General features: G+C 61.1%; 150 protein-coding genes and 1 tRNA gene. 62 read left to right on the plus strand and 89 right to left on the minus strand.

What is annotated here, in order from left to right:
- Nucleotides 1-138: 138 nt before the first annotated feature.
- Genes Q8K08_RS12900 through Q8K08_RS12910 form a run of 3 tightly spaced genes read right to left on the minus strand, consistent with a single transcriptional unit; the run spans nt 139 to nt 6,771 of the window.
- The gene (locus tag Q8K08_RS12900; protein ID WP_304796469.1) at nt 139-1,023 is read right to left on the minus strand and encodes a transglutaminase family protein; all 885 of its coding nucleotides are present in this window, start codon (nt 1,021-1,023) and stop codon (nt 139-141) included.
- On the minus strand, nt 1,020-3,431 hold the full coding sequence (locus Q8K08_RS12905) for a circularly permuted type 2 ATP-grasp protein (protein WP_305250305.1): 2,412 nt from the start codon (nt 3,429-3,431) through the stop codon (nt 1,020-1,022). The genes Q8K08_RS12900 and Q8K08_RS12905 overlap by 4 nt, the downstream gene beginning before the upstream one ends.
- Before the next feature lie 7 nt (nt 3,432-3,438).
- Nucleotides 3,439-6,771 (minus strand): DUF2126 domain-containing protein, encoded by a 3,333-nt coding sequence (locus Q8K08_RS12910; protein WP_305250306.1) that lies wholly within the window; start codon nt 6,769-6,771, stop codon nt 3,439-3,441.
- 292 nt (nt 6,772-7,063) lie between these two features.
- Between Q8K08_RS12910 and Q8K08_RS12915 the strand changes: the two genes are divergently transcribed.
- Nucleotides 7,064-7,969, plus strand: coding sequence for a LysR family transcriptional regulator (locus Q8K08_RS12915; RefSeq protein WP_304796479.1), 906 nt, complete (start codon nt 7,064-7,066; stop codon nt 7,967-7,969).
- 19 nt (nt 7,970-7,988) lie between these two features.
- Here the strand turns inward: Q8K08_RS12915 and Q8K08_RS12920 are convergent, their stop codons facing one another.
- The 3 genes from Q8K08_RS12920 to Q8K08_RS12930 are packed head-to-tail and all read right to left on the minus strand — an operon-like array spanning nt 7,989 to nt 10,426.
- Nucleotides 7,989-8,978: an OmpA family protein gene (locus Q8K08_RS12920; RefSeq protein WP_304796483.1), complete on the minus strand. Its 990-nt coding sequence runs from the start codon at nt 8,976-8,978 to the stop codon at nt 7,989-7,991.
- Between the two features lie 21 nt (nt 8,979-8,999).
- Complete coding sequence (locus tag Q8K08_RS12925) at nt 9,000-9,710, minus strand: N-acetyltransferase (RefSeq protein WP_305250307.1); 711 nt, start codon at nt 9,708-9,710, stop codon at nt 9,000-9,002.
- Nucleotides 9,707-10,426: a molybdopterin-binding protein gene (locus Q8K08_RS12930; RefSeq protein WP_305250308.1), complete on the minus strand. Its 720-nt coding sequence runs from the start codon at nt 10,424-10,426 to the stop codon at nt 9,707-9,709. The genes Q8K08_RS12925 and Q8K08_RS12930 overlap by 4 nt, the downstream gene beginning before the upstream one ends.
- A 137-nt stretch (nt 10,427-10,563) precedes the next feature.
- Here Q8K08_RS12930 and map point away from each other — a divergent pair, with 137 nt between their 5' ends.
- A complete protein-coding gene (map, locus tag Q8K08_RS12935; protein WP_304799502.1) occupies nt 10,564-11,373 on the plus strand; it encodes a type I methionyl aminopeptidase in 810 nt (269 codons plus the stop codon).
- A gap of 51 nt (nt 11,374-11,424) precedes the next feature.
- Here the strand turns inward: map and Q8K08_RS12940 are convergent, their stop codons facing one another.
- From Q8K08_RS12940 to mgrA, 6 genes are all read right to left on the minus strand, one after another.
- Entirely contained in the window at nt 11,425-12,510 is a 1,086-nt protein-coding gene (locus tag Q8K08_RS12940) for a flagellar basal body P-ring protein FlgI (protein ID WP_370870548.1), read from the minus strand.
- Nucleotides 12,511-12,521: 11 nt separating this feature from the next.
- Nucleotides 12,522-13,526 (minus strand): hypothetical protein, encoded by a 1,005-nt coding sequence (locus Q8K08_RS12945; RefSeq protein WP_304799506.1) that lies wholly within the window; start codon nt 13,524-13,526, stop codon nt 12,522-12,524.
- Nucleotide 13,527: 1 nt separating this feature from the next.
- Nucleotides 13,528-14,985, minus strand: a complete 1,458-nt coding sequence (flgK, locus tag Q8K08_RS12950) for a flagellar hook-associated protein FlgK (protein WP_305250310.1) — start codon at nt 14,983-14,985, stop codon at nt 13,528-13,530.
- 11 nt (nt 14,986-14,996) lie between these two features.
- Nucleotides 14,997-16,316, minus strand: coding sequence for a flagellar hook protein FlgE (locus Q8K08_RS12955; protein WP_304801545.1), 1,320 nt, complete (start codon nt 16,314-16,316; stop codon nt 14,997-14,999).
- A 97-nt stretch (nt 16,317-16,413) separates the two neighbouring features.
- On the minus strand, nt 16,414-17,247 hold the full coding sequence (locus tag Q8K08_RS12960) for a flagellar motor protein MotB (protein ID WP_304801565.1): 834 nt from the start codon (nt 17,245-17,247) through the stop codon (nt 16,414-16,416).
- An 88-nt stretch (nt 17,248-17,335) separates the two neighbouring features.
- Nucleotides 17,336-18,364 carry an L-glyceraldehyde 3-phosphate reductase gene (gene mgrA, locus Q8K08_RS12965; RefSeq protein WP_304801547.1) on the minus strand — a complete coding sequence of 343 codons (1,029 nt, stop codon included), beginning with the start codon at nt 18,362-18,364 and terminating at the stop codon, nt 17,336-17,338.
- 87 nt (nt 18,365-18,451) lie between these two features.
- Here mgrA and Q8K08_RS12970 point away from each other — a divergent pair, with 87 nt between their 5' ends.
- On the plus strand, nt 18,452-19,291 hold the full coding sequence (locus tag Q8K08_RS12970; protein WP_304801549.1) for a YihY/virulence factor BrkB family protein: 840 nt from the start codon (nt 18,452-18,454) through the stop codon (nt 19,289-19,291).
- Here Q8K08_RS12970 and Q8K08_RS12975 read toward each other — a convergent pair.
- The 7 genes from Q8K08_RS12975 to Q8K08_RS13005 all read right to left on the minus strand — a co-directional run bounded on the left by Q8K08_RS12975 (nt 19,281) and on the right by Q8K08_RS13005 (nt 28,138).
- The gene (locus Q8K08_RS12975; RefSeq protein ID WP_305250311.1) at nt 19,281-20,810 is read right to left on the minus strand and encodes a CRTAC1 family protein; all 1,530 of its coding nucleotides are present in this window, start codon (nt 20,808-20,810) and stop codon (nt 19,281-19,283) included. The genes Q8K08_RS12970 and Q8K08_RS12975 overlap by 11 nt on opposite strands.
- Nucleotides 20,807-22,114: a vanadium-dependent haloperoxidase gene (locus Q8K08_RS12980; RefSeq protein ID WP_304801554.1), complete on the minus strand. Its 1,308-nt coding sequence runs from the start codon at nt 22,112-22,114 to the stop codon at nt 20,807-20,809. Before Q8K08_RS12980 ends, Q8K08_RS12975 begins: the two co-directional genes overlap by 4 nt.
- A gap of 11 nt (nt 22,115-22,125) precedes the next feature.
- On the minus strand, nt 22,126-23,427 hold the full coding sequence (gene xylA, locus Q8K08_RS12985) for a xylose isomerase (RefSeq protein ID WP_304801556.1): 1,302 nt from the start codon (nt 23,425-23,427) through the stop codon (nt 22,126-22,128).
- Nucleotides 23,424-24,860, minus strand: a complete 1,437-nt coding sequence (xylB, locus tag Q8K08_RS12990) for a xylulokinase (protein ID WP_304801559.1) — start codon at nt 24,858-24,860, stop codon at nt 23,424-23,426. The genes xylA and xylB overlap by 4 nt, the downstream gene beginning before the upstream one ends.
- Nucleotides 24,860-25,621: an ATP-binding cassette domain-containing protein gene (locus Q8K08_RS12995; protein ID WP_304801561.1), complete on the minus strand. Its 762-nt coding sequence runs from the start codon at nt 25,619-25,621 to the stop codon at nt 24,860-24,862. The genes xylB and Q8K08_RS12995 overlap by 1 nt, the downstream gene beginning before the upstream one ends.
- A 10-nt stretch (nt 25,622-25,631) precedes the next feature.
- Nucleotides 25,632-26,945, minus strand: coding sequence for a sugar ABC transporter permease (locus Q8K08_RS13000; protein WP_305250312.1), 1,314 nt, complete (start codon nt 26,943-26,945; stop codon nt 25,632-25,634).
- 167 nt (nt 26,946-27,112) lie between these two features.
- Entirely contained in the window at nt 27,113-28,138 is a 1,026-nt protein-coding gene (locus Q8K08_RS13005) for a substrate-binding domain-containing protein (RefSeq protein WP_304799291.1), read from the minus strand.
- Between the two features lie 213 nt (nt 28,139-28,351).
- On the opposite strand from Q8K08_RS13005, the gene Q8K08_RS13010 reads away from it, so the two are divergent.
- The 3 genes from Q8K08_RS13010 (at nt 28,352) to Q8K08_RS13020 (ending at nt 35,479) form a co-directional block, all read left to right on the plus strand.
- Nucleotides 28,352-29,632 (plus strand): ROK family protein, encoded by a 1,281-nt coding sequence (locus Q8K08_RS13010; protein ID WP_304799293.1) that lies wholly within the window; start codon nt 28,352-28,354, stop codon nt 29,630-29,632.
- Between the two features lie 166 nt (nt 29,633-29,798).
- The gene (locus Q8K08_RS13015; protein ID WP_305250313.1) at nt 29,799-31,634 is read left to right on the plus strand and encodes an autotransporter assembly complex family protein; all 1,836 of its coding nucleotides are present in this window, start codon (nt 29,799-29,801) and stop codon (nt 31,632-31,634) included.
- The gene (locus tag Q8K08_RS13020) at nt 31,634-35,479 is read left to right on the plus strand and encodes a translocation/assembly module TamB domain-containing protein (protein WP_305250315.1); all 3,846 of its coding nucleotides are present in this window, start codon (nt 31,634-31,636) and stop codon (nt 35,477-35,479) included. The genes Q8K08_RS13015 and Q8K08_RS13020 overlap by 1 nt, the downstream gene beginning before the upstream one ends.
- Here Q8K08_RS13020 and Q8K08_RS13025 read toward each other — a convergent pair.
- From Q8K08_RS13025 to Q8K08_RS13070, 10 genes are all read right to left on the minus strand, one after another.
- Nucleotides 35,473-36,123: a TetR family transcriptional regulator C-terminal domain-containing protein gene (locus Q8K08_RS13025; protein WP_304799299.1), complete on the minus strand. Its 651-nt coding sequence runs from the start codon at nt 36,121-36,123 to the stop codon at nt 35,473-35,475. The genes Q8K08_RS13020 and Q8K08_RS13025 overlap by 7 nt on opposite strands.
- Nucleotides 36,102-36,557 carry a RidA family protein gene (locus Q8K08_RS13030; protein WP_304799301.1) on the minus strand — a complete coding sequence of 152 codons (456 nt, stop codon included), beginning with the start codon at nt 36,555-36,557 and terminating at the stop codon, nt 36,102-36,104. Before Q8K08_RS13030 ends, Q8K08_RS13025 begins: the two co-directional genes overlap by 22 nt.
- 2 nt (nt 36,558-36,559) lie before the next feature.
- The gene (locus Q8K08_RS13035) at nt 36,560-37,159 is read right to left on the minus strand and encodes an NAD(P)H-dependent oxidoreductase (RefSeq protein ID WP_305250316.1); all 600 of its coding nucleotides are present in this window, start codon (nt 37,157-37,159) and stop codon (nt 36,560-36,562) included.
- A gap of 12 nt (nt 37,160-37,171) precedes the next feature.
- Nucleotides 37,172-38,176, minus strand: a complete 1,005-nt coding sequence (locus Q8K08_RS13040) for an ABC transporter substrate-binding protein (protein ID WP_305250317.1) — start codon at nt 38,174-38,176, stop codon at nt 37,172-37,174.
- Between the two features lie 29 nt (nt 38,177-38,205).
- The gene (locus Q8K08_RS13045) at nt 38,206-39,573 is read right to left on the minus strand and encodes an FAD-binding oxidoreductase (protein WP_305250318.1); all 1,368 of its coding nucleotides are present in this window, start codon (nt 39,571-39,573) and stop codon (nt 38,206-38,208) included.
- Nucleotides 39,570-40,721 (minus strand): amidohydrolase family protein, encoded by a 1,152-nt coding sequence (locus tag Q8K08_RS13050; protein WP_305250319.1) that lies wholly within the window; start codon nt 40,719-40,721, stop codon nt 39,570-39,572. The genes Q8K08_RS13045 and Q8K08_RS13050 overlap by 4 nt, the downstream gene beginning before the upstream one ends.
- Nucleotides 40,711-41,565, minus strand: coding sequence for an ABC transporter permease (locus tag Q8K08_RS13055; protein ID WP_304798262.1), 855 nt, complete (start codon nt 41,563-41,565; stop codon nt 40,711-40,713). The genes Q8K08_RS13050 and Q8K08_RS13055 overlap by 11 nt, the downstream gene beginning before the upstream one ends.
- On the minus strand, nt 41,543-42,319 hold the full coding sequence (locus Q8K08_RS13060) for an ABC transporter ATP-binding protein (protein ID WP_304798265.1): 777 nt from the start codon (nt 42,317-42,319) through the stop codon (nt 41,543-41,545). The genes Q8K08_RS13055 and Q8K08_RS13060 overlap by 23 nt, the downstream gene beginning before the upstream one ends.
- A complete protein-coding gene (locus tag Q8K08_RS13065) occupies nt 42,316-43,131 on the minus strand; it encodes a creatininase family protein (RefSeq protein WP_305250320.1) in 816 nt (271 codons plus the stop codon). The genes Q8K08_RS13060 and Q8K08_RS13065 overlap by 4 nt, the downstream gene beginning before the upstream one ends.
- Nucleotides 43,132-43,361: 230 nt before the next feature.
- Nucleotides 43,362-44,168 carry a TIGR00730 family Rossman fold protein gene (locus Q8K08_RS13070; protein WP_305250321.1) on the minus strand — a complete coding sequence of 269 codons (807 nt, stop codon included), beginning with the start codon at nt 44,166-44,168 and terminating at the stop codon, nt 43,362-43,364.
- An 80-nt stretch (nt 44,169-44,248) separates the two neighbouring features.
- On the opposite strand from Q8K08_RS13070, the gene dapD reads away from it, so the two are divergent.
- Together dapD and Q8K08_RS13080 are read left to right on the plus strand one after the other, a co-directional pair.
- Nucleotides 44,249-45,073, plus strand: coding sequence for a 2,3,4,5-tetrahydropyridine-2,6-dicarboxylate N-succinyltransferase (dapD, locus tag Q8K08_RS13075; protein ID WP_304800142.1), 825 nt, complete (start codon nt 44,249-44,251; stop codon nt 45,071-45,073).
- Nucleotides 45,074-45,095: 22 nt separating this feature from the next.
- Nucleotides 45,096-45,431, plus strand: a complete 336-nt coding sequence (locus tag Q8K08_RS13080; protein WP_305250322.1) for a hypothetical protein — start codon at nt 45,096-45,098, stop codon at nt 45,429-45,431.
- Between the two features lie 3 nt (nt 45,432-45,434).
- Here Q8K08_RS13080 and Q8K08_RS13085 read toward each other — a convergent pair whose 3' ends face one another.
- Nucleotides 45,435-46,421: a Hint domain-containing protein gene (locus tag Q8K08_RS13085; protein WP_304800139.1), complete on the minus strand. Its 987-nt coding sequence runs from the start codon at nt 46,419-46,421 to the stop codon at nt 45,435-45,437.
- Nucleotides 46,422-46,423: 2 nt separating this feature from the next.
- Nucleotides 46,424-48,034, minus strand: coding sequence for a Hint domain-containing protein (locus tag Q8K08_RS13090; protein ID WP_305250323.1), 1,611 nt, complete (start codon nt 48,032-48,034; stop codon nt 46,424-46,426).
- A 279-nt stretch (nt 48,035-48,313) separates the two neighbouring features.
- On the opposite strand from Q8K08_RS13090, the gene dapE reads away from it, so the two are divergent.
- Both dapE and Q8K08_RS13100 read left to right on the plus strand, forming a co-directional pair.
- Entirely contained in the window at nt 48,314-49,462 is a 1,149-nt protein-coding gene (gene dapE, locus Q8K08_RS13095) for a succinyl-diaminopimelate desuccinylase (RefSeq protein WP_305250324.1), read from the plus strand.
- Nucleotides 49,459-49,878, plus strand: coding sequence for a GNAT family N-acetyltransferase (locus Q8K08_RS13100; RefSeq protein WP_305250325.1), 420 nt, complete (start codon nt 49,459-49,461; stop codon nt 49,876-49,878). Before dapE ends, Q8K08_RS13100 begins: the two co-directional genes overlap by 4 nt.
- An 82-nt stretch (nt 49,879-49,960) precedes the next feature.
- On the opposite strand, the gene Q8K08_RS13105 is transcribed toward Q8K08_RS13100, so the two are convergent.
- The 3 genes from Q8K08_RS13105 to Q8K08_RS13115 all read right to left on the minus strand — a co-directional run bounded on the left by Q8K08_RS13105 (nt 49,961) and on the right by Q8K08_RS13115 (nt 53,163).
- Entirely contained in the window at nt 49,961-51,007 is a 1,047-nt protein-coding gene (locus Q8K08_RS13105; protein ID WP_304803144.1) for an LLM class flavin-dependent oxidoreductase, read from the minus strand.
- Nucleotides 51,008-51,089: 82 nt separating this feature from the next.
- Nucleotides 51,090-51,839, minus strand: a complete 750-nt coding sequence (locus Q8K08_RS13110) for an NYN domain-containing protein (protein WP_304803146.1) — start codon at nt 51,837-51,839, stop codon at nt 51,090-51,092.
- 193 nt (nt 51,840-52,032) lie between these two features.
- Nucleotides 52,033-53,163 (minus strand): S-(hydroxymethyl)glutathione dehydrogenase/class III alcohol dehydrogenase, encoded by a 1,131-nt coding sequence (locus Q8K08_RS13115; protein ID WP_304801195.1) that lies wholly within the window; start codon nt 53,161-53,163, stop codon nt 52,033-52,035.
- A gap of 265 nt (nt 53,164-53,428) precedes the next feature.
- Here Q8K08_RS13115 and Q8K08_RS13120 point away from each other — a divergent pair, with 265 nt between their 5' ends.
- Together Q8K08_RS13120 and Q8K08_RS13125 are read left to right on the plus strand one after the other, a co-directional pair.
- Nucleotides 53,429-53,650: an I78 family peptidase inhibitor gene (locus Q8K08_RS13120; protein ID WP_304801192.1), complete on the plus strand. Its 222-nt coding sequence runs from the start codon at nt 53,429-53,431 to the stop codon at nt 53,648-53,650.
- A gap of 17 nt (nt 53,651-53,667) precedes the next feature.
- Nucleotides 53,668-53,937 (plus strand): I78 family peptidase inhibitor, encoded by a 270-nt coding sequence (locus Q8K08_RS13125; RefSeq protein WP_304801191.1) that lies wholly within the window; start codon nt 53,668-53,670, stop codon nt 53,935-53,937.
- Between the two features lie 70 nt (nt 53,938-54,007).
- Here the strand turns inward: Q8K08_RS13125 and Q8K08_RS13130 are convergent, their stop codons facing one another.
- The 4 genes from Q8K08_RS13130 to trxA all read right to left on the minus strand — a co-directional run bounded on the left by Q8K08_RS13130 (nt 54,008) and on the right by trxA (nt 56,335).
- A complete protein-coding gene (locus Q8K08_RS13130) occupies nt 54,008-54,442 on the minus strand; it encodes a cytochrome c (protein WP_305250326.1) in 435 nt (144 codons plus the stop codon).
- Nucleotides 54,443-54,545: 103 nt separating this feature from the next.
- Complete coding sequence (locus Q8K08_RS13135) at nt 54,546-54,758, minus strand: Trm112 family protein (protein ID WP_304799386.1); 213 nt, start codon at nt 54,756-54,758, stop codon at nt 54,546-54,548.
- Nucleotides 54,755-55,399 (minus strand): LON peptidase substrate-binding domain-containing protein, encoded by a 645-nt coding sequence (locus Q8K08_RS13140; RefSeq protein WP_304799384.1) that lies wholly within the window; start codon nt 55,397-55,399, stop codon nt 54,755-54,757. The genes Q8K08_RS13135 and Q8K08_RS13140 overlap by 4 nt, the downstream gene beginning before the upstream one ends.
- Nucleotides 55,400-55,426: 27 nt before the next feature.
- Entirely contained in the window at nt 55,427-56,335 is a 909-nt protein-coding gene (gene trxA, locus Q8K08_RS13145) for a thioredoxin (RefSeq protein WP_304799382.1), read from the minus strand.
- A 129-nt stretch (nt 56,336-56,464) separates the two neighbouring features.
- Here trxA and Q8K08_RS13150 point away from each other — a divergent pair, with 129 nt between their 5' ends.
- Nucleotides 56,465-57,100, plus strand: coding sequence for an SGNH/GDSL hydrolase family protein (locus Q8K08_RS13150; RefSeq protein WP_304799380.1), 636 nt, complete (start codon nt 56,465-56,467; stop codon nt 57,098-57,100).
- Here Q8K08_RS13150 and Q8K08_RS13155 read toward each other — a convergent pair.
- Together Q8K08_RS13155 and Q8K08_RS13160 are read right to left on the minus strand one after the other, a co-directional pair.
- Entirely contained in the window at nt 57,097-57,888 is a 792-nt protein-coding gene (locus tag Q8K08_RS13155) for a hypothetical protein (protein WP_304799378.1), read from the minus strand. The two genes, Q8K08_RS13150 and Q8K08_RS13155, sit on opposite strands and share 4 nt — an antisense overlap.
- Entirely contained in the window at nt 57,888-59,111 is a 1,224-nt protein-coding gene (locus Q8K08_RS13160; protein WP_305250389.1) for a glycosyltransferase family 4 protein, read from the minus strand. Before Q8K08_RS13160 ends, Q8K08_RS13155 begins: the two co-directional genes overlap by 1 nt.
- Before the next feature lie 850 nt (nt 59,112-59,961).
- Here Q8K08_RS13160 and Q8K08_RS13165 point away from each other — a divergent pair.
- A complete protein-coding gene (locus Q8K08_RS13165; protein WP_305250327.1) occupies nt 59,962-60,669 on the plus strand; it encodes a sugar transferase in 708 nt (235 codons plus the stop codon).
- A gap of 85 nt (nt 60,670-60,754) precedes the next feature.
- On the opposite strand, the gene Q8K08_RS13170 is transcribed toward Q8K08_RS13165, so the two are convergent.
- Both Q8K08_RS13170 and Q8K08_RS13175 read right to left on the minus strand, forming a co-directional pair.
- Entirely contained in the window at nt 60,755-62,092 is a 1,338-nt protein-coding gene (locus Q8K08_RS13170; RefSeq protein ID WP_305250328.1) for a Wzz/FepE/Etk N-terminal domain-containing protein, read from the minus strand.
- A 3-nt stretch (nt 62,093-62,095) separates the two neighbouring features.
- Nucleotides 62,096-62,968, minus strand: a complete 873-nt coding sequence (locus Q8K08_RS13175; RefSeq protein WP_305250330.1) for a CpsD/CapB family tyrosine-protein kinase — start codon at nt 62,966-62,968, stop codon at nt 62,096-62,098.
- 343 nt (nt 62,969-63,311) lie between these two features.
- Between Q8K08_RS13175 and Q8K08_RS13180 the strand changes: the two genes are divergently transcribed.
- Nucleotides 63,312-64,262: a glycosyltransferase family 2 protein gene (locus Q8K08_RS13180; protein WP_304801833.1), complete on the plus strand. Its 951-nt coding sequence runs from the start codon at nt 63,312-63,314 to the stop codon at nt 64,260-64,262.
- Between the two features lie 2 nt (nt 64,263-64,264).
- Here the strand turns inward: Q8K08_RS13180 and Q8K08_RS13185 are convergent, their stop codons facing one another.
- Nucleotides 64,265-65,017, minus strand: a complete 753-nt coding sequence (locus Q8K08_RS13185; protein WP_305250332.1) for a WecB/TagA/CpsF family glycosyltransferase — start codon at nt 65,015-65,017, stop codon at nt 64,265-64,267.
- Nucleotides 65,018-65,125: 108 nt separating this feature from the next.
- On the minus strand, nt 65,126-65,728 hold the full coding sequence (locus tag Q8K08_RS13190) for a hypothetical protein (RefSeq protein ID WP_305250333.1): 603 nt from the start codon (nt 65,726-65,728) through the stop codon (nt 65,126-65,128).
- 193 nt (nt 65,729-65,921) lie between these two features.
- Here Q8K08_RS13190 and Q8K08_RS13195 point away from each other — a divergent pair, with 193 nt between their 5' ends.
- The 12 genes from Q8K08_RS13195 to uvrC all read left to right on the plus strand — a co-directional run bounded on the left by Q8K08_RS13195 (nt 65,922) and on the right by uvrC (nt 85,580).
- A complete protein-coding gene (locus Q8K08_RS13195; protein WP_304801823.1) occupies nt 65,922-67,328 on the plus strand; it encodes a hypothetical protein in 1,407 nt (468 codons plus the stop codon).
- On the plus strand, nt 67,325-68,617 hold the full coding sequence (locus tag Q8K08_RS13200) for a glycosyltransferase family 4 protein (protein ID WP_305250335.1): 1,293 nt from the start codon (nt 67,325-67,327) through the stop codon (nt 68,615-68,617). Before Q8K08_RS13195 ends, Q8K08_RS13200 begins: the two co-directional genes overlap by 4 nt.
- Nucleotides 68,618-68,694: 77 nt before the next feature.
- Nucleotides 68,695-75,132, plus strand: a complete 6,438-nt coding sequence (locus Q8K08_RS13205) for a type I polyketide synthase (protein ID WP_305250337.1) — start codon at nt 68,695-68,697, stop codon at nt 75,130-75,132.
- A gap of 2 nt (nt 75,133-75,134) precedes the next feature.
- Nucleotides 75,135-76,100: a glycosyltransferase gene (locus tag Q8K08_RS13210; protein ID WP_305250338.1), complete on the plus strand. Its 966-nt coding sequence runs from the start codon at nt 75,135-75,137 to the stop codon at nt 76,098-76,100.
- Between the two features lie 27 nt (nt 76,101-76,127).
- Complete coding sequence (locus Q8K08_RS13215; protein ID WP_305250339.1) at nt 76,128-80,636, plus strand: MupA/Atu3671 family FMN-dependent luciferase-like monooxygenase; 4,509 nt, start codon at nt 76,128-76,130, stop codon at nt 80,634-80,636.
- Nucleotides 80,629-81,258, plus strand: coding sequence for a 4'-phosphopantetheinyl transferase (locus Q8K08_RS13220; RefSeq protein ID WP_305250340.1), 630 nt, complete (start codon nt 80,629-80,631; stop codon nt 81,256-81,258). Before Q8K08_RS13215 ends, Q8K08_RS13220 begins: the two co-directional genes overlap by 8 nt.
- A 102-nt stretch (nt 81,259-81,360) precedes the next feature.
- Nucleotides 81,361-81,570, plus strand: a complete 210-nt coding sequence (locus tag Q8K08_RS13225) for a hypothetical protein (RefSeq protein ID WP_304801805.1) — start codon at nt 81,361-81,363, stop codon at nt 81,568-81,570.
- A gap of 60 nt (nt 81,571-81,630) precedes the next feature.
- Nucleotides 81,631-82,425: a S49 family peptidase gene (locus Q8K08_RS13230; RefSeq protein ID WP_304801802.1), complete on the plus strand. Its 795-nt coding sequence runs from the start codon at nt 81,631-81,633 to the stop codon at nt 82,423-82,425.
- Entirely contained in the window at nt 82,426-82,608 is a 183-nt protein-coding gene (locus tag Q8K08_RS13235; RefSeq protein ID WP_304801800.1) for a hypothetical protein, read from the plus strand. It begins immediately after the preceding gene.
- Between the two features lie 3 nt (nt 82,609-82,611).
- A complete protein-coding gene (locus tag Q8K08_RS13240) occupies nt 82,612-83,385 on the plus strand; it encodes an SDR family oxidoreductase (protein ID WP_304801798.1) in 774 nt (257 codons plus the stop codon).
- A 92-nt stretch (nt 83,386-83,477) separates the two neighbouring features.
- Nucleotides 83,478-83,660 (plus strand): hypothetical protein, encoded by a 183-nt coding sequence (locus tag Q8K08_RS13245; RefSeq protein ID WP_305250342.1) that lies wholly within the window; start codon nt 83,478-83,480, stop codon nt 83,658-83,660.
- A 45-nt stretch (nt 83,661-83,705) separates the two neighbouring features.
- On the plus strand, nt 83,706-85,580 hold the full coding sequence (uvrC, locus tag Q8K08_RS13250) for an excinuclease ABC subunit UvrC (RefSeq protein ID WP_305250343.1): 1,875 nt from the start codon (nt 83,706-83,708) through the stop codon (nt 85,578-85,580).
- Here uvrC and Q8K08_RS13255 read toward each other — a convergent pair.
- From Q8K08_RS13255 to Q8K08_RS13270, 4 genes are all read right to left on the minus strand, one after another.
- Nucleotides 85,564-86,775, minus strand: a complete 1,212-nt coding sequence (locus Q8K08_RS13255; RefSeq protein WP_305250344.1) for a winged helix-turn-helix domain-containing protein — start codon at nt 86,773-86,775, stop codon at nt 85,564-85,566. The genes uvrC and Q8K08_RS13255 overlap by 17 nt on opposite strands.
- Before the next feature lie 48 nt (nt 86,776-86,823).
- Nucleotides 86,824-87,861 (minus strand): fatty acid desaturase, encoded by a 1,038-nt coding sequence (locus Q8K08_RS13260; RefSeq protein WP_370654132.1) that lies wholly within the window; start codon nt 87,859-87,861, stop codon nt 86,824-86,826.
- Between the two features lie 153 nt (nt 87,862-88,014).
- The gene (gene rlmN, locus Q8K08_RS13265) at nt 88,015-89,202 is read right to left on the minus strand and encodes a 23S rRNA (adenine(2503)-C(2))-methyltransferase RlmN (RefSeq protein WP_304800382.1); all 1,188 of its coding nucleotides are present in this window, start codon (nt 89,200-89,202) and stop codon (nt 88,015-88,017) included.
- A gap of 163 nt (nt 89,203-89,365) precedes the next feature.
- Complete coding sequence (locus tag Q8K08_RS13270) at nt 89,366-89,890, minus strand: invasion associated locus B family protein (protein WP_370654131.1); 525 nt, start codon at nt 89,888-89,890, stop codon at nt 89,366-89,368.
- 174 nt (nt 89,891-90,064) lie between these two features.
- Between Q8K08_RS13270 and Q8K08_RS13275 the strand changes: the two genes are divergently transcribed.
- Nucleotides 90,065-91,057, plus strand: a complete 993-nt coding sequence (locus tag Q8K08_RS13275; RefSeq protein WP_305250345.1) for an asparaginase — start codon at nt 90,065-90,067, stop codon at nt 91,055-91,057.
- Nucleotides 91,058-91,302: 245 nt separating this feature from the next.
- Entirely contained in the window at nt 91,303-91,650 is a 348-nt protein-coding gene (locus Q8K08_RS13280; protein ID WP_304800378.1) for a DUF2794 domain-containing protein, read from the plus strand.
- 60 nt (nt 91,651-91,710) lie between these two features.
- Here Q8K08_RS13280 and Q8K08_RS13285 read toward each other — a convergent pair whose 3' ends face one another.
- The 3 genes from Q8K08_RS13285 to Q8K08_RS13295 are packed head-to-tail and all read right to left on the minus strand — an operon-like array spanning nt 91,711 to nt 94,390.
- Nucleotides 91,711-92,535 carry a C40 family peptidase gene (locus Q8K08_RS13285; RefSeq protein ID WP_304800376.1) on the minus strand — a complete coding sequence of 275 codons (825 nt, stop codon included), beginning with the start codon at nt 92,533-92,535 and terminating at the stop codon, nt 91,711-91,713.
- Nucleotides 92,536-92,548: 13 nt separating this feature from the next.
- A complete protein-coding gene (locus Q8K08_RS13290; RefSeq protein ID WP_304800374.1) occupies nt 92,549-93,940 on the minus strand; it encodes a M17 family metallopeptidase in 1,392 nt (463 codons plus the stop codon).
- Nucleotides 93,941-94,000: 60 nt separating this feature from the next.
- Nucleotides 94,001-94,390 carry a hypothetical protein gene (locus tag Q8K08_RS13295; protein ID WP_304800372.1) on the minus strand — a complete coding sequence of 130 codons (390 nt, stop codon included), beginning with the start codon at nt 94,388-94,390 and terminating at the stop codon, nt 94,001-94,003.
- Between the two features lie 143 nt (nt 94,391-94,533).
- On the opposite strand from Q8K08_RS13295, the gene Q8K08_RS13300 reads away from it, so the two are divergent.
- From Q8K08_RS13300 to Q8K08_RS13310, 3 genes are read left to right on the plus strand one after another with little or no spacing between them, the layout of a single operon-like run.
- The gene (locus Q8K08_RS13300; RefSeq protein WP_304800370.1) at nt 94,534-95,178 is read left to right on the plus strand and encodes a carbonic anhydrase; all 645 of its coding nucleotides are present in this window, start codon (nt 94,534-94,536) and stop codon (nt 95,176-95,178) included.
- A gap of 50 nt (nt 95,179-95,228) precedes the next feature.
- Entirely contained in the window at nt 95,229-96,209 is a 981-nt protein-coding gene (locus tag Q8K08_RS13305) for a sodium-dependent bicarbonate transport family permease (protein ID WP_305250346.1), read from the plus strand.
- A gap of 3 nt (nt 96,210-96,212) precedes the next feature.
- Complete coding sequence (locus Q8K08_RS13310) at nt 96,213-96,521, plus strand: transcriptional regulator (protein WP_304800365.1); 309 nt, start codon at nt 96,213-96,215, stop codon at nt 96,519-96,521.
- Nucleotides 96,522-96,582: 61 nt separating this feature from the next.
- Here Q8K08_RS13310 and Q8K08_RS13315 read toward each other — a convergent pair whose 3' ends face one another.
- Together Q8K08_RS13315 and Q8K08_RS13320 are read right to left on the minus strand one after the other, a co-directional pair.
- Complete coding sequence (locus tag Q8K08_RS13315) at nt 96,583-97,605, minus strand: aspartate-semialdehyde dehydrogenase (protein WP_305250347.1); 1,023 nt, start codon at nt 97,603-97,605, stop codon at nt 96,583-96,585.
- Between the two features lie 122 nt (nt 97,606-97,727).
- A complete protein-coding gene (locus Q8K08_RS13320) occupies nt 97,728-98,894 on the minus strand; it encodes an MFS transporter (RefSeq protein ID WP_304800361.1) in 1,167 nt (388 codons plus the stop codon).
- 138 nt (nt 98,895-99,032) lie between these two features.
- On the opposite strand from Q8K08_RS13320, the gene Q8K08_RS13325 reads away from it, so the two are divergent.
- Nucleotides 99,033-100,085, plus strand: a complete 1,053-nt coding sequence (locus Q8K08_RS13325; RefSeq protein WP_305250348.1) for a DUF4424 family protein — start codon at nt 99,033-99,035, stop codon at nt 100,083-100,085.
- Between the two features lie 10 nt (nt 100,086-100,095).
- On the opposite strand, the gene Q8K08_RS13330 is transcribed toward Q8K08_RS13325, so the two are convergent.
- The 4 genes from Q8K08_RS13330 to Q8K08_RS13345 all read right to left on the minus strand — a co-directional run bounded on the left by Q8K08_RS13330 (nt 100,096) and on the right by Q8K08_RS13345 (nt 104,303).
- Nucleotides 100,096-101,337 (minus strand): MFS transporter, encoded by a 1,242-nt coding sequence (locus Q8K08_RS13330; protein WP_304800357.1) that lies wholly within the window; start codon nt 101,335-101,337, stop codon nt 100,096-100,098.
- Nucleotides 101,338-101,445: 108 nt separating this feature from the next.
- The gene (locus tag Q8K08_RS13335) at nt 101,446-102,258 is read right to left on the minus strand and encodes an aldo/keto reductase (protein WP_304800354.1); all 813 of its coding nucleotides are present in this window, start codon (nt 102,256-102,258) and stop codon (nt 101,446-101,448) included.
- 208 nt (nt 102,259-102,466) lie between these two features.
- The gene (locus Q8K08_RS13340; protein ID WP_304800352.1) at nt 102,467-103,594 is read right to left on the minus strand and encodes a Gfo/Idh/MocA family protein; all 1,128 of its coding nucleotides are present in this window, start codon (nt 103,592-103,594) and stop codon (nt 102,467-102,469) included.
- Nucleotides 103,595-103,601: 7 nt separating this feature from the next.
- A complete protein-coding gene (locus Q8K08_RS13345; protein WP_304800350.1) occupies nt 103,602-104,303 on the minus strand; it encodes a GntR family transcriptional regulator in 702 nt (233 codons plus the stop codon).
- A 100-nt stretch (nt 104,304-104,403) separates the two neighbouring features.
- Between Q8K08_RS13345 and Q8K08_RS13350 the strand changes: the two genes are divergently transcribed.
- The 3 genes from Q8K08_RS13350 to Q8K08_RS13360 are packed head-to-tail and all read left to right on the plus strand — an operon-like array spanning nt 104,404 to nt 106,969.
- On the plus strand, nt 104,404-105,561 hold the full coding sequence (locus Q8K08_RS13350) for an LLM class flavin-dependent oxidoreductase (protein WP_305250350.1): 1,158 nt from the start codon (nt 104,404-104,406) through the stop codon (nt 105,559-105,561).
- The gene (locus Q8K08_RS13355; protein WP_305250351.1) at nt 105,561-106,454 is read left to right on the plus strand and encodes an aldo/keto reductase family oxidoreductase; all 894 of its coding nucleotides are present in this window, start codon (nt 105,561-105,563) and stop codon (nt 106,452-106,454) included. The genes Q8K08_RS13350 and Q8K08_RS13355 overlap by 1 nt, the downstream gene beginning before the upstream one ends.
- A gap of 17 nt (nt 106,455-106,471) precedes the next feature.
- Nucleotides 106,472-106,969 (plus strand): flavin reductase family protein, encoded by a 498-nt coding sequence (locus Q8K08_RS13360; protein ID WP_304800391.1) that lies wholly within the window; start codon nt 106,472-106,474, stop codon nt 106,967-106,969.
- Between the two features lie 112 nt (nt 106,970-107,081).
- On the opposite strand, the gene panC is transcribed toward Q8K08_RS13360, so the two are convergent.
- A complete protein-coding gene (panC, locus tag Q8K08_RS13365) occupies nt 107,082-107,927 on the minus strand; it encodes a pantoate--beta-alanine ligase (protein ID WP_304800344.1) in 846 nt (281 codons plus the stop codon).
- The gene (gene panB / locus Q8K08_RS13370; RefSeq protein ID WP_305250352.1) at nt 107,924-108,760 is read right to left on the minus strand and encodes a 3-methyl-2-oxobutanoate hydroxymethyltransferase; all 837 of its coding nucleotides are present in this window, start codon (nt 108,758-108,760) and stop codon (nt 107,924-107,926) included. Before panB ends, panC begins: the two co-directional genes overlap by 4 nt.
- Nucleotides 108,761-108,931: 171 nt before the next feature.
- Here panB and Q8K08_RS13375 point away from each other — a divergent pair, with 171 nt between their 5' ends.
- A complete protein-coding gene (locus tag Q8K08_RS13375; protein ID WP_304800340.1) occupies nt 108,932-109,273 on the plus strand; it encodes a cupin domain-containing protein in 342 nt (113 codons plus the stop codon).
- Here the strand turns inward: Q8K08_RS13375 and Q8K08_RS13380 are convergent.
- From Q8K08_RS13380 to Q8K08_RS13390, 3 genes are all read right to left on the minus strand, one after another.
- A complete protein-coding gene (locus tag Q8K08_RS13380; protein WP_304800338.1) occupies nt 109,260-110,156 on the minus strand; it encodes a DMT family transporter in 897 nt (298 codons plus the stop codon). The genes Q8K08_RS13375 and Q8K08_RS13380 overlap by 14 nt on opposite strands.
- A 54-nt stretch (nt 110,157-110,210) precedes the next feature.
- On the minus strand, nt 110,211-111,041 hold the full coding sequence (locus tag Q8K08_RS13385) for a L,D-transpeptidase (protein WP_305250353.1): 831 nt from the start codon (nt 111,039-111,041) through the stop codon (nt 110,211-110,213).
- Nucleotides 111,042-111,181: 140 nt separating this feature from the next.
- The gene (locus Q8K08_RS13390; RefSeq protein WP_305250354.1) at nt 111,182-113,350 is read right to left on the minus strand and encodes an esterase-like activity of phytase family protein; all 2,169 of its coding nucleotides are present in this window, start codon (nt 113,348-113,350) and stop codon (nt 111,182-111,184) included.
- Between the two features lie 184 nt (nt 113,351-113,534).
- On the opposite strand from Q8K08_RS13390, the gene Q8K08_RS13395 reads away from it, so the two are divergent.
- Nucleotides 113,535-113,789: a GlsB/YeaQ/YmgE family stress response membrane protein gene (locus Q8K08_RS13395; RefSeq protein WP_304802579.1), complete on the plus strand. Its 255-nt coding sequence runs from the start codon at nt 113,535-113,537 to the stop codon at nt 113,787-113,789.
- Between the two features lie 66 nt (nt 113,790-113,855).
- On the opposite strand, the gene Q8K08_RS13400 is transcribed toward Q8K08_RS13395, so the two are convergent.
- From Q8K08_RS13400 to Q8K08_RS13415, 4 genes are all read right to left on the minus strand, one after another.
- Nucleotides 113,856-115,064, minus strand: a complete 1,209-nt coding sequence (locus Q8K08_RS13400) for an aminopeptidase P family protein (protein WP_305250390.1) — start codon at nt 115,062-115,064, stop codon at nt 113,856-113,858.
- Nucleotides 115,065-115,304: 240 nt separating this feature from the next.
- A complete protein-coding gene (yghU, locus tag Q8K08_RS13405; protein WP_305250355.1) occupies nt 115,305-116,147 on the minus strand; it encodes a glutathione-dependent disulfide-bond oxidoreductase in 843 nt (280 codons plus the stop codon).
- 102 nt (nt 116,148-116,249) lie between these two features.
- On the minus strand, nt 116,250-116,615 hold the full coding sequence (locus Q8K08_RS13410) for a DoxX family protein (RefSeq protein ID WP_305250356.1): 366 nt from the start codon (nt 116,613-116,615) through the stop codon (nt 116,250-116,252).
- The gene (locus Q8K08_RS13415) at nt 116,615-117,313 is read right to left on the minus strand and encodes an SDR family oxidoreductase (RefSeq protein WP_305250357.1); all 699 of its coding nucleotides are present in this window, start codon (nt 117,311-117,313) and stop codon (nt 116,615-116,617) included. Before Q8K08_RS13415 ends, Q8K08_RS13410 begins: the two co-directional genes overlap by 1 nt.
- Nucleotides 117,314-117,408: 95 nt before the next feature.
- Here Q8K08_RS13415 and Q8K08_RS13420 point away from each other — a divergent pair, with 95 nt between their 5' ends.
- The 3 genes from Q8K08_RS13420 to Q8K08_RS13430 all read left to right on the plus strand — a co-directional run bounded on the left by Q8K08_RS13420 (nt 117,409) and on the right by Q8K08_RS13430 (nt 119,824).
- The gene (locus tag Q8K08_RS13420) at nt 117,409-118,404 is read left to right on the plus strand and encodes a P1 family peptidase (protein WP_305250358.1); all 996 of its coding nucleotides are present in this window, start codon (nt 117,409-117,411) and stop codon (nt 118,402-118,404) included.
- Between the two features lie 51 nt (nt 118,405-118,455).
- Nucleotides 118,456-118,797: a caspase family protein gene (locus Q8K08_RS13425; protein ID WP_304803857.1), complete on the plus strand. Its 342-nt coding sequence runs from the start codon at nt 118,456-118,458 to the stop codon at nt 118,795-118,797.
- A 316-nt stretch (nt 118,798-119,113) separates the two neighbouring features.
- Nucleotides 119,114-119,824 (plus strand): hypothetical protein, encoded by a 711-nt coding sequence (locus tag Q8K08_RS13430; RefSeq protein WP_305250360.1) that lies wholly within the window; start codon nt 119,114-119,116, stop codon nt 119,822-119,824.
- A 109-nt stretch (nt 119,825-119,933) separates the two neighbouring features.
- Here Q8K08_RS13430 and Q8K08_RS13435 read toward each other — a convergent pair whose 3' ends face one another.
- On the minus strand, nt 119,934-121,070 hold the full coding sequence (locus tag Q8K08_RS13435; RefSeq protein ID WP_304803851.1) for a lytic murein transglycosylase: 1,137 nt from the start codon (nt 121,068-121,070) through the stop codon (nt 119,934-119,936).
- Nucleotides 121,071-121,386: 316 nt separating this feature from the next.
- On the opposite strand from Q8K08_RS13435, the gene Q8K08_RS13440 reads away from it, so the two are divergent.
- The 9 genes from Q8K08_RS13440 to Q8K08_RS13480 all read left to right on the plus strand — a co-directional run bounded on the left by Q8K08_RS13440 (nt 121,387) and on the right by Q8K08_RS13480 (nt 128,646).
- Nucleotides 121,387-123,405, plus strand: coding sequence for a hydantoinase/oxoprolinase family protein (locus Q8K08_RS13440; protein WP_305250361.1), 2,019 nt, complete (start codon nt 121,387-121,389; stop codon nt 123,403-123,405).
- A 49-nt stretch (nt 123,406-123,454) separates the two neighbouring features.
- Nucleotides 123,455-123,531, plus strand: a tRNA-Met gene (locus Q8K08_RS13445).
- A gap of 143 nt (nt 123,532-123,674) precedes the next feature.
- Nucleotides 123,675-124,847 carry a site-specific integrase gene (locus Q8K08_RS13450; RefSeq protein WP_305250362.1) on the plus strand — a complete coding sequence of 391 codons (1,173 nt, stop codon included), beginning with the start codon at nt 123,675-123,677 and terminating at the stop codon, nt 124,845-124,847.
- A gap of 95 nt (nt 124,848-124,942) precedes the next feature.
- Nucleotides 124,943-125,533, plus strand: a complete 591-nt coding sequence (locus tag Q8K08_RS13455) for a hypothetical protein (protein ID WP_305250363.1) — start codon at nt 124,943-124,945, stop codon at nt 125,531-125,533.
- A 57-nt stretch (nt 125,534-125,590) separates the two neighbouring features.
- Nucleotides 125,591-125,863 (plus strand): AlpA family transcriptional regulator, encoded by a 273-nt coding sequence (locus Q8K08_RS13460; protein WP_305250364.1) that lies wholly within the window; start codon nt 125,591-125,593, stop codon nt 125,861-125,863.
- A 97-nt stretch (nt 125,864-125,960) separates the two neighbouring features.
- A complete protein-coding gene (locus Q8K08_RS13465) occupies nt 125,961-126,281 on the plus strand; it encodes a hypothetical protein (RefSeq protein ID WP_305250365.1) in 321 nt (106 codons plus the stop codon).
- 70 nt (nt 126,282-126,351) lie between these two features.
- A complete protein-coding gene (locus tag Q8K08_RS13470; RefSeq protein ID WP_305250366.1) occupies nt 126,352-126,732 on the plus strand; it encodes a hypothetical protein in 381 nt (126 codons plus the stop codon).
- A 233-nt stretch (nt 126,733-126,965) separates the two neighbouring features.
- Nucleotides 126,966-127,145: a hypothetical protein gene (locus tag Q8K08_RS13475; RefSeq protein WP_305250367.1), complete on the plus strand. Its 180-nt coding sequence runs from the start codon at nt 126,966-126,968 to the stop codon at nt 127,143-127,145.
- A gap of 169 nt (nt 127,146-127,314) precedes the next feature.
- Nucleotides 127,315-128,646, plus strand: coding sequence for a hypothetical protein (locus tag Q8K08_RS13480; protein WP_305250368.1), 1,332 nt, complete (start codon nt 127,315-127,317; stop codon nt 128,644-128,646).
- Nucleotides 128,647-128,817: 171 nt separating this feature from the next.
- Here Q8K08_RS13480 and Q8K08_RS13485 read toward each other — a convergent pair whose 3' ends face one another.
- Entirely contained in the window at nt 128,818-129,051 is a 234-nt protein-coding gene (locus Q8K08_RS13485) for a hypothetical protein (RefSeq protein WP_305250369.1), read from the minus strand.
- Nucleotides 129,052-129,257: 206 nt separating this feature from the next.
- Complete coding sequence (locus Q8K08_RS13490; protein WP_305250370.1) at nt 129,258-129,650, minus strand: hypothetical protein; 393 nt, start codon at nt 129,648-129,650, stop codon at nt 129,258-129,260.
- A gap of 610 nt (nt 129,651-130,260) precedes the next feature.
- Here Q8K08_RS13490 and Q8K08_RS13495 point away from each other — a divergent pair.
- Nucleotides 130,261-131,019, plus strand: a complete 759-nt coding sequence (locus tag Q8K08_RS13495) for a trypsin-like peptidase domain-containing protein (protein WP_305250371.1) — start codon at nt 130,261-130,263, stop codon at nt 131,017-131,019.
- A 543-nt stretch (nt 131,020-131,562) separates the two neighbouring features.
- On the opposite strand, the gene Q8K08_RS13500 is transcribed toward Q8K08_RS13495, so the two are convergent.
- The 6 genes from Q8K08_RS13500 to Q8K08_RS13525 all read right to left on the minus strand — a co-directional run bounded on the left by Q8K08_RS13500 (nt 131,563) and on the right by Q8K08_RS13525 (nt 137,499).
- Complete coding sequence (locus tag Q8K08_RS13500) at nt 131,563-133,197, minus strand: acyl-CoA synthetase (RefSeq protein WP_305250372.1); 1,635 nt, start codon at nt 133,195-133,197, stop codon at nt 131,563-131,565.
- Nucleotides 133,198-133,201: 4 nt separating this feature from the next.
- Nucleotides 133,202-134,002, minus strand: a complete 801-nt coding sequence (locus tag Q8K08_RS13505) for an enoyl-CoA hydratase (RefSeq protein ID WP_305250373.1) — start codon at nt 134,000-134,002, stop codon at nt 133,202-133,204.
- 22 nt (nt 134,003-134,024) lie between these two features.
- Entirely contained in the window at nt 134,025-134,474 is a 450-nt protein-coding gene (locus Q8K08_RS13510; protein ID WP_305250374.1) for an OsmC family protein, read from the minus strand.
- Nucleotides 134,475-134,503: 29 nt separating this feature from the next.
- Entirely contained in the window at nt 134,504-135,664 is a 1,161-nt protein-coding gene (locus Q8K08_RS13515) for a glycine cleavage T C-terminal barrel domain-containing protein (RefSeq protein ID WP_305250375.1), read from the minus strand.
- A gap of 148 nt (nt 135,665-135,812) precedes the next feature.
- Nucleotides 135,813-136,328 carry an Lrp/AsnC family transcriptional regulator gene (locus tag Q8K08_RS13520; RefSeq protein ID WP_305250376.1) on the minus strand — a complete coding sequence of 172 codons (516 nt, stop codon included), beginning with the start codon at nt 136,326-136,328 and terminating at the stop codon, nt 135,813-135,815.
- Nucleotides 136,329-136,503: 175 nt separating this feature from the next.
- Nucleotides 136,504-137,499: a LacI family DNA-binding transcriptional regulator gene (locus tag Q8K08_RS13525; RefSeq protein ID WP_304796896.1), complete on the minus strand. Its 996-nt coding sequence runs from the start codon at nt 137,497-137,499 to the stop codon at nt 136,504-136,506.
- Nucleotides 137,500-137,656: 157 nt separating this feature from the next.
- Here Q8K08_RS13525 and Q8K08_RS13530 point away from each other — a divergent pair, with 157 nt between their 5' ends.
- The 3 genes from Q8K08_RS13530 to Q8K08_RS13540 are packed head-to-tail and all read left to right on the plus strand — an operon-like array spanning nt 137,657 to nt 141,254.
- Nucleotides 137,657-139,150 carry a sugar ABC transporter ATP-binding protein gene (locus Q8K08_RS13530; RefSeq protein WP_305250377.1) on the plus strand — a complete coding sequence of 498 codons (1,494 nt, stop codon included), beginning with the start codon at nt 137,657-137,659 and terminating at the stop codon, nt 139,148-139,150.
- A 9-nt stretch (nt 139,151-139,159) separates the two neighbouring features.
- Entirely contained in the window at nt 139,160-140,182 is a 1,023-nt protein-coding gene (locus tag Q8K08_RS13535) for an ABC transporter permease (protein WP_304804679.1), read from the plus strand.
- 25 nt (nt 140,183-140,207) lie between these two features.
- Entirely contained in the window at nt 140,208-141,254 is a 1,047-nt protein-coding gene (locus tag Q8K08_RS13540) for a substrate-binding domain-containing protein (RefSeq protein ID WP_305250378.1), read from the plus strand.
- Nucleotides 141,255-141,479: 225 nt separating this feature from the next.
- On the opposite strand, the gene Q8K08_RS13545 is transcribed toward Q8K08_RS13540, so the two are convergent.
- The 9 genes from Q8K08_RS13545 to glpD all read right to left on the minus strand — a co-directional run bounded on the left by Q8K08_RS13545 (nt 141,480) and on the right by glpD (nt 151,969).
- Complete coding sequence (locus Q8K08_RS13545) at nt 141,480-142,607, minus strand: iron-containing alcohol dehydrogenase (protein ID WP_305250379.1); 1,128 nt, start codon at nt 142,605-142,607, stop codon at nt 141,480-141,482.
- Nucleotides 142,604-144,088, minus strand: coding sequence for a glycerol kinase GlpK (gene glpK / locus Q8K08_RS13550; RefSeq protein WP_304804689.1), 1,485 nt, complete (start codon nt 144,086-144,088; stop codon nt 142,604-142,606). The genes Q8K08_RS13545 and glpK overlap by 4 nt, the downstream gene beginning before the upstream one ends.
- Nucleotides 144,089-144,237: 149 nt before the next feature.
- Complete coding sequence (locus tag Q8K08_RS13555) at nt 144,238-145,959, minus strand: ABC transporter substrate-binding protein (RefSeq protein ID WP_305250380.1); 1,722 nt, start codon at nt 145,957-145,959, stop codon at nt 144,238-144,240.
- Nucleotides 145,960-146,042: 83 nt separating this feature from the next.
- Nucleotides 146,043-146,468, minus strand: coding sequence for a DUF2160 domain-containing protein (locus tag Q8K08_RS13560; protein WP_304803905.1), 426 nt, complete (start codon nt 146,466-146,468; stop codon nt 146,043-146,045).
- Nucleotides 146,468-147,271: a carbohydrate ABC transporter permease gene (locus Q8K08_RS13565; RefSeq protein ID WP_304803903.1), complete on the minus strand. Its 804-nt coding sequence runs from the start codon at nt 147,269-147,271 to the stop codon at nt 146,468-146,470. The genes Q8K08_RS13560 and Q8K08_RS13565 overlap by 1 nt, the downstream gene beginning before the upstream one ends.
- Nucleotides 147,271-148,143, minus strand: coding sequence for a carbohydrate ABC transporter permease (locus Q8K08_RS13570; protein WP_304803900.1), 873 nt, complete (start codon nt 148,141-148,143; stop codon nt 147,271-147,273). Before Q8K08_RS13570 ends, Q8K08_RS13565 begins: the two co-directional genes overlap by 1 nt.
- Nucleotides 148,143-149,219 (minus strand): ABC transporter ATP-binding protein, encoded by a 1,077-nt coding sequence (locus tag Q8K08_RS13575; RefSeq protein ID WP_305250381.1) that lies wholly within the window; start codon nt 149,217-149,219, stop codon nt 148,143-148,145. Before Q8K08_RS13575 ends, Q8K08_RS13570 begins: the two co-directional genes overlap by 1 nt.
- Before the next feature lies 1 nt (nt 149,220).
- Nucleotides 149,221-150,321 (minus strand): ABC transporter ATP-binding protein, encoded by a 1,101-nt coding sequence (locus Q8K08_RS13580; RefSeq protein WP_305250382.1) that lies wholly within the window; start codon nt 150,319-150,321, stop codon nt 149,221-149,223.
- 10 nt (nt 150,322-150,331) lie between these two features.
- A complete protein-coding gene (glpD, locus tag Q8K08_RS13585) occupies nt 150,332-151,969 on the minus strand; it encodes a glycerol-3-phosphate dehydrogenase (protein ID WP_370870549.1) in 1,638 nt (545 codons plus the stop codon).
- Nucleotides 151,970-152,181: 212 nt separating this feature from the next.
- Here glpD and Q8K08_RS13590 point away from each other — a divergent pair, with 212 nt between their 5' ends.
- A complete protein-coding gene (locus Q8K08_RS13590) occupies nt 152,182-152,943 on the plus strand; it encodes a DeoR/GlpR family DNA-binding transcription regulator (protein ID WP_304802439.1) in 762 nt (253 codons plus the stop codon).
- An 86-nt stretch (nt 152,944-153,029) separates the two neighbouring features.
- Nucleotides 153,030-153,902 carry a cyclopropane-fatty-acyl-phospholipid synthase family protein gene (locus Q8K08_RS13595; protein WP_305250383.1) on the plus strand — a complete coding sequence of 291 codons (873 nt, stop codon included), beginning with the start codon at nt 153,030-153,032 and terminating at the stop codon, nt 153,900-153,902.
- Here the strand turns inward: Q8K08_RS13595 and Q8K08_RS13600 are convergent.
- Together Q8K08_RS13600 and Q8K08_RS13605 are read right to left on the minus strand one after the other, a co-directional pair.
- On the minus strand, nt 153,854-156,076 hold the full coding sequence (locus Q8K08_RS13600; protein ID WP_305250384.1) for a xanthine dehydrogenase family protein molybdopterin-binding subunit: 2,223 nt from the start codon (nt 156,074-156,076) through the stop codon (nt 153,854-153,856). The two genes, Q8K08_RS13595 and Q8K08_RS13600, sit on opposite strands and share 49 nt — an antisense overlap.
- 2 nt (nt 156,077-156,078) lie before the next feature.
- Nucleotides 156,079-156,546 carry a (2Fe-2S)-binding protein gene (locus tag Q8K08_RS13605; protein ID WP_304802445.1) on the minus strand — a complete coding sequence of 156 codons (468 nt, stop codon included), beginning with the start codon at nt 156,544-156,546 and terminating at the stop codon, nt 156,079-156,081.
- Between the two features lie 102 nt (nt 156,547-156,648).
- Between Q8K08_RS13605 and Q8K08_RS13610 the strand changes: the two genes are divergently transcribed.
- Nucleotides 156,649-157,251 carry a TetR/AcrR family transcriptional regulator gene (locus Q8K08_RS13610; RefSeq protein WP_305250385.1) on the plus strand — a complete coding sequence of 201 codons (603 nt, stop codon included), beginning with the start codon at nt 156,649-156,651 and terminating at the stop codon, nt 157,249-157,251.
- A gap of 3 nt (nt 157,252-157,254) precedes the next feature.
- On the opposite strand, the gene Q8K08_RS13615 is transcribed toward Q8K08_RS13610, so the two are convergent.
- Both Q8K08_RS13615 and Q8K08_RS13620 read right to left on the minus strand, forming a co-directional pair.
- The gene (locus Q8K08_RS13615) at nt 157,255-160,365 is read right to left on the minus strand and encodes an efflux RND transporter permease subunit (RefSeq protein WP_305250386.1); all 3,111 of its coding nucleotides are present in this window, start codon (nt 160,363-160,365) and stop codon (nt 157,255-157,257) included.
- Between the two features lie 3 nt (nt 160,366-160,368).
- Complete coding sequence (locus Q8K08_RS13620; protein ID WP_305250387.1) at nt 160,369-161,511, minus strand: efflux RND transporter periplasmic adaptor subunit; 1,143 nt, start codon at nt 161,509-161,511, stop codon at nt 160,369-160,371.
- A gap of 252 nt (nt 161,512-161,763) precedes the next feature.
- Between Q8K08_RS13620 and Q8K08_RS13625 the strand changes: the two genes are divergently transcribed.
- The 3 genes from Q8K08_RS13625 (at nt 161,764) to Q8K08_RS13635 (ending at nt 166,593) form a co-directional block, all read left to right on the plus strand.
- Nucleotides 161,764-162,132: a diacylglycerol kinase gene (locus Q8K08_RS13625; protein ID WP_304797109.1), complete on the plus strand. Its 369-nt coding sequence runs from the start codon at nt 161,764-161,766 to the stop codon at nt 162,130-162,132.
- 80 nt (nt 162,133-162,212) lie between these two features.
- On the plus strand, nt 162,213-165,803 hold the full coding sequence (locus tag Q8K08_RS13630) for a hydantoinase B/oxoprolinase family protein (RefSeq protein WP_305250388.1): 3,591 nt from the start codon (nt 162,213-162,215) through the stop codon (nt 165,801-165,803).
- Between the two features lie 79 nt (nt 165,804-165,882).
- Nucleotides 165,883-166,593 (plus strand): tellurite resistance TerB family protein, encoded by a 711-nt coding sequence (locus tag Q8K08_RS13635; RefSeq protein WP_304797106.1) that lies wholly within the window; start codon nt 165,883-165,885, stop codon nt 166,591-166,593.
- A 63-nt stretch (nt 166,594-166,656) separates the two neighbouring features.
- Here Q8K08_RS13635 and Q8K08_RS13640 read toward each other — a convergent pair whose 3' ends face one another.
- A complete protein-coding gene (locus Q8K08_RS13640) occupies nt 166,657-168,027 on the minus strand; it encodes a cytochrome P450 (protein WP_304797105.1) in 1,371 nt (456 codons plus the stop codon).
- A gap of 119 nt (nt 168,028-168,146) precedes the next feature.
- Here Q8K08_RS13640 and Q8K08_RS13645 point away from each other — a divergent pair, with 119 nt between their 5' ends.
- Together Q8K08_RS13645 and Q8K08_RS13650 are read left to right on the plus strand one after the other, a co-directional pair.
- Nucleotides 168,147-168,752: a hypothetical protein gene (locus Q8K08_RS13645; RefSeq protein ID WP_304797103.1), complete on the plus strand. Its 606-nt coding sequence runs from the start codon at nt 168,147-168,149 to the stop codon at nt 168,750-168,752.
- Nucleotides 168,753-168,873: 121 nt separating this feature from the next.
- Nucleotides 168,874-169,014 (plus strand): GTP-binding protein (locus tag Q8K08_RS13650; protein WP_305249296.1); only part of this gene is annotated, 141 nt, incomplete at its 3' end.

Genomic DNA, 169,014 nt, shown 5'->3' on the forward strand with positions numbered 1-169,014 from the left:
CAGCATGGTCCACGGCGGCCCATACCCCGCCAGCACCAACTTTGGCGCCACCTCCGTCGGCACACTGTCCATCCGCCGCTGGCTCCGCCCCGTCTGCTACCAGAACATCCCAGAAGCACTCTTGCCCGAAACCTTCGGCTAAGCGGGAATTTCTTCAATATCAACGCTGTGGCTGCCGGATTGATCTCCGTCCAGCCGCAGCCTTCCGGTGACCGGGGCCACATCGTCGTAATCACGGCCAAAGCCTACGTCGATGTGGTCATTGCGGGCATAGCAGGCGTTGGTCGGGTCGTAATCGACCCAGCCCATTTCCTCGCCCGCCCACGCCCGCACCCAGGCATGCATCGCGTCAGCCCCGACCAAGCGGGGCTTGCCGGGGGGCGGCAAGGTGCGCAGATATCCGGCCACATAGGCGGAGGGCACACCAACTGCACGCAGCGCCCCCACCATGATCTGCGCAAAATCCTGACAGACGCCGCGACCTTGGGCAAAAGCCTGCTCTGGCGGCGTGTCAACGCGGGTTGCTTTCGCGTCAAAGGTCATGTGGTCATGCAGCGCCCGCCCCATCTTTTCGACCAGTGCCCGGATCGTCAGTCCCAAAGAGAGCTGATCGCGCGCAAACTCTGAAATCTGTGTGGCTACGGGTATTCGGCGAGAGGGCAGGGTGAAATGATGCGGCGCGCGAGGTCCGACACTGCGGTGCGCCGCCAACTCGGCCACAAGGCCGGGTAGGTGCGGCGAAAGATCCAGCAAGGCGTCTTCGGCCCTGCGCTCGACCAGGCAATGCATGGTCAGATCGAGGCTGATCAGACCCGGAGGCATCGCAGCCTCGATCACGCGGGTGCCAAAGAAATCCTGAAATTCGCCCCGCTCGCCTGCGTCTGGCGAGAAGGCATATCCGGCCTCACGCACGGTTTGCAGACCGACAATATTCGCGGGCAAAATGCGGAACAACTGCCGCCCTGCGCCGGTAGGGCGGGCGAAATCATAGCGGATGGACTGGCGGACCGCGTAAAGGGTCACCGCAAATAAGCCTCGGTCAGCAGATCAGAGATTCCGGCGATCTGTCCATGCAGGGCTTGCAAGGCTTCGGTGGTCAGGGTGTCTGGGGTGGCCGTTGCGATGTCTACCTGACAGCGCAGCATGGCGCGGCCCAGTTCTGAAAGCTGACCATGGGTCGCGGCACCGGGCAGGGCCTGAACCTGTTCGCTCAGCCCGTCGATCAGATGGCGCACCGATCGTGGGTTCATCGGGTCCAGCGCCAGAAGATCGATCACCGTCTCGCGCGTGGATCCCAGGCTGAAGCGGCGGCGATAGGTCAACACGCTGTCGCCCAACTCGATGCACAGATCCAGCGCTCCGGGCGTGGCCTTGGGATCGGCAAAGGCGATCAGCACACCTGTCATGGCTGACGCCCGTTCCAACTGGCGACCAATGGACAGGAAGCGCCAGCCGAAGAAGCGATACATGTTTTCATGCACCAGACCAGAAAACCCTGCCAGTTTGCGCAGCAGCGCCGAAAGTGCGCGGGCGGCATCATCGCCGGGGGCGACGCGCCCAGCCATCCGGCGCGCGGTTTTGTCCAGATCATTCAGGGCGGACCAGCCATCGGGGGAAAATCGGTCACGCACCTGTCCTGCTGTCGCCACCGCCGCGCCCAGTGTATTCAGCAAACCCGACGAAAGGCCAACCGCGCCATCGACGCCATAGGATTTCAGCACCGCGTCCATTTGCTTTTGCAAGGGCAGGGCGGCGCGCCCGCCTTCGGCCAGACGGATGTGGCGCGCACGAAGCAGGCGGATCATGCCCTCGGTGCGTTCAACATAGCGGCCCAGCCAGAACAGGTTGTCGGCGGCACGGGCAGGCAGCGCACCGGGGGATGACCGGCGATAAGGCGCGTCGGCGGGAGTAACCATGCTGACGGCGGGCACTTCTTCGGGGCTGACGACCCAGACATCAGCGGCACTGCCACCCCGCTGCATTGCCAGTGCCGTCGGGTCTGCCGAGGCCCCGATCCGGGCAAAGCCCCCTTGCATCACCTGCCAGCCGTTTGGGGTGCGGGCCAGAAAGACCCGCAGGCTCATTGGGCGTGGCTCAAGCTTTCCGTCAATCAAGGCGGGCGTGGTTGACAGGGTGACTGCCTCTTGTGCGACCAGATCTGGGCCATCGAGCACCAGCCTTGCGGCCAACTCGTCTGGGGTCAGACTTGCGGCCACGGTGCTTTCGCCCTGACGATCAAACGGCAAGCCCGTGCCAAGTGCGGGCGACAACACCAGCCGTGACCGTTCGGCCATGACTTGCGCACGCTCTGGCAGGCCGCCGCACCACCACGTTGCAATGTTGGGGATCGCCAGCTTTTGCCCGGTCAGATGGACCGAAAGCTTGGGCAGAAACGCCATCAGCGCGCGGGTTTCCAGCACACCAGACCCAAGTGAATTCACCATGGTCAGCCCGCCCTGACGCAACACGGCAACCATGCCCGGCGTGCCGATACGCGATGCAGGGTCCAGTTCCAGCGGGTCGGCATAGCTGCCGTCCAGCCGCCGCCACAGCACGTCCAGCGGGCGCAGACCCGACACGGTGCGCACCATCAGGCGACCGTCCGAGACCATCAGATCTTCGCCCTGCACAAGGCTTACGCCCATGTAACGCGCGATCCATGCCTGTTCGAAATAGGTTTCGTTCAGCGGGCCGGGTGTCATGATGGCAACGCGCCCATCCCGCGCACCCCTGAGACCCAGCAAAGCATCGCGGAAATCACGGAAAAATCCGGCCAGACGATGCACGTTCAGCCCGGCAAACACATCGGTATAGGCGCGCGAGGTTGCCACACGGTTTTCCAGCGCATAGCCCGCGCCCGAAGGTGCCTGCGTGCGATCTGCCAGCACCCACCAGCGACCATCAGGCCCGCGCCCGATCTCAAAGGCCACGAAATGCAGAAAATGGCCTGACGCCGGGCGCACCCCGACCAGCGGGCGTAGCCATTCCGGATTGCCCGCCACCAGTGCTGCGGGCAAATGCCCGTCGGCCACCAGACGGTTTTCGCCATACAGATCGGCCAGAACTGTCTCCAGCAGATCGGCGCGCTGGATCAGGGCCGGGGTCAACGCGGCCCAATCGGCCTCATCTATCAGCACCGGAATATGGCTGAGCGGCCAAGGCCGTTCAACGGATTGGCCAGAGCCATACTGTCGGTAAAATACCCCGGAATCGCGCAGATATTGATCGGCGCGTCCCGTGGCACGGGTCAGACCCTCATCCGTCAGGCCCTGCAGATGGTTGACCAGCGGCTGCCACAGCGGGCGCAAGGTGCCATCGGGCGTGACCAATTCATCTGGCACGCCCGGCAGCGGGCGATAGGCCGACAGCCCGCGATCCCGCGCCTTGCCCTTGCTTGCCGTTTTCACCTTAGCCGTCACTGCACTGTCCATGGCCGGACTAGAGACCCATGGGCCGCCTCAGGTCAAGCGTCAGCGGGAATTCCCGGTGCGGATGTTCCGAGACTGGGCGCGGGTGGTGGCCGGGGCGATGGCCGCCGGGTTCAAACCGCGCCAGCCTGCGCGCCTCGGCCTCGTTGCCATTGACGGGGAAGGTGTCGTAGTTGCGCCCCCCCGGATGGGCAACGTGATAAACGCAACCGCCAAGCGGACGCCCCGACCATGTGTCAAAGATGTCGAAGGTCAGCGGCGCATCGACCGGCAACACCGGATGAATGGCCGAAGACGGTTGCCACGCCTTATAGCGCACCCCCGCCACTGCCTCGCCCGCGCCAACATCGGTCAGCGGCATCATGCGGCCATTGCACAAGACCTTGTAGCGCGAAGGGTCCGGCGCTGTCAGCTTTACCTGCAAACGTTCGGTCGAACTGTCGGTATAGCGCACCGTGCCGCCAATAGCCCCGGTCTCGCCCAGCACATGCCACGGCTCCAGTGCCTGACGCAGTTCCAGATCCACGCCGTCATAGTCCACCTCACCGCAGAATGGAAAGCGGAACTCGGCCTGTGCTTTGAACCAGTCTTCGTTTAGCGCAAAGCCGTGCTGCGCCAGATCGGCGAGCACATCGCGGAAATCCTGCCAGACATGGTGCGGCAGCATGAAACGGTCGTGCAGCGCGGTGCCCCAACGGGTCATCTCACCTTGCGCGGGATTGGCCCAGAACCGCGCGATCAGCGCGCGGATCAGCAGTTGTTGTGACAGGCTCATGCGCGGGTCTGGTGGCATCTCGAACCCGCGGAATTCGACCAGACCCAAGCGGCCCGTGGGGCCATCAGGGGAAAACAGTTTGTCGATGCAGATTTCCGCCCGGTGGGTGTTGCCGGTCACATCGGTGAGCATGTTGCGCAGCAGGCGGTCCACCAGCCATGGCATCGGGGCTGCGCCCTGCCCGGGTGCGGGGATCTGCGCCAGCGCGATTTCCATTTCATAAAGCGCATCATGGCGGGCCTCATCCATGCGCGGGGCCTGTGACGTTGGCCCGATGAACAGCCCGGAAAACAGGTAAGACAGCGACGGGTGCCGGTTCCAATGCAGGATCAGGCTGCGCAACAGGTCAGGGCGGCGCAAAAATGGGCTGTCGTTGGGCGTGGCACCGCCAACAACCACATGGTTGCCACCGCCGGTGCCAGCGTGTTTGCCGTCAATCATGAACTTGTCCGCGCCAAGGCGGCACTGGCGGGCCTCTTCATACACCGCCGAGGTGATATCCACGCAATCCTGCCAAGTGTGGGCCGGATGCACGTTCACTTCGATCACGCCCGGATCGGGGGCCACGCGGATCACGTTCAGGCGCGGGTCATGCGGCGGGGCGTAGCCTTCGATATGAACCTGAAGGCCCAGCTTTTTCGCCGCTTCTTCTGCCGCGCGCACCAGATCAAGGTAATCTTCAACCGAGACCACCGGCGGCATGAACACACACAGCCGACCGTCGCGCGGCTCCACTGACAAAGCGGTGCGGATGTGGCCATCCAGTTCGGGATCACCGGTGCCTTGTTCAATCTGTGCGCCCTGGGCCGACGCTGCGGTAAAGCTGGCCGGGCTCTGCGGGCGCTGTTCGGTTACGTCGGGACTGTTGGGCGCGGGCAGTGGGGCGCGGTCGACCGTTGGGTCGGTCGGGTTGATATAGGGATATTGCGATGGCGGCAGCCAAGGCAGGCTTTCCAGCGGCAAACGATACCCCACCGGACTGTCGCCGGGCACAAGGAACATATGCCCGCGCCGCAGCTTCCACTTTTCCGTGCGCCAACGACGGCCCGACGCTTGCGATTGCCAGCTTTGCACCGGCAGCACAAAGCCCGATGGATTGGTCAGCCCGCGATTGAACACAGTTGCCAAACGGTGCCGTTCCTCTGGGTCTTTCAACTTGGAATTGGCGGGGGTTACGTTGTCGGGCAGGTTTGCCTCTTTGACCAGCCATTGTGCCGGGTCTTCAAAGGCGGGGACGATGCAATCGGCCTCCAGCGCCAGATCGGTAGCGATCTGCTGTAACAAACGTTCGGCATCATCGGTTGTTACCCCGGTTTGTGCACCTTCCTCGGCGATCAGCGCGGGGTCAGACCAGATCGGGTGGCCATCGGTGCGCCAGTACAGCGAGAACGTCCAGCGCGGCAAGGTTTCTCCCGGATACCACTTGCCCTGCCCGTAATGCAGGAACCCTCCCGGCGCGAAACGGTCCCGCAGGCGGCGGATCAGCTGATCCGCCAGCACGCGTTTGGTGGGGCCGACGGCATCTGTGTTCCACTCCTCCGCCTCAAAGTCATCAATGGAAACAAAGGTTGGCTCGCCGCCCATAGTCAGGCGCACATCACCCGCAGCCAGTGCAGCGTCCACCTTATGCCCCAGCGCGTTCAACTCATCCCACGCGTCATCGCTGAACGGCTTGGTAATGCGCGGATGCTCGGCCACACGGGCCACCGTCATGTCAAAGGCGAAATCGACCTCGGCAAAGCTGGCCATGCCGGAAATCGGCGCCGCGTTGCGGTAATGCGGGGTCGCGGCCAATGGGATATGGCTTTCGCCGGCCAACAAGCCGCTGGTCGGGTCAAGACCGACCCAGCCCGCGCCGGGCAGATACACCTCACACCAGGCATGCAGATCAGTGAAATCGACCTCGGTTCCTGATGGGCCATCCAGCGCCTTGAGATCCGGCTTCAGCTGTATCAGATAGCCAGACACAAACCGCGCGGCAAACCCCAGGTGCCGCAGCGCCTGCACCAACAGCCAGCTAGAATCGCGGCATGACCCGCTTTGCACGCCCAGCGTTTCCTCTGGCGTCTGCACGCCGGGTTCCATGCGGATGGTATAGCGCAGGGTGTTCGACACCATCGCATTCAGGTTAACCACGAAATCAACGCTGCGCACGCGGTCTTTGGGCACCGAATCCAGAAACTGTTGCAACAGCGGCCCGGCTGGGTCTTTGCGGCGATAGATTTCCAGATCGTCAGTCAGATCCACCGGATACTCAAACGGCCAGGTCTCTGCCGATTCCTCGACAAAGAAATCGAACGGGTTATAGACCGTCATATCCGCGACCAGATCGACCTCTATCTTGAACTCGCGCACAGGCTCGGGAAACACGAACCGCGCCAGCCAGTTGCCGAACGGGTCTTGCTGGTGGTTCACAAAATGCCCGCCCGGACTGACCTTCAGCGCATGTGAAATCACCCGCGTCCGGCTGTGCGGGGCAGGGCGCAGGCGGATCACCTGTGGCCCCAGCGTGACCGGGCGGTCGTATTTGTAATGCGTCAGGTGGTGAATCGCGGCCTTAATCGACATGGGAATTTTTCTCGTGAGGTCATGACCTGAATAGCAGCAGGCGCGGTGTGCGTGTGGTTATAGCCTTGTATTGCACGACTGCCGCTTTGGTGTCGCACAAAACCTGCTCAGCGGACAAAAGTCTGCGTGACAATTGGGCAAATCGAAAACTGGATGCGCCTTGCGCTTGTTTCCTTAACCTCAACGATCCTACGAAATTCCCCGGATAGAACGCATAACCGCCGCTATCCTGCCCGATTTCAGGATCAAAACAGCCTCAGAAACCCGTATTGCTGCCTGTTGGGGAATAAAGATGGACCGACTGACTGAAATGGAAGCCTTTGCCACGGTTGTAGACCAGGGCGGCTTTACAGATGCGGCAAAGAAGATGGGGATCTCCAAATCTGCCGTATCCAAACACGTTTCGGCGCTGGAGGCCCGACTTGGGGCTCGTCTCCTGAACCGAACCACACGCCGGGTCAGCCCGACCGAGATCGGCCTTGCGTATTATGACCGCGCCCGCCGTGTTCTGAATGATGCAGGTGAGGCGGATGCGCTGGTCACATCCATGCAATCGGCACCTTCGGGACTGCTGCGTATCAGTGTCGCCACCGATTTTGGCGTAAACCTGCTGTCGCCGATCCTTGGCGATTTCCTGCTGGAATATCCCGATATCACCGTGAACATGGTGCTGAACAACCGCTATGTAGAGCTGATCAGCGAAGGGTTCGATATGGCCATTCGTGTGGGCGATCTGGAAGACAGCAGCCTTCGCGCCCGCAAACTGACCGACACAACCAAGCGGATGATCGCCTCGCCCAGCTATTTCCAGCGCTATGGGCGGCCCATGAAGATCGACGATCTGAATGATCACAAGCTGCTGCACTATTCCAATCAGGCCAATGGCAACGTGTGGAAAATCACGGCACCATCCGGCGAAAAGCGGCAGGTTCGCACGGCGGGCTGGCTGACAGTAAACGATGGTCAGTCCCTGCTGAACGCCGCGATTTCGGGGCTTGGCATCGCATTCCTGCCCAGCTTTCTCTATGCCGAAGCCATGAAAGACGGACTGGTCGAAGAGGCCCTGCCGGGACTGCCGACCGAAACGCTTGGCATCTACGCAGTTTACCCGCCGGGCCGATTCACCCAGCCCAAGGTGCGCGCGTTCATCGACTTTCTGGCCCGCCGCTATACGGACAAAGGCCCTGACAAGTGGTAATCACTCCCTGACGCTTTCCTCAAGGCGCAACTTGGGTCGAGGTCACCATGACCTCGACCCTTCTGTTTCTCTCGCGACCCTCATCTGTCAGATTGGACGCGCGCGGCGACAAATAGCCCACCCCTTGCGCTTCGATCTGTGTTGCCGCAACGCCTTCTGCCCGGATCAGGTGCTGGCGCACGGCCTCGGCGCGTTTGCGTGACAGGGCGATATTTCCCTCCAGCCCACCCGAAGCATCGGTATGGCCGACAAGGGCAACGGTCAGGCCCGGATTGTCCCGCAACCAGCCTGCCAGCCCTGCCAAAGATGCAAAAGGCCCCTCGGTCAGCGCTGACGAGCCGGAGGCAAAGACCAGATCCTCCAGCGCGACCGCCCCACCCGTCAACAGGCGGTCACCCAAAGTGTCGGATGTCGCGGCGTCAGTCTGCGGGCGGGCTGGGGCGGTCAACGCAACCATCTGTCCGCCGGATGCGGCCTTTGATGATGCAGTCAGCAGGGGGGCAGCATTCACCTGCCCGCCAACATGGATCATTTGCACAAATCCGGAAGCCGCTGTCCGGCTGACGATAAGGCTGACGACCTCTGTGCCCCGTTCGGCCGAGAAAAAGCGGTAGTCGCCCAGATCTACATGCATGTCAGGTTCAGGCAGAATCATTGTGCCATAGCGAAAATCAAACCCGCCGCAGGCCACGGCCTCACATTCAAAGACGGTCTGAAATCCGGCCTGACGCAGTTGCGCGCGCAAGGGCATCAGAAGTTCAAGCGTGCTGACTCCCGGTGCGTCGATCCGCCATGCTGTCTGTTGCAAAGCCCCCTCGACGATGCGTGTGGGCAGCACTCCATTGGAATAGGCCGCGATGGGTAGGGCGTAAGATGTCAGATCCTGGGTCTTTGCCACGCTTGGCACAGCAGCAAAGGGCATCTCCAGCGTGATGGCCTGTGCCAGCCCTGCGGGTGCCACTAGTGTCAGCGCAAGCGCTGCAAAAAGGGTGGTTCTGGTTCGTGTCACCTGCCGTGCGCCTCTTCGGGCTTATCGCTGCCGATAGTGATAGTGTCCCACAACTTCCATCCCCATGGAAGTATACAGGTTGCGCGCTGTCGTGTTTGCGACGGTGACGACCAGCGACAGCGTATCCGCCCCGTTCTGTTGCGCCCAAGCCCCCGCGGCCCGCAGGATATTGTGCGCGGAACCCTGCCGACGCGCTTCGGGCCGCACCTCAAGCGCGTGCACCATGGCCACGCCCTGATGGATGGCCACAAAAGCCACCCCGGTCGGCTGATCATTTGCCCGGCCCAGAATGGCAGATTTTGGCCCCTCCACGCGCTGCATCACCGCCAGCCGCGCTGCGCCGATACCGCCTTCAGCCCAGATCTCGGCACAGATCGCCAAAGGTGGCCAATGCGCAAAGGCCGCCATGGGCGGGGCGGGCGGGTTCGCCAGCGCGGAAGCTGGCGCGACATAAGCGACGACCGGATCAACCACCCGGTAGCCGCGCGATTGCAGCGCCTGATCCAGCAGATCATCGCCCTGCCGGATGAGAAACAGTGGGGGCTGGTGCAGCGCAAGCATTGCGGCCTCAGCCTCCGGGATCGCCTCATCGCGCCACTCTGGTTCGGCGGTTGCCGCCGACACCCGCTTGCCGCCGCCCTGACCGTCGCGGATGCGCCAGGGCCCAACCGCAAAGGCCCGCGCCGGGGGCCACGTTTGTTCCATCACCTCGGCCAGCATCTCGGGGGTCATGGGAATAACGCTGCCAGTTGCGTCATCGCCGCATCAATCTGCGCCGCATCAGTTCCGCGGATCACCAGATTGGTGCCATGCGCGCCGTTGTGGATGAACGGATAAGACCCCATGCTCAGATCGGGAAACGCAGCAGCCAGCACACCGAATGGCCCGGCCACTTCGCCCTCACCACAATTGACGCGCAAGGACTGGCTCAGCAACGGTTCGCCCCCGGTCAGGGTCGGCATTACACTGGCGACCATGGCCTGAAAGATATTCGGCACTCCGGCCATCACATGCACATTGCCAAGCGTGAACCCCGGCGCGGTGCTGACCGGGTTGTCGATCAGGCTTGCCCCATCGGGAATCCGCGCCATCTGCTTGCGGGCGTCGTTGAACTCCAGCCCCGCGCGGTCGTAATGTGCGGCCAAAAGCGCCAGCGCATCGGCACGCTGGCTGATTGCCACACCAAAGGCCGCTGCAATTGCCTCGGCGGTGATGTCATCATGCGTCGGGCCGATGCCGCCGCTGGTGAAAAGATGGTCATACCCGACCCGCAGCGCATTGACGGCCGCAACAATGGTGACGTGATCATCGGCCACAACCCGCACTTCTTGCAGGCGGATGCCGTGGCGGGTCAGTTCACCCGCCAGATAATGCATGTTGGAATCGCGGGTCCTGCCCGACAGGATTTCATCGCCGATCACCAGCATCGCCGCGGTTGGATTCGCCATGGCTGTCTTCCTTTTGCTTGCCCTATCCGGGTATAGGCCTCGTCCGCCCGGTTTCAAACCACGCTCTGCGGTCTTGTGCCCCTCTGGTCAAGCCACCGCGATTTGCTTATTCAGGCAAAAGACAAAGGACATCTGACATGAACGACACGCACGGGCGCATCACAAAAGACGGTATCCGAATCTATCAAGAGGCGGATTTTGCCGGAATGCGTGCGGCCGGTCGGGTGGCCGCCGAAATTCTGGACGACGTGGCCGCACTGGTTCAACCGGGGACGACGACGGCGCAGATTGATGATTTCATCCGCGAAGACATTGTACGGCGCGGGGTCACTTCGGCAACGATCGGGTATAAAGGCTATCAGCACGCGTCCTGCATCTCGGTTAACCATGTGGTCTGCCACGGCATTCCGGGCACGAAGGTGCTGGCCGACGGCGATATCCTGAATGTTGACGTGACAGTAATTGTTGACGGTTGGTTCGGTGATACCAGCCGGATGTATGTGGCCGGAAATCTGCCGCGCAAGGCCGAGCGGTTGATCGATGTCACGCATGAGGGGCTGATGCGGGGTATTGCTGCTGTGAAGCCGGGTAACACCTTTGGCGACATTGGCCATGCGATTCAGACCTATGTAGAGGCGAACCGCATGTCGGTGGTGCGCGACTTTTGCGGCCATGGACTTGGCAGGGTGTTCCATTCCCCGCCCAATGTGCTGCACTATGGCCGCCCCGGCTCTGGCGCGGTGCTGGAGGAGGGCATGTTTTTCACCATCGAGCCGATGGTCAACTTGGGCCGCCCCGAGACCAAGGTTCTGGCCGATGACTGGACAGCTGTCACGCGCGACAAATCCTTGTCTGCGCAGTTTGAACATTCTGTCGGCGTAACGGCAACAGGGTGTGAGATTTTCACTCTGTCGCCCGCGGGCCGCTTTCACCCGACCTGGGGATAAAGCAGTGCGCGGATTGACGTCCCGATCACAGCGCAATGCCGCGGCCTTGGCTTAATTTACCACAAAATCTGCATGCAGGGCCCCGGCAGCCTTTATGCTTTTCAGAATATCAATCATGTCATGCGGCGCCACACCCAATGCATTCAGCCCGGCCACCAGTTCCGAAAGGGATGTGCCCCCCGACACCTCGGCCAGCCCGGTGCCGGGATCTCGATTGATATTGGCATTGGTGCGCGGCACCACCATCGTTTCCCCCTCGGCAAATGGGTTGGGCTGCACCACCATAGGCGCTTCTTCGATCCGCAGAGTGAGGCTCCCTTGCGCCACAGCCACCCGGCTGATGCGCACATCCTGACCAATCACAATCGTGCCAGAGCGTTGGTCAACCACCACCCGCGCGCGCGTTTCCGGTGCGATGGTCAGGTTTTCAATCCGCCCGATCACATGCGCCGGGGATCGCATGCCAGCGGCATCTATGTTCAATTCGACCGTGCCGGAGTCCAGCATCAGCGCGACCCGTTTGCCGAACTCCCGGTTCAGCACAGTTTCAATCCGGGCCGCGGTGGTGAAGTCAGGGCTGCGCAAAGCAAGCCGGATTGATTGCAGACTTGTGAAGTCAAACTCGATCTCACGCTCTACCCGTGCGCCCGAGGGGATAACCCCAGCCGTCGGCACCCCTTGCACGACGCGCGCGGCCTGACCTTCGGCCGCAATACCACCAGCAATGATGGTGCCTTGAGCCACTGCATAGATCTGGCCATCAGCGCCGTTCAGCGGCGTCATGATCAGCGTGCCGCCGAGCAGACTTTTGGAATCGCCAATCGCAGAAACCGTCACATCAATACGACCGCCTGCGCGCGCGAAAGGTGGCAGGCTTGATGTGACAAAGACTGCAGCGACGTTTTTCGGACGATAGGCTTCTCCTGCAACATTTACACCCATCCGTTCCAGCAGGTTGGACATGATTTCTTCGGTAAAGGGTGCGTTGCGGATGCCATCGCCCGTGCCGTTCAGCCCGACGACAAGGCCGTAACCCACCAGATCATTGCCGCGCACGCCGTCAAACTCGACCAGATCCTTGATCCGCACGGCATCGGCAAAAACCGGTCCACAGCAGAGCAGCACCAGAAAAACCATCAGGCGCCGGATCATCGCAGGAAATCCGTCAGTGACATGCGCGACAGGCGCGCAGTGATGGCATAGACCGCTTCCAGATTGGTCTGCACCGCCTCGAGTTCGATGGCGATGCGCTCGGGGTCACTGCGGACCAGATCCGCCTGCGCCATCTCATGGATCAACAGATCTATTGCGTTGCGGCTCTGCGCCGCGTCAATCCGGCCTTCACTGATGCCCAGCCGACCAGAAAGGTTTATGAGCGCATCATGCCCTGCAAACAGCGCCTCAGCCGATAGCCGCGCGAGGGTCCGTGTTTCGGTCGCAGGGATCAACGTGCTGCTATCTTCAATAAGCGCTGCTGCCGTCAAACCCTTAAAGGCCGCGCGAAAGGCAGGATCTTCGGCCGTGACAGCCATCCAGACCTGATCTGTCGGTGAAACAGCGATATGCTCCAGCGATGCTCCGCCCAGATATGCAATGTCCCGGTATCCCGCCGGATCATCAAACCATGCAGAAATGCGATCCATCATCTCCTGCGCGGTCTGGGCGCCCACCAACGTACTGCGCAGCGCAGTTAAAATGGTGTCTGAATCGGCGACTGCGGGCGCATGCACTGCTTGGCCGGCGAACAAAGATCGCCCCCCGGCAGCAACATTCATTGTGGCCAGAATAGTATCAAGCCTTCCGCGGGCATCCATGCTGGCCAAGGCAAGGTGGTCCGGGTTGGTGGTCTGGGAAGCTGTCAGCAGGGGGGCCGTCAGCGCCTGGATCGAGCCGGCAATTGACGCTATTGCCGTCTGCATGGTCGCGGCTTGGGTTGCGGCCTCCCGTGCGGCAGATTGATACCCCTCTGTAACGGAACGGGCGCGCGAAACCGAAGAAAGCCGGGCAAAATCGCCGGTCAGCGCGGCACCGACATCGCTTACGCGACCGGCGCTGAACTCATTTGTCAGCCGGCCAAGTTCGCCCTTAAGGCGGGCAGTCTGAGATTTCAGCAAGAATGACTGAGCCAGGTCGCCAAGGGATACCAATGTCATGTCACAGCCCCAATAGAATTTTGATCATGTCATCCACGGTCTGAACAACCTTGGCGTTTGCGGCGTAAGCCTGTTCGATCAGAAGAAGGTTTTGCATTTCCTGATCGGTATCGACGCCATCACGCAGCAATGCAGATCGCAAAGTATCGCTTCGCGCCGTGGCAAAAGCAGTGCCTGATTCTGCGCCAAGGCGCGCCACTGATTGCAGCGATGCAATGTCTGACGCAAAGCCGGATAAGCTTCGCGCGCCGATAGACAACCCGCCAGAGACCTGAGTTCGTGGTGCACTGAGTGAGCTTGCAAGGGAGGTAAGATGCGCGGCAAAGCCACCGGGCCCGGGCGTTGCGGCGCCAAGACCGTCTCGCAATCGCCAAAGGGCGCCGCCCTGTTCTGGCACAACCAGGGCGTTGATCCGGATGCGTCCGGCAAGACCAACCTCGTCCAGTGGATCAAAGCCGCCGCCAATGTCGGTAAACAAGCCCGCAGCACCGGGAGCAAGGGTCGTATCGACACCGGAGCCAGATACCCTTTCGATAAGATCACGCGCCAAAGCATCAAGATTGGCCTGTGCCTCGGGCGCAAGCGTGTCGCGCAGATCAAATAGCGCAGACAGTCGCCCCTCGCCCAAGCGACCGCCTGCGGGCGAAGTGGAAAGGGGCTGGCCGTTCACCGTCAGGCCGGACAAGCTGCCAGACGCGAGGGTCATGTCTGGCGTGATCAGGCCTGCGGGCGTGAATTCGATTTTGGCAGCCCGCCCTTCCAGCAAGATTGTGCCGCCAGTGGTGAAAAGAGCAACTTGGTTGTTTTCGCGCAAAACCTCTCGCACAGGGACAATTGCCGAAATCGAGTCTATCAATTGCTGTCGTTGGTCCAAAAGGGCGCTGACATCTCGGCCTGACGATGCAAATGACCGGATACGGACGTTTAGTTCGGCGACCCCGGACAAAGAGTCGTTCAGCAAGGTCACGTCGCTTGCGATCCGAGAGTCTGCAATCTGGCGTTCCGATTGAACGGACTTTGAGATTTCGATCAGGCTTTGGGTCAGGCTTTGGGCGGCGTCCACGACTGATGCGAGACGGGCATCAGCCTCTGGCCGGGCTGCCGCTTCAATCAGCTTGCGCTCAAATGTCGCAATTCTGGCGGAAAGAGAGCCGTCCTGATCTGCGGTGCCCATGGCGCGTTCCATGCGAGCAAGAAAGTCAGACGTGGTTTTGCGCGCACCTTGGGCGGATGAAGACAAGCGTAGATCCTGAAGCAAGAGCGTGTCGATGCGGCGTGCAATACCCGTGACCGACACACCCCCACTGCCCTTGTCAAGGCTACGCGCCGCAAGCTGGACGTCGCGCCGCGCATAGCCTTCGGTGAGGGCATTCGAGACGTTGGAGGCCGTCACTTCCGCCATGCGTGACGTGGCTGACAACCCGGAAATAGCCGATGAAAGCGCGGAAGAAATGCTCATCTGTCAGATCCTCAGCGTTTGATGTTGGTGGTTTCCTGCAGCATTTCATCGACCGTCTGAATGACTTTGGCATTCGATGAATACGCGCGCTGCGTGGTAATCAGGGCGGTGAGTTCGGCCGCAACATCTGTGGCTGAAGCCTCACGCGCGTACCCTGCGATACTGCCAGTCGGCCCTTCGCCCGCATTCCACAAATAGAAAGCACCCGACTGTGGCGAGACCTGAAACGTTTGATTGCTCAGCGGCGTTAACCCGTTGATATTGGGCACGTCAACCAGCGGAATCTGGTAGATCCGACGGATGAAACCCGTGTCATATGTCGCAAGAAGGTAGCCGTTTTCGTCGATCTCTACAGATGCAAGCGTGCCAGTGGGTGAGCCGTTTTTTGTGATCCCGGTCGGGATAAAGCTGTCCGCCAGTTGGGTCATGCCGCCCGGTTCACCGGGGCGACCAATGGTCATGGTGATCGGCCCAGAGGCAACGGTCAGATCAAAAGTGCCGACGGCTGCGTTGTAGGCTCCGCCCGAAACAGTGGTAACTGATGCCAGAGTGCCGCCCGCGCCACGGGTATCGTCGAAGACCAGAGTATACTCCCCAACCACTGCCCCATTTGACGCGCTGTCGCGAATTTCCATTGTCCAGGTATTTGTGCCTGCTGTCGACGGAGGCACCGGCACTGTTGGGGTGAAGGAGATATTCAGGCTCTCCGCCGAGCCAAGATTATTGTAATATTCAACCATGATCGGAAACGGGTCGCCGGATGCGCCGACACTTGTCTGGATTGAGGGCAAGTTTACTGCCAGACCGATTGCGGTGGTCGGATCTGCAACGGTCTGATTGGCGCTGATCACAACGGGCTGCAGCCCTGAAAGGGTATCGCGCGAAAAGGCTGGGATCGTCCCGTCCTGATTGGCGGGCCAACCCAACAGGACCAGCCCCGATTCTGTCCGAAGAACACCTTCTGCATCCATTCGGAATGATCCGGTTGTGGTCATCATCATGGGTTGTGTGCCCATCCCGCCGTCTGACATGCGCACAGATGGCATAACCGGCAGCATGCCACGACCTGTCACGGCCATATCAAGGGCGTTGGAGGTGCTCACGATGCCGCCCCGTTCGTCGATCAGCCGATAGCTTGAGGTGCGGACCCCGCCTGCCGAGTATTTGCCCGAGCCCCGCCCCCCGCTCAGCACCATGCTTTCAAATTCAGCCGCCGCCCGCTTGTAGCCATAGGTCGAGGAGTTGGCGATGTTATCGGATATGGTCGCAAGCCGTGCCGCGTTCGCGTTCAAGCCTGCCACGCCCGCATTTAGCGAGGAAGAAATAGTCATCAATGCCGCCTTTCTACAGGTCGATGCCTCTATATGCCTCGCACCCTGCAGCATGGCGATTAACAGCCCGCTAATTCCGAAAACTTGATGAAATCTGCTATCGGTTCTTGCGCAACAAAATCACCTCGAGCCTGTTGTTTCTGATCACCGATGGGTCCGGGGTCAGCGGCTTGCGGTCGGCGAACCCGGTGATGCGGGCAAAACGGGTATCGGCCACGCCTTGCGCTCGTAACAATTGACGCCCTGCCTGTGCACGGTCCGCTGACAAGGACCACACCGGATTATCCCGCATCATCAAGGGGTAGCTGCGCACATAACCCCCAACAGCCAGGTCGTTTCGAGTGGCCAGCAGCACGTCGGCCAGCACCACTGCAAGATCACGCAAGGTCTGGGTCGCAGTGGCGGAATCGGGCTGAAACAGGGGGGCTTGTTCCAGATCGAACAGTTCGATCACCAGCCCTTCGTCGGTCACGCGGGTCACGACGTGGCGCAACAAACGCTCCATCGTCATACTCTCACCACTGCGGGCCAGCAAAGATTTTTGCACTTCGGCGAGGCGTTCTTCTTCTGCCTGCCGCGCCTCGGCCTGGGATTCGCTGCGCGATTGCCGTTCATCCGTTGGCTTGTTCGACGACGCGCCAGTGCCATTCTGGGCAAGCGTGTCTTCGGCCAGAACAGAGTCGCCCCCGAATGAACCGTCGCCCCCGCCAGAGATGCGGCTGAGCGGGATTGTCGGACTGAAATAATCCGAAATGCCCTTACGTTGTTGTTCTGTCGTCGCGTTCAGCAGCCACATCAGCATAAAGAAGGCCATCATGGCCGTTACGAAATCGGCATAGGCAACCTTCCACGCACCCCCGTGGTGGCCACCGCCGATAACTTTCTTCTTACGCTTGATGATGACTGGCGCGGCATTGTTCTGCCCGGCCATCACACACCCATGTTTCACACCCATCCCCGGTTTACACGGGCGCGGTAAACCGGGGCTTAAAGATTGGTGTTTTAAACATTTCCCATGGCTATTCGGCGGATGAGCGTGCCCATAGGTTGATGTCTTCTTCTGCTGCAACCCGGTCGATCTGGGCAAGTTCATCGGCAGAAAACTCCAGATTGCCGATTGCTCCCACACAATCCACAACCTGTTCAGGCTTTGACGCCCCGATCAGGGCCGTGGTGATCTTGCCCTCACGCAGCACCCAGGCAATCGCCATCTGCGCCAGCGTTTGCCCGCGCGCCTGTGCGATTGCATCCAGCGCCCGCACGCTTTCAAGCGCGCGGGGGGTGATCGTGCCGGGGTTCAGGCTTTTACCCTGCGCGGCGCGGCTGCCGTCGGGAATGCCGCCCAGATACTTCTTGGTCAGTATCCCCTGTGCCAAAGGCGTAAAGGCAATAGACCCGATGCCCAATTCGTCCAAAGTCTCGCGCAATCCATCTTTTTCCACCCAGCGATTCAGGATGTTGTAGCTTGGCTGGTGGATCACGCAGGGCGTGCCAAGGCTACGCAAGATCGCTGCCGCCTCGCGCGTTTTCGCGCTGGAATAGCTTGAAATGCCAACATAAAGCGCGCGGCCTGACCGCACAATATGATCCAGCGCGCCCATGGTTTCTTCCAGTGGGGTATCGGGATCAAAGCGGTGGGAATAGAAGATATCAACGTAATCCAGACCCATACGCTTCAGGCTTTGATCACAAGACGCGATCAGGTTCTTGCGACTTCCCCATTCGCCATAAGGCCCTTGCCACATCAGATACCCTGCCTTGGAGCTGACGATCAGCTCATCTCGATGGCCCGCAAAGTCGGTGCGCAAAATCTCGCCAAATGCCTCTTCGGCGCTGCCGGGGGGCGGGCCGTAGTTGTTGGCCAGATCGAAATGGGTGATCCCGTGATCAAACGCTGTGCGGCAGATCTCGCGTTTCACTTGATGCGGGGTGTCATGGCCGAAGTTGTGCCATAATCCCAGACTGATCGCGGGCAGTTTCAGGCCCGAGACCCCGCAGCGGCGGTAGGTCATCCGGGAATAGCGCTCGGGATGGGCGGTGTAAGACATTGGCAAGCCTCCTGTTGGCGCTATTCTTTCATTCGCCAAGGTCTTGTGCAAGTTGCACAAAGGCGAACAACGAGCTTAGAAGGGCTGATGACGTTTCACGTGGGTTCAGTGTTCAGGTTTGTCGGGGCCGTTTGGGGCCGGATGAACGATGGCCATTTCGGCCTGATCGCGGCAGGTGTGGCGTTCTACGCCATGTTCGCCGTTTTCCCCGGCCTCGCCGCCAGTGTCGCGATATGGAGCCTGATGGCCGACCCCAAGGTCATCGAAGACTATCTGGAGGTGGGCGAGCAATTTTTGCCCACCGACGCTGCCCTGCTGATCCATGATCAGGTAATGGGCCTGCTGGCCACGCCACGCACCACCCTTGGTTGGGCGACCTTTGTATCGTTGATGATCGCGCTTTATTCCGCCCGAGCCGGGGTGTCGGCATTGATCACCGGGCTGGATGTGGTGAACCGCACCGCACCGCGCGGCTGGATATGGGGCTGGGTGGTCGATATCACGCTGACACTGGCACTGATCTTTGCCATCATTGTCGGGTTGGCCACGATTGTTCTGGTGCCGCTGGTGCTGCAATACATTGACCTCGGCCCGGCAGAGGAATGGTTACTGGGCGTTCTGCCGTGGGTTGCCATGTTTGTTCTGGTGCTCAGCTGTCTGTCGATCCTGTATCACTTTGGCCCGAACCTGCCGTCGGGCAACGGGCGGCCATGGGTGTCTGTGGGGGTTGTCGTTGCGGCGCTGACATGGTCGGCGGTCAGCTTTGCATTTTCGGCCTATCTGGCGAATTTCGACAGCTATAACCGGATTTATGGCTCAATCGGTGCCGTGGTGGCGCTGCTGATGTGGCTTTACCTTGGTGTGCTGGCGGTGCTTTTGGGTGGCGCAGTCAATGCGGAACTGACCACGCCAAAGATCAGGGACTGATCGTCGCCACGGTGTTCGCCGCGACCTCGGCCCAATCGCTCACCTGGCCATCGGGCCAGATCACCCGCACCTCGGCCCGGTCCGCGTCGCCCAGACCAAAATGCTGCGGCCCCCAGATGCCGCTGACATGACCGCCGCCCGATGTAGTCTCATGCCGTTGCAGATGATCCTTGGTCCGCACTTCGACCCACGCGCCAATGCCCGTCGGGTTCGGCCCCGGCTGTTCCAGCGCCACCTTCAGCCAATTTCCCGCCACCCCGGCATTGCGCCAGATTTGCGCAGGCCCGTTGCGGTTGACCACCACCAGATCCAGCGCGCCATCCGCGTTCATATCCACCACAGCCGCCCCCCGCGCCGCAAGCGTAGAGGCCACGCCCGCCGTGCCTGCCGATTCCACAAACACCCCATCCGCGCCCTGCAACAGCAGGTTGTTGGGGTCCGCCATGGCAAAGTCGGGCATTTCCCAGACATTGCCCTTGGCCACGAACAGATCGGCCCGCGCGTCGTTGTTCACATCGGCAAACTGCGCATGCCATCCGGTGGACGGGCGCAGATCGTCACCCATGAACGGGCGATGCGCGGTCACGCCGCGCGCCCATGCGATATCGCCATAGTCGGGCGTTGCATCGGGGCCGGTGGCCACAAGCCGCTGCAACTTGTTATCCGCCATGCTGGTCAGGTAAAATTCGGGGTAGCCATCGGCATCCAGATCGGTGCTGGCAATACCCATCCCCCAGATCCGCAGGCGTTTCCAGCCCTCGGCTTCGGTATACAGGCGCGGCGGCTGGCCCGGCTCCAGATGCCACATCTGTTCCTGCCCGCCCTCATAATATTCGCGATCATTCGACACCCGCAGCGATTTGCGCCCCGATCCGTTCCAGTCGGTAAACAGCATCGACAGCGCGCAATGGCTGGGCGTCAGCGCCACGGGCGCGCCGTAACCCCCGCCATCGGGCCGATGCAGCCAGTTCTCGGTGCATGACCCCCAAGGGTAGGCTTCCTCGCGCTGGTTGATGTAATTGCCGATGGCCAGCGTGGGCAGGCTTGCTCCCGCTTCCCACATCGCGGCAAAGGCAGTCGACCACGCGTCGCCGCCGTCAAATCCCCAGTCTTCATTCGCGCGCTCAAACCGGCAATTGCCAAGCCCGCGCATCACCACGTTTTCGCCCACCCGCAGCAGCACCAGATCGGTGATCCCGTCACTGTCAATGTCGATCGGATAGGTGCCGGTCACGCCCTCCATTTCGATCCCGCTGACCACAGCCGTAAATGCCAAGGCCCCCCCCCGAGCGCTTTGGTTCAGGAACAATGCGGCAGGCGCAGTGCCGCCCGCCAGCGCCAGATCGGGCAGGGTATCGCCGTTGCAATCGAACGCGGCCACACCACCGCCCACCATATACTCCCACTCGCCTGCAAAGCTGTGCTCCAGCCCCGCAGGAGTGGTTTCCTCGACAAACTGCGGAACGGTCTGCGCGGCAGCGGGGGCCGCCAGCAGGATCAGAACCAGCGCGCGGATCATGCAAGCGTCCTCAGACTTACGGCGTGCGCGCCAATGCAGCGCCCCTGCTCCATGCCCTGTTCAATGGCTGACCGAAAGTGAATCCCGCCATACAGCCGCGAGATGCCAGCCTCGTCCGCCGCTTGCCAGAAACTTGCGTAGGATCGGGCGTCCAGCCCCTCGCGCTCGTGGGTGAAATCCTCATAGGCAAAAGCTTCGCCAAGCACGCCCGTAAGGACCGTTGCCGCCGCCGCCGACACGGTGGAGTGGCCCGACGGATATTCGGCAAAAGGCGGCGTGATCAGCAAAGGTTTCCAGTCTTTGTCAATCACCCGGTTGATATAGGTCACGGGCCGCAAAAGGTTGTATTCGGTCTTGTCATGCCAGCAACCGATAAACGCGTCAGCCATGCCGATGCCTAGTCGCGCCATCATGTCCACACTGACGGTTAGCGGCAGATTGTGACGTGATATCAGATCATTGGCTACAAAAATCCAATGGCCCGGCGGGGTCGATGACAGCATCGGGTCGTCTGACCAGAAGCGCGCAATCAGCGCCTGTTCGTCGGTCAGCGCCTTGGTGGCGGTGTAAACCTCCATCGCCTCGGCATAGAAATCTGATGTCGGGTCTTCGCTATAGACGGGCGGCGGGGGCAGGGCGCAGGTGTTTCCCGCAGGCATGGCAAAGGGGCGCACGCGGCCCCAATCGGGTAAAAGCGGCGCCTGTTGCTGGCGGATCAGGCTGGTCGGCACCCATGCTGACGGGTCGGCGGGCGGGCGGTAGCTTTGCGCAAAGCCCATGTTTTCCACCACCGCGCCGCCATCAACATCCGCCCAATCAATGATATGCGCGGCAATCGCCTGACCCAAGCCAACGCTTTGGCGCAACACCTCGGGGGCCAGCCCTTGGGCCACTTGGGCATCAAGCTTGCGCGTCATCGTGGCCAAGGCGCGTTGGCCAGATGGCCCGGTATTGGAAAAGAAATGCGCAACCGTGGCCGACAGTGCAGCCTGAAGCACCGCCGCCGCATCATGCACCCCGTCGCCTGCCCGTGGAAGCGTGGTCAACCCGTTCAACTGCCCGGCAAGTGAGGTCATACCCTCATCGCAAGCCGCAACCGCCTCATACCCTGTCACCCCAAGATAGCCAAAGGCGCGGCTGGCGACGGGGGGGGAATAGGTGGCGGTATGGCGTACCAGTTGAAGGCTCAGCTTGTACCAGTTGGTCAGCACCGATCTTGGGTCGGATGCCACCTGCGCCCGCGCCGGCAGCAGGACAGCGGTCAATGCCGCTGCCCCCAGTCCAAGAACCCTGCGCCGGTGCATATTGACCCCTTTCAGATGTATTTGTTCCAGAGGTTTTCCAGCCGCTCCTGACGGCCAGACTTTGGCTGCGGCTCCAGCCCCTCGGTCGTCACGCGCGCCGCTGCCGCCTCCAGACTTCCGTCCAGCATCGCCTTGGCGGCAGGCGTCTGCCAGCCAGCATAGCGGGTGCGCAGTTGGGCTTCCATCTCATCTGATTCCATCATCGCGGCGGCGCATTTCAACGCCCGCGCACAGGTATCCATCCCGCCGACATGGCCAAGGATCAGATCTTCTGGGTCCAGCGACTGACGGCGCACCTTGGCGTCAAAGTTGGTGCCACCAGTGGTATACCCACCCGCCCGCAATATCTCATAGAACGCCACGGCCTTTTCGGCGTGGTTGTTCGGGAACTGGTCTGTATCCCAGCCCGACTGGTAGTCATTGCGGTTCATGTCGATCGATCCAAAAATTCCCAGCGCCGAGGCAAGGGCAATCTCGTGTTCAAACGAATGGCCGGCCAGAATGGCGTGGCCCTGTTCCACATTGGTCTGAACCTCTTTTTCCAGCCCAAAATCCTTGAGGAAGCCGTAAACCGTCGCCACATCGTAATCATACTGATGCTTTGAAGGTTCCTGCGGCTTTGGCTCGATCAGGATCGCACCTTTGAAGCCGATCTTGTATTTGTATTCCACCACCTGTTGCAGGAACCGCCCGGCGTGGGCGCGTTCCGCTTTCAGATCGGTGTTGAGAAGTGTCTCATAGCCCTCACGTCCGCCCCAAAGCACATAGTTCGCGCCGCCAAGCTTCATCGTGGCGTCCATGTTCGCCTTCACGGTCGCTGCCGCATAGGCGTAGACATCGGGGTCGGGGTTGGTGGCCGCGCCCGACATCCAGCGCCGGTTGGTGAACATGTTCGCCGTGCCCCACAGCAGTCTGGCCTTATGGCTTTCCTGCTTTTGGGCAATATAGTCGACCATTTCATCCAGATTGCGCTTTGACTCTGCAAACGTAGCGCCTTCGGGGCGCATGTCGGCATCGTGGAAGCAATAGAACGGCGCGCCCAGAATATCGAACATCTCAAACGCCACATCCGCCTTCAGACGGGCCAGATCCATGCTGTCACCGAACCAAGGCCGGTCAAACGTCTGTCCGCCAAACGGGTCACCGCCGGGCCATGCAAAGCTGTGCCAATAGGCCACGGCAAAGCGCAGATGGTCTTCCATCCGCTTGCCCATGATGACTTCATCAGGGTTGTAATGGCGGAAGGCGAATTCGCTGGTGGCATCCGGGCCTTCGTATTTAATGGTGGGGATGTTTTTGAAAAAATCAGTCATGTCAGGCCCTTGATGGCAGATTGTGCGTTGATATGGCGGGCGTGGCCCGCGTCGAATGCGTCTTTCAACGCCGGATCCGGGTCAAAAACCCGTGCGATGGCGGGCAGCGTGGCGACTTCGGCCCCGGCCCCGGTTGCAGCCATAAGGGCCAGACGGGCGGCGCCGTAAGCCCCGCCAAAATCGCCCGCCACCGGCACTTGCACCGGACAGTTCAGCGCGGTCGCGATGGTGCGCAGCCAGTAGTCCGACTTTGACCCGCCGCCCACCGCCAGCAGGCTTTCCAGCTTGGTCCCCGTGGCCGCCAAAGCGTCGCGGCAATCGCGGAAGGCAAAGGTCACACCCTCCAGAATGGCGCGGGTGGCAGCTTGCCGATCGGTCGCATGTTCCAGCCCAACAAAAGCCCCGCGCACGGACGCGCTGTTCAGGGGGGTGCGCTCGCCGCCCAGATAGGGCAGGAACAGCGTCTTGCCAGGGGCCTGCAATGTCCCCAGATCACTGGTCAGGCTGGCGGCATCACTGCCCGACAGCCGCGCAAACCAGTTCAGCGCATCGGTGCAGGCAAGGATCACGCCCATCTGATGCCACGTGTTGGGCAGCGCATGGCAAAACGTATGCACCGCCGTTGCCGGGTCGGGCTGATAGCCGTCATTTGCGGCAAATAACACGCCCGACGTGCCGAGGCTGACAAACGCCTCACCCGCACGCACCACGCCAACGCCAACCCCCGCCGCCGCATTGTCACCGCCGCCGCCCGCGACGACAACACCCTTGGGAAAGCCCCAGCGGGCGGCCAGATCGGGGCGCAGCTTGCCCGACACTGCCGAGCCTTCGACAAGCGCGGGCATATGGCTGCGGCTCAGCCCGGTTGCGCCAAGCAGGTCATCCGACCAGTCCCGCGCGCCCGTATCCAGCCAGGCCGTGCCAGCGGCATCAGACATCTCAGACACATGATTGCCTGTCAGCCACAGCCGCAGGTAATCCTTGGGCAGCAAGACCTTTGCCACCTTGTCCCACAGCGCGGGCTCGTTTGCCTGCATCCACATCAGCTTTGGCGCGGTAAAACCGGGGAACACGATATTCCCGGTCACGCGCCGGAACATCGGGTCGTCATCCAGTTCAGCCGCCTCAAGATGGCTGCGGGTGTCGTTCCACAGAATGCAGGGACGCAACACTTGATCCGACGCATCCAGCACCGTGGCCCCGTGCATGTGCCCGGACAGACCAATGCCACGCACCGCGCCAAGACCATGGGCCGACAGCGCATCAATCACCGCTTCGGCCGCAGCGATCCAGTCGTTCGGCGATTGCTCGCTCCAGCCCTCATGTGGGCGTTGAACGGTCAGGGGCATGGTGGATTCCGCCACCACCTCCTGCGCCTCGGTCATCAGAATGCCTTTCAGCCCCGAGGTGCCCAGATCAAGACCAATATACATCAATAGGCCTTTGCTGGCTTTTTACCCATGATGATCATGCCCAGAATATCGTCATCAGACACATCGCCCACGTTCACCGTGCCGACCCGCTGACCGTTCTTCATCACCACAGCGCGGTCGCACAGATCCATCACGGCATGAATGTCATGCTCGATCAGGAAAATGCCCAAGCCCTGCCGCTTCAGTTCCTGAATCAGCTCGGCCACCATCTGGGTTTCCTGCGGGCCAAGTGCGGCTGTGGGTTCGTCCATGATCAGGATCTTGGCGTTGAAATAGACCGCCCGCGCGATGGCTACCGATTGACGCTGCCCGCCGGACAGCGCCGATACCGGCACGTTGAACTTGCGGAAGTTCGGGTTCAGCCGTGCCATGATCTTGCGTGTCTCGGCCTCCATCTGGGCGTCATCGACAAAGCCCGCCGCCGTCACCAGCTCGCGCCCCAGAAACAGGTTCGACGCTGCGTCCAGATTGTCGGCCAAGGCCAGCGTCTGATAGATCGTTTCGATGTTGTAGTGCCGGGCATCGCGCGGGTTGTGGATATCAACCCGCTCACCGTTGATGTAGATTTCTCCGGCATCCTTTTGATAGGCGCCCGACAGGCACTTGATCAGCGTGGATTTGCCCGCGCCGTTGTGGCCCAAAAGGCCCACAACTTCCCCCGGATGCAGGTCAATGCTGACATGATCGACAGCCTTGATGCCGCCGAAAGAGATAGAGATGTCACGCATCTCGACCAGCGGTGTTCCTTTGGTAACGGTCATGGCTGCCTCCTTACTTCGTGCGGGCGCGGTAGAGGTTGTCAAGATAGACGGCGAGAACAAGAACCACGCCTACGACGATCCGCTGTATGGCGGCGTCAAAGCCGATTAGAACCATGCCCGATTGCAAGGATTGCATGACCAGCGCACCAAGGATGGCACCGTAAATCGTGCCGACCCCACCTGCGAGGGACGTGCCCCCGATCACGGCGGCCGCGATCACATACAGCTCGTCCAGCGTGCCAAGCGCGTTGGTGGCAGAGTTCAGGCGGGCCGAGGCGATAACGGCTGCGATGCCGGTCAGTGCCCCCATCAGGGCAAAGATCTTCATCGTCATCCAGCGGGTGTTGATCCCGGCCAGTGCCGCCGCTTCGGGGTTGCCGCCGATGGCAAAGACATAGCGGCCAAAGCGGGTGCGGGTCATCAGTATGGTCATCAAAATCCCGACGGTCAGCATGATCAGCACCGGAATGGCAAAGCCGTGCGACACAAACGTATCATCAGGCAGGTTCATCTGGCGCAGAATGCCGCGTGGCAGCGGGTAGGCGTTCATAAGCATGACCGCCCCAAGGATCGCGCCACAGCCAATGGCCCCCAGTGTCATCTCTGCCCACATCGGGCGCAGCGGAAATTCGTGTTTGACGCGTTGTTTGCGCCCGTTGATCAGCAGCCAGACCACACCAACACAGGCCAGAATGCCGACAATCCAGCTTCCCGTTGCGCCGATATTTCCACCCGGACCGCCGCCCAAAAGCGCAAATGTGCTGTCCACCGGGGAAATGGTCTTGCCGCCATTGGCGATAAACGCCATCCCGCGCCAGACCATCAAGCCGCCAAGCGTGACGATAAACGACGGAATGCCGCGATAGGCGATCAGCCAGCCGTGGAATGCGCCGATCAATGACCCCAGAACAATGCCGACCGCACAGGTGATGATCCAGATCGACCAGTGACCAAGGCCCAGAATTTGTGGCAGCACATCAACCTGCAAAATCCCCATGGCCATGCCGGTCACGCCAATCAGCGATCCTACCGACAGATCGATGTTGCGGGTTATGATGACCAGCACCATCCCTGTGGCCATGATCCCGATGCTAGAGGTCTGCACCGACAGGTTCCACAGGTTGCGCGGGGTCAGAAAGGCGCCATTGCCGTTCACGACCGCGCCGTAGATGTGAAAACCACCCCAGATCAGCATGAGGGCGGCCAACATGCCAAGCAGACGGGTGTCAATCTCGGTCGCGGCCAGAAAGCGCTTTATCGGGTTTCCGCCGGCCACCGTATGGGTGGGCGTTGCAGGAGGGGCAGTCAAGGGTGTCTTGGTCATGGCATCGTCCAACGCTATGGGGGACAGGGACATCGCGAAAAAGACCAGACCGAGGCAAGCATCGGCCACATGTGGTCACGCAACCGTTCACGGTTGCAAGATGTCGCAAACAGGTGGTGAAAAGTGCGGCGCGGCATCCCTAAGGGAACGCCGCGCCGCGACAGATCTTATTCGCAGCCAACAACGCCAGCGACAGCACCTTCACAGGCCGCAGCCTTGGTGATGTGGCCTGCGTCGATAGCGACGTTCAGGTTGGCGCGGGTCAACGGTGTTGGCGCCAGCAGGATGGCGTTCATCTCGACACCCTTTTCGCCACCCGAGAACTTGGTCGCGCCTTCGATCGAGTCGAGCGAAGCACCCTCTGCCAATGCCGAGGCGATTTCGCCCGCAGCCTTGCCCAGCTGGCGCGCGTCTTTCCAGACCGAAACGGTCTGGGTGCCGCGTGCCACACGGTTGATTGCTGCATGGTCGCCATCCTGGCCGCCGACCGGAACGGTCAGGCCCTGTGCGCCAAGGGCTGCAACAACGCCGCCCGCCATGCCATCATTCTGGCTCAGAGCCGCGTCAACGTCGTTGTTGTTGGCGGTCAGGATCTGCTCCATGTTCTTCTGGGCATTTTCTGGCTTCCAGCCGTCCGAGAACGCTTCGCCGACGATCTTGATGTCGCCCGAATCGACTGCGCCCTGAATAACCGACATCATGCCTTGCAGCAGGAAGCCGGCGTTCGGATCGCCCGGATCGCCCTTGATGATCGCATAGTTGCCCTTTGGCACTTCTGCAAAGACGGTTTCCGCAATGATCCGGCCCACGCCAACGTTGTCAAACGTCAGATAGAATGTGCGGTCATCTTCGATCAGACGGTCATAGCCGACAACCGGAATGCCTTCGTTTGCGGCAGCTTCAATCGCTGGCCCGATGGCGTCCTTGTCCCATGCGTTGATGATCAGCGCGTCAACGCCCTGAGCGATCAGCGCCTCAACATCTGTCAACTGCTTGGCCGAGGACGATTCAGCATCAGCCGAAACGTATTCGTTGCCAGCGGCTTCCAGCGCTGCTTTTACCGCTGCTTCGTCGATCTTCCAGCGCTCTTCCTGAAAGCTTCCCCAAGAAACGCCGATTTTTTTACCCTCTGCCAGTGCGGCAGACGAAAACCCCGTCGCCGCGATCACGGCGAGCACGATTGCGTTACGCATATGTATCCTCCCTATGGATGCAGCCAGCGTATGGCTGGTTCGACGGATTCGCCGAGACGGGCAAAATTTGCCCTTATTAATTTCAGTTGTCAAAATAAAAATAGTGATGAAATCTAGGGTGGAGTAAGTATAAGCCTGTTTCTCGCTGCTTTGCAGCAATTTTCAGGCATATGACGAAGAATGTCGGCGATAATTTGTTAGGGTGCCAAAGAAATGCTGACACAATATACGGCGGGTGAGGCAGGCGAAGCGCGCAAGGGCGTGGGGCCTTTGATCCCGCCCCTGTCCGATACGCTGCGCCCACTGCGCCAGCAGGTGTTTGAGTGCGTGCGCGCTGCCGGGCTGATTCCCCGCGTGCAGGTGGCAAAAGATCTGGGGGTCAGCCCGGCCTCTGTCACCACCATCACCTCGGAACTAATCGAATCGGGGCTCATCGAAGAAGTCGCGGCCCCCCCCCGCGACGGAGAAACTGTTCGTGGGCGCCCCGCTGTGGCACTGGGCGTGCGAGCGTCCGCGCATCGTGTGGTGGGGATGAAGCTATCAGACCGCGAGCACACCGCCGTGGTTGTCGATTTTGCTGGCAATCTGATTGCTGATGACGCGATCCCCCGTCGTCCCGGTCCGATGGCCGTGGCCGAGCTTCTGACAGCCGTTGAAACGTTGCTGGACCGGGTTTGCGCCAAGGCGTCGATCAGCAGGTCAGACCTGAGCGCCGTTGGCTTGGGCGTTCCCGGTTTTGTCGACAGTGCCGAGGGGGTCGTGCTTTGGTCCTCGGTTCTGAATGACCGCAAGGTCGCACTGGCCGCACTGGCAAGTGCGCGTCTGGGGCTTCCGGTCTGGGTCGATAACGATGCAAACCTTGTGGCTCTGGCCGAGCTTTGGTTCGGTGTAGGGCGCGGTCTGTCCGATTTTGCGGTTGTCACCATCGAACATGGCGTCGGTATGGGCTTTGTGATGAACCACCGGATCTATCGCGGATCGCAGCGGCTTGGGCTGGAATTGGGCCATACCAAAGTGCAGCTTGATGGTGCTTTGTGCAGATGCGGTCAGCGCGGCTGTCTGGAGGCGTATATCGCCGACTATGCCCTTGCGCGTGAAGCGACAACCGCCCTGAACTGGGGCCATAAGGAAGGGCAAAGCATCGCCGTTCTGCTGGAAAGCCTGTATGATCATGCCAAGGCGGGCAATGCCACTGCGCGCAGCATTTTCCGCCGTGCAGGGCGCTATCTGGCGGTTGGGCTGTCGAATGTGGTCAACCTGTTTGATCCGGCGCTGATCATCTTGTCGGGTGAGCGCATGCGCTACGATTACCTCTATGCCGCCGAGACTTTGGCCGAGATGGACAATCTGACAATCAACACCGGCCGCCCCCGCCCACCGATCGAAATTCATGCCTGGGGCGATCTTCTTTGGGCGCATGGCGCCGCAGCCCTTGCCCTGTCGTGCGTAAGTGAAAGCCTGCTGTCGGCCAACCGCGACATCGCCGCGCAATAGCATCTTCCGTCGGGGAATGTCGCAGGACACTGCATCTTGCGGGTATTGCGCTATAGTGGCGGAAAGGCGCAAAATGTGATGGCAGTTGGCCTCGGAATGACCCGCAGTTGATTGCACATCCGGGCGGCTGTTGCGATAGTCGGAACAATCGCCGGTGAGGTTCCCATTGACACAGAGCAGACACCCCTTGTTGCGCCTGCCCTTTGTGGCCTGCCTCGCCGTTGCGCTTAGCGCCGGGCAGGCCGGGCATGCGCTCGACCGAGTGCTTTTCACAGTGGCTGGTGCAAATGCTGATCTTGGCGGGGCGCTCCGCTCTGCGTCTGCGCTGCTGGCCCTGTCCAATGAAGAAGATTTGCCAGATCAGGTGCTTGCCGCTGCCCGTGCCGAATATGGCCGCCTTGTCGGCGCGCTTTATGCGCAGGGGCATTATTCCCCCGTCGTGTCGGTCTTGCTTGACGGGCGAGAGGCGGCGGGCATCGCACCCCTTGATGCTCCGCAGCGCGTCTCGCGGATCGAGGTGCGTGTTGATCCCGGCCCGCAGTTTCGCTTCGGTCAGGCCTCGGTCTCTCCGCTTGCCACAGGGACAGAGCTGCCCGATGGCTTCGCGCGCGGGCAGGTGGCTGAAAGCGGCCTTGTGCGTCAGGCTGTGACCGCAGGCGTTGATGGCTGGCGCGCGCAAGGCCACGCCAAGGCCCGTGTTGCCGGTCAGGACGTGGTGGCCGACCACCCCAACCGCACCCTGTCCGCGCGCGTTGCGCTGGAACCCGGCCCGCGTCTGCGCTTTGGCCCGGTCGATGTTGTCGGCAACCAGCGCACCCGCGAAAACCGCGTGCGCAAGATCGCTGGCATCCCGCAGGGTGAAACCTATGATCCGGCCGACGTCGCCCGCGCTGAAAACCGCCTGCGCCGCACCGGTGCGTTTTCATCTGTCACCATCACCGAGGATGAGGGCATCACCCGCCCCGACCTTCTGGGCACCACCATCACTGTGGTCGAGGAAAAGCCCCGCCGCCTGAGCTTCGGGGCCGAGATTTCAAGTCTCGAAGGGCTCGACCTTTCCGCAGCATGGATGCATCGCAACCTGCTTGGCGGGGCCGAACGTCTGCGCATCGAAGGTCAGGTTTCAAACATCGGTGCCAAAGACAATGGCGTGGATTACAGTCTGAAGCTGACCATCGACCGGCCCGCCACCCTGACGCCCGATACCACGGCGCGTTTCGCCACTGAAATCGGTCATCTGGATGAACCCGACTTCCGCGCCGATCTGGCACGGCTTGGCGTTGGCTTTACCCATGTGTTTTCGGACAGCCTGACTGGGCGGGTTGATCTGGCCTACAGCATCATCGATGGAACCGAGTTTTCAGAAGACCGAGTCTTTTCAACCGATTTCCGGTTCCGCAGCCTGTCACTTCCCGTGGGTCTGGCATGGGATCGTCGCGACAACAAGAACGACGCCAAGCGCGGCTTTTATATCGAAGCCGAGGTGAAGCCCTTTCTTGGCTTTGGCACCACAGGCTCTGGTCTGCGCGCCACCGCCGATCTGCGCGGCTATCGCGGCTTTGGCCCGGATGACCGTTTCGTCATCGCCGCCCGCGCACAGGCGGGTATCGTGACCGGAGCAAACCTGCTCGCAACCCCGCGCGATGATCTGTTCTATTCGGGCGGCGGCGGCACCGTGCGCGGCCAGCCGTTCCAGTCGCTTGGCATCAACGTCTCACGCGGGCTGATCGACTATAAAATCGGCGGCAACCATTTTCTTGCAGGCTCGCTGGAATTGCGCACCAAGGTCACGCAAAATATCGGCGTTGTCGGGTTTGTGGATGCCGGGCGGGTCGATGTCGGTGGGTTCTTTGATCCCGCTGGCGACTGGCACGCCGGGGCTGGTCTTGGCCTGCGGTATGACACGGGCTTTGGCCCGATCCGGCTGGACATCGCCGGGCCTGTTGGAGGCACCACGGGGCGCGGTGTGCAAATCTACGTTGGTCTGGGGCAGGCGTTCTGATGCGCTGGTTGCTTCCCCTTGCGCTGATCGCTGCGCCTTGCGTCACCTTTGCGCAGGAAACCGAGGCTGAACGCACCGATCGCGGCACCATTGTCGCTTTTCTCGAAGACAACCTGTCCGGTGCGGGTCGCCAGATCACCCTGCGTGGCTTTCAGGGCGCGCTGTCGTCGCGCGCCAGTGCCACGCAACTGACCATCGCTGATGAAGATGGCATCTGGCTGACCCTGAACGATATTGTGCTGGATTGGTCGCGGTCTTCCCTGCTGTCGGGGCAGGTGTCGATCAACGAGCTGACTGCTGCAGAAATCATCATCGCCCGCGCGCCCCTGACAAACGATGCCACGCCGTCGCCAGAGGCAAAGGGCTTTGCCCTGCCCGAACTGCCCGTTTCGGTCGAGATATCGAAAATTTCGGCGGCGCGGGTGGTGTTGGGCGAAGCCCTGCTGGGTCAAACGGTTGAGGGCAGCATAGAGGCGTCTGTGTCGCTTGCTGGCGGCGACGGGTCGGCTGATCTGACCATCAACCGCACTGACGATGGCCCGGATGGGCGGATTGATCTGTCCGCATTTTATGCCAACGCAACCACGCAGCTATCTCTGTCGCTGAACGTGGTCGAAGACGCGGGTGGCATTGCAGCCACGCTACTTGACCTGCCCGGCACCCCTGCTGTGACGCTGCAAATCAGTGGCGAGGGGCCGCTTGATAACTTCGCCTCGACCATCGCGCTGACCAGCGACGGGGCCGAGCGTCTGACAGGCACCGTCACCCTGACGGGCACCGATGCTGGTGGCACCCTGTTCAACGCCGAACTGGGGGGCGATCTGGCCCCGCTGTTCGTACCGGAATATGCCGATTTTCTGGGCGATACCGTCAGCCTAAATGTCACCGGCCAACGCAGCACCGAAGGGCGGCTTGACCTCTCGGCGCTCGATCTGCGCGCCCGCTCGGTTGAATTGCGCGGTCAGGCTTTGATCGCCGCCGATGGTCTGCCCGAACTGATCGCGCTGAACGGCTTTCTGCGCGATCCTGATAACAATCCGGTTCTGATCCCCGGTTTCGATGCCGGGGTGTCGGTCCGCACCGCCCGGCTGGAGGTGGCCTATAACGCGGGCACAGACGAATCGTGGCGCGCGGTGGTCGAGGCCGAGAATCTCATCACGCCCGAGGCCAGCCTTGGGCGGCTTGATCTGCGCGGCTCTGGCCGGATATCGCGCACGCCCGTGGGCCGGGTCATCGGTGGCACCCTGACCCTGACGGGCAGCGGCATTGCGCTGCAAGACCCAAATCTGGCGATGGCGATTGGCGATGCCGTCACCGCCTCTACCCGGTTGTTCTGGCAAGAAGGCACCGGTGTCACCCGGATCGGTGCGCTTGATCTGATCGCTGGCCCGGTCACCATCGCGGCAGGCGGCGAAATCGCGGGCCTTTCTGACGGGTTCCGGACCCGTGGCCGGATCAGCATTGATGCCACTGACCTCGCCCCGTTGTCTGGCCTTGCCGGTCGCCCGCTGTCCGGTCGTGGCACCATATCGGCGGCAGGGCAGGGCAGCCCGTTGGCCGGTGATTTCGACGTTCAAGGCCGGATCGACGGCCAGAACCTGACCGTTGACATCGCACAAGCCGATAACTTTTTGCGCGGCCCGTCCAGCATCGCGTTCGACGTCCGCCGCGATACCACCGGCACCGTGCTGCGCAGCTTTGCCCTGCGCGCGCCGTCGCTTGCCGCCGATGGGTCAGGCACGCTGACCTCTGACACGGCCGACCTGTCTCTGACCCTGCGCATGGATGACCTCTCCCGCCTTGGGCCCGAATACGGTGGCAGCATCGCGGGCGATATGCGCCTGTCCGGCCCGCTGGCCAGCGGTCAGGCGCTGATCAAAGCCGATCTTTCCGCCAACGCCCTGCGCATCGGCCAGCCCGAGGTGGACCGCTTGCTGGCAGGGGCGTCACAGGTTTCGCTTGTCGCAAACCTGATCGACAACACCCTGATCGTCGAGCAGTTGACCGTCACCGCCCCCGGTGCCAGCGCATCGGCTGCCGGCACCTTGGCCAGCACCGGCAGCGACGTCACAGCTCAGCTGACCCTGCAAGACCTGTCGCGCCTGCGCCCCGGTCTGGGTGGCCAGATCGCCGCCAACGCGACCTTCAAGGGCACGGCCGACACCGCCGCCCTGACCCTGAGCGCCGAGGCCAACGGCCTGCGCACCGGCCAGACCGAGGCAGACCGCCTGCTGACAGGCACCTCACAACTCAGCGCCGCCCTGCGGCTGGAGGGTGGGACGTTGCGCGTCGATGACCTGCGCCTCACCAGCCCGCAGATCACCGCGCAGGCCACAGGCCGCCTGACCGATGACCTCCGTGAAGTCGACCTTACTGCCCGTCTGGTCAACCTTGGCATTCTGCTCCCCGAATTTCCCGGCCCTGTCACCCTGTCAGGCACCGCCATCGATACCGGCAACGGCAGCGGCTATACCTTGTCTCTGGCAGGCACCGGGCCGGGCAGCATAAATGCCCGTGTGGCGGGCCAATTGGCCGCCAGTTTTGCCAGTGCCAACCTGACCATTCAGGGCACGGCACAGGCGGGTCTTGCCAACCCCTTTCTTGGCAGTCGTGTCGTGTCTGGCCCTCTAAGCGTTGATCTTTCGTTGAATGGCCCGCTTGCGCTGTCGTCTTTGTCCGGGCGTGTGGGCCTGTCGGGCGGCAATCTGGCTGACCCGTCCTTGCCGTTTTCGCTGCAAGCCATCGACGCTAGCGCCACGCTGTCGGGCGGTTCGGCCCAGATCGCAACCACCGCTAATGTTTCGACCGGGGGGCGCCTGTCCCTGAACGGCCCCATAAACCTTACCGCGCCATATCGGGGCGATCTTGCGCTGATCCTGTCCGGCGTCGTCCTGCGCGACCCGCAGCTTTATGAAACGCTTGCCAACGGCCAGTTGCGCATCAACGGCCCGCTTGCCGGGGGCGCGTTGATTTCGGGGCGTATTGCCTTGCCGCAGACAGAAATCCGCATTGCGGCCACCGGTCTTGGTGGCCAAGAGATGCTGGACGGGTTGCAGCACATCAATGAACCCGCCGCCGTGCGCGAAACCCGCCGCCGTGCCGGACTTATCGCTGACCCGAATGGCACAGGCCGCAGCACCTCCGCCCGCCCCTTTGATCTGGATATTGAAATCTCGGCCCCCAATCAGCTTTTCATTCGGGGCAGGGGGCTTGATGCCGAGCTTGGTGGCACGCTGCGGCTGGCTGGCACCACGGCAAACATCATCCCTTCGGGCGCGTTCAACCTGATCCGGGGGCGGCTTGATATTCTAGGCCGCCGCCTGACCCTGACCGAGGCGTCGCTGCAACTCGAAGGCAACTTTGACCCGCTGTTGCGGGTGGTTGCCAGCAGCCAAAATGACAATGTGACCAGTTCTGTCGTGATTGACGGCTCAGCCACTGACCCTCAGGTCAGCTTCACCTCCAGCCCGCAACTCCCGCAGGAAGAGGTGCTGTCGCAGCTTTTGTTCGGCAGGCGTCTGGAATCGCTCTCTGCCTTGCAAGCCCTGCAACTGGCCAATGCTGTGGCCACTCTGGCGGGGCGCGGTGGTGAAGGTATCATCAGCCGCTTGCGCCAAGGCTTTGGTCTGGATGATCTGGATGTGCAGACCTCTGCCGATGGCACCACGCAATTGACGGCTGGCAAGTATCTGACCGAGAATGTGTATTCCGAAGTTGTCGTCGATCAGAATGGCCAAAGCCAGATCAACCTGAACCTTGATCTGACCGACAACCTGACACTGAAGGGCCGCGTGGGCGCCGATGGTAACACCGGGATCGGCCTGTTCTTTGAACGCGATTACTGAACCCGCAGCCCGTTCAGCACCAAAGCGGTGATTTCGGCACTGATATGATCCGCGTTCAGCGGGTCATCCGGTCCAAGCCCAGACATGAACCGTGCCTCGCTTCCCATCACAGCATAGGCCTCGGTCATCGCCCAGATGTGGAACTGCAACAACAACGGGTCCACCCGCCTGATCAGCCCCTGATCAGCCCAGCCCGTGATCAACGCAGACGCCCGCAGCGTCGCTTCACGCGATCCGGCCCAGACCTCTTGCAGCATCGGTGCGCCGCGCATCACCTCGCCGGTGAACATCCGCACCTCTGCCGGATGGCTCAGCGAAAACCGTACCTTGCGCGCGATGTAATCCGACAAAAACGCCTCTGGCCCCTTGTCCAGCGCGATACCTTCAAACAACTCAGCCCAGATCGCGGTAATCTGGGACAGGGCTTCGGCATACAGCTCTTCCTTGCTGTCGATGTAATAATGCAGCTTGGTTTTAGAGATGCCCGCCCGATCAGCAATGCCTTGGGTTGATGCGCCCCGCAAGCCATGCTCGGCAAATTCCACAATCGCTGCGGCGCGGATCACATCGCGCAACTCGCCGCGCTTGCGGGCCAGATCGCCCCGGCCCACATGGCGAAGGCTTACGGCTTCAATGGCAGCCATGCCGTCGCCTCCACCTCAATCAAAATATCATCCGATGGCATCATGGCGCTGACTTCTACCACAGTCGAGGCGGGCGGCGTGTCGGGAAAGAACATCCGCCGCACCGTGTTATAGCGCGGAAAGTCGTTCAGATTCTTGAAATATTGCACCAGCTTGAACACATCATTCATGGACCCGCCCGCCTGTTCCATCGTGGCGCGGATGCGGTCGAACACATACCAGCTTTGCGCCAGAACAGGCCCATCCTTGGCATCAACCGAAAACTCCCCGGTTTGGCCAATCGTCGGGCCAATCCCGTCAGGCAGATCGCCAAAGCCGCGAATGATCCGCCCGGCGCCGGGGTCCACCGCGATAACCCCGGATAGGAAAATGAAATCCCCCCGGCGCACCCAAGCAGAATAGCGGGCCAAAGGGGCGGCAGTGGGATCAGACATGGTTACACCGGAATGGTTGAAAGACTGCGTTCGACCTTACCCAAAAAGACCTTACGATCGTCTTCGGTGACGTGGTTCATGTTGTAAAGCTGTTTCCAGATCACCCGGCAGCGCGGGCTGAACAAGGGCCGCAGCCCGCGTGTCCACAAAGACCTCCCCGGATCGCGGATCAGCCTGATCCACCACCACGGACTGCCTGATGTGGTGATACCGACCAACAGCCTGATATTTTGCAACTTCGGCTTGGTGCGCTTTTGCTTGCCATCGGCCACCTCAAAGGTGATCCCCGGCAGCCAGACCCGCTCCAGCCAGCCCTTGAGCATGGCAGGCGGACCATAATACCACGTCGGGTAAATCACGACCAAGCCCTCGGCCCATTGCAGGTTGTCTACATGCTCGGGGTGCTTGGCGATGATCGCGGCGGTGTCGGTCAGATATTGCCGCCGTTCTTCGGTGGACAGAACCGGGTTGAAGTTCTCGGCATACAGATCATGGCAACGCAATTCATGGCCCGCCGCACGCAGGGTGCGACAGGCGGTTTCATACAGCGCCGCGCCAAAACTTTCCGGGCACGGATGAGAAAAGACGACCAGAAGGCGCATGGCGCAGACCCCTTACTTCGGCATCAGGTCCATACCGACCTTTTTGTTCACGAACCGCGCGGTGGCGACCTTTTCAATATCGACCGACCCGGCCGCAAGAATCCCAGACTCGACCGCCAGATCGTAGAACGCCTGAACCCGGCCCATATCAATTGCGCCAATCCCCATTTCGGTCTGATACCCGGTGCCGATGATGCCAAGCGCTTTCATCTGCTCAACCTCGGCGTTCAGCTTTTCCACCGTCTGTTCGGGGTTGTCGGCGATGATTGCGGCACTGCCTGCCGAATTGTCGTTGTACAGGAAGTTATACCAGCCAATCGTGGACGCATCGACGAAGCGCTGCACCAGATCGGGGTTTTCCTCGACCATCTGTACCCGCGCCTCAATGGTGGTGGAATAGGTGTTCCAGCCATTGTCGGCCAGCAAGAACCACTCCGGCTCTGCCCCGGCAGCGGCGGCATAGATCGGCTCTGCGGTGCCGTAGCCTTGCTGCACCATCTTCTTGTCGGTCAGGTATTCCGCAAGGTTAAAGCCATATGGCTTTAGCTGTTCATCCTTGAAGCCTTTGGATTTCACCATCCACTGCCAATAACTGAACTGCCCGTCTTTAGAGACAAGGATCGTCGGCGCGTTCACCAGATCATCAAACGATGCATACTCGCCTTTGTGTGTCAGCATCACCTGCGGATCTTTTTCGAAATAGGCCGCGACCACGATGGTCGGAATCTCGTTGCGAACATTGTCCATCGACAGCAAAAGATTTCCCGCCATCAGGAAATCCACTTTGCCTGCGGGCAGCATGGGCCGGTTGTTGACCTGCGGCCCGCCTTGCTGAATCTCTACCTCCAGCCCGTATTTGGCGTAAGTCCCGTCTGCCATCGCCTGATAGAACCCGCCATGCCCACCTTGGGCCAGCCAGTTGGTGGCGAACACCACCTTATCCTGCGCCATAGCGCCGCTTGCCACCACGGTTGCCGCCACGAATGTTGCCACTGTGGCCAGTATACGCGTCTTCATCGCAATCCCTTTCCCTGTTGTAATATGTGTCACGCCTTGGCCATATCCGGCGTCCAGCCCCGGGTTTTTCCCGGATTCATCAATCCATGCGGGTCAGCCTCGCGTTTGAAGTCGATCTGCGTGGTGTCGATTTCCTTCATCCCGCCGTCTTCAATCGTGATGACATGCGGGTCATAGATCGTGCAGCCATCCAGCCGTTCCATCTCGGCGATGATCTGATACATCCGGTCGCGGCTGGTCCAGCGCACCAAGGGCAGGGCAAAAATCTGCACCTCGCTATGCAGCCGCGCCATTTCGTGATGCATCAAGACCTCATCGCCATAGCGGGCGATCTGCGCCATCACCAAGCCCGGATCAAACGGGCTGGGGTAGGCAACCTGAAGGTAGCTCCACACTCCCGGCTCGTGTTTCAGCGCCTGCAAGGTCGTGTGGTTCCACCCGCATTCCCACGCGGGCGGCAACCGCTGCGCTTCAAGATCATGCAGCGTGCCGCTCAGGCTTACCGTGCCGCCCATCGCGGCCACCCGTGCGTTGAAATCATCCATCGCATCCGGCGCGATCATCGAAAACACCGCGTCTTTGTCCACTGGAAAATACTCGGCCAACCGCTTGTAAAACGGCGCAATCCGCCCCTCTACCACCGTCATCAGATAGGCATCCAGCCCCGCCGCCTGAGCGTCGGCCGCAAAGCGCAACGCGGAGTCATAGCCATCAAACAGCGCAATCGTATGCACCCAGTCGGTCGCTGGGACCAAGGCATAATCCAGCGCGGTGATGATCCCGTTGGTGCCATAGGCGTGCTGCACCTTCATGATGTCAGCCCCGCGCAACTCAATCACGCGCGGTACTTCCTCAACCGTCACCATCCGTAGCCAGGTGATGTTCTCGCCATCGCGCAGCATCCCGTTGCGCAGCGACCCGATGCCGCCAGACCCGCCCGAGACAAAGCCGCCCATGGTGGCAAAGCGCTTGGTCGATGGGAACATCGACAGCATTTGCCCGCTTGCCCCCACGGCCGTTTCCACCCGTTCCATTCGCGCACCCGCCTCACAGATCACCCGGCCGGGGCCGATGTCGATCACTCGGTCCAGCTTGGTCATCTCAAGGATGATCCCGCCCTCCATCGGCACGCATTGCCCATAATTCCCGGTGCCGCCGCCGCGCACCGTGATAGGCAGGCGCAACCGCGCCGCCGCCGCCGCCACGGTCATCACCTCGGCCTCGGTCCGGGGCGTCACCACCAGATCGGCGGCGCGATGATCCAGCAGGTCTTTCAGAATGGGCGAATACCAATAGTAATCCTTTGATTTCGCTTCCAGCAGCCGCGCCTCATCCGAACAGGGCACCTCACCGATGGCGGCCTTGAAAGCAGCCAGTTTTTCAGCACTCACGCTCATGCAGCAGTTCCTTGCGTCATCGCCGCGCCCGCCCGGTAAATCCGGCGTGGCGCGCGGGGGTTGCTCAGGGCCTCGGTCCAGTCGGCCCCTTCGATCAGTATGAAATCCGCAGGTGCACCGACTGTCAGCCGTGCAGGGGGCAGCCCCAAGGCGTGGGCCGCATCCCCCGCAATCGCGCCCAGCCAGTCACCTGGCGACAGGTGCAGCGTCAGGCAGGCCAGCCGCAGCATCTCCACCGGGTCATGCGCGCCGTAGGGGTAGAACGGGTCGCGCACATTGTCCGATCCGAACAGCACCGTGACCCCCGCCGCGCGCAATTCCTGCGCCGGGGCCAGCCCTCGCAACCGCGGGCTGCGACCGGGGGCCATATCCTGCAAATGCAGGTTGGTGGTGGGCAATATGGTCAGCGCCAGCCCCGCCTCGGCAATCTGCGCGATGGCCCGGTCGGCATCCGCCCGGATTGCCAGCGAACAGGCGTGGCCGCACAACACCCACCCTGCCATGCCATGTGCACGCGTCAGCCGGGCCACCTCATCAATCGCCACGGCATCGGCATCGAGGCCCTCATCGACATGGAAGTCGAGGCGCAGCCCATGATCCGCCGCCAGCCGGAACACCCGGCCCAGATGGTCGGCGTAATTGTCGTGGCGATAAATGAACGTGCCCAGAACCGCGCCATCTGCCGCCACCCGCGCCGCAATCCCGGGCCCATGATCCGGGTCGCCCAGAATATCCAGCGACACCAGCGCCGCGCGTTGCAGCGTCACCTCGGTATCCGCCTCGCCCATCACCGACCAGGCCAGCGGCACGCCCGGCTCGGTCCAGTCGACATGGCTGCGGATCACGCCGACCCCATTGGCCACCGCATCCGCCAGCCCGCGTGTGATACGCGCGCGCAGGTCGTCGGCGCTCCACGCAGCCTTGTCCGCCGCCATCGCCTCAATCGCGCCAAACAGCCCCGGCTTGGCCGCGCGGGCGCGATGCGCGGTAAAGCATTTGTCCAGATGCACATGCGCATCCACCGACAGCGGCATTGCCACCGCCGCCGCAGGCGCCTGCGTTGGCGTCAGAGCCACAATCCGGCCCCCCGCCACACTCAGCGCGACCGTCTGTCCGTCAATCAACACTGGGCCCAGCTCAATGCTCACGCCGGATCTCGCTTTCATGCCAATGCCCCAGAACCCGGCGCGACAGCCACGCAGTCGCCAAAAAGATCACCACCCCCAGAAGCGACACCAGAACCAGCGCCGCAAACATCCGCGGAATCTCATTCCGAAACGACGATTCAATGATCCGGCTGGCCAACCCGGTATTCTTGCCCGCAGCGCCTGCCACAAACTCGGCCACCACAGCCCCGATCAGGCTAAGCCCGCCCGCCACCTTCAGCGCCGCCATGAACGACGGCAGCGCACTTGGGGCCAACAGAAATCGCAACCGCTGCCACGGCGTCGCGCGGTACAGCGTGAACAGATCGCGCAGGTTGTGATCCGCACTGCGCAGCCCGATCACCGTGCCCGACAGAATGGGAAAAAACGCCACAATCCACGCACAGATCAACAGGGCGGCAAAGGTGCTGTCCACATAGATCAGGATCAGCGGCGCAATCGCCACCACGGGCGTTACCTGCAAGATCACGGCAAAGGGAAACAGGCTCATCTCAACTGCGCGAGACAGGGCAAACAACGCGCCAAGCAGCACCCCCCCGATAATCGCCAGCCCCAGCGAATACACCGTCAGCTTCACCGTAAACCACGCCGACCCCATCAGGGATGGCCCATCGGTCCACAGGGTTTGCGCGATCCGACTGGGTGCCGGGATCAGGTAATGCGGGATCTGATAGGCCCGCACCACCCATTCCCAGCCACCAATTGCCACCACCAGCGCAAGGACAGGCAACACCCATGTCAGCACCCGCTCGCGCCGCTCACGCGCCAGCGCAGCGGCATTGACCGGAGCATCCGGGGCAGGCTCAATGATCGATATGCTCTGCATCCAGCGTCCCTTTCAAACTGTCCGAAATCCGCCGCGCCTGTGCGCTGAACTCTGTCGAGATGCGCCAATCCTCGGTGCGGGGCCACGGCACATCGACCACCAGATCATCCGCCACCCGACCGGGCCGCGCGGCCATCACCACGACGCGGGTGGACAGATAGACGCTTTCAAACACCGAATGGGTCACGAATATCACCGTCAGCCCCTGCTCTGCCGCAAGTCGCACCACATCATTGTTCAGCTTTGACCGCGTCATCTCGTCCAGCGCGGCAAAGGGTTCGTCCATCAGCAAGATCCGGGGCCGCGTCACCATCGCCCGAGCGATTGACACCCGCATCTTCATGCCGCCCGACAATTCGCGCGGATAGGCTTGCGCGAATTTCGTCAGCCCCACCTCACGCAACGCTTGCTCAACCCTTGGCCGCGCATCCGCCTTTGTCACCCCCGCCAGCCGCAAAGGCAAAAACACGTTGTCATAGACTGTGGCCCACGGCATCAGCGTGGGTTCCTGAAACACAAAGCCCAGATCCTGCTCGGTCTTGCCCGCCGCAGGCGCAATGCTGATCGTGCCCGAAGTCACCGGCAACAGCCCGGCAATCATCTTCAGCGCCGTTGATTTCCCACAGCCCGACGGTCCCAGAAAACTGATGAAATCGCCCTCATTGATCGTCAGCGTCATGTCTGACACCGCCAGCGTGTCATTGCCGAACCGCTTCGACACCCGATCCATGCGAATGATCGGATCACCCTTCATGCAAAGGCGTCCGGGTTTGCGCGCGTGTCCAGAAACGACAGCGGCATGCGGTGCACCTCTTGTAGCAGCGTCACGATCCGGGCGGCGGCATGGTCAATCGCGCGTTGACCCTTTTCCGCCGTGGCCTGCGTCGCATCGCCCGCCGCGCCTGCCGCGTTCATGTCCTGCATCTGCCACGCCAGACGGCCCGCCGGTGTCAGGCCCAACAGCTGGTTCTCCTCCGCCAGACGCGCATTCTGCGGCACGAAATTTCGCGCCCGGTCCATCCGCACCAGATCCGGATGCAGCGCCAGCATCACGCTGGTCTCCAGATCGCCCGCATGTATCCCGTGCCGTTCCTCATCCGGGGAAATCAGCCCCTCGGGCAGACCCATGGCGAACCAGTTTGCCGCCACCACCAGCATCTTGTGCTTGATCCGCAAATCGCGCGCCACGATGTCCATCGGCGCAATCTGCCCGCCATGACTGTTCAGAAAAACCAGTTTGCGCACCCCCGCCGACGCCACCGAGTCGCCGATTTCCGACCACATCGCCATCAGCGTTGCCGCCGAAAACGTCAGCGTGCCGGGCCAGGCGGAATGCTCATTTGACTTGCCCACCGACAGCGTGGGCAAAAACACCACCGGCAGATCAGGCGCCAACAGCGGCACCACGGCCGCCACCATGCCATCAACAATCGCTTGGTCCACCGACAACGGCAAATGCGGCCCATGCTGTTCGACCGCCCCGACGGGCAGCAACGCGATCAATTCACTGCGCGGCAGCTCGGCAAAATCCTTGGCGGTATATTGCGCCCAAAACCGATGCTTCATTCGGCACCTCCGGCCCGGTTTAAACCGACGCTTAGGTCGTCTGAGCATAGCAGGGTGGGCAGTGTCATCATCGTCTCACCTCGGATCAAGGCTCAGCTGACCTGAACTTGACCCGAGGATGAACCATTGTGTCAAACCATTTGGTTCGACATCTGCAGATTGTTTTTTATGCCCATTCAGCAGGCGCATTCAGGCCCGTGAAGCGCAGGCTTCGGGCTGACTGAGAAGGATCAGCGCCAGCCGTCAATCGCCGCCACGGCCTCCTCGGCGGTTTCGACGTATTGGAACAGGTCAAGATCCTCCGCGCTGATGGTGCCGGCTTCGGCCAGTGCCTCCCAATTGATGATCTTGTCCCAGAACTCCCGGCCAAACAGCAGGAAGGGAATCGGCTTCATCCGTTGAGTCTGGATCAGCGTCAGCGTCTCGAACATCTCATCCAGCGTGCCAAAGCCGCCGGGGAACACGCAGATTGCCTTGGCCCGCATCAGGAAGTGCATCTTGCGAATGGCAAAGTAGTGGAAGTTGAAACACAGGTCCGGCGTCACATAGGGGTTGGGCGCCTGTTCATGCGGCAGCACGATATTCAACCCGATCGACTGGCCGCCCGCTTCATGCGCGCCCAGATTGCCCGCCTCCATCACGCCCGGCCCGCCGCCGGTAACGATCACATTCTCGCGGCCATAGCTTTCCATGCTGCGCTCGGTCATCAGCTTGGCAAAGCGCCGCGCTTCTTCGTAATAGCGCGACAGTTCCGCCAGTGCGGGCGTCCGGCCCGCACCTGCCGTCGGCGGAATCCGCGCGCCGCCGAACAAAACGATGGTCGATTCAATCCCGCGCTCGTCCATCACAATCTGCGGTTTCAGCAACTCCAGCTGTAACCGCACCGGGCGCAATTCCTCTCGCGTCATAAAATCCGGGTCGGCAAACGCCAGCCTGTAGGCGGGCGCGCGGGTCTGGATGGTATCGGGCGTGCGGTCGGCGGCCTGCACGTCTTCGACGCTGTCGCGAAACGGGTGGGCGCGGGGTTCGTCTTTCATAGGCTGCCTTTGCATTGCGTGATCTCTCCCCAAGCCTTATAGGCAGGGCGCAACAGGACCAATCAAAAATGGGTGACAGCATGTCAAACGCCGCCTTGGAAACCGCCATCGAGGCCGCGTGGGAAGTCCGCGACAGCCTTACCCCCGCCACCAAAGGCGAAGCCCGCGACGCGGTTGAAGCCACGCTGGCCGCCCTTGGCGCAGGCACATTGCGCGTGGCCGAAAAGCGCGGTGCCGATTGGCATGTGAACCAATGGGCGAAAAAGGCCGTGCTTCTGGGCTTCCGGCTGCAAGACATGGGCCTGCAATCGGGTGGCCCGCAGGGGTCGTCATGGTGGGACAAGGTTGACAGCAAATTTCACGGCTGGGGCGAAGATGACTTCCGCTCCGCTGGCTTTCGCGCTGTGCCAAACTGCATCGTGCGCAAATCGGCTCACATCGCCAAGGGCGTGGTCCTGATGCCGTCTTTCGTCAACCTCGGCGCCTTTGTTGATGAAGGCACCATGGTTGACACATGGGCCACCGTAGGATCGTGCGCGCAGATCGGCAAGAACGTCCATCTGTCTGGCGGCGTCGGCATCGGTGGCGTGCTCGAACCAATGCAGGCAGGCCCCACCATCATCGAAGACAACTGCTTTATCGGTGCGCGGTCCGAAGTGGTTGAAGGCTGCATCGTGCGCGAAGGCTCTGTCCTTGGCATGGGCGTGTTCATCGGTAAATCGACCAAGATCGTTGACCGCGAAACCGGCTCTGTAACCTATGGCGAGGTGCCCTCCGGGTCGGTCGTTGTGGCAGGCTCGATGCCATCGAAAAACGGTATCAACCTGTATTGCGCCGTGATCGTGAAAAAGGTCGATGCGCAAACCCGCTCGAAAACCTCTATCAACGAGCTGTTGCGCGACTGAACCGCCCCTGAAAGGCCAGCCCATGACCGATGAAAAGCCCGCAAAAACCAGCCGCCAGCAGGTGTATACCCTGCTGGTGCAGGTTGGCCGCAAACCCGGTGACGATCTTCCCGCCAAAGCCACGGGCGGGGCTTTGATGTGCTATGCCAGTGGTGTGGACGAGGCCGAGGCGGTGCGTGAAACGGTGGCGATCCTCAAGCAGGCCGAACTGGCGGTGCTAGAGGTTGAAGGCCATGGCTCGCTTGACGAACAAAAAGCCGCCGGGGCAGAAATTCCTCCCGAAGAAGAGGCGCTGATGCTGCGCGCGCTGGAGGAAAACTCGGTCATCGTGGCCCAGATGACTGCGCTTTACGACTAAGGTTCAGGCCGCGCCAAACAGGCTGCGCCGCGCCATCAGGCTGACCAGTTGCTGCGCCTCAAACGGCAACAGGACAGGCCGGGGCGGTTCCGCCCTGAACCCATGGCTAAGCAGTTTCAGACCATCTGCCAGCAGCAATTCCGGCAAACCAAGGTCAACCGTCACGCAGTCAATTGCGGCCTGCCGCCCGTCTATCCGGGCAATCGTTCCATTGGCCAGCGCGTCGGCGCGGACCAAGACTTCCTCAACACCGAACATGTATTCCACTTCGGCCCCGTTCAGCGCAACCAGCTGATCGGCGGCCAGCAACACATCACTGCCCTGACCCAGATAGGGCGCGCGCATGATGACCGGCGCAAAGCTGCCCCTGCTGGGCAGATTCAGGCGACTGACCCGCAAGACCGGCTGAAGGCCATTGTCTGCCGTATGAACCAGATCCCCCGCCCGCAAAGCCCCGGCAGCGACCGGCCCGCGCGCTGTGTCAACTGGGGTTCGCAAACCCAGCCACGGGGCGCGCTCTGGCGGGCGGGCGCCGGTTGTCACGCCAAACCACAACAGCGACGCATGACGCAGCGCTGCCCCATCTCTGCGGCACAATGCAGCCAATTCATCCGGCGACAACGCGATCGGGCCTATACCGGTGTTTTGGCATTCCTCACCCATCCCGATACGGCCAAAGCTAAGGGTCCAACGCCCCGTGCGCCGGTTCCAGCCATAGGTGATCCGCGCCGCGCCAAGGCCAAAGGGCAAGGGTCCGGGCAGAACGTGCCGCCGCATCATCTCGCCGTTGCGGTGCAGCACCACAATCCCGGCTTGCGGGTCGGCAAAGATCGAAAAGCTGCGCCTGTCGCCATCATCCTGATGCCACTCCAGCAAGACAGTGCCAGCGCCCAGTGGCAACGTGGTCTCACAGATGAACAAGCCTTGCTCCAACGGAAGCCGGTCGCCGTTTGGCAGGGTAAGGTCAGACAGCGCCAGCCAATCCTCCATGATCACGCAGCCTTTTCTGCCGCAGTGAACAAAAGCTGTGCCTCAAATGGCCGCAAGGTCCGCCGTGCCGCCGGGCTGTAACCATCACCGGTCTTTGGGTCAAGATCCGGGAAAATGGTGCAGATTTCGTCGATAATCGCGGCATCGAACAGGCGGGTCGATTGCGGCCCCGGAAGAAAGCTTTCGGTGGCCAGACCCTCGGACGATACAATCTGATGCCGGTCAAACAGCAGGTGAACATAATCCACCTCGCCCCCTTCGATCACCCTCACCGACCGCCCGTTGACCAGATCCTTGGCCGACACCAGCACTTCGGTATCGCCAAACAAAAGCTCTGCCAGACTGTCATGCACAAGCACCCGATGCTGCGGAGATACAAGCAAACGCCGGTGATTGCCAAAGGTGCCCGCCCTGATCTCGATGGGTGCCAAAGACCCGGTTGCAGGCACCTGCCGCCGCCCGATCCAGCGCAGTGGTTGCGGCCCGTCATCCTTTGTTATCACCAGATCACCGGGCAAAAGCGACTCTACCGGGCATTCTCCGCGATCGGTCAAAATCATGGTGCCGGCGACAAAGCAGGGAATGGTGGTCAGGCGCACAAGCCCGGTGTCAACATGGCCGCCGGTGGTGGATGCGACGGTGTAGGTAAAATTAACCTGCTCGATATCACCATTCCCGAACACCGTGATCGTGCCATCGGCATTCAGCCGGACCTGTTGGCCAGAGGGCAGGGTGATGACCTGCCCGGCCACAACGTTGGTCCCGTTGATCTGTGTGATCTGAAGCGTTCCGGCGCCGCTGTAGATATCGTTGGCAAGAATATCGAGCGTCTTCTGCCCTGTCGCTACCATGGTGGCGGTATCGTCAATGGCAACCAGCGTGGTCTGAATGCTGTCCCCCACGATGATCAGGTTGGAATCGTATTGTGCATCGCCTGTATCCGCGATGCCAATCCGGATAGAGTTCACCTCTCCTGCCCGCACCGGAAAGGTCAGGGTCAGGGTCACGGTAAAGCCGTCCATTTCCGTATTATAGGCGTCGTTCATGTTGCTGGTGAACAGGTTCGGCTGTGTCAGCGGGTTGATGTTGTTGATCGACGAGGTGCCGTCGCCGATCGTCACCGGCACATAGACTCCGTTAACCCAGACCCCCATCACATCATTGAAGCTAGAGTTCACATATTCCGGGTATTCTTCAGAACTGAACACAAAGCGCATCGTCATGACATCGCCGGTCGGGATGAAATCGACATCAATCCAAACCGCGTCAAATGTTGATGCACCGGCAATGGCGTTGAACTGGCTGTTGTTATCGACGCCGGTCGTGTTGGTCGATGTATTCGTAAGCCGGTTTGGATCGCCACTCGATTGGGTGAAATCGCGCACGTTCCCGGTGGACAGAATAACGCCTGTCGAAGTTGGCAGGACACCCGGCGAAAGTTCACCATTGGTGAATATGGCTGAACTGTCGCGTGGCCCGGTATAGCTTGCACCCACCACGGTCACGCCGCTGCCAAACATCGCATTCGCCATCTGCATGGCGGTTGCATTGACGTTGTAGTTCAGTTCTGCGCCTGTCGCCAAGACTGCCTCCACCCGTTGAAGACAGAGCATCATGTGCGGTCAGGCGGATGCCTGCCGGAGCATTTTGTCGGATTGGGTGCGTTGACCCTGCTCTGCCCTGCCTCTGGGACTTATAGTTTTATGAATGATTATCAGAGTTTTGCCATAAGTCATCCATCTTTTGGCCACAGTGCTTCGGTCGCTGCGCCGTAGTGAAAGAGCGTGTCGCAACAGCAACAATGGGATGCATCGCCGCTAGCGTTTGCGCAAAGGTTGCAGCAGGTCCGCCCTGTCGGTATTCCTGCGCCAAACCCATGCCGGAGACCCGCAATGCCCAAGCCAGTTGATCCTGTCGCCCTGACCGCAGATCTGGTGCGCTGCCCCTCAGTCACCCCGGTAGAGGGCGGGGCACTGGTCTTGTTGCAGGCCCTTTTGTCCGATGCGGGCTTTGACTGCACACGGGTTGACCGGGGCGGGGTGGCCAACCTGTTCGCCCGCTGGGGTACGCGGGGGGCAAACCGCTCGTTTGGCTTCAACGGGCATACTGATGTCGTGCCCGTCGGTGATGCGGCCGCCTGGACCCATGATCCGTTCGGAGCCGAGATCGTCGATGGCTGGATGTATGGCCGTGGCACGACCGACATGAAATCCGGCGTTGCGGCCTTTGTCGCAGCCGCCATCGATTTCGTCCGCGACACCCCGCCCGATGGCGCCGTTATCCTGACAATCACCGGCGATGAGGAAGGCGCATCGGTCGACGGCACAGTGGCTTTGCTCGACTGGATGGCCACCCAGGGCGAGCGCATGACACATTGTCTGGTCGGCGAACCGACCTGCCCGAATGACATGGGCGAGATGATGAAGATTGGTCGCCGTGGTAGCATGACCGCCTTTGTCACCGCAACCGGGGTGCAAGGCCATTCCGCCTATCCGCACCGGGCCAAAAACCCGATGAGTGCGTTGGTCAAGCTGCTGGCAAAGCTGGAGGAAAGGCCACTGGATGCGGGAAGCGCACATTTTGATGCCTCGACACTGGCGATAACCACGATTGATTGCGGCAACCCCGCCAATAACGTGATCCCCGCGCGCGGTACGGCCACAGTAAACATCCGGTTCAATGATCTGCATTCGGGCGACAGCCTAAGCCGTTGGGTGCAGGACTGCGCCCAGACAGTGCAGCACGAATCCGGCGTTCAGTTCGATGTGCGCCTTAGTATTTCGGGCGAAAGTTTCCTGACTCCGCCCGGCGATTTCTCGGCCATGGTGGCCCGCGCGGTGCAAGCTGAAACCGGCCGCGTGCCGGTTACCTCAACCTCGGGCGGCACCTCGGACGCGCGCTTTGTGAAAAATCACTGCCCGGTGGTCGAATTCGGTCTGGTGGGCAAGACCATGCATCAAGTCGATGAACGGGTGCAGGTCGACCAGATCGGCCAACTCAAGACCATCTATAGCCGCATTTTGCAGGACTACTTTGCATGATCCACATTGCCCCCACCCGTGACATCGCAACCTGCCGCCAGTTGCGTCGTATCGTGTTCATCGAAGAACAGGGCGTGTCCGAGGCGGATGAGATTGACGACAAGGATGATCAGGCCATCCATATCCTGGCCTTGGTTGATGGCATCCCGATGGGCTCCGCCCGGCTTTTGCTGTCGGGCGACACTGGCAAGATTGGCCGGGTCTGCGTTTTGCGTCAGGCGCGCGGCACTGGCCTTGGTACTGCATTGATGCGCGAGGCTGTTGCCGAACTGCGGCGCCAGCCCGGCGTCACCCGTGCCAAGCTGGGGTCACAAACCCATGCCATGGGGTTTTACGAGCGCTTGGGCTTCGTTGCCCAGGGCCCGGTCTATGACGATGCCGGAATTGCGCACCGCGATATGGTCATGCCGCTCTAGCGCCGCCGCCGCGCACCTCTCGGCATTGCTGCTTTCAAAATACTCCCGCCGGAGGCGTCCACCACCCCAGCCCGCGCTGCGCTCAGGCCGCAGAACGGTCACGGGCCAGCATATCGTGAACCATCGGAATGACAATTTCGCCATAAAGCCGGATACACGCCATCAGGTCGCCATGGGGCTGCGGGCCGGTTGCGTATTTCATGTCGAACCGCTGGATTTTCAGCGTCCGGATCGTTTTTGCGATCTTCTTCGCCACGGTGTCCGGGCTGCCGACATACAAAGAGCCTTGCTCGATCTCGGCCAGATACTTGTCTTTGGTCACCGGTGGCCAGCCCCTTTCGCGGCCGATGCGGCCGAACATGTCGCGGTAATGCGGCCACAGAGCTTCGCGCGCGGCCTCATCTGTCGTGGCAATGAAACCGGGGGAATGCACGCCGATCGGGCGCACCTTTGCATCCATCGACCCCACCGCGCGGTGATACAAATCGACATAGGGCACAAAGCGCGCCGGATCGCCGCCAATGATGGCCAGCATCAGTTGCAGGTCTTGCCGGACCACGCGCACGACCGATTCCGGGCTGCCGCCAACGCCGACCCATGTGGTCAGCCCCTTTGGCCCCAGTGGCGGATAGACCACCTGATTTTTCAGCGGCGCCCGCGTCTCGCCCTTCCAGCTGACCTTTTTCTCACGCACGAGGCGGGCGAACAGGTCCAGCTTTTCCTCGAACAACTGGTCGTAATTGGCCATGTCATACCCGAACAGCGCATAGCTTTCGCTGAAAGACCCGCGGCCCAGAATGGCCTCGGCCCGGCCATTGGACAGGGCGTTCAATGTGGAAAACCGCTGGAAGGCGCGCACCGGATCATCGGACGACAACACCGTAACGGCAGTGCCGAGCCGAATGGTCCTGGTGCGCCCGGCGATGGTGGCCAGCACGATTTCGGGTGCGGAAATGGCAAAATCATCGCGGTGGTGTTCGCCCAGTCCGATAAAGTCGATGCCGACCTGATCGGCCAGAACCGCCTGTTCCACCACATCGCGCAGCACCTGATCCATCGGCAAAAGCTGCCCGTTCGCGCCACGGTTCACATCGCCGAACGTGTCCAGTCCAAGGGAAATCTTGCTCATAACGGTCTCCTGTAATTGGGCTGAACATAGGCGATGCGGGCCTGTGCGCAAAGGCGCAGACCCGCACGGCAGATGTGCGTCGTTACGACAGGTCGCGCAGTTCCAGCTGTCCGCCGGGGCCTTGGCGGACCTCGAACCGGGGCAGACGGCGCACCAGATCCGACAGCTTTGCCGCGCCATAGGTCCGCGTATCGAAATCGGGGTTGGCCTGCGTGATGAATTGGCCCAATGGCCCAAGCGTGTACCATTCGCCGTCCGGGTCAATCGCGCGCATGGCGGCGACGATCAGCGGAATGGCCTTGGTCGGGGCCTCTTTGGTGCCGGATTTCACCGCAACCACACCTTCGACCGTCTCGCTCCGGGCGGCAACGCGCGGGGGCTCCTCGGCGATGGCACTCAGGTTTTCGACATAGATGAACCGCTTGCAGGCCATGCGGAAAGCTTCGGGCGTTTTCTTTTCGCCGATACCGTAGACATCAAGCCCCTGTTCACGGATCCGGGCGGCAAGGCGGGTGAAATCGCTGTCGGATGACACCAGCACAAAGCCGTCAAACAGGCCCGAGTGCAGGAAATCCATCGCAGCGATCACAAGGCCGATGTCGCTCGCGTTCTTGCCCTTGGTGTTGGAAAACTGCTGATCCGCAACCAGCCCCAGAGCGGCGACCTTCTTGGCCCAACCCGCCAGACGCTGCGCCGACCAATCACCATAGATGCGGCGCACAGAGGCTTCGCCCAAAGCTGCGATTTCTTCGAAAATCGCCTCGGCATAGCTGGCGGGCACATTGTCGGCGTCGATCAGGACGCAAAGGCGGGGGGTGCGGGTTTCCGGCATCACATTTTCTCCATTCCGCCGCTTGTCGCATCTTGGCTCAGCCAAGGAAAGCCTCAAGCTGACGGCTAGGGCGCGGCAAGCATGTCCTTCTCAATCGGGTCAAGGCCCTGTGGCTGGATTTTATCTTGGCAAAAATACTCTCGGGGGTTGCTAATTGGCTGGGGGGCAGCCAGCCCCCCAATCAACATCAGCCTCAATACACCACGACTGACCGGATGCTTTCACCCGAATGCATCAGATCAAAGCCCTTGTTGATGTCTTCCAGTGTCAGCGTGTGGGTGATCATCGGGTCAATCTGGATCTTGCCATCCATATACCAGTCAACAATCGTTGGCACATCTGTCCTCCCACGCGCGCCACCAAAGGCCGTGCCTTTCCAGATGCGGCCGGTGACCAGCTGGAACGGGCGCGTCTCGATCACAGCGCCCGCAGGGGCCACGCCGATGATGATGCTTTGACCCCAACCACGATGGGTGCATTCCAGCGCATCGCGCATCACCTTGACGTTTCCGGTGCAGTCAAAAGAGTAATCTGCGCCGCCGATCTGGTCGAAGGGGGTTTTGGTCAGGTCAACAATATGCTGCACGACCGAGCCTTCAATCTCTTTGGGATTGACGAAATGGGTCATGCCGAACCGCTCGCCCCATTCCTTGCGGTCGTTGTTGATGTCCACGCCGATGATCATGTCCGCACCGGCCAGCTTCAGACCCTGCAACACGTTCAACCCGATGCCGCCCAGACCGAAGACCACGGCTTTGGCCCCGATCTCTACCTTGGCGGTGTTGATCACAGCGCCGATGCCAGTGGTGACGCCGCAGCCGATATAGCAGATCTTGTCAAACGGGGCGTCCTTGCGGACCTTGGCAAGGGCGATTTCTGGCACAACCGTGTGATTGGCAAAGGTGGAACAGCCCATATAGTGATGGATCGGCGTGCCATCCAGCATCGAAAACCGTGTGGTGCCGTCCGGCAGCAGGCCCTGCCCTTGGGTTGACCGGATTGCGGTGCAAAGGTTGGTCTTCTGGCTAAGACAGCTTGGGCATTGCCGACATTCTGGTGTGTACAACGGAATAACGTGATCACCGGGCTTCAGGCTTGTGACCCCCGGCCCGCAGGCGATGACAACGCCCGCGCCCTCATGCCCCAGAATGGCCGGAAACAGCCCTTCGGGATCGGCACCCGACAGGGTGAACTCATCGGTATGACAAATGCCGGTGGCCTTGATCTCGACCAGAACCTCGCCTTCCCTTGGGTCGGCCAGATTGACCTCCATCACGGTCAGGGGTTTGCCGGGGGCAAGGGCGACGGCGGCACGGGTACGCATGGACTTCTCCTGTTTCGAATTGCACCTAGGCTGGGGGAAAGCGTCCCCCAAGGCAAGACCCTGCGCCGGGAAATTCAAAGGCAACCTTGCAAGAACACAGGCTGAGGGGTTAGGTGATCATCAGCTTTAGCATGGTTCACCAGTGGTCAGGTTCTTGTCGCTCATCGGCTTTCCAGTCTTCCGGCGGGGTGTTTTCGGGCTAACCCTGTGCGGGATGCTTTCCGGGTGCGTCCTGCCGACCTTGGGTGGGCAGGGGCCGGCCATTGTGCCACCGGCAAGGCTTGCCAGCAGTCAGGTGGCGGGCTGTGGTCAGGACCAGCTGACCCATCTTGCGGGACGGTCCTTTGTGGAACTGGCGGATTATCGCTTGCCGGGCCATCTACGGGTGCTGCGACCCGGCCAAGGCGTGACGCGGGACTTGATGCCGGACAGGCTGAATGCCCAAGTAGATGGCAGCGGTGTGATCTTGCACCTGTTTTGCGGCTAAAGACCGGGAGAAAAACGATGAAACAGATAGCCCTTGCCGGATGTGTGGTTGCCATGCTGGCGGCATGTCAGCCCGTTGTGTCGGATGGCCCTGATCTTGCAACCTGTGGCGCAGATGCGCTGCAAGGGTTGGTGGGTCAGCCTGCTTCGGTGCTACAGACAATGCGCTTTGGGCAGGAAACACGGATTATCCGACCAGATATGGCGGTCACTATGGACTACCGCCCCGACCGGCTGAACATCGAAATTGACCGGGCAGAGCGCATTTCACGCGTCCACTGCAGCTGAACCCGTTGTAGTAGAAATGATGAAGGCCCCCGAAGGATCGGGGGCCTTTGATCTGATCCGGCACGCGTAATTACATGCGGTAGGTGCTGTGGCAGTCGCGGCAGGTGCCACCAACTGCCCCCATACCAGCCTTGACGCTATCCAGAGACGCTGGGTCAAGGGAGGTTGCGGCTGCATTCAGCGCACCTGCCTTGGCAACAAAATCATCCCAGTTGGTCCAGATTTCGGGCTTTGCCTCGGCAACCGGGTCTGTTGCCTGCGGTTCGAATTTGGCGGCGATGTCTGCGGATGCAGCCACCAATGCCTCTTGCGCGGCCAGGGCAGCGGCGGCGTCAAACGCCACCTTGTCGGTTGCCATGTCGCCCAGAACTTTGACATTCATCCCGATGGTGCCCATCAGGTCCATGCGGGCCTTGACGGTCGGATCTTGCACGCCTTCTTTTGCCACGGCAACACCGGCCACAAGAACAAGTCCGGCGATCAGGCTTTTCGAAATCAACTTCATATTCTCTGGCTCCCAGCTGGAAAATCTGAGCCAGTATAAGAGAGCCAAAGCATCGGCATAGTGACGTTGTTGTCGATCACGCGAACGTCATTGCTGCCCGCGGTCAGTCCAGCGCCCGTGCTTCGGTTTGCAGCATGACCGGAATGCCGTTGCGTATCGGAAACGCCAGCCGGGCGGCTTTCGATATCAGCTCTTGCCGCGCGGCATCATATGTCAGCACTGCCTGAGTAAGCGGGCAGACCAGACTTTCCAACATGCGCGGATCAAAAGGCTGCGCCTGATTGGCGGCTGCTTCGGCTGCGTCGGGATCGCTCATTGCATCACCTCGTCATCCGCCCCGCCGCGCAGGGCAAATTCGATCAACGTAACCAGCGTTTCGCGCCGGGTCGACAGCGATGGCGCTTCCAGCAAGGCTTGTTTGTCTTCGGGCGTAAAGGGGCAAAGCATCGACAGCGAGTTGATCAGCAACTCGGTGTCGGCTTCTTTCAGACTGTCCCAGTCGGTCGCAAGGTTAAGCGTGGTCAGATAACGCCCCAACACCGCCAGAAAGGCAGGGCGGTCAAAGCCGGGGTCAGTTTCATCCTCGCGGTTCAGGTCGCGGCCAAACGGGGACCAGTCAACCTGACAACGGCGATAGGGGGTAAATCCCTGCACCTCATCGCGCACGCGAAACCGCGACATGCCCGACAGGGTGATCATGTATCGCCCGTCTTCCGTTTCGGAAAAACCCGTCAGCCGACCTGCGCAACCTATTGATTGCAGTCGCTTTTCTCCAGCCGGCGTTTCGCGGGTCTGGATCATGCCGATCAGCCGGGTTTTGGTTTTCATGCAGTCTTCGATCATCGCCAGATAGCGCGGCTCAAAGATGTGCAGCGGCAAACGCGCGCGCGGCAGCATCAGCGCGCCGGGCAGCGGGAAAACCGGGATGGTGTCGGGCAAGTCTGATGCGTTAATCATGAGGGTCTACCTAGGCCGCGTGGCGCGTCAGGCAAATATCATTGACGACAGCTTGCGACGCCCTTTCATCACAATCGGATCTTTGGCAGCCAAGGCATCGAAAATGGTGAAAAGCTGGGTGCGCGCGGCACCATCGTTCCATTCCCGGTCGCGGCGGAACAGCTCCAGCAACTGATCGACCGCTTCTTCGGTCTTTCCTGCCGCTAGAAGGGCTGCGGCATAGTCAAACCGGGCCTGATGATTGGCCGGGTCCGCCTCGACCGCGTTGTGCAGATCCTGCTCCGGGCCTGCATTGGCCGCCTGTTTGGCCAGCTCGATCTGGGCGCGTGCCGCCTCGACCTCTTTTGCAGAGGCGATGGCCTTGGGCGCATTGGCGGCCAGAACTTCCGCTTGCTCCAGATTGCCAAGCGCCAAATGGGTGCGGATCAAGCCACCATAAGCCGCAGCGTTTTCCGGTTCTTCTTCCAGAATGGCGGCAAATGTTTCAGCGGCATCAACCGCGGCGCCTTCTGTCAGCATCTGTTCTGCGGCCTCGATCGCTTCGGCCAGCCCGCCATCGCCGCCAAGAGCCTTGATCCGGTCGATGAACTTCTTGATCTCTGACCCCGGCAACGCGCCTTGAAACCCATCAACCGGCTGGCCCTGCCAAAAGGCAAAGACGGTCGGGATAGACTGCACGCGCAACTGCCCTGCGATCATCTGATTTTCGTCAACGTTCACCTTGACCATGCGAACCTTGCCGCCTTCGGCTGTCACCGCCGCTTCAAGCGCGGGGATAAGTGTTTTGCAGGGGCCACACCACGGCGCCCAGAAGTCAACGATCACCGGCACTTCGCGGCTGGCCTCGATCACGTCGGCCATGAAGGTGGCTTCGGTCGTGTCTTTGATCAGGTCGCTTTTCGGTGCGGCGGCAGGTTTGTCACCAAGGCTGAACATCCGATCCCTCATCCGTCTGAAACTTCGTCCCCTATATGCGCACAGCGGGCGCAAAGGCCAAGGGGCAAGAGGCATTTACGCGCAAGGATTCTGGTCGTAGCGTTTGCCCAGCAAGACCGGGAGAGTGACATGCCGTATCTTTTAACCTTTGGCGACAGCAATACCCATGGAACGCCCCCTATCGTGACACGTGGCGAATATCACCGCTTTGGCCCGGCTTTACGCTGGCCGCAGGTGTGCTGGCGGGATCTGGGTGTTGGCTGGGAGCTGGCAGAAGAGGGCCTGCCGGGCCGCACCGCGCAATTTCCCGATCCGGTGATGGGCGCGCATATGAACGGTCAGGACGGGTTGAAGATCGCGCTGCAAAGCCATGGCCCGGTCGATGTGCTGACCATCATGCTGGGCACAAATGACGTAAAAGCGCGGTTCTCGGCCACGCCCGAGGCCGTCACCGCAGGCATTGCCGGTCTGGTCGATGTGGCGCAAAGCCTGGAAATGCAGGCACGGCATGGCGGGTTCAAGGTTCTGCTGATCTGCCCGCCACCGGTGCTTGAAGTCGGGCCAATCTCGGGTGAGTTTCTGGGTGGGGCCGCGCGCAGCCAGGGTCTCGCGGCGCGCTACCGCGAACTGGCCATTGCGCGCGGGATCGGATTTCTGGACGCGGGCGAGATTATCGCAGTCAGCCCGCAAGACGGCATCCATTTTGAACCCCAAGCGCATACCACGCTTGGTCTTGCGGTGGCCGGGGTGATCCGCGGGCTTTAGTCTGCTGAGGGCGTCAGATCTGCCCAACCGCAACGCGACGCAAGCACGGCAGGCGCAGCACCGGTATCAACCGCCTCTGTCGCGCGCAGGGTCAGCGATTTGCGCATGTTCCAGCGCTCTCGCATCAGATGCAGGCCTGAACGGCTGATTTTCGTGACCGGGGTCTGAACCGGCAGATATTGCGGCCATTTCGCCTGCATCCAGCGATAGCTTTCGGTGAAATCCGGTCCCAGGGCACCGTGAAAGCGGTCGTTGTGAATGCAGGGCAGCCCGATGGCATAGGCACCAAAGCCCGCCGCGCGCGCCCGGCATACGATATCGGTGCCATACATATGCCAGCCGGGCTGTTCGTCATCAAAGCGCAGGCCCGAAGCCCGACGCAGCACGATCAGCATTTCATCCAGACTGTTCACTGATTCAGGCTGCAAAGGCACACGACCGATGATCTGCCCCAAAGAAGATGTCCAGACCGGCCCGAACTGATTGTAATCGCCAGCAACCCCGTATGCCCCTGCCACAGCCCAGTTGGGGTCAATGCGTGTCAGCTCTGCCAGACGTGCGGTAAGCAGCCTGTCCCAGCCTTTGGGTAAATAAACATCGTGATGGGCGAAGACAATCACATCAGCATCGGTCGCATCAATGGCCCGGTTATAGGCTGTAGACGCCGACGCTGCGCCGCGCTCCACATGCAAGGACAGACCTTCGGCCAGAATGGGCGAGGCGGCAAGGTTTGCTGACAGCACCGCATCGGAATTGCTGGCACAGACAAAGGAAAAGGGAACAGGCATCAGGGATTGCCCTTGCTGGCAAAAAGAACCGTCAGTTTCTCGGCCTCGCGATCAATGTCGTGACGCTTCAACACGCGTTGTCTTGCGGCATGTCCCATCTCGGCCAACCGGTCAAGCGGCGTTGCGGCCATGGCGCAAATTCCATGCGCCAATGCTTCAACGTCACCAGCTGGCACCAGCCATCCGGTATCCGGCGTGACCAATTCCGGAACCCCGGCGATGGCGGTGGCAATCACCGGGCGGCCTGCGGCCATGGCCTCCATAATCACCACTGGCAGGCCTTCGGCAAACGAGGGCAGGACCAGCGCCTGTGCCGCAGACAGCGCGTCACGCACCCGCGCCTCATCCAGCCATCCGGTCAGGGTGACGTGTCGGGAAAGATCGTGTCGGGCAATCGCCGCTTCGACTTGGGGGCGCAACTCGCCATCGCCGACAAGCGTCAAATGCAGGTCGGGCAATGTCTGTACCGCCCGAGCAACGGCCTCGATCAGAAGGGCAAATCCCTTTTGCTCTGACAGCCGGCCGATGGCCACAAGATGGGGGCCGCCGGCTGGCATCGGCGCGGGGTCGGGATACCGCCATGGCTCGATCCCGCAATGAACGACATGCAGTCGCGGCCAGGTCTGTGTGCTGGCCCACCGGCACAGTTGACTGCGGCCAAAGCTGGAAATGGCCACTGTAAAAAGTGCGTTGTCAGCCTTTTCCCCCAGGCACAGCGCGCGGGGGGCGTCGAATTCTTCGGGGCCATGAACGGTAAAGGAATACCCCGCCCCCCCCATCATCGCCGAAAGCATCGCCACAGTGGCAGAGTTGGTTCCGAAATGGGCGTGCAGATGGGGCAGGCGCAGGTCGTGACAGCGGCGCGCCAGATGCGCGGCTTCTGCCAGATAGATCATATGGCGCAAACGGCCCCCTGTGCCCGGTGTGCCGCCTGCTCCCTTTGCGCCGCAGCGCAGAGCCATGACGAATGCACGCAACGCACCTTTGGGGTTGCGTGCGATCCATCCCAATGCAGACAGCGCCAGCTTGCCTGCACCAAAGCCCAGAATATGCTCGGTGCGCGCATCCTCGGCCAGATCCGCAGGCTCGACCAATGCAGCACGGTCTGACCGCAGCGCAAAACGGTGAACGTCCCACCCCGAACGCTCAAGCGCAAGAATCTCGCGCCGGATAAAGGTCTGAGATCCGCGGGGATAGGTGTTGATCAGATAGGCGATCTTCAAAGGCGGCTCCGGTTTGTCCGGTGCCACCTCAGGCACCTTTGACCAAGATCGCCATTGACGTCAGGGGATGCAAGGGCTTTGAAGTGGGTCAAATCAGGCACAAAACCGCCGTATCCCACCAAAAAATGTCAAAAAACATGTCAGAAATGCCTTGCGATATGTTTGAATGCTTTCACGCGACGCGAAATCACATAAGACTAGGCGCGTAATCGGCAGGTCGGGGGACACATGCCAACTTTTTATATGGTAACTGCTGTGCTCGGCGGGTGGTTCGGCGCAGCCTCTACTCTGATCTTGGGGCACCCAGTTTCTCTGGCAGTTTTCGCTTATTCGGGGGCTGGATCGCTTTTCATGCTTCTTGCCGCACTGGCGATCGCATTGCGTCCAACCTATGAGGCGGGTGACTGACCGCCCTATTGTTTCCATTTTTTCGATAATTTTTGGGGATTTGCGCGTCAAAGCTTTGGTTTCTTTAGCGATTCAACATGGATGCGACGTGTCCAGATCGCGCCACCGGATCGAATCATTCGTCTTGGTGTTGCGATGCTTATCGGTGCCAAACGCCCCTGAATACACGCATGGGTAGAATTGGGCGCCGGGCTGACAAAGACATGGCAACATTGCTGCAGAATTGTGGTCTGAAAGTGGCGCGCTGCCTCGAAAGACAGTCGTCAAACACAACCAACACCCATTAAAATACAAAGTGGGGGCGCTTTATCCGAGTGCTGAAGATGTTGTTTGAATTTCTGTCGATTGGGCTGCTCCGGGCAACCGGCATCATGGTTGGGCAGGGGGGCGTCAAGGTTCTATTGTTGCGATTTGGGATACAGGGTTCTGGGAGGGCTTGTTGATGTCCTTCACTTTTCCTGAGTTTCCGGCACGCACGTCAGAGCCTGTCAAATCTCCGCCAGACTTTACTGGTCTGCCTTTGCTTTCCCAAGCGCGACCGTTTGGGCTTTACAGAAGTGTTTTCAAGCGGGTCTTGGATGTCGCGGCAATCGTTCTTGCTGCGCCTGTGGTGGTTCCCGTTGTGGCAAGCCTTGCGCTTGGCGTCGCTCTGGATGGTGGCAAGCCGTTTTACAGCCAGTTGCGCATAGGCAAGGGCGGCGAAGTTTTCCGCATGTGGAAGCTGCGTTCTATGGTGCGTGATGCAGATGCTCAGATGGAGGAGCTGCTCAAGCGTGATCCGGCGGCGCGGCATGAATGGGACACGACCCAAAAGCTGCGCAACGATCCGCGGATCACCCGCTTCGGTCTGTTTTTGCGCCGGTCATCGCTGGACGAGTTGCCACAACTGTGGAACGTTCTGACAGGCAGCATGAGCCTTGTCGGCCCACGACCGATGATGGTTGACCAGCGGTCGCTATACCCCGGGACGGCCTATTATGCGTTGCGCCCCGGTATTACCGGGTATTGGCAAACCGCAGGCCGCAACCGCACGACATTTCGGGCGCGTGCCGAGTATGACACGGTTTATGAAGAAGGCTTGGCATTTGCGACCGATCTTCGGATTCTGTGGCGCACGGTCAACGTCGTCATGAACGGCACCGGCTGCTGATTTTCACCGGCTGCTGTCCTTCACCTTGGGTGAATCAAAAAGGCCCACCCCACAAGGGACGGGCCTTTTGACACATCACGCGGCCTCAGAGCATTGACACCAGCGCGATCAAAAGGATCAAAGCCGCTCCGCCTAAAATCACCAAGCTGCGCAAACCCACCATGGCAGGCAAACGCCCTGCCTCGCTTTCGATCAAAGATTTGATCGTCTTGCTACCAAAGGACTTACGATTGCTGTGCGGCACTTCGGGGATCGACACGATCGGCCGAATATTAAGTTCGCGTTCCATCTGGGCTGCTGTGCGGATCACCGGATTGATAAGGTCCAGAAGGAAAGCCAGAAAAAACCCCATTCCCGTGCTGGCAATCAGCCCCGCGATTGCAATTTTCTTACCGCCAGATCCCACCGGATAATCGGGTGTGATCGCCCGCTCCAGCATGGCAAAGCGTTCTGTTTGCTGGCGCGACGCCAGACTTTGCGCCGTTTCCGCCTCGGCCATGCGCTGAGAAACAACGGTGTATTGATCCTGCAACTGTCGCAACTGCCGCTCATAGGCTGAAAGCGCGCGCTCTACCTCGGCCGTATCGCCAAGTGTTGCCTCAAGTGCGGCCTTGCGCGCAGCAAGCGGCGTCCGTTGCGCCGCCAGCACTGACAGGCGTTGGCCGATGTCTTCCAGCCGCCGCCGATCTGTTGCCCGCATGGTTGGCAATGCCCGCACCTGCGCATCTTCGCTTTGCAACCCGGTGGTTTCTTGATCCAGCGCCCTAAGCGATGTTTCAAGCTGCGTTATTTCATCTTGCCGGGCTTCGCGCACACCCGGAAGGGCGCTGCGGTTTGCATCGCGATAGGTCGCAACTTCAGCTTCCAGCTCGGTCATCTGCTGCCACAGACGGTTTTCCTGTTCTTTGAAAAAGGCAAAGCTTGCTTCGGCAGTCGCGCGTTTGCCCTCAGACCCCAGATCAAGCACACTCTGGGCCAGATCATTTGCAATGCGTGCCGCATCTTCGGCATCACCTGCCTGTGCCGATACGATCAATGCTGAAAGCGCACCGGATGGCCCGGTCACCGTCTGAAAACTCACGGAACGACGCATTGCGTCCACCTTATCCTCAACCGACATGCCGGGCGCGTCGGCAAAAAGAGAATGACGCTCGATCAGGGTGATCATATTCTCGCGTGTGGTCAGGCGCTGTTCGATACTGGTCAGCAGCTGCAAGGTGCTGACCGGCAAAGCGGGGGCCTGTCCGCCATCGGTGACCATTGGAAGTTCCACCTGCAATACGGCTGCCGATTCAAATACATTGGGGCGGGTTTTGGCATAGACGGCAGCAAAAATAGTCCCGATCAAAGCCACTGCAAGGATTATCCAGTATCGTCGCCGGACCAGACCAATCAGGTCTTCGATTGTTTGGATCGGACCCATTGATCAGTCCCTGCCATAGCGCAGGCGGCCAAGGCCCCGGTCTTGCGCACGGTTCAGAACAATCCCCAAAAGCGGAATGCGATGTTCGAACAGCGCCTCGCAGGCGCGGATGTCCTTGGCTGTTGTGATCTTGCCATCGGCTACCACCAGCACAGCGTCCACCTTGTCCCGCATTGCCAGCACATCGTCACTCAGAAGGGCAGGCGGCAGATCCATCACTGTAATATCGGGGTCAAGTTGTGTTTCCATTGCTTCCAGCGCTTGTGTCGCGTCTGCGCTGTGCAGAACGTCACCTGCATCCGGCACGGCCTCTCCATTGAAACCGATGGCCAAGGTTTTGCCAACGCGTGAGAAAAGCGACTCGAGCGGCTGAGAGCCATCCAGAAAATCGCGCAAGGCCCCCAAGGGCGCAGCGCCAAACAATGTGTGCAGACTTGGCCGCCGCAAATCGAGGTCTAGCAGCACCGTCCGGCTGCCGGGGCGGCGCGCAAGAGCCATTGCAAGATTGGCGGCCGTGAAGGACTTGCCGCACCCATGGGTGGGCGAGGTGATGCCAATGCGCTGCCAGCCGCGCTCGACCATGGCTTGCGAAATTCGGGTGCGCAAAATGTCAAAGGCAGTGCCGGCAAGGCTTTGGTCCGGATTGATAAACAAACCGTTTCCAGCAAGGTGGTCGGTATCAAGGCTGATCGCGTTGAGCGATTCCCATACGCGTGCCGGGCTGAACAGGGCCAGTGGGTAGGGCTCGGAAAAAATATTCCGACTCAAGTTAATATCAAACTGTTGCGGGCCGCGCTCGGCGTTCTTGCCGGGGCGAAACACCGATACAGACATCGGCCGCTCACGCTGCGATGCGGCATTGTCCTCATCGGACATCGGAAAATTCCCTATATCCAGTGCGTTTTCTGGTGGTATCGCCAAGTTGTTGCTTCGGGCCATCACCTGGCACGCTCCTGAAAAAGCGCAGCGCGGGGGCTGCTTGCCGATACGCCGGTCTGCACAATCGCAAACCAAACCCTTTGACCAATCTGATTGCGGCCTGCTGCACTTTGACCGTGTCGCCGTCGCCTCAGACTTGCCAGACCCCCGTCCAGTAAGAGACATGATTAGCAGATTATCTTCCGAATTGAAAGGCTTTGCCCCTTTTATCCGATGACGGCCATAGCGTTTGCCGCCTCTCGGTTTTAGGGTTGAAATGGGAGAGGCAGAAGCAGCGGAAATGACCTTGATCGTCGATGCAGTTGTGATTGGCAGAAACGAAGGCGACCGTCTGGTTGCCTGCCTTTCTGCGTTGCGCGGACGCGTCCGGCGAGTGGTCTATGTAGACAGCGGATCCACGGATGCCTCGGTCGCGGTTGCGCAGGGGTTGGGGGCCAAAGTCATTATCCTCGACATGGACCGCCCCTTCACCGCGGCGCGCGCGCGCAATGCCGGACTGCTGGCGCTGGCCGAGACTCCGCCGACATTTGTGCAATTTGTCGATGGTGATTGCGTGCTTGACCCTGGATGGCTTCCTGCAGCGATTGAAGCGTTTTCGCTTCATCCGACGGCAGTGGTGGTCTGTGGTCGGCGGCGTGAACGCTTCCCGGAAGCGTCGGCCTATAACGCGATGGCCGACCGTGAATGGAACACCCCTGTCGGTGAGGCCAAAGCCTGCGGCGGGGATGCGCTGATGCGCTTTGCCCCTGTGCTGGCTGCTGGTGGTTACCGGGATGATCTGATCGCCGGGGAAGAACCCGAGCTGTGCTTGCGCTTGCGCCGCGCCGGTGGGACGGTCTGGCGGATCGATGCGGAAATGACCCTTCACGACGCCGCATTGGTGCGCTTTGGCCAATGGTGGAAGCGAATGGTCCGGTCTGGCCACGCCTTTGCCGAAGGGGCCGAACTTCATGGCGCCGGACCAGAGCGTCACTGGGTCGTCGAAAACCGCCGGGCGTTGAAATGGGGCGTAGCCGGACCATTGATCGTGATCATCGCCGGGCTGTTTCATCCGGCGGGATGGGCGCTTGCCTTGGCCTATCCGGCGCAAGTGCTGCGGCTTTCCCGGCGCGGTGGCTGGACATGGGCGCTGCTGACGGTCGCGGGTCGGTTTGCCGAAGCGACGGGTGCTCTGGGCTTTTACCTCGGCCAGGCGTTTGGTCGCAGACGCAAACTGATCGAGTATAAGTAGCCTCAGCCGACCCGTTGTTTCAGCGCCGCCGCGACCTGCCCCGGAAGGATGGCCGCGCAGGCTGCGTAACGCGGAACCAACCGGCGCGGGGCTGAAAGCGCGCGCCACAGCCATTCCAACGCCAGCTTGCGCATCCAGACCGGCGCACGGATCTGCTGGCCCGCCACAAAGTCCAGCCCCGCGCCAAAGCCGCAAAAGCCGATCTGGGGCGTAAGTATTTGACCAAAGGCGGCAAACGCCTCTTGTCGGGGGGCGGAAAGCGAAACGATACACACCCGCGCGCCCGCCGCCTGCATCGCTTGCAACGCGGTTTGCGCCTCTGTGCCCGTGGGATCAAACCCCATTTCTGGCGCGCCGGTCCAGACCACACGCAGGGTCGGGATCTCGGCCTGCAATTGCTGCGCTGCTTTTGCCAGCACATCTGGCTCAGAGCCGTAGAAGGCGACCGGCATCGCCTCATCGGCGGCAAGCTGCAACAGCGGGCGCAGCAGATCTGATCCGGGAACCAGCGCAACCGGACGACGGGCGATCCGGGACAGCCAGACAATCGGGTTGCCGTCTGCCACGATCAGATCCTGCGCCGCATAGGTTGCCCGGTAGCTGGCCGAGGCGCGAAGTTTGACAAGGTGATCAAGGTTGATCGTGGCCAGAGCAAAGCCCTGCCCCTTACGGAACCGCGCCCGGATTTCGACCAGCAGGCTGGGCTGGTCGGGCATGTTCACTGTAATCGTCTGATCTGGATAACGAAACTGCACGGCGGGCCTGCGAACTATGGACCGCGGCCTTTTAGCACGGCCAACTGGCAAAGGGCAGGGGGATCGACGCCGCGCCCGGTGTGCTGGCTCAGTGCGGCAATGGTTTGGTCAGTCTTCTTCACCTTGCCGCAGGCCGGTCTCGTCGGTCCACCAGCAGTAAAGCCGGCCCTCGTCGCGGTAGCGTTCGCTGTTTACCTGATCACCAAGGCTCTGGCTGCGGTGGCATGTCAGCCCGGCGATACTGATACTGCCGGTGGCCGCGTGGCCAAGGTGCGCCGAAATCACCTTATCGATCAGATAGGGGCTAAGTTCGTCGGGCCGGGCACAGGCGGGGTTGGCGATGATGTCTGCCAGACGCAGGCGCTTTGCGTCGTCTGCCGCCAGAATACGCGCCACATCGGCCCGGAAAGCCGCCTCGGTTGCGATATAGGCCTCCAGCACGGGCATTGATTTTGCAGGCGGCTTTTTCAGCTTCAGCTGGCCAGCATCATGCAACATCTTCAGCACCCGCGCGCCGATGGGGGATGTCAGCTGCACATGGGCATCGTGAAACGCAAGCTCACGGTCTTCGTCGGAAAGCCGCATCGTCGCCGGTCGCCCTTCCAGCACCGCGCGGCGCAAGGTGGCCAAAGCCGGAGTGCGGTGGATGTTCGGGATCATGTCGATGACCGCAAGCGCGGGCTTCATCCGCGTTCTGATATCCCAAAGCATGGTTTTCTGGCCTTTCCGCAGCGCAGCGTGCCGCAAGACTTAGCCCTATAGCCCATGATGCAATCCAATGCCACGGGGGGGCCGTGCCGTCTGTCTGCCGCATTCAAGGCGCGGTTGTGCCGTTTTAACGCGTCAAGACAAGCCGGACGATCCATGCTATCGCCAACCCCCGGAGAGCAGACACCCAGACGCCATGCCCATTGCCAATTCGCTTGCCTATACAATGCTGGTCTTGTGGCCCTTTGTTTCGTGGATCCTGTTCACGAAGCTGGATCCGGCACGCGCGTTGATCTGGACGGTGTTGGGCGCCTACATGCTGCTGCCCCCGGTCATTGCCATCGACATACCGATGGTGCCGGGGTTCAACAAATATGTGGTGGCAAATCTCTCGGCGACGGCGGCGGTTGTCTTCTTGCTCAAACAGCGGGTAGAGTTTTTGCCGCAATCGACGCTTGGGCGGACGCTGATCGTCGTGTTCATCCTCAGCCCGTTTGCGACCGTTCTGACCAATGGCGACCAAATCTGGTTTCAGGCATCAATGCTGCCCGCGATGCGGATTTACGATTCCGTCGCTGTGGTCACCAATCAGGTCATCGCCTTGTTGCCGTTTCTTCTGGCCCGCAAGCTTCTGGCAACCGAAGACGCAATGCGGGCGATCATCGTGGCGCTGATGGCCGCAGGTCTGGTCTATTCATTGCCAATGCTGTGGGAGTCGCGCATGTCTCCTCAGTTGAATCTGATGTTTTACGGATACTTCCAGCATGATTTCAGCCAGGCGATGCGCTACGGATCTTTCCGGCCGTTTGTGTTCATGCCCCACGGGCTGTGGGTTGCGTTCTTTGGCATGATGACCTTTGTGGCATCGGTGGTGATCATGCGGGTCGGCCCTGCGATGTCGCGGCCAAGGCAGTTTGTGGTGGCGGGCTACCTGTTTATCGTTTTGCTGCTTTGCCGCAGCACCGGGCCTTTGATTTACGCGGCCTTGCTGGTGGCTCTGATCCTGTTGGTATCGCGGCGTTGGCAGGTGTTGTTTGCGGCGGCGATGGTAGCCGTGGTGATTGCCTATCCGCTGCTGCGCGGGCTGCATCTGGTGCCGGTTGATGACATCCTGAACTTTGCGATGAGCCTGAACGAAGACCGTGGTCGGTCCTTGGCCTTCCGTATCCGAAGCGAAGAACTGTTGCTGGTGCGCGCCGAAGAACGGCCTTGGTTTGGCTGGGGGAACTATGGGCGGGGCATGCTGCACGATCCGGTGACGGGCCAGATCAACGTGATTGCCGATGGTGGCTGGATCATTGTTTTGGGCATGTTCGGCTGGTTTGGCTATATCGGGATGTTCGGGCTGTTGTCGTTGCCCGTTGCTCTGATGGCGCGTGAAGCGTGGCGGCAGTCTTCAGATGCGATTTCCCCCTACGCGGCGGGGGTAGTTCTGATTTTGGCAGCCAACCTGTTTGATCTGTTGCCCAATGATACCATCGTCGCCTTTACCTGGCTGATGGCAGGCGCCGTTCTGGGCCATGCCGAGATGCTGCGCGCCAAACGCAAAGCGCCAGACGCCGCGCCGCCTGTGCCTCTCAGGTCGCAAAGGACCATTTTGTGACCCCGAACTTCCGCCCGCGTGTCCTGTTGATTGCCGAAGCGGCAAACCCGGAATGGGTCTCTGTGCCGTTGGTCGGCTGGTCTTTGGTGCGCGCCTTGGCCAAGGTTGCGGATGTGCATGTCGTGACACAGGTGCGCAACCGTGATGCATTCCTGCGCGCGGGCATGGTCGAGGGCGCAGACTTTACCGCAATCGATTCCGAGGCACTCGCGCGTCCCTTGTGGAAGCTGGGCAACTTTTTGTCAGGCGGGCGCGGCGGCTGGACAATTCAGCAGGCAGTAGCGACGATCAGTTACCCGTATTTTGAACGGCTGGTCTGGCAACGCTTTGGCGCGAATATCCGTGCAGGGCACTATGATCTGGTGCACCGGGTCACGCCGTTGTCGCCCGTGCAACAAAGCCCGATTGCGACCAAGTGCAGGCGTGCAGGCGTGCCCTTTGTGCTGGGGCCGATCAATGGTGGCGTGCCTTGGCCAAAGGGCTTCGAGGCCGAGATGAGGCGTGAACGCGAATGGTTGTCCAAGGTGCGGGGCCTTTACCGCGCACTTCCGGGGCGGCAAGGCACGCTGCGGGCCGATGCCATTCTGTGCGGGTCACGTCAGACCATGCGCGACATTCCGGCAGCGCATCAGGACCGGGTGATCTACCTGCCGGAAAACGCGATTGATCCGGCGCGGTTCAATGCAACCGCCGTGCACGGCGGGCACGGGCCGATGCGCGCTTGTTTCATCGGGCGACTGGTGCCGCTCAAGGGCGTTGACATGTTGATCGCAGCGGCAGCGCCTTTGCTGCGCAACGGGCGTCTGGTGCTCGACATCATCGGTGACGGTGACATGATGGAACCGCTGCGCGCGCAGGCTGCCCCGTTTGGCGATGCGGTTGTGTTCCATGGCTGGAAAGACCACGCACAGGTGCAGGATATCGCCGCGCGCTGTCAGGTGCTGGCTTTCCCGTCAATCCGTGAATTTGGCGGTGGTGTCGTGCTGGAGGCGATGGCCCTTGGCCTTGCGCCGATCGTGGTCGATTACGCAGGTCCGGCAGAGTTGGTGACTGAAGATACCGGCTGGAAGGTGCCCATCACCGGGCGAAACGCTGTCATTGCGGGGCTGGCCGCGCGGTTGGCGCATTGCGTGGATCATCCGCAAGATGTGGCCGCCAAGGGCGCGCTGGCCCGCGCGCGCGTCGATGAACTTTTCACATGGAACCGCAAAGCCGCGCAGATTTTGCGCGTCTATCACTGGGTTCTGGACCCGGATTCACCCAAGCCAAACCTATTTGGGCAAGAATAAGTCAGGGCAGGTTCCTTAATTTGGTCAGGTTTGCTAGATAGTTGAGGGGTCGAATGCGCTTGCCGAGTGTTACCCCCATGTCCGATTCCCTGTCGCCTAATAACCTGTCCGAAACCGACATCGCGATTGTCGGCATGGCGGCGCATGTTCCGGGGGCGGCCGATATCGGAGCCTACTGGCAAAATCTGCGTGACGGGATCGAGTCTATCCGGGTGCTGGACGAGTCTGCCTTGCTTGCGGCAGGTGAATCGCCTGCGCGGATCGCAAAATCAAACTATGTGCCCGCCGCCGCTGTGCTGGACGGCTTCGAAGGGTTCGACGCCGATTTCTTCGGTTTTTCCCCGAAAGAGGCCGCGATCCTCGACCCGCAGCACCGCCATTTCCTTGAAGTCGCTTGGGAGGCGCTTGAAAACGCTGGCCATCCGCCCGAGAAATTCCCCGGCCAGATCGGCGTCTGGGCTGGTTGCGGGATGGGGTCGTATTTCTATTTCAACCTGTGTTCCCACCGCGATCTGGTCGATCAGACCGGCATGTTCCTGTTGCGCCACACCGGGAACGACAAGGATTTTCTGGCCACCCGCGTCAGCCATATCCTTGATCTGAAGGGGCCAAGCATCAATGTGCAGACCGCCTGTTCCACCAGTCTCGTGGCGGTGCATTACGCCACGCAGGCGCTGTTGAACGGCGAATGTGACATGGCCTTGGCGGGCGGCGTCACCATCGAATTGCCTCACGCGCGCGGCTATCTCTATACCGAGGGCGAAATCCTGTCGCCCGATGGCCATTGCCACGCCTTTGATCACCGCGCCCAAGGCACGGTCTTTGGCTCGGGCGCGGGCTGCGTGGTGCTGCGTCGCGCGGTCGATGCGGTGCGCGATGGCGATCATATCTGGGCAATCATCAAAGGGTCTGCTGTCAACAATGACGGCGCTGCCAAGGCTGGCTATCTTGCACCATCGGTCGATGGTCAGGCCCGCTGCATTGCCGAAGCGCAGGCCATGGCCGGGGTATCGGCCGACAGCGTCAGCTATATCGAATGCCACGGCACCGGCACCTATCTGGGCGACCCGATAGAGGTCGCCGCGCTCACCGCCGCCTTTCGCGAAACTACCGATGCGGTCGGGTCATGCCGTATCGGCTCGGTCAAAACCAACATCGGCCATCTGGACACCGCCGCCGGGGTCGCCAGCCTGATCAAGGTGGCACTGGCACTGCATCACCGCGAACTGCCGCCCAGCCTTGGCTACGAGTCTCCGAACCCCGCCATCGACTTTGAAACCTCGCCCTTCCGCGTCAATGACCGGCTGACCGCCTGGAATGCGCCAGTGCTGCGCGCCGGTGTGAACTCGCTGGGCGTCGGCGGCACCAATGCCCATGCCGTGCTTCAGCAAGCCCCCGACCGCGCACCTTCTGCCCTCAGCGACTGGCCGTTTCAGCCTCTGGTCCTGTCGGCCCGCTCAAAGACGGCGCTCGATGCGGCCAGCACGCGCCTTGCCTCCCATCTGCGTGCCAACCCCGATCAACCTCTGGCCGATGTGGCCTATACCCTGAAAGACGGCCGCCGCGCCTTCGACAAACGCCGCGTGCTGGTGGCTGCCACCCATGCCGAGGCCGCAGCCATCCTTGACAGCGCCGATCCCCGCCGTGTCTTTACGCATGACTGGCTGGGTGATGACCCCGAGGTCGTCTTCATGTTCCCCGGCGGTGGCGCGCAATATGCGGGGATGGCGCGCGACCTGTACGAAACTGAACCCGTCTTTGCCGACTGGATGGATCGCGGCCTTGCCGTGCTGGAACCCAAACTCGATTACGACATACGTGCCCTCTGGTTGCCCGAAAAAGGCACCGGGGCGGCAGCGTCCGAGGCGCTGAAAAAGCCTTCGGTGCAACTGCCGCTTATCATGATCACTGAATATGCACTGGCCAAACTCTTTGAGTCATGGGGCGTCACCCCGACTGCCCTCGTTGGTCATTCAATGGGCGAAAACACCGCCGCCGCCCTCGCCGGCGTGATGAGCTTTGAAGACTGCATCGGTCTTGTCCACCTGCGCGGCACCCTGTTCGACACCATCGCACCGGGCGGTATGCTTTCGGTCCCCTTCTCCGAGCCCGACCTGCGCAAAGCCCTTGTCGATCTTGGCTTTTACCTTGGCGAAAACACTCCGGGGGGCGACAGTGCCGCGCCATTGGTCCAGAAACCACTGACGACGGGGTTGGCCCCCGGTTCGACACATCAGCTCGACATCGCTTCGGTCAATGCGCCCGATCTCTGCGTCGTCTCCGGCCCCGATCACACCCTCACAGCCCTTGCCGGAAGGCTCGCCGCAACAGGCGTCGAGACTCAGCGCATCGCCATCGACATTGCCGCCCATTCCGCAATGCTCCAGCCGATCCTTGCGCGCTTTGGCGATTATCTGCGCTCAATTCCCCTGCACCCGCCGCGCCTGCCGATCATCTCGAACCAAACCGGGGTGGCTCTGACGACAGCACAGGCCACCGACCCCGACTATTGGGTGCGGCACCTGCGCGGCACGGTGAATTTCCGCGCTTGCATGGCCACGCTGATGGCAGAGCCGGGCCGCGTCTATATTGAGATGGGGCCGGGCCGGGCGCTCTCGTCGCTGGCGCAGGCCAATGGCGTGGCCTCGGGTCAGGTCATCCCGGCCTTGCGCCACCCCGACCAGCTTATGGCGGATGACGCATGGCACATGGTCACGCTGGCGCGGCTCTGGGCCTGCGGTGTTGCGGTGGACTGGGATCAGATCTGGGGCGAAGGGCCGCGCCAGCGTGTGCCGCTGCCAACCTATGCCTTTCAAAAAAAGCCCTATTTCATTGCCCCCGCCGTCGGCCAGACGGTAGAGGCAGCGGCCTTGCCCGCCCGCATCAATGATGTGTCCGGCTGGGGCTGGGCCGCGCATTGGCGGCCAGTTGCGGCGGGCTTCGATCTGGATGATCTGGCCGACGCCCCGCCCGAGACGTGGCTGTTTTTTCTTGATGATACCGGGCTTTGTGCCACGGTCGCAGACCGTCTGGCTGCAGCAGGGCACCGGGTGGTGCGGGTGCGGTCTGGTGATGCCTTTTCCCGTGACAGCCGGGGCGATTACCGCCTGTCGCCAGAGCGCGGCCGCGAGGGTTACGACAGCCTGATCCGCGATCTGGTGTCGCGTGGGCTGGCCCCTTCACGCATCGTGCATGGCTGGCTGGTGACGGACAAAGAAAGCTTCCGCCCCGGTTCCAGCTTTCTGCACCGCAATATTGAACAGGGCTTCTATTCCCTGCTGTTTCTGGCTCAGGCCCTTGCCGAAGAAAATCTGCCGCGCCCGATTCGTGTGACAGCGCTCACCTCTGGCGCAGCGCAGGTCCGGGGTGAGCCGTTGGCTTATCCTGAAAAGGCGATGGTTCTTGGCCCGGCACGGGTGATCCCCCGCGAAGTTCCGGGCGTGCAGGTGGGGTTGCTCGATATTGGTCCCGGCGATGCCATTGGCGCGGTGCTGGAAGAGGTGTTGTCCGACGTGCCCACGATTTCCGCATGGCGGGGTGGGCGGCGCTATGAATCCGGGGTCCGGGCTGTGCCCCTGCCGGATGGTGGCTTTGATTTGCCCAAAGGGGCCCATGTCCTGATCACCGGGGGCTTTGGAGGAATCGGGCTTACGGTGGCCGAAAGCCTGATCCGTCGCTTTGGTGCGAAGATAACCCTGATTGCGCGGCGCGCCCTGCCAGAGCGTGGGCTTTGGCCTGCCGCCCTTGCCAAAGCAGGCCCCGATGATCCGGTGGCACGGCGCATTCTGGCACTGCAACGGCTAGAGGGCTTGGGTGGTGAGGTTCTGGTGGCCCGTGCAGATGTGGCCAATCTGGATGACATGCAGACGGCAAAGGCGGCGGGCGAAGCGCGCTTTGGCCCGGTTCATGCGGTCATTCATGCGGCTGGCGTGGTTGATGACGGGCCACTGATGACCAAATCCCCTGCCGAGGTCGAAGAGGTCTTTGCGCCCAAACTGCACGGCACGCAGGTGCTGGAACGGCTGTTTGCGGATGGGTCTCTGGCGCTGATGGTGCTGTTTTCCTCGACGTCGACCATCACCGGGCCTGCGGGACAGATCGACTATGTTGCGGCCAATGAATACCTTAATGCCTATGCAAAGGCGCGCGCTGGTGGAAAAACCAGAGTTGTCGCGCTGAACTGGGGCATCTGGCAGGGTGTGGGCATGGCCGCCGAGGCGCTGGCCGACCGCACAGGGCGCCCCGAGGCTCCGCGCATTCCGATCACAGCGCCGATGCTGGACGAGCAAGGCTTTGACCGTCACGGCAACCGGGTGTTCTGGGCCAGCTATGGCCCTGACCGTTGGGTGCTGGATGGCCACCGCACCAAGGACGGCACGGCGCTTATCCCCGGCACCGGCTATCTGGAAATCATGGCCGAGGCATGGGCCGCCCAAGGCGAAGGCGATGCGTTCGAGATCCGCGATCTGACATTCTTCCGCGCTTTGGACGTGCCCGGCGACGCGCGTGAGGTGCGGGCGCGGCTGGTCCGTTCAGACGAAGGATATGGCTTTGATCTGCACTCGGGCCAACAGGTCAAAGGGCGCATGGGCTGGCTTCAACATGCGTCTGCCCGGTTGATGCCTTTGGCGGGCGTGGCCCCCCGGATTGATGTCACTGCAATTGCAGCGCGCTTGCCCGCGCCAGAGCTCGGCGCAGGGCTGGTCAGCCCACAAGAGGCACATCTGAACTTTGGCCCACGCTGGCGCGTGCTGTCGTCCCGGACCATTGGCGCGGGCGAAGGTCTGGCGCATCTGGCGCTTCCGGGCGCGTTCCAGCCAGAAACGGATCAGGGCTGGAAGCTTCACCCCGCGCTGCTCGATCTTGCGACAGGCTGGGCGATGGGGCTGATTGATGGCTATCGGCCCGATCACCTGTGGGTACCGGTGTCTTATGCCGGGGTGCGTGTCTATCGCCCTCTGCCCGCACAGATTGTCAGCCACGTGCGCAATTCGGGGGCCAATTCGGCAGCGCGTGGTACGGCGGCATTTGATGTGACACTTGCCACACCAGATGGAGAAGTCTGTATTGAAATCAACGGCTTCACCATTCATCGCCTGGAGGGTGGGTTAAAGCTGGCCCCACCCGATCCGCGCGGGTTGGAATATGACGCGCCGCAGTCAAAGGCGATATCGCCCGCCGAAGAACGCCTGCTGCACGCATTTTCGCAAGGCATTCGCCCCGAAGAAGGCGCAGACGCCTTTGGTCGGGCCGTCGCTCTGGGTCGCAGTCAGATCATCGTCTCGTCACTGGACCTGCCCGCACTGATCCGCGGGGCGGTAGCAGTCGAGGAGACACGGGCCGAAGGCACCAGTTTTGAGCGTCCCGATCTGGACAGCGATTATACCGAACCACGCAATGATATAGAGCGGACGCTGGTCGGTTTTTGGCAAGACCTGCTGGGCGTGGCCAAGGTCGGGGTGGACGACAGCTTCTTTGACCTTGGCGGTCACAGTCTGATAGCGGTGCGGCTGTTTGCGATGGTCAAAAAGGCCTACCGCATTGATTTCCCGATCTCGGTGCTGTTTGAGGCGCCCACAATTGCCGCCTGCGCCGCACTGATAGACGATCAGATCGGCCCGCAGGACAGTGCCGAACCCAAACCCGAAGCGGCGAAGGCCCCGACGCGGCGGTTTACCCATATTGTGCCGATGCACCGGGGCGAAGGCGGCGCGCGCACGCCGTTCTTCCTTGTGGCGGGCATGTTCGGCAATGTGCTGAACCTGCGGCATCTGGCGCAGCTTTTGGGCGGAGACCGGCCGTTTTACGGGCTTCAGGCGCGGGGGCTTTATGGCGATGCGGTGCCGCACACCGATTTTGTGACGGCTGCGCGCGACTACATTGCGGAAATGCGGCAGGTGCAGCCGGTCGGCCCGTATCTGCTGGGCGGCTTTTCGGGTGGCGGGCTGATCGCATGGGAAATCGCGCGTCAGCTAGAGGCTGTGGGCGAAGCCGTGCCGCTGGTGGTGCTGCTGGACACTCCGGTGCCGTTGCGGCCCGCGCTGTCAAAGGCGGATAAACTGATGATCCGGCTGGCCGAACTGCGGGCCGAGGGGCCAGCGTTCTTTGCGCGCTGGTGGCGCGAAAAACAGGCGTGGAAGCGCGCGCAGGCGGATGTATCCGATCAGGGCGAGGCCGAGTTCCACAATGCTGCCATTGAGTCAGCCTTCCGGGCGGCGCTGCCCCTGTATGACATGACGCCGCGCAACGGCGCGACGGTGCTGTTCCGCCCGCCGCTGGACAAGCACTGGCAGGTGACGGGTGGGCGCTGGGTAAGTGCGGCGCGCGAATTTGTGCTGCATGACAATGACCTGACACGCTTTGCGCCGGGGCTAGAGGTGATCGAGGTGCCGGGCGATCATGACAGCATGGTGCTGGAACCCAACGTGCGCGTGCTGTCGGCACGGATGCGCGTGGTGATCGAGTCGGTCGAGGGGCCGGAACCCGTGACCCGGCTGGCAACGGCGGCAGAATAGCCATGGCAAGTGTTCTGACTGTCATCCTGAACTGGCGCACCGCCGAAATGACCCTGCGCGCAACCGAAGCAGCCCTTGTGGCGATGGACGGCATCGACGGTGGATTGACCATCGTGGACAACGACTCGGGCGATGGCAGTTTTGAAAGGCTGAGCGCCGAAGTTGCTGCGCGGGGATGGCGTCGGGTGCGCGTGCTGCAATCAGGGCGCAACGGCGGCTTTGGGGCTGGCAATAACTTTGGCATCCGCGCGGGTTTGCCCGCAGGTGAAACCCCCGACTACATCTACCTGCTCAATTCCGACGCGTTCCCCGCACCAGACGCAATCAAGGCACTGCTGATGCATCTGGAGTCGCATCCGCAAACGGGCTTTGCGGGCAGCCGTATTCACGGCGAAGACGGCCTGCCTCATCACACCGCCTTTCGCTTTCCCTCCATTGGCGGCGAATTCGAACAGGCGGCGCGGCTTGGCCCGATCTCGCGGATGCTGCGCGGGTCGATAGTGGCCCCGCCTTTGCCGGTGGTGACAGGCCGGGTGGACTGGCTGGCCGGGGCCAGTCTGATGATGCGGCAATCCGTGCTGGACCGCATCGGCCTGTTCGACGAGATGTTCTTTTTGTATTTCGAGGAGACAGAGCTTTGCCTGCGCGCGGCGCGGGCCGGGTTTCCCACCGATTATGTGGTCGAAAGCCGGGTCGCGCATATCGGCTCCGTGTCCACGGGCATGAAGACATGGGCGCGGATTCCGCAGTTCTGGCTTGAATCGCGTTTGTATTATTACACCAAGTCGCATGGCAGGGCCTATGCGGTGGTGGCCACGTTGGCGCATGTGGCAGGCGGCTTGATCTGGCGAGCCAGGGCCTTGATTCAGCGCAAGGATTTTATCGATCCGGCATATTATCTTTACGACATGTCTGCCCATGCCGTGCGCTGGGTGGCTTCCGGGTTTCGGCCTGTTGCGGAAAAGTAAGGTCGCATCTGCGGCAAGGAGAGAGTCATGACCGTGTTAAGCGCACTTCTGATCGGCAATGAAAGCCTGACACAGGCTTGCGGTGCGGCGTGGTTGGCGCGGGGGCATCGGCTGGCGGCGGTGGTGACACGCCACGCCGATGTGCGGGCCTGGGCCGTGGCGCAGGGGTTGCGCGTAGAGACACCGGGCACGGGGCTGGAACTGCGGCTGGCAGGTGTGGCCTGTGACTGGCTTTTGTCGGTCGCCAACCTGTCGCTGGTGCCAGCGGGCGTGCGCGCGATGGCGACACGCGGGGCGGTGAACTTTCACGATGGGCCGTTGCCGCGTTATGCAGGTCTGAACGCTCCGGTCTGGGCGTTGCTGGCAGCCGAAGCGCAGCACGGGATCACATGGCATCTGATGACGGATGGCGTTGATGAGGGCGACATTCTGGAGCAGCGGCTGTTCGACATTGCCCCAGGGGAAACCGCGCTGTCGCTGAACACCCGCTGCTTTGAGGCAGGGGTAGACAGTTTTCCGGCGCTGATGGCGCAGCTTGAAGTCGGACTGCGCCCGGTGCCGCAAGAATTCAGCCAGCGCAGCGTCTATGCGCGGGCCGATCGCCCTGCTGCGTTCGGGCGGCTGGATTTTGCTGTACCAGCAGGCGCGGTGGCGCAGATGGTGCGCGCGTTGGACCATGGCCGCTATTGGAACCCTCTGACCACGGCAAAGATCGCCGGGTCGTTTGGGGTGCTGAATGTGGGAGCGGCGGATGTGGTTGCGGGCGCGGGCGTGCCGGGCACCGTGCTGTCGTCTTCGGCTGATGGTGTGGTTGTGGCGTGCGGGTCGGATGCTGTGCGGTTGCACCGGCTGACCTGTCAGGCGCGCGGTCTGGCCGTATGCCCGTCCACGGTGCGTGATGTGTCGGCGCTGGCGGATGCAGAGGCATTGACGGCAGCCCTTGCGGCTTTGGTGCCGTTCGAAGCCAGGGTGCGCAAGCGGCTGGCCGCGATGGCTCCGGCTACGGTAACCGGGACAGGCTCCGGTCAGGGCTGGCTGCGGATTGACTTCGCGGGTGATGCGGCGTCGCTGGCCGTGGCTTGTGCGCGGGTATCGGGGCAAGACAACCCTGATCTGGCGTTGTCGCTCGCGCCGGGGCTGCCGGGGTATAGCAGCGGCTGGGTGCCGGTGCAGGTTGCAACAGATGGCACGGTGGCTGCGGCCAAGGCCGTGCTGCGGGCGGAACGCGGCCCTGGCTTTGCGTTGGACCTGATGACGCGCGACGTGGGGCTGGCCGATCTGGCCATGCCACAGGTCGGCGTGTCCCTGCACGGCGCGCCGGTGCCGGGCTCGGTGATCACGCTGACGGATGGCGCCCTGCTGGCCGACCTGTCGCGCATCTCTGAACCCGAGGCGCGGGCGCTGGCCGAGCGTCTGGCGTTTGTGGCTGCGGCAGCGGAAGATGACATGCCGGTGTCCGCGCTGCCGATGCTGTCGCCGCGCGAACGTCATGCTGTCTTGCATGACGTAAACCAGACGCTGGCCGCACGCGCATCATACTGTGTGCATCAGGCGTTCGAGGCACAGGTATCGCGCTCGCCGGATGCGCCCGCGATCAGTTTTGAGTCGGTAGCACTGACCTATACTGCGCTGAACGCGCGGGCGAACCGGGTTGCGCATGTGCTGCGCGGCATGGGCGTCGGACCGGGGGTTCTGGTCGGTCTGCACATCCGCCGCTCTGTGGATATGCTGGTCGGAGCCTTGGCCATTCAAAAGGCCGGAGGTGCCTATGTGCCAATGGACCCGGCCTATCCGGCAGACCGGACGGCGCTGTATATTGAGGATTCCGGCTGTCCGGTGATCGTGACAACCAGCGATCTGGTGGGCGGCTTGCCGGGGCGCGCGGTCGCATTGTGCCTTGATACCGACGGACGGGTTCCGTCAGCGTCTGACGCTAACCCCGACTCTGGTGTCGGGCCGGGCGATCTGGCCTATATGATCTATACCTCTGGCTCGACCGGGCGCCCCAAAGGCGTGATGGTGGAACACCGCAACGTGGTGAACTTCTTTACTGGGATGGACGACCGGATCGGCCCAGAGGCTGGCGTTTGGCTGGCTGTGACATCGCTGTCGTTTGATATCTCGGTGCTGGAACTGTTCTGGACGCTGGCGCGCGGATTCAAGGTGGTGATCTCATCCGATGAGAACCGGGCCTTGGTGTCGTCTGGGCGGATCACATCGGCACAAAAGATGGATTTTTCCATATATTACTGGGGCAACGATGACGGCGCAGGGCCAAAGAAGTATGAGCTTTTGCTGGAAGGTGCCAAGTTTGCCGACACCCACGGCTTTGTTGCGGTCTGGACGCCCGAGCGGCATTTCCATGCTTTTGGCGGGCCATATCCAAACCCGTCGGTGACGGGCGCTGCGGTGGCTGCGATCACGAAGAATATCGGTGTGCGGGCCGGGTCTTGTGTGGTGCCGCTGCACCATCCGGCGCGGATTGCCGAAGAATGGGCGGTGATCGACAACCTGACCAACGGGCGGGCGGGGATTGCGATTGCCAGCGGCTGGCAGCCAGATGACTTCGTGCTGCGGCCTGAAAACACCCCGCCAAAGAACAAGGCAGCGATGTATGAGGCAGCCGATCAGGTCCGCCGCCTGTGGCGCGGTGAGGGCGTTGATTTTGCCAAGGCGGACGGGTCGATGTTCACGGTCGTGACGCAACCGCGCCCAGTATCTGCAGAGCTGCCCATGTGGGTTACAACGGCGGGTAACCCCGAGACGTGGCGCGAAGCGGGCGAGATGGGGGCCAATGTGCTGACCCACCTGCTGGGCCAGTCGGTCGATGAGGTAGCCGGAAAGATCAAAATCTACCGTGAAGCGCGCGCCAAGGCAGGGCATGACCCCGAAGCCGGGACAGTGACCTTGATGCTGCACACCTTTGTCGGCCGGGACCGTGATCAGGTTCGGCGGGTGGCTGAGGGGCCGATGAAAGCCTATCTGGCGGCGGCTGTGGGGCTGGTCAAGCAATACGCCTGGGCCTTTCCGGCGTTCAAGAAACCGCAGGGCGTGACCAACCCGATGGACATCGACCTGCGCACGCTGAGTGCAGAGGAAAACGATGCCATTCTTGATTTCGCCTTCCAGCGGTATTTTGAGGATTCGGGCTTGTTTGGCACCGTCGATGACGCGCTGGCACGGGTAGAGCAGCTCAAGCGTATTGGCGTGGGCGAAGTGGCCTGCCTGATCGACTATGGCATCGCGCCCGAACAGGTAATGGAGGCGCTTTATCCTCTGGCCGAGGTGGTGCGGCGGGCCAATGCCGGGGGGGGCGTCGAGGCGGATGATTATTCGATCGCCGCGCAGTTGATCCGGCACAAGGTCACGCATCTTCAATGCACACCGTCGATGGCGCGGATGATTGCGATGAACGACGACTCGCGCGTGGCACTGGCGGGCGTTAAGACCGTTATGGTGGGTGGTGAAGCATTGCCGGGGGCCTTGGTGCAGGATTTGCGCAAGGCTTCCGGGGCGCGCATCCTGAACATGTATGGCCCGACCGAGACAACGATCTGGTCGTCGGTTGAGGAAGTGGGCGCAGTGGAAGGCGTGTCGAACATCGGCACGCCGCTGGCGAACCAGCAGATGTATGTGCTGGACGATGCGCTGACCCCGGTTCCGGTGGGCACGGCGGGCGAGCTGTGGATTGGCGGCGATGGCGTCACGCGCGGCTATTGGCAGCGCGATGACTTGACGGCGGAACGGTTTGTGGCCGATCGTTTCGTGACGGCGGAGCGCGCTTGCCCTTGGGGCGCCCGGATGTATCGTACCGGCGATCTGGTGCGCAGGCGGGGGGATGGCAAGATCGACTTCCTTGGCCGCACTGATCATCAGGTGAAACTGCGCGGTTACCGGATCGAGCTTGGCGAGATTGAATCGGTGCTGGAGGCGCAGCTGGGGGTGTCTCAGGCCGTGGTGGTGGCGCGCGAGGATACGCCCGGCGACCTGCGGCTGGTGGCCTATGTCACCGGCACGGCCCATGAGGCGGGGTTGCGGGCTGAACTGGCGACAGCCTTGCCTGAGCACATGATGCCCGCGCATTTCGTGACGCTGCAAAGCTTTCCCCTGACCCCGAACCGGAAGGTGGACCGCAAGGCGCTGCCCGCGCCGAGCGCGCGTCTGGCCGAAGCGGCGGCCTTTGTGGCACCCGACTCGGATGTGGAATCGCAGATTGCCGCGATCTGGGCGCGGGTGCTGGGCGTGCCCAAAGTGGGGGCAAAGGACAATTTCTTTGCGCTGGGCGGGCATTCCTTGTTGGCCGTGCAGGCGCATCGTGAAATCCGCGATGCGCTGGGGGCGGCAAAGCTGTCGATCACAGATATCTTCCGCTTTCCCACATTGCAGGCGTTGGCGGCGCATTTGGATGACGGACCAAAGCCTGTGATGGCGGCTGCGGCAAAGCCTGCCGGGCTGGCTGTGCAGGCCGATGCGCGCACTGACGCCATGGCGCGCAGGCGCGCGATGCGGGCCGGGCGGACCGGTGTAGATGCCTGAGGCAGCACTTCTGGCGGCCTTGCGCCAGATGGTGCCCGAGGGTGCCGGGCTGGGCTGGGCAGATGCGGCGCTGGATCATCCCTTGATGCCGGGCGAAAGCCTGCCGGGGGCGGTGCCTGCCCGGCTGCGAGAGTTTGCTGCAGGCCGAACTGCGGCGCGCATGGCATTGGCGGCAATCGGAGCCGGTTCGGTGGCGCTACCGAAAGCGGCTGACCGGACCCCGGTCTGGCCTGCTGGCATAATCGGGTCGATCACGCATTCCGGGCGGCACTGTCTCGCCGTCGCGATGCTTGCTGGCCAGTTCCGAGGCATTGGCATTGATCTGGAAGAAGACGGCCCGTTGGACTCCGCGCTGTGGGACACGATCCTGCGCCCGGAGGAACGGGGCCAGATGACGGGCGCGCTTGCCAAACGGGTGTTTAGTGCCAAGGAGGCTGCCTTTAAGGCGCAATATCCGGTCAGCCGCAGCCTGTTCGATTTTGATGTGATGCGGGTGGACCTGCAAGACACTCTGTTCACGGCGATCTTTATGCAGGCGGTGCCGCCATTTGCGTCGGGTGACCGGATTGCGGGGCGGACGGCGCGTGTCGGGGGACATGTGCTGACGCTGGCCCATGTGTAATGCCGCAATGCAGAGACGAATTGTCGCGACAGGTATCCGCAATACGCTATGACTTCAGACAGCTTTGTCTTGAGGCGGACAAGCGGTGTTTGGGGGTATGCTATGAACAAGCTTGTCGCATTGGTCTGCGTGATCAGCTGGTCCGGGTTCTGGGCCTTTGGCTATCTGGCCCTGTCCGCCGATATTCAGGACCAGAACCAAATTCTGGTGGCCAGCCTGCTGGCGGCGCTTGGGTTTCTGACCGGGGTTTTCGCCTACATCCAGTTGGCACGTGACAAACCGGTGGACTACACCCGCGCCCGGCAGGGGTAATTCGCGGCCATAAGCCGCTTTACCCTTGTTCGAGGGCATGGACCGACTTACCTCTGGGCCATGAAGCACCTCATCCCCTTTTTGCCCAAAGTGCCCGTGGTTCCCGTTATCCGTCTGCAAGGCGCGATTGGCACCGGAGGTCGTAGTCTTTCTGATCAAGCTCTGGCGCCACTGTTCGAGCGGGCCTTTTCGCGCGGCAAGCCGGCAGCGGTGGCATTGGTCATCAATTCGCCCGGTGGATCGCCTGTGCAGTCGTCGCTGATCGCTGCGCGCATCAGGCGACTGGCGGATGAGAAAAAGGTGCCTGTGCACTGCTTTATCGAAGATATCGCAGCCTCTGGTGGGTATTGGCTGGCAGTGGCGGCGGATCAGATCTGGGTTGATCCATCGTCTCTGGTCGGGTCCATCGGGGTGATCTACGCCAGCTTTGGCTTTCATGACTTGCTGCAGAAAAACGGGGTTGAACGTCGTGTGCATACGGCCGGCAAATCGAAATCCTTTGCTGACCCGTTCAAACCCGAGCGCCCCGAGGATGTCGCGCGGATCCATGCCATGCTGGCGCCCCTGCATGATACCTTTATCGCTCATGTGAAAGCGCGACGCGCGGAGCGGCTGAAGCCCGATGCTGACTTGTTCAACGCTGATATCTGGGTAGGGCAGGCCAGCGTAGATCTGGGTCTGTCCGATGGCGTGGCGCATCTGGTGCCAAAGATGAAAGAGCTTTACGGTGATAAAGTGCGGCTTGTGCCTTACGGTCAGCGCCGGGGCCTGTTGCAGCGCTTTGGGCTGGAGATGGCCGGCACGGTCATGGGATCGGTAGAGGAACGCGCCCTGTGGGCACGTTACGGGCTGTAGATGTTGTTCAAGATCATCATAATCTTTCTGCTGGCCATGGTGCTGGTTGGCATGATCGGCAAGCTGGTCTTTCCGTCGGCGATTGACCGGATGAAAAACAAGGCGCTGGGCCGCGGGCCTGTTTGTCGCACCTGCGGGCGCTACGTGATCGGCAAAAGCTGCGACTGCGGAAAAAAGGGCTAAGGCATGGCGGCATTGGTGACGGGTGCGGGCAAGCGGCTTGGCCGCGCTATGGCACTTTATCTTGCGCGGCGCGGGCATGATGTGGTGGTGCATTACGCCTCCTCGCGCGTTGAGGCCGAAGCTGTGGTGGCTGAGATCGCCGCGCTGGGAGCGCGCGCCGTGGCGGTGCAGGCCGACCTGCTGGACGAGGTACAGGTCGAAACGCTGGTGTCACGAGCTGCGGCGGCCTTGGGTCCGTTGACGGTGCTGGTCAACAACGCGTCGATCTTTGAACATGATACAGTGCAGACCGGCACGCGGGCCAGTTGGGACCGGGCGATGGAAAGCAACCTGCGCGCGCCGTTTGTGTTGATGCAGGGGTTCGCGGCGCAATGCCCAAGGGCCTTGGTCGATGAAAACGGTGAACCTGTGGCACAAGGTCTGGTGGTCAACATGATCGACCAAAGGGTGCGTAAACTGACGCCAGAGTTTGCCAGTTATACCATTGCCAAGATGGGCCTATGGGCCCTTACGCGGACGGCGGCACAGGGGCTTGCCCCTGATATCCGGGTGAACGGGATCGGGCCGGGGCCAACTTTGCAGGGGGAGCGACAGTCGCCAGAGCAGTTTGCGACACAGCGCGCCGCGACGGTGCTTGGGCGCGGCGCAAACACGTCTGATATCACTGCTGCGCTGGGGTTTTTTCTCGATTCGCCGTCGGTCACAGGGCAATTGATTGCAGTGGATGGCGGGCAGCATCTGGCGTGGAAAACCACGGATGTGCTGGGGGTTGAGTGATTCTGCGAAGGGCGGGCTGCAAAGTTGTCCACTTTTCGCACGACCTTCACATACACGTTACACAAGCCTCTGATTTTGCAAGTTTTTACTTGGTGGATAAAATTATTTTCTTTAGTATCAGCATGTTATTATTTTGCCTAAAAAATGAGCATGTTAACGAACTGGGCCAAAAACAAGGGAAATCTGCCAATCGTGAAACTTTTTCCGCAGGTTTATCCACAGAAACGGTGGACTTCTTCCCCCTTGCCCCGCGCGCGATATCATTGCAGCGATAAGGCAGAATCGATGACTCTGGATGGGGTCTTTTCAGGGGGCTTCGTGTGACCGAGGAAAACCAGCAAACCGATGTAGCACAGACCGGGCAAGCGGTGATTCAGGGCTATCTGAAGACACTGGATGCGTCGCCCGGTGTGTATCGCATGCTGAATCCGAAGGGTGAGGTGCTGTATGTAGGCAAGGCGCGCAATCTAAAGGCGCGCGTGTCGAACTATGCGCGCGGCACGGGTCATTCTGCGCGGATTGCGCGGATGATCTTTGAGACCGCCAGCATGATGTTCCTGACCACCCGGACAGAGGTGGAGGCGCTGCTCTTGGAGCAGAACCTGATCAAGCAGTTAAAGCCGCGCTACAACGTGTTGATGCGGGATGACAAGAGTTTTCCCAACATTCTGATTTCCAAGACCCATGCCTATCCGCAGTTGAAAAAGCACCGGGGGAAAAAGACCGAAAAGGGCGCGTATTTTGGTCCTTTTGCCAGTGCGGGCGCGGTGAACCGCACGCTGAATCAGCTGCAAAAGGTGTTCTTGCTGCGCAACTGCACTGATGCGATGTTCGAGTCGCGCACCCGGCCCTGTCTGCAATTCCAGATCAAGCGATGTGCTGCGCCTTGTGTCGGCAAGGTGTCAGCCGAGGGCTATGGGCAGCTTGTGGCCGACGCTGAGCGATTCTTGCAGGGCAAGACTACCACGGTACAGGCCAATCTGGCGGCAGAGATGGCACGCGCATCAGATGAGATGGAGTTTGAGCGGGCGGCGGCGTTGCGCGACCGCATCCGCGCGCTGACCCAAGTGCAGCAAAGCCAAGGCATCAACCCGCGCGGCGTGGCCGAAGCAGACATCGTGGCGCTGCATCTGGAGGGCGGGCAAGCCTGTGTGCAGGTGTTTTTCATTCGCGCCAACCAGTCTTGGGGGAACCGTGATTTCTACCCGCGTACCGGGGCAGGGGCCGAGGAGGCCGAGATTCTGACTGCGTTTCTGACGCAGTTCTATGACGACAAGGAGCCGCCGCGCCTGATCTTGTTGTCGCATCCGGTGGAGGATGAGGATCTGGTTGTGCAGGCGCTGACAGACCGTGCCGGTCGCAAGGTGGAACTGGCGGTTCCCTTGCGCGGCGAAAAGGCGGAACTGGTGGAAAACGCCACCCGCAACGCGCGCGAAAGCCTTGCCCGCAAGATGGCCGAGACGAGCACGCAGAATAAGCTACTGGCAGGTTTGGCCGAGGCGTTTGATCTGGACGCACCGCCTGCACGGATCGAGATTTACGACAACGCGCATATTCAGGGGTCTGACGCGGTAGGCGGCATGGTGGTGGCGGGCGCCGATGGGTTCGTCAAATCGCAATACCGCAAGTTCAACATCAAATCGGCGGCAGGGGCCAACTCGGACGACTTTGGTATGATGAAAGAAGTGCTGACCCGGCGCTTTGAGCGGCTGCTGAAGGAAGACCCCGACCGCAAATCGGATATGTGGCCGGACTTGCTGCTGATCGACGGCGGGGCGGGGCAGGTCTCGGCGGTGGGCGGGATTCTGGCCGAGCTGGGGGTGGATGATGTGCCATTTATCGGGGTTGCCAAAGGCATTGACCGCGATGCGGGCAAAGAAGAATTCCACCGCCCCGGCGTGCGGCCCTTTGCCCTGCAACGCAATGATCCGGTGCTGTATTTTGTGCAGCGCCTGCGCGACGAGGCCCACCGTTGGGCCAATGGCGCGCATGTGGCAAAGCGGGCCAAGCAGGTCGGGGTCACGCCGCTGGACGATATTCCGGGCGTGGGGGCCACGCGCAAGCGGGCGCTGTTGGCGCATTTCGGCAGTGCAAAGGCGGTGTCGCGGGCGGGGCTGTCGGACCTGACGGCAGTGGACGGCATTTCCGAGGCGATGGCGCAGGTGATCTATGACACGTTCAACGCACGAGGGTAAGCGGGTTGCGCTGCCAGTCGGGCGCATAAGCGCAGGTGGTGCAATTGGCGAAATCAGCCAGCCTGTCAAGCTCGCGGGCCAGTTTTGCGTGGCGGGCTTTGGTCGGGCGCAGGCCCGGTTCAGGCCAGAAGGCGCGAATGCGCAGCGTGGCGCTGCTGCGGTCCGCCTTGGCATCTATGCGGCCGATCAGCGTTGTGCCCTCTAGTACCGGAAAGACGTAGTAGCCGTATTGGCGCTTCGCCTCGGGCACGAACACCTCAATCCGGTAGTGAAAGCCGAACAGACGTTCGATCCGTGCGCGGTCGCGCAGGGCGGGGTCAAAGGGTGACAGGATGCGCAACCCGCTGGGCGTGTCAGGCAGGGCTTGCACTTGCGCGGGCAGGTCGGGGCGGGCGAGGGCGGGGCGGGTGCTGCCGTCTGCCTGTTCCACCGCGATGCGGATCAGGCGGCCAGCGGCGATTTCGCGCTGCGCCCAGTCTTGCACCGCCGGTTTGTCAACGGCGTGCCAGTAGCGGGCAATTTCAGTTTCATCGCCAAAGCAGAGATTGGCGAGCGCCGAGGCGCAGGCCCAGTCGCGGTGGTCTTGGGCTGAGGTGTCGCGGCGGTAGTGCTCGGGCGGGATGACGTTTTCGGTCAGGTCATAGACTTTGCGAAACGCGTCGCGGCGGGTAACGCTGATCTGCCCGGTGCGCCAAAGCCATTCAAGCGCCGTTTTTGACGGGTGCCAGTCCCACCAGCCGCCCTTGCCTCGCGCCTCGCCGATCCCCACGTCACTGCTGCTGACCGGGCCATGCGCCGCGATGTGGTTCAGGAGGGTGTCGAACTGCGCCTCATAACCATCGCGGAACCAGCGCTGCCAGTTGCCTTGCAGGCGGGTGGCGTCGCGGGCAAAGCGGTGCTTCCACTGCGGGAACAGCGCGATGGGAACGACGGACGCGTCATGCGTCCAATGTTCAAACAGCGCGCGGTTTTGTTCCAGAAGGGATTTGAGCGCCGGAGGGCGGTAGTTGTGGCGGCGCGCCCAAAGGATCATGTGATGCGCGCGTTCCACGGTGGTGATGCTGTCGACCTGAACAAAGCCGATGCGGTCAATCAATGCCGCAAGGTCGGCCCCTTTGGCCGGACCATGGCGTGGCTCGGTCAGGGCGTGGTGATGCAGGAATAGGTGGCGGGCGGCAGAGTTGGGCAGATGCATGGCGCATTGCAACTGCGCCACGCGGGAAAGGTCAAGCCCTTTGCCGGATCAGGTTGCTTGTGCCGCCCAGACCTTGTGCGCTTCACGGAAAGTGACCAGACGGCGCCCGGCTTCGTCCCATAGGTGCAGACGCGCGCAGGACAGGCTTTCGCGCAGAGTCAGCACTTGTGCCTCGGCCAGCGATGGGTAGTCGCGCAGGATCTCGGACAGGCGGTAGAACGGAATGCGGCTATACAGGTGATGGACATGGTGGATGCCGATATTTGCAGTCATCCAACGCAAAGGTTGCGGCAGTTTGTAATGCGAGCTGCCCAGCAGGGCGGCATCATGCATCTGCCAATCCGCCTCTTGGTCCCAGTAGGTGTCTTCAAACTGGTGCTGCACAAAGAAAAGCCAGACGCCAATAGTGGCGGCGGAAACGACTGTTGGCAGGAAGATCAGCACTGGCACTTGCCAGCCACCCAGCAGGAACAGGACGGTAAGCATCGCGGCCAGGATCACATTGGTTCCCATGGCCGACAGCCAATAGCGCCAGCCTGCGGTCATCAGACCCAAGGGCAGGCGGTATTCCAGAATGAACAGATAGGCCGGGCCGATGCCGAACATCACGATCGGATGGCGATAAGCGCGGTACATCAGGCGGCCCAGCCAGCTGCGCTGGTGATATTCCTCGACCGTCAGGGTCATCACATCGCCAATTCCGCGCCGGTCCAGATTGCCAGCATGGGCGTGGTGGATCGAATGGGTGCGTTTCCACACCGTATAGGGGGTCATGGTCAACACGCCGATGGCGCGGCCCACCCAATCATTCACATCCCGATTGGCAAAAAACGACTGATGCCCACAATCATGCTGGATCAGGAACAACCGCACCAGCCAAAATCCGTTCAGAACCGCAATGGCCAGAGCCAGCCAAGGGCTGACCGACAAGGCCGACCAAGCCGCAGCCCAGAAGACCAGAAAGCCCGCCATTGTTACCGCCAGCTCAAACAAAGAGCGGCTGGTGGACGGATCACGGTATTTGGCCAGCAAGGGCACCCATTTTCTGGCGCTTGCCTCTTGGGCTTGCGCCAGATCGTTCTGCATCATCGTCATTCAGGGGCCTTTGCGGCTTTTCGTTTGGGTGTCGTAGCAGTTTTGGGCCGCAGAAAAGCGGTTTCTGACTGGTATGTCGTGTAATATAAATAAGCTACAAAAATTTGAACAGAACCCGGAGCGCGGCAAATTGCCCATCCGGCATTATCCATGTGCGAGTCCCGCATCGGCTGCGATGGCGCGTGCGGATTTGCGCTCGCGCTCTGTGGCGGATTTCAACTGGCCGCAGGCCGCCATGATGTCTTCGCCACGCGGGGTGCGGATCGGGCTGGCGTAGCCGGCATTGTAGATGATGTCAGCAAAGGCATGGATGCGGTTACCGCTGGACCGTTTGTAGGGCGCGCCGGGCCATTCGTTGAACGGAATCAGATTCACCTTAGCCGGGATACCACGCAGCAGTTCCACCAGACGGTAGGCGTCTTCCTTGGTGTCGTTCACGCCATCCAGCATCACATATTCAAAGGTGATCCGTTCAGAATTCGACAGGCCGGGATAATCGCGCAGCGCATCCAGCAGCGTGGCGATGTTCCAGCGCTTGTTGATCGGCACCAACTGGTCACGCACCTCATCCGTGGTGGCGTGGAATGACACCGCAAGCAAACACCCGATTTCGGTCGCAGTGCGGGCAATTTCCGGCACCACACCGCTGGTGGACAGGGTGATGCGGCGGCGGCCAAGGGCGATGCCCTCGTTGTCCATCACGACCTTCATCGCGTCACGGACGTTGTCGAAATTATACAAAGGTTCGCCCATGCCCATCAGCACGATGTTGCTGATCAGCCGGCCTTCATCCCTTGGCGCGCCCTGTACCGGCCATTCGCCCAGATCGTCACGGGCCAGCATGACCTGACCCACGATTTCACCCGCCGTCAGGTTGCGCACCAGTTTTTGAGTGCCGGTATGACAGAATGAACAGGTCAGGGTGCAGCCGACCTGAGAGGAAATGCACAGCGTTCCGCGGTCAGTCTCTGGAATGTAGACCACCTCTACCTCATGCCCGCCTGCGATGCGGACCAGATATTTGCGGGTGCCATCGGTGGAAACCTGCTTGCTGACCACTTCCGGCAGTTCGATCGTGAAATGCTCGGCCAGCAGGGCGCGGTAATCCTTGGCCAGATTGGTCATGGCGGCAAAGTCGCGCACGCCCCAGTGATAGACCCATTGCCAGACCTGGCCCAGACGCATCTTGGCCTGCTTTTCCGGCGTGCCGGCCGCGATCAATGCCGCGCGCAATTGGTCGCGCGTCAGGCCGACGATGTTGGTCAGCCCGCCCTCGGGCAGCTTGCGCGGCAAGGTCAGCACATCTTGGGTAATCGGGGCGGTCGGGGTCATCGGCGTATCCATTGGCGAAGCACGAGGATCATATAGGTGAAACCGGGCCAAAACGGAACCGGGCAAAACGAAACTGTGTCCCTCCGGCCAAGATACTGGCCTGAGGCGAACGCAAAACGCCCCGGATTCTCCGGGGCGCGAGAACGTGACGTTTTGGGCCCGATTACTTGCAGCGGGTTTCGGCCTCTTGCATGGCGGCAGTAAAGCCGCGCAGACTGAAGGTATCCTTGGTCTGGGTGCCGCGACCTGACGCGCCGGTCAGCACGGCAGTTGAACCGCGCTTCATTGCGTTCAGCAAGGCAGTGTCCGCCTCGGCGCTTGCGGGCCAAGCCCATTCGCCATCGGCAAACAAATCATAGCTCTGGCCGTCAATCTCGACCTTGACGGTCGATCCGGTTGCAAAAGGATAGCCGCCGGTAAACGACACTTCGCCCCGCGCGCCTGCGCCAGGACGGAATGTCACGAACAACAGGATATCCCCGCGGCGCACAGAAGCCGGCTGGCCACCACGGCTGTTCACGGTTTCCTTTGGGCTGGACACGCCCCAGCATTCCTTGGGATTGTTCTCAGTGAAAACGCTCCAATCCGTTTTGGTGGCGACGCGGTTCGTGGATTCTTGCGCGTATGTGGACGATGCGGCCAAGGCCATGGCAACGCCAAGTGCGGTGCGCACGAAGATGGATGTCATAATGTTACAGCCTCCAAGCTGTCCTTTGCCTCTGCCCGTCTGCCGCCGTCTTTATCATACGGCTTTTCCTGTGGCATGGGGGCACTCAACCCGATATCCCATTCATAACGCAAAAAGACCAATCCGCGAAAGCCCCATGGGCAACAAATCGCGCATCTGTGACGGGGAGTGTAGATGAAAAACGCGCAGCCGATGTTGGAGCTGTGGCGCGGAGGGCGGCTGGAAAGCCATCATGCGGGCCATGCAGTGATTTGGGGCGAGGGCGGTGTGGTGGAAAGCTGGGGAGATGCGGGTGCCATAATCTTTCCCCGGTCGTCGTGTAAAATGATCCAGGCATTGCCTTTGGTGGAAAGCGGTGCGTTTGATGCTGCTAGGTTGACACCGCGCCATCTGGCACTTTCCTGCGCCAGCCATCAGGGCGCGGCCCTGCATGTTGAGGCAACCAGACGCTGGCTGGAGGGACTTGGCCTGAGCGAGTCTGACCTGCGCTGCGGATCGCACGAGCCGTATGATCGCGACGAGCGGAACCGACTGATACGTGCGGGTGAGGAGCCGTGCCAACTGCACAACAATTGCTCTGGCAAGCATTGCGGCTTTTTGACGATGACCCGGCACATGAAGACGGGGCCGGACTATGAGCAAATTGACCACCCGCTGCAAAAGGCGATTCGTCAGGCCACCGAGGAAGTAACGGGTGAGGCCGTGGCAGGCTACGGCATTGACGGTTGCTCGGCCCCCAATTTTGCAATGTCTCTGGCGGGACTGGCGCGGGCAATGCAAGCCTTTGCGGCCGCGCGCGACACGGGTGACGGGCGGCAGCGCGCGATGGCGCGCCTGCGCGACGCAATGGCGGCGCATCCCGAGATGGTGGCAGGCGAAGGCCGGGCCTGCACCGAACTGATGCGCGCCATGCGCGGACGAGTGGCGATCAAGACCGGGGCCGAGGCGGTGTTTGTGGCGATGATCCCCGAGAAGAAGCTGGGCATCGCGTTGAAGATTGCTGACGGCGGAACCCGCGCCGCCGAGGCTGCAATCGTGGCACTGTTGGTGCGGCTTGGCATGTTGGATGCCGCACATCCGCTGGCACAAAAGCGGCTGCCCGCAGTGCAGAAGAACTGGCGCGGGCTGGAAACCGGTGAATTGCGTCTGTCTGACGGCTTTGCATGACAGTAAAGCCCCCGTCGTTCTGACGGGGGCCCTCTGTCGCGGTGTGGCGGTCCGGAGACCGGGCATCTGGGCGGGGGCAGTCAACACCCGATCCCCGGACCTTACTCACACTACGTAGGGCATGTATCGTGGGTTCATGTGTCATCAATCGGGTGCACTAGCGGCAGTGACAGGGTCTTTCTGTGGTGGAACTGCGGCACCGGATGCGGGCTTGATTTCATCGGCATCGTCGGTAATCTGAAAGCATGACGGTTCAACCCCCGAGCCACTTCCCCTTTACCACATCCCTGCCAGAGCAGGTCTGTTTCGACAGGCATGAACTGTCGATGATTCTGGGGCTGTATGGCCGGATGGTGGCCTTGGGTGAATGGCGCGATTACGGCATTTCGACCTTGCGTGAATTCGCGGTGTTCGAGATCTATCGGCGGACTGCGGAGAATCCGCTGTATCGGATTGAAAAGCGCCCCAAGTTGCGCGGCAAGCAAGGTCTGTATGCTGTGGTCGCGATGGATGGCCAGATTTTGCGACGTGGGGGCGATCTGGCGCAGGTGCTGCGCGTGCTGGAACGCAAGCTGATCCGGCCCATCGACTAAGACACTTGTCCGCCCTTCCGGGCATCTTCGCTATGACGGTCCCTTGTGGAAGAACAACATTCAGGGCGTGAAGACGCGCCGGCGGGCGATGACCGGGCCGCCGTCCTGGGCCAGAATGCGGCCGATGGCGCTGGCGATCGGCTCAAAGGCGACACTCATCGTATGGCCATTCGCATGAAGAATGCGCCTTGCATCGGCGACCCAGGCAACATGGCCTTTCCAGAACAGAAGATCCCCCCGTTGCAACGGCATCTTATCCTCAAGCGCACGGCCAAGTGTTTGTTGCTGGTCACTGTCACCGGGACAGGCCAGACCACAGGCCAGCATCGCCGCCTGCACCAGCCCCGAACAGTCTATTCCGGCCGCTGTGTTCCCACCCCACAGATAGGGCGTACCAAGAAGCGACTCGGCCACTGTCAGCGGATCGGTGGGGCGGTCGTTCAACCCGCGAAGATGGGCCAGCGGCACATAGCCCTGAGGTGTCTCCGCAAAGCTGTCATGAAGGGCTGTCACGGTCAGCGCTGCACCAAAGGGCAGGACGGCGCGTTCTGGGGCCTGAATCTTTGGTCGCGTGTAAAGATGGCTGGCCCGGGCGGCGATCCAATGAGTTGGTGTTGTGGCAGGGCCGATGGCAGCGGCATTGACCCAGCCGCAGTAACCGTCCTTTGCAGCCTGAACAAAGGCGTGATCGTCGGAAAGGTCGATCACCGTGACCGTATCCCCCAACAGCAACTGGCGCTCACGGGCGCCGTTGGGATGGGCCAACAGGTCGACGACGGGGTGCTTGACGCTGGCGGCCTCGCCTTGGACAAAAGTCGCCTCAACCAGCCCCCGCAATGACGGCAGGGCCAATCGGCCGGAAAAGGGTGTGGTGCGGCGATCCATTTTGTCTCTCCTCCTAAAGCGCGAGCATTTCGGGCAGGGCGTAAAGCAGCGCCCGCGCTCCTTGTCCCGCGCCGCCCTTTGGTCGTGCGGGCAAGTCTGCCGGATTGTGTCCGTAGATGTCAAAATGCGCATAGTGCGGCGTATCGACAAATCGGCGCAGGAACAGTGCAGCGGTGATCGCCCCGGCAAAACCACCAGATGGCGCATTGTCCAGATCGGCGATGCCCGGCTCGATCATAGGCTCATAGGCATCCCAGAACGGCAGACGCCAGACCGGGTCGAATCCAGTTGCCGCCCCTGCCGCGATGGCGCTGGCCATGATGGAGTCGTCGGTAAAGTAGGGCGCAAGGTCAGGCCCTACTGCAACCCGCGCGGCCCCGGTCAGCGTGGCCATCGAGATCACGGTCGCGCCCCTCTCCTCACATGCATACGTCAGCGCGTCTGCAAGGATCAGACGGCCCTCGGCATCGGTGTTGTTGATCTCGACCGTCAGGCCCTTGCGGCTTGTCAGAATGTCACGCGGGCGCATGGCGCTGCCTGATACGCTGTTTTCGACTGCGGGCACCAGAACCCGCAGGCGCAGCGGCAGTCCAAGCCGCATGATCATCAGTGCAAGACCCATGACCGTGGCGGCACCGCCCATATCTTTCTTCATCAAAAGCATTCCGGCGGATGGCTTCAGATCCAGCCCGCCAGTGTCAAAGCAAACCCCCTTGCCCACAAGCGTCAGCGCAGGCCCCTCGGTGCCCCAGCGCATGTCAAGCAGGCGGGGCGCGCGGGGTGATGCGCGACCCACCGCATGGATCATCGGGAAATTCTGCGCCAGCAGATCATCGCCCACAATGGCGGTTGCAGTTGCGCCATGCTCTTGGGCAAGCGCAAAGAACGCGGCCTGCAACTGCTCTGGCCCCATGTCATTGGCGGGCGTGTTGATCAGGTCGCGGGTCAGGTATTCACCCGCCGCCATCGCCAGAAGGGTTTCGCCATCAACCCCGTCGGGCAACTTCAGGCGCGGCAACGCAGCAGGGGTTTTGCCGGGGCGGTAAGTGTCAAAGCGGTAGCTGGCCAACAGCCACCCCAACACTGCCTCATCCGCGGCGGCCCCGGCTATTTCACCTGTCAGATGCCAGTCACCCGCAGGCAGCGCCGCTACCGCCTTGGCCAGTCCAAACCTGCCACGGGCGCGGGCCTTTGCCGTGCCGGTGCCGATGATAGCCCCGGCAAGGCCGTCAGGCCCCGGCAACAATCGCAGTTCACCCAATGCAGCCTCAAAACCTGTGCCAGCCAGCCAGCCCGCCCAAGCGGCGCCCGGTCCGGTCAGCCAGTCGGGCAGATCATCGGGCGCGATGACATGCAGTGGCAATGAGACGGCATCAGCGGGGGCAAGGCTGGGAAGGTCGGTCATCTGACAGTTCCTTTTAGGATTGCCAAAGCCTAGCCGTTCCGGTGCTGCCTGCAAGCCCTGCTAGATCAGCGATTGATCCAGCAATTCCTTGTCCGGTGCCAGCGACCGTTCGGCAATCCGTAGCAAGCGCGCCCAAACTGCGGAAAAGGCAGTCGAGTCGCCACTGGCCAGACAGGTGCGCACATCAATGGCAACCAAACCCAGTGACACCATGCCCAGATTTTCCGACATGCGCTGCAAGCGCCGCAACTGGCGCGCCAGGTCGGCCATATCATGCGCGCGCACCTGACTGGCCAGCCCGGCCATCGTCAGCGCCAATTCACCAAGCGCGCGCGACACCACTTGTTCCGCCGAATCCGTGCCCAGATTACGGTAAATCGTGGCAATCGGTTCGCCATCCTGCCGCACCCGTTCCATCGGACGCAGCCGCACCACATTATCAGCCTGCATGGCCCACACCTCTTGTTTCACACCCAAAGCCAGACTGCGCCCGGCATCCTGAAGAAAAGGTTGCAGGTGCAGAATAATCCCTCTCGAATTTTCTGCGATTGCTGCCTATTAGGTCTGTTGCCCTTTTGCGGAGGCCGTACGGCATGGATGCAGCTCGCCCCCTTCCCCAGTATCTGATCCAGCGGTTTCATGGCTGGCGCGCAACGACCTATCAGGACAACAAGGCATGGTTCCGCCGTCTGGCCGAAAGCGGCCAGCATCCGCGTGCCATGGTGATTTCGTGCTGTGACAGTCGGGTGCATGTCACCTCGATATTTGGCGCAGATGAGGGAGAATTTTTCATTCACCGCAACGTGGCCAATCTGGTGCCGCCGTTTTCCCCCGATGGGACCTATCACGGTACCTCGGCGGCGGTCGAGTATGCGGTGACCTCTCTGGGTGTCGCGCACATCGTGGTGCTGGGCCATTCCAACTGCGGCGGGGTCAAGGGCTGCGACGACATGTGCATGGGCCATGCCCCGGCGCTGGAAGAAAAGACATCCTTTGTCGGGCGCTGGATGGATATTCTGCGCCCCGGATTTGAACGGGTAAAGCACCTGCCAGACGCCGACCGCGCGCGTGCGCTGGAAAAAGAGGCGGTGTTGGTCAGTCTGGAAAATCTGATGAGCTTTCCGTTCGTGCGCGATGCGGTCGGTGATGACAGGCTGACGTTGCATGGGCTGTGGAATGACACCGGGGCAGGCGCTCTGGAACATTTTGATCCGGCGCGGGGATTTGTCGCGGTCTGACCTTGTCAGAGTTTAAACGATTCCCATATCGCGGCTAACAGGGGGCTTTCATGCACGATATTCTTTCGCTGGCGGCAGATAATCTGCTGTCTCCTATGATTTTGTGCTTTGCACTTGGTCTGTTTGCGGCACTGGCGCGATCTGAACTGACGGTGCCCGAGGCCGCGGCCAAGGCGTTGTCGATCTACCTTTTGTTTGCCATCGGCTTCAAAGGAGGCGTGGCGGTTGCGGATCACGGGGTGGACGGGCGGCTGATCTCGGCACTGCTGGCGGGGGTGGTCTTGTCCTTTGCGCTGCCCTTTGTGGCCTTTGGCCTGCTGCGCGGGATGACACGGCTTTCCATCACCGATGCCGCAGCGGTGGCGGCGCACTACGGGTCAATCTCTATCGTGACCTTTGTGACGGCGGCATCCGTGCTGACCTCGCAGGGGATCGCGTCTGAGGGCTATATGGTGGCCGTGGCCGCCGCGATGGAGGCGCCGGCGATCATCTCGGCGCTGTGGCTGGTCAGCCGGGCGGGCAGTGGCGCGCAGCGGATGGACGCCGATCTGTGGCGCGAAATCCTGCTGAACGGGTCAATCGTTCTGCTGGTCGGGTCCTTTGTGATTGGCATTGTAACCGGGCAGGATGGCATGGTGCGGATCGAAAGCTTTATCGTGTCGCCGTTTCAGGGGGTGCTGTGCCTGTTCTTGCTGGACATGGGGTTGGTCGCCGGTCGGGGTCTGCGCACGTCGCGCGGGGTTTTGACGCTGGGAGCTGTGGCCTTTGGCTTTGTAATGCCGGTGGTGGGCGCATTGATCGGGCTGGCGGCGGGGTTGCTGCTGGGCCTGTCCACTGGTGGTGTCGCGCTGATGATGGTGCTGGCGGCTTCTGCCAGCTACATTGCTGTGCCCGCGGCGATGCGGGTGGCGCTGCCCGAGGCGAACCCTTCGGTTTACCTGACGCTGTCTTTGGGCGTGACCTTTCCCTTTAACCTGACGCTTGGGATTCCGGCCTATGTCGCCATCGCCCAAGCCGTGACCGGAGGCTGAGTGATGCAGACCCATATCGCCAAACGAGTCGAGATCATCATCGAAGCGCCGATGCAAGGCCGCCTGACCGATGCGCTGACCCGCGCCGGGGTAACGGGTTATACCGTGCTGCCGGTCTTGGGTGGTTCGGGCCGGTCGGGGGAGTGGACGCGCGAAGGGCAGGTCGGGCGCGGCGGTATGGTGGCCGTGGTCTGCCTGATCCGGGCCGAGCGGCTGGATATGTTGCTGGATGCGGCCTTTGCCGTGGTCGAGCGCCATATCGGCGTGGTGTCGGTGACGGAATGCGAAGTGCTGCGCGCCGAGCGGTTCTGAGCGCAGCGCGCATGAAAAAGCCCGCCAAAGGGCGGGCTTTTGAAGGTTGTTGGAGCAGAGATCAGCCCTTTTTCAGGCAGCGCTGGCCAAGCACTTCGGCAATCTGCACCGCGTTCAAGGCGGCACCTTTGCGCAGGTTGTCCGACACGACCCAGATGTTCAGGCCGTTTTCAATCGTCTCATCCTGACGGATGCGGCTGATATAGGTGGCATATTCGCCCACGCAGTCGATGGGGGTGATATAGCCGCCCGCCTCGCGCTTATCGACCACCAGCACGCCCGGCGCTTCGCGCAGGATGTCGGTGGCTTCCTCCCAATCGAGATAATCTTCAAACTCGATATTGATCGACTCGGAATGGCCCACGAACACCGGCACGCGCACGCAGGTGGCGGTGACCTTGATCTTTGGGTCGAGGATTTTCTTGGTCTCGACGACCATTTTCCATTCTTCTTTCGTATCGCCGGAATCAAGGAATACGTCGATATGCGGGATCACGTTGAAGGCGATCTGCTTGGGGTAGACGCTTGGCTTTACTTCCTGACCCGGCACATAGATGCCTTTGGTCTGGTTCCAAAGCTCGTCAATCGCCTCTTTGCCGGTGCCGGACACGGATTGATAGGTAGAGACAACCACCCGCTTGATCCGGGCGCGGTCGTGCAAGGGCTTGAGCGCCACAACCATCTGCGCGGTCGAGCAGTTGGGGTTGGCGATGATGTTCTTGTTCTTGTAGCGCATAACATCGTCGGCATTCACTTCCGGCACGATCAGCGGGATATCGGGGTCGTAGCGGTAAAGCGACGAGTTGTCGATCACCACGCAGCCCTGCTTGGCCGCCTTTGGTGCATAGATTTTGGTCGCGTCTGAGCCGATGGCAAAGAGCGCAATGTCCCAGCCAGAGAAGTCGAAAGTGTCGAGGTCTTTGGTTTTGAGAGTCCTGTCCCCGAAAGAGACTTCAGTGCCCAGCGACTTGCGGCTGGCAAGTGCGGTGATCTCATCTACGGGAAACTCACGCTCGGCGAGGATGTTGAGCATTTCTTTGCCCACATTCCCCGTCGCGCCCACGACAACGACTCTATAGCCCATCTGGCCCTCCATGCGTCAAACGACGATGTCCCTTACCGCAAAGGGGGGTGAGGGGGAAGGGTTGAAAAGAAAGAGTGGGGGCGCTGCCCCCACACCCCCGGGATATTTAAGAACAGAAAATGTCAGTCGGTGCGATCCCGGGAGAAGGCATAGACAGCGAGGCCAGCGGCAAGCATCAGGGCGATGAAGCCGAAGATGGCGGTGTAGGGGGCAGAGGCGTGGCTTGCGGCTGTGGTGGCGTGGATATGGCCGGTGGCAAGTTGCAACAAGCCCACGGGGGCGATGCCGAACAGGTTCAGCAGCGTCACGCCGCGCCCTGTGAGATGCGCGGGGATAAAGGCGCGGCCATGGGCGATGACCATGGGGAACGAGGCGCCGGCAAAGCCGAGACCTGCCAGCAGGGTGATGGTGATCGTGGGGCTTTGGGGCGAGAGCCAGAGGCCGATGATACAGGCCAACGCCATAGCATTGCCGCCAAGGATCAGCCATTTGCGGGTGCCAAACGCGCGCTCTAACGGGCCATAGGCAAAGCTGCCCGCCACCATGGCCAGTCCCATGATCAGGCTGACCTGACCGATCCATGCCGCATCTGCGCCGAACACATCGCGAAACAGTGGTCCGACCCAGAGGCCACGGATGGAGGCGGCGGGGGCATAGCAAACCGCCATCATGATAAGCATTGGCCAAAGCGCAGGCATGCGCAACAGGTCCAGCAGGCTGCCTTTTTGTCCGGCCTGCGCTCGGGGCGGGTCGCGCAGAAGTGCAAGGATTACAAGCGCAATCAGCGCTGTGATCGCGGCCAGTCCCCAGAGCGAGGCTCGCCAGCCGACCGCCTCGACCGCCATCGACAAGGGCAGGGACGAGCCGATGTTGCCCAGATTGCCGATGCCCACCGTGGCCCCGGCCAGCGTGCCAAACACGGAGGGTGAATAGCTGCGGGCAAAGATGTAATACGACGCCATCAACACAGACGAGCAGCCCACCCCGATCAGCACCATGGCTAGTTTGATCGTCGCCGGCGTGGTGGCCGTGGCAAAAATCGCAGCCCCCGCCGCGCCGATGGCCATCAGAACGGCGGTGGTCAGGCGTGGGCCGACACGGTCCAGCGCCTCACCCACCGGGATCTGCATGACGGCAAAGGCCAAAAACCACAGGCCGGACGCGGCGGCCAGATCGCTGGCGGTGGCCCCCAGATCGGTGGCCAGAACCGGGGTCAGAACGGCGAGAAAGGCACGGTAAAACTGGCTGAGGACATAAGCCCCCAGAAGGGCAGCAATTCCGGCACGCATGGTCTGTGATCTCCCTGATGGATCGCGACCATTGCAGGGGGAGGCAGGCGGGTCAACAGGGGCTGGTGTGGGAAAGCTTACCTTGTCGAGCAGGCATGGCGCAGGCACAGTGGCGGCGCGTTGCACAGGAGAAGTCGGATGCGGTTTGCGGGTGTTCTGACGGTCGGGCTGGGATTGACTTGGGCACCTGTGGCGCAGGCCAATGACGGCTTTGGCGGTCTGACGGCCACCGGGCTGACCTTTGGCCAGACGGATGCCATCGCGATGGAGGAAGAAGACCTGGTCATCAGCCGCGACGAGGTGCGGGTGGATTACGTCTTTCGCAACCTCACCGGGCAGGATGTGACAGGCGAGGTGATCTTCCCCTTGCCGCCGATCTCGCTGAGCCTTTTGTTGAACTCCGAATTTAACTTGCCCGATGATCCCAGCCATCCCGATCTGGTGAATTTCCGCGCCGTGGTGGATGGGGCGGATGTGGCGGTCAGCATAGACCGCATCGCCGTTCTTGAACCGCCGTGGGAAGAAGACCGTCCGCAGGCTGAGCAATATGACACCCCCGGTCCCGATGTTACCGCAGCCTTACAGCGCTATGGTATGCCGATGACGCCGGATGTGGATGCTGTTCTGGTGGCCTTGTACGCTTTGAACGCGGTGCAACTGCGCAACATGGTGAACGACGGGTTGCTGGAGAGTTTTAACGACGGGCCAGACCTGAGCGCAGAAGATGTCATGCCGCTGTGGTCGATCGTTGCGCGCTACCACTGGACCCAGACCTTCCCGGCCGGAGAGGTGCTGCGCATCTCGCACAGCTATGACAATCGCCCTCCGGGGGGGATTTTTGTCTGGCAAGATCCGCCAAAGGCCGAATGGCTGTCGGGACTGCGCGCACAATATTGCATTGATGCCGCCACCTCGCGGGGGATCGCAAAGCAACTGGCTGCATCGGAATATGATGGCATGGTGACCGGGCTTTCGTGGCACATATCATACGTGCTGCGCACCGCAAATTCATGGGCCGGCCCTATCGGGCGCTTTCGGTTGACGGTGGACAAGGGCGACGCGGGGCATATCCTGTCACTATGCGCGAATGGCGTCAAAAAGACCGGACCGACCACGTTTGAGGTGGAGTGGCGAGATTACACCCCGACATCAGATCTGGAAATCCTGATCGTCGCCCCGCTGGAGGGGTAAACGTTGCGGTTCAGGCGGGCAAAGCCACCAGCGGCTTTTCCCGGATCGGCAGGTGGACGATGGCAGAAAATGCGCCCACACCCACGCCGATCCACCAGACCAACGTGTAATCCCCGGTGATGTCATACATCTTGCCCCCCAGCCAGACGCCCAGAAACCCACCGATCTGATGCGACAGAAAGACAAAGCCGTAAAGCGTGCCCATGTAGCGCAGGCCATAGATATGCGCGACCAGACCCGAGGTCAGCGGCACGGTCGCCAGCCACAAAGACCCCATCACGGCCGAGAAAATCAGCACCGACTCCGGCGTGATCGGCAGCAGGATAAAGGCAGCCGCCGCGATGGTGCGCCCGACGTAAATGCCTGTCAGCAGGTACTTCTTGGTATAGCGCTTGCCCAGCCAGCCCGCTGTCAGCGTGCCCGCAATATTGGCAAGCCCGATCACCGAAATCGCCACCGCCCCCAAGGCAGAGGTGGTGTTTATCCCCATTCCTGCGAGCATGCCGCCGGGATCAATCGGGCCGCACAACTCGGTCACAAAGGCCGGGAAATGCGCGGTGATAAAGGCCAGCTGATAACCGCAACTGAAAAACCCAAGGAAAATCAAGCTGAACGACGGATCTTTGAAGGCGCGGGTCAGTACTATGCCCATGCTTTCCTCCAACTCGGCCCGTGTCGCCACATTGGGCGAGCGGATGAAGGGCAGCGCAAACAGGCTGCACAGGATCAGGGCGGCAAAGATCACAAACACCTCTTGCCAAGCATAGGATTGCAGCAGGAATTCGGCCAAGGGCGCGCCAAAAACCTGCCCCATGGACCCTGCTGCGGTGGCAATCCCGAGCGTCATCGACCGATGCTCGGGAGCGGCAGCCCGGCCCACCACAGCCAGCACGACACCAAAGCCAGTGCCCGCAATGCCAAAACCCACAAGAATTTCAAGAAACTGGTGCTGGCCGGGCGTCACCGCAAAGGATGACAGCACCAGACCGGCGGCATAAATCAGCGCGCCCGCAACGATCGCGCGCCGGTCGCCAAAGCGTTCGGCCAGCGCGCCAAACAGGGGCTGGCCGATCCCCCAGGCAAGGTTCTGAATGGCGATGGCCAGCGAAAACTCGGCCCGCGCCCAGCCAAACTCTTCGGCAATCGGAATCTGGAACACGCCAAAGCTGGCGCGAATGGAAAAGCCAAGCATCAGGATCACACATCCGGCAATCAGGACAGGGGTGATCATGGGGGCTTTTGTCGGGGTCATGGCGGCGCTCCTGTCCGGGGGCGGAAGATGTGCCCGGACAGGAGCGCCGTCAAATGCTATCTTGTGATGCGCACAATGAACCCAAGGCCCGGCAACCCAAGGCCCGGCTTAGCTGAACACCCGTGGGTCTGGCCCAAGCCGCGTGCCGTTGTCCAGCGTGGCCATTGCGGCCATCTCATCCTCGGTCAGACTGAAGTCGAACACATCCATGTTCTGCGCCAGCCGCCCCTCATGCGTGCTGCGCGGAATCACCGAACAGCCCAGCTGAACATGCCAGCGCAGGATCACCTGCGCCGGGGTCTTGCCGCTGCGGTTGGCAATCGCCTGCACCGGGGCCGCATCAAAGGCCTGCCCCTTACCCAGCGGGGTCCAGCACTGCGTTGCAATCCCCAATCTGTCATGCAACGCCCGCAACTCAACCTGCTGAAAGCCGGGATGCAGCTCGATCTGGTTCAGAACCGGAGTCACGCCGGTATCTCCGATCAGGCGCTCCAGATGATCGCCCATGAAATTCGACACGCCGATGGATCTGACCCGACCCTCTTCGCGCAGCCGGATCATTGCGCGCCATGTGTCCAGATACAGCCCCTTGTCCGGGCAGGGCCAATGGATCAGCAACAGGTCCGGCTCCAGCCCCAGCCGCGCCACCGACTCGTCAAAGGCGCGCAGGGTCTCGTCATGGCCCTGACGGTCATTCCAGATCTTCGTGGTCACAAAAACCTGCTCGCGCGGCACAGCAGCGTCGCGCAACCCTTGGCCCAAACCGACTTCGTTGCCATAGATCGCTGCCCCGTCGATCAGCCCGTAGCCCATGCCGATCGCCAAAGACACGATGCGCCCGGTCTGATCTGCCGGAATTTGCCAGATTCCCAGCCCAAGCGCCGGAATCCGGTTTCCATCATTCAGTTTCACCACAGTCATCGCCGTCCCCCGCAAGTCAGGGCCGCAGGGAACAGATTTCGGGGGGCGGATGCAAGAGAGAACTGCCCGCGATTGCTGCTTTCCCAAATACTCCGGGGGAGTCGCGCGTCGCTGCGATAGGGTCAGCCAATGGCGCAGCCTTGCGCGGCGGGGGCAGCGCCCCCCGAACAAACGGCTTGCCCCCGCCCTTCGCGGGGGCAAAATCAGATCACCTTTGGCCGATCACGCCTGTCGGCGTATAGGCGGCAACGGTCAGGTCAATCGCGCGACCCGTGGCGGCACTTTCCTGTGCGGCCATGCCGATGGCCACCGCCCACCAGCCATCAAGCAGGCTGACCTCTGGCCGCACTTTCCCACGCACTACACGGGCAAAGCCCTGATGCTGGTAAAAGGTACTGCCATTGTGATCCCCTGCCGCCAGCAATGCCGGGTCCACTGGTACCTCCAGTTCATGCGGGCCTTTGGGGTTGCGCGGGCTGACGATCACCTTGGGCACCGGGGCTTCACCCAGATGCGCGGGCCAGAATCGGCCGGGTCCGGGGACAAGGCATTCAATCTTGCCCTTTGGCCCCACCGCCGAGATTTCTTCCTGATAGCGCGCGCCTTCGGCGAACATACACAGCTCCAGCATCGCGCGCAGCCCGTTTGCGAACTCGACGATTACATAGGCATTGTCCCAGATATCCGGGGTCTGGCCGTCATAGCGCTCCTCCAGATGGTTCACCCCTTGGCCCGCCGATGCCATCACCCGCACCGGATCGCACCCGGCAATCAGTCGCATCAGGTCAAAGAAATGGCAGCATTTCTCGACCAGTGTGCCCCCAGTGTTGCGATTGAATCGGTTCCAGTCGCCCACCTTTTCCAGAAACGGAAAACGGTGTTCGCGAATGGTCAGCATCCTGATCCCGCCCGTCACCGCTTCGGCTTGCGCAATAAGACGGGCCACGGGCGGCATATAGCGGTATTCCATCGCCACCCAGATCGGGGCCGGATAAGCGTCGCGCAGCGCGGCCAGACGCGGCGCGTCGGCAGGGTCGGTGAACAGTGGCTTTTCACACAGGATCGGCAGCGGCCTGATCGCGGCAATTTCCTCCAGTTGTGCCAGATGCATGAAATTCGGCGACACGATCAGCAGGCAGTTGACTGCCGGATGCGCCACCACATCGGCCAGTGTGTTCATCATCACTGCCCCCGGTGCAAGCGCCGCCGCCAGCGCCCGCATCGCGGGATCAGGCTCAAAAATCGCCGCGACGCTTGCGCCGTCAATCAACGCGATGTTGCGCAAATGCTCTTGCCCCATCATGCCGCAGCCGATGATGCCATATCTCAGAGTCATGAAAGCCTCATTTCAGGCGGGCGACATAAGCCACGCGGTCAGGGTCATACCAGGTGAAAGAGGCTTCGACCGACTGGCCGTCCTGCCCCCATGTAGTGCGGGTGATTTTTGGCAGCGGAGTGCCTTGGGCGTGTGGAAAATCCGAAGGTGCCCAATCGGGCAGGGGGCCAAGGCCCACTCGGTCTTCGGCCCGTGCGATCCACAGATTCAGGCGTTGGCGGTAGAACAGGTAAAGCGATTCTGACAAGTCTTCGGGTCCAATCCGGCCCACCAGCGCGCCATCCAGCCAGATCTCTTCGACCGCTGCCACGGTTCCCGATAGAAAGCGCAAACGGCGGATGCGGTGGCCTTCAGCACTGCGACCAAACTCTGGCAGGGTGGGGTCTTTGGGCAGGCGGTCCACCGACAGCACGCGGGCGGTCGGCAATCCGCCACCTGACAGCAGTTCGATCCGCAACAGAGCATAAACCGACGTTGGGTCGGCCTTGGCGCGGATATAGTTGCCAGAGCCCTGGATGCGTTCCACCAGCCCTTTGTCAGTCAGCGTTTTGAGCGCCTGCCGCAAGGTGCCAACGGCAATGCCCAACCCGGCCGCCATCTCGCGCTCGGGCGGCAGACGTTCGCCGTCAATCAGCCGCCCCGCCGCGATATCGCGGATCAAAAGCTCGCTGATTTGCAGATATAGTGGCAATGCGCCGTGGGATGACATTTTCTGGGTCGCCAATTGATATATGATTGATCTACATGAAATGCGGTGCTACGCAAGAGAAAAGATGCATCTCATTCGCGGATTATGTGGAGGGTTCGACATGACAGTGGTGCCAGTCACCTCGCCCGATCTGGATGCCAGCGAGATCAGTTGGTTTGCGGCGCTGTGTTCGGATGACTACGAATATCTGGGCGTGCCGGACGGGGCTCTGCGGTCAAGTTGGACACATTGTTCGGGCATCGTCAAGCGGGCGGAAGGGCACGGCTTTCGCAACATCCTGTGCCCGTCGTCCTATCAGGTGGGGCAGGATACGCTGTCTTTCGTGGCAGGCTGCGTACCGATTACCTCCTCGATCAACTTTCTGGCTGCGATCCGCTGCGGCGAGACGCAGCCCGTGATGCTCGCCCGAACCGTGGCGACGCTGGACCATATGTTGCAAGGGCGGCTGACCCTGAATGTCATCAGCTCGGACTTTCCGGGCGAGGTCGCGCAAAGCGCCTTGCGCTACAAGCGCAGCCACGAGGTGGTGGAAATCCTCCGGCAAGCCTGGACGCGCGATCATATCGAATACGCGGGTGACGTTTATCAGATCACCAAGGTTTGTGCTGACCCTGCCCGGCCATATCAGCAGAACGGCGGGCCTTTGTTGTATTTCGGCGGCTATTCCCCCGATGCGCTGGAACTCTGCGGCGCGCAATGCGATGTTTATCTTATGTGGCCGGAAACCAGGGACATGCTGGCGCAGCGGATGCGCGATGTGCATGCCCGCGCGGCCGCCCATGGACGGACATTGGATTACGGCTTGCGCGTTCATATGATCGTGCGTGACACCGAGGCCGAGGCTCGGGAGTACGCCGAGCATATCGCGAGCAAGCTGGACGATGAATACGGCAAACTGATCCGCGACCGCGCGCATGATTCCATTTCGCTAGGTGTGGCGCATCAGGCGCGGGCGCGCAAACTTGCCGATCAGTTCGGCTATACCGAGCCGCATTTATGGACAGGTATCGGCCGGGCGCGGTCTGGCTGTGGCGCGGCGATTGTCGGGTCCACCGATCAGGTGCTGAGCCAGATTGAAGAATATCGAAAAATGGGCATCCGCGCGTTTATCTTTTCGGGCTATCCTCATCTTGATGAATGTGACCATTTCGGCACCAAAGTGATGCCGCAACTGAAAACCTGCTCTTTGCCCCACGCTTATGGCCGTGTGCCCGCCAGCACGCCTGCCACACCTTTAGGAAACGGACCCCGCCGCTGATGGATAAAATCGCCCTTACGCCCGAAGTCTCTCTGTCGCGTCTTGTCTATGGCATGTGGCGGTTGGGGGATGACGAAAACACCACCCCCGCTTATGTGCAGGCCAAGGTTGAGGCGTGCCTTGCGCAAGGCATCACCACCATGGATCAGGCCGATATTTATGGCGGCTACACTGCCGAGGCGATCTTTGGCGCGGCACTGCACTCGGCTCCCACTCTGCGCGACCAGATCGAGATTGTGACCAAATGCGATATCGTTGCCCCCGCAGGGCGGCACGCGGCAGCGCGGGTGAAGTATTATGACACCGGGGCCGCGCACATCAACGCTTCGGTCGAGGCATCTTTACGTGATATGGCAACCGACCGGATTGATCTGTTGCTGATCCATCGCCCCGATCCGCTGATGGATCATCACGAGACTGGGGCGGCGCTGGATGCGATGGTGGCTTCGGGCAAGGTGCTGGCAGTCGGCGTGTCCAACTTTCGACCTTGGGATTTTGAATTGCTGCAATCGGCGATGGCTTCAAAGCTGGTGACCAACCAGATCGAAGTAAGTCTGAGCGCCCATGCTGCGTTAACCAACGGGGATGTAGCCTTTCATCAGCGCCATGGCCAACCTTTGATGGCGTGGAGCCCGCTGGCTGGGGGCAGCCTGTTGTCGGGGGCCGATCTGCGCCTGCGCGATGCGCTGCACCGGATCGGCGCAGAGCAAGGCACCGATTGGTCAGCTGTGGCTGTGGCATGGCTGTTGCGGCATCCCGCGCGGATACTTCCGGTGATGGGGACCAACAGCCTTGACCGGATTGCAAAACTTTCCGACGCCTGCCGTGTTGAAATGGATCGCCAGACGTGGTTCGAGCTCTATACCCATGCGATGGGTCATGAGGTGCCGTAATGGCTGATGGAGCGATGATGACAGAACAGGTGTTCACCCCCGAAGGCAATCCGCGCGCGTTCCGCGACGCGTTGGGCCGTTATGCCACCGGGGTTACCGTGGTTACCTGCACCACCGCAGACGGGCCGATGGGGTTTACCGCCAACAGCTTTGCTGCCGTGTCGCTGGACCCAGCCCTGGTGCTGTGGTCACCCGCGAAAACCTCCAGCCGGTTTGAGCATTACGCGCAGGCGCGCCACTACTCGATTCATGTGCTGGAGGCGACCCATGCAGGATGGCTGCCGCGCTTTGGTCGCGGTGGCGCTGGCTTTCATGGGTTGAGCCATGAGCTGAACGCCGAAGGCGTGCCAGTGATCCACGGCGCACTGGCCCGGTTTGATTGCGCCCAGCACGCCACTTATGACGGCGGCGATCATCTGATCGTTGTGGGCCGCGTACTGCGCGCGGCTTACCGCGACGGCGCACCACTGGTGTTTTCGCAGGGCGGCTACGGACAGTTCGTGCAGGGGGGCTGAAGGCGGACTTGTGGCTGAGGGCGGACTGGGGCTCTGCCCCAGACCCCGGGATATTTAAGAACAGAAAATGGGCAAAGAGCAGGGTAGGGTGCGGGAACGCGCCGCGCCTTTTCTAAACCGGAATATTGTCGATCAGGCGCACGCCATCCAGCCAGCAGGCTGCCAGCATCCGGCGTGGGCTGTCGGGATCGTCAGACGGCATCAGCGTGGCGGCATCGCGCAATTCGATATATTCCACCCGGTCAAACCCAGCCGCACGGATCGCTTCAGCGGCCTCACGAATGGCCATCCGGTCGGATTGCCCGGCACGGATGTCATCAGCTGCCGCTGTGATGGCCGCGAAAAGCACCCCTGCCTTGGCCCGACCCGCATCGGTCAGCCGCACATTGCGCGAGGACATGGCCAAGCCGTCCGTCTCACGGATAGTCTCGCAGCCCACGATATGCACCGCCAGATTAAGGTCGCGTACAAGGCGCAGCACCACCTGCAACTGTTGCCAGTCCTTTTGGCCAAAATAGCCCCGGTCGGCCATCGTCATGCCCATGAGTTTGGTGACGACTGTGGCCACGCCGTCAAAATGACCAGGGCGCATCCGGCCCTCCAAGGGTTCGGACACGCCGCTGACGGAAACCACCGTCTTGAACCCATCAGGGTAGACCTCATCGCGCGATGGCGCAAAGATCAGGTCCACGGGAACAGTCGCCAGCAAAGCCGCGTCGGCCTCTTCTGTGCGGGGGTATTTCAGCAGGTCATCGGGGTTGTTGAACTGCATCGGGTTCACGAAAATCGTGGTGATCACCCGGTCACAGTCTCGCCGTGCTGCGCGGGCAAGGCTCAGGTGGCCGTCATGCAACGCGCCCATGGTGGGCACGACGCCAATGGTGTCACCGGATGCCCGCCAGGCGCGGGTGTGTTGGCGCAGCTCGGCGACAGTGCGAACGATTTGGGGAAGGGTCACGATTTGGCTTTCGCTGGCAGCACATCCGCAAAGGCGTGTTCCGCGGCTGGAAACTCGCGCGCGCGGACTTCTGCGGCATAGGTAGAAATCGCGGCATCGGCCAGCTTGCCCAGTTCGGCATAACGTTTGACGAATTTGGGCCGGAAATCAGTAAACAGGCCCAGCATATCGTCGATCACCAGCACCTGACCGTCGCAATCCACCCCGGCGCCGATGCCGATCGTGGGGATGTTCAATGCCGCTGTGATCCGACTTGTCAGCCCCTGCGGCACTTTTTCCAGCACAATGGCAAAGGCCCCCGCCGCCTCGCATGCCTTGGCATCGGCCATCACCTTGTCGGCCTCACCGTCGCGGCCAACCACCTTGTAGCCGCCAAGGGTATTCACCGCTTGTGGGGTCAGGCCGATATGCGCCATCACCGGCACCCCGCGCGTTGTGAGAAAGGCGATGGTTTCCGCCATATGCGCACCACCTTCCAGCTTCACGCAGGGCGCGCCGGTTTCGGCCATCAACCGGGCGGCGTTGCGATAGGCCTGCTGCGGGCTTTCCTCATAGCTGCCAAAGGGCATGTCGATGATGGCCATCGCCTTTGACAGCCCGCGCACGACCGAACGGCCATGCAGGATCATCATCTCCATCGTCACGCCCACGGTCGACGGCATGCCGTGCAGCACCATCCCAAGGCTGTCGCCCACCAGGGTCATATCGCAATGCGGGTCCACCAGCCGAGCCATCGGTGTGGTATAGGCGGTCAGCACCACCAGCGGCTGCCCGCCCTTGCGGGCTTTTATGTCGGGCGGCAGAACCGGGCGAACAGAGGTGGTGGCGCTCATCTTTCGTCTCCTGCCAGTGACGCCATGGGGGGCGTCCATAAACTGCCTGTCATCAGTGCATGACCGCGACCAGATGCGCAAGATTTTTGCGCTGCGCTGCGGCAACTTCGGTGGGCTTGACGTTGCGGCCTTTGGCATGCCCCATAGCCACTGCAAAAACCGGAGGCTTGCATGTCCCTGATCGAACGCGTGACCCAAAGCGCAACCTTGCCCGAAGTAGATCGCCCAGACCCTGCCAAACTGGTGTCAGGCGACCCGGTGCATACCACGTGGAATATCGAGGATGTGGATGGTCTCTATTGTGGCATGTGGGAATCGACCCCTGGTGCGTGGCAGGTGTCTTATGCGGAATGGGAATATATTCGCATCCTGTCGGGGTATTCCATTCTGCGCGGCGAGGACGGGTCGGAAACGCATCTGCGCGTGGGCGACAGCTATATCATCCGGCCCGGCTTTGCGGGTGTGTGGGAAGTGGTGGAAACCACGCTGAAAGATTACGTCATTCGGGCTTAGGCACAGGCTTGGGCTTGCGGCTGACCATCGCCACCCCTGCACCCGCCAAGGCCAGCCCCAGCCATGCCAGCGGCGGCATCGCCTCACCCAACAGGGGCCATGCAAACAGCGCTGACATCGCGGGCACAAGATAGAACAGCGCTGACACCCGGCTGACCTCACCCACCCGGATCATCGCCAGCAACAGCGACATGGCCAGCAGTGAATTGCCGATAACCAGATAGGCCATTACTGCAATGAATTCGGCATCCCAAGTGATGCGGAAGGTTTCGGTCAACAGTGCAAGCGGCAGCGTAAACCCGGCCCCAACTGCGTACTGGATCATGTTTGATGTGACCGGATGCAGGCTGATGCCAAACCGCTTTTCATATAGCGTGCCTGCAGTAATGCCGATCAGCCCGCCGACGGCCAGCAGCAGGCCCCACGGGTTTTCCGCCTGCACCTGCGACCGTGCAAGGATTACCACCAACGCCCCCGCCAGCCCAAGCCCAAGCCCCGCCCAAGCGCGACGGCTGACGATTTCCCCCACAAAGCGCGGTGCGATCAGCGCGACAAGGATGGGCTGGAGGCACACCACAATTGCGACGCCCGCTGCGGAAACCCCGGATTTGAACGCCAGATAGCACAGGCCGAAATAGCCCACCTGAATCAGAAAGCCGACCACCGCGACATCTACCCAACCGCGCAGAGTGGCCGGCATCGGTGGGCGCAAGGCGACGACAAAAGGAAGCAGCACCACCAGCACAAGGCAGTAACGCAGCGCCAGAATGGTCATCGGCTCGGCATGCGTAAGCCCCAATTTGGCAATGGCAAAGCCAGCCGACCACAAGACCAGAAACACGGCCGGGGCGACGATCAGCCAAAGGGGGCGGGAAGGGTTCATGACGTGGACTATCGCGGGGCCCGCGCAGAAAAGAAAGGGGCCCCGCACGCCATATCAAAGCGTTACGTAGTCACCATCACCGCCAGTGACCGGCGCGCCATCGCGCGGATCATCAAATACCGGGGCCTGTGTGTTGGCATTGGGGCCATAGATCACATCAGGATCAACGGTGCGGGATGGCAGGTCGATCCCGCGCCCGAAATTCTCGGGATCAACTCGCAGGGCTTCGGCTTCGGTGCGGACATGAACAGGCGTACCCAGCGGCACCAGTTCAAACAGGTCGATGATGTCTTGATTGAACATGCGGATACAACCCGCCGACCCTGAATTCCCGATCGACTCCATGTCATTGGTGCCATGGATACGGAAATAGGTGTCGCGCCCGCCTTTATAGAGATACAGCGCCCGCGCACCCAAGGGGCTACGCAGGCCGCCCGGAATACCTCTGGAAAAGGGGCCATAAACACTTGGCTCACGGCGGATCATATTCTGTGTCGGCGTCCAGCCCGGCCATTTGCGCTTTAGCTGGATCGTGCCGTTCCCGGCAAAGGCCAGACCGGCGCGGCCGACCCCAACGGGGTAGCGCACGGAATTGGACCCTTCACGTACGAAATACAGGAACTTTGAATAGGGATCGACGTCAATCGTGCCAATAGGCTGCTCGCCCAGATATTGACCAGTGATCCGGCGGTTCGGGCTTTGCGTGTATTCGGCGGGAATGCCGGGCAATGAAAAACCGCTGTCAAAGATCGGCCCATATCCTGGCAGGTAGTTAGCAGACAGTCCGGGTTGATTGTCCCCCGACACGGCGGGCGCACAGGCGGAAAGGGCGGCAAAACCAGACAAGGCAAGAAAGCTGCGGCGGTTGATTGGGGCAAAGGACATGTGAAGCCTTATAAAACGAGTCGTCTGTTACCTATCATGCGAACTTGCTTAACGAAAAGACCCGGGAAGAAGTTCCTTCCCGGGTCTTTACTCATATAGTGTTCATGTCACTGTCATGCAGCAGTCGTGACCTGCAATGATCACTCGACCTTGCCGATTGACCAGAACAGGGTCTCGCCGGACGAGTCGGCCACGCCATCGTTGTCGGTGACAACCCAGCCCGTCCCGGTCGCATCGATGGCAAAGCCTTCGACCTTGTCCACGATATAGCCGTTCAGCACCGCCAGATCTGGCAGGAAGTCGCGTACCAGTTCCTTGGTCACAACCGGCAAGGCGCCGCCCAGTTCGGCGGGCTGCATTTCCGTCACTGCCACGCGGTACAGCTTTTTGGTCACGGCCTTGTCTGCGATCTGATTGTCCCGCTCGATGATATAGACCCAATCGCCATGCAGGGTGATTTCCGACAGACCCATCCATGCGCCCGTCGTGGGGGTGTCCAGCGGGTAATGCACCGCCCCCCATGTCTTGTCGGCTGTGTTATAGGCCAGCAGTTTGGCCATGCCCTTGGGGTCGTCCTTCCACTCACGCTGCACAGCCATCCACAGCCAGTCACCGGCCACGGTGATGCCCTCAAATCCGAACCGGATTTCATGCGGCAGCAGGGTTTCGGGCAGGGCTATTTCTTGCTTGATCTCTCCATTCTCGTTCACATTGTAGATCGCATGCGGGATCAAACGGTCGCTGCGGCCCTCTGATGCCAGCCAGAAGCCACCCTTGCCGTCGGGCGCGATGCCTTCGATGTCAAGTTTCTGCGCCGGATGGCCGCCGCGGGTGATGTCCAGCGCGGCGGTAATTCGGGCTGGCGTCTGCATGGCGTCGATGGTGTAGATGCGTGGCATCGCGCCATACACACTGTCAGACACGGCATAAAGCTGGCCGGGTTCTGTGCCCGCGGTCAGGCCAGACAACGCGCCCCAGCCGATCAGCGGATCAGACCCTGGGCTGGTCAGCATCGGGTAGGCGGCGGGTGCCTCGGTCCGCTCGTAGATCATGACATGCGCCGGGGCGAGACCATCTGCGCGCAGGTCCACCTCATTTGCGGTGATCAGCAGGTTGCGCTCCGGGATGGTCGCGATGCCTTCGGGCGACACGCCCGACGGCAGCAGCTGGCGCAAGATCGGGTTGGTCGGGTCGGTCAGGTCATAGACCGCGATCACAGACCCACGTTCGGACGCCACGAACGCCATCGGCACACCGTCAAAGGTGTCGAACTTCACCGATTCCAGCTCTGTGCCCTTGGTGTGGCTCCGGTGTTCCGGGTAGTGGCCGATCTCGGCAATCGCACGCTCCAGCGAGGCGCCTGAATCCCAGACCAGCGTGCCATCCTTGTGGAAAATCGACCATGTGCGGCTGCCACCCTTCCAGTCGCCTTCATTCGCCATTGCGACATGATCGCCGTCGATCCATGCAATTGCATCAGGCTCGCGTGGCACAGCGCCCTTGGTTTCAGCAAAGTCCAGACGGCCATCGCGCTTGGTGTCGATGCCCGACACCCCTAACTCGCCCGCGTTGAAATGGCTGGTCACGGTGCCATCTGCCCCGATTACCACGATGTGGTTGTTTTCCTGCAGGGTGACAACAATTTCACCCGCAGCGTTCACATCTACATATTCCGGCTCTGGATCTTCAGGCGCGATATCGGCCAGCCCGGTCAGGTTGATGCGCAGTTGTGCCGCGCAATCAGCCACACCGTCCACGACTGGCAGTTTGACGACATATCCTGCAGGCATCTGCGGCAAGCCACCATCGCCCAGATCCTCGTCACGCTCATTCTCGATGGCAATGGCGAGGAATGACCCGTCCGGTGCCTTGGCCACCGCATCCGGCTGGCCGCCGATGTCGCATTCAGCAGTGATTCTGCGGGTGGCCGGATCAATCGTCACCAGCTTGCCCGACGGGTTGGTAAAGCTCTCGCTGGTGTTCACGCCAGCAAAAATCTTGTCGCCGATGAACACGGCGGTCGTTGGCTCACCACCCACGTCGATATTGCCCATGGCCTTCGGCGCACTTGCGTCGCTGATGTCGATCAGGCCGACCACGCCCAACGGGCTGTCGGTGTAGACCAACGTCATTCCATCCTCGGACGCAGAGATGATCTCGGCGCTGGTTTCGCGCGCTGCATCTTCGCCCGTAGCCATGTTCTGAGGCGTGGCAAAGCTTGCAATGCGGTTGAAGTTCATGTCAGCCAGTGCTGGGAACGCGGCAAAAATGGCCAGCGCAGACGTTAGGCCAAGGGGTTTGATCGGCATGGGGGCATCCTCGTTCAGTCAAAAAGTCCTGCCGAGGCTTGGGCTGCTTAGATCAAGATCTGATGATGAGCGTGTGACCGTTGCATGAATTTCCGCATCGGCGAAACTTTGCCGGGAACCATTTGGCTGTCACAAGTGTTAGTCAGCATAGCCCCCGCAAGCGGGGCGTCAGAAAGGGACTATGATGGCCATTGAATCACTTCTTATCATTCTGCTCGTCGGCGCAATCGCAGGCTGGCTGGCCGGACAGATCGTCAAAGGCTACGGCTTTGGTCTGTTGGGCAACATTGTTGTCGGGATCGTCGGCGCACTGATCGCTGGCTTTTTGTTCCCGGCCATCGGCCTTGGCCTTGGCGGCGGCATCCTCGGTTCGATCATCGCGGCCACGCTTGGCGCTGTGATCTTGCTGTTCCTGATCCGCCTGATCAAGCGCGCCTGAGCGCTTTGCCAGCACAGACAAAGGCCGGGGAGACCCCCGGCCTTTTCATTTACTGCCCTTTTTCGTTTATCCCACCACGTTGAAATCTGGTCCGTAGGGATAGTGCGTTATGTCTTCGGGCGCATCTTCGGTCACGACAAAGATATCATGCTCGCGGTAGCCGCCCGCACCCGGCTGGCCATGGGGAATGGTCAGCATCGGCTCCATTGAAATCACCATGCCGGGTTCCAGCACTGTGTCGATATCTTCGCGCAGCTCCAGCGCCGCCTCGCGTCCGTAGTAGTGCGACAGGATGCCGAAACTGTGGCCATAGCCAAAGGTCCGGTATTGCAGCATGTCACGCTCGGCCAGGAAGGTGTTGATCTTGGACGTAATCTCGGCACAAGACGCACCGGGCCGCAGCAACGTCATGCCGTATTCATGCGCATCGATGTTGTGCTGCCACACTGCCATGGATGCCGCGTCCACCTCACCCACAAACAGCGTGCGTTCAAGCGCAGTGTAATAGCCCGAGATCATCGGAAAGCAGTTCAGGCTAAGGATATCGCCGCGCTTCAGCTTGCGGTTTGTCACCGGGTTATGTGCGCCATCGGTGTTCAGCCCTGACTGGAACCAGACCCAGGTGTCACGGTATTCCGCATCGGGAAATCGCTTGGCAACCTCGCGTTCCATCGCGTCGCGGCCCGCTATTGAAATCTCCAACTCGGTCGCCCCAACTGCAATGGCCTCTCGGATGGCATAGCCGCCCACATCAGCCACATTGGCCCCGTGCTTGATCAGCGCAATCTCGGCGGGTGATTTCATCATCCGTTGCTGCATGGTTGCGGGGGCGATATCCATGCCGCGCTTCGGCTTCAGGAAAGCGTTGAGCTTTTCGGCCCGCTCCATCGTCAGATGATCGGCTTCACAGCCGACCGCCTTTCCGGTTCCGGTGATGCTGGACACGACGCGCCAGAAATTGTCGCGCGTCCAGTCGGTATAGGTGATGTTGTCGCCCACAGACCGGCGCCACGGCTGGCCCGCATCAATGCCGGCGCTGACGGTGACGCAGTCGGTTTTGGTGACGACACAGGCATAAGGCCGGCCAAAGGTGCAATACAAAAAGCCTGAGTAATAGGCGACGTTGTGCATGCTGGTCAGCACCACTGCATCAAGGCTGTGCAGTTCCATGATATCGCGCAGACCGGCGAGACGGTCTTCGTAGTCGCTAGCCGCAAAGGGCAGCGCATCTTTGGCATCGCCATTGTGGAAACGGTAATGTTCAGGGCGGATCAGTTCCATGTCAGACCTCAATCATGGGGCCGGACACACTGCCCGGAACCCCGAAAGGTCCCGGCGTGCAGGACGAAAGCGGCGAGGCCGCAAGCAGCGGAAAGAATTTTCCTTGTGGCGACGCCATCGCCACGGCTCGCGCGCATCATGCCCGTACCGGATAATTGCCGCAAGGGGCTGGTTGTGGGGTGGGGCGGGTACTTTTGCACGCATCAAAGAGGTACCCGCACCCACCACCCGCCGTTACAGCGCGTCCAAATCTGCCGCTGAATGGCGCTCTGGCAATTGCTCATGCGGCTCGCCCCAGTTGCGGTTGACCTTGCGGCCGCGCGTCACCGCCGGGCGGGCGTCAATCTTTTCGGCCCAAGCCATGACGTGTTTGTAAGACGTCACATCCAGAAACTCTGCGGCATTATAGGCCCGGCCCAGCACCAGCCCGCCATACCACGGCCAGATCGCCATATCGGCAATGCTGTAGTCATCGCCCGCCACATAGGCATGTTCGGCCAGCTGCCGGTCCAGCACGTCAAGCTGGCGCTTGGTTTCCATTGCATAGCGGTTGATCGGGTATTCATACTTCTCTGGTGCATAGGCGTAGAAGTGGCCAAAGCCTCCTCCCAGAAACGGCGCCGATCCCATCTGCCACATCAACCAGTTCATCACTTCAGTCCGCCTCGCACCTGAAGCGGGCAGGAATGCCCCGAACTTTTCGGCAAGATGCAGCAGGATCGACCCGGATTCGAACACACGCAGCGGTTCAGCGCCCGAGTAATCCATCAATGCAGGAATCTTCGAGTTGGGATTCGCGGCGGTAAAGCCCGAACCAAACTGGTCGCCATCACCTATCTTGATGATCCACGCGTCGTATTCAGCGGCATGCCCTGCCTCTAGCAGTTCCTCGAACATCACGGTGACCTTCACCCCGTTCGGTGTCGCCAGTGAATACAGCTGAAACGGATGGTCTCCGCGTGGCAGATCCTTGTCATGCGTGGCCCCGGCAATCGGCCGGTTGGTGCTGGCAAACTGCCCGCCGTTTTCTTTGTCCCAAGTCCAGACCTTTGGCGGAACGTAGGTGGTGTCGGTCATGGTGGTCCCCATTTGATTGGTCGCGCTTTGGACAAAAACCTAAGCGCTCGGTCCGTTGTCGGCAATGGCCGCAAGTTGCAGGGTCACTGTGCGCCCCTGCTGTTATCGCCAGATCACAAGTCGCCCCGGCCCCTGCGCGGCCAAAATCAGCAAGCCTCCCGCAACCGACCAGTTCTTGACCATGATTGTCACTTGCCAGTGGTCTGCCCGAAGCTGCCAATGGAAAAAGCTGGTCATCAGACAATAACCTGCCAGCCCTGCCGCCCAAAGCGCTACGCGCGGCCCCAGCACCAACCCAAGCGCTGCAATCAGGTTGAACAGCGACACTGGCCAAGCCAAAGCCCCCGGCAATCCCACGCCCGCCAGCATCGCCTGCACCGGCGCCGGATCGGCCAGCTTTTGCACCGCTCCGCCAAAAAACAACAGCGCGATCAGAACCCGTCCGGTAAAGTTGAGCCAGTCCGCCATCACACCGACCGCATAATCCCGCCATCCACCCGCAGGTTCTGCCCGGTGATATACCCCGCCGCGTCCGACGCAAGGAACGCCACCGTTGTCGCAATCTCCTCGACCCGGCCATAGCGGCCCATCGGGATGCGGGCGCGGAACGCCTCTTTCTCGGGCAGGCTGTCGATGAAACCGGGCAGCACATTGTTGATGCGAATGCCCTTGGGCGCGTATTGATCGGCATAAAGTTTTGTAAATGCCGCCAGCCCCGCCCGCGCCACGCCACTGGTGGGAAAGGTCGGGTCCGGCTCGAACGTGGCGAATGTGGTGATGTTGATAATCGCACCCTTACCCTGCGCCGCCATGATCGGGGTCACGGCGCGGATCGGGCGCACGGCCGACAGGAAATAGATCTCGAACCCCTGATGCCAGCCCTCATCGGTGATCTCGACCAGCTGCGCGCGTGGCCCATGGCCTGCGCTGTTCACCAGCACATCAATGGGCCCGAAACGCTCCATTGTGGCGGCGATCAGCCGGTCCACATCGGCCTGCACCTGATTTGACCCTGTAACACCCACGCCGCCCAGTTCTGTCGCCAATGCCTCGCCCTTGCCGGATGAAGACAGGATCGACACGGCATAGCCGTCAGCAGCCAGCTTGCGCGCCGATGCTGCCCCCATGCCGGACCCGCCGGCCATTAAAACCGTTACCTTTTGCATTTGCGTTCTCCCGTGCCCCTCTGCTGCACCCTGCCATGCCCCGCGCGGCGGTGAAAGGTCTTGCCAAAGCCCGCGATTTGCGGCCCCCTTGGCCCATGCGCCCCGGACCCAGAAACCTGATCACCGATGTAGACGGACTGCGTGTCGGCCAGTCGCAAGACTCGGCCCTGCGCTCTGGCGTTACGGTGCTGACAGCGGACCGCCCCTTTACGGCGGCGGTGCATGTTATGGGCGGTGCGCCCGGAACGCGAGAGACGGATCTTCTGGCACCCGATCGGTTGGTGCAACAAGTCGATGCGCTGGTGCTGTCAGGCGGATCTGCCTTTGGCCTCGATGCCTGTTCGGGTGTGGCCGATGCGCTTCGGCTAATGGGGCGCGGCTTTGCGGTTGGCGATCAGCGGGTGCCGATCGTGCCGGGGGCGATCCTGTTTGACCTGCTGAATGGTGGCGACAAGGCATGGTCCCGCAACCCTTATGCTGCATTGGGTGCGGCGGCCTTGCACGCCGCTGCCGCAGATTTCGCGCTGGGCACCGCAGGCGCAGGCTACGGTGCCACCACGCAGAACTGGAAAGGTGGCATCGGCTCAGCCTCTGCCGTGCTGCCCTCGGGCCTTACCGTCGGTGCCTTGGTTGCGGTCAACGCGCTTGGCTCTGCCACAGCCGGTGACAGCCGCCACTTCTGGGCCGCCCCGTGGGAAGAAGATGACGAATTTGGCGGCCTTGGCCCCGCCCCGCGTCAGCCCCCCCAAGATGCACCCCTGCCGCGCAAACGCACGGGCCTTTCAACCACCATCGCCATCGTCGCCACTGATGCCGCGCTGACGCAGGCGCAGGCCCAACGCATGGCCATCGCCGCGCATGATGGTATGGCCCGCGCCCTACTGCCCTCGCACACTCCGCTTGATGGCGATCTGGTCTTTGCCGCCGCCACCGGTGCGCGTGTGCTGACCGATCCGCTGACCGACAGCTTCCAACTCGGCCACGCTGCCACCACCTGCCTTGCCCGCGCCATCGCCCGTGCCGTTTACCTTGCCACGCCTCAGCCGGGTGATGTGCAGCCAGTGTGGCGTGGCCACGGTCAAACGCCTTGATCCACCGCTGATTCTCTGTTCCGCTTGTGGTGCATTTACAATGTAGTTTGGATGATCCGCTTTGCCGCCATCCTGTTTCGATTGAGCGTGATGGCATTTTTGTGGACCATTGCGCAAAATCTGTCAGGCATGGCGTTGGCAGAGGGCCGGCATGCCTTGCTTGTCGGAATAGACAGATATGATCGTCTGGATGATCTGCAAAAGGCGCGAAACGACGCCCGCGCAATGGATCAGGCACTGCGCCGCGCGGGGTTCAGCACCACACTTCTGGAAGATGCCGACCAGATCAGCTTCCTTCAAGCCGTCGCCGATTTTTCGGCCCGCATCGAACCGGGTGACGAAGCCGTGGTGTACTTTGCCGGCCACGGAGTCGAAATCGACGGCAAGAACTAACGTTTGCCCGCTAAAACCCCGGCGGCTGATCCGGGTTCACAAATTGTGCTGTCCGCCCGGTCAATCGCGGTTGATGCGCCGGTGGATGCCCTTCTGCGTCTTGGTGCGCGTCTGAGCCTGTTGATTCTGGATGCGTGGCGGGACAACCAGTTTCCGCATCGGGGTATGCAAAGCATAGGCGGCACGCGCGGTCTGGCTCGGGGTAAGTGCGACCGAAGGCACCTGTATCCTATACTCCGTCGGGGAGTGGGCAACCGCGCTTGACCGGCTTTCCAATTCTGACATCAACCCGAATTCGGTTTTCACCCGCGCGCTGTTGCCTTTGATCACCGGGTCGGTCTTGTCTTTGCGCGAGATATCGACACAGGTACGACACGAGGTCCGGGCGATGGCGGCGGCGGTAAACCATGCCCAGTTTCCGGCAGTTTACGATCAACTGGATGGTGATTTTTTTACCAAGGGTGACGCTGCCCGACCCGGCCGATGCCGATCCTTGCGCTGCCGCCCGCGCTTCTGGCCCTATGTAGAGACGTCCGGATCAGAGCCCGCCCAGCGCGCCTTTGTTGCGGCGTATCCGGGGTGTCAGGTGCAGCGTGCATTGGCCGAAGCAAAGCTGGCGAGCATTCGGCCTGTGGTGTCATCAGCCGCAACGCCCCCACCCGCAGACGTCGCCGCCCCACAGGCCCTGACCGAAGACGCGCCGCGTGACTGCGGTCTGGCCGAGGCCGAGCTTCAAAAGCTGGACCGCGACGACCCGGAAAAGGTCAAGGCCTTTGCCAACCGCTGGGCCGTCTGCGCCGCCACTGCGGCCGAAGCAAGGGGCGATGCCCGCGCCTACCTTGGGGTCAGCGCGGCATGGACTGCGGTGGACCGGTCCTCCCGCCTGACGCTGGAAAGCTTTCTGCTTCTTTACTCCGGCTGCGCCCCACAAAATGCGATGGCCCAAGAGCGGTCAGCGCCTCGCAGGCCGCATAAGCACCGGATGCGGGCGCATGTGTCGGTGTCAGTCCGACTTGCGGGGCGGTGAACCGGGACTCCAAGGTGTCGGTGCAAAGCTTTCTGATCCGCTTTCCCGAATGCACGCCACAAAGCGCCACCGCGCGGGTGCGGCTGACCTATCTGACCACCAGTGCCGCTCAGCGCAGCGCTTGCAGAATTTCCAGACTGGCATAGCCATCCGGCACCCGCCCGTTCGCGCGCTGAAACGCCTTGACGGCTGCAATGGTGTTCGGCCCGATCCGGCCATCTACGCCCTGTGGGTCAAATCCCGCCGCGCCAAGCCGCTCTTGCAATTCCATTCGCTCATCAAGGCGGAGCGCGCGCAGCTCGCGCGGCCATGTCGCCTGAATGGCAGGACCGCCGCGCAAACGGTCGGCCAGATGGCCGATGGCAATGACATAGGCATCGGCGGTATTATAGCGCTCGATTACCTGAAAGTTGGAAAAGATCAGAAACGCAGCCCCCCGTGCCCCCCCCGGCAACAAGACCGAGGCCAAGCCGTGATCCGGCATATCGCCGCCCCCTACCGGGCGCACGCCCATCGCCAGCCAGTCAGCCACTGGCTTTTTCACACGCTCGGTGGTCTGGTCATAGTCGAAACCCTCTGGCAGCGTGATCTCCAGCCCCCAAAGCGCTCCGGGCGTCCAGCCCCAGTGTTGCAGATAGGCGGCCGCCGAGGCCAGCGCATCGGTCGGGTCATCTGACCAGACATCCCGCTTGCCATCGCCGTCAGAGTCTACCGCATGTGCCCACCAGCTTGTCGGCATGAACTGGGTATGCCCCATTGCCCCGGCCCAACTGCCGCGCATCGCCTGCACTGTCACATCACCGTTCGCGATGATCTTCAGAGCCGCGATCAGTTGTTCCTCGAAAAACGCCGCCCGCCGCGCATCATAGGCCAGCGTGGCCAGCGCCTCGATCGTGGATATGTCGCCGCGAAAGCTGCCATAGGCTGATTCCAGCCCCCAGATCGCCGCCACCACATGCCGGTCAACGCCATATGCAGTCTCGATGCTGCGCAGCACGTCGTCGTGACGGGCCAGCGCCCGCTTGCCATTGGCCACCCGGTCCTCGGATACGGCGGTGTCCAGATACTCCCAGATCGTCTTGGTGAACTCGCTCTGGTTGCGATCACGCTCGACGATTTTGGGGTTGAACCGCGCTTGTGCCAAGGCACGGTCCAGCACGTCGGACGCGATCCCTGCGTCTTGCGCACGAGGGCGAAACGCCGTCAGCCACTCGGCAAAGCCCTGTTCGGTTCCGATGGGTTTCATCTCGATTCTCTGTGCAGGGGTTTCAGACTCAGACGTATTGGGCGATTGCGCCGCCAAGGGCTGCGCAAGACAGAGGAGACCGAAAAGGAGGAAAGCCCGCATCGTTTGCCTCGTGTTTTGCCCAAAGCTATCGCGTAGTGGCGCAAAGGGCAAATCGCGGCTTCTCGCTCCGGCCGTGCTCCGCTCGCGAAGTGCGACCGACTTGGAGCGATAAGCCTTTGCTCTGGCCAATCCGCGACGACATATGTCGCAACAGGGGATGATCTTTGCGCGCGTTCCGTCTAGCTGATGTTCACGATACAAGGGACGGCAGGTGATGGGTTATTTTCTGGGCGTGGACACGGGTGGCACCTATACTGATGCTGTCATCGTGGATGAGGCAGCAACGCGCGTCATCGGCAAGGCCAAAGCACTGACCACCCGCAATGATCTGGCCATCGGCATCGGTGGCGCTGTCGATGCCGCTCTTGCGGCGGCGGGTGTTGCGGCCAATGACATCTCGCTCGTTTCGTTGTCCACGACTCTGGCCACCAATGCGCTGGTCGAAGGGCAGGGCGGACGCGTGGCGTTGGTCTTCATCGGCTTTGACGAAGGCGATGAGGCCCGTGCCGGATTGGACGAGGCGCTGCGTGGTGACCCGATCCTGCGCCTGACAGGCGGACATGGACACGCCGGGCAGGAACTTGCAGCGCTGGACCTTGCCGCGCTGGAACAAAGCCTGCGAGACAGCGGCGATCAGGTGATGGGCTATGCCGTCGCCGCACGCTTTGCCACCCGCAACCCCGCACATGAAATAGCCGCGCGTGATCTGATCCGCCGCATCACCGATCGGCCAGTGACCTGCAGCCATGAGCTTTCCGCCAACCTCAACGGCCCCAAGCGCGCGTTGACGGCGGTGCTCAATGCCCGGCTGATTGGGATGATCGACCGTTTGGTCGCGGCCTGTGAGCGGCATCTGGACGCTATCGGCATCAATGCGCCTCTGATGGTGGTGCGTGGTGATGGCGCGTTGATTTCTGCCGCCATGGTGCGTGAGCGTCCGATTGAAACCATCCTGTCCGGCCCCGCCGCCAGCATCGTGGGCGCGCGCTGGCTGACCGGTGCCAGTGACGCGCTGGTCAGCGACATTGGCGGCACCACAACTGATGTTGCCCTGCTGCGCGGTGGCTTGCCAGAGATCGACCCGCAAGGCGCGCGGGTGGGCGGGTTTCGCACCATGGTCGAGGCGGTGGCGATGCGCACCACCGGCCTTGGTGGCGACAGCGAGGTGCATCTGATCACCGAAGGGCTGACGGGCGGCCTCCGCCTAGGCCCACGCCGGCTGGTGCCCGTTTCCCTGCTTGCCCAAGACCATGGTGCGATGGTCCATGCCGCCCTTGACCGAGCGCTGTCGAGTGATGTTTCTGGAGAACATGATGGCCGTTTCGTCATTCCGATGCAAGGTGCACAGGGTGGGCTTACCGCGCGGGAAGCAACCCTTTTGGCGCGCATCACCCAGCCCATGCCACTGTCGCAGGCCCTGACCTCGCGGCTGGAGGCGGCGGCGCTGGACCGTCTGATCGCGCGCGGGCTGGTGATGATCGCGGGCGTCACGCCGTCGGATGCCAGCCATGCCCTTGGCCGTCTTTATGCGTGGGATGCAGCGGCCTCGGAAAAGGCGCTGAAGCTTCTGGGGCGTCGTCGCACCGGCGCGGGAGAACGGTTTGCCGCCGACCCGGTCAAACTGGCGCAGGCGATCATTGACCAGCTTACCATCCAGACCGCCGATTGCCTGCTGGAAGCTGCCTTTGGAGAAGATCCCGCCTTTGCCGATGACTCCCCCGAAGCTCTGGCCCGCCATAGCCTCACCCGCGCCGGTCTGCGCGGCCACAGCGGTGTGATTCAGATGACGGTCCGGTTGGGCGTGTCGGTGATCGGTCTTGGTGCTTCGGCCCCGGCGTATTACGGCGCGGTTGGCGAGCGTTTGGACTGCCAGATGATCCTGCCCGAACATGCCGGTGTCGCCAATGCCATCGGCGCGGTCGTGGGGCAGGTCAGCCAGCGCGCAACCGGCACAGTCACCAGCCCGTCCGAGGGCCGGTTTGCCGCCCATCTTCCGGGTGGAATTGAGGTTTTCCCTGATTGCGATGCCGCGCTTGCCGCCCTTCAGGCCTCTTTGACCGATGACGCCACCGCCCGTGCCTTGCGCGCCGGGGCGGTTGATCTGCACCTGACCAGCACGCGCGACATTCGCGAAGCCGAGGTGGAAGGCCGCCGCATGTTCATCGAAGCTGTCCTGAGCGTCACCGCCTCCGGCCGCCCCCGCGTTGCCCACACGGCCGATGCGCAAATCTGACGAATAGGACTTGACGCGCGGTGGCGGGCACAATACGACCCGCGCCAGTGGCTAGGTAGCTCAGCTGGTTAGAGCACGTGACTCATAATCACGGGGTCGGGGGTTCGAGTCCCCCCCTCGCCACCACTTCCTTATTTCATGTCATCCCGCACCCTATCGTTAAGCCTTTGGAAACAGAGCGTTGACGGGATTTTCTGTTTCAACAGCTTCCAAATTGTCCCGCCCAATCCCATGTTCAATGATGGGACAAATGATGGGACAGATTTTCGATGCCAAAGCTGACCGTGCGCAAAATCGACTCACTGACGGAACCGGGCATGTTCAGCGATGGTGACGGCCTCTACCTGCGCATTGGACCCACAGGTGGCAAATCATGGATACTGCGCACGGTGGTGTTCGGGCGTCGTCGTGACTTTGGCTTGGGTGCAGCTTCGCTTGTCAGCCTTGCAGAGGCGCGCGAGGCGGCACGGGCCTTGCGGAAGATGGCACGGGCTGGGGAAGACCCTGACACTGTGCGCAAGCGTGAGCACCTGACATTTGAAGCGGCGACACTGAGGGTGCACAAGTCCCTGATGCCGACTTGGCGAAACGCCCGGACGGCGCAAATCTGGCTGGGGTCCATGGAACGGTTTGCCTTCCCCACCTTGGCAAAGCGCCCCATCGCAACAATCGGTCCTGCCGACATTCATAAAGTGCTTGAACCCATCTGGACCGAAAAGCACGACACCGCGACCCGCGTCAAACAGCGTTTGGCAACCATTTTTGACTGGGCAAAGGGCGCTGGGCACTTCCCCCATGAAAACCCGGTCAACGGCCTGAAAAAGGCATTGCCCATGGTCAGGGTGGAGGCCGAGCATATGGCCGCATTGCCTTGGCAGGATTTGCCCGCGTTTATGGCCGAATTGGCTGACAGAGAAGGCACTTCGGCACGGGCGCTAGAGTTCATCATTTTCACGGCTTCCCGTTCCGGTGAAGTTCGCGGTGCACGTTGGGCCGAGATTGAAGACGGTGTCTGGACCGTGCCTGCCGAACGGATGAAATCAGGCAAGCCGCACCGTGTTCCCCTGACCGACGAGGCGTTGGCGGTGTTGGAAGCTGTGAAGGGCCTTGATGCAGATTTGATCTTTCCGAGCGTGAGCAAGACCAAGTTGGGGGAAAGCCGCCCCATGTCGGACATGGTCTTCAAAGCCTTGATGGACCGAATGAAGCGCACGAGCATGACCACCCACGGCTTCCGGTCCACCTTCCGCGACTGGTGCAGCGAAAGCGCCCATGCAGACCGTGAAGTGGCCGAGGCGGCACTGTCGCACGCGCTGGGCAACCGCGTAGAGCGTGCCTACGCCCGTTCAGACCTGTTCGAACGGCGGCGGCACCTGATGGAGGCTTGGGCGCAGTACGCCACCGGGAAGGCCGGAAAAGTGGTCCAGTTGGTGCGGGCGTAATTCAAGTGAACCCGACTTGGTCCATAGACGAAGCGATAGAAGAAGTGACGGCAGTCTTTCGACATATCGAAAGGCAACCACGGTATAAGTGGGGTTTGACCGCCGAACGGCTTTTCTGGAAGTTGCACGTTGGGCGTCCGGTGTTTGACAATTGCCTTCCGTCTGCCGATGGAAAATCTTGGGTCTGGTTGTTTGAAGCAACACCCGAGGGCTGGACAGAGTTGAAGGATTACTCTGTTCGGGATGCGGAAGCCTATGATTTTTTCTGTGCCGTTTCGGAAAACTGGTTGCGATTTGGGGTGAATATTCCAGCACCTGTCTTGCAGTTTTCGGCAGACATAATAGCCGGAAAGATTGAATGCCCCAAAAAAAGAACAAGGCGCTACGATACAGAGAGGAACATTCTGATCACTCGGCTAGTGCACCATGTGAGTGAAAAGACTGGTCTTCACAAGACGCACAATGCCGAGAAAAGCCAAAACTCTGCGGCGCGTCCAAGCGCCTGTGAAATTGTGGCTAAGGCATCCGAACGGTCTGCATTAGAATATTCTGAAGCCACCGGAAAAAGACCTTCCTTTCGGCTGAGTTCAAATGACGTCCGCTCTATCGTGGTAAACCGAAGAATTGCGGAGGAGTTCCGCAAGGTCAAATCTTTGATGGACGGGCATTTATTGAACAACCAATAAGCGACCTGATCGGAAGTATTGATAGAGACAAGATGTCTGCATCTGAAACGAATCAGGATGCAGAAAATGTCCAAGAGACAATTGCTTTCGACAACGAAGATTGACGAAGTGCACGCAAGACCCATCGCGCTTGGGGATGAAGCAAAGGCTTTGTTCACAGTGGATGAAGTTGCGTCTCACTTCAGGTGCGGCGTTTCAACCGTTTGGCGCTGGGCAAAGGAAGGGAAAATCCCGCAACCTATCCGCATCGGCGGCGTGACCCGGTGGAAGCTGGACGAAATCCAAGCCTGCATTGCGGCGGCAGAAGCCCAGCGCGACACTACACACTGAAAAGCCCCCACCCACATTCGGGCAGGGGCCTTATCTCTTCGCTTTGCTCCCAAGGGATAACTCTGCCTGTCCGCGTGTTCAAGCATGAGGTCAGAAGATGACAAGAAATCACGTTCCGTCGCTGTTCAAAATCTATCCGCCCGAGGGCGAACCCTTCGAACTGTCTGTACGGGGGCGCATAGCGTGGATGCTGGACAAGCTGTTGAAAGCCCGGAATGAGGGCTTTACCAGCAAGGATGCACCGGGCGCGCGGGTGTCGGACTATGTGCGGCGGCTGCGCGTTGCAGGCGTGCCGATTGAAACCGTGCGTGTCGAACATGGTGGGCCGTTCCCCGGCACCCATGGCAGATACGTTCTGAAAGGCAAAGTCGTGCCCGTGGACCATGCGGCGAAGACGGGAGAGGCGTGCCATGAATGAAGCCAAGCACCTTCCCCAAATCAAACTTGATGCAACCCGTTGCAAAGAAGAGGCCCTTCGAAAACTGAGGATGCCCCAGCCCAGCGAAGACTTGCAGAAGGCCGTCGCCAAAATTGAGAAGAAGATGAAGGCGCGGGTTGCGGTGTCCCCGCTGGAAAAATTGTTGGTCTACCAGTACCTGAGCCGAGTTTGGCGGCGGCACCTGACCGTGCAGGAACTGTCAGTCGCGTTTTATGTGCTGGACCGTTCGGTGGGGTGGGGCACGTCCTTTTTCGTCGCGTCCAGTGCCAACGTGTTGCACGGCACCGACGACTATTCCGGCGTTGGCCTGCCTGACCGCACCTATTTCCGCACGCTGAAGTCCATGGAAGACGTTGGGCTTCTGTTCCGCAAGCGCACCCACGACCGAACCTTGGTGGGGTTGGACTTGGGGTTTGCACCATGGAAATAAAGCAAAATCTGCCTGCAAACTGCCAGTCAGGCACTGCCACGGTGGCAGAGTGGTTCTGCCAGTCAGGCAGGCGCAAACTGCCACGGTGGCAGAGTGAATACTGTAGTGCGAATACAGTAGTTAAAGACCTCTAATAACTACTCCAGATCACGCAAAACGCTTTGATCTGGAGCCTTTCCGGGGGAAAATTTTTCGGGATTTTCCCCGCGCGTGAAATCACAAAGGAAGCTGATATGAGCGATGATGACGAGATGGCAAAGATGGCTGAATTGCCCAATCTGCGCATTCCGACCCCGGACGAAGTGGCGGAAAGCGAACGGAAACTGGTGGAGGCCGTGTTGAACCAAGACGAAACCGACCGGGCGTTTGTCGCAAAGCTGTTTGCCAAAGGGGAAACCCCATTTCAGCGATAGGCCGACCCACGGTCCAAACTTTGCAACGGGTTGCACCGTGATAGACGGCAGGCACAGTCCCTGCCGTTTACCATTTGGACGGCCTGCCATGATTGCGTCAAACTTTGGTCAAGGCGCGGGGGCACGCTGGCCTTTCCCAATTCGGAGTGAAGCTGTGCTTGCCAACATATTGAAAAAGACCGGGGCCGTTGTCGGCCTTATGTTTCTTGCCGCTATGGTGACGGTGATCAACCCTTCCGTTGGGCAGATTTTTGCGGTGGCAGTGCTGGGGGTGTCGGGCTGGTCAGTTTTCAAGCCAATCCCGCGTATCGGCCTTGGAAACCGCGCATACAGTGCAACCGTTCTGGTCCTTGTTGGTCTCTTTGCGCTGGGCATGTCTTCCACTGAACTGGAAAAGCGCGACCCTGCCCGAATGGCCGAACTCAGGGCAACGAACCCGGACAGGTACCTGGACCTTTTGAAGCAGACCGACGAGGCAGCTTGGCAGGCCGAATTGGAAACCATGACGCGCGAGGCAGAAGCCGAACTGAAGGCATTTGCAGACGCGGTGTCGCAGGCAGATCAAGTCATGGCCGAAGCGGCAGCGGCAAAAGCTGAAATGGCGGCGGCAAAGGTTGCCAAGCTGCAAGCCATGGCTGAAGAGGCCAAGCGTCAGGCGCAAGAAGCCGAAGCCACAAAACTGGCACGGGCGGCAGAGGCCGAACGCATTGCCCGAGAGAAAGCGGCGGCGGCTAAGCTGAAGGCCGAAGCAGACGCTGCCACAAAGCTGGAACGCGATTTGGCGGCAGTCCGCGAGAGTATTGAAAAGTTTGAGTTTGCATTGGCGCGTGGTACCATGTTGCACCTGAACGCAAGCGGCATAGTGCCAGAAGCCTTCCGTGCCGAAATAGAGGTCAAGGTTAAGGGCTATGCGGATACGTTTTCGCATGAAGTGCTTAAGTCTCGGCAGTCGATTTACGAACTTCTTGCCGTGATCCGGCCCGAGAATGCCGCCTATCAGAAAATGGTGGATGACGTTGCCCAGCAAATCCAAAAGCAGGCCAAGGCCGCTATCGGACGCATGAAGCCCAAGCTGGACAAGGTGGAGAGCATCACTTGGCTGCACCACCCGAACCAGCCGAAATACACCAACAGCAGGTCCACCGCGTTCCTGTACATCGGCACGAAAGAGCGGCAAAAGCCGTGGCTGCGGATGCGGGTACAGTATGCCGCCTCTGACTGGCTGTTCGTTGAAAATGTCGTGGCTTGGGTGGACGGGGTGAAATATCCGCTGATCGCAGGGCCGTTTGAGCGTGACAACCATTCCACCATCTGGGAATGGCGCGACGTGTCCCCTGATGATTACCACCTATCCGTCCTGCGTAGCCTTGCAGAGGGCAAAGAGGCCATCCTTCGTTTTGAAGGTATGCAATACAAGCGGGATGCGACCCTTTCGGCAGGCGACAAGAAGGGAATTCTGGAAACCTTAGCTGCGTTTCAGGTCATGCAGGCAGGCGGCTGACACTGCCTGTCCCCGGTGGTGCAACCCGTTGCAAAAGGCCGCGCTGGGTAGGGAACCTTTGAACCATTTGAGGGCTGGTAAGCCTTTGACCCCGAGTCGGTTTCGCAGCTTGCGGTTGCCCAAGTCCGACACTTATCCCTTGCGGTTGCCGATAGCGTTGATGGTCGGTGATCAGTAGGCTGATCGGATCGCGATGCGGCCAAACGCATCTTGGGGGGGTTCGAGCAAGGTCTCGCACAGCATTCGCCCGGCAAAGATGGCGCGCTCGGTGTGGACCGGCAGATTGGGCACGCGCTCCATCTGGCTGATCTCACTATGAAGGAAGTCCCGCATGAAGAAGGTGCGCGAGAGGCGAACGCGACCAAAATCTTCAAGGTCGCGGATATTTTGAATATAGGTAGGCATGGCATATTCGGCTTAAGTACATGTAAATGTAAAATAAAATAGAAAAAATGTCATCTGGCGAATGTAGCGGCCGCAACTACCAATTCCAAGTGCCATTCCTGCATGCCTCAGGCAAAGACCGGGAAGTGCGTTCGGCTTTGCGACGCTGTTAAGAACGCTAACGGCTTATCAATTTCAAAAAGGAAAGTGCTGGTAGACCGTTTGGTTTACTGCAAGGCTCGAAAAGTAAAAGCGATCAGATAAAGAAGCCCAACAATAGAAAGAGGCAGAAGTATGGTATTTGATTTTTTCTGACGTCGTTCTAGGCTGTCAATTTTTTCCAGAAGGAAATCAGTATAGTCAATCGTACAATCTAAAAAATCGAGCAGATAATACTGCTGCTTTTCGTCGCCCCATTCATCATGCACATACGCACGCAACTCCTTGAGGCACTTTTGATCGCGTCGAAGCATACAAAAACCAGCAAGCCCACGAACTTCCTGCTCTGTTTGTGGGCCTTTGTAATCAAGACCTTGAACTTCTAGAACATCTCGGCTCCAGTTCCATTTCTTCGCAGTCAATTCGAGCGATCCCCACGCTGTAATTATTTGTCTGCCCACCGCGTTGGTTTTGGCAAGCTTCGTTCAGACAGCCGGACCAAAGCTGCGACACTGAGCTTGGAGGTATTGTTGTGAGTTTTCAAGCTCCATTCACCTTGCATGGGAGTTGTCCGTGCGGTGGACCTACAGAATGCATGCGTGCACTCAAAGTGTTTTTCCATTGGTGGCGCAGCGGGTTGCACTGCCCTAGATGTCGCCGTCCGTCTCTGTAGCGGCCCGTCAACGCCCCTAGTGTTCGCCACCTGACACAAAATACCCGCTCCCTAGCTACGAGGTCGCGACGGTCAGCTATGCGGGACGAAGCGGTCGTTCGTACCAGCCACCAGATGCCCTTCACCCTCGCAGCATAACCGACAATTAGGGCGAGGAGCAGCCGCTTGCCCAACAAAGCATGAATATTCGCACAGTTGACTTAGCGCTCGCTACGGTCAAGGTTGGGCTGTCTTACTCTGACAGTTTTTGTCGCAGTCGGGCAGATTGGCTCTTGCGAGGAAATCGCTTGTTTTTGGGCGGAACGAAACTCATGGACGTTTACCATCTGGTTCGCGAATCCGCTGTCGCGCGGCCTCCTTCGCGTCAGCATCCTACAGAATTTGGCGAGTGAATTAACATGTATTTGCAGAGTGATCTATTGAGGGTAGTTTCCTCAAAGGTTGATAAAGACGGAACTCCCCATATTGAGCTTCTTCACGGAACAGCTTTTCTGATTGGTGATAGCGGTTTATTTCTCACCGCAAGGCATGTTTTGGAAGCCGCTCAAACGTCCAAGGCTTCAGGTTGCGAGCCGGTGATCTTCGCAGTTACCGAGGCGGGAAAAAGAACCACTTCACCTATTCTAGAATACGAACTTGCACCAAACGGCCAAGACATCGGGATAGGCCGAACAGCGTACCGCTGCGACAGTATGTATAGGATTGATACGCGCCAACATACTGTTTGGCGGGAAGTCTTGACTGCAGGCTACCCAGAGGACGCATTCGTGCGCGATGAAGTTGGAATAAAAACGCCCATACGAGCATTCAAGGGGATAGTTCAGCGATTAATTAGGCCCGGCGACTTGCATCTTGCGCCTCGATCTGATGGCTTTGAACTCAGTTTTTCTCCGAGTCCAGGCATGAGTGGAGCACCTTTATGTGTCCCCGGTCGAGATGGTCATCTAAGTGTGATCGGTGTGTGCGTTGGCGCGTTTAGGTCAGAACAAATAGAGGACGAATACACAGAAGTGAAAAGCGATGGCTCCCGATACTTCGAGCGACGGGTTCGGATTGTGCAGTTTGGTCTTGCAGAGGCACTTTTCCCCCTGCTCGATTGGCGTCCAAGTGTCTTAAATGGGGCCACACTTGGCGCTACTTTGGGTCAGTCTTATTGAGAGCGGTGGGCAGCAGCATCAGTATAAGAGCTATGATCACTCAAAAAGCATGTTTCGGCTTTCAGCACCATCATGAATCCACTGATGTCCGCAGCGTTAGTTTTCGAAGCTACCGTCGTCAGATCCACGGCGGCCTTAACTGATAAACGTCCGCAATGGGCTCACCCAAACTGTCGTTGGGTAGGGGAACTGTCACGGTGAAGGCTGACCATTCCCCCATATTTTTGCCGAATGATGGTAAGAATGATGGGACAATCCGTCCGTGATAGTAAAAAATACAATAAAATCAGATAACTGAGGGAAGACCTTGGTTGCCCCCCTCGCCACCAATTACAGCTAGATCAATGGCTTGGCCTAACGGCTCTTATGTGTGACACAGAGTGGAGCACGCGAGCCATGAAACTGCCTGCATATTCAAGCCTTTCTCGACACGCAGTTTTCGTCTTTCGCGGGCCCTGCCGGGCCAGACCTGACGTTGGCCCGCAACTGACGCAGCAAGATACTTGCGGCTGTTTCAGTGTATCAGCCCGGTCCGCGAAGGTTTCAGCTTGAATACTTCTGGGCCTCTGCGCGGAGGAAAAATTTCTGGATCTTTCCGGTTGATGTTCTTGGCACCGCCATGAACACGAATTTCCCCGGCACCTTGTAGGCGGCAAGATGGGTCCGGCACCATGTGCGCAACTCGTCGGCATCGGCGGTCTGGCCCGCCACCAGTTCGACAAAGGCGCAAGGAGTCTCGCCCCATTTGTCATGCGGCATGGCCACCACGGCGACCACGGCCACGGCGGGGTGGCGGTAAAGCGCTTCTTCCACCTCGATCGACGAGATGTTCTCGCCACCCGAGATGATAATGTCTTTTGAGCGGTCTTTCAGTTGCAGATAGCCGTCGGGGTGCATCACTCCCAGATCGCCGGAATGGAACCAACCGCCCGCAAAGGCCTCGGCTGTGGCCTTCGGGTTTCGGAAATAGCCCTTCATCACGACATTGCCGCGAAACATCACCTCGCCCATCGTCAGCCCGTCGCGCGGCACGGGCTGCAGGGTTTCGGGGTCCAGCACATCCACCTGCTCCAACGGCAGATAGCGCACGCCTTGGCGGGCCTTCAGCGCAGCTTGCTGGGCGGCTGGCAGGGTAGACCAGCTTTCATGCCAGTCGTTGACGATGGACGGGCCGTAGGTTTCGGTCAGACCGTAAAGATGGGTCACATCAAAGCCTGCGGTCTTCATCTCGGCCAGCAGGGATTCTGGCGGCGGGGCGGCGGCGGTGAAAAACTGCACGGTCCGGCCAAGGTCACGCTTTTCTGCGTCAGGGGCCGAGATCATCAGAGACATGACGATGGGCGCACCGCACAGGTGGGTGACGCCCAGATCAGCCAGCGCGGCCCAGATCGGTTCCGCCCGCACCTGACGCAGGCAGACATGGGTGCCTACGATGGCCGACATCGTCCATGGAAAGCACCAGCCGTTGCAGTGAAACATCGGCAGCGTCCACAGATAGACCGCGTGTTTCTGCATTGATGTCGTCAGAGCATTGCCCTGCGCCAACAGATAGGCGCCCCGGTGATGCGACACCACGCCCTTGGGGTCGCCCGTCGTGCCAGAGGTATAGTTGATCGAGATTGCGTCCCATTCATCTGTTGGCATCAGCCATGCAAAAGCCGGGTCGCCGGTGGCCACGAAATCGTCATAATCCTGCACATCGGTGGGGGCTTCCGGCGCATCATACTCGGGATCATCATATTGAATAACCAGCGGAGCAACCGACGCCAGTGCCAACGCTTGGCGCATCAGGGGCATGAATTCGCGGTCAACGATCACCACCCGCGCTGTGGCGTGATCCAGTTGCAACGCGATGATTGCCGGATCAAGCCGGGTGTTGATGGAGTGCAGCACCGCGCCGCACATCGGCACACCGTAATGGCATTCCAGCATCGCGGGGGTATTGGCCAGCATCGCCGACACTGTATCGCCGCGTCCAATTCCTGCCTGCGCCAGCGCCGAGGCCAGTTGCCGCGACCGCGCGTAAAATGCCGCATAACTGCGCCGCAGCGCCCCGTGGATGATGGCGGTATGGTCGGGAAACACGCTTGCCGCGCGCTCCAGAAAGGTCAGCGGGGTCAGCGGCTGAAAGTTCGCCGGATTACGGTCTAGGTCGGTGTTATAGGGGTTTTGGGCCATGGCCTTAACCGTCCTGCCATTTGGGACTGCGTTTCTCGATGAAGGCCCCGATCCCTTCGACCGCATCACGGGCCAGCATGTTTTCCACCATCACCGCCGAGGCATGGTCATAGGCCTGCGCCAGCGGCATTTCGCGTTGCTCATAAAAAGCGCGCTTGCCGGTGGCCAGCGTGAGGCTGGACTTCGAGGCAATTTTGCGGGCCATGACCATCGTGGCCTCGGTTACCGCCTCGGGGGCTACGGCGTGGTTCACCAGCCCGATTTCGGCGGCGCGGACAGCAGAGGTCATGTCGCCGGTCAACAGCATTTCCATCGCGTGCTTGTTGGCGACGTTGCGCGACAAGGCGACCATCGGGGTCGAGCAAAACAAACCGATATGCACACCGGGGGTGCTGAAGCGCGCGTCGATCGCGGCGATGGCCAGATCACAACTGGCGACCAGTTGGCAGCCTGCCGCTGTGGCAATGCCTGTCACTTCGGCAATCACGGGCTTGGGACAGGTCACGATGGCCTGCATCACGCCCGAACACAGCGCCATGATTTTGGCAAAGAACGCCTTGCCACCATCAGGGGCGGTGCGGCCTGCGGTCAATTCCTTCAGGTCATGGCCCGCGCAAAAGGCCGGGCCATGGGCTGCCAGAACAACCACCCGCACCGCAGGATTGGTCGCCGCTTCGGCAAAGGTCGATCCCAGCTTGGTCAGCATCGCCTCGGACAGCGCGTTGCGCCGCCGGGTATCGTTCAGGGTCAGTCGCAGAATGCCGCCTGCGTCAAGATCGGACAGAAGAATATCGCTGTCTTGCACGGGGGCTACTCCTCTGCCGGGGTTAAAGGATGTTCACATCCACGCTGTCAGCCAGCGTGTTGGCGATGAAACAGTAGCGATGCGCACGATCCTGCATGTCGACCAGTTTGTCATCCTCAACCGTAAAGCCAATATCGAAGCGCACCACCGGATGAAGGTCAATTCGCGTGACCGACATCTGCCCCTTTGCGTTCTTGCCCAGATGCGCCACTGCGTGATCGGCATAGCTGGCCACCGGCCAGCCTGCCTTGGCCGCCAGCGCAAGGAAGGTCATCATGTGGCAACTGGACAGCGCCGCCGCCAGCGCCTGTTCGGGGTTGGTGTTCTCGGGCTTGCCGCCCCAGTCCGGGGCGGCGTCGACAAGAACCTCAATGGCGCTGTTGTAGCGCACGGTATGTTCAGCGGAGTATTTCCCGCTTTGAAGCGCAGGTTCGGCGCGGTGCCAATGCAGATCAACCGAAAGCTCTGACATGTTTTTGGTCCTAGAAGGAGCGGTCCCGCTCAGGCGGCGGTGATCTTTTTTTGCGGGTCATAGAACGGACGATCCACGATGATCGCACGCTCGGTGCTGCCCTCGTTCACAAGTCCTGTGCGGTTCACAACGGCCACCTCGGCCCCCAATACGGCGTGTTCTACCGCAACCATGGCCAAGGCGATGTTCTTTTGCAAGCGCGGCGAATAGACGGCAGAGGTGACCTTGCCAATCGTCACACCATTCTTCCTGATGGGCCAATAGGACGTGTTCGGTCCGTTCAGCGGGGTGCCTTCGATGATCAGGCCAACCTGTTTGCGGCTGACGCCTGCGTCCTTGATGCGGCGCAGCGCGGCCTTGCCGATGAAATCGGCCTCGATATCAAGGTTCACCAGCCGGTCCAGGCCCAGTTCATAGGGGTTCGTATTGCTGTCGGCATCTGCGTGATAGGACAGCATCGCGCCCTCAATACGGCGAATGGATGAGGTGTGGCCGGGTTTCAGCCCAAAAGGCGCGCCCGCCGCCATGATCTTTTCCCACAGCGCATCGCCATGGGCGCTGTCGCGCAGGTAAATCTCATAGCCCAGCTCGCTCGACCAGCCTGTGCGCGACACCAAGACCGGAATGCCATCCAGGTCCAGCTCGCGCAGCCAGTAGTATTTTAGCTCCGTGATGCTTTCGCCGAACAATGCCTGCATGATCTGGCCCGACTTCGGACCCTGTAACTGCACGGGCGACACATCAGGCTCGCAGATGGTCACATCCATCCCCGAATGGACCGCCACGCCTTGCGCCCACAGCAGGATGTCGCTGTCCGCCAGCGAGATCCAGAAATGGTTCTCGGCCAGACGCAGCAAGATCGGATCATTCAGGATGCCGCCATCAGCGTTGGTGATCAGAATGTATTTGCACTGCCCCACCGCCATTTTCGACAGATCGCGCGGGGTCAGCATCTGCACAAAGCGCGCCGCATCCGGGCCGGTGATTTCCACCTGACGTTCGACCGCAACATCGCACAGGATTGCGTCATTGATCAGGTTCCAGAAGTTCTGTTCCGGGTCGCCAAAATCGCGTGGAATGTACATGTGGTTATAGACCGAAAACCCGGTGGCCCCCCAGCGCACGGTTGCGTCGAAATAGGGGGATTTGCGGATCTGGGTGCCGAAGCCGAAATTCTCTGCCTGTGCCATCGTGATTGCCCTTGCTGGCGGGCCTGACTTCAGGCCGCGCGACCTTGACGCCATGCAGAGCAATTTAGGCAAATCCGGCGCGGCCACCGGGCCAAAGATGAGGCTTGCAAAGACCGATCAGACCAAACTTTGCATCGTAGCGGGCCGATCAGTCTTTTATCGCCGGCGCGGCCTTGTGAGGCTGCCCGCCAACAAGCCGCGCAAGGTCAGGGCGGCCCGATTTGATCTGGCGCGTCGCGATATATGTCATGTACCTGTCGATCCCCAGTTCCGCATCCAGAATCCGTTCCATCAGGGTCTGAAACGCGGGCAGGCTGGTTGTAATCACGGTCATCACATAATCCATCCCGCCCCCGGTCGAGATGCAATCCGTCACCTCGGGGCAGTGTGAGATATAGGCCTCGAACCGCTCAAAATCCGTTTTGCGGTGGCTTTTGAGCGAAACCGTGACCACTACCTTTGACAATGCCAGTATGCGCGACAGCGCGATGTCGGCATGATATCCACGGATCAAACCTGCCGTCTTCAACCGGGTCAGGCGCGCCCAACATGGCGTCTCTGACAAGCCGACCATCTCGGCCAGTTTTGATTTGCTGAGTTGCCCATGGTCCTGCAGCGCACAAAGGATCCGAATATCTGCGGCGTCAAGCTCGGCTGGTTTCATCTGCGGACAAGCTGCATGGTTGGTGACTTTCGCAAAAGCAACGGCGGTATTGGGCTTGGTTCCTGATGCTTACGCTGTGAATATGAAGAACGCCAGTGATTGGGATCTGGCACCACCGCGAGGTGGTCGCGACCGGCCGGGCGCTTGGGCTGAATATATCGCGACTGGCCGCAAGTCAGCCCGTCTCGCCCGGTTCCAGCCTTGTGGGAAGCACTGTTACCTCTTGCCCGGCTTCACCCTTAAGACGTGCGACCAATGCCTCGGCGGCAGCTTTGCCGATGGCGGTGGTGGGCACCACCGTTGTGGTCAGCCTGCGCTGCAGAATTGACGCGGCCTCCATCCCGCCCCAACCGGCGATGCCGAGATCCTCGGGCACCCGCAGGCCGCGTGACTGGGCATAGGCCAGCCCGCCAATCGCCATTTCATCATTGTGGAAATACACCACATCAAGCCGGGGCTGGCGGCTGAGCAAAGTTTCCAGACCGTAGTAGCCAGCATAAAACCCCGGCATGTCGTGCAGCACCTCGCATGCGACCAAAGGGTGCCCGGCGCGGGCCAGTGTGGCCTCAAACCCCTCCAGTCGTGCGGCCCCCATCACGTCGGCGCGGGCAAGCGCGCCGACGTAGCCCGCCCGCCGCCGCCCGCGTCGCAGCAGGAACTGCGCCATCTCGGCCCCGCAATCGAAATGCGAAAAGCCAACCGAGATATCGATGGGGCTTGTCGTCAGATCCCAGATTTCTACCACCGGACCAGTCGCTTCGCGCAACAGATCAACCGTGCCGGGCGTATGGGTGCGGCCCGACAGAATCACACCCGCCGGACGCCATGCGATCACCTGCCGGACCCAGGCTTCCTCTTCCTCGGCAGAGTGGTTGTTGGCTCCGATCATCAGTTGATAGCCCAGACGGCTGAGCGCGCGGTCCACCCCGTCCAGCACATGGCTGAACAAACCAGAGGTCAGCCGGGGTACGCACATGCCCACCAGAGTGCTGGATTGATCCGCCCCAAAGGCCGCGGCTAGCCGGTTCGGAACATAGCCCATGGTTTGCGCGAATTTCATGACTTTGTCGCGCGTTTGCGTCGAAAACCCGGTGCCGCCGCGCAACACGCGGCTAACGGTCATCTTTGACACCCCGGCGGCCAGGGCGATGTCTTCAAGGTTTGCTTTCATTCGGCGGTCCGGTCCTTGTTCTCAGACAGGGGGCGTTCATGTTATCGATAACTTTGTCCTTGACAGGCGGTGGGCGCAAGGTCATCTTTTCTTACGTTACCGGTAAACCTGACGCAAGATCAGCGCAACCCCGGTATCGGTCTAGGGAGGATCTGCCATGGAACCGTCAACCGACGGTCTGTTCTTTGACCGCATCGTAAAAGCCTTTGGCGGAACGCGGGCGCTGAAGGGTGTCTCGTTGACCGTTGGTCGTGGCGAGATCGTCGCGCTTTTGGGTGAGAACGGTGCGGGCAAATCCACTTTGATCAAGGTTCTGGGCGGCATTCACCGGCCTGATGAGGGCGACGTGCGCATCAATGGCGTGCCTTATGCCCATGAAGCAGGCAAGGCGGGCGGGCAGAAGGTGGCCTTTATCCATCAGGATCTTGGCCTGATTGAGTGGATGAGCGTGGCCGAAAACATTGCGCTGGCGCTTGGCTATGTGCGTCGGGGCCGCCGCATTGACTGGGTCGCGACCGAGGCGGCAGCTGATGCGGCACTCCGTCTGGTCGAGGCGGATTTCTCCGCCACGGCCCGTATCTCCAGCCTGACGCGGACTCAAAAATCGCTGGTAGCGATTGCCCGTGCGCTGGCCAGCCACTGTGATTTTCTGGTACTGGATGAACCCACCGCCAGCCTTCCCGCTGATGAAGTAGAACGGCTGTTTGCTGCCCTTCGCCCTCTGAAAGCGCGCGGTGTGGGGATGATTTATGTCAGCCACCGGCTGGACGAGATTTTTCAGATTGCCGACCGTGTGGCGGTGCTGCGCGATGGCCAGATGGTGGGCATGCGCCCGATCAGCCACACCACGCCGGATGAGCTTGTCAGCCTGATCGTTGGTCGCAAGGCGCGCGAAATTGCGCGACCTGCGGTGCTGGACGGCCCGGCGATCCTGACCGTTGAACACTTTGCCACCCCGACTGTGGGGCCGATCAGCTTTGCTATTCGGCGCGGTGAGCTTCTGGGGTTGGCGGGCTTGCGCGGGGCAGGGCACGAAGACATTGGCCGGGCGCTGTTTGGCGTGATCCCCCATGCCGGCCGAGTGATGCTGGATGGCAGCAGCCCCGATCTGCGCACGGCCCAGACGGCGATGCGGTCGGGTATCGGGCTGGTGGCGCGCGACCGGATCGGGGAAAGCGTGGCCCCCGGCCTTGCGATCCGCGAGAATGCTTTTCTGAATCCATCAGCCACCGGACGGCGGCTGGTGTCGATGCTGTCGCCACGCCGCGAAGAAGAGATGGCGCAGGTGATCGGCGCGCGTGTCGGCCTGTCACCAAACGACCCTACATTGGCCATCGAGGCGCTTTCAGGCGGCAACCAGCAAAAGGTTGTGGTGGGCCGCTGGCTGGATTCGGGCCGTCGCTTGCTGATCACCGAAGACCCGACTGCGGGTGTCGACGTGGGGGCCAAGGCCGAGATTTACCACCTGCTGTATGAGGCGCTGGCCAGCGGCATGGGGGTTTTGGTGGTGTCCACCGACTTTGAGGAAATCGCCGCCATCTGTCACCGTGCCATCGTGTTCAGCCGGGGATTGCCCGTTGCCGAACTGTCTGGCGTTGAACTTTCCACTGAATCACTGATCCAGGCCGCATCGGCCGGTGAAGCCGCCTGAGGACGCATCATGCCCGGAATAGACTCAAACGCCGTTGAACCGACCAAAGACGAATTGCGCGGACTGACGCCACTGCGCAAGGCGCTGCGGCTGGCACCGACCTATGGTCTGGTGATCCTGATGCTGGGGCTTGTGCTGTTGTTTTCCATCCTGCTGCCCAACACCTTTCCCACGCTGTTGAACGTGCGCTCGATACTTAGCGACAAGGCGATCATTGCTCTGCTGGCGCTTGCCGCGATGATCCCGATGGTGGCAGGGCGGATTGATCTGACGGTAGGCTACGGGATTGTGCTGTGGCATATTCTCGCCATCAGCTTGCAGACGCTTTACGGTCTGCCATGGCCGGTGGCGGTAGGGATCGTGCTGGTGCTTGGCATCATCACCGGCGCGTTGAACGGCCTGCTGGTCGAGGTGGCGCGGATCGACAGCTTTATTGCCACCCTTGGCACCGGTACCGTGCTCTATGCGCTTGCCTTGTGGCACACGGGCGGGCGGCAGATGGTGGGCGCTCTGCCTGATGCGTTTTATGCGATCAACGGCACCTTTGTCTTTGGCCTGCCAATCACGGCTTACTATGTGCTGGCGATCACGGTCTCGCTGTGGGTCATTCTGGAATACACGCCGACGGGCCGCTATCTTTACGCCATCGGCGCGAACCAGCGCGCGGCGGAGCTGAACGGTATTCCCACCCGGAAATTCGTGATCGGTGCATTTGTTGCCTCGGGTGCTTTGACTGCGCTTGCAGGGGTGCTGCTGGCATCGAAGCTGCGCATCGGGCAGGCGTCGGTGGGGTTGGAGTTTCTGCTACCCGCGCTTGTCGGGGCATTTCTTGGGTCCACCACCATCAAGCCAGGGCGGGTCAACGTCTGGGGCACCATCGTTGGCGTGCTGATCCTTGCGGTCGGCATCTCGGGCATTCAGCAGTTCGGCGGCAGTTTCTGGGTCGAACCACTTTTCAACGGCACCACCCTTTTGATCGCAATCGGCATTGCCGGGTATGCGCAGCGAAAGAAGGGGGCGAAATCGAAGTGATCAGCAAAAAATCGGGAGGATTATCATGCTGAAGCGAACTCTACTGAACGGGCTGCTTGCGGGCACCATTCTGGCAACAACGGGGCTGGCTGCTTTTGCGCAAGAGGCTTTTGATGGCCCGACCGCAGGGCCAAAAGCTGCCGAGGGTAAAACGATTGTCGTGCTGGCGGGCGACATGAAAAACGGCGGCATCCTTGGGGTGACCACCGGAATCGAGGAGGCCGCCGCGAAAATCGGCTGGACTGTCAAGGTGTTGGATGGCGCAGGCTCTATCCAGAGCCGGGCTGCGGCAGTAGGGCAGGCGCTGGCGCTGGGGCCTGATGGCGTTGTGATCAACGGCTTTGATGCCGCCGAACAGCAGGCTGCGCTTGAAGGTGTCACGGCGGCGGGGATTCCGATGGTGTCCTGGCATTCAGGTCCAAAGATCGGTTGCGACGCGCCGGGCGGCATCTTTGCCAACGTGTCCACCGATGCGATGGACGTGTCGACCAAGGCCGCAGAATGGGCGTTGCAGGACGCAGGCGGCGCGCCCGGCGTGGTGATCTTTACCGACAGCACCTATACAATCGCGATTCTGAAAGCTGCCAAGCTGAAAGAGATCATTGAAAGCGGAGGCGGCACGGTGTTGCAATGGGTCGATACGCCGATTGCAGAAACTTCGGCCCGCATGGGTCCGTTGACCACGACGCTGCTGCAACAGCACGGGGCGGCATGGACCCATTCTCTGGCCATCAACGATCTGTATTTCGATTTCATGGGGCCATCGCTTGCGGCCGCCGGGATCGACGGGCGCGGTGCGCCAAAGGCCGGATCGGCGGGCGACGGGTCCGAGGCTGCGTTCCAGCGCATCCGCACCGGGCAGTATCAGGCAGTGACAGTGGCCGAACCACTGAACCTGCAAGGCTGGCAACTGGTAGATGAGCTGAACCGTGCCATCTCTGGTGAACCATGCTCGGGTTACATCACAGCCCCCGCGCTGGTGACCGAGGAAGCGCTGGCCAACAGCACCGGCAACGCTTTTGACCCTGACAACGGCTACCGTGAGGCTTATGCCGCGATCTGGGGCAAATAGACCTTAGCTATTAACAGCAGGTGCGGGAGCCGTCTCTCGCACCTGCTTCGCGCCTCAAGATAGGCTGCTGGCGGCGTTTGAATCGGTGTGTCTTGGCCCTTTGCCGCAAGAGAAAATTCCAACAAAATCAGTTCAGCTTCCGCGGTGATCCGACCCGCCTTGCTGTATGTGCCCATTCAATTCCAGAATGCGGCTTCTGGCCCGGCCTTGCCAGAGTTCGTTCTGTCAGCCTGCCTGTTCCAGGATCGTGCAAAGGTCCAGATTGCTCAGGGCTACGGGGTTGCCCCGGCTTGACGATGCGGATTGGGCGGCGGTTGCAAGGGCTGCATGGTCTGAAGCTGCGACGCCCAGACTGGACAACCGCGCAAGCCCGGCCCCATGAGCCCACGAGGAAAGAGCCGCTGGAGCTTGCTCGTTGGGGCAGTCAAGCACCTCAGCAAGGATCGCGCAAACCTGCTCCAGCCGTGCGCGCGCCTGATCTGTTGCACGGGCGCGGTTCATCGCCAGCACTGGCCCCAAAAGCGCACCGCATATTGCGCCATGCGCGGCTCCAGTCGTGCCGCCAATGACACTGGCAAAGCCATGCACTACGCCAAGACCAGCATTGGCCAGCGCAAGCCCGCCGCAAAGGGATGTCCATGCAAGCGCGTCGCGGGCAGAGGTGTCTTCGCCGTATTGCAGCCGCATCAGGGCACGCAAGCCGGGCGCAATCGCAGGCAGCGAGATGGCGTCGGTGTAGGGCGTGGCTTTGACACTCACATAGGGCTCGATCACTTGTGTCACCGCGTCGAGGCCAGAGGCAAGTGTGACAGGCCAAGGGCACCCATCGGTCAGCGCCGGGTCGATGATGGCTACACGGGCGATCATTCGGTCATCGCGCAGGCTGACCTTGCGGCCATGATCCGGCAGGCCGATGACGGCGTTTTTGGTGACCTCGGCCCCGGTGCCTGCGGTGGTGGGCAGTGCAAGGAAAGGCAGGGGAGCGGCGGCGAGGGGCAAACCTTTGCCGACGATCTCCAGATGGTCCATCAGTTCACCGGGGGCGGGGATCATCGCAGCCAGCGCCTTGCCAAAATCCAGCACCGCGCCGCCGCCAATAGCAAGCACCCAATCGGGGTGGAACGGGCGGACGGTGGATAGTGCCGCCTCAAGCATCGCCAGAGTCGGCTCGCGAGCACAGCAGAGTGCCAGCGTGTCCGGGCCAAGGGCCCCAAGCACTGCCGCCACCCGCGCAGGATTTGCACCATGCACCACCACCCCGCGCGGGCCAAAGCCGCGCGCGAGACCGACAGCCTGCGCCGCCAGCCCACGCCCAAACAAGATGCGCGACGGCTGAAGGATGGTGAAACTCATACCGACATCGTGGCCTGTACCGCCCGACCCCAACGGGTGTATTTGGCGTCGCGGGTTTCTGCCTCCATCTGGGGCTCAAAGCGATGGTCCAGCGCCCAGCCTTTTGCGAACTCCTCGGGCGTGCCGCAAATTCCGGCCTGCATCCCGGCCAGATAAGCAGCCCCCAACGCCGTGGTTTCGGTCACCTTTGGCCGGTCCACCGGCGCCCCCAGAATGTCGGACAAGAATTGCATGGCCCAGTCGCTTGCTGTCATGCCACCATCCACCCGCAATACCCCCTTAGACGCCGCACCCCAGTCGGCACGCATCGCCTCCAGCAGATCACGGGTCTGATAGCCGACCGATTCCAGCGCCGCCCTTGCCATTTCCGCCGGGCCAGAGTTCCGGGTGAGACCGTAAACCGCCCCCCGGCAATCGGGCCGCCAATAAGGCGCGCCAAGGCCGGTAAAGGCGGGAACAAGGATCACGCCCTGCGCCTCTTCGGCGGCTTCAGCAAGGGCTTGAGTTTCCGACGCATGACGGATGATCCTGAGCCCGTCCCGCAGCCATTGCACAACGGCCCCGGCGATAAAGATCGAGCCTTCCAGCGCATAGGTAGGCTTACCATTCAGTTGGTAAGCGATGGTAGTCAGCAAGCGGTTGGTTGAAGGGACCATGTCGGCGCCGGTGTTCAGCAGCGCAAAACAGCCGGTCCCATAGGTGGATTTCATCATGCCGGGGGCAAAACACGCCTGCCCGACCGTGGCCGCCTGCTGGTCACCCGCCACACCAAGAATCGGGATCTCACGCCCGAACAGATCGGCGCGAGTCATGCCGAAGTCGGCGGCGCAATCCTTGACCTCGGGCAAAAGCGCCATCGGCACGCCCATAAGGGCGCAGATCTCGGCGTCCCACTCACCTTTGGCGATGTTATATAGCATCGTGCGTGCGGCATTGGTGGCGTCGGTCACATGGGCGCGGCCCCCGGTCAGGTTCCAGATCAACCAACTGTCCACCGTGCCAAAGGCCAGCTCCCCCGCCTCGGCGCGCGCTCGCGCGCCGTCGACGTGATCAAGCAGCCATTTCACCTTTGTCGCTGAAAAATAGGGGTCCAGCAGCAGCCCAGTGCGGGCGGTGATCATCGGCTCATGCCCTGCGTCTTTCAGCGCAGAGCAGGTGTCGGCTGTGCGGCGGTCTTGCCAGACGATCGCATTATGAATCGGCTGACCGGTGGCACGGTCCCAGATCAGCGTGGTTTCGCGCTGGTTGGTGATGCCGATGGCCGCAATGCTGTCAGCCTTGATCCCCGCTTTCTCCATCGCAGCGCGGGCGGTGGCGGCCACGGTAGACCACAGATCGGACGGATCATGCTCCACCCAGCCGGGGTGGGGATAGTGCTGCGGGAACTCTTCTTGCGCGGACGCCACCACGCGCAAATCACAATCAAACAGGATCGCGCGGCTGGAGGTGGTGCCCTGATCAATGGCAAGAATATGGTTCATAAGCATCTCTTTCGGCCACTTTGGACATTTTCTGTTCTTAAATATCCCCGCCGGAGGCTCCTGCTGGATGTGCAGGGAGCCTCCGGCGGGGATATTTAAGAACAAGGAAATGGGGCAAGGCAAGCGCCCTGCCCCATCGAGGTTTCAGATCAGTTCCAGGACTTGATCAGCTCGTCATAGCTGATGGTTTCACCCTGTGGCTTTTCGTTCTCCAGCTTGGCCACCGGCGCCCCGGGGGCGTCGAGCCAAATTTGTGGGTCTTGCGGTTCGTTCAGTTTCGGGCCGATGTCGCCTTGAACCCCGGCGCGCTCGATCCGCTCCATGACGCGTTCCTGCTCTTCGCACAGGGCATCGAGGGCCGCTTGCGGGGTTTTGGCGCCCGACATGGCGTCACCGATGTTCTGCCACCACAACTGTGCCAGCTTCGGATAGTCTGGCACGTTGGTCCCTGTTGGCGACCACTGCACACGGGCTGGCGAGCGGTAGAATTCGACCAGACCGCCCAGTTTCGGTGCCCGCTCGGTGAAGCTGTCGTGCTGGATCGTCGACTCGCGGATGAAGGTCAGCCCGACATGGGACTTCTTCACATCGACGGTCTTGGACGTCACGAACTGCGCATAAAGCCATGCAGCCTGTGCGCGGTCGACTGGGGTGGATTTCATCAGCGTCCAGGACCCTGCGTCCTGATAGCCAACCTTCATGCCTTCTTGCCAATAGGTGCCGTGCGGCGAGGGGGCCATGCGCCATTTCGGCGTGCCATCCTCGTTCATCACCGGCAGGCCCTCTTTGACCATGTCGGCGGTGAAGGCGGTGTACCAGAACATCTGCTGGGCGATCTGGCCTTGGGCCGGAACCGGGCCCGCCTCGCCAAAGGTCATGCCTTGGGCTTCTGGCGGGGTGAACCGCTGCAGCCAGTCGATCGCCTTGGTCACCGCATAGACTGCCGCCGCGTCATTGGTGGCACCGCCACGCGCAACGCAAGAGCCGACGGGCTGCGAGTTTTCATTCACCCGGATGCCCCATTCATCGACCGGCAGGCCGTTGGGTTCACCCACATCGCCCATGCCAGCCATTGACATCCACGCGTCGGTGTAGCGCCAGCCAAGCGACGGGTCTTTCTTGCCATAGTCCATATTGCCCCAGGCCGAGGCCGGTCCGCCCGCATAGGTCATGTCACGGCCCGTGAAGAATTCGGCGATGTCTTCATAGGCGGACCAGTTCAGCGGAACGCCGAGTTCGTAGCCATACTTCTCCTGGAAATCGGCTTTGGTTTTCTCGTCGTTGAACCAGTCATAGCGGAACCAGTAGAGGTTCGCGAACTGCTGGGTGGGCAACTGATACAGCTTACCATCCGGCGCGGTGGTGAACTTGGTGCCGATGAAATCGGCAACATCAAGGGTGGGGCTGGTGACCGCAGCGCCTTCGCCGACCATCCAGTCATCAAGGATGCGGACCTGCTGATAGCGCCAATGGGTGCCGATCAGGTCGGAGTCGTTGATATAGGCGTCATAGATATTCTCGCCCGACTGCATCTGCGTTTGCAGCTTTTCGACCACGTCACCTTCGCCGATCAGGTCATGGGTGATCTTGATGCCGGTCATCGCGGTAAAGGCCGGGGCCAGAACCTTGGCTTCATACTCATGGGTGGTGATGGTTTCGGACACCACCTTGATGTCCATGCCCGCGTAGGGTTTGGCGGCATCGATAAACCATTGCATTTCTGCTTCTTGCGCGGAGCGGTCCAACGTGGACAGCTCGCCGATTTCGGCGTCAAGGAACGCTTTTGCAGCGTCCATATCAGCCCATGCAGGGGCCGACCCGGTGGCCATCAGCGCGAGCGCCATGGCGGTTGTCGTGTGGCGAAGTCTCATTACGGTTCCTCCCAGAATTGTGAGACATCAGATGTGGTGCCGGGCTACTCTTTCACTGTTGTGCCCGGTCGTGGCCGACCTGTCTAAACCCAGCGGAACACCGCCGCGGCATAGACAAGGCAGAGGATCAGGCCCCCCCAGAGCGGGGCGCCAAAGAAAAACAGCCAGCCAAGGCAAACAAAGGCCGAGCCGAGAAGGGAAATGAACAACCGGTCGCCGCGCGTCGTCTCGATCCGCAGGATGCCGACACGCGGGGTTTCAGGGAACCGGATCGCCAGCAGGGTAAAGGTGATCAGTAGGCACGCGATGGTCCAGAAGAACAGCGCAACTGGCAGGGTCCAAGCCATCCAGCCACCGGGGATCATCGGGGCAAACCACGCAATCGCACCGTCTTTTTGCGGGGCTGCCAGCAGCAGGCCGATCAGGATTGCGGCCATCAGGGCAGCAGCCGACAGGCTGATCACGGTCCAGTTGGCGCGCTTTGGGGTGTTTGTGGTGGAGTTGGTCATCACACCCTTCCCAGGGCAAAGCCCTTGGCGATGTAGTTGCGGACAAAGTAGATCACCAATGCGCCGGGCACGATCGTCAGCACCCCGGCGGCGGCCAGCACGCCCCAATCCATGCCAGAGGCCGAGACGGTGCGGGTCATGGTGGCGGCGATGGGTTTGGCGTTGACCGATGTAAGGGTGCGCGAGAGCAGCAGTTCGACCCATGAAAACATGAAGCAGAAAAACGCAGCCACACCGATGCCGCTGGCGATCAGAGGCATGAAGATTTTCACGAAGAATTTGGGGAAGGAGTAGCCGTCGATGTAGGCGGTCTCATCAATCTCTTTGGGCACGCCGCGCATGAACCCTTCAAGGATCCAGACCGCAAGCGGCACGTTGAACAGGCAATGCGCCAGCGCCACGGCGATATGGGTGTCGAAAAGGCCAACGGATGAATAAAGCTGAAAGAACGGCAGGGCGAAGACGGCAGGCGGGGCCATGCGGTTGGTCAGCAGCCAGAAGAACAGGTGCTTGTCGCCCATAAAGCTGTAGCGGCTGAACGCGTAGGCGGCGGGCAGGGCGACGGCAAGCGAGATCACCACGTTCATTGTGACGTAAATGATCGAGTTGACGTAGCCCATGTACCAGCTTGGGTCGGTCAGGATGACCACATAATTGCGGAACGTAAGGTTCTGCGGGAACAGGGTGAAGGACGAAAGGATTTCAGTGTTGGTCTTCAGGCTCATGTTCACCAGCCAGTAGATCGGCAGCAGCAGGAACAGAAGATAAAGGCCCATCACAAAGGCAGAAGGTTTGATGCGCATCACTTGGACTCCTGCCGGTCTAGGTTGGTCATCACGGTGAAGAACACCCACGACACAAGAAGGATGACGAGGAAATACATCAGGCTGAACGCCGCTGCGGGGCCAAGGTCGAACTGGCCGATGGCCATTTTCACAAGGTCGATCGACAGGAAGGTGGTCGAGTTGCCCGGTCCGCCGCCCGTAACCACAAAGGGTTCGGTGTAGATCATGAAGCTGTCCATGAAGCGCAGAAGGATGGCGATCAGCAGCACGCCCTGCATCTTTGGCAACTCGATGTAGCGGAACACGGCCCAGCGGCTGGCCTGGTCAATTTTGGCGGCCTGATAATACGCCTGCGGGATAGATTGCAGCCCGGCATAGGCCAGCAGCGCCACAAGCGAGGTCCAGTGCCAGACATCCATGACGATTACGGTAACCCAGGCGTCAAACGGGTCGTTGGTGTAGTTGTAGTCAAACCCAAGTGCCGCCGCCGTGTGACCCAACAGGCCGATATCGACCCGGCCAAAGATCTGCCAGATGGTGCCGACCACGTTGAACGGGATCAGCAGCGGCAGCGACATCAGCACCAGACAAAACGAGGCCCAGAACCCGGATTTTGGCATGTTTAGGGCGATGTAGATGCCCAAGGGCACCTCTATAGCAAGGATGATGGCCGAGAACATCACTTGGCGGCCAAGGGCTGCGTGCAGGCGCGAGGAGGTCACCATTTCCTCAAACCACTCCAGCCCGACCCAGAAAAACTGGTTGTTGCCGAAGGTGTCATTCATGGCGTAGTTCACCACCGTCATCAGCGGCAGCACGGCTGAAAACGCCACCACCACCAGCACTGGCAGAACAAGGAACCAAGCCTTGTTGTTCTGGGTCTTGATCATCAGACCGCCCCCTCTTTTACGCGCCAGTCATCGGCGTAGACGTTGATTTTCTGCGGGACAAAGGCCACGTGGGTCAAGTCTGCGCAGATCTCCATGCCCTCGGGGGCGACGATGCTGAACGGCTGGCCCATCACCTCGGCCCGGATCAGGCGGTGGCGGCCCACATCTTCGACGCGGCGGATGCTGACGGGCAGGCCGTCACCACGGGTGAGCGCCGCATATTCGGGGCGAATGCCGATCTGGGTGCGGCCATTGATTGGCCCATACGCCGCACCCAAACTGACCGACGCCCCTTGCAGATGGGCGCGGTTTCCGTCGATCTTTGCATCAAGCAGATTCATGCCGGGCGAGCCGATGAAATAGCCGACGAAAGTGTGCGCCGGGGTCTCAAACAGCTCTTCCGGGGTGCCCATCTGGACCACGCGGCCATCATACATCACCACCACCTTGTCGGCGAAGGTCAGTGCCTCGGTCTGGTCATGGGTCACATAAATCATGGTGTGGCCAAAGTCGCGGTGCAGCTTTTTCAACTGCGTGCGCAATTCCCACTTCATATGGGGGTCGATCACCGTCAGCGGTTCGTCAAACAGAATGGCATTCACGTCTTCGCGCACCATACCCCGGCCAAGGCTGATCTTTTGCTTGGCATCCGCCGTCAGCCCTTGGGCCTTGCGCGACAGGCGATCCTCCATCCCGATCATCTGGGCGATGGCTTGCACGCGCTCGGCGATGTATTTCGGGTCCATCCCGCGATTGCGCAGCGGAAAGGCAAGGTTATCGCGCACCGACATGGTGTCGTAGACAACGGGAAACTGGAACACCTGCGCGATGTTACGCTCTGCCGTGGCGGCATCGGTCACGTCACGGTCGCCAAACAGCACACGGCCCTGACTGGGGCGCAACAGGCCGGAGATGATATTCAAAAGTGTGGTCTTGCCGCACCCGGATGACCCAAGCAACGCATAGGCGCCGCCGTCTTGCCAGACGTGATCCATTTCCTTGAGTGCGAAATCTTCGTCCTTGGACGCGTTCGGATAATAGCTGTGCGCAAGATTTTTCAGCGTGATCTGTGCCATGTTACGCGGCCCCCTTCAAGTCTGACTGCGCATAGGCGGCAGCGGCGGCAAGACGGCCAGAGGCGTCGAACAGATAGACATGCGCCGGGTCAAGCCAGACCGTAACCTCGGCCCCGTCGGCCAGATTCTGCACGCCATGCACAAGGCCGACCCATTTGTCGGCACCGTGATACAGGTGCAAAAACGTCTCTGATCCGGTGATCTCGGTCACGCCAAGCATGCAACTGAACGGCACAGCGTCGGGTGATTGCTGGTGCAGGGACAAATGGTTGGCGCGAAAGCCTGCGGTATAGGTGCCATCGGGAAGGCTTGCAAAGGCGCCGCTTGCCGGGGTTGTCACCTCGCCCAGCGCAAGCTTGGCAAAGGTTTTGACGCAAGGCAGGAAGTTCATCGGTGGGTCTGAAAAGACGCGTGCGGTGGTCATGTCGGCAGGCTGGCGGTAGACCTGTGGCGTGGGACCGAACTGGGTGACGCGGCCTTCGTGCAGGGCGGCGGTGCTGCCGCCCAAAAGCAGGGCTTCTTCGGGCTCGGTGGTGGCATAGACGAAAATCGCGCCCGATGCTTCAAAGATTCGGGGAATTTCGATGCGCAATTCCTCGCGCAGTTTGTAATCAAGGTTCGCCAGCGGCTCATCCAGCAGCACCAGCCCCGCGCCTTTGACCAAGGCCCGCGCAAGGGCGCAGCGTTGTTGCTGGCCGCCCGACAATTCGAGCGGACGGCGTTGCAGCATCGGCGTCAGGCGCATCATTTCCGCGGTTTCGCGCACGGCTTTGTCGATCGAGGCCGCATCACGCCCCATGATCCGCAACGGCGAGGCGATGTTGTCGTAAACTGTCATACCGGGATAGTTGATGAACTGCTGATAGACCATCGCGACCTTGCGATCCTGCACGCGCATGCCCGTCACATCCGTGCCGTCCCAAAGAATGCGCCCGGTTGTTGGCGCATCAAGCCCCGCCATCAGCCGCATAAGAGAGGTTTTGCCCGACAAGGTGGGGCCGAGCAGCACGTTCATCGTGCCTTTTTGCAATGTCAGGGTCGTGGGGTGGATATGAACCCGCCCCTCGACCGACCGTGACACATTTTGCAATTCCAAAGCCATCAGAGTTCCCTTATTCCGCCGCCGGGCTGACAGCCCGTGGCGTGGTCATAAACTGTTCAATCGCGGCGATCTGATCGGTGGTCAGGCGCAGACCCAGCTTGGTGCGCCGCCAGACGATATCGATGGCGTGGCGGGCGTATTCATGGGTCATCAGCCAGTGAATTTCGGCCTCTGTCAGGGTGGCGCCGAAATCCCGGCCCAGATCGGCCAGCGATTTGGCGTCGCCCAGAACCAGCGTCGCCTCTGTGCCATAAGCGCGGATCAGCCGGGCAGCGTGGTAATCTGACAGATATGGGTGTGCGGCGTGCAGTCGCGCCGTCAGATCGGCCACGCCGTCAATCGGGAAATTGCCACCGGGAAGCGGCTGGCGCGCTGTCCATTTCCCCTTGGTACCGGGGAAAAACGGCGCGATTTTCTCCAGTGCGGATTCGGCCAGACGGCGGTAGGTGGTGATCTTGCCGCCAAACACGTTCAGAAGCGGCGCACCGGTTTGGTCAAGGCTGAGGACATAGTCGCGCGTGGCGGCCGTGGCAGATTTTGCACCATCATTATACAGCGGTCGCACGCCGGAATAGGTCCAGACCACATCATCACGGGTTACAGGCTTGGCAAAGTATTTCGACGCGAAATCAAGCAGGTAGTCGCGTTCTTCATCGGTGCAGACGGCATCTTTCGGCGCGCCCTGGTGGTCTTTGTCGGTGGTGCCGATCAGGGTGAAATCCTGCTCATACGGAATGGCAAAGATGATGCGGCCATCGGTGCCCTGAAAGAAATAGCATCGGTCGTGGTCATACAGTTTGCGGGTCACGATATGGCTGCCGCGCACCAGCCGGACGCCTTCGGTCGAATTGATGCGGGCGACGTTGCGGATGATGTCCTCAACCCACGGGCCGCCTGCATTTACCAGCACGCGGGCGCGGTGCGTGACGCGGCCATGGATCCCATCGGTGGTGATTTCCCAGTGGTCGCCCATGCGGGTCGCGCTGATGACCGGGGTTCCGACCATGATCTGTGCGCCGCGCGCCTGTGCATCGCGGGCGTTCAGCACAACGAGGCGGGAGTCTTCGATCCAGCAATCGGAATACTCGTAAGCGCGGGCAAATTTCGGGTTCAGCGGTCGCCCTGCCGGATCACGCGTCAGGTCGAGCGTCCGGGTTGCGGGCAGAACCTTGCGGCCGCCCAAAGTGTCGTAAAGAAACAGGCCCAGACGGATCAGCCACGCCGGACGACGGCCTTTCATCCATGGCATGAACAGACCCAAAAGACGGCTGGTCGGTGTTGCACTCTCAAACCGCATGTCGCGGTGATAGGGCAGCACAAATCGCATCGGCCATGAGATGTGCGGCATGGCGGCAAGCAGGGTTTCGCGTTCCTCCAGCGCCTCGCGCACCAGACGGAATTCGAAATATTCCAGATAGCGCAGACCACCATGGAACAGCTTGGTCGAGGACGATGACGTAGCTTGCGCCAGATCGCCCTGTTCGGCCAGAATGACCGACAGGCCACGGCCCGCCGCGTCGCGCGCTATGCCGCAGCCATTGATGCCACCGCCAATGATGAACAGGTCGGCCACGTCGGGCCGCTGGGCATCTGTCACGTTTTTATCCCCCCTTGGAAAGGTTGCCCCTCCACGGTGCAGACCCTGCATCACGGTGTCGGCATGCGTCAATCAAAATTTTTCGTTTATGCGCGCTTTTATTTGAAACGAACATTTAAGCAGTAGCATGCGGGGAAATTATAGGTTTGACCCTGGGATATGCTGCAATCGCAGAAAAACGAATGCACATGCGGCGTGATTTTTGGGGCGGTGACAAGCCCCGGCAACCTGTGCCAGAAGAAGAGAACGAAGGGGCAAACATCGTGGCATTGAATTTTCGGCAAACAGGTATTCTGGAAATCGCACGGCAAGAAGGCCGCGTCGTGGTTGAAGATCTGGCGCAGCGGTTTGACGTGACGCTTCAGACGATCCGCCGTGATCTTACTGAACTTGCCGATGCAGGGCATCTGGACCGGGTGCATGGTGGCGCTGTGCCTCGCACCGGAGTTACCAACATAGGCTATGAAGCGCGGCGTCGGATGAACGAAGCGGCCAAGACTGCCATCGCGCGGGCTTGCGCGGCAATGATCCCGGACAATTCGTCGATGATCCTGAACCTTGGCACCACGACTGAGGCAGTGGCGCGGGAATTGGTGCATCATCGAAATATTACGGTGGTGACCAACAATATGAATGTGGCCAATATTCTGGTTGCCAATGCAAGCTGTGAGATCATGGTGGCGGGCGGCGCGCTGCGTCGGACCGATGGCGGATTGGTGGGCGAGTTGACCACTCAATTCATTGAGCAATTCAAGGTGGATTTTGCAATTATCGGCACCTCGGCTTTGGATCGGGACGGCGATCTGCTGGACTTTGATCTGGCCGAAGTGCGGGTAAGTCGCGCGATCATCCGGCAGGCGCGGCAGTCCTTTCTGGTGACGGACCATACCAAGCTGGGCCAGTCCGCTCCGGCCCGCATAGCCAGTCTGTCAGAACTGGACGCGGTGATCACCGATCAGGCACTGCCAGACAGTCTGATGAGCGCCTGCGAGGGTTGGGGCACACGGGTTGTGGTGGCTGGATAAAACGTGGGCTAGGCGCGAAAATGCACATTGCGTCCGCATGGCCAAAAGCTATCCTGACCGGAATGGTTTTTAGGAGTGCTTGAGTGATGCCCCTTCTTTATGACGCCGTGCCGCCACTGCCAGAGCCACAGAACATCGACATCGCGCAAGAGGCAGAGTCAGAGCTTATCCGCAGCCTCGATATATCGATGTTCTCGGCGGAAGATCTTTTGAACCTTATCTTGCAGCGATCCGAAGTGCTGTTTGACCTGCCTCGCTCGGGCCGGATCATTCGTGCGTGGAATGGGGGGGATGAGGCGCCGATCAGGGACTGTGTGCAAACCTATGGCGAGACGATCGCCAGACGTGCCGCGGGCGTGATCTATGCCGAATACCGCGCCCTTGCACCGATCCTGTTGGCCAATCCGGCCAAGCGTGTGGCCGATATTGGCTGTGGTTACGGTTTTTTCGATCTGTTCCTGGCGCGCGACAGCAAGGCGTCGGTTCTGCTGATCGACATTGAACAGAACACCCGCCGCCATTTCGGTTACGCAGTTGAAGGTGCAGCCTATTCCAACCTGTCGATTGCACGCCGTTTGCTGGAGTCGAATGGTGTCGCGGCCAAGCGCATTGAAACGCTGAACCCCGAGCGCGAGGATCTGACCGCTGCCGCTCCGGTAGATCTGGCGGTAAGTTTTTTGTCTTGCGGATTCCACTATCCTGCCAGCAGTTATGCCGCCTACTTCCGCGACGGCGTGGCACCGGGGGGTAAGATCATGCTGGATCTTCGGGCTGCGACGGCAGATGCCCAAATGGTTGACCTTGAGGGGCTTGGCGCGGTTGAAGATCTGGCAGCACCCCCCAAGGCGCGTCGGATCTTGCTGCGCAAACCCCCCGCTGTCAAACCGGCTACGACCAAAACCACGGCCAGTCAGGCAAAGCTGAAGGCCGCATCAAGCGGAAGTTCGCGGGCGCGCTGACCGGTCAACGCAAACAGCGCATTGGCCAGTGCGGGGGCGGCGGGGGGAGTTCCCGGCTCGCCAATGCCCCTTATTTTGCCGCCGCTTTCCAGAATCCGCACCTGAATTTCCGGACATTGGTGCAGGCGCAAGGGCGCATAATCCCAATAGTTTTGCTGTTCCACATGGCCGCCAGCAAAGGTGATCTGGCCGTTAATCGCAGCGGACAGGCCAAACACCATCGCGCCCGAGACTTGCGCTTCGATGTTGCGCGGGTCTAGTGCTGTGCCCACATCCACCGCCGCCCAAGCCGCGGTCAGGCGGATGCCATCGGGTGTGTCCTCAACCTCGATCACCTCGGCGGTTGGCACGCCAAAGGACAGGCAGAAGGCGACGCCCAAGGCACGGTTGAGGCGGGGGGTGCCCCATGAGGACATCTCTGCCACTGCTTCCAGCACCTTGCGGGAAGGTTCATGCGTGATCTGACGCAGACGGAATTCCAGCGGATCAACGCCCGCGAGATGCGCCAGCTCGTCCACAGCGCTTTCGTGGAAAAAGCCGTTATGCGACGCGCCGACCGACCGCCAGAAACCATGTGGCACGGTGCGTGGCGCGCGGTGGGTGGTGACGCGGTAATTGGCAAAGCCGTAGGGCTGTTCCCACGCGCCCTGTGAAAGGGTGCTGTCGGGGCCGGCCAGCGGCACGCCGAAGCGTTCGGCAAAGGTTTCCATGATGGATGGCGCGCAAATCGCCAGATCAAGGCTTTCCACCGTGCCATCGATGACGCTGCCCTTGATGCGGGCGGTGGCCATTGGGCGGAACATGCCATGCGCCATGTCTTCTTCGCGCGACCAAGTGACCACGACGGGCGTGCCGGGGATCGCGGCGGCAACCTGTGCGGCGTAAACGGTAGCATCCACTTCCGTCCGGCGGCCAAAACCGCCGCCCATGAGGGTGGTGTGCAGGGTAACATTTTCTTCGGGGATGCCCGCGGCGCGGGCGGCGGCGGCGCGGGCAAAGCCGGGGGCCTGGGTGCCGACCCAGATGTCAAGCATGCCATCGTGCAGATGGGCGGTGGCCTGCATCGGTTCCATGGTGGCATGGGTCAGGGTGGGGACGTGATATTCGGCCTCCCACGTCTGGCCGCTGGACTTTGTAACATCGCCCTCGTTGCGCGGCGTGGCGTTGAGCGTATCGGCGGTAAAGGCGGCGCCGATCTGGGCACGCATTTCGGCTGTGGTGGCGGGATAGCTGGCGGCTGCCCAATCGAAGATGACTGCGTTTGCGCCTTGAATCGCGGCCCAGGTGGAGTTGGCGACGACGGCGACGCCGTGGCCAAGGTCGATCACCTGCTCTACCCCCGGCAGTTGCAGGGCCGCGCTGGCGTCATAGCTGTTCATCGCGGCGCCGATGGCAGGGTTCATCTTGACCGTGGCAAAGCGCATGCCGGGCAGGCGGATATCGCCCGCGAATACGGCGGTTCCGGTGGATTTCTCCACCATGTCGATGCGCGGCAAAGAAGTGCCGAGCAGAGTCCAATCGGCACGGGCTTTCAGCGGCGGCACGGCGGGCAGGTCGCTTTCGGCAGCCTCAACCGCCAGATCGGTATAGGGGATGCGGGTGCCATCGGCAGCAATCACCGCGCCCGCTTCGGTGCGGAGCGTATCGGCAGAGACGCCCAGACGACGGGCGGCGGCCTGTATCAGGGCCACGCGGGCCACAGCGCCGGCGGCGCGCATTTTTTCATAAGCGTCGGGGGTGGAGGTAGAGCCACCAGTGATTTGCAGGGCCAGAAACTTGGCTGGGATCGCCATGGCATGGCGTGCGGTTTCTGCAAGCCAGCTTTCATCGGTCGGCGCAAAAGGCACGCCTTCTTCCAGCATCCCGCGATTGTAATAGGCGGCAGCAGGCGGGCCGTGCATGACGCGGACCTGATTCCATGGCAGGTCCAACTCCTCGGCCACAAGGGCGGCAAGAGTGGATTGGATGCCTTGGCCCATCTCGGCGCGTGGGGTGATGATGGTGACACCCTGCGGGTCGATTAGCACATAGGGGGTGATCGCGCCAATGCCTGCGCCCGCGATCGGGTTGGGGTGTGGCTTGCGGTAGGCATAAGTGCCAAAGGCGACCCCGCCCAGAATGGCGGCGGACCCGATCAGGAAGGTGCGGCGGGCTATGGTTCCCAGACGGCTCATGTTCAGACCTCGCGCAGGCGGTTGGCGGCATCCTGCACGGCGGCGCGGATGCGGGGATAAGTGCCACAGCGGCACAGATTGCCATCCATGGCGTCGTCAATGTCCTGCGGTGTGGGGCTGGGGTTTTCGGCCAGCAGACTGGCGGCCTGCATGATCTGGCCAGACTGGCAGTAACCACATTGTGCAACCTGATGTTCGATCCAAGCGGCTTGCACCGCATGAAGGGCGGCAGGGCTGCCCAGGCCTTCGATCGTCATGACCGAAGCGCCTGCCACATCGGCCAAAGTGGTCTGGCACGACCGTAGCGCCGTGCCATCCACCATGACGGTGCAGGCCCCGCAGGCCGCAACGCCGCAGCCATATTTGGTGCCCGTCAGGTTCAGCCCGTCGCGCAAGGCCCACAACAGCGGGGTATCGCCCGGCAGATCGACGGTGGCACTGGCCCCGTTTACGGTCAGGGTTGTGGGCATGGCAGACTCCTTGAGACGGTGCGGCTTGGCGTTATGACAAAATGAGCGCCAAATGTCATAATGTCAATTGACAGCAATCGGAATTTTCGTCAGATCAGTGTCATGAGCGCAGATGAGCAAGAACTGCCCCTACAAGGGGCTGGCCGGGGGGCTGATCGTCAGGACATGATCCTTGACGCCGCTTTTCACGCCTTTGCCACTTATGGCTATCGCCGTACCACGATGGATGACATTGCGCGCGGGGTTGGGCTGTCACGCTCGGCGCTGTACCTTCATTACCGTAACAAGGAAGACGTGTTTCGCACCTTGGCCGATCGCTATTTCAGTGAGGCGATGGTCGCGATGGAGACGGCGCTGATGGCCCCCGGCCAGACGCCGGAACAAGCGCTGATCGCGGCGTTTGTCGCCAAGGATGGCAAGTTCATGGATGTGGTGCTGGGCACGCCGCACGGGTCGGAACTGCTGGACGCAGGCATGAACCTGACGCGCGACCTTGCCGATCAGGCCGAGGCGCGCAAGATCAGCATACTGACGCGCTGGCTGGTTGCGCTGCCGATGGCGGATGGCATCGGGCCGCCCGAGGCGGTTGCGCGTACGATCATTGTGTCGGCCATGGGGCTGAAATTTCCCGGCCAGACGCTGAACGGCTACCGGGAAGGCCAGCGCCAGCTGGCGCGGCTGTTTGCGCGGGCGATTGCCGGGTAAATGCTATTGCGCCGGGTGGCGGATGGCCTGTTCCAGCTCGGCGGTCAGCAGTTCGGTCTCTGCCGCACGTGACCGGGAGAACCCCGCCAGCAACAGATAGGCCACCGGGGTTATGAACAGCGTGGCCAGCGTGGCCAGACCCAGCCCACCCACGATGATCGCCCCCAGAACCGACCGCGCCTCAGCCCCCGCGCCACTGGCCAGCAACAGCGGCAGCCCGCCCAGAACGGTGGCCACCATCGTCATCAGTACTGCACGCAGGCGGGTGACGGCGGCTTGTTCAATAGCCTCGCGCACCGATGCGCCCTTTTCGCGCAGTTGATCAGCAAATTCGACGATCAGAATCCCGTTCTTGGCCATGATGCCCACCAGAAGCACCAGACCAATCTGGCTATAGACGTTCAGGCTGCCCCCGGTCAGCAGCAGCGCAAAGACCGCGCAGGCAAGGCCCAAGGGCACAGTGGCCATGACGATGATGGCCGAGACAAAGCTTTCAAACTGAGCCGACAACACCAGAAACACCACCAGCAGGGCGATGCCAAAGGTGATGATCAACCCGGCAGAGGTCTCGCCAAGGGTTGCCGCCTCGGCCAACGGCACGATGCGGGTATTGTCGCTCAATAGATCGCTTGCAAGACCCTGCACGCTGGACAGAGCCTCCCCCAGTGCCAGGTCTGGCGTAAGGCCCGCGGTGATGGATACTGATCGCATCTGCGCTTCGCGGGCCAGATCGGGGGCGACGGCGCGCTCGGTCAGGGTGACAAAGGTAGAAATCGGCACCATCAGCCCATCGCCTGATGGCACAAAGATACGCTCCAGATCGCCGGGGTCGTTGACCGGTTCGGCGTTGGAGACAAGGCGGATGTCAAAACTGTTGTCGTCCAGAAACAGCGTGCCGACAGTGCGGCCATCCAGCACGGCCTGAAGCGCCTCACCCATGCCGGAAATCTGCACGCCAAGGTCTTCGGCGCGGGCGCGGTCGATTTCGACAAACAGTTGCGGCTGGGTGGTGTCATAGCCAAGGCGCACTTGCCCAAAGCGCGGGTCGGCTTCCATCTTGTCGACCAGCGCGCGGGCGGTGTCGGCCAGATCGTCGTAATTATCGCCGACCAGCGCAAAAGACAGGCCCTGACCTGCCCCCCGTATCCCCAGCGAATTGGGCTGGATCGCAAAGGCGCGCACACCGATGATGCTACGCAGCTTGCCGTTGATTTCGGCGGCAATCTCTTGCTGGGTGCGGACACGGTCGGCCCAATCGGCCAGCGTGATGACGATAAATCCGCGACTGTCCTGCCCGCCCATGCCCGCGATGGCAAAGACGCTGTTGACCTCGCCCGTGGCGCGCAAGGGGTCAACCAGCGCCTCAATCTCGCGCATTCTTGCATCGGTATAGTCCAGCGACACGCCTTGCGGGGCCTGCACCGACAACAAGATCACGGCGCGGTCTTCGGCAGGGGTCAGCTCTTGGCGCAAGGTCGGAAAGATCGCGACCGCCAGTGCGGCAAACAGCACAGCAAAGATGACCGCAATCAGCGGGGCGGCAAGGCACAGGCGCAGCAGGCGGGCGTAAAGATTGGACAGACGGATGCCAAGCTGGGCCATGACGCCGCTTTCTTCCCTGTGCGGGCGCAGCAGTTTTGCGGCCAGCACCGGGCACAGGCTTAGCGCGGTGACGGATGACAGCAGCACGGCGATGGCCAGCGAAAAGCCGAATTCGCGAAACAAGCCACCGGTTTGGCCCGGCAGGAATGACAGTGGGACAAAAACGGCGGCCAGCGTGGTGGTGGTGGCCAGCACGGCAAAAAACACCTGCTGCGTGCCAAGCACGGCGGCGGCGCGGGCGCCCATGCCTTCGGATCGGCGGCGCACGATGTTTTCCAAGACCACGATGGCATCATCAACCACCAGCCCGGTGGCCAGCACAAGCGCCAGAAGGGTGATGATATTGACCGAAAACCCGACCAGCCAGATGGCGGCAACCGTGCCGATCAGCGCGACGGGCATGGCGATAATCGGGATCAGCGTGGCACGTGGATCGCGCAGAAACACGAATATCACCGCTGTCACGATCAGCACCGAAAGACCCAGTGCCAGCACGACTTCATTGATCGCGCCCTGGATGAAATCGGCGCTGTCTGATGTGACAAACATCCGCACGTCAGAGGGCAATAGCGGTTGCAGATCATCGACCACCTGCCGCACCGCTTGCGATATCGCCAGTGAATTGCCGTTGGCCTGCCGGATGATGCCGATGCCAATACCGGTTTCACCATTGGCCCGCAGGATGGATGCGCCCGGTTCCGGCCCCAGCGTAACGCTTGCCACATCCCCCAGTCGCACATTGTTCGCAATCGTCAAGGCCTCGATCTGTTCGGCGGTGCGGATGGCGGCGGTGGTGCGCACCAGAAGGCTCTGGCTTTCGGAACTGAGCGCGCCTGCGGGGGAATCAAAGGCGGCATTGCCCAGAACGGAGCGCAGATTGGCAAGAGTAAGCCCCCGCGCGGCCAGTTGCATCAGGTCAACATCGACGCGGAACGACAATTCGCGCGCACCAAAGATTTGCAGATCGGCCACACCGGGCGCGGCCAGCAGCCGCGATTCCGCCAGATCGTTGACCAGCGTGGTCAACTCATCCGCACTGCGACGTGATGAGGTGACAGCCACACGCAGGATGGCATCGGCATCGGCGTCGGATTTCACCACGCGCGGCGCGTCGGCCCCGTCGGGCAGGCTGTTGACCTGCCGCGCCACCGCGTCACGCAGATCGGTGGCGGCGACGTCCAGATCAACGCTGTCGTTGAATTCCACCGTCACCCGGCTGGACCCAAAGCGTGATGAGGACGAGATGGATTTCACCCCCGCCACGCGCCCCGCTGCGCCCTCGATCACCGCTGTCACTTCGCGGTCAATCGTTTCGGGCGTGGCCCCGGAATAGCTGGTGCTGATCGACACAACGGGCCGGTCCACTGCCGGCAGTTCGCGCACATCGGCCCCCAAAAGGCCCGCCAGTCCGCCAATCACGATCAACGCGTTCAGTACAAAGGAAAGGATCGGGCGGCGTACGAACAGGGCGGTGCTTTGGCCCAAAGTGGCGGCGGCCTGTCGGTCTTGCATGGCTTAGCTCCTTGGCGGCGCGAGCGAGACTTCGGCTCCCGGTCGCAGCGCTTGCACGCCTTCGGTCACCACCAGATCACCCGGTTGCAATTCGGCGTCGATCAGGACGGCATCGGCGTTGCGTTGCAAAATGCGGATCGGCAGACGTGTGGCTTTTGCCGTGCGGACCACCCAGACAAACGCACCATCGGCCCCCCATTGAATGGCCAGGGGGCTGACGGCAGGCACTTCGGCCCCGGTGAATTCCAGTGTGATGCGAAAGGCCATTCCAGCGCGCAGGCGGTCATCAGGATTGGCGATGCTGGCCTGAACCCGCAGTGTGCGGCTGGCCTCATCAACGCGGTTGTCGACGGCGCTCACCCGGCCCTCGATCGCGTGACCGGGGTTAGAGATTGGGGTGGCCACTACGATGGCACCGGGGGCCACCTGTGCCGCAATGCGTTCCGGCACCCGGAAATCAACGATCAGGTTTGACCGATCCTCGATCCGGGTGATTGTGGTGCTGGGTGTGACCAGATCGCCGATCTGTGGTTCAATCAGCCCGACATAACCCGCAACAGGAGCAGTCAGGCTGTGATCTGCCAGATCGCGTTCAGCCGATTGCAGGCCCAGTTCTGCAGTGCGCAGCGCCAGTTCGGCGTCCTGCCGTTGCAGGCTGGTGGTGGTGCCAGACCCCGCAAGCTGCGCCAGACGGTCAATGGTCTGCTGTGCATCCGCCAGCATCAGCCGCGCGCGTTCCACCGACAGGCGGGCGTTTTCCGCATCCAGTTCTGCCAGCACTTCCCCTGCGGCGACTTGCTGGCCCGGTGCGGTGCGCAGGGCCGTGACCCTGCCCGTCACGCCAAAAGACAAGGCCACAGATTGTGCTCCGCGGGCAGAGCCGATGGCGTCGATGATATTGCTCAGCACACGGCGTTCAGCCTCGGACGCGATAACCTGCACGCCTGCGCCTTGCCTTTGGCCTCCGCGAGGTGCGGTTCCGCTTGCCTCTGCTGTGCTGACGGGCACAACGCCGACCGCGGAAAGCGGGGCGAGCAGCCCGACCCGGTCAAGCCAAGGGTGGGTTCCGGGCACAAAGCGCGCGGCAAGAGGTGTGGCTATTGCGACAATCAGGGCGATTGCCACAAGTTGCGGCACAAGTTTCATGCGGACTATGGTCCCTTTTTTTCTGCGACAAAGGCTTTGGATCTGATGCGGCACAATGGGCATGACACATGACTTTGAAAGCAAATGATAGGCCCCGTGCGGGAAAGGGGAAGCGTTACAACCGGATTGTGACCACCGACTGCCTGATTTAAGGGCGCTTATGGCGCGCGTGACGTGCCAGCGGCGGGCTGGACAAGCCGCCCCGCGCACGCAAAGCTTGTGGCGACACTATGGGGCAAGGATGCACAGACCATGAAACCGGCACGTAAGGGTCTGTGGCACATGATTGACGCCACCTGCTATTCGCTGGCCGGGTTTCGGAGGCTGATGGCCGAGACGGCCGCCCGGCTTGAACTGGCGGGCGGGGCAATGGCCGTGCTGCTGCTGCTTTGGGTGGGCGCAAATTCGGTGCAATGGCTGGGGTTTGTGGTGCTGTTTGCAGCGCTGTTGGCGTTTGAGGCGCTGAATACCGCTCTAGAGCTTCTGGTGGACCATATTTCGCCCGGCTGGTCGGAGATGGCAAAGCAAGCCAAGGATCTGGGGTCGCTTGCGGTGGGGCTGATGATCCTGGCCAACGCTGCGTATGTGGGGCTGATCGTTTGGCAAGCGGTGGCCAACTGACCGAGGCCACACCTTCGCCCGCAATCCTTTCCTTTGGTTGACACGCTCGGCCCCATATCGCACCCAAAGGGGAGCAGATAATGGGGGCCGCTATGGGTGTGTGGGAATTCTGGATCGACCGGGGCGGCACGTTTACCGATGTGGTGGCACGTCGCCCGGATGGTGGGCTTGTGACCCGCAAGTTGCTGTCGGAAAACCCCGAACGCTATGCCGACGCGGCCGTGCAGGGCATTCGTGACTGTCTTGATCTGCCCCAAGGCGCTCCCATTCCCAAAGGCGCGATTGCGGCTGTGAAGATGGGCACCACTGTTGCCACCAACGCCTTGCTGGAGCGCAAGGGCGAAAGGGTACTGTTGCTGATCACCCAAGGTTTCTCCGACTTGCTGCGCATAGGGACGCAGGCGCGGCCAGACCTTTTTGCGCTGCATATTCAACGTCCTGAACTGCTGCACGAGGTGGTGGCTGAAGTGCCGGGGCGACTGGATGCCGACGGCGCCGAGATTGCGCCACTGGAAGAGCCGGCGGTGCGGGCGGAACTGCGCAAGGCGCATGCCACCGGTATTCGGGCGGTGGCGATTGCCCTGATGCATGGCTATCTGAACCCCGCACACGAGGCGCGGGTGGGCGAGATCGCAGCCGAGGAAGGCTTTACCCAGATCAGCCTGTCGCATCAGGTCAGCCGCTTGGCCAAGCTTGTCTCGCGCGGGGATACCACGGTGGTGGATGCCTATCTGTCCCCGATCCTGCGGCGCTATGTGGCGCGGGTAGAAGGCGCACTGGACATGGGCCGCGCCACGCGGCGGCTTTTGTTCATGCAATCTTCGGGCGGGTTGACCGAGGCGCATCGCTTTATGGGCAAGGATGCGATCTTGTCCGGCCCGGCAGGCGGTATTGTTGGAATGGTGCAGACCGCTCAGGCTGCTGGATTTGACCGGCTGATCGGGTTTGACATGGGCGGCACCTCGACCGACGTTAGCCATTACGCCGGGGTGTATGAGCGCAGCTTTGAGACCGAGGTGGCCGGGGTGCGGATGCGCGCGCCGATGATGGATATTCACACGGTTGCAGCGGGTGGCGGGTCGGTCTGCACGTTTCGCGATGGGCGCTTGCAGGTCGGGCCGGAAAGTGCGGGCGCAAACCCCGGTCCTGCCGCATATGGTCGGGGCGGGCCGCTGACGATCACCGATTGCAATGTGGTGCTGGGCCGCCTGTCGCCTGCGCATTTCCCCGCAGTCTTCGGCCCGGATGGCACCGCCCCGCTGGATGCGGCGGCCACGCAGGCGCGCTGCGATAGGATCATCGAGGAAATCGCCACCGCAACGCGCCAGCCGCAGATGACACCACAAGAGCTTGCGACTGGGTTCTTGCGCATCGCCATCGACAACATGGCCAATGCGATCAAGAAAATATCGGTCCAGCGCGGGCATGATGTGACCGGCTACACGCTTCAATGTTTTGGCGGGGCAGGGGGGCAGCATGCCTGCGGTGTGGCCGACGCACTGGGCATGACGCGGATTTTCCTTCACCCCTTTGCCGGGGTGCTGTCGGCGTTTGGCATGGGTCTGGCCGAGATTCGCGCGCTGCATGAGGTGCAGTTTGATGCACCGCTGACGGCAATTGCCGAGGCACGGGCAAAGCTGGACGAGATCACCGCGCTTGCCCGTGCTGAGGTCGCAGCGCAAGGTGCCACGGCGCCACGTCTGCTGGCCCGCGCGCATCTGCGCTACGACGGCTCGCACCAACCGCTTGATGTGGCGTTTGGGGATGCCGCCACCATGCAGGCGGCATTCGAGGCGGCGCATCAGGCGCGCTTTGGCTTTACCTCGCCTGAGCGTGCGCTTTTGTTCGAGATGCTGGCAGTTGAAGCGATTGGCGACGGGGCCACATTGCCCCGCACGATGGCCCCGAAGGAGGTGGCACGTCCGCTGACCCAGCAGCGGCTCTGGCTGGAAACCTGGGCCGAGGTTCCGCTGTTCGACCGCGAGACGTTACCACAGGGCGCAACGATTTCCGGTCCCGCCATCATCCGCGAAGCCACAGGCACGGTGGTCGTGGAACCGGGCTGGCAGGTGCTGGTCGATGAAAGTGCCAACCTGATCCTTGAACGTACCACGCCGATTGCGCGAGGCCACGCAGTCGGCACCCACGCAGACCCGGTGCTGCTGGAGGTGTTCAACAACCTGTTCATGTCGGTGGCTGACCAGATGGGGGCGACGCTGGCCAATACAGCATGGTCGGTCAACATCAAGGAACGGCTTGATTTTTCCTGTGCGATTTTTGATGCGCAGGGAGATCTGGTCGCCAATGCCCCACATGTGCCGGTGCATCTGGGCAGCATGTCGCATGCGGTCAAGGTGGTGATTGCAGCTACCAAAGGCACCGCACGCGAAGGCGATGCCTGGATGCTGAACAGCCCCTACAACGGCGGCACCCATCTGCCGGATGTTACGGTGATCACCCCGGTTTTTGTGGGCGGCGCGCCTGCGTTCTGGCTTGGCTCACGCGGGCACCATGCCGACATCGGCGGGCGCACGCCGGGGTCTTCGCCGCCCGACAGCCGCCACATTGATGAGGAGGGCGTGCTGATCGACCTGTTTGCACTGGTCGAGCAGGGGCAACTGCGTGAGGCCGAAACCCGCGCGCTGCTGGCCTCGGCGCGCTATCCGGCACGGTCGGTTGATCAGAACATGGCCGATCTGAAGGCGCAGATTGCTGCCAATGAAACTGGGCGGCGCGAATTATTGCGGGTGATTGCGGCCTATGGAGTCGAAGTTGTGGCGGCCTATATGGGCCACGTCCAGAACAATGCCGAGGAATGTGTCCGCGCCGTGATCGACCGGCTGGAGGATGGGGCCTTTGCCTATCCGATGGATATCGGCACCACGATCAAGGTCGCCGTGCGGGTGGACCGTGCGGCACGCAGCGCTGTGGTGGATTTCACCGGCACCAGCGCGCAGCACAGCGGCAATTACAACGCCCCTGCGGCGGTGGCGCGGGCGGTGGTTTTGTATGTGTTCCGCACATTGGTAGGCAAAGCCATTCCGCTGAACGAGGGCTGCTTGCGTCCGCTGAAGATCCTTTTGCCGGAAGGGTCAATACTGAACCCGAAAGCGCCCGCAGCGGTGATTGCGGGCAATACAGAGGTAAGCCAAGCGGCGTGCAACGCGCTTTATGGTGCGTTGGGGGTGATGGCCTGTTCGCAAGGCACGATGAACAACTTTGTCTGGGGCAATGCGCGGTTTCAGAACTATGAAACCATCGCGGGCGGCACCGGGGCCGGGCCAGGGTTTGCGGGTTGTGATGCGGTGCAAAGCCATATGACCAACACAAGGATGACTGATCCGGAAATTTTGGAAAAGCGCTTTCCGGTGCGGCTGGAGGCGTTTGGTATCCGGCACGGCTCTGGCGGGGCGGGGGCGTGGGCCGGTGGCAATGGTGCCCTCCGTCGGATGCGGTTTCTGGACGCGGTGACGGTGACCACACTGTGCGGCAGCCGTGAGGTTGCGCCCTTTGGTACGGCGGGCGGCATGCCGGGCGCGGTAGGAGAAAACCGGGTGATCTGGCCGGATGGCCGGATCGAGACGCTGAAGGGCAATGATGAGCGGAACCTGCCCGAGGGCGCGGTGTTCGAGATGTTGACACCCGGTGGCGGCGGCTGGGGTTCAGATTGATTTTCGTCAGGTGCAGGCGTTGTGAAACACGCCTGCACGCCCCATCTGCATGGAAACCCGTTTCAGATGGAGTATCCGAATGTTTAACGCGAAATCCTTGCTCGATTCCGTAATAGGTCAGGTAAATCAGGTCACTGGCGGCAAAATCGGTGCGCAGGGGGCTGACGGCCTTGGCCAGAAGGCGAAAGAGATGTGGGGTGGTCAGTCCGCTTTGGGTAAAGGCGCCATCGCGGGCGGTTTGATGGGCATTTTGATGACCAAGGGCGGCCGCAAAATACTGGGCACGGGCGCCAAGGTCGGTGGGGCCGCGCTGATCGGTGGGCTGGCCTACCAAGCCTTTCAGGATTGGCAGGCGGGCAAGGCGATAACCGCAGAGCCGGGCCCATTGACGCTGCCGCAACCCCAAGGCACCGCTTTTTTGCCAACAGATCCAGCGCAGGCTAACGACCTGTCGGCGCGGTTGTTGCAGGCGATGGTGGCCGCAGCAAAGGCCGACGGTCATGTGACGGCCGATGAGCGGGCACGGATCGACGGGCAACTCAGCGCGCTTGGGCTGGAGGCAGAGGCATCTGCCCTGATCGCTGCTGAACTGGATGCGCCGCTGGATCCCGGCCGGATCGCGGCTTTGGCCCGCAACGAGGCCGAGGCCGCTGAAATCTATGCTGCGTCGTTGTTGGCGGTGGACAGTGACGGCGCGGCGGAAAAGGGCTATCTGGCGATGCTGGCGGCCAGGTTGAAGCTGGATCCCGGCTTGGTGGCGCATTTGCACGCCAAGGTGGCGTTGGTCTAGGGGCCAGCACCGGGGGGCGCTGCCCCCCGACCCCCGGAGTATTTTGCAAGCAGCAATAGGCGGTCAGGCGGGTGTTATGGCCAGCCAGACCCCGCCTTCAGGGCGCAAGGTCAGGATCATGACGGGTTTTGGGGCCTTTCCCGGCACAAGGTCAAACCGGAAGCGGGCGAGCAGGGTGGCGAGGATGATCACAGCCTCTTGCAGCGCGAAATTGGCCCCGATGCAGATGCGTGGGCCATCGCCGAACGGCAGATAGGCGTAGCGGTCAACCAGCTTTGGTTCGGCAAAGCGGTCGGGGTTGAAGCTGTCAGGCTGGTCCCAAAGCGCGTGGTGGCGGTGCAGCGCATAGATCGGCAGGATCACTGTGTCGCCCGGCAAAACGTCGCGGCCACACAGGCTGTCTTTGGCCTGAGCCGTACGCGACAAAAACGCCGCCGGAGGATAAAGACGCAGCGTTTCATCCACGATTCGGCGGATCAGGTGCAGGGCCGCGATGTCGTCTGCCGTTGCCGCGCGGTTGCCCAGAGCGGCCTGCGCCTCTGCCCGCGCCGCAGCCTGAATTTTGGGATCGAAGGCGCACAGATACAGCGCCCACGCAAGGGTCAGCGCTGTCGTCTCATGCCCGGCGACGATAAAGGTCAGCAGGTTGTCGCGCAGTTCCGGCGTTGTCATTTTGCGGCCGGTTTTCGGGTCCTCGCCCGCGAGCAACAGGTCGAGTAAATCTGGCACCCCTTTGTTGCCCTCGGCCCGGCGACGTTTGATCGACCCGTCGGCCACCTGCTTCATTTGCCGCATGGCCGCACCCGACAGCAAACGCCCTGGCCGTGGCACCCAGGCTGGCGCACCGATGATATCAAGCAAGGAGACGCGGGCGGTCTGGGCCATGTAATCTTCAATGGCGCGATGCACCGATGCACGGTCAAAGCCTTCGCCATCAGAGAAAGTGACATCTGAGATCACCTCGAAGGTGGCGGTCACCATTTCGTCAAAACAGTTGATCGCACGGCCCGACCCAGTCGCGATGCGCGCCGATGCGCGTGCAGCGGCGGCGGTCATCACCGGTGCAAGTGCGGCCACATTGCGATGAGAGAACACCGGCGCAGCCGTGCGCCTTTGCCACAGCCAGTTCTGCCCCTCGGCCACGAACAGGCTGTCACCTATGGCCGGTTCAAGGATCAGCTTTGTGACCACTGACTTGGGGTAATTCTCAACGTTTTCACGCAAGATGCGGCGCAGCGCGTCGGGATCCATCACCATATGCCAACGTTTGCCGGTCCGCCCGGACAAAATCGGCGCATGGGTGGCGATCTGTGGGATCAGTTCCAGAATGTTGCGACGTCCGGCGGCCAATGACCCAAAGATCCCCAAGGGCTTTGTGGATAGGGGAACCTTCACAGGCTCTGGTTTTGGGGCAAGGGGGCGCTGTTCCGTCATGCTGTCTCCGGCGTTGTGACAGATATAGGCGGATTTGCGCCTCTGTCACCTGTAGCGCGCGCCTTGCGCGACCTCTCGCCACGGGCTATCTCGAGTCAACCTCTGTAAGGAAGCTGCCCATGACCCGCGCCCGTCTGATTGGTTTCGGCCTGTCTTTGACCCTATTGCTTGGCTGTGCCACGAACGATCTGGCCGAACCGCCTGTGCCTTTGGGCGATTTTGCTCTGGGCTTGAATATTGTGGTGACAGACAAGACCCAGAAGGTGCCGATCTCACGCAACGCGTCGGGCGATGAATGGGAAGCTGCGATGAAAAAGGCGGTTGATGCGCGCTTTGGTCGCTATCAGGGGACCAAGCTTTACAACATCGGCATCTCGGTTGACGGCTATGCATTGGCACCTCCGGGGATACCGGTTGTGGCGGCACCCAAATCGATTCTGGTGGTCACGGCCAATGTCTGGGATGATGCCGCCGGCAAGAAGCTTAATGAAGAGGGCAAGCAGATCACCGTGTTTGAGAGCCTGTCGGGCGAGACGGTGATCGGAACCGGAATCACCCGGACCAAGCAACAACAGATGGATGCGCTGTCGTATAATGCGGTGAAGCGGGTTGAAGAGTGGCTCTTGCAAAACCCCGAGTGGTTCGGTCTGCCCGCTAAATCAGTGCCAACGCCAGCGGATGCACCGACCGTTGTTTCAGGCCCTGCATCAGCATCGACACCCTGACCTGCGGGAACTGCCGACAGAGGCTTGATTTTCCTCCGTGAACAGCTTACTTCGCCGCCCGTGTAGCACGGGGCCCTGACCGCATCTTGCGTGGGCCCCCCGAATTCAAGGGCGCTGGCGAATGGCAAAGGCAAAGTTTGAACGGAACAAACCGCACGTCAACATTGGCACGATTGGCCACGTTGACCACGGCAAGACGACGCTGACGGCGGCGATTACGAAGTATTTCGGCGATTTCAAAGCCTATGACCAGATTGACGGT

It is taken from the genome of Pseudotabrizicola sp., assembly GCF_030684215.1.
In the GTDB taxonomy this organism is placed as follows: domain Bacteria; phylum Pseudomonadota; class Alphaproteobacteria; order Rhodobacterales; family Rhodobacteraceae; genus Pseudotabrizicola.

What these genes read in the sequence shown, in the direction of transcription:
- Q8K08_RS13330 (WP_304800357.1), bottom strand. Translation starts at nt 101,337, where the DNA reads ATGACCCCGACAAAAGCCCCCATGATCACCCCTGTCCTGATTGCCGGA.
- yghU (WP_305250355.1), bottom strand. Translation starts at nt 116,147, where the DNA reads ATGACCGACACCACCTACGTTCCGCCAAAGGTCTGGACTTGGGACAAA.
- Q8K08_RS13555 (WP_305250380.1), bottom strand. Translation starts at nt 145,959, where the DNA reads ATGAGACTTCGCCACACGACAACCGCCATGGCGCTCGCGCTGATGGCC.
- Q8K08_RS13235 (WP_304801800.1), top strand. Translation starts at nt 82,426, where the DNA reads ATGTTGTTCAAGATCATCATAATCTTTCTGCTGGCCATGGTGCTGGTT.
- dapD (WP_304800142.1), top strand. Translation starts at nt 44,249, where the DNA reads ATGTCAAACGCCGCCTTGGAAACCGCCATCGAGGCCGCGTGGGAAGTC.
- Q8K08_RS13105 (WP_304803144.1), bottom strand. Translation starts at nt 51,007, where the DNA reads ATGAGCAAGATTTCCCTTGGACTGGACACGTTCGGCGATGTGAACCGT.
- Q8K08_RS13635 (WP_304797106.1), top strand. Translation starts at nt 165,883, where the DNA reads ATGTTTAACGCGAAATCCTTGCTCGATTCCGTAATAGGTCAGGTAAAT.
- Q8K08_RS13470 (WP_305250366.1), top strand. Translation starts at nt 126,352, where the DNA reads ATGCCCCAGCCCAGCGAAGACTTGCAGAAGGCCGTCGCCAAAATTGAG.
- Q8K08_RS13150 (WP_304799380.1), top strand. Translation starts at nt 56,465, where the DNA reads ATGCCGTATCTTTTAACCTTTGGCGACAGCAATACCCATGGAACGCCC.
- Q8K08_RS13125 (WP_304801191.1), top strand. Translation starts at nt 53,668, where the DNA reads ATGAAACAGATAGCCCTTGCCGGATGTGTGGTTGCCATGCTGGCGGCA.
- Q8K08_RS13060 (WP_304798265.1), bottom strand. Translation starts at nt 42,319, where the DNA reads ATGAAGGGTGATCCGATCATTCGCATGGATCGGGTGTCGAAGCGGTTC.
- Q8K08_RS13335 (WP_304800354.1), bottom strand. Translation starts at nt 102,258, where the DNA reads ATGACTGTGGTGAAACTGAATGATGGAAACCGGATTCCGGCGCTTGGG.
- Q8K08_RS13620 (WP_305250387.1), bottom strand. Translation starts at nt 161,511, where the DNA reads ATGAAACTTGTGCCGCAACTTGTGGCAATCGCCCTGATTGTCGCAATA.
- Q8K08_RS13600 (WP_305250384.1), bottom strand. Translation starts at nt 156,076, where the DNA reads ATGAGCCGTCTGGGAACCATAGCCCGCCGCACCTTCCTGATCGGGTCC.
- Q8K08_RS13205 (WP_305250337.1), top strand. Translation starts at nt 68,695, where the DNA reads ATGTCCGATTCCCTGTCGCCTAATAACCTGTCCGAAACCGACATCGCG.
- Q8K08_RS13175 (WP_305250330.1), bottom strand. Translation starts at nt 62,968, where the DNA reads ATGTCCGATGAGGACAATGCCGCATCGCAGCGTGAGCGGCCGATGTCT.
- Q8K08_RS12940 (WP_370870548.1), bottom strand. Translation starts at nt 12,510, where the DNA reads ATGGTTTTTCTGGTGCTGCTCTGCTGTGGACCGGTTTTTGCCGATGCC.
- Q8K08_RS13295 (WP_304800372.1), bottom strand. Translation starts at nt 94,390, where the DNA reads ATGCAGGCTGATAATGTGGTGCGGCTGCGTCCGATGGAACGGGTGCGG.
- Q8K08_RS13450 (WP_305250362.1), top strand. Translation starts at nt 123,675, where the DNA reads ATGCCAAAGCTGACCGTGCGCAAAATCGACTCACTGACGGAACCGGGC.
- Q8K08_RS13100 (WP_305250325.1), top strand. Translation starts at nt 49,459, where the DNA reads ATGATCCACATTGCCCCCACCCGTGACATCGCAACCTGCCGCCAGTTG.
- Q8K08_RS13350 (WP_305250350.1), top strand. Translation starts at nt 104,404, where the DNA reads ATGACAGTGGTGCCAGTCACCTCGCCCGATCTGGATGCCAGCGAGATC.
- Q8K08_RS13115 (WP_304801195.1), bottom strand. Translation starts at nt 53,163, where the DNA reads ATGCGTACCCGTGCCGCCGTCGCCCTTGCCCCCGGCAAACCCCTGACC.
- Q8K08_RS13440 (WP_305250361.1), top strand. Translation starts at nt 121,387, where the DNA reads ATGGGTTATTTTCTGGGCGTGGACACGGGTGGCACCTATACTGATGCT.
- rlmN (WP_304800382.1), bottom strand. Translation starts at nt 89,202, where the DNA reads ATGACCCCGACCGCCCCGATTACCCAAGATGTGCTGACCTTGCCGCGC.
- Q8K08_RS13355 (WP_305250351.1), top strand. Translation starts at nt 105,561, where the DNA reads ATGGATAAAATCGCCCTTACGCCCGAAGTCTCTCTGTCGCGTCTTGTC.
- Q8K08_RS12995 (WP_304801561.1), bottom strand. Translation starts at nt 25,621, where the DNA reads ATGACCGTTACCAAAGGAACACCGCTGGTCGAGATGCGTGACATCTCT.
- Q8K08_RS13280 (WP_304800378.1), top strand. Translation starts at nt 91,303, where the DNA reads ATGACGGTTCAACCCCCGAGCCACTTCCCCTTTACCACATCCCTGCCA.
- Q8K08_RS13070 (WP_305250321.1), bottom strand. Translation starts at nt 44,168, where the DNA reads ATGAAAGACGAACCCCGCGCCCACCCGTTTCGCGACAGCGTCGAAGAC.
- Q8K08_RS12975 (WP_305250311.1), bottom strand. Translation starts at nt 20,810, where the DNA reads ATGATCCGCGCGCTGGTTCTGATCCTGCTGGCGGCCCCCGCTGCCGCG.
- Q8K08_RS13580 (WP_305250382.1), bottom strand. Translation starts at nt 150,321, where the DNA reads ATGGCTTTGGAATTGCAAAATGTGTCACGGTCGGTCGAGGGGCGGGTT.
- Q8K08_RS13030 (WP_304799301.1), bottom strand. Translation starts at nt 36,557, where the DNA reads ATGTCTGATCCCACTGCCGCCCCTTTGGCCCGCTATTCTGCTTGGGTG.
- Q8K08_RS13515 (WP_305250375.1), bottom strand. Translation starts at nt 135,664, where the DNA reads ATGGCACAGGCAGAGAATTTCGGCTTCGGCACCCAGATCCGCAAATCC.
- Q8K08_RS13025 (WP_304799299.1), bottom strand. Translation starts at nt 36,123, where the DNA reads ATGGCTGCCATTGAAGCCGTAAGCCTTCGCCATGTGGGCCGGGGCGAT.
- Q8K08_RS13045 (WP_305250318.1), bottom strand. Translation starts at nt 39,573, where the DNA reads ATGAGCGTGAGTGCTGAAAAACTGGCTGCTTTCAAGGCCGCCATCGGT.
- Q8K08_RS13005 (WP_304799291.1), bottom strand. Translation starts at nt 28,138, where the DNA reads ATGCGTAACGCAATCGTGCTCGCCGTGATCGCGGCGACGGGGTTTTCG.
- Q8K08_RS13360 (WP_304800391.1), top strand. Translation starts at nt 106,472, where the DNA reads ATGACAGAACAGGTGTTCACCCCCGAAGGCAATCCGCGCGCGTTCCGC.
- Q8K08_RS13615 (WP_305250386.1), bottom strand. Translation starts at nt 160,365, where the DNA reads ATGCAAGACCGACAGGCCGCCGCCACTTTGGGCCAAAGCACCGCCCTG.
- Q8K08_RS12970 (WP_304801549.1), top strand. Translation starts at nt 18,452, where the DNA reads ATGACGTTTCACGTGGGTTCAGTGTTCAGGTTTGTCGGGGCCGTTTGG.
- Q8K08_RS13525 (WP_304796896.1), bottom strand. Translation starts at nt 137,499, where the DNA reads ATGAAAGCAAACCTTGAAGACATCGCCCTGGCCGCCGGGGTGTCAAAG.
- glpD (WP_370870549.1), bottom strand. Translation starts at nt 151,969, where the DNA reads ATGCAGGGTCTGCACCGTGGAGGGGCAACCTTTCCAAGGGGGGATAAA.
- Q8K08_RS13130 (WP_305250326.1), bottom strand. Translation starts at nt 54,442, where the DNA reads ATGAAGTTGATTTCGAAAAGCCTGATCGCCGGACTTGTTCTTGTGGCC.
- Q8K08_RS13190 (WP_305250333.1), bottom strand. Translation starts at nt 65,728, where the DNA reads ATGCTTTGGGATATCAGAACGCGGATGAAGCCCGCGCTTGCGGTCATC.
- Q8K08_RS13375 (WP_304800340.1), top strand. Translation starts at nt 108,932, where the DNA reads ATGTCCCTGATCGAACGCGTGACCCAAAGCGCAACCTTGCCCGAAGTA.
- Q8K08_RS12930 (WP_305250308.1), bottom strand. Translation starts at nt 10,426, where the DNA reads ATGGCGAATCCAACCGCGGCGATGCTGGTGATCGGCGATGAAATCCTG.
- panB (WP_305250352.1), bottom strand. Translation starts at nt 108,760, where the DNA reads ATGAGCGCCACCACCTCTGTTCGCCCGGTTCTGCCGCCCGACATAAAA.
- Q8K08_RS13315 (WP_305250347.1), bottom strand. Translation starts at nt 97,605, where the DNA reads ATGGGCTATAGAGTCGTTGTCGTGGGCGCGACGGGGAATGTGGGCAAA.
- Q8K08_RS13435 (WP_304803851.1), bottom strand. Translation starts at nt 121,070, where the DNA reads ATGAAACCCATCGGAACCGAACAGGGCTTTGCCGAGTGGCTGACGGCG.
- Q8K08_RS13225 (WP_304801805.1), top strand. Translation starts at nt 81,361, where the DNA reads ATGAACAAGCTTGTCGCATTGGTCTGCGTGATCAGCTGGTCCGGGTTC.
- Q8K08_RS13535 (WP_304804679.1), top strand. Translation starts at nt 139,160, where the DNA reads ATGCCCGGAATAGACTCAAACGCCGTTGAACCGACCAAAGACGAATTG.
- Q8K08_RS13340 (WP_304800352.1), bottom strand. Translation starts at nt 103,594, where the DNA reads ATGACTCTGAGATATGGCATCATCGGCTGCGGCATGATGGGGCAAGAG.
- Q8K08_RS13170 (WP_305250328.1), bottom strand. Translation starts at nt 62,092, where the DNA reads ATGGGTCCGATCCAAACAATCGAAGACCTGATTGGTCTGGTCCGGCGA.
- Q8K08_RS13325 (WP_305250348.1), top strand. Translation starts at nt 99,033, where the DNA reads ATGCGGTTTGCGGGTGTTCTGACGGTCGGGCTGGGATTGACTTGGGCA.
- Q8K08_RS13605 (WP_304802445.1), bottom strand. Translation starts at nt 156,546, where the DNA reads ATGCCCACAACCCTGACCGTAAACGGGGCCAGTGCCACCGTCGATCTG.
- Q8K08_RS13570 (WP_304803900.1), bottom strand. Translation starts at nt 148,143, where the DNA reads ATGATCAAGACCCAGAACAACAAGGCTTGGTTCCTTGTTCTGCCAGTG.
- Q8K08_RS13565 (WP_304803903.1), bottom strand. Translation starts at nt 147,271, where the DNA reads ATGCGCATCAAACCTTCTGCCTTTGTGATGGGCCTTTATCTTCTGTTC.
- Q8K08_RS13320 (WP_304800361.1), bottom strand. Translation starts at nt 98,894, where the DNA reads ATGCGTGCCGGAATTGCTGCCCTTCTGGGGGCTTATGTCCTCAGCCAG.
- Q8K08_RS13000 (WP_305250312.1), bottom strand. Translation starts at nt 26,945, where the DNA reads ATGACCAAGACACCCTTGACTGCCCCTCCTGCAACGCCCACCCATACG.
- Q8K08_RS12910 (WP_305250306.1), bottom strand. Translation starts at nt 6,771, where the DNA reads ATGTCGATTAAGGCCGCGATTCACCACCTGACGCATTACAAATACGAC.
- Q8K08_RS13285 (WP_304800376.1), bottom strand. Translation starts at nt 92,535, where the DNA reads ATGGATCGCCGCACCACACCCTTTTCCGGCCGATTGGCCCTGCCGTCA.
- trxA (WP_304799382.1), bottom strand. Translation starts at nt 56,335, where the DNA reads ATGTTCAGCCTTGGTGACAAACCTGCCGCCGCACCGAAAAGCGACCTG.
- Q8K08_RS13345 (WP_304800350.1), bottom strand. Translation starts at nt 104,303, where the DNA reads ATGTCATCCCACGGCGCATTGCCACTATATCTGCAAATCAGCGAGCTT.
- Q8K08_RS13640 (WP_304797105.1), bottom strand. Translation starts at nt 168,027, where the DNA reads ATGACGGAACAGCGCCCCCTTGCCCCAAAACCAGAGCCTGTGAAGGTT.
- Q8K08_RS13155 (WP_304799378.1), bottom strand. Translation starts at nt 57,888, where the DNA reads ATGCCTGTTCCCTTTTCCTTTGTCTGTGCCAGCAATTCCGATGCGGTG.
- Q8K08_RS13485 (WP_305250369.1), bottom strand. Translation starts at nt 129,051, where the DNA reads ATGCCTACCTATATTCAAAATATCCGCGACCTTGAAGATTTTGGTCGC.
- Q8K08_RS13425 (WP_304803857.1), top strand. Translation starts at nt 118,456, where the DNA reads ATGATCCGCTTTGCCGCCATCCTGTTTCGATTGAGCGTGATGGCATTT.
- xylA (WP_304801556.1), bottom strand. Translation starts at nt 23,427, where the DNA reads ATGACTGATTTTTTCAAAAACATCCCCACCATTAAATACGAAGGCCCG.
- Q8K08_RS13140 (WP_304799384.1), bottom strand. Translation starts at nt 55,399, where the DNA reads ATGATTAACGCATCAGACTTGCCCGACACCATCCCGGTTTTCCCGCTG.
- Q8K08_RS13500 (WP_305250372.1), bottom strand. Translation starts at nt 133,197, where the DNA reads ATGGCCCAAAACCCCTATAACACCGACCTAGACCGTAATCCGGCGAAC.
- Q8K08_RS13195 (WP_304801823.1), top strand. Translation starts at nt 65,922, where the DNA reads ATGCCCATTGCCAATTCGCTTGCCTATACAATGCTGGTCTTGTGGCCC.
- mgrA (WP_304801547.1), bottom strand. Translation starts at nt 18,364, where the DNA reads ATGTCTTACACCGCCCATCCCGAGCGCTATTCCCGGATGACCTACCGC.
- Q8K08_RS13270 (WP_370654131.1), bottom strand. Translation starts at nt 89,890, where the DNA reads ATGACATCCATCTTCGTGCGCACCGCACTTGGCGTTGCCATGGCCTTG.
- Q8K08_RS13610 (WP_305250385.1), top strand. Translation starts at nt 156,649, where the DNA reads ATGAGCGCAGATGAGCAAGAACTGCCCCTACAAGGGGCTGGCCGGGGG.
- Q8K08_RS13215 (WP_305250339.1), top strand. Translation starts at nt 76,128, where the DNA reads ATGACCGTGTTAAGCGCACTTCTGATCGGCAATGAAAGCCTGACACAG.
- Q8K08_RS12960 (WP_304801565.1), bottom strand. Translation starts at nt 17,247, where the DNA reads ATGGCCGGGCAGAACAATGCCGCGCCAGTCATCATCAAGCGTAAGAAG.
- Q8K08_RS13390 (WP_305250354.1), bottom strand. Translation starts at nt 113,350, where the DNA reads ATGCCGATCAAACCCCTTGGCCTAACGTCTGCGCTGGCCATTTTTGCC.
- Q8K08_RS13530 (WP_305250377.1), top strand. Translation starts at nt 137,657, where the DNA reads ATGGAACCGTCAACCGACGGTCTGTTCTTTGACCGCATCGTAAAAGCC.
- Q8K08_RS13240 (WP_304801798.1), top strand. Translation starts at nt 82,612, where the DNA reads ATGGCGGCATTGGTGACGGGTGCGGGCAAGCGGCTTGGCCGCGCTATG.
- Q8K08_RS13275 (WP_305250345.1), top strand. Translation starts at nt 90,065, where the DNA reads ATGAAAAACGCGCAGCCGATGTTGGAGCTGTGGCGCGGAGGGCGGCTG.
- Q8K08_RS13575 (WP_305250381.1), bottom strand. Translation starts at nt 149,219, where the DNA reads ATGGCACAGATCACGCTGAAAAATCTTGCGCACAGCTATTATCCGAAC.
- Q8K08_RS13080 (WP_305250322.1), top strand. Translation starts at nt 45,096, where the DNA reads ATGACCGATGAAAAGCCCGCAAAAACCAGCCGCCAGCAGGTGTATACC.
- Q8K08_RS13165 (WP_305250327.1), top strand. Translation starts at nt 59,962, where the DNA reads ATGTCCTTCACTTTTCCTGAGTTTCCGGCACGCACGTCAGAGCCTGTC.
- Q8K08_RS13460 (WP_305250364.1), top strand. Translation starts at nt 125,591, where the DNA reads ATGCAGAAAATGTCCAAGAGACAATTGCTTTCGACAACGAAGATTGAC.
- Q8K08_RS13595 (WP_305250383.1), top strand. Translation starts at nt 153,030, where the DNA reads ATGCCCCTTCTTTATGACGCCGTGCCGCCACTGCCAGAGCCACAGAAC.
- Q8K08_RS13035 (WP_305250316.1), bottom strand. Translation starts at nt 37,159, where the DNA reads ATGCGCCTTCTGGTCGTCTTTTCTCATCCGTGCCCGGAAAGTTTTGGC.
- Q8K08_RS13055 (WP_304798262.1), bottom strand. Translation starts at nt 41,565, where the DNA reads ATGCAGAGCATATCGATCATTGAGCCTGCCCCGGATGCTCCGGTCAAT.
- Q8K08_RS13090 (WP_305250323.1), bottom strand. Translation starts at nt 48,034, where the DNA reads ATGCTCTGTCTTCAACGGGTGGAGGCAGTCTTGGCGACAGGCGCAGAA.
- Q8K08_RS13040 (WP_305250317.1), bottom strand. Translation starts at nt 38,176, where the DNA reads ATGAAGACGCGTATACTGGCCACAGTGGCAACATTCGTGGCGGCAACC.
- Q8K08_RS13520 (WP_305250376.1), bottom strand. Translation starts at nt 136,328, where the DNA reads ATGAAACCAGCCGAGCTTGACGCCGCAGATATTCGGATCCTTTGTGCG.
- Q8K08_RS13510 (WP_305250374.1), bottom strand. Translation starts at nt 134,474, where the DNA reads ATGTCAGAGCTTTCGGTTGATCTGCATTGGCACCGCGCCGAACCTGCG.
- Q8K08_RS13630 (WP_305250388.1), top strand. Translation starts at nt 162,213, where the DNA reads ATGGGGGCCGCTATGGGTGTGTGGGAATTCTGGATCGACCGGGGCGGC.
- Q8K08_RS13230 (WP_304801802.1), top strand. Translation starts at nt 81,631, where the DNA reads ATGAAGCACCTCATCCCCTTTTTGCCCAAAGTGCCCGTGGTTCCCGTT.
- Q8K08_RS13085 (WP_304800139.1), bottom strand. Translation starts at nt 46,421, where the DNA reads ATGGAGGATTGGCTGGCGCTGTCTGACCTTACCCTGCCAAACGGCGAC.
- Q8K08_RS12955 (WP_304801545.1), bottom strand. Translation starts at nt 16,316, where the DNA reads ATGACTATTTCTTCCTCGCTAAATGCGGGCGTGGCAGGCTTGAACGCG.
- Q8K08_RS13260 (WP_370654132.1), bottom strand. Translation starts at nt 87,861, where the DNA reads ATGCAGAACGATCTGGCGCAAGCCCAAGAGGCAAGCGCCAGAAAATGG.
- Q8K08_RS13305 (WP_305250346.1), top strand. Translation starts at nt 95,229, where the DNA reads ATGCACGATATTCTTTCGCTGGCGGCAGATAATCTGCTGTCTCCTATG.
- Q8K08_RS13560 (WP_304803905.1), bottom strand. Translation starts at nt 146,468, where the DNA reads ATGACCAACTCCACCACAAACACCCCAAAGCGCGCCAACTGGACCGTG.
- Q8K08_RS12905 (WP_305250305.1), bottom strand. Translation starts at nt 3,431, where the DNA reads ATGGACAGTGCAGTGACGGCTAAGGTGAAAACGGCAAGCAAGGGCAAG.
- Q8K08_RS12925 (WP_305250307.1), bottom strand. Translation starts at nt 9,710, where the DNA reads ATGACCCCCGAGATGCTGGCCGAGGTGATGGAACAAACGTGGCCCCCG.
- Q8K08_RS13545 (WP_305250379.1), bottom strand. Translation starts at nt 142,607, where the DNA reads ATGAGTTTCACCATCCTTCAGCCGTCGCGCATCTTGTTTGGGCGTGGG.
- glpK (WP_304804689.1), bottom strand. Translation starts at nt 144,088, where the DNA reads ATGAACCATATTCTTGCCATTGATCAGGGCACCACCTCCAGCCGCGCG.
- Q8K08_RS12915 (WP_304796479.1), top strand. Translation starts at nt 7,064, where the DNA reads ATGGACCGACTGACTGAAATGGAAGCCTTTGCCACGGTTGTAGACCAG.
- Q8K08_RS13210 (WP_305250338.1), top strand. Translation starts at nt 75,135, where the DNA reads ATGGCAAGTGTTCTGACTGTCATCCTGAACTGGCGCACCGCCGAAATG.
- Q8K08_RS13290 (WP_304800374.1), bottom strand. Translation starts at nt 93,940, where the DNA reads ATGACCGACCTTCCCAGCCTTGCCCCCGCTGATGCCGTCTCATTGCCA.
- Q8K08_RS13410 (WP_305250356.1), bottom strand. Translation starts at nt 116,615, where the DNA reads ATGGCGGACTGGCTCAACTTTACCGGACGGGTTCTGATCGCGCTGTTG.
- flgK (WP_305250310.1), bottom strand. Translation starts at nt 14,985, where the DNA reads ATGAGCATTTCTTCCGCGCTTTCATCGGCTATTTCCGGGTTGTCAGCC.
- Q8K08_RS13395 (WP_304802579.1), top strand. Translation starts at nt 113,535, where the DNA reads ATGGCCATTGAATCACTTCTTATCATTCTGCTCGTCGGCGCAATCGCA.
- Q8K08_RS13220 (WP_305250340.1), top strand. Translation starts at nt 80,629, where the DNA reads ATGCCTGAGGCAGCACTTCTGGCGGCCTTGCGCCAGATGGTGCCCGAG.
- Q8K08_RS13135 (WP_304799386.1), bottom strand. Translation starts at nt 54,758, where the DNA reads ATGAGCGATCCCGACGCAGCCGAAGCAGCCGCCAATCAGGCGCAGCCT.
- Q8K08_RS13020 (WP_305250315.1), top strand. Translation starts at nt 31,634, where the DNA reads ATGCGCTGGTTGCTTCCCCTTGCGCTGATCGCTGCGCCTTGCGTCACC.
- dapE (WP_305250324.1), top strand. Translation starts at nt 48,314, where the DNA reads ATGCCCAAGCCAGTTGATCCTGTCGCCCTGACCGCAGATCTGGTGCGC.
- Q8K08_RS13415 (WP_305250357.1), bottom strand. Translation starts at nt 117,313, where the DNA reads ATGCAAAAGGTAACGGTTTTAATGGCCGGCGGGTCCGGCATGGGGGCA.
- Q8K08_RS12980 (WP_304801554.1), bottom strand. Translation starts at nt 22,114, where the DNA reads ATGCACCGGCGCAGGGTTCTTGGACTGGGGGCAGCGGCATTGACCGCT.
- Q8K08_RS13010 (WP_304799293.1), top strand. Translation starts at nt 28,352, where the DNA reads ATGCTGACACAATATACGGCGGGTGAGGCAGGCGAAGCGCGCAAGGGC.
- Q8K08_RS13465 (WP_305250365.1), top strand. Translation starts at nt 125,961, where the DNA reads ATGACAAGAAATCACGTTCCGTCGCTGTTCAAAATCTATCCGCCCGAG.
- Q8K08_RS13420 (WP_305250358.1), top strand. Translation starts at nt 117,409, where the DNA reads ATGCGCCCCGGACCCAGAAACCTGATCACCGATGTAGACGGACTGCGT.
- Q8K08_RS13255 (WP_305250344.1), bottom strand. Translation starts at nt 86,775, where the DNA reads ATGCATCTGCCCAACTCTGCCGCCCGCCACCTATTCCTGCATCACCAC.
- Q8K08_RS13380 (WP_304800338.1), bottom strand. Translation starts at nt 110,156, where the DNA reads ATGAACCCTTCCCGCCCCCTTTGGCTGATCGTCGCCCCGGCCGTGTTT.
- Q8K08_RS13110 (WP_304803146.1), bottom strand. Translation starts at nt 51,839, where the DNA reads ATGCCGGAAACCCGCACCCCCCGCCTTTGCGTCCTGATCGACGCCGAC.
- xylB (WP_304801559.1), bottom strand. Translation starts at nt 24,860, where the DNA reads ATGTATATTGGTCTTGATCTGGGCACCTCGGGGCTGAAAGGCATTCTG.
- Q8K08_RS13495 (WP_305250371.1), top strand. Translation starts at nt 130,261, where the DNA reads ATGTATTTGCAGAGTGATCTATTGAGGGTAGTTTCCTCAAAGGTTGAT.
- Q8K08_RS13385 (WP_305250353.1), bottom strand. Translation starts at nt 111,041, where the DNA reads ATGTCCTTTGCCCCAATCAACCGCCGCAGCTTTCTTGCCTTGTCTGGT.
- Q8K08_RS13625 (WP_304797109.1), top strand. Translation starts at nt 161,764, where the DNA reads ATGAAACCGGCACGTAAGGGTCTGTGGCACATGATTGACGCCACCTGC.
- Q8K08_RS12945 (WP_304799506.1), bottom strand. Translation starts at nt 13,526, where the DNA reads ATGACATTGGTATCCCTTGGCGACCTGGCTCAGTCATTCTTGCTGAAA.
- Q8K08_RS13475 (WP_305250367.1), top strand. Translation starts at nt 126,966, where the DNA reads ATGAGCGATGATGACGAGATGGCAAAGATGGCTGAATTGCCCAATCTG.
- Q8K08_RS13180 (WP_304801833.1), top strand. Translation starts at nt 63,312, where the DNA reads ATGACCTTGATCGTCGATGCAGTTGTGATTGGCAGAAACGAAGGCGAC.
- Q8K08_RS13065 (WP_305250320.1), bottom strand. Translation starts at nt 43,131, where the DNA reads ATGAAGCATCGGTTTTGGGCGCAATATACCGCCAAGGATTTTGCCGAG.
- map (WP_304799502.1), top strand. Translation starts at nt 10,564, where the DNA reads ATGAACGACACGCACGGGCGCATCACAAAAGACGGTATCCGAATCTAT.
- Q8K08_RS13540 (WP_305250378.1), top strand. Translation starts at nt 140,208, where the DNA reads ATGCTGAAGCGAACTCTACTGAACGGGCTGCTTGCGGGCACCATTCTG.
- Q8K08_RS13310 (WP_304800365.1), top strand. Translation starts at nt 96,213, where the DNA reads ATGCAGACCCATATCGCCAAACGAGTCGAGATCATCATCGAAGCGCCG.
- Q8K08_RS13645 (WP_304797103.1), top strand. Translation starts at nt 168,147, where the DNA reads ATGACCCGCGCCCGTCTGATTGGTTTCGGCCTGTCTTTGACCCTATTG.
- Q8K08_RS13300 (WP_304800370.1), top strand. Translation starts at nt 94,534, where the DNA reads ATGGATGCAGCTCGCCCCCTTCCCCAGTATCTGATCCAGCGGTTTCAT.